A 227842-nucleotide genomic window follows, 5' to 3' on the forward strand; every position below is an offset into this window, starting at 1 on the left:
TCGGCGTCCACCTCTCCGAAGAATTCCAGCTCCACCCCGAACAATCCACAGACGCCATCGTCATCCACCACCCCGAAGCCAAATACTTCAACGCGCGCTGAACGTACAAGCGCGTTGATCGGATAAGTCGTACACTGGTCGGTCCACCGCAGGCCGGTCGCCTCTCTGCGAAAAAGAGGCGGCCGGCCTGATCGTCCCTCAAGGAGGTGCGCCAGGATGACCAGCACGGTTCCCGCGCTCGGAACCCGTACGGCCGAAGGCTCCGCGCTTCAGGCCGTTCTCCTCGACATGGACGGCACCCTGGTGGACACCGAGGGCTTCTGGTGGGACGTCGAGGTCGAGGTCTTCGGCGCCCTCGGACACACCCTCGACGACTCCTGGCGCCATGTCGTGGTCGGCGGCCCCATGACCCGCAGCGCCGGCTTCCTGATCGAGGCGACCGGCGCCGACATCACCCTCGCCGAGCTGTCCGTCCTGCTCAACGCCGGTTTCGAGGACCGCATCGGGCGGGCCCTGCCGCTGATGCCGGGCGCCGCCAGACTCCTGGCCGAGCTCTCCGAGTACGAGATCCCCACCGCCCTGGTCTCCGCCTCGCACCGGCGCATCATCGACCGCGTCCTGACCACGCTCGGCCCGCAGCACTTCGCGCTGACGGTCGCCGGCGACGAGGTGGCGCGCACCAAGCCGCACCCCGACCCGTATCTGTTCGCCGCCGCCCGCCTGGGCGTCGACCCGGCCCGCTGCGCGGTCGTGGAGGACACCGCGACCGGTGTCGCGGCGGCGGAGGCCGCGGGCTGTCTGGTGGTCGCCGTACCGTCCGTGCAGCCCATCGCACCGGCCGCCCGGCGCACTGTCGTGACCTCGCTGGAAGTCGTCGACCTGGCATTTCTGCGGGGACTGATGACCGACCGATGACGGAAATGCGTCAGCCGTTCACCGAGCGTGCAAACTCCAATGGGAAAGGAATTCACACCCGGTCGACCGGTCGAATTCCAGCGCTCTCCAACCGAGTTGAGGGTGTGAGGTTCCCCACGTGTACGGCGGTCGACATAGCGGCCGTCCTGTGCTGTTCACCCCATTTCTGAGGCCGATCACGCACCGTTGTGTCCCGATTGGTGAAACGCTGAACCAATCCTTCCGCCGGCGGGTTTTCGGTCTGTCCACAGCCGGTTCCGCAGCGTGATGGGAACTCAACTACGGTGGCCGCGAACCCCTGTGCGGGTCCGGACTAATCTCAAGGCGAGAACATCGCCCTATGCCCCCGTGATCGGCGTCACCACCCTATGCATGCCGGGTACACGGAATCGAACAGCTCTGGAGAACTTCGAGCATGAACCGCAAGACTTTGGTGCTGCCGGCCGTCGTCGGCCTGCTCGCGCCGGTGCTCGCCGCCTGTGGCGGCTCCGGCAGCGGAAGTTCCGGCGGCGGAGCGATAGTCGTCGGCACCACGGACCGGTTCGAGGCGACGAAGGACGCTCCGGCGCCGCTCGACCCCGCCTACGCCTACGACGTCGGCACCTGGAACATCCTGCGCCAGACCGTGCAGACCCTGATGATCCAGCCCAAGGGCGAGGGTGACCCGGTCCCCGAGGCCGCCGAGAAGTGCGGCTTCACCGACACCGGCAGCGAGCGCTACGCCTGCACCCTGCGCGAGGGTCTGAAGTTCGCCAACGGCGACAAGATCACCGCGGCCGATGTGAAGTACTCCATCGACCGCGCGATGCGCATCAAGGCCGACAGTGGTGTGTTCGCCCTGCTGTCGACCGTCGACACCATCGAGACCCAGGGCGACCGCGAGGTCATCTTCCACCTGAAGACGGCCGACGCCACCTTCCCGTACAAGCTGTCCACCCCGGTCGCCGGCATCGTGAACCCCGACGACTACGAGAAGGACAAGCTGCGCGACGGCTTCAGCGTGGACGGCTCCGGCCCGTACACGCTCTCGGTCGCCCAGAAGGACGACGCGATCACCACGGCCACGTTCACCAAGAACCCCAATTACAAGGGGACTCTGCAGGTGAACAACAGCAAGGTCGAGATGCGCTCCTTCGCGGACGCCACCTCCATGGGCACCGCGCTGAGCAAGGGCGACATCGACGTGATGACGCGCACCATGTCGCCGGAGCAGATCCAGAAGCTCGGCGACGACTCGAACGGCGACATCGACCTCGTCGAGATGCCCGGCCTCGAAATCCGCTACCTCGCCTTCAACACGGACGCCGCGAGCGTGAAGACGAAGGCCGTGCGCGAGGCGATGGCCCAGCTCATCGACCGCGGCGAACTCGTCTCCAAGGTCTACGGCACCGAGGCCGAGCCGCTCTACTCCATGGTCCCCGCGACCATCACCGGCCACTCGAACTCGTTCTTCAACAAGTACGGCGACCCGAGCGTCACCAAGGCCAAGTCCCTGCTGACCAAGGCCAGCATCACCACCCCGGTGAAGCTCACGCTGCACTACACGACCGACCACTACGGCCCGGCCACCAAGGAAGAGTTCGAGCAGTTGCGGTCGCAGCTCAACAACAGCGGCCTGTTCGACGTCACGATCAAGGGCGAGCCCTGGTCCACGTTCGTCCCGGCCGAGCGCAAGGGCTCGTACGACGTCTGGGGCATGGGCTGGTTCCCCGACTTCCCCGACGCCGACAACTACCTCGCGCCGTTCCTCGACACGGACAACTTCCTCAAGCTGCCGTACAACAACTCCGAGATCATCAAGACCCTGATCCCGGAGTCCCGTCAGGAAGCGGACCGGCTCGCCGCCGCCAAGAGCCTCACCACCATCCAGGACATCGTCGCCACCGACGTCCCGCTGATCCCGCTGTGGCAGGGCAAGCAGTACGTCGCCGCCCGCGACGACATCACGGGCACCGCGTACGCGCTCAACTCCTCCTCGACCCTGCAACTGTGGGAGCTCGGCCGCGGAGTCTGACCGCCTGACAGCGAGGTAAGCAAGTTCCACCAGTGGCCGGTCCCGCCCATCGCGGCGGGGTCGGCCACTGGCCTGTTGACTCGGCAAGAGCCGAACTCGCCCCGCAGACACGGAGAGGGCGCCCCTGTCAGGAAGGGGCGCCCTCTCCGCTCGTACCGCTCGTGCCCGGTCTACTACGTGCTACGGCGTCTACTGCGCGCCGGGGCGCACCAGCCCGCTCTCGTACGCGTACACCGCCGCCTGCACCCGGTCCCGCAGGCCCAACTTGGTGAGGACGTGCCCCACATGCGTCTTGACGGTGGTCTCGCTGACGAACAGATCGGCGGCGATCTCCGCGTTCGACAGCCCGCGCGCGACCAGCTTCAGTACCTCGACCTCACGCTCGGTCAGCGTGTGCAGGGCGTCCGGCACCGGCTCGTCACCGGACGGCAGATGACCGGCGTACTTGTCGAGCAGCCGCCGCGTGATGCTCGGCGCGAGCATGGCCTCGCCGGCGGCCACCACCCGGATCGCCTGCACCAGCTCGTTCGCCGGCGCGTCCTTCAACAGGAAGCCACTGGCACCGGCCCGCAACGCCTCCACCACGTACTCGTCGAGGTCGAAGGTGGTCAGCACCAGCACCTTCGCCGGGCCGTCCCGCCCGGGACCGGTGATCTGCCGCGTCGCCTCCACCCCGTCCATCCGCGGCATACGGATGTCCATCAGCACGACATCGGGCTGTAGAGCCCGCACCTGGTCGAGCGCCTGTAGACCGTCACCGGCCTCACCGACGACCGCGAGATCCTGCTCGGCCTCCAGAATCATCCGGAACCCGGTGCGCAGCAGCGGTTGGTCGTCGACAAGTAGGACGCGGATGGCCACGTGAGTCTCCTTCGCTAGCCCGGGCCCATTCTGCCCTGCGCGACAGGCGACTACCCGACCGGGCCGACGGGGCCCACGGGGAGGGCCCGGGTCGCTGACTTCGGGGGCGGCGTCGGAGTGGGCCGCTGACTTCGGGGGAGGTGCCGGAGCGGACCGCTGATTTCGCGGATGGTCCGGAACGGGCCGCTGTGCCGTCGCCTCGTGGGCCGAAGCGGCGTCGGCTGCCGCCTAGCCCCCTGTGGAGTCACCGTCCGCTGCCGGGCCTTCGGCCGAAACGCTTTCGGCCACCCGCACCGGCAGCGGATACGGCGGGGGAGTGCCGCCGAACTCCGGGCACACTGCCTTGTGGTCGCACCAGCCGCACAGCTTGGTCGGCCGGGGCCGCCACTCGCCCGTCTCCGTGGCCAGCCGGATCGCCTCCCACAGCGCGAGCAGCTTGCGCTCCACCCGCTCCAGATCCGCGAGGACGGGGTCGTAGGTCAGCACGTCCCCGCTGCCCAGATACACCAACTGGAGCCGCCGCGGAACGACCTGCTTCAGCCGCCAGACCACCAGCGCGTAGAACTTCATCTGGAACAGCGCGCCCTCGGCATACTCCGGCCGAGGCGCCTTGCCCGTCTTGTAGTCGACGATCCGCACATCACCCGTGGGCGCCACATCGACCCGGTCGATGATCCCGCGCAGCTTCAGCCCTGAGTCCAACTCGGCCTCGACGAACATCTCGCGCTCGGCCGGCTCCAGCCGCGTCGGATCCTCAAGGGAGAACCAGCGCTCCACCAGCCGCTCCGCCTCCCCGAGCCAGCGCGCCAACCGCTCGCCCTCCGGATCGTCGGCGAACAGCTCCACGACCTCCGGCCGGGTCTCCCGCAGCCGGTCCCACTGCGCCGGGATCAGCGACTTCGCACGCGGCGCCGTACGCTCGGCGGCCGGCGCGTCGAAGAGCCGCTCAAGGACCGAGTGCACCAGGGTCCCGCGAGTCGCCGCCTCGCTGGGCTTCTCCGGCAGCCGGTCGATCACCCGGAACCGGTACAGCAACGGGCACTGCATGAAGTCGCTGGCACGCGAGGGGGACAGGGAAGCGGGCGCTATGGCGACCCGCTCGACCACGCCCGCCGTCCCCGCCTCCACTGCCGCTACCACGCCCGGCCCCGCCGCCGCGCCCTCGTCGCCGACTGTTCCCGCGACGCCCTCCGCACTCGTCTCCATGCCCACAGACCTTACGGCCCGCCACTGACAGTGACCCGCCCCCGGCCGACGCGCCCGCGACAGCCGGGGAAACACGGGGGGTGCCGGGGCGGAACGCGTCGCGACCGCCGCATACCATCGACCCGAGACCCCTCCGCCCGGCTGGCGCGGAGGACGCTTCGAACGAGGGGACACCGTGGACGAGAGCGGCGGCAGCGCACAGCCGCGGTCCGGCAACGACGAGCCGACCGAACACGCCACGGGCGCCACGACCCCGGCCGCCGACCCCGGCACCCCGGAACCGAAACACGACGACACCCCCCACAACGGCACCGAGAGGCCCATCCGGCACGTCGAGGACCCCGACACGTCGTCCACGAACCACGCGAAGCCGACCACCACGCCCAACCACTCGGAGACGCCGACTCCGTCCGGGCCGACACCGACGCACCCCAACGAGCCGACACGCCCGCCCGGCCCCACCGCCACCGCCGACCCACCACCGGGACCGGCCACGCCACCGACCACCCCCGCCCCACAGGACGACCTCTCGGCACCGGAATCGCCCACGCCGACCATTGGCTCCGCCTCGCTTTCCACTGACTCCGCCCAACACGACGGCCCGTCGACCCCGGGTCCGAGCGCGCCGTCCGGCGACTCCACTCCGCCCGACCGCACGCCGACGGGGGTTTCCGGTAAGCCGTCCACCGGTCCTGCCCCGCACGACGGCCTGTCGACGCCGGGTTCGGGCACGCCCTCCGCAGGCTCCGCCCCGCCCGCCGGCCCGTCGACGCCAGGATCGGCCAGGCCGTCCACCGGCTCCGCCCCCCACGAGGCCGCACCCGCGTCCGAAACCGGCACGCAGTCCGTCGACTCCTCCGCCGACAACGCCCCGTCGGCGCCGGTATCCGGTACACCCTCCACCCCGTCCACCAGCCCCACCCCAAACACCGATACGGACACCGACACCGCGACCGGCACCCCCGACAAGGCCACCGCTCCCCACGACACCCCGCACGCCGACCGGGCCCCCGACCGCCCCCACGCCCACACGGAGGCGCACGCTCACACCGGCGCGCCCACGTCCCCCGACGCCCGCCCCGGCGGTACCGCCATGCCCAAGGGACGCCCCCCGCAGCGCCCCAAGGAGCCCGGTGGGGGGCTGCTGATGGGGCGGCCCTTCGGGGTGCCCGTGTACGTGGCGCCCAGTTGGTTCCTCGTCGCCGCGCTCATCACCTGGGTGTTCGGCGGCCAGTTGGACCGCGTGCTGCCCGAACTCGGCGCCGCCCGATACCTCGTGGCCCTCTTCTTCGCGGTCGCCTTCTACGGCTCCGTCCTGGTGCACGAACTCGCCCACACCGTCGCCGCACTCCGCTTCAAACTCCCGGTCCGCCGCATCCAGTTGCAGTTCTTCGGCGGTGTCTCCGAGATCGAGAAGGAGGCCGAGACCCCCGGCAGGGAGTTCGTGCTGGCCTTCGTCGGCCCGCTGCTCTCGCTCATCCTCTCGGGGATCTTCTACCTGGCCATGCTGCCCGTCGAACCCGGCACCGTCCCCGGCGTCCTGCTGGCCGGCCTGATGGTCTCCAACCTCATCGTGGCCGCCTTCAACCTCCTGCCCGGCCTGCCCCTCGACGGCGGCCGGATGCTCCGCGCCGTCGTCTGGAAGATCACCGGCAGGCCCATGAGCGGCACGATCGCCGCCGCCTGGGTCGGCCGCGCCCTCGCCGTCTCCGTCCTGATCGGCCTCCCGCTCCTCACCCAGACCGGCGCCCTCGGCACCAACACCGAGGACATCAGCGGCATGGACACCGTCACGGACGCCCTCCTGGCCGCGATCCTCGCCGCGATCATCTGGACCGGCGCCGGCAACAGCCTCCGCATGGCCCGCCTGCGCGAACACCTCCCCGACCTCCGCGCCCGCAACCTCACCCGCCGCGCGGTCCCCGTCGAGACGAACACGCCCCTCTCCGAGGCCCTGCGCCGCGCCAACGCCGCCGGCGCCCGCGCCCTGGTCGTCGTCGACGCCGACGGCCAACCGCTCTCCCTCGTCCGTGAGGCGGCCATCGTCGGCGTCCCCGAACACCGCCGCCCCTGGGTCTCCGTCAGCGGCCTCGCCCAGGACCTCACCGAAGGCATGCGCGTCTCCGCGGAACTCGCCGGCGAGGACCTCCTCGACACCCTGCGCGCCACCCCGGCCACCGAATACCTCGTGGTCGAGGAGACCGGCGAGATCTACGGCGTCCTGTCCGCGGCCGACGTCGAGCGCGCCTTCGTGAAGGCCATGGCCCGCCCCAACTGAGGCACGCGCGCGTGGTCGGCGGCCCCCGCAAACGCCGGTAGGCTGGTCACATGTCCGAACCGACCGGTGCCGCCCGCAGGCGCGGGCCCTTCAAGGTCGGGGACCAGGTTCAGCTGACCGACCCCAAGGGCCGCCACTACACGTTCACGCTCGAAGCGGGGAAGAACTTCCACACCCACAAGGGTTCCTTCCCGCACGACGAGCTGATCGGCGCACCCGAGGGCAGCGTTGTCCGCACCACCGGAAACGTCGCCTACCTCGCGCTGCGCCCCCTGCTCCCCGACTACGTCCTGTCCATGCCCCGCGGCGCCGCCGTGGTCTACCCCAAGGACGCGGGGCAGATCCTGTCCTTCGCGGACATCTTCCCCGGCGCCCGCGTCGTGGAAGCGGGCGTGGGCTCCGGCTCGCTCAGCAGCTTCCTGCTGCGCGCCGTCGGCGACCAGGGCATGCTGCACTCCTACGAGCGCCGCGAGGACTTCGCCGAGATCGCCCAGCAGAACGTGGAACGCTACTTCGGCGGCCCGCACCCCGCCTGGCAGCTCACCGTCGGCGACCTCCAGGACAACCTGTCCGACACGGACGTCGACCGCGTCATCCTGGACATGCTCGCCCCCTGGGAGTGCCTGGAGGCCGTCTCCAAGGCGCTCGTGCCCGGCGGCATCCTGTGCTGCTACGTCGCGACCACCACCCAGCTCGCGCGGACCGTCGAGTCCATCCGCGAGATCGGCTCCTTCAACGAGCCGACCGCCTGGGAGACGATGCTCCGCAACTGGCACGTCGAGGGCCTCGCCGTCCGCCCCGACCACCGCATGATCGGCCACACCGGCTTCCTCCTCACCGCCCGCCGCCTCGCGGACGGCGTCGAGCCCCCCATGCGCCGCCGCCGCCCCTCCAAGGGCGCCTACGGCGACGACTACACCGGCCCGAACGCCGACGGCGGCGGTGCCACCGGCCGCTGAGCCGAATCCCCGGCGGCCCTGTGCCGCACTCAACGCACGAACGCCGTGGCCGAGTTCCCGGAACACCTCCGGAACCCGGCCACGGCGTCTGTCTTCTGACGTACCGCCACAGCGGAAGAACCCTCCCGTGTGATCACGCGAACGAACTGTCGACCCCGCCGTTCCCCCGCATTGTGACGTGTGGCACCATGCAGGCCACCCCCACCGGCACAGCCCTCACAGGAGACACTCCTAGTGCAGCACTCCGCCGTCCCGGAACTGGAACTGGCACACACGAACACCCGGCCCATCCACTGGGTCGCCACCGCCACGGCACTCGCCGCCGTCGTGGCACTCTCCTCGGTCCTTCAGCCCGATTCGGCACGCGCCGCCCAGGCCTCCGGCCCGCAGGCGAAGCCCGCGCTCGCCACCGCCCCGGCCCCCGCGACCACAGGGGTCGACTTCCCCATCCAGTGCGGTCCCCAGAAGGCCGTCGTCCAGAAGCAGGCCTCCGGCGACCTCGACGGCGACGGCAGGCCCGAGACGGTCGCCGTCGTCCACTGCGACGCCGGCATGGGCACCCCGCCCGACGGCGTCTACGTCCTGACCCAGGCCGCCCACGCCACCAAGCCGCGCGTGGTGGCCACCCTGATCGCGCCGAAAGCCCGGGAGACGGTCACCGAGTTCGCCGTACGCGACGGCGCCGTACTCGCGACGATGCTCGGCTACTCGACCCAGGACGTGCCCAGTTGCTGCCCGGACGTCAAGGAGAGCGCGAAGTGGCAGTGGAAGAACGACACGTTCGTCCGCTCCACGCCCGGCAACACCCAGAGCGTCTGACGCCCCCGAGCCACCGGCCCGACGACCCTCAGGCCGCGTCGGGGCCGTACACCTCGACCCGGTCCGCGACCCGGCGCACATGGATGCAGTCGCCAGGACACTCCTTCGCGGAGTCCACCACGTCGACCAGCAGCGGCAGCGGCACGAGCGTGGTGGCGCCCTTGTCCTGCAACAGCTCGTCGTCCGGGCTCTTCACATAGGCCAGCCCGTCGATGTCCAGCTCGAAGACCTCGGGGGCGTACTGGGCGCAGATGCCGTCGCCGGTACAGAGGTCCTGGTCGATCCAGACCTCCAGCGCCTCGCCGTCGGCCGCGGCCTCGTCCTGCACGGTGATCTCTCCTGCTTCCGCCGGGTGTTGAACACTTCGACCCTACCTCCGCACCCCCGGGCGACACTTCCTGGAGAACCCTGGTTTCACGCCACGACATGACGGGCACCGTCCGCCCGGACACTCTCCGTCAGGGGGCGCCCCGGCGGGATTTCGCCGGGCCACGAACCCGCCGATACGGCAACTCACGTCCCCCATGAAGGATTTTGACCGACCCACCCTTGGAACAGTCGGCTTCTGAATCACGTTGAGTGGGTATTCAGACGGCACGAGGGAGAGCGCAGGGTGACCGACGACACACCTTGACAGTCTTTGTGATCTAGGGGTTTCAATCGACACCCACCCAGGTAGGGTCTGGAAGCGTCCAGCTCCCCTTGGAGGAGGTGAGGACCGTGGCAGCCCACGACGACGACATGAACCGCGGCATCCGCCCGGGACGAGGGTCCGACGACCCGTCCGGGCAGATTGCCTACCTTGAGCAGGAGATCGCCGTCCTGCGACGTAAGCTCGCCGACTCTCCGCGACACACGAGGATTCTCGAAGAGCGGATCGTCGAGCTGCAGACCAATCTGGCCGGAGTGTCCGCCCAGAACGAGCGACTCGCCAACACGCTCCGTGAGGCCCGCGACCAGATCGTGGCCCTCAAGGAAGAGGTCGACCGGCTCGCACAGCCACCGGCCGGCTTCGGAGTCTTCCTCGTGGCCAACGAGGACGGCACCGCGGACATCTTCACCGGCGGCCGCAAACTCCGGGTGAACGTCAGCCCAAGCGTGGATCTCGAAGAGCTCCGCCGCGGCCAGGAAGTAATGCTCAACGAAGCGCTCAACGTGGTCGAGGCCATGGAGTACGAGCGCGTCGGCGACATCGTCACCCTCAAGGAGATCCTTGAGGACGGCGAACGCGCCCTCGTACAGGGGCACACCGACGAGGAGCGGGTGGTACGGCTCGCCGAGCCACTGCTGGACATCACCATCCGCCCCGGCGACGCCCTGCTGCTCGAACCCCGTTCCGGCTACGTCTACGAGATCGTCCCGAAGAGCGAGGTCGAGGAACTCGTCCTCGAAGAGGTCCCCGACATCGGCTACGAGCAGATCGGCGGTCTGGGCGGCCAGATCGAGATGATCCGCGACGCGGTCGAACTGCCGTACCTCTACCCCGACCTCTTCAAGGAGCACGAACTGCGGCCGCCCAAGGGCGTCCTGCTGTACGGGCCCCCCGGATGCGGAAAGACGCTCATCGCCAAGGCCGTCGCCAACTCGCTGGCCAAAAAGGTCGCCGAGGTCACCGGACAGGCCACCGGCAAGAGCTTCTTCCTCAACATCAAGGGCCCCGAGCTCCTCAACAAGTACGTCGGCGAGACCGAGCGGCAGATCCGCCTCGTCTTCCAGCGTGCCCGAGAGAAGGCCAGCGAGGGCACACCCGTCATCGTCTTCTTCGACGAGATGGAATCCCTCTTCCGCACCCGTGGATCCGGTGTCAGCTCGGACGTGGAGAACACCATCGTCCCCCAGCTGCTCGCCGAGATCGACGGCGTGGAAGGCCTACAGAACGTGGTCGTCATCGGCGCCTCGAACCGCGAGGACATGATCGACCCCGCCATCCTGCGACCCGGCCGCCTGGACGTGAAGATCAAGATCGAACGTCCCGACGCCGAGGCCGCCAAGGACATCTTCGGCAAGTACCTCACCGAGCGCCTCCCGCTCCACCCCGACGACGTCGGCGAGCACGGCGGCGACAAGACCACCACCGTCACCAGCATGATCCAGACGGCCGTGGAACACATGTACACGGAATCCGAGGAGAACCGCTTCCTGGAGGTCACCTACGCCAACGGTGACAAGGAGGTCCTCTACTTCAAGGACTTCAACTCCGGCGCCATGATCGAGAACATCGTGGGCCGGGCCAAGAAGATGGCCATCAAGGACTTCCTCGACCACAAGCAGAAGGGCATCCGCGTCTCCCACCTCCTCCAGGCATGCGTGGACGAGTTCAAGGAGAACGAGGACCTGCCCAACACCACCAACCCGGACGACTGGGCCCGGATCTCCGGAAAGAAGGGCGAACGGATCGTCTACATCCGTACGCTCATCACCGGCAAGCAGGGCGCCGACACCGGACGCTCCATCGACACGGTGGCGAACACCGGTCAGTACCTGTAAAAAGCAGGGTGGCTGCGGGTGCCCTAGGCGGGTACCCGCAGCCAACTGTTTTTCAGGCCATGACCGCGACAAGGGGCGCGCAAGGCAATGACGCAAATGATCTCCCCACCAGCGCAAAGCCGTTCTAGGCTCTTCGGTACCGCCGAGTCGCGCAGTGCGGGGACGGGCACCGCACACGCACCGGAGCGCCAGCGGTACTTGAGCGGCGCCCCCGACCGAGGGCGCCGCCGGGCAAGGAGGGCCGCATGACCGTACGGCGAGTAATGGGCATCGAGACGGAGTACGGGATCTCCGTCCCCGGCCACCCCAACGCCAATGCCATGCTCACCTCGTCCCAGATCGTCAACGCCTACGCGGCGGCGATGCACCGGGCCCGGCGGGCCCGCTGGGACTTCGAGGAGGAGAATCCGCTGCGGGACGCGCGAGGCTTCGACCTCGCCCGGGAGGCCGCCGACTCCACCCAGCTCACCGACGAGGACATCGGCCTCGCCAATGTCATCCTCACCAACGGCGCGCGCCTCTACGTCGACCACGCACACCCGGAGTACAGCTCCCCCGAAGTCACCAACCCCATGGACGCCGTTCTGTGGGACAAGGCCGGCGAACGCATCATGGCGGAGGCCGCCGAGCGCGCGGCCCAACTCCCGGGCGCCCAGCCGATCCACCTCTACAAGAACAACACCGACAACAAGGGCGCCTCCTACGGCACGCACGAGAACTATCTGATGAAGCGGGAGACCCCCTTCTCGGACATCGTGCGCCACCTGACGCCCTTCTTCGTCTCCCGACAGGTCGTCACCGGAGCCGGCCGCGTGGGCATCGGCCAGGACGGACACGAGCACGGCTTCCAGCTCAGTCAGCGCGCCGACTACTTCGAGGTCGAGGTCGGTCTGGAGACCACCCTCAAACGCCCGATCATCAACACCCGCGACGAACCGCACGCGGACGCCGAGAAGTACCGCCGCCTGCACGTGATCATCGGCGACGCGAACCTCTCCGAGATCTCGACGTATCTGAAGCTCGGCACCACCGCCCTGGTCCTCTCCATGATCGAGGACGGCTTCATCGCGGTCGACCTGGCCGTGGACCAGCCGGTACGCACCCTCCACCAGGTCTCCCACGACCCCACCCTCAAGCGCCTGGTCACCCTCCGCAGCGGCCGGACACTCACCGCGGTCCAGCTCCAGATGGAGTACTTCGAGCTGTCCCGCAAGTACGTCGAGGAACGCTACGGCTCCGACGCGGACGACCAGACCAAGGACGTCCTCGCCCGCTGGGAGGACACGCTCAACCGCCTGGAGAACGACCCGATGAGCCTGGCCGGCGAGCTGGACTGGGTCGCCAAGCTGGAGCTCATGGAGGGCTACCGGCGCCGGGACGACCTTGACTGGGACGCGGCCCGGCTCCAGCTGGTCGACCTCCAGTACGCGGACGTACGGGCCGAGAAGGGCCTCTACAACCGCTTGGTGGCCCGTGGCCGCATCAAGCGGCTGCTGGACGAGGACGCGGTCGAACGGGCGCGTACGACGCCCCCGGAGGACACGCGTGCGTACTTCCGCGGACGCTGCCTGGAGCAGTACGCCGACGACGTCGCGGCGGCCTCCTGGGACTCCGTGATCTTCGACCTCCCGGGCCGGGACTCGCTCCAGCGCGTCCCAACCCTGGAACCGCTTCGCGGAACGCGTAATCACGTCAAGGAGCTCCTGGACCGCTGTCGTACGGCGGAAGACCTGGTCAGGGTCCTGTCGGGCGGCTGACAGGACCCTTCGGTCCGGGGCTCCGGACAGGGTGGAACGTCCGGTGGCCGGGAATCATCGAGGTGGCCGCCGTACGTTGTAGGAACTGCGGGGCCGATGTCAGTCCCTGCAAGTAGGGTCTGATCAAGAACGTCGAACCGAGCGGGGTGAGGGTTATGGCGACCAAGGACACCGGCGGCGGACAGCAGAAGGCGACGCGCTCCACGGAGGAGGTCGAAGAGCAGGTCGAGGAAGCACAGGCGACCGACGACCTCAAGGAGCGCCACGAGAAGCTGAGCGACGATGTCGACTCGGTTCTGGACGAGATCGACGATGTCTTGGAAGAAAACGCGGAGGACTTCGTTCGGTCATTTGTCCAGAAGGGTGGCGAATAGGGCGCAGTGTCCGAATTGGCGAACGGGAGAGGCTGCCCGCGGTGCGATCGGATCTTGCCGCGGGCGGCCTTCGCCAAGAACAAGGCCATGCGTCACGGTCTCCAGGCGTATTGCCGAGAGTGCTCTGCGGAGTACTACCGGCAGCGCCAGGAGGCAAAGGGTGAGACGGTCCGTGCCAAGGTGCCGGTGCCGCGCGGACACAAGCGCTGTCCTCAGTGCGGGGAGATCACGCCCCACTCGGAGTGGGAACTCAACGCGACGACGTCAGATGGCTATGTGAGCTACTGCGGGGCGTGCCGGGCTGACCGGAACCAGCGAAGTTCCTTCAAGCGCAAGTACGGCATCACCTTGGCCGAGCGGGACGAGATGATCGCCTCTCAAATGGGGCTCTGCGCGATCTGTTTGAAAGCTCCTGCGGTTCATGTGGATCACTGCCATAAGACGGGTAGGGTCCGAGGCGTACTGTGCTTCAACTGCAATTCCGGCATCGGCCTGTTGAGGGATGACCCCGCAGCTGCGTACCGAGCTGCCGACTACCTGGAAGGAAACGCGTGGAAGCCAACACTCGTAGCACCGGGCGTCTACCAGCTGCCTTCCTGACGCCTGGGTCGTCGTCCTTCATGGACTTCCTCTCCGACCACCAGCCGGGGATGCTGCCGGGCAACCGGCAACTGCCGCCCACCCAGGGCGTCGTCGAGGCCCCGCACGGCACGACCATCGTCGCCGTCACGTTCCCCGGTGGCGTGGTGCTCGCCGGTGACCGACGGGCCACCATGGGCAATGTCATCGCACAGCGGGACATCGAGAAGGTCTTCCCGGCGGACGAGTACTCGGCCGTCGGTATCGCCGGCACCGCCGGCCTCGCCGTCGAGATGGTCAGGCTCTTCCAGCTGGAGCTGGAGCACTTCGAGAAGGTCGAAGGCGCCCAACTCTCCCTGGAGGGCAAGGCGAACCGACTGTCCACCATGATCCGTTCCAACCTCGGCATGGCCATGCAGGGCCTCGCCGTGGTCCCGCTCTTCGCCGGTTTCGACGTGGACCGCGGCATCGGCCGCATCTTCTCCTACGACGTGACGGGCGGCCGTTCCCAGGAGCACGGCTACGCGGCCACCGGCTCCGGCTCGGTCTTCGCCCGCAGCGCCATGAAGAAGCTCTTCCACGACGGACTGACCGAGTCCGAGGCCACGACCCTCGTGGTGCAGGCCCTCTACGACGCCGCTGACGACGACTCGGCGACCGGTGGTCCCGATGTGGCCCGCCGGATCTACCCGATCGTCACCGTGATCACCGAGGACGGCTTCCGCCGGCTCACCGACGACGAGTCCTCCGAGATCGCCGCCTCGATCCTGGAGCGGCGACTGCAGCAGCCCGACGGCCCGCGCGCCGCGCTGCTCTGAACCGCGGGCCCGTTCTCATCAAGGTGATCCAGTGACTTCGACGGAACTTTAAAGAGAGGGACGGATACCGGTGTCGACGCCGTTCTATGTCTCACCCCAGCAGGCCATGGCCGACCGGGCGGAGTACGCCCGCAAGGGCATCGCCCGTGGCCGCAGCCTGGTCGTGCTGCAGTTCGCCGACGGCATTGTCTTCGTCGGCGAGAACCCGTCCCGCGCGCTGCACAAGTTCAGCGAGATCTATGACCGGATCGGGTTCGCGGCAGCCGGAAAGTACAACGAGTACGAGAACCTGCGGATCGGCGGCGTGCGCTACGCCGACATGCGCGGTTACACCTACGACCGCGCGGATGTGACCGCCCGCGGTCTCGCCAACGTCTACGCCCAGACGCTCGGCACGATCTTCTCCAGCGCGGCCGAGAAGCCGTACGAGGTGGAGTTGGTCGTCGCGGAGGTCGGGGACACGTCCGACGGCGATCAGATCTACCGGTTGCCGCACGACGGTTCGATCGTGGACGAGCACGGCTCGGTCGCGGTCGGTGGCAACGCGGAGACGATCAGCAGCTATCTGGACCAGCGGCACCGTGACGGCATGACGCTCGCGGAGGCGCTCAAGCTGGCCGTGCAGTCCCTGTCCCGTGACACGAACGGCAGCGAGCGGGAGATCCCCGCCGAGCGCCTGGAGGTCGCGGTGCTGGACCGTACCCGCCCGCAGGCCCGCAAGTTCAAGCGGATCGTCGGCGGCGAGCTGTCCCGGCTGCTCGGTGAGAGCGCCGGCGCCTCGTCGGAGTCCGATGACGACGGCGACGGCGAGGACGACGCCGAGAAGTGAGCCGACGAGTTCACTGAGTTCCCAGCCCTTCGTGCGCCCCGGTCGGTCATCAGCCGGGGCGCACGGCGTTGCGAGGGGCCTCAGGGGCTGCCAGGCGCTGCCGTGGAGCCTCGTACGACCAGTTCCACCGGGATGTCTCCCTCTTCCGGTACGCGGCCGTCCAGGACCGCCAGGAGGGCGCGCATGCCGTGTTCCCCGAAGAGTTCGGCGTCGAGGCGGACCGTGGTGAGTTCCGGGTCGATGGCGGTGGCCAGGGCGAGGTCGTCCAGGCCGGTGATCGACAGGTCCTCCGGGATGCGCAGGCCGAGGCGGCGGGCGGCCTTGTAGGCGCCGGCGGCGAGTTTGTCGTCGTCGCAGACCAGGGCGGTGGGCCGGGGGCCGGGTGCCGAGAGGGCGGCCTCGGCGGCGGTCAGGGCGCCCTCGATCGAGATGGGGGCGCGGGTCGTACGGATCGTGGTGCCCTCGAACTCGCCGACGCGTGCGGCCAGTTCACGCGTGCGTACCTCGAAGGTCCAGGACGGGATGTCCGCGGCGAGGTGGAGGAAGCGGCGGTGGCCCAGGGCCAGCAGGTGGTCGGCGACCTGGCGGACGCCGTCGGCGATGTCCAGGTTGACGGTCGCGGCGCCGAGGCTGCCCTCCGGGTCGCTGTCGAGCATCACCAGGGGCAGCTGGTCGCCGCGGATCGCGGTGAGGGCGTCGGCGGCCATGGAGGAGGCGATGACGCCGTCCAGGGCGGCCTGGGCGGAGGCGAAGGGGTCGCGGGCGGGGCCGATGCCCTCGGGGGAGGGGTAGAGGACCACGCCGAAGCCGTGTTCGGCGGCGACGCGGGCGGCGCCGGTGTAGACGCCGGCGAAGAACTCCGTGGTCAGCGCGGGGACGACCAGGAGGACGGTACGGGTGCGTCCCAGCCTGAGATTGCGGGCGGCGAGGTTGGGGCGGTAGCCCAGGTCGCGTGCGGCCTCCCGGACGCGTTCGGCGGTGGTCTCCGAGACGCGGCCCCGCCATTTGTCCCCGAGTACCAGCGAGACGGAGGCCTGCGACACCCCCGCGGCCTGGGCGACGTCGCGGCTCGTGGGGCGGGTGCTGCCTCGTGCCACCGTGGGGCTGCTCCTTCGGCCGTACTTCGTCTGGACTCGTGAACAGGGCACATGGTACGTATGACAGTGGAAGTTATACGTAAAACGTGAGGGTGGGGCACAGCCGTGGGATATCTGGAGATCCTCAGGGCGAGACACGCCACTCGCCTGCTCATAGGCACGCTGGTCGGCCGACTGCCGAACGCCACCGCCGCGATCGCCATCGTGCTGTTCATCCGCGCCGAGGGCGGCACATACAGCCTCGCCGGGGCACTCGCGGCCGTCTACGGCATCGCCAACGCGGTCGGGCAGCCCCTCCTCGGCCGCATGGTGGACGTCCACGGGCAGCCGCGCGTACAGCTGCCCGCCGCGGTCCTCTCCGCCCTGGGGATGACCGTCTTCGCCCACTGGGGCACCGATCCGCTCCCGCTCGCCTACGTCGCCGTGGCCGCCGCGGGACTGTTCGCGCCGCCCCTGGAGGGCGGTCTGCGTGCCCTGTGGCCGGCCGTGCTGCCCAAGGAGGAGCAGGTGCACACGGCGTACGCCATGGACGCCGTGGCGCAGGAAATCCTCTTCACCGTGGGGCCGTTGCTCGTGACGGTCCTCGTGTCGCTGTGGTCCGCCCCGGTCGCGCTGCTCGTGCTGAACGTCATCGGGGTGCTGGGCGCCCTCTCCGTGATCGTGTCGCCCCCCTCGCGCGCGTGGCGGTCGGCTCCGCGTGCCGCGCACTGGCTGGGCGCCCTGCGCTCGCCGGGGCTGCTCGCGCTCCTGGGCGCCTTCCTGTTCGTCGGGATGGCGCTCGGGTCCATCACGGTCGCCTCCGTGCCGTACGCGGACGGGCACGGCGGTGACGTGGTGTACGGGTGGCTCATGGCGGCCATCGGTCTGGGCGCGCTGCTGGGCGGCACGGTCTACGGGGCGCGGCGGTGGACCGGGACGCCCGAGCGCCGACTGCGGGTCCTGGTGGGGCTGCTGGCGGTGTGTTACCTGCCGCTGATGCTCATGCCGGGCGCGGTCCCCATGGTGCTGCTGACCGTGCTCGCCGGGGTGTTCCTGGCGCCCGCTCTCGCGTGTGCGTTCATCATCGTGGACCGACATGCCCCTGAAGGGACGGTCACCGAGGCTTTCTCCTGGCTTGTGACGACCTTCACCGTGGGCGCGTCGGTCGGAACGGGCGTCGCGGGGCCGGTCGTAGAGGCCGGTGGAGCCCTGTGGGGGTTCGCCGTGCCGGGGGCCGCCGGGGCGGTGTCGTTGCTGGTCCTGCTGGCCACCGGGCGGGTCCTCGCAGCTCCCGCCGGGGGTGCGGTCGTTGCGGCTTCACCGGAAAATGATCCAAACCGTGCGGTCGAACCCCGTTTCAGCACAGGGGATCGGGCGTAATGTTCACTCATGGACCGCCGCATTTTCGGGCTGGAGAACGAGTACGGCGTCACGTGTACGTTCAGGGGACAGCGTCGGCTGTCCCCCGACGAGGTGGCTCGGTACCTCTTCCGCCGTGTCGTGTCATGGGGCCGCAGCAGCAATGTCTTTCTGCGAAACGGCGCCCGGCTCTATCTCGACGTGGGCTCACATCCGGAATACGCGACCCCCGAATGTGACAACGTGACCGAACTGGTCACCCACGACAAAGCCGGCGAGCGCATTCTCGAAGGACTCCTGGTGGACGCCGAACGACGCCTGCACGAGGAAGGAATCGCGGGCGACGTCTACCTCTTCAAGAACAACACCGACTCGGCGGGCAACTCGTACGGCTGCCACGAGAACTATCTGGTGGCACGGCACGGCGAGTTCTCCCGGCTCGCGGACATCCTCATCCCGTTCCTGGTCACGCGTCAGCTGCTGTGCGGCGCGGGCAAGGTTCTCCAGACCCCGCGCGGCGCCGTGTACTGCGTCAGCCAGCGCGCCGAACACATCTGGGAGGGCGTCTCCTCGGCCACGACGCGTTCCCGGCCCATCATCAACACCCGCGACGAACCGCACGCGGACGCCGAGCGCTACCGCCGTCTCCACGTCATCGTGGGCGACTCGAACATGTCCGAGACGACCATGCTGCTCAAGGTCGGGGCCACCGACCTGGTGCTGCGCATGATCGAGGCGGGCACGGTGATGCGTGACCTGACCCTGGAGAACCCGATCCGGGCGATCCGTGAGGTGAGCCACGACATCACGGGCCGGCGCAAGGTGCGTCTGGCCAGCGGTCGCGAGGCCTCCGCGATCGAGGTGCAGCGCGAGTACTACGAGAAGGCCGTGGACTTCGTGGACCGCCGCGGCATCCGCACCGGCACCGTCGAGCAGGTCCTCGAACTGTGGGGCCGCACGCTCGACGCGATCGAGGCCGAGGACCTCGACCGGATCGGCACCGAGATCGACTGGGTCATGAAGTACCAGCTGATCGAGCGGTACCGGGCCAAGCACAACATGACCATGTCCCACCCGCGGGTCGCCCAGATCGACCTCGCGTACCACGACATCCACCGTCGCCGAGGGCTCTACTACCTCCTGGAGAGGAAGGGCCAAGCCGCCCGGATCTGCAACGACTTGAAGATCTTCGAGGGCAAGTCCGTTCCGCCGCAGACCACTCGGGCACGGCTGCGCGGCGACTTCATCCGCAGGGCCCAGGAACAGCGGCGGGACTTCACCGTCGACTGGGTCCATCTCAAGCTCAACGACCAGGCACAGCGCACCGTGTTGTGCAAGGACCCGTTCCGTTCCGTGGACGACCGGGTGGAGAAACTGATCGCCGGAATGTAGGCAAAAGCGTCCGGATACCGATGTCCGGATACATATTCGGTACGCCACACGGGCCCCGTACGTTTCACGTACGGGGCCCGTGCCACGCCGTAGAGTTGCGCGCACGCCATCAACAAGATCGACCGATACGAGGCCTTCACCGTGCGCCGACGCTCCCTTCTCATCGCTGTTCCCGCAGGACTTGTGACGATCGCGGGGTGCGGTGACAGCGACTCCTCCTCAAGCAAGGCCAGCGCGTCGCCGTCGCCGTCCGCCTCGGCTTCCACCGCTCCGCCGCCGAAGGTCGTGGACGGTCCGGTGCCGGCGATCACCGCGGGGACGAAGTTCGACGAGAAGCCGACCGTCGCCAAGGGCACCGGCGATCCGTCGAAGAACCTCGCGGTCAAGACGGTCATCGCGGGCAGCGGCAAGGCCGTCGCGGAGGGCGACTTCGTCCAGGTCAACTACCTGGGCCAGATCTGGTCGACGGCCAAGGTGTTCGACAACTCCTACGACCGCAAGACCCCGTTGGTGATCCAGCTCGCCCAGGGCAGCATCATCGACGGCTGGCGCTACGGCCTGGCGGGCCGGAAGGTCGGCAGCCGCGTCGAGATGGCCATCCCGCCGACCTGGGGGTACGGCACGTCGGGCAACAGCCAGGCGGGCATCAAGGGTACGGACACGCTCGTCTTCGTGATCGACGTGCAGGACGCCTTCAACATCAAGAGCTCCGCCAAGGGCAAGGCCGTCGCGCAGTCCGACAGCGCACTGCCCAAGGTCGGTACGAACACCGACGGCAAGGCCCCCTCGGTGACCGTCCCGAAGGTGGACCCGCCGAAGAAGCTGGTGTCGAACTACGTTCTGGAGGGCGACGGAGCCGTCGTCAAGGCGTCCCAGACGATCCTGTGCCAGTTCGAGGGCGTGGTCTGGTCCACCGGCAAGCAGTTCGAATCGACGTACTCCCAGGGCCGGTTGAGCCAGTTCGCGATCTCGCAGATGGAGTCGGTCGTCAAGGGCCTGGCGCAGGGCGTCACCGGCAAGAAGGTCGGCAGCCGCGTCCTGATCGTGGCGCCCGCCGACCTGGCCTACGGCGACACCCCGCCCAGTGGCGGCGCCATCAAGAAGGGCGACACCCTGGTGTTCTCGGTCGACATCCTGGCGGCGATGTAGCCCCGCGGGTGAAGAGCCTGGCCGACGCATCGGCGCGGCCGGGATGCGAGACTGTCCGAGTTGCCTTGTCGTACACAAGCAGGAGCTAGAGACGTGAGCATCGAGAAGCCCGAGATCGACTTCCCTGAGGGCGCACCCCCGGCCGACCTGGAGATCAAGGACCTCTGGGAGGGTGACGGCGAGATCGCGAAGTCGGGCCAGAACGTCACCGTCCACTACGTGGGCGTGGCCTTCAGCACCGGCGAGGAGTTCGACGCCAGCTGGAACCGCGGCGAGCCGTTCCGCTTCCCGCTCGGTGGCGGCCGTGTCATCAAGGGCTGGGACAAGGGCGTGCAGGGCATGAAGGTCGGCGGCCGTCGCCAGCTGACCATCCCGGCGCACCTCGCCTACGGCAACCAGAGCCCGACCCCGGCGATCAAGCCGGGCGAGACCCTGATTTTCGTGGTCGACCTCGTCGCCGTCTGATCACCGGTTCCGACCGGACCCGATCAGCTGGGGCCCATGCCTGCTCGGGCATGGGCCTTCGGCTTTTGTCAGGCCATCCCGGGGCGGTACGGTCATCGTTCGTAAGTACAGAGGAAGGCGAAGGGCGTCGATGGCCATTGCCAAGGCCGAGCGGCTGATGAACCTCGCGCTGTGTCTGCTCGGGACGCGGCGGCCGCTCAGCAAGCGTGAGCTGCGGGAATCCATCGAGGCCTACCTCGAAGCGGGCAGCGACGACTCCTTCAACCGGATGTTCGAGCGCGACAAGGACGATCTGCGCGAACTCGGCCTGGTCATCGAGACGGTGGAGAACCTGGACGGCGAGGTCGGTTATCTCGCCCGCCGTGACAGCAACCGCCTCCCGCCCATCACGCTCGACGCCGAGGAGGCCGCCGCGCTCGGTCTCGCCGCGAAGGTGTGGCAGCAGGCCCGGCTCGCCGGCGCGGCCAGCGGGGCGCTCCAGAAACTGCGCGCCGCCGGAATGCCCGAGGACCTCGACCCGTACGAGCCGCACGGCGCCCTGGAGCCCCGTATCCCGGTGCATGAGGCGTCGTTCGAGCCGCTGATGCTGGCCTGCCGGGACCGCCGGCCGGTCGTGTTCGAGTACCGCAAGGCCACCGCAGCCCGCCCCGAGACGCGCAGCGTCGAGCCGTGGGCCCTTGAGTGCTGGCGCGGCCACTGGTACCTCGCCGGCTGGGACCGGGACCGGGGCGCCGAGCGGGTCTTCCGGCTCTCCCGGATCACCGGCAAGGTGCGCTCGCGCAACGGGCGGTTCACCGCGGACATCCCCGATGTCGTGACCGTGCGCGAGACCGTCGCGAGCTGGGCGGGGGAGACCGCCGACCGCTCCGCCCTGATCCGGCTGCGCACGGGCTCCGGTTACCCCCTGCGGGCGAAAGCCGCGGCGGTTCGGGAACTCGGGGACGGCTGGGACGAGTTGGAGATTCCGTACGGCCACGGACTGGACGCCTGGCTGGTCGAGTTCGGGCCGGACGTGGTCGTCCTGGAGCCCGCCGAGCTGCGGGCCGACGTGGTCGACCGGCTGCGTGCCGTGGCCAAGGGCTGAGGGGGAGCGGAAGAGAACTGTGGCAGGCAAACCGGTCAGGCCAGTCAACGCCATCGACCAGACCCGGCGGATGCTCTCCCTGGTGACCTATCTCAAGGAGCGCCCCGGAGCACGCGTCGAGGACGTCGCGCGCGCCTTCGGGATCACCGAGGACGAGTTGGTCTCCGACCTCGACGTCCTGCCCATGTGCGGGACCAGTTTCCGGGGCGGTGACCTGCTCGACATCGACACCGACGGCGACCGCATCTGGTGGCACAACCCGGACGACGTCGCCGAACCGCTGCGGCTCGCCGCCGATGAGGCGACCGCGCTCCTGGTGGCCGCCCGCGCGGTGTCGACCCTGCCGGGCCTGCGTGAGAGCGACCGGCAGGCGCTGCTGCGGGCCAACGCCAAGGTGGAGGCGGCGGCCGGTGAGGCGGCCGGGGCCAGCGCCCGCCTTTCGGTGACCTTCGAGTCGGAGGGCGGTGTCTTCGCGGATGTCGACCGCGCGATTTCGGAGCGCCGTCGGCTGTGGATCCGCTACTACTCGCCCGCCCGCGACGAGTTGTCCGAGCGCGAGATCGACCCCATCCGGCTGGTCAGCGTCGGGCACACGTACGTGGAGGCCTGGTGCCGCCGCTCCGAGGCGCGCCGCACCTTCCGCCTCGACCGGGTCGCCGAGATCAAGATCCTCGACGAGCCGTCCGCGCCGCCCGAGATCGAACTGCGGGACCTGTCGGAGGCGTTGGTGCAGCCCGCCGCCGAGGACCCGGAGGTCGTCGTCGAGGTCGGCCCGGGTGGGCGCTGGGTCGCCGAGTACTACCCGCACGACAGTGCCGATGAGCTTCCCGACGGCGGGCTGCGTATTACCTTGCGCACCCCCGACCCGACGTCCCTGCGACGCCTGGCCCTGCGGCTGGGGCGCGACGGCCGGATCGTCTCCCCGAGCGATCTCGCCGACAGCGCCCGCCGCGCGGCCCGCGAGGCACTGGCGGCGTACGACGGACCGCAGAGCGTGGTTGACGGTGTGCAAGGTGTTGACGAGAGGCAGGAGCAGGGGCTGTGAGCGAGTCGACGATGACTGGTGTCCCAGGCGTCTCCGGTGACAAGGGCGTCTCCGGTGGTCCGGAGATGACGGTGGCCGCCGCGTTCGCCGGGATGAAGAACGTGATGCCGGTCGTGTTCAGAGCGGGCTGCCCGGACTGCCGGGGCAACTTCGAACTGGCGGCGAGCGCCCTGCGCCTGGCCATCGGCGCCACCAGCCGCACCACGTTCTACTCCTTCACCTGCCCCGACTGCGGTGCCGCGGTCCGCAAACCCGCGGGCGAGCGGATCGTCGAACTGCTCACCGGCGGCGGGGTGCGGACCCTGCGGCTGACCTCGGTCGGGTAGCAGGGTCTAGGCTCGCCCCATGTTCTGGGCGATGGTCGCGGTAGCTGTGGGTTTTCTGGGTCTCGCCGTGCTCGGCGTGCTCGCCGTCCGGGTCTTCCTGGAGGCGCGGCGGCTCGGACTGCAGGTCACGGCCGCCGCGCAGCGCATCAACAGGGCGGCCGAGGACCTGGAGCGAGCGGCCGTCTCCACGGCGCGTTCCGTCGACGCACTGTGAGTCACGTATGCGTGGGGTGTGAGTTGCGCGGCTGATGCGCTTCGCGTCACTTTGCCCTGTCACGTTGTCGCTCAGGGCGGGTACGCTGCTGATCGCGGTCCGGATAACGAGGCCCGGAGCGCGGACCGGGAGTACGCACGGGGATTGCCTGACGTTTACCCCTGAGCGTTACGATCGCTGGCAGCACGAAGGTCGGACAGATGTCCGACCCATCGGACAGCACCCCCACCCCAGCCGCCTCGGTGAGAAGGTAAAGACTTATGTTCGGAAGGCTCGGAGCTCCCGAGATCATTCTCATCCTCGTCGTCATCGTGCTGCTCTTCGGCGCGAAGAAGCTTCCGGACATGGCCCGCTCCCTCGGCAAGTCCGCCCGCATCCTCAAGAGCGAGGCCAAGGCGATGAAGGAAGAGGGCAACAGCACCCCCGCTCCCGCCGGCCCGCCGAACACCGACGAGCCCGTGCAGCGCACCATCCAGGCGGCCCCCGGCGACGTGACCAGCTCGCGCCCCGTCACCGAGCCGTCGGACACGACCAAGCGCTGACGCAGGGCCGGGACGCCCCCGGCCTGCCGCACGAGATGAGGACGTGGGTTGCCTAAGCCTGCCCGCAAGAAGGAGAAGGACCCCGAGGGGCGGATGCCCCTCGCGGACCATCTGCGTGAGCTGCGCAACCGGCTCGCGAAGGCGATGCTCGCCATCATCGTGGTGACCTGCGTGGCCGCCTTCTTCTACAACGACATCGTCAACATCATCACCAAGCCGGTGCTGGACTCGGTCGGTTGCGCCTCGACCTTCGAGGAACTGCGGAAGGCCGGCGACAAGACCCACCAGTGCGCGCAGATCACCATCAACGGTCTGCTGACGCCGTTCACACTGGCGTTGAAGGTGTCCCTGATGGCCGGCGTCGTCCTGGCGTCCCCGGTCTGGCTGTACCAGCTGTGGGGCTTCGTCGCCCCGGGCCTGCACAAGAACGAGAAGAAGTACGCGCTCGGCTTCGTCGGCACCGGTGTACCGCTCTTCCTCGCCGGCGCCTACTTCGCCTACCGGGTGCTGCCCACCACCGCGAAGGTCCTGCTCGGCTTCACGCCGAAGGACGTCAACAACCTGCTGCCGCTCGACGACCTGCTCGACCTGGTCACGCGCATGGTGCTGGTCTTCGGCCTCTCCTTCGAGCTGCCGCTGCTGCTGATCATGCTCAACCTCACGGGCGCGCTGACCGGCAAGCGGATGCTCGGCTGGTGGCGCGCCATGATCCTCGGCATCACGGTCTTCGCGGCCGTCGCCACCCCCAGCACCGACCCGCTCACGATGCTGGCCCTCGCCGGGCCCATCTGGGTGCTGTACTTCGGCGCGGTCCTCTTCTCCCTGGTCAACGACCGGCGCAAGCGCCGCCGCGACGAGTCGGGACCGGCCGACGACGAGGCCTCCGACCTGGACCTCACCCCCGATGACATCGGCGACGTCGAAGCCGTCTCGGCGGGCCGGGCAGCACTGCCCGAGCAGGCGAGCGGCACCGGTTCGGACCGGGTCAACGGGTATGACGACGTGACCTGATCACCTTCCCGACCTCCGCCGAGACCGGCCGTTCCCGCAGCGCGGGCGGCCGGTCTCCGGGTGTGGAGGACCTATGGGAACGGATAATGATCGTCCTGTTGTCAGTGGCGCCCGGTACGCTCGAAAGCACGATGACAGAGGACCTCTCCCCGGCCGAGCGGTACGCGGCAGCCCGCCTGCGGGCAGCCGAGCAGGCCACCGCGCTCGCGGACTTCCGCGAGATGTACGACTTCGGTCTCGACCCCTTCCAGATCGAGGCCTGTAAGGCGCTCGAAGCGGGGAAGGGCGTGCTGGTCGCGGCGCCCACCGGCTCCGGCAAGACGATCGTCGGCGAGTTCGCCGTCCACCTCGCCCTCCAGCAGGGCAAGAAGTGCTTCTACACGACCCCCATCAAGGCCCTGTCGAACCAGAAGTACGCCGACCTGTGCCGCCGTTACGGCGCGGACAAGGTCGGCCTGCTCACCGGCGACAACAGCGTCAACTCCGAGGCACCGGTGGTCGTCATGACCACCGAGGTCCTGCGGAACATGCTGTACGCCGGTTCGCAGACCCTCCTCGGCCTCGGCTATGTGGTCATGGACGAGGTGCACTACCTCTCCGACCGCTTCCGCGGCGCCGTCTGGGAAGAGGTGATCATCCACCTCCCGGAGTCGGTGACCCTGGTCTCCCTCTCGGCGACGGTGTCGAACGCGGAGGAGTTCGGCGACTGGCTCGACACCGTCCGCGGCGACACCGAGGTGATCGTCTCCGAGCACCGGCCGGTGCCGCTGTTCCAGCACGTGCTCGCCGGGCGGCGGATGTACGACCTCTTCGAGGAGGGCGAGGGCAACAAGAAGGCCGTCAACCCCGACCTCACCCGCCTGGCCCGTATGGAGGCGCAGCGCCCGTCCTACCAGGACCGCAGACGCGGCCGTGCCATGCGCGAGGCCGACCGGGAGCGCGAGCGCAGATCGCGTTCGCGGGTGTGGACACCGGGACGCCCCGAGGTCATTGAGCGGCTGGACAGCGAAGGCCTGCTGCCCGCCATCACGTTCATCTTCAGCCGCGCCGCCTGCGAGGCCGCCGTACAGCAGTGTCTGTACGCCGGGCTGCGGCTCAACGACGACGAGGCGCGGGAGAAGGTGCGCGCGCTCGTCGAGGAGCGTACGGCGTCCATTCCGTCCGAGGACCTGCATGTCCTCGGGTACTACGAGTGGTTGGAAGGCCTGGAGCGCGGCATCGCGGCCCACCACGCGGGCATGCTGCCGACGTTCAAGGAGGTCGTCGAGGAGCTGTTCCTGCGCGGCCTCGTGAAGGCCGTGTTCGCCACGGAGACCCTCGCGCTCGGCATCAACATGCCCGCGCGCTCGGTGGTGTTGGAGAAGCTCGTCAAGTGGAACGGCGAGCAGCACGCCGACATCACCCCCGGCGAGTACACCCAGTTGACCGGTCGGGCCGGTCGGCGCGGCATCGACGTCGAGGGTCACGCGGTCGTGCTGTGGCAGCGCGGGATCAGTCCCGAGCACCTCGCGGGACTGGCCGGAACCCGCACCTATCCGCTGCGCTCCAGCTTCAAGCCGTCGTACAACATGGCGGTCAACCTCGTCGAGCAGTTCGGGCGCCACCGCTCGCGCGAACTCCTTGAGACCTCCTTCGCGCAGTTCCAGGCGGACAAGTCGGTCGTCGGGATCTCGCGCCAGGTGCAGCGCAACGAAGAGGGCCTGGAGGGCTACAAGGACTCCATGACTTGCCACTTGGGCGACTTCGACGACTACATGCGGCTGCGTCGCGAGCTCAAGGACCGCGAGACCGAGTTGGCCCGGCAGGGCGTGGCACAGCGGCGCGCCGAGTCCGCCGTCGCCCTGGAGAAGCTCAAGCCGGGAGACGTCATCCACGTCCCGACCGGCAAGTACGCGGGCCTGGCACTGGTGCTGGACCCGGGCCTGCCCGCCGGACGGTCCAACGGCCACCGCGGCTTCGAGCAGCACGACGGCCCGCGCCCGCTCGTACTGACCGTCGAACGACAGGTCAAGCGGCTCGCGTCGATGGACTTCCCGGTGCCCGTCGAGGCGTTGGACCGGATGCGGATCCCGAAGTCCTTCAACCCCCGTTCCCCGCAGTCCCGTCGGGACCTGGCCTCCGCGCTGCGCACCAAGGCCGGGCACATCCCGCCGGAGCGCGCCCGCAAGCAGCGCTCGCAGGCCGCGGACGACCGGGAGATCGCCCAGTTGCGTACGGCGATCCGGGCGCATCCGTGCCATGGGTGCACCGACCGTGAGGACCACGCCCGTTGGGCCGAGCGGTACCACCGGCTCCAGCGGGACACCACGCAGCTGGAGCGGCGCATCGAGGGGCGGACCAACACCATCGCCCGCACCTTCGACCGCATCGTCGCGCTCCTCACCGAGCTGGACTATCTGCGCGGCGACGAGGTCACCGAGAACGGCAAGCGGCTGGCCCGGCTCTACGGCGAACTCGACCTGCTCGCCAGCGAATGTCTGCGCGAGGGGGTCTGGGAGGGGCTCGCCCCCGCCGAACTCGCCGCGTGTGTCTCGGCGTTGGTGTTCGAGGCGCGGGTCAGCGACGACGCTACGACGCCGAAGGTGCCGTCCGGTGCGGCCAAGGCCGCGCTCGGGGAGATGGTGCGGATCTGGGGGCGTCTCGACGCCCTGGAGGAAGACTTCCGGATCACTCAGACCGAGGGGGTCGGGCAGCGCGAGCCCGATCTCGGCTTCGCCTGGGCCGCGTTCATGTGGGCCAGTGGGAAGGGGCTGGACGAGGTGCTTCGGGAGGTGGAGATGCCGGCCGGGGACTTTGTCCGGTGGTGCAAGCAGGTGATCGATGTGCTTGGGCAGATCTCTGCGGCGGCGCCGGTTTCTGGTGGGGAGGCGTCTTCCACTGTGGCGAAGAATGCGCGTAAGGCGGTTGATCTGTTGCTGCGGGGGGTTGTGGCCTACTCGTCTGTGGGCTGACGGGTGCGGGTGCGTTGTGGCTGGGCGCGCAGTTCCCCGCGCCCCTAAATGACTAGCGGTTGACGTAGGTTCGCCAGGAGCCGTACTTGGTGATGTCCTCTGCGTCTGACAGTGCCGCCGGCTCGCAGAGGAAGCCCGGGACCTTCGTGCCGTCCGCCAGTTCCACGCTTCCCAGGGTCATGGGGCGGGGGAGGGTCGCCAGCAAGCGGCCCAAACCCTCCGCCGGTAGGCGCCATACCTCTGTCTCTATCGACGCGCCGCCCTTGCCGCCCACGTGCACCAGGCCCGGCTTGGGCGGGGTCGTAGCCAGGGCGTGCAGGCGGTACACCGACGCCGTTGTTGTCGTGCGGTCCAAACGGGCGCCCAGGGACAGGAGTTGGGGGTTCAGGGGCTGGCCCGTCAAGTGGGCTCCTACTACTGCCAGTTGGACCGACGGCTCCAGGGCGCGCGCGATCTGTGCCAGGCGGTCGTCCGTGAAGGCCGGGCCGATCAGCATCACGCCGAAGGGCAGTTCGTTCACCTTGCCGGCCGGGACCGCCACCGCCGCCAGGTCGAAGAGGTTTGTGGAGTTGGTGAAGCGGCCCAGGCGGGCGTTGGCTCCCAGGGGGTCGGCCGCGACCTCGGACAGGGTGGGGTGGCCCGGTGTGGTCGGGAGCAACAGGGCGTCCGCGTCGGCCAGTTCGGCTAGGGCTCGGGTGCGGAGGGCCGTCAGGCGGTCCTGGTCCGCATACAGCTGGTGGGCCGGGATGTACCGGGCGCGGGTGATGATGCCGGTGACGGTGGGGTCCAGGCCCTCGATGCCGTCCGCTGTTGCCTTGTCGACAAAGCTCCCCACCGCCGTGTAGCGCTCGGCCACGAACGCGCCCTGGTAGAGCATCGCCGCCGCCTCCGTGAAGGGGGTGAGGTCGAGCGTGCGGATCTCGGCGCCCGCGCCCCTGAGTTGCTCCACCGCCGCCTCGTAGGCCTCCGCCCAGCCCTCGTCCAGCTCGCCCAGTTGGTCCCTTGCCGCTACCGCGATGCGCCACGGGCCCGGCGCGCGCTGGGGGAGGGGCGGGAGGTCGCGGTCCGGTGGGGAGGCCATGAAGGACAGGGCCTGTTCGGCCTCGGGGAGGGTGCGGGCGAACACCGTCACGCAGTCGATCGAGGCGCAGGCCGGGACCACTCCCGCCGTCGGGACCAGGCCCCGGGTGGGCTTGAGGCCGACGATGCCGTTGAAGGCGGCGGGGACCCGGCCCGAGCCCGCGGTGTCGGTGCCGAGGGCGAAGTCGACGAGGCCCAGGGCCACGGCGACCGCCGAACCGGCGCTGGAGCCGCCGCTGATCCGCGCCGGGTCGTGGGCGTTGCGGACCGCGCCGTAGGGAGAGCGCGTTCCGACCAGGCCGGTGGCGAACTGGTCGAGGTTCGTGGTGCCGAGCACGATCGCGCCGGCCGCGCGGAGGCGGGCCACGACCGGGGCGTCCGACTCCGGCTCGTAGGCGTACGCCGGGCAGCCCGCCGTCGTCGGAAGGCCGTGCACGTCGATGTTGCCCTTGGCCGCGAACAGGCGGCCCGCGAGGGGGAGTTGCTCGCCCGCCGCCACTCGCTCGTCGAGCGCCCGCGCCTCCTGCTCGACCTCCGCCTGTGCGCGCAGGTCGATCCAGATCTCGGGGCGGTCCACGGCCTCGATGTGGGCGTAGGCGGCGCGGACTCGGGACACGGTGGTCGAGGTGGTCGACATCTCTTGGTGCTCCTTGCTGTTCAGCTTGCGGGGGCGAGGACGAGCAGCGCCGTGCCCGCTTCGACCTGGTCGCCTGGCCTGGCCAGGATCTCGGCCACCACACCGGTCATCGGGGCGTGGACCCTGGATTCCATCTTCATCGCCTCAAGGGCCAGGAGGGGTTGGCCCACGGTCACCTCGTCGCCGGGCTCGACGTTCAACTGCCAGACGGAGGCGGCGAATTCGGCCTCGATCAGGCGTCCGCCGACCGGGACGGTCACCTCGGTCCGCGCTGGTGCCGGGGCGGCCGCCGCCTCCGCCCGGGTGAACTCGCCCGCTGCCTCCCAGGCATCGCGTTCCGCGCCGAACGCGGTCTGCTGCCGAGACCTGAACTCCGCGATGGAATCGGCCTGTTCGGCGAGGAACGCCTCGTACTCGGCGAGCGAGAACGTGCCCTCCTCGATGCGCGGGACGAAACGGCCGGAGACGATGTCGGCCCGGAGTTCAAGGAGTTCGTCCGCCTCCACCGGGTACCACTTGATCCGGTCGAAGAAGCGCAGCAGCCAGGGCGAGCCCGGTTCGAACGCGCCGCGCTGCTGCCAGCCCGACCACACCTGGGTCGTACGGCCCACGAACTGGTAGCCGCCGGGGCCCTCCATGCCGTAGACGCAGAGATACGCGCCGCCGATGCCGACCGAGTTCTCCGCGGTCCAGGTGCGGGCCGGGTTGTACTTGGTGGTCACCAGGCGGTGGCGCGGGTCCAGCGGCGTGGCCACCGGGGCGCCCAAGTAGACGTCTCCCAGGCCGAGTACGAGGTATTCGGCGTCGAAGACCGTGCCGTAGACGTCCTCGACCGAGTCCAGGCCGTTGACGCGGCGGATGAACTCGATGTTCCAGGGGCACCAGGGGGCGTCGTCGCGGACGCCCGCCATGTAGCGGGCGATGGCCTCGCGGGTCGCCGGGTCGTCCCAGGAGAGGGGGAGGTGGACCGTGCGGGAAGGGACGATCAGCTGGTCGGTGGGCGGGAGCGCCGCCGCTATCTCCCTTACGGCGGTGAGGAGTTGGGATTGGGGCAGGCGGGTCGGGTCCGTCTGGATCTGGAGGGAGCGGATGCCCGGGGTGAGGTCCGTGACGCCCTCGAAGTCGGCCTCCGACACCGCCTCCATCAGGGCGTGGACGCGCATGCGCTGCGCCAAGTCCAGTTGCATGGGGCCGAATTCGACCAGGAGGTTGTCGTCGCCGCTGCGGCGGAAGGTGACGTCTCCGTCCCGGGCGAGGATTCCGCCGTCCACGATGGACGGGCGGGGTGAGCCGTCGACGTTCACCGGGAGGAAGCGGACCGTGTCGCCGGGCCTGAACTGGCCCAGTTTCCAGCGCTCTTGGCTGATCACCGTCGCCGGGCAGACGAAGCCGCCGAGGGACGGGCCGTCCGGGCCGAGCAGTACCGGCATGTCTCCCGTGTAGTCGACCGCGCCGACCGAGTACGGGGTGTCGTGGATGTTGGACGGGTGCAGGCCCGCCTCGCCGCCGTCGCTGCGGGCCCAGCGCGGCTTCGGGCCGACCAGCCGGACGCCCGTGCGGGCCGAGTTGAAGTGGACCTTCCAGTCGGCCGCGTAGAAGTCGTGGATGTCGTCCTCGGTGAAGAACTCCGGTGCCGCGTGCGGGCCTTCGACCGCCGCGACGTCCCATACGGCGCCGAAGGCCGGGCGGTCGGCGGGCGGCACCGGGGTGCCCTCGGCGACCGTGCCGCCGTGCAGGACGTCACCGGTGCGCAGCGCCCGGCCGCCGTGGCCGCCGAACCGGCCCAGGGTGAAGGTGCTCGCGCTGCCGAGGAAGGCGGGCAGGTCCAGGCCGCCCGCGAACAACACGTAGGTCCGCAGGCCGTGTTGGGCCGGGGCGCCGATCTCCAGTACGGCACCTGGAGGCACCGTCACCGGCTCCCACTGCGGGACCGGAACGCCGTCGACCGTCACCGGTGCCGGGGCGCCCGTCACGCACACGGTGGTGGCGTGGGTGAACCTCAACGTCGGTCCCTGGAGCGTGCATTCGAGTCCCGGGGTGCCCTCGTCGTTGCCGAGCGCGCGGTTGCCGAGGCGGAAGGAGAGGTCGTCCATCGGGCCGCACGGAGGGACGCCGACCTGCCAGTAGCCGGTACGGCCCGGCCAGTCCTGGACCGTGGTGAGGGTGCCGCCCGTGACGATCTCGATGCGGGGCGTGGGGTCGGTGACCGAGGCGAGGGTCGCCGTGGAGTGGGCGGCCGTACGGAAGTCCGGCTCGGCGAGGGCCGCCCGGACCAGGCCCAGGTTCGTCTCGATGCCGTCCACGCGGGTGCGGGCCAGCGCCTCGTCCAGCCGTCGTAGCGCGTGGGCGCGGTCGGAGCCGTAGGCGATGACCTTCGCGAGCATCGGGTCGTACGACGTCGTCACCTCGGTGCCGGTCTCCACCCAGCCGTCGACGCGCACGCCGTGCGGGAACTCGACGCGGGTCAACAGGCCCGCGCTGGGCCGGTGTTCGCGGGACGGGTCCTCGGCGTAGACGCGGGCCTCGACGGCGTGGCCGCGCGGGCTGCCCGGGTCGCGAACGACGTCCCGCTCGCCGCGCGCCAGGCGCAGCATCCAGGCGACCAGGTCGACGCCGTAGATCTCCTCGGTGACCGGATGTTCCACCTGGAGGCGGGTGTTGACCTCCAGGAAGTAGGCCTCCTCGCGCCCCGCGTCGTAGACGAACTCGACGGTTCCCGCGGAGCGGTAGCCGACCGAGGCGCACAAGTCGCGGGCGTTCGCCGCCAGTTGGTCGCGTACGTGGTCGGGGAGTCCCGGTGCGGGGGCCTCCTCGACCACCTTCTGGTTGCGGCGCTGGAGGGAGCAGTCGCGGTCGCCGAAGGTGACGACCCCGCCCTCGCCGTCGCCGAAGACCTGCACCTCGACATGGCGGGCGTGCTCGACCAGGCGTTCCAGGAAGACCCCGGCGGAGGAGAAGGAGGCGGCGGCGACGCGCTGCACCCGCTCCCAGGACTCGGTGAGTTCGTCGGCGGAGTGGCAGGCCGACATGCCGATGCCGCCGCCTCCGCCGGTCGCCTTGAGCATGACGGGGTAACCGATGGCAGCCGCTTCGGCGAGAGCCTCTGTGACGGAGTCCAAGAGCCCGGTACCCGGGGCCAGTTGAACCCCCGCCGCTTCGGCCGCCGCGCGTGCCGTGTGCTTCGCGCCGAACAACTCCAACTGCGCGGGCGTCGGGCCCACGAACACGATTCCGGCGTCCTCGCAGCGCCGGGCGAAGGCCGCGTCCTCGGAGAGGAAGCCGTAGCCGGGATGGATCGCGCCCGCGCCGGTGTCCTTGGCCGCCTTGAGCACCAAGTCGGCGTCCAGGTAGGACTCTTTGGCCGGTGCCGGGCCGAGCCGTACCGCCTCGTCGGCGAGCCGTACGTGGGGGGCCGAGCGGTCGGCGTCGGAGTACACCGCGACCGTGCGCAGGCCGAGTTCGCGGGCGGTGCGGATGACGCGGACCGCGATCTCGCCCCGGTTGGCGATCAGCAGCGTGTCGAAGCTCATCCGGAGACTCCGATGGTCATCTGCACGGCCGTCGGCTCGAAGCCGTTGCAAGGGTTGTTGATCTGGGGGCAGTTGGAGACCAGGACCAGGACGTCGCGTTCGGCGCGCAGGGTCAGTTTCAGGCCCGGGGCGGAGAGGCCGTCGACGATGCCGAGGGTGCCGTCCTTCTCGACCGGCACGTTCATGTACCAGTTGATGTTGGACACCAAGTCCCGTTTGCCCAGGCCGTACTTGGCGCCCTCGGCGAGGAAGTTGTCCACGCACGCGTGCTGCGACCAGGTGTGATGGCCGTAGCGCAGGGTGTTGGACTCCTTGGAGCAGGCGCCGCCGACCGTGTCGTGGCGGCCGACCTCGTCGGCGGTGACGGTCATCAGCGGGGTGTGCTCGTTCGACATCAGCACGCTGCCGGTGGTGAGGAAGATGCCGCCCTGGGCGTGGATGGTGTCGGGGGCGCTGTAGCGGACCGACGTGTCGTGGGCGTCGTAGACGAGGAAGTCGACGGCCTGGTTGCCGTGCAGGTCGGTGACGGTGAGGGTCTCGCCGGTGCGGACGACGGCGGACCAGGCGGCGCGGGCCGGAACTTCCGCGGTCCGTACGGGCGTTGCGTCCTCGGTCTTCATATGAGCCCCCTCGCGGCGAGGAATTCGGTGGTGTTGAGGAAGGCGCGGCGGCCCTCGGGCGTGGCCTCCCACAGCGGGTCGCCCGGTCCGGTGGCCTCGGCGCGCCAGGCGAGCACCTCCAGCGGGGTGCTGACGTAGTCGGTGCGTGGGTCGGCCGGGTGGGGCACGTTCGCGATCAGTACGGTCACGTCCTGTTCGGCGCGCAGGGTCACGCTGCCGCCGGGTCCGGCCGAGCCGGTGAAGTCGAGGGAGCCGTCGTCGCGGACCTCGACGCCCTGGAAGAAGGAGAGGGACGGGGGCAGGTCGCGGGACTCCAGGCCGTTCTTCGCGGCGGCGAGCTTGAACAGTTCGCGGCCGGCGGGGGAGTCGGACTGCGGGGTTCCGTCGCCGTAGCGCTCGGTGTTGCGGACAAGGGTGGAGGTGCCGCACAGGGCGTCGTGGCGGCCGGAGGTGTCGGCGATCAGGGAGGCGAGGACGCGGCCCTGGTCGGAGAGGAGGAGCTGGCCCTCGCCGAGGTAGGCGTTCCACTGGACCTTGACCGTGTCGGCGACGTTCAGGCGCTCCCAGGGGCGGTCGGCCGTGTGCAGGAGCAGGTGGGCGCAGGCGTCGCCGCGCAGGTCGGTGAGGCGGAGTTCGGTGCCGCGGGCCAGGACGCGGTGCGTGTAGTTGCCGCCCGCGACGGTCTCGGCCCACACCAGGTGGCCCGCCGCGCAGGGCGGGGCCGGCCAGTCGGCGGCCGGGACGACGGGCATCGCCTCGGCGCGTCTGCCCTCCTGGGCGCGGGCGTGGGCGCGGGCTCCGTAAGTGGTCGCTGTCGCCATCGCGGGGGACCTCCGGCTGCGGGGACGTCTGGGTCGTACGACATTGCTGTCGCTGTTTCCTTCGGCATTTCTGTCGCTCGACAGAAATTAGGAGGCGGCCGGGTCGCCGGGGTTGCCCGGGTGTTGCCGGTCGGTTACCGAGCCCTCACCAAGATCACCGGGCGTTCGCGGCGCGGTGCCGTGTGCGAGGATCGAACGCATGGGGACGACGGGTGCACAGGGGGGCCGCCGGGTCGGCAGGCCGCGGGCCGATCAGCGGCCGGACAGTGGACTGTCCCCGCGCGCCGAACTGCTCGCCGCCGCGGCCGAGTTGTTCACCACCCGCGGCTACGCGGCCACCACCACCCGGGCCGTCGCCGAACTCGCGGGGATGCGGCAGGCGTCCATGTACCATTACGTCTCCGGCAAGGAGGAACTCCTCGCGGACCTCCTGGAGTCCACGGTCACGCCCTCGCTGACCTGCGCCCGGGAACTCCTCGCGGACGACGTCACCCCGGCCGAGGACCGGCTGTGGGAGCTGTGCCGCACCGACGTCGAGCTGCTGTGCGGCGGCACGCACAACCTCGGCGGGCTCTATCTGCTGCCCGAGGTACGCGCCGAGCGCTTCGCCGGCTTCCATGCCGTACGCGCCGAACTCAAGGACGCCTACCGGCAGTTGCTCGCCGCGACCGCCGCGGGCGGGGCGCTCGCCAAGAGCGAGCTGGAGCTGCGCACGGATCTGCTCTTCGGGCTCATCGAGGGCGTCATCCTGGTGCACCGCTCCGACCCCGAGCGGCCGGTGTCCGCCTTCGCGGAGGCGACGGCCGACGCGGCGCTGCGCATCGCCGGAATCTGAGCCGGAATCTGAGCCGGAACCCCGGCCGGAAGCGGGACCGGAAGCGGGGCTTCACTCCTTACGGTGAGTGATTTTCGTATGCCCGTTCACCGTCACGTGCCGTGTTCGAACGGTGGCGCAGCGTGTAAATGGGTTGAGCGTACTCCTCTTCCGTGTCCCTTTTCAGGGGCTTGCTGAATATGACACAGCGATGATCCGGTCGGACTAAGCTCGCCCGCAGCGCACCGAGTTGGGATGTATTCGTGCGTTTGTTCCTAAACATAACGAAGATCCCCCGGGTCTCTCCCCCTACCCCAGCCGATTTCTCCTAGAGGGCATACATGGTGAGTGTTCAATCGCCCCCCGGCCGCCGTGAACTTCCTTACGCCCGTGTGCTGTTGCTGCCCGCCATAGTGATGGCCGCGGCGACCGGGGCCGCCGTCGCCGTGGTGACGGAGCCGGCCCGGGCCGCTGTCGGCTGGTGCGGTGGCATCGCCACGCTCCTGGTGATCGTGACGGCGGCCGAAGCGGTCCGCCGCGGCCGAACCGTGCGTGACCTGCGCGCGGACCACGCTCGTGACCGTGCGTACATGGAACGGCGGATCGCCGGCCACGACCAGGACATCGAACGGCTCGCGACGGAGATCATGCCCGCCGCGCTCTACGGAATGCGGACCGGAGAATCCCCCGGAGAGGTGATTCGCCAAGTCGTCGACGCCCACCCCCAGTGGCGCGAACTCCCCGAACCGCAGCGCGGATTGCTGCGCACGGTGCTCGACATCGTGGACCGCGAAGCGGCCATGCGCGACTCCGCGCAGCGCAACTTCGTCAGCATCGCCCGGCGCGTCCAGGCGATCGTCCACCAACAGGCCAACGAACTCCGCGAGATGGAGGAGGACCACGGCCGCAACCCCGAGGTCTTCGACGACCTGCTGCGCATCGACCACGGCACCGCGCTGATCGGCCGCCTCGCCGACTCCATCTCGGTGCTCGGCGGCGGCCGTCCCGGCCGTCAGTGGCCCCAACCCGTCACGCTCTACAGCACGTTGCGCGGCGCCATGTCCCGGATCCTGGAGTACCGGCGCATCTCGCTGGACTCCATCGCCAAGGTCAACGTCAGCGGCACCTCCGTCGAACCGCTGATCCACGCGGCCGCCGAACTCCTCGACAACGCCACCCGCTACTCGCCGCCGCAGACCAAGGTGCACGTCACCGCCGTCGAGGTGCAGACCGGTGTCGCCATCGAGATCGAGGACGCGGGCGTCAGCCTCAGCGAGGAGGCCCGCGCCCGGGTCGAGAACATGCTGGAGCAGGCCAAGGCCGGCATCGACCTCCAGGACCTCGGCGAGAGTCCCCGCCTGGGCCTGACCGTCGTCGGCCGCCTCTGCCAGACGTACAACATGCAGGTCTCGCTCAGGGCCTCCGCGTACGGCGGTGTCCGCGCCGTCCTGGTCGTGCCGCGGGACATGCTCACCAGCGATCCCGCGCCCGGCCTCGCGCACGGCATCGGCGCGACCGCCGCGCCCAAGATCGAACTCGGCGCACTCGAAGGCCCCAAGCGCGCACCCAAGAAGCGCCGGCCGACCAGCCCCCGAATCCCCGCGACGGTCTCCATGGTGGACGAGGTCCCCGAGGTCACGGAGTGGACGGTGGGCGGCCTGCCGCAGCGCCGCAGCCGGGTCAAGATGCCGCTCAGCCAGCGGCTCGCCGAGCAGGCGGCGGCCGAACGGGCCGAACAGGCCGAGCGGGAGGCCCTGTCCGCCTGGGCCGAACCGGCGCCCGAGAAGGAAGAACCCGAACCGGGGCTGTGGGTCGAGGCGTTCATGAACGGCCTCAAGGGCGACCCGGACCCCACCGCATTCACCCAGACGACCGAGCCGGCCCATGTCGAGGCCGACGACGAGGGGGACCTCAAGTGATCCAGCAGCGAGCCAACTTCGACTGGATGCTCAAGGAGCTCGCCGACGGCGTACCCGGCATCGAGATGATCGTGGTGCTCTCCGCCGACGGACTGCGGATCGCCCGCTACGGCGGCGACCCGGACGCCGCCGACCGGGTCGCCGCGGCCTGCGCCGGGTTGCAGAGCCTCGCGAGCGCCGTCGCCCACGAGATCCCGGACAGCGACGGCACGATGCGCATGGTCATCATCGAGATCAACGGCGGCTACTTCTACCTCATGGCGGCGGGCTCCAACGCCTACCTCGCCGTGCTCTCCGACGTCGTCGCCGAACCCGGCCTCATGAGCAACCGCATGCGTGACCTGGTCGTCCGGATCGGCGCCCACCTCACCAGCCCGCCCCGGCGCAACGGGCAGACCGTATGACTCCTCCGCAACGCCGGCGGCGCCACCCCAAGGAACAGCCTCCGCCCGAGCCCCTCAAACAGGGTCCGCGCAAGGAGCCCGAGCGGCTGTACGTCCTCACCGGATCGGAGGAGGGGCGCGAGCGCGCCGCCCTCGACCTGGTCACGTTAATCGTGGCGCGCGCCGACCCTCCACCCTCCTCCACACCGGAGCGGGCGGCGCTGATCCGGCTCTGTGCCGCCCCCCTGTCCGTGGCCGAGCTGTCGGCCTATCTGAATCTGCCGTTCAGCGTGGTGACCGTCCTGCTCACCGAGCTGCTGACGGCCGAACTGGTCCAGGCGCGCGCCCCGATCGTGCGGCAGGCGATCGCCGACCGTTCCCTCCTCGAAGCGGTGATGCATGGACTTCAAAAGCTCTGACACCCTCCCCGGACCACGGACCGAGGACCATCTGCCACAGACGGCACAGGCCGCGGTGAAGATCGTCATCGTGGGCGGTTTCGGGGTCGGCAAGACGACCATGGTCGGTTCGGTCAGCGAGATCAGACCGCTGACCACGGAGGAGACCATGACGCAGGCAGGCGTCGGGGTCGACGACAACTACGGCTCCGAGACCAAGACCGCGACCACCGTGGCGATGGACTTCGGCCGCATCAGCATCACCGACCAACTGGTGCTGTACCTCTTCGGCACCCCCGGCCAGGAACGCTTCTGGTTCCTGTGGAACGGACTGTTCGAGGGCGCCCTCGGCGCGGTGGTCCTGATCGACACCCGTCGCCTGGAGGTCAGCTTCGACGTCATAGGACGGCTGGAGGAGAGCGGCGTGCCGTTCGTGATCGCCGTCAACTCCTTCCCGGACGGCCCCCGTTACCCCATCGAGGACCTGCGCGAGGCACTCGACCTGGCACCGGAGATCCCCATCGTGGAGTGCGACGCGCGACGGCGGGCTTCCAGCCGGGACGTCCTGATGACCCTCATGACCTTCCTGCACTCGCTCGCGGTGACGGGCTCACTGACCTGATCCCGCACACGCGGCTTGAGCGCTGTCCCCCTGTCCCGAACTCCCCGGACATCGGATCCACTTCAGTTTTCGGAGCGACCACCGTGACGTCTGAACGACACTCCCCGACCGGTACGGACGACCCCACGCTCGGCCCGCCCCCCGGCTGTCCCGCGCATGGGACCGGCCCCGGGGGACTGCATAGGCTGTACGGCCCCGAGGCGCAGGACCTGGGAGCCCTGTACGAGAAACTCCGCGCCGAGCACGGCGTAGTGGCCCCCGCCCTGCTCCACGACGACGTGCCGATCTGGGTGGTGCTCGGCCACGGCGAGAACATGCACATGGTGCGCACCCCCTCGCAGTACACCCGTGACACCCGGTTGTGGAGCCCCTTGCAGGACGGCACGGTCAAGCCGGGACACCCGCTCATGCCGATCGTCGCCTGGCAGCCCATCTGCTGCCACGCCGAAGGCGACGAGCACCTGCGGCTGCGCGGCGCGGTCACCGGTGCCATGTCGACCATCGACCACCGGGGCATCCGCCGCTACATCAACCGCGCCACCCAGCACCTCGTCAACAAGTTCTGCGAGGAGGGCAGGGCCGATCTGGTCGGCCAGTTCGCCGAGCACCTGCCGATGGCGGTGCTGTGCGAGATGCTCGGTATGCCGGACGAGTACAACGACCGGATCGTGCAGGCCGCCCGCGACATGCTCAAAGGCACCGAGACCGCCATCGCCAGCAACGCGTACATCATGGACGTCCTGATGCGGCTCACCGTCCGCCGCCGGGCCGATCCCAAGGACGACTTCACCAGCCACCTGATCAACCACCCGGCGGGGCTGACCGACGAGGAGGTCGGTCAGCATCTGCGCGTCGTCATGATCGTCTCGTACGAGGCCACCACCAACCTGCTCGCCAACGTACTGCGCGTGGTCCTCACCGACCCGGGCTTCCGCGCCCGGCTCAACGGCGGCCAGATGACGGTGCCCCAGGCGGTCGAGCAGTCCCTGTGGGACGAGCCGCCGTTCAGCACCATCTTCCCCTACGTCGCCAAGCAGGAGACCGAGCTGGGCGGCCAGCGCATCCGCAGAGGCGACGGTCTCATCCTGGGTATCGCGCCGGGCAACGTCGACCCACGTGTGCGCCCCGACCTCAAGGCCAACATGCAGGGCAACCGCTCCCACCTCGCCTTCAGCGGCGGCCCCCACGAGTGCCCCGGCCAGGACATCGGCCGCGCCATCGCCGACGTAGGGGTCGACGCGCTGCTGACCCGCCTCCCGGACGTCCAACTCGCCTGTGAGGAGGGCGAGTTGCGCTGGCGGGAGTCGATCTCGAACCGGCACCTGGTGGAACTGCCGGTGAAGTTCGCGCCGAAGCCTCAGCAGGACGTCACGCAGCGGCCCTCCGTCAAACCGGTGCCGTCGCAGCGCCCGGACAACTGGCAGGTCGGCACATCACAGCCGCAGCCGCGGTCCACAGCGCCTGAGCCCACAGCTCCGACGCCGGCGGCGATGCCCGAACCGGGAGGCCGGGCAGGCGTGTTCCAGCGCCTGCTGCGCTGGTGGCGCGGCGAGTGAGCCGACCGGTGCAGCCGGGCTATCCGGCCCACTCCTCGTACGACGACCAGGCCCGCAGTTCACGCGGGCTGACGAACCGGTGCTCGTGCCCGGTGACCGGATCGGTGAACTCCAGGACCCGCGCCAGCAGTTGGAGCGGGCGCCTGAAGTCGCCGGCTGCCACGGGGCCGGTCACCACGGGATAGAGGGGGTCGCCGAGGATCGGTACCCCCAATGCCGTCATGTGCACCCGCAGTTGGTGCGTCTGCCCGGTGCGGGGACGCAGCCGGTAGCGGGCCAGGCCGTCGTCCCGCTGTTCCAGCAACTCCACCTGGCTGACGGCGTTGGGCTCGCCCTCGACCTCGCGCGCCGCCATGACGCCACGCTCCTTCACGATGCGGCTGCGCACGGTGCGCGGCAGGGCGAGCGCCGGGTCATATCCAGCGACGGCCTCGTACTCCTTGGCGATGAGCCGGTCGCGGAAGAGTGACTGGTAGCTGCCGCGCTCCGCGGGGCGCACGGTGAACAGGACCAGTCCGGCGGTGAGCCGGTCCAGGCGGTGGGCGGCGCCCAGCGCGGGGAGATCCAGTTCCCGACGCAGCCGCGCGAGCGCGGTCTCCGTGACATGACTGCCGCGCGGTGTCGTGGCCAGAAAGTGCGGCTTGTCGGCGACGACGATGTGCTCGTCGCGGTACACGACGTCCAGTGCGAACGGCACCGACACCTCAGGCGGCAACTCCCGGTGGAACCACACGAACATGCCCGGCACGTACGCCAGGTCACGCGGCACGGCACGCCCGTCGGCGTCCACGATCAGGCCTGCGTCCAGCATCCCGTCGATCACCCCCGCCCCGGCCGTGAGCCGCTCCACCAGATGATCACGCACGGTCGCCCACGCCGCCCCCTGCGGCAGTTTCACCCGCACCGCATCGACTCCGTCGCGCTGCGGGAGGGGCGAGGGCGGGATCGGGCTTCTGCGTTTCATCAGGATCAAGCGTACGAGGCGGCACCGACTGCGGAGGCACGAGCTGTCGGAGAGCGGGACGCGCGGTTTGGGTCGGCGGGTGGCCCAAGACCTGGCCGGGCGATAACAACGCTCATTGCCAATCGTCGGCTGCGCCAATACACCGTTCGCCGTGTGAATTCGTCCGGGGCATATGACCGATGCGGCAATTGCCTGAGGCATTCGCGAAGTTCCGAGGGGGCGTGCGCGCTCTGATCGCGCAACCGTCCAAATCTGCGCGCAACACGTTCACGCCTGAATCAAGGACGGCCACTTCCGGTCTGGACCGAACTGCGTTCTGATAGAAGTCGAACCGCTGAAGCCGGCGCGTCCCACTCGCGCGATCGCGGAAGGGGGATCCTGTGGCACCACTCGTTCTGCCCTCGCCCACCGCGGTCACCACCGCTTCGGCTCACTTGGGGCACGCCCGTGAAAGGGCACACCAACAGCGCAGACGGGGATGTCCACGTACGTCACCGTGAAGTACCGATCGTCCACCAGCTCCTCGGCTCCTCGGCTTCTCGCCACGGGAGCGGGCAACCCGCGCCATGCTCAACCGCCTCAGCCGACTCCGGCGCCATAGATATGGAGGACCAGTGCTCGCCATGATCCCGACGTATGCGGAGCCCACCCCCCCGACCGTCAGTCCTTACAGCCAGCGGATCGAGGAGTATGTCCGCTCGCTCGGAGAGAGCCTCGGGCTGGCAGAGACACAGGGCGGCCGGGAGCGGCTGGAAGCAGGCTACGGGAAATTCGTTGCCTGGACCTATCCGGAAGCATCATTCCGTGATCTCTGCCTTTGCGCGGAATGGCTTTTCTTCACCTTTATCCTGGACGACTTGCACACGTTAAAGGCCTATGACGATCCGGAAACCTGGGCTCCGGTGCACCGGCGCCTGATGGGCATCATCAACACGGGAAAGGACCCTGCCTCCGCACAGGAGCGGACTCCTTTCACCGAGGCCCTCACGGATCTGTCCATTCGTACCGGCGAGAGGCTCTCGCCGACGCTTCACCGGCGACTGAATCGGCACCTTGACCTGTTCTTCCAGGGATTCACTGAGGAATCCGAGAACCGGTTCCGCGGCACTCCTCCCGGGATCGACAGTTTCACTCGGACGAGGCGATTGTCGGTGGGGATGGAGTTCGGCTTCGATCTGGTCGAACTCAGTCAGCGCACGGAGGTGCCCGAAAAGATCTACGAGACGGGCCTGTTCAGGGAGATCGTCGAAGCAGCGAGCGATGTGGTCGCCTGGCAGAACGACCTGCATTCGATTCGCCTGGACGACATGCGCGGAGATTTCCACAACGTCGTCATCGTCATACAGCACGCTGGCGGAATCTCACTGCAGGAAGCCATCGAATCGGCCGTTGCCAAGGTCCAGGGGCGAGTCGCCGACTTCCTGGCCGCCGAAAAGCAGCTCCGGCCCTTCCTGAAAAGCCGTGGTGTGCCGCCCGGCATCCGTGAGGAGATCCTGAAGGTTACTGCCGGAATGCGGCAGTGGACGAATGGATGCCTGCACTGGTACGGGAACACCACGCGCTACAAGATACCTGTCGCCTCGGGCGATTCGGATCAACAGCATGCTCACCTGCAGGAGATGCTCCCGAGCCGGGATCATGCGTCTCTGCACAGTTGCGGGTGACCGGCAAGGCGCACGCCCTGGCTTCCTCGACGCCAGCCTTCACGTGGCTCCCACTCCAAGGAAGGCCGACAGATCATGGCAACGGATCTTGCAGGCATCACCCAGGCTCCCGGGGCACTGCCGCTCGTCGGGCACCTGTTTCCGCTGCTCCGTGACCCCCTGCGTTTCCTGAACACCCTCCCCGCCCATGGCGACCTGGTGCAGATACGGCTGGGGCGACAAAGGGCCGTCGTGGTCTGCAGCCCCGAACTCGTCCAGCAGGTTCTCCTGCACGACAGCACCTACGACAAGGGCGGACCCATCATCGAACGGGTCGGAAACGCGCTCGGGGACGGCATCGCCTCCTGCCCGCACAGCGCCCACCGGCGGCAGCGACGAAGTCTGCAACCGGCCTTCTCCCGCGCGTGCCTGCGGGACTACGCCGCCATCATGACCGAGCAGATCGAGACACTCACCACCAGCTGGAGCGACGGGCGGGCTGTCGACGTGGCCGCGCAGATGAACGCTCTCGCGGGTCGCACCATTGCTCGGACCTTGTTCACGGCTGAAGCCGCGAGGCCCGCCGTGGACGCGGTCACGGAATGTCTGCCGGACATCTTCCGAGGCATCTACCAGCAGGCCGTTCTCCCGCCTCTGCTGCGCCGCCTGCCGCTCCCCGCCAACCTGCGCTACGAGCGGGCGCGGAATCGGGCTTGGACCGCGGTCAGCAAGACCATCGCCCTGTATCGGCAGGACGGCAGGAACCACGGCGATGTGCTGTCGATGCTCCTCAACACACGTGACGACGCCGGAGAACCCCTCGGCGACGCCGAGATCCACGCTCAGATCATGACCCTGCTGGTCGCCGGCATAGACACCACAGCGGTGGCCCTCACGTGGGCTGTCCACCTCCTGTGCCAACACCCCGATGTCCAGGAGCGGTTGCGCACCGAGACGGCTCAGGTCCTCGGCACCCGGGCTGCCACCTGGGACGATCTCCCCCGGCTCGACCTGGCACGCCGGGTGGTCACCGAGACACTGCGCCTCTACCCTCCCGGATGGATCTTCACCCGGACCACCACCACCGGAGCCCGGCTGGCGGACGCCGTGATGCCCCCCGAAACCACCCTCGTCTACAGTCCGTATCTCATCCACCATGATGCGCGCTTCAATCCGCAGCCCACCCGCTTCGATCCGGACCGGTGGCTTCCGGAGCGGCAGCATGCGCGCGGCAGCCTTATTCCGTTCGGCGGAGGAGCGCGCAAGTGCATCGGCGACAACTACGCGATGACCCTGGCGACACTCGCGCTGTCCGCGATCGTGGCCCAATGGCGGCTCTCGCACGTGGATCATCAACTGCCGCATGTCGAACCCCGGATGACCTTGACCCCGCACGGGGTCCGGGCCCGAGTGGAGTGCCTGAGGGGTACCCGCACCAGCAGCACAGCCACCGTGTGAGGCGGTCCTCAAGCGGTCAGGTCCACCGACGGTTCTGCCGGTGGGCCTGACCGGTCCTGCGCGTTGAGGTCATGTCAGGTCGGTGGCTCGACGTGCCCCCAGCCACCGGTACAGGCACCCCAGCCCCACCGTCCCCACCAAGAACAACACCGTGAACCACTGGAAGTACCAGTGCCCGCCCGCCGGGTCGTACACCGCGGCCCGCGGCCATGCCAGGTTGACGGTCATGATCAGGCCGTAGAGAAGTGCCAGGGCGTTGACCGGTATGCCCCAGCGGCCGAGGGAGAACAGTCGGGCGCCCGTCTCGTCCGTGCCCTCTGTCGTGAACTCGCCGCGCAGGCGGCGGAGCAGGAGGGGGCCCGTGACCATCGCGTAGGCCAGGTACAGCATCACGATGCAGGTGGTGCCGATGGCCAGGAACGCGTCCGGGGAGGCGAAGTTGAGGAGGAGCAGGGCCGCCGCGAGGACACCTACGACCAGGGCGGGGGCGCTGGGCATTCCCGTGCGCGGGTTGACCTTGGACAGGCGGGCGGAGAACGGGAGTTGGCCGTCGCGGGCCATGGAGAACAGCATGCGGCAGGCCGCCGTCTGGATGGCGAGGGTCGCCACCGCGATCGCCACCACCACGTCGGCCAGCAGGGCCTTGCCGACGCCGTCGCCGAGGCTGCTCGTCAGGACGTAGCTGAGGCCGTCGACGCCCAGGTGGCCGTCGGTCATGCTGGGCGCGGCGAGCAGGCCGCCGAGGATGATGAGGCCGCCGAGCAGGCCCGCCGCGCTGAGCGCGGTGAGGATCGTGCGGGGCGCGGTGCGGCGGGGGTTGTGGGTCTCCTCGCTCATCTCGCCCGCGCTGTCGAAGCCGATCATCACGTACGCCGCCGTGAACGAGCCCACCAGCAGCGCGCCGAGCAGGCCGCCCTCCAGGCTGCCGGTCGTGTGGAAGGTGATGCTCGGGGTGCGCTTCGAGTGGGTCAGCAGGAGGACCACGATCAGGATCGCGCCGATGATCTCGGCGGTCACTCCGACCCGGTTGATCACCGACATCACGCGGTTGTCGAGGATGTTCACCAGCGTCGTCAGGACCAGCAGGATCACGCCGAGGACCGCCGCGTTGGCCGCGCCGTCCGGTGAGGTGGGCGCGGGGTCGGTGCCGACGAGTTGGAAGCCGGACCAGATCGCCGGCAGCACCATCTGGAGCGCGAGCGCCGCCGCCGCTACGACGACGATCTGGCCGATCACCATGATCCAGCCGGCGAACCAGCCGAAGGCCGCGGTGGAGAGGCGCGAGGACCACTGGTAGATCGCGCCCGAGATCGGGTAGCGCGCGGCCAGTTCCGCGAAGCAGGCCGCCACCAGCAGCTGGCCCGCCAGCACGATCGGCCAGGCCCAGAAGAAGACCGGGCCGCCGAACGCGTACCCGAAGGCGAAGAACTGGAAGACGGTCGTCAGTACGGAGATGAAGGAGAACCCGGCCGCGAACGACGCGTACCGGCCGAGGCTGCGATGCAGCTCCTGGCGGTAGCCGAACTCGGCGAGGGAGCCGTCGTCGGGGGAGTGGGGCGGATCGGGGCGTACGTCGGAGGGGGTGGTTGTGGCCACGGCGGCACCTGCCTTCGGCGCGAATTCCTGTCGGGTGACAGAAATTAGGGACGGCCTGTTTCGGACGCGTCACGCGACCGTGTCCAGGGCGGGCCCAAGTCCTCACGCTCTTGCCCTCGCCGCGAAATCGCGATACATCGTGTATTGACGTTCCGCGGCGACTCGCGATATGTTCGTTGACGAATATCCGGATGCGAGGTGTGCCCGAGAGAAGGCTGGGAGGTGGTGGTCCCCGTGGCCGCGAAGCGTCGCAAGCTCAGCAACCCGCTGGCACTCGCCGTGCTGGTGACCCTCTGTCAGGGCCCCATGCATCCGTACGAGATCGCCCAGACCCTGCGCCGCCAGGGCAAGGACACCAGCACGAAGATCAACTACGGCTCGCTCTACACGGTCGTGCAGAACCTGGAGAAGCACGGCTTCGTCGAGGTCGCCGACATAGAGCGCAAGGGCAACCGCCCCGAGCGCACGGTCTACGGCCTGACCGGCGCCGGGCGCGAGGAGATGACCGAGTGGCTGTCGGAGCTGCTGGCCCGCCCGGTCAAGGAGTTCCCCATCTTCGAGACGGCCCTCTCACTGCTGGGCGCCCTGCACCCCGACGAGGCGGCGACGCTGCTGGAGGAGCGGGTGAAGAACCTGGAGGTGCGGGCGGCCGGCGAGCGCGGAGCGCTGGAGAAGCTCTACGAATCCGTGCCCCGGCTCTTCCTCGTCGAGGTCGAGTACCAACTGCACATGACCGAGGCGCAGACCGAGTGGGTCCGAGGCCTGCTGGAAGAGCTGAGAAAAGGCTCGACGCTGGGCGTCGAAGGCTGGCGCCACTTCCACGAAACGGGGGAGCAGCCAACGGAGTTCAGCTAGCGAGAACTGACCCCGACCGGGCTGTTGCAGCAGCCCTGCCGGGGTCACGAACCCCGAGACCGACCCGCCGTGCGGCAAGCCAGGCGATCGAGGTGCGGCACACCCAGGATAGCCCGGCGCTCTGCACGCGGATCAGTCGTGACCTTTCACACTCACATCCGCTCATTCATGGAGAGCAGTCGACATGAGCAGTACTCGTACGAGCTCCGGTGCGCCCGCGGTCGAGGCACGCCGACTGATCAAGACCTATCCCGGCGACGTCACCGCCCTCAACGGCATGGACATCACCGTGGAACCCGGCACCGTCTTCGGCCTCCTGGGGCCGAACGGCGCCGGCAAGTCCACCACCGTCAAGATCCTCACCACCCTGGCCCGCCCCGACTCCGGCACGGCCACCGTCGCGGGCCACGACGTGCTGCGCCACCCGGACCGGGTGCGCCGCGCGATCGGCGTGGTCGCCCAGAACTCCGGCGCCGACCCGACGGCGACCGGCCGCGAGAACCTCCAACTCCAGGGCAGGCTCTACGGCTTGAAGGGCGCCGCCCTCGCGAAGCGGGTGGACGAACTCCTCGACCGCTTCACCCTCGCCGACGCCGCCAGGCGCCAGGTGAAGGGCTACTCCGGCGGAATGCGCCGCCGCCTGGACGTGGCGCTCGGCCTGGTGCACCGGCCCGAGGTGCTCTTCCTCGACGAACCCACCACCGGCCTCGACCCGGAGGCCCGCACCGCGATGTGGGACGAGATCGGCCGGCTCGCGGGGGAGGAGGGGCTGACCATCCTGCTCACCACCCACTACCTCGAAGAGGCCGACCGGCTCGCCGAGCGCATCGCGATCGTCGACCGCGGCCGGGTCGTCGTGGAGGGCACCCCCGACTCGCTCAAGGGCGAACTCCGGGGCGACGCCGTCCACTTGGAGCTGCGCGAGGCGGTCGGCGACGCCGGTCGTACGCTGCTCAGGAGCGCCCTCGTCGGACTGTCGGGCGTGCACGAGGTGCTGGTCGACGGACGCCGGGTCAGTGCCCGCGCCGACGACGGAGCGGCCGCGATGCCCGTCCTGCTGGCGGCGTTCGAGCGCGTCGGCGTCGGGGTCGCCGCCGCGACTGTCGCCCGCCCCTCGCTCGACGACGTCTATCTCCGCTACGCGGGCCGCCGTTACTCCGAGGCCGACGCGGACAGCTCCGAGCAGCTTGCCATCGCGGTCGCCGGAGGTGCGCGATGAGCACGGCTGTCTCCCAGACCTGGTACATGACGCAGCGTCAACTCATGGTGTTCGCACGGCAGCCCGCCTTCGCGGTCATCACCCTCATCCAGCCGGTGATCTGGCTGTTCCTCTTCGGCAACCTCTTCAAGAAGGTCGTCGAACTCGGCGGCTTCGGCACCACCTCGTATCTGGACTACCTGGTCCCCGGGGTGGTCGTGATGAGCGCGCTCAGCTCCAACATGTGGGCGGGCATGGGCACGTTGGAGGAGATCCAGCGCGGCACCCTCAACCGCTTCCTGACCACTCCGGTCAGCCGGGCCGCGCTGATGAACGGCAATGTCGTCAACAACGGCCTGGTGACCGCGTTCCAGTCGGTGGTCATCGTGCTGCTCGGACTGCTCGGCGGCGCCGACTATCCGGGCGGCGTCGGCGGCATCGCGATCCTGATAGTCGCCTCGGTACTGCTGGGCACCATCTTCGGGGCACTGTCCAACGCGCTCGGCATGCTGGTACGGGAGCGGGAGTCGATCATCGGCATCAACACCTTCCTGCTCCTGCCCCTGACCTTCCTGTCCAGCGCCTTCATGGCACCCTCGCAGATGCCCACGTGGATGCAGCACGTAGCCGACTTCAACCCACTCAACTGGGCGATGGTGGCAGGCCGTTCAGCGATGTCCGCCCACCCCGACTGGGCCGAGGTACTCACCCGCGGCGGCGCACTACTGGGCCTGGCGGTGGCGGCGGTATGGCTGTCGATACGTACGTTCAGGTCGTACCAACGATCGGTGTAGCGCCCCAAAGGGGCGCGGGGAACTGCGCGACCAGCCACGACGGCGCCGCACACGCCAACGGTCCGTCGTGGCACCCCAAGTGGCGCGCCTACGCGGCCGCGCTGGCCCCCGTAACACCTTCCTGCTCCGCCTCGATCTTCGCGTTCCACTCCCGCTTGGAGGCCTGCCAGCCGTCCTCGTTGTGGCCGAGCCGCCAGTAGCCGGAGATCGACAGATCCTCGCGCGGAATCGCCGACTCGACCCGCAGCAGGGCCCGCAGGTCCTTCACGAAGGCCGCCTCGCCGTGCACGAACGCGTGCACGCGGCCCTCGGGGAACTCCAGGGCCCGTACGGCCTCGACGAGTGTCTCGCCGACGGGACGGTCACCGCGGTGCAGCCAGACGACCTCGATGTCGGAGTCGATCTTCTGCTCCTCCTCGGGCCCGGAGATCTCCACGAAGGCGTGTGCCGTGGCGCCCTCGGGCAGCGACTCCAGGGCGCGGGCGATCGCGGGCAGCGCGCTCTCGTCCCCGGCGAGCAGATGCCAGTCGGCGTCGGTGTCGGGGGCGTAGGCGCCGCCGGGGCCCATGAAGAGGACGGACTCGCCCGGCTGGACGCGGGTGGCCCACGGGCCGGCGAGGCCCTCGTCGCCGTGGATGACGAAGTCCAGGGTGAGTTCGAGGTGTTCGGGGTCCCAGGCGCGCACGGTGTAGGTCCGGGTCACCGGCCACTGCTCGCGCGGGAACTCGGCGCGGATGCGCTCCATGTCGAAGGGCTCGGGGTAGGTGGCGCCCCCGGCCGGGAAGAGCAGCTTCACGTAATGGTCGGTGCAGGTGTCCGCCGCGAACTCGGCCAGACCCTCGCCACCGAGCACCACGCGCTGCATGTGTGGGGTCAGCCGTTCGGTGCGGAGGACCTGCGCGGAGTGGGGCTTACGCGGCTTCCGTGCCGGACGTTCTGCCATGACGGCCTCCCAGGTTCATAGCTAAGGCTTACCTAAGTTAGCATCTCTCCCCCACTTAACACCCCCTGTATGAGGGGTTCATGAACGTCTCGCACAGAGCATCACTCCCCACCAGCGAGAATGCCGTTCACGGAAAACGAGAATTAACCTTGCGCCCCGAGTGTGGCGAGCAGTCGCTGCAATGATCCGCCCAGCCCCCAGCGTTCCGCCAGTGCGCCCACCAACTCCGGATCACGCGGGGCGCGCGGCAGGGCGGGGTCGACATCGGGCAGCGGTACGTCGTCCGCGACCCGTACGACCTTGGGCGCGACCGCGACATAGGGCCGTGCCTCGTCGAGGCGCTTGCGCTGCGAAGGGGTCAGCTTGGACTTCGGGTCGTCGATCGCCGCCATGATCCCGGCCACGTCACCGAACTCCGCGAGGAGCTTGGTCGCCGTCTTCTCGCCGATCCCGGGCACGCCCGGCAGACCGTCGCTGGGGTCGCCGCGCAGCAGCGCCAGATCCACGTAACCGCGGCCGTCGACACCGTACTTCTCGCGCAGGAACGCCTCGTCGGTGAGCTGGAGCGAGCCGACGCCCTTGATCGGATACAGGACGCGGACACCGCGGGCGTCGTCGACGAGCTGGTACAGGTCGCGGTCGCCGGTGACGATGTCGACCGGGCCCTTGGCGTGCGCGGTGAACGTGCCGATCACGTCGTCGGCCTCGTACGGCTCGACGCCCACGCGCGCGATGCCGACCGCGTCGAGGACGGCCTCGATGATCGGGACCTGCGGGGAGAGGGTGTCGGGCACCTCCTCCTCGTCCGGGCCGCTCTCGCGGACCTCGGCGACGCGGTGCGCCTTGTAGGTGGGGATCAGGTCGACCCGCCACTGGGGCCGCCAGTCCGCGTCCATGCACGCGACCAACTGGTCGGGGCGGTGGTCCTTGACCAGCCGGTCGATGAATTCGAGCAGCCCGCGCACGGCGTTCACCGGCGTCCCGTCCGGTGCCTTCACGGACTCCGGGACGCCGAAGTAGGCGCGGAAGTAGAGCGAGGCGGTGTCGAGGAGCATCAGTCGTCCGGTCACGTCACGCATCATGCCGCACCGCGCGGACCGTGACCTGAACCACTCCCGCGTTTGCGCCCGGGAGGCCCGGGCAGGCGCCGCCTCGGAGCGATGGCGGTTGCCTGTTCAACCGTCGACGGCCCGAGGCCCGAAGTTGACGGCCCGGTCCCGTCGGCACCGGTACCGCCGTCGCCTCCCCGTCCTGCCCCCGATCGAGAGGTACGCGTGTCAGCCAGGCTAGAAGCCGAACACCTGCACAAGGTGTTCGGCAGACGACCCGACCAGGCAGTCGAACGGCTCCAGGCAGGAGCCGACCGGGAGGAGCTGCGCGCCGACGGCACCACCGCCGCCGTGATCGACGCCTCCTTCTCCGTCGCGCCAGGGCAGATCTTCGTCGTCATGGGCCTGTCCGGCTCCGGCAAGTCCACCCTCCTGCGGATGCTCAACGGACTCCTGGAACCCACCGCGGGCCGCGTCCTCTTCGACGGCCAGGACCTCACCGCGCTCGGCGACCGCGAACTGCGCGAGGTCCGCGCCCACAAGATCAGCATGGTCTTCCAGCACTTCGCGCTCTTCCCGCACCGCAGCGTCCGCGAGAACGCCGCCTACGGCCTCGAAGTGCAGGGCGTCCCCCGCGCCGAGCGCGAGGCCCGCGCCGGCGAGGCCCTCGCCCTGTGCGGTCTGTCCGGCTGGGAGGACTCCTGGCCCGACGAGCTGTCCGGCGGAATGCAGCAACGCGTGGGCCTGGCAAGGGCGTTGGCCACCGACGCCGACCTGCTCCTCATGGACGAGTCCTTCAGCGCGCTCGACCCGCTGATCCGCCGCGACATGCAGGACCAGCTCCTGGAACTCCAGCAGAGCCTGAAGAAGACCATCGTCTTCATCACCCACGACCTCAACGAGGCCATGCGCCTCGGCGACCGCATCGCCGTCATGCGCGACGGCCGCATCGTCCAGACCGGCACCGCCGAGGACATCCTGCTGCGCCCCGCGAACGACTACGTCGCCTCCTTCATCCAGGACGTGGACCGTTCCAGGGTGCTGACCGCGTCCGCCGTCATGGACACCGGCGTCGACGGCCACGAGGCCGACTGCGACTGCGAGACCGCCACGCCGGACACCCCCTTCACCGACCTGTGCGCCCTCAGCGCCCGCCTCACCCACCCGGTCGCGGTGCTCGACGCGGCCGACGACGTCGTAGGAGTCGTACCGCAGGAACGGCTGGTCGCGTTCCTCGGCGGGGAAGCCGCCACCGAGCCGGAGCAGGTGACTGCCCATGCCTAGGCTTCCGCTCGGTGACTGGGTCGACTCCGGTGTCGACTGGCTCGTCGCCCACATGTCCTGGCTCTTCGACGCGATCAAGACGGTCGTCGAGGGCATGTACGACGGCGTCAACGCGGTGCTCACCGCGCCCCAACCCCTGCTTCTCGCGGGCATGTTGGCAGTGCTCGCCTGGTGGCTGCGCGGACTGGTCGCGGGGGTGCTGGCCTTCGCCGGGTTCCTGCTGATCGACTCGCTCGACCTGTGGGACCGGTCCATGTCGACGCTGGCCCTGGTGCTGGTGGCGACCGTGATCGCCCTGGTGATCTCGATCCCGCTGGGCATCTGGGCGGCCCGTTCCAAGGCGGTCAGCGCGGTCGTACGGCCCGCCCTCGACCTGCTCCAGACGATGCCGTCGATGGTGCTGCTGATCCCGGCGATCCTCTTCTTCGGGCTCGGCACCTCCGCCGGCGTCATCGCCACCCTGATCTTCGCGCTCGCCCCCGGCGTCCGCATGACCGAGCTGGGGATACGGCAGGTCGACGCCGAACTCGTCGAAGCGGCCGAGGCGTTCGGCACCTCACCGCGCGACACCCTCCTGCGCGTCCAGCTGCCCCTCGCACTCCCGACGATCATGGCGGGCGTCAACCAGGTCATCATGCTCGGCCTGTCGATGGTCGTCATCGCCGGCATGGTCGGCACCGGCGGCCTCGGCGGCGCCGTCAACGAGGCCATCGGCCAGCTCGACATCGGCTTCGGTTTCGAGGCGGGCGTCGGCATCGTCGTCCTCGCCATCTACCTGGACCGGATGACCGGCGCGCTCGGCACCCAGATCTCCCCGCTCGGCCGCAGGGCCGCCGCCAAGGCCCGCGCGGCGGAGAGCACCAAGCCGTGGAACTACCGTCCCCGCCCGGCGTTCGCCGTGACCGGCGTGGTCGTCCTCGCCCTGGTGGCCGGCGGCCTGGGAGTCTTCGGCTCCTCCTCCGGCACGACGGCGACCGGCGCCGACGACGTCGGCAAGGGCAGGGAGATCACCATCGGCTACATCCCCTGGGACGAGGGCATCGCCTCCACCTTCCTCTGGAAGGAGATCCTGGAGGAGCGCGGCTACAAGGTGACGACCACCCAGTACGCGGCCGGTCCCCTCTACACCGGCCTCTCCACCGGCCAGGTCGACTTCCAGACCGACGCCTGGCTGCCCACCACGCACGCCGAGTACTGGCAGAAGTACGGCAAGCAGCTCGACGACCTCGGCAGCTGGTACGGCTCCACGTCCCTGGAGCTGACCGTCCCGTCGTACGTGAAGGACGTCAACACGCTCGCGGACCTCAAGACCCACGCCTCCGAGTTCGGCGGCAAGATCACCGGCATCGAACCGAGCGCCGGAATGATGGGCCTCCTCAAGTCCAAGGTCCTCAAGGAGTACGGCCTCCAGGGCTCCTACGACGTCGTCGACGGCTCCACCCCGGCGATGCTGGCCGAGCTGAAGCGCGCGTACGCCAAGAAGCAGCCGATCGTCGTCACGCTCTGGTCGCCGCACTGGGCGTACAGCGACTACAAGCTGAAGAAGCTCACCGACCCGAAGGGCGCCTGGGGCAAGGGCGACGGCGTGCACACCGTGTCCCGCGAGGGCTTCGCCGCCGACAACCCCGATGTCGGGAAGTGGCTGAAGGACTTCCGTATGACCGAGGCGCAGCTCACCGGTCTGGAGGCGGGGATCCAGAAGTCCGGCAAGGGCCAGGAGCAGTCCGCCGTCCGCAGCTGGCTGAAGCAGCACCCGGGCCTGGTCGACCAGTGGGCCCCGGTGAAGCAGAACCAGAAGAGCCAGGCGGCCGGATGACCTGACAGTCCCGGCCGCCGCCCCCGAGGTGGGCTTCGCCGCACGTTCCCCCCGTCGTGCGGCGAAGCCCACCTTTCGTGCTGTCCCGGTACGAAAAGGATCCGGCCAACCACACAGCGTCACGAAGTCCTTCGATCGGGCCCGAGAAGTGACCGGGAACACAGGCGACCGCGCACGCATTGAAGAGTAGGGACGAACTCTCGCGCTGATCGAGGGTCAGCGGGCCTTTTCGCACTGGCCAGAACCGTGAGGTCCGATCGCACGCTGTGTGACGTGGATGTGACAGGCGCATGAAACGGTTTGCCGAACATGCGTAGGGTGCAGAGAACTCATCAGAGGAAGTTTCAGAACCAGCCGCGGGCCGACGAGCGAAGGAGGGAGCCGGAGCTATGGGCGACCACAAAGAACAGCCCCTTCGGGTGGGTGCGGCCGTACGGCGGCGGCGCCGCGCGCTGGACCTGACGCTCGCCGTCGTGGCCGAGCGCAGCGGTCTGTCGGTGCCCTTCCTGAGCCAGGTCGAGAACGACCGGGCACGCCCCAGCCGGAGTTCCCTGGAGAAGGTGGCCGACGCCCTGCGCACCACGGCCGTCGAACTCCTCGCCGCCGCCGACCCCGCGTGCAGCGTCGACGTCGTACGCGCCGAGGAACCCGAGTCGGCCGCGCCCCGGATGCGTTCGCTGGTCCGGGGTCATCACCAGCTGCACGCCTCGGAGTTCACCGGCGACCATGACGCCGGACGCGAATTCCAGCACCGTAACGACGAGTTGATGTACGTCGCGGACGGCGCCGTCGAGATCGAGGCGGAGGGGCGCGCGTACCGGCTCGTGCGCGGCGACACGATGTACCTGACCGGCGGGGTACGGCACCGCTGGCGCGCGACCGTGCCGGACACCCGGGTCGTCGTGGTCGCGGTGGCCGAGCACATCGAGGCGGTCCAGGACCGCCCGCGCTGATGCGCGTCGTCTCGCTCGTACCGTCCCTGACGGAGGCGATAGCCGTGTCGCTGCCGGGAGTTCTGGTCGGCGCGACCGACTGGTGCAGCCATCCGTCCGGCCTGGACGTCACCCGCGTCGGCGGCACCAAGAACCCGAAGCTCGACCCGATCCTCGCCCTCGCGCCCGACCTGGTGGTCGCCAACGAGGAGGAGAACCGCGAGCCCGACCTGACGGCCTTGCGGGAGGCGGGTGTCGAGGTCCTGGTCACCGAAGTGCGGGACGTCCCGCAGGCGTTCCGCGAACTGGACCGGGTCCTCGACGCGTGCGGAGCGCCCGTACGACCGCGCTGGCTGGACGAGGCCGAGCGGGCCTGGGCCGAACTCCCTTCCCCCGAAGGCCGGTTGACGGCAGTCGTCCCCGTCTGGCGCCGCCCCTGGATGGTGCTGGGCCGGGACACCTTCGCGGGCGATGTGCTGACCCGCCTCGGGGTCGACCACGCCTACGCGACGCACGCCGAGCGCTACCCGCGCGCCACGATCGCCGAACTACGTTCGGCGGCAAGGGACTTGGTGGTCCTCCCCGACGAGCCGTACCGCTTCACGGCCGACGACGGCCCTGAGGCCTTCCCCGGCCTGCCCTGCGCGCTCGTCAGCGGTCGGCACCTGACGTGGTACGGGCCGTCACTGGCCGAAGCGCCACGGGTGCTGGCCGGGGCCCTGCGAGCAGCGCACCGCTGAGCAGCCCCCGGGCCGTGTGCACGGCGGCGGTGGCCCAGGCGGCGACGAGCACGCCGTACAGGACGAACGCGAGACTGTCGTAGACGGCCAGGCCGGTGTGCCGGGCCAGGGACTCCGCGCCGGTGACACAGGTGCCGACCGGGAACGTGAACGCCCACCAGGTCATCGTGAAAGTCATGCCCCGGCGGCGGGCGCGGACCACGTGGGCGGTGGCGAGGGCGAACCAGAGCAGCGCGAAACCCATGACCGGGACGCCGTAGAGAACGGCCAGGAGGGCGAAGGCCTGGGCGGAGGCGGCCGGTACGACACCGGGGGCGAAGTCCGCGAACTTGCCTACGGCGGTGGTCGATTGACCGAGCGGGCCCAGCACCAGGAACAGCGTCGGAGTGAGCGCGAGGGGCAACGGCCCGCCGGTGACCAGCCGGGCGAAGACCAGCGGCAGCATCAGGAGCGTCGCGAGCAGACTCAGCCCGAACATCGCGAAGCACGCGAGGAGGAGGGTCTCCCGGGGCTGTCCGGGCGGCAGATGAGGCACCAGGAGCGGCCCGAGGGCCGCGGACACCATGGGCGCGACGACGGGCAGCAGCCACACCGGGGTCGCGTCCGACGGGTGCACGTGATGCCGTACGGCCATCAGGTACGGGACGGCCACGGCGGCCACCAGCCCTACGACCGTACCGGCGCCGAACAGCACGGCGTCGAGGACGACCGCCGCCCGCAGCCCGATCCAGTCCTGCCCGACGATCAGGGCACCGCCGCCCACCGCCAGCAGGGCCATCGCGAGGCAGCCGTAGAAGGGGGCCATCGCCGGGTCGCGGAGGTGGGCGCGGGCCTGGTCGCGGTGGTGGGTCCAGTGCAGGGCGCGGGCGGTCAGCAGGGTCAGGAGGAGGGCGAGGGAGAGGGCCCAGACGGCGGTGCAGGCCGTGCGCAGTCCGGGGAGGTGGCCGGGGAGTCCGGCGCCGGCCGTGGCGACGATGGCGGTGCCCATGACGGACGCGTACCAGTTGGGTCCGAGGTGACGAACTGCGGTGACCATGTGTCCAGCGTCTCGCCGGCTGAGACGGGCGACCAGGGAGGATGTGTCTATGGGGACATAAACTGGATTTATGAGCGGTGACGCGACGGATGGCGGGCGGGAAGGTTCGATAGCGCACCGGGTGCCGGACCTGGGCGCGCTGGAACTGCTGCTGGCGGTGGCCCGGCTCGGCAGCCTCGGCGGTGCGGCGCGCGAGCTGGGCATCACCCAGCCGGCGGCCAGCAGCCGTATCCGCTCGATGGAACGGCAGCTGGGCGTGGCGTTGGTGGACCGCTCCCCGCGCGGCTCGCGACTCACGGACGCGGGCGCGCTCGTCACCGACTGGGCGCGGCGGGTCGTCGAGGCGGCCGCCGCGTTCGACGCGGGAGCCCAAGCGCTACGGCACCGGCGCGACTCGCGGCTCCGGGTCGCCGCGAGCATGACCATCGCGGAGTATCTGCTCCCCGGTTGGCTGCTGGCCCTGCGCTCCCAACGCCCCGACACCGCGGTCTCGTTGCTGGCAGGCAACTCCACGACGGTCGCGGAGCAACTCCTGGCCGACGAGGCGGACCTGGGCTTCGTGGAGGGCCTGTCGGTCCCGCCCGGCCTGGACTCCACGGTGATAGCCCACGACCACCTGATCGTGGTCACGGCCCCGACCCACCCCTGGGCCCGCCGCCGACGCCCGGTCCCCGCAACGGAGTTGGCGTCGACACCGCTGATCCTCCGCGAAAAGGGCTCGGGCACCCGCCAGGTCCTGGACGCGGCACTGGGCGGCCTGGCCCGCCCTCTCATCGAACTGTCCTCCACTACGGCGGTCAAGGCATCGGCGGTGAGCGGAGCGGGCCCGGCTGTCCTGAGCGAACTCGCGGTCGGCGAGGAACTGTCGACGCGCCGCCTGGTCCGCATCCCGGTGGAGGGACTCACCCTGGCCCGAGACCTGAGAGCGGTCTGGCCCACAGGCCACAGACCGACAGGCCCAGCACGCGACCTGTTGTCCCTGACCCGGGGTTGATGCCCCCGCCCTGGGGGCTCCGCCCCAAGCCCCCCGAACCTATGCCCACCCACCACCCGACTCGGTGGGAGACTGCGGTGTCGTAGTAGCGGCTGTGGCCGCTTCCACCAGCGACCGCATCACGCGCAGGTCCTCGCCCATCTCCGGGTGCCACTGCACCCCCAACACCCAGTCCGCGGAGGGGAGTTCGATGGCCTCCGCGGTGCCGTCCTCGGCCCAGGCCGAGATCACCAGGCCCGCGCCCAGGCGGTCCACGGCCTGGTGGTGGAAGGTCGGTACGGACGTCTCCTCCGGTACCGCCGACGCGTACAGCGTTCCCGGTACCGGCTTGACCGGGTGGCGGCCGAAGACCCCCGGGGTCTCCGCGTGCCCGTCCACGTGCTGGACGAGGGTGCCGCCCACGGCGACGTTCAGGAGCTGCATGCCCCGGCAGATGCCCAGCAGGGGCAGGCCCGCCGCCAACGCGGCCTCGATCAGGGCCAGTTCCCAGGCGTCCCGGGCGAGGGCGGGCGGGCCGGTGCGGGGGTCGCGCTCGGCGCCGTAGCGGACCGGCTCGACGTCCGGGCCGCCCGCTATCACCAGGCCGTCGAGGCGGGCCACGGTCGCCGCCGCGTGCTCGGGGGCGTCCGGCGGCAGCATCGCGGCGAGGCCGCCCGCCTGTTGGACGAGGCGCGGGTAACCAGCCGGGAGCAGCGCGGCCTCCAGCTCCCAGGCGCCCCACCGCGCCCCCGCCTCCAGATACGTACTGATGCCGATCAGCGGCCTGCCCGCCATGCTTTCCTCCGACCGCGAAGCGACGTGAATGGACTCGACGTGAATGGACTCGATGGGGACCATTAGACAGCCCCACCCGTCACGCGAGGAAGCCCCGCAGCAGAGCCGCCGTCCCGGCGCAGTGCTCCCGCATCATCTCCCGCGCCCCGTCCGCGTCCCCGTCCAGCACCGCCTCCACCAGCGCGATGTGCTGCCGCTGCGAGTGCTCCAGGTTGCGGACCAGGAGCGGGATGCAGTCGAGGAGATCGTTCACCGTGGCCCGTACCGCCGCGTACTGCGCGGTCAAGGTCGGGGAGCCGCACAGCTCGGCCAGGGTGAGGTGGAGCAGCGTGTCCAGGCGGCGGTAGTCGGCGAGCGGGGCGTCGTGCGTGCGGGCGAGGGCGTCGCGAAGGCGGCCCGACTGTTCGGCGTCCAGCCCGTGCGTCGCGCACAGACCCGTCGCGCCGACCTCCAGCACCTCCCGGAACCGCAGTACGTCCTCGATGTCGACCGCGCTGATCCGCCGCCGCAGCTCGTCCTCGCCGCCCGCGTCCGACTTCGGCAGCACGAACGTCCCGCCGTAGCGCCCGCGCCGCGACTCCACGAGTCCCTGGTCCTGAAGTACCTTCAGAACCTCGCGCAGTGTCACGCGGCTGATCCCCAGCCGTTCGGCCAGTTCCCGCTCGGCCGGCAACCGCTCGCCCCCCGGCACCAGCCCCAGCCGTACGACCTGCAGTATCTGTTCCAGCGCCTCTTCGAAGCCGTTGCCCGCCCGCACCGGCCGCAGTACCGGGGTCAACCGGTCCTCAAGGCCGTTCTCCGCATCCAGCGACATATGGCGGCACCCCCTTCCCAAGCAATGGTTCTCCGCAATACCTTATGGCTTCCGGCCCGGCCGGAAAAAGCGCGCAGAAGCCGAAGGAGCTTTCCCGTGGCAGACCGCACACCCCCGCTGAGCGTCGAGGAGCTGCACACCCTCGTCGCCAGTGGCGAGATCGACACTGTCGTCCTGGCCTTCCCCGATATGCAAGGCCGGCTCCAGGGCAAGCGGTTCGCCGCCCGCTTCTTCCTCGACGACGTGCTCCAACACGGCACCGAGGGCTGCAACTACCTCCTCGCCGTCGACACCGACATGAACACGGTCGACGGCTACGCGATGTCCTCCTGGGAGCGCGGTTACGGCGACTTCGCCATGCACCCGGACCTTTCCACCCTCCGCCGTGTGCCCTGGAACGCGGGCACCGCCCTGCTCATCGCCGACCTCGCCTGGAACGACGGATCGCCGGTGGTCGCCGCACCCCGCCAGATCCTGCGCCGCCAGCTGGAGCGCCTCGCCGAGCACGGTTTCACCGCGCAGGTCGGTACGGAGCTGGAGTTCATCGTGTTCAAGGACACGTACGAACAGGCCTGGGACGCCAACTACCGAGGCCTCACCCCGGCCAATCAGTACAACATCGACTACTCGGTCCTCGGCACCGGGCGGATCGAGCCGCTGCTGCGCCGGATCCGCAACGAAATGGCCGCCGCCGGTCTCACCGTCGAGTCCGCCAAGGGCGAGTGCAACCCCGGCCAGCACGAGATCGCCTTCCGCTACGACGACGCCCTCGTCACCTGCGACCAGCACGCCGTCTACAAGACCGGCGCGAAGGAGATCGCCGCCCAGGAAGGCGTCTCGCTCACCTTCATGGCGAAGTACAACGAGCGCGAGGGCAACTCCTGCCACATCCACCTCTCGCTCGGGGACGGGGAGGGCGGCAACGCCATGGCGGGAGACGGCGAGGGCGGTATGTCGGAGGTCATGCGGTACTTCCTCGCGGGCCAACTCGCCGCGCTCCGCGACTTCTCTCTCCTCTACGCCCCGAACATCAACTCCTACAAGCGGTTCCAGCCGGGCTCGTTCGCGCCGACCGCCGTCGCCTGGGGCTACGACAACCGCACCTGCGCGCTGCGGGTCGTCGGCCACGGCCGCTCCATGCGCTTCGAGAACCGGCTCCCCGGCGGAGACGTGAATCCTTTTCTCGCGGTGGCGGGGCTCGTCGCGGCCGGGCTCTACGGCATCGAGCAGAAGCTGGAGCTGCCCGAGGCCTGCGCGGGCAACGCCTACAGCGGCGACTACGCGCACGTCCCCACCAACCTCCGCGAGGCCGCCGAGCTGTGGGAGAACAGCCCGATCGCCAAGGCCGCCTTCGGGGACGAGGTCGTCGCCCACTACCGCAACATGGCGCGCGTCGAACTGGAGGCCTTCGACGCCGCCGTCACCGACTGGGAGCTGCGCCGCTCCTTCGAACGCCTGTGAGGACCCCCTTGCCTGCCGAGCACCCGCTGGAAGTACTGAACCCCGCCACCGAGGAGGTCATCGCCACCGTCCCGGCCGCCACCGCGGCCGACGTGGACGCCGCCGTCGTACGAGCCGCCCGGGCCCAGGCGAAGTGGGCCGCGCTGCCGCCCGCCGACCGTGCCCGGCTGCTGCGCCGCTTCGCGAGCGCGGTGGACGAACACCTCGAAGAACTGGCCCAGTTGGAGGTCCGAGAGGCCGGGCACACGGTCGGCAACGCGCGCTGGGAGGCGGGCAACGTCCGTGATCTGCTCGACTACGCGGCCGGGGGAGTGGAGCGGCTGACGGGTCGTCAAATCCCGGTCGCGGGCGGCCTCGACGTCACGATCCTCGAACCGCTGGGCGTGGTGGGCGTGATCGCGCCCTGGAACTTCCCGATGCCGATCGCCGCCTGGGGCACCGCCCCCGCGCTCGCGGCGGGCAACGCGGTCATCCTCAAACCGGCCGAGACGACCCCGCTCACCGCGCTCCGACTGGCCGAACTCGCCCTGGACGCAGGCTTTCCCGAGGGGCTGTTCCAGGTACTGCCCGGCCACGGCCCGGTCGCGGGCACCGCGCTCGTCGAGCATCCCGGCGTCGCGAAGATCGTGTTCACGGGGTCGACCGCCGTGGGCAAACAGGTGTTGGCGAAGGGCTCCGAACTCCTCAAGCGCGTCACCCTCGAACTCGGCGGCAAGAGCCCCAACATCGTCTTCGCCGACGCGGATGTCGAGGCGGCCGCGGCGGCCGCCCCCATGTCCTTCCTGGACAACTCCGGCCAGGACTGCTGCGCCCGCACCCGCATCCTCGTCCAACGCGCCGTCTACGACCGCTTCCTGGACCTCCTCGCCCCCGCGATCGCGGGGATCACGGTCGGCGACCCGGCCGACGAGAAGACGGACATGGGCCCGCTGATCTCCAAGGTCCAACTGGAGCGCGTCTGTTCGTACGTCACCGACGACCTGGCCGGTATCCGCGGCACGGCGCCCGAGGGCCCCGGCTTCTGGTTCCCGCCCACCGTCGTCACCGGCGTCGACCCGCACGCACGCGTGGCCGTCGAGGAGGTCTTCGGCCCCGTCGCCGTGATCCTCCCCTTCGAGGACGAGGCGGAGGCGATCGCCCTCGCCAACGCCACCGACTACGGCCTCTCCGGCTCCATCTGGACCCGGGACGTGGGCCGCGCGCTGCGCGTCTCGAAGGCCGTCCGCGCGGGCAACCTGTCCGTCAACTCCCATTCCAGCGTCCGCTATTGGACCCCCTTCGGCGGCTTCAAGCAGTCGGGGATCGGCCGCGAACTCGGCCCGGACGCGCTCACCGCCTTCACCGAGACCAAGAACGTCTTCATCAGCGACACCCCCATCAGTAACGTCTCCACCAGCACGGAGGGCTCCGCACAGTGACCTCAGAGATTGTCTGCCGACGACTCGTCGGCCGTACCGCCGTCATCACCGGAGCCGGTAGCGGCATCGGCCTCGCCACCGCGCGCCGGCTCGCCTCCGAGGGGGCCAACGTCGTCTGCGGCGACATCGACGAGACCCACGGCAAGGCGGCGGCCGACGAGGTCGGCGGGCTCTTCGTGAAGGTCGACGTCACCGACCCCGAACAGGTCGAGGCGCTCTTCAAGGCCGCCTTCGACACCTACGGCAGCGTCGACATCGCCTTCAACAACGCGGGCATCTCACCGCCCGACGACGACTCCATCCTCGACACCGGCCTGGAGGCCTGGAAGCGCGTCCAGGACGTCAACCTGACCTCCGTGTACCTGTGTTGCAAGGCCGCGATCCCCTACATGCGCCGCCAGGGCAAGGGGTCCATCATCAACACCGCGTCCTTCGTGGCCAGGATGGGCGCGGCGACCTCCCAGATCTCCTACACCGCGTCCAAGGGCGGTGTGCTGGCCATGTCCCGTGAACTGGGCGTGCAGTTCGCCCGCGAGGGCATCCGCGTCAACGCGCTCTGCCCGGGACCGGTCAACACCCCGCTCCTGCAAGAGCTGTTCGCCAAGGACCCCGAGCGGGCCGCGCGCCGCCTGGTCCACATCCCGGTCGGCCGCTTCGCGGAGGCGACCGAGATCGCCGCCGCCGTCGCGTTCCTGGCCAGCGACGACTCGTCGTTCGTCAACGCCGCCGACTTCCTGGTCGACGGCGGCATCTCGGGGGCGTACGTCACACCGATGTAGGCACTGCCCTCAACCCCCGCCGGGGCGAGGGCAGTCGACCCGGTGACACGTCACAGGAAGGTCATGCCCTCGCCCCGGTACGTGGGGACGGTGGCCGTCACCCGGTCGCCCTCGATCAGGTGCAACGAGTCGAACCGCTCGCACAGTTCACCGGCCTTCGCGTGCCGGAACCACACCTTGTCGCCGATGAGCAGATCGTCGGCGGGGGAGCCGAGCAGCGGCGTCTGCACCTCGCCGGGCCCCTCCTGGGGGTCGTAGCGCAGGCCCTCCGGCAGGTACGGCACCGGGAGCCGGTCGGGGCCCGGGGCGCCGGAGGCGGGGTAGCCGCCGCCGAGGACGGTGACCACGCCGACGCCCGGGCGCCGTACGACGGGCTGGGCGAAGAGCGCGGCCGGACGGGCCGTGAACGATGTGTAGTTGTCGAAGAGGCGCGGTACGTACAGCCCGGAACCGGCCGCGATCTCGGTCACGGAATCCTCGGCCGCGGTGTACTGGACACTGCCGGTGCCACCGCCGTTGACGAACTCCAGATCCGGTACGACGGCCCGCACGGCACGCACCACCTCCGCGCGCCGCTCGGCGAGTTCACGCTTGGCCGTGGCCTGCATCAGCCGGATCGCGCGGGAGCGGAAGGGCCGCCCCGCGACGGAGTCGCCCACACCGGCGATGTGCCCCTCGTAGGCCATGATCCCGACGACCTTGAAGCCGGGGCGACGCGACACAGTCCGTGCGATGTCGGCGAGTTGGGCGGGGGAGCGGAGGGGAGAGCGGAGCGCGCCGATGCGCACCCGGCCGCCGAGCATCCGCAGCGCGGTGTCCAACTCCAGGCAGACACGGACCACTTCGGTGCCACCGGCGCGTGAGTCGTCGATCAGCTTGAGCTGGGCCGGGTCGTCGATCATCACGGTGACGGCAGCGGCGAGCTTGGGGTCGCTGGTCAGTTCGGCGAAGGCGGCGTGGTCGGCGGAGGGGTAGGCGAGGAGCACGTCGTCGAAGCCGGAACGGGCCAGCCACAGCGACTCGGCCAGGGTGAACGACATCAGGCCCGCGAAGCCGTCCCTGGACAGGACGCGTTCGAGGAGGGTTCGACAGCGGACGGACTTGCTGGCGACGCGGACCGGCTTGCCACCGGCCCGGCGGACGAGGTCGTCCGCGTTGGCATCGAAGGCGTCCAGGTCGACGATCGCGAGAGGCGCGTCGAGGTGGGCGGTGGCCCGGTCGTAACGGGCCCGGTCGGCGGCGCGAGCAGTCATGAACGCAGCCTGCCAGACAGGATTACCGCAGGGTAGGGGGACGTTCCGGGCAGAAGCCCCGGGGGCGTGGACTGGTTCCCGTTCGAGCGGGGGCAACCCGTAGAGTGACGCGCACGCACGGAGGAAACGCCGCCGGTCGTTCGACCGCGCTCGGGATGGCGGTCCGCCGCGGCGGGTATGCGTGCTCGGGACGACTTTTGTTTTTTTGTGTACGTGCCGGGTGAGGCGGGGTGGACGTCGGCGCGTATACGAACAAGGGCAGGAGCACACCGGCCCGCAGACGAACAAACGGTGGCCCGGGGACGAGGAAACGGGGGGTGCATGAGCACGGAAGCGCGGCGCGCCCCCGTACCGCCACATCCCACCTCGCCGCAGGCCCCTTCGGGGAGTTCGACGCAGCCCGTGAACGACACAGCAGGCGAGGACTTGGACGGACCGCATTCCGGCACCGGGGGATCTTCCGGAGCCGCTTCGAGGGCAGGTTCGGGGCGTGGTCCGATTCCGTCGGCGTCGGACACGGAGGACGCGCGGGGCGGACCGGGGGCGTCGGGGTCGGACGCGGCGCCGGCCGGTAACGGGAACCAGGGCGACGGGAACGGCAGGGCCACCTGGGGTGGCGACCGGCCCGGTACGGGATGGTGGGAGGGCGGCAACGCCAGACGCGCGGCCAGGCGGAACGCCCAGGCCGACGCGGGTTCGGTTTCTCAGGGCGACCACTTCGCGAGCGGCGCCTTCGAGGACTTCGAGAGCGACGGCTCCGGGAGCGACGGCTCGGGAGCCCGCAACGGAGCCGGGTCCGGAGCTGGAGCCGGTTCCGTCGGCTCGTCGGCAGCAGGTTCCTCCGACACCCGGCCGCGTTTCCCCGGTCTTCGTCCCTTCTCGCCCGCTGCCGCCGACGCGGTGAGCCCGCCGCCTCCACCGGCCTCGGCACGCTTCCCTGACATTCCGCCGGTATCCCCGACCGACCCGCGCCGTAAGCAGCCCGAACGACCCGGCACGGTCCCGCCCCGGCCACCTCACCGGCCCACGACGGCGACGGGGGCCAACGAACCACCCCGGGAAACCAGGCCGGAGACGAGCACCCCCCTCCGCCCGACCCCGCCGACAGCCTCCGACACCCCGCCCGGCCCACCACGCCCCGCTGTTCCGCCCCGCCCGGTGACGTCTCCCGGTCCCGCAGAACCGTCACGGCCCCCGACCGTGACCGCACCCGAGGTGGCCGTGCCGCCGACGGTCGACCGGCAGCACGACACTCCCGCCCGGCCGGCAACACCCCCGTCGCGTCCGGCTGTTGCTCCCGAGGACCCGCCGGAGGCCACCTCTCGGCTGAGGCCGCCTCCCGCCGCCGCCCCTTGGCGGGGTGAGTCGTTCACGGATCCCACGGGCGGTGCGCCCACGCGCGGTGTGTGGTCGCCTTCCGGTGCCGGTGCGCCGTATCCCTCCTCAAGTACCAGTGCCGGTACCGGAACCGCCGGGTCCCGGCCTGCCGATGCCCCTCCCGCCGGCCCCACGGCGTCCGGCCCGGGCTCGGGTTCCTCCGCGCCCACCGCCGAAGGCACAGGCGTCGGCACCGGCGCCTGGTCGCCCGCCGCCCCCGGCACGCCCCTCCGCCCCGCGTCCGAAATGCCGCGGCCCGGGGTCGACTCCGGTCCCGATCCCGCCTTTTCCTGGAGTGCGCCGGTAACTTCCGCCGGTGGGCGGCCGGTTGTGACGTTCGGGGAGCCCGAGGGGTACGACGAGCGGGTGCGGCCACGGCCGTTGGGGTCGCGGATACGGTCCCGTACCGCCGCTGTCGCCGCCTGTGTCGTGCTCGGTCTCGGTCTCATCGGCGGTGCGGTGACCGGGAGTTGGCTCACCGGGGACGACGGGGACGACGACGGCGCGAGCACCTTCGCCACCGCCGGACAGCTGTGGCACAGCGTGCCCGTCGACCAGCTGTTCCCGCCCACCGTGCAGGGCCAGGGCGCGGGTCCCGGCGGCGCCGACCGCACCTGGACCCGGATCGCCGTGGCCCCGGACACCGGCTGCGCGGGCGCCTTCGACCCGCTGCTGAGCAAAGTGCTCGCCCCGGTCGGCTGCCAGCGGCTCCTGCGCGCCACCTACACCGACGCCACCCAGAGCTATGTCACGACGGTCGGCCTCCTCTTCACCAGGGCAGACATCGCCGCGATGACCTCGCTGTCCAACCGGTTCAAGAACGAGAAACTCGGCGACCGGACCGACCTCCTGCCCCGCCCGTACGCGGCCAAGGGCACCGTCGCCGCCGCCTTCGGCGACAAACAGCGGGGCTCCTGGACCGTCTCCGTCCTCACCGACGCGCCCGTCGTCGTCTACGCCGTCTCCGGCTGGGCGGACGGCCGTACCGTCGACGCACCCGAACCCGCCGACGAAGCCGTCACCTCCGGCTCCACCACTGCTCCCGCGCAGTCGGGTCTCGGCAACGAGGCGGAGGGGCTCGCCGACCGTGTCGAGCGGAGCCTGCGCAAGACCGTCGACTCACCCTCCGAGACCTCGGCTTCGGAGACGTCGAAAACGTCGAAGACCGCGCCGACCTCGCAGGCCTCGGAGGGGAACTCATGAGCGTCACGTCCCGCCGGGCCGGGCTGGTGAGCGCCCTCCTGGCCGCCTCCCTCGCCCTGGTCCCGTCCACCGTCGCGCACGCCGACGGCATACGTGCCCAGGAGTGGGCCCTGGACGCCATGAACACCCAGGAGATCTGGGGGACCACCAAGGGCAAGGGCATCACCGTCGCCGTCCTCGACACCGGCGTGGAGGCCGACCACCCCGACCTCGTCGGCAACGTCCTCACCGGCAAGGACATGGTCGGCTTCGGGGCGGAGCCGGGGGACCGGTCCTGGGCCCGGCACGGCACCGCCATGGCCGGCATCATCGCCGGGCACGGACACGGCCCCGGGGACGAGGACGGCGTCGTGGGCGTCGCCCCGGAGGCGAAGATCCTGCCCGTCCGCGTGATCCTCGAAGACGGCGACTCCGCGCGCAGCAAGGCCCGCACCACCCGGGGCAACGCCCTTGCGGACGGCATCCGTTGGGCCGCCGACCACGGCGCCGACGTCATCAACCTCTCCCTCGGCGACGACTCCGCCTCCGCGCACCCCGAGCCCGCCGAGGACGAGGCCGTGCAGTACGCCCTGAAGAAGGGCGTCGCCGTCGTCGCCTCCGCGGGCAACGGCGGCGAGAAGGGGGACCACGTCTCCTACCCGGCCGCCTACCCGGGGGTGATCGCCGCGACCGCCGTGGACCGCTACGGCACCCGCGCCTCCTTCTCCACCCGCCGCTGGTACGCCACGGTCAGCGCGCCCGGTGTGAACGTCGTCATCGCCGACCCCGACCACAAGTACTACGAGGGCTGGGGCACCAGCGCCGCGTCCGCCTTCGTCTCCGGCGCGGTGGCGCTCCTCAAGGCGGCCCACCCGGGGCTGACCCCGGCCCAGATCAAGAAGCTCCTCGAAGACACCGCCCGCAACCCCCCGGCCGGCGGCCGCGACGACTCCCGGGGCTTCGGCTTCATCGACCCCGCCGCCGCGATCAAGGCCGCCGCCGCCCTCAAACCGACGAGCCTGCACGCAGCCGCCTACGGCAAGAAGTACTTCGGCGCGGGCCCCGACCCCGTCAAGACCGACAGCCGTACGTCCGACTGGGCGGGCCCTCTGGCGGGCGGCGTCGGCGGAGTCCTGCTCGTCGCGGCGGTCGTCCTGTGGCGCGGCCGACGCAGACGGTCCGAGGGCTACTAAGGCCTGCGGGCGTCAGTCGGTGGCCGACGCGGAGGCCGACGTGGAAGCGTCGGAGCCCGCGAACGCCGCGACCCCCGCCTTCGCCGCCGCCTCGATCAGCGTGATGCCCTTGTTCTGCGTCGTGCTGCCCTTCGACAGCACCGCGATCAGGTACTCGTGCCCGTCCGGGGCCGTCACCCGCCCGATGCTGTTGACGTCCCACAGCCCGGTCGTGCTCCGCGCCAGCCAGCCGTTCTTCAGCCGCCACTGGGAGCCGTCGGCCGCCGCCGACACCCCCCACTGCTGATCGGCCTCTATCTTCCCCATCAGCCCTTGGAGGTACGACTTCGAGGCCGCGCTCAGCTTCGAGTCGTCCCCGAACACCTGCTGGAGCAGGGTGAGTTGATCCGCGGCCGTGGTCTGGGTGAGTCCCCAGAGCGGGCCGTCGCCACCCTTGGTGCCGGTCAGTCCGAAGGTCTTGTTGGCCGCGTCGAGCCCGTCCGCCGTGCCGATGATGTTCCACAGGGCCGTCGCGGAGTCGTTGTCGCTGTTCTCGATCATCGTGGTGGCGTACGACTTCTCCGTCGCGGTCAACTGCCGCCCCGCGTCCTGTGCTTGGAGCAGCAGCGCCGCCAGGATGTCGACCTTGACGATGCTCGCCGTGTCGTAGGCCGTACTGCCGTACGTGGCGCTCTCGCCGGAGTCCACGTCGAGTACGGCGACCGACACCTTCTGGTCGCCGGCCGGGGTCACCGTCTTCATGGCCTTGGCCAGCAGCGCGTCGTAGTCCACCGCCGGCTGTGTCACCGGTTCCACCGTCGCCTCCCCGCTGCCCGATGCCGACGCCGATGCCGAGGCGGACGGCGCCGTGGCCGACGATACGGGGCCGGAGTGCGCCTGCGCCTTCACGTACACGGTTCCGGCTGCCGTACCGCCCACGACCGCCACGGTGGCGAGGGCCGTGTAGAGGAGCGGACGGCGTCGGGAGGGACGCGCGCGGTGGTTTCGGCGGGCGGCTCTGGAAGACTCCATGCCCGCGATGGTGGAGGCGGCGACTGTGCGAACCGTGAGACGAAAGTTAGATGTCTGTCAACGGTTTCTGAGAAACGTGTGAAACCTGTGTCTCCTGCGTTTCGGGACCCGCACAAGCCCAGCAGGATCCCCCCGATAGGGTCGGTCACCGTGGCGAACAAGAACATTCCCGACTCCGGCTACTCCGACGACGACGGCTCGGCCGATCCCGCACTGAGCGCGGCGCTCGCCGCCTGGGCCGAGGACCGCACCGCCGTGGACCCCGTCCTGGCGGCCCTCAAGGGCGCCCGGCTGCTCGTGCCGGTGGTGGCCGTACTGGGCGAGGTCGAGGTGGACGAGAACGGGCTGCGCCGCGAGAAGACCAGCGACATGGCAGTCCCCACCCTGAAGGCCGGCGGTCGCACCGCGCTGCCCGCCTTCACGTCCAGCGACACGCTGGCCCGCTGGGACCCGGCGGCGCGACCCGTGGCCGTACCGCTGCACCAGGCCTTGCAGGCCGCCGCGCACGAGAAGGCGGACACGATCGTGCTGGACCTGGCCGGGCCGGTGTCCTTCGAGCTGTCGGGGCCCGCGCTGCTGGCCCTCGCCGAGGGGCGTACCAGCGTGGACCCGCTCACCGATCCGGCGGTCGCGGCGGCGGTCCGCTCCGCGCTCGGCCACATGCGCGGGGTGCTTCGTGCCTACCTCGGCCCCGGCCGGGGGGACGGCACCCTCGCCCTGGTCTTCGAGCCCGCCATACCGCACGCCGCCGGCATCCACGGGGTGGCACGTCGGCTCGCGGCCGAGGAGACGCTGCGGGCCCGCCTGGTGCACGGCCTCGACCTGGCGGTCCTGCCGGCCGGGGCGACGCCTCCGGGCGAGCCCTTCTACGTACGTACGGGGTGAGTTCCTAGCCGTAGACCGGGCCCGTGTACTTCTCGCCCGGGCCCTGCCCCGGCTCGTCACGGACGAGGGACGCCTCGCGGAACGCCAGCTGGAGCGACTTCAGACCGTCGCGCAACGGGGCCGCGTGGAAGGAGCTGATCTCGGTCGTGCTCGCGTCGAGGAGCCCGGCCAGGGCGGTGACCAGCTTGCGGGCCTCGTCCAGGTCCTTGTACTTGTCGCCCTCCTCGGTCAGACCGAGCTTCACGGCGGCGGCGCTCATCAGGTTGACGGCGACCGTCACGATCACCTCGACCGCCGGGACCTCCGCGATGTCGCGGGTCAGGGCGTCGAAGTCGGGGGAGTCGGTGGAGCCGAGATCTGCGGACTCGGGGGGCGTGTCACTCATGCCCCACACGATAGGGCCCGGTGTACGGCGGTTCGCACCACCCCCGGGTAGCTGCTAACCTTGTGTGATGACCGGCCAGGCACTGGTGTGCCCGGCCAACAAGTGGAGGCTCCGATCTCCCACCTGACTGTCCTCACGGACGGCGGGTCACCCCGGTCAGGCGGTCGCCATCGTTCCGTACGGACGATGGAGTCGCCCGAAAGCGCGCCCCGCGATCATCGCGGCGGTGCTCCGGCAGTGTTTTGGAGCCCCGTCTTGTGATCGTCCGGGGCATTTTTCATGTTCCGGCGCGGTTGGGTCTGTCTAACAGAGACAACGCGGCCGTCCGCCAGATGGCCGTGTGGTGCTAACCGAGGAGGATCCATCAGCACCGAGCCCCGTATCAACGACCGGATTCGCGTTCCCGAGGTTCGACTTGTCGGCCCGAGCGGCGAACAGGTCGGGATTGTTCCGCTTGCCAAGGCCCTGGAGCTGGCGCAGGAGTACGACCTCGACCTGGTCGAGGTGGCGGCGAACGCACGTCCGCCGGTCTGCAAGCTCATGGACTACGGGAAGTTCAAGTACGAGTCGGCCATGAAGGCCCGTGAGGCGCGCAAGAACCAGGCGCACACGGTCATCAAGGAGATGAAGCTCCGGCCGAAGATCGACCCGCACGACTACGACACCAAAAAGGGTCACGTCGTCCGGTTCCTCAAGCAGGGCGACAAGGTCAAGATCACGATCATGTTCCGTGGTCGCGAGCAGTCCCGGCCCGAGCTGGGCTACCGACTGCTTCAGCGGCTCGCCACGGACGTCGAGGACCTCGGGTTCATCGAGTCGAACCCGAAGCAGGACGGCCGAAACATGATCATGGTGCTCGGCCCGCACAAGAAGAAGACCGAGGCGATGGCCGAGGCCCGTGAGGCCCAGGCGGCCCGCAAGGCGGAGGCGAAGGCCAACCCGGGCAAGTCGCAGAACGCCGCGGAGTCCGACTTCGAGGGCGAGGACATCGAAGGCGAAGTCATCGGGGACGAGGACATCGCCGACGACGACATCGCCGCCGAGGTCGAGACCGTCGAGGCCCCGGCCGAGGCTCGCGCCGACGCCTGATCCCCGGACGCCAGTCCAGGGACGTAACCGAAACAAGAGCGACGCTCCACCCGTGCCCGGTTTCACGACCGGGCACCGGAGCGCCACCGACGAGGAGATAACGGCGCTATGCCGAAGAACAAGTCGCACAGCGGTGCCAGTAAGCGCTTCAAGATCACCGGCTCCGGCAAGGTGCTCCGCGAGCGCGCCGGCAAGCGCCACCTGCTTGAGCACAAGTCGTCCCGCGTGACGCGTCGCCTTACCGGCAACGCCGAGATGGCCCCGGGCGACGCCAAGAAGATCAAGAAGCTTCTCGGCAAGTGACGTGCGCGGCGCTCCCGTCGAGCGCCGTACGTCTGGACCGGGACCCCATCGATTCCGGGCCGTGTGAGTCCAACCACGGCCCCGCTACAAGGAGTTAAACAAGTGGCACGCGTCAAGCGGGCAGTCAACGCCCACAAGAAGCGCCGGGCGATTCTCGAAGCCGCCTCCGGCTACCGCGGTCAGCGTTCGCGCCTGTACCGCAAGGCCAAGGAGCAGGTCACCCACTCGCTGGTCTACAACTACAACGACCGCAAGAAGCGCAAGGGCGACTTCCGTCGGCTGTGGATCCAGCGCATCAACGCGGCTGCCCGCGCCAACGGCATCACCTACAACCGCTTCATCCAGGGTCTGAACGCGGCCAACATCGAGGTCGACCGCAAGATCCTCGCGGAGCTGGCTGTCAACGACGCCGGTGCGTTCGCTGCGCTGGTCGAGGTTGCGCAGAAGGCGCTGCCTAGCGATGTGAACGCGCCTAAGGCTGCGTGACGCTGCGCTGGCTTTGAGCCGACGTGACTTAAGGGCCCGCAGGTTGAATCCTGCGGGTCCTTTGTTGCTGGTCGCGCAGTTCCCCGCGCCCCTAAAGGACCCTGGGTGCCCCTAGATTTGAAGGTGAAGTAGAGAATGTCCCCTCACGGTCCCGAGCTCATCTCCTCCCGCTCCCCCCGTGTCGTCGCCGCTCGGCGGCTCGCTCGGCGGAACTTTCGGAGTAAGGAGCGGCTGTTCCTGGCCGAGGGGCCGCAAGCCGTGCGGGAAGCGGCGGGGTACAAGGACACGCTTGTCGAGCTGTTCGCCACCGTTGAGGCCGCGGAGCGTTACGCGGACATCGTCGGCGAGGCCCGTGACGCCGGGGCCCGTGTGCATCTCGCCGACGAGCAGGTCATCGCCGACATCTCCACGACCGTGACCCCGCAGGGGCTGGTCGGGGTCTGTCGATTCGTCGACACCCCCTTCGAGGAGATCCTGCGTGCGCGGCCCAAGCTCGTCGCCGTCCTCGCCAACGTGCGCGACCCCGGGAACGCCGGCACCGTCCTGCGCTGTGCCGATGCCGCCGGTGCCGAGGCCGTCGTACTGACCGACGCTTCTGTCGATCTCTACAACCCCAAGGCCGTACGGGCCTCCGTGGGGTCCTTGTTCCATCTGCCTGTCGCCGTCGGGGTGCCCGTCGAGCAGGCCGTGGCCGGGCTCAAGGAGATCGGGGTGCGGATTCTCGCCGCCGACGGGGCCGGGACCGACGACCTCGACGACGAGCTGGACCAGGGGACCATGGGCGGGCCCACCGCCTGGGTGTTCGGGAACGAGGCGTGGGGGCTTCCGGAGGAGACCCGCGCACTCGCGGACGCCGTCGTGCGGGTTCCGATCCACGGGAAGGCCGAGAGCCTGAACCTGGCCACCGCCGCCGCCGTATGTCTGTATGCGTCTGCCCGTGCACAGCGCGGCTCCGGAGGGTGCCGCTCCGTCACCGACAGCTAGTAGGGTGACCAGCTCGGGGGCCACCTGCGCCGTATGAGAAGAGGTGGGGTACGGGGATGACTGTCGGCACGAGCAGCGCGCCGGGAGCACGGGGCGTGCCCCGGCCGTCCGCGGCCCGGCACGACGACCTCACCGGCCTCGGTATCGACCCCGACGAACTGGCCGACGGCCTGGTCGTCGCCGACGAGCACGGCCGCGTCGTCTGCTTCAACGCCGCCGCCGAGCGCATCACCTCCGTCCGTGCCGCCGACGCCCTCGGACAGCGGCTGGAGAAGGCCCTCCCCTTAGAGGACCTGGAGGGCCGCCGCTGGTGGCAACTGACCGATCCCTACGGGGGGTTGGCCATCCGGGTACGGCAGCCGGAGCGGAATCTGCTGCTGCCGGGCGGGCACGAGGTTCTGGTCACGGCTCGCTATGTCCGTTCGGAACCTCTCGGTCCCGTGCGCCGGGTCGTCGTCTCCCTGCGGGACACCGAGGCCCGCCGCCGCACCGAGCGCAGCCACGCCGAGCTGATCGCCACCGTCGCCCACGAGCTGCGTTCCCCGCTCACCTCCGTCAAGGGCTTCACCGCCACGCTCCTCGCCAAGTGGGAACGCTTCACCGACGACCAGAAGCGGCTCATGCTGGAGACCGTCGACGCCGACGCCAACCGCGTCACCCGGCTCATCGCCGAGCTGCTCGACATCTCCCGCATCGACTCCGGGCGGCTCGAACTGCGCCGCCAGCCCGTCGACATAGGCGCGGCCGTCGGCCGTCACATCCAGGCGTACGTCGCCGCAGGGCAGCCCGCCGACCGGTTCATGCTCCGCGTCGAACAGCCGCTGCCCGACCTGTGGGCCGACCCCGACAAGGTCGACCAGGTGCTGAGCAACCTGCTGGAAAATGCGGTGCGCCACGGCGAGGGAACCGTCACCATCGACGTCACGGCCTCGGCCTCCCCGCGTGAAGGGGAGGAGACCGGCACCTCGGTGACGGTGAGCGACGAGGGCCCAGGCATCCCGGAGGAGTCCATGAACCGCGTCTTCACCCGCTTCTGGCGGGGCAGCAAGCGCGGCGGCACCGGACTCGGGCTGTACATCGTCAAGGGCATCGTCGAAGCCCACGGCGGCACCATCACAGTCGGCCGGGCCCCCGGCGGCGGCGCCGAGTTCCGATTTATGCTGCCCGTGGGCACCCCGGCGTATCTCCAGTAGCGCCGACCGAGGACCCACGGGCGCGTCCGCACACTTCACCCCCGTTAGACTCGGCCTTTGGCACCTTTGCGTCCCCGTTTCAGGGACGACGACGCGTCCCCCGAGTCGAGTCGGGACGGGGACCATCCGCCAGCCAACCGGAAGCACGGGAAGAGATGTCGGCACCGAATAAGTCGTACGACCCTGTAGAGGTCGAGGCCTTGAAACCGGAAGAGATCGAGCGCATGCGGGACGAGGCGCTCGCCGCCTTCGCCGCCGCCGGTGATCTCGACGCGCTCCAGGAGGCCAAGGTCGCCCACACCGGCGGCACCTCCCCGCTCGCCCTCGCCAACCGCGAGATCGGCGCGCTGCCCCCGCAGGCCAAGGCCGCGGCGGGCAAGCTCGTCGGGCAGGCCCGGGGCGCCGTCAACAAGGCCCTCGCCACCCGCCAGACCGAGCTGGAGGCCGACCGCGACGCCCGCGTCCTGGTCGAGGAGGCGGTGGACGTCACCCTGCCGTACGACCGCGTCCCGGCCGGCGCCCGGCACCCGCTGACCACGTTCATGGAGCGGGTCGCGGACGTCTTCGTGTCCATGGGGTACGAGATCGCCGAGGGCCCCGAGGTCGAGGCGGAGTGGTTCAACTTCGACGCCCTGAACTTCACCCCGGACCACCCGGCCCGGCAGATGCAGGACACCTTCTTCGTCCAGGGCCCCAAGGGGACCGAAGGCGACGAGTCCGGTGTCGTCCTGCGCACGCACACCTCGCCCGTGCAGGCCCGCGCCATGCTGGACCGGGAGCCGCCGGTCTACATCGTGTGCCCCGGCCGCGTGTACCGCACGGACGAACTGGACGCCACGCACACCCCGGTCTTCCACCAGATCGAGCTCCTCGCCATCGACGAGGGCCTCACCATGGCCGACCTCAAGGGCACCCTCGACCACATGGTCCAGGCGCTCTTCGGCGCGGAGATGAAGACCCGGCTGCGGCCGAACTACTTCCCCTTCACCGAGCCGTCCGCCGAGATGGACATGCTCTGCTACGTCTGCAAGGGCGAGTCCGTCGGCAACCCCGACCGCCCCTGCCGTACCTGCTCCTCCGAGGGCTGGATCGAGCTGGGCGGCTGCGGCATGGTCAACCCCCGTGTCCTCGTCGCCTGCGGCGTGGACCCGGAGAAGTACAGCGGATTCGCCTTCGGGTTCGGCATCGAGCGGATGCTGATGTTCCGCCACAACGTCGAAGACATGCGAGACATGGTCGAGGGCGACGTCCGGTTCACCCGGCCGTTCGGGATGGAGATCTGATGCGCGTCCCGCTTTCTTGGCTGCGGGAGTACGTCGACCTGCCGGCGACGGAGACCGGCCGCGACGTCCAGGCCAAGCTCATTTCCGTCGGCCTTGAGGTGGAGACCGTCGAGCAGTTGGGCGACGGCATCAAGGGCCCCCTCGTCGTCGGCAAGGTCCTCACCATCGAGGAGCTGGAGGGCTTCAAGAAGCCCATCCGCTTCTGCACGGTCGACGTCGGACAGGCCAACGGCACCGGCGAGCCCCAGGAGATCGTCTGCGGCGCCCGCAACTTCGCCGTCGGCGACAAGGTCGTCGTGGTCCTCCCGGGTGCCGTCCTGCCCGGCGACTTCGCGATCGCCGCGCGCAAGACGTACGGCAAGACCTCGCACGGCATGATCTGCTCCGGCGACGAGCTGGGCATGGGCGACGACGGCTCGCACGGGATCATCGTGCTGCCGCCCGAGCACGAGGTCGGCACCGACGCGATCGAGCTGCTCCAGCTCGTCGACGAGGTCCTCGACATCGCCGTCACGCCCGACCGCGGCTACGCCCTGTCGATCCGCGGCGTCGCCCGCGAGACCGCCATCGCCTACGGCCTCGCGCTGAGCGACCCGGCTCTCCTCGACGTACCCGGCCCGAACGCCTTCGGGTACCCGGTGCAGGTCGCCGACCCGATGGGCTGCGACCGCTTCACGGCCCGCACGGTGACCGGCCTCGACCCCGAGGCCCGCTCCCCGCTCTGGCTCACGCGCCGCCTCCAGAAGGCGGGCATGCGCCCGATCTCGCTCGCCGTAGACATCACCAACTACGTGATGCTGGAGCTGGGCCAGCCCCTGCACGCCTACGACCGTTCCCGCGTCCAGGGTCCGATCGGTGTGCGCCGGGCCGAGCAGGGCGAGAAGCTCGTCACCCTCGACGGTGTCACGCGCACGCTGGACGCCGAGGACCTGGTGATCACCGACGACCGTGGGCCCATCGGCCTCGCGGGCGTGATGGGTGGCGCCAACACCGAGATCGACGACACCGAGAACACCACCACCGAGGTCGTCGTCGAGGCCGCGCACTTCGACGCGCTCTCCATCTCGCGCACGGCCCGCCGCCACAAGCTGGCCTCCGAGGCGTCCAAGCGCTTCGAACGCGGCGTCGACCCGCAGGCCTCCTCCGCCGCCGCGCAGCGCACGGTCGACCTCCTGGTCCTCCTCGCGGGCGGCACGGCGGACGCGGGCGTCACCGAGGTCATCGCGCCCTCGGCCCCGCACACCATCACCATTCCGGCCGACCACCCGGACAAGGTGGCGGGCGTCGACTACGGCCGCGAGACCGTCGTACGCCGACTCCAGCAGGTCGGCTGCGACGTGTACGGGCAGGACGAACTGATCGTCACCGTCCCGTCCTGGCGCCCCGACCTCACCGACCCGAATGACTTGGCGGAGGAGGTCATCCGTCTTGAGGGCTACGAGAACCTGCCCTCCACGCTCCCCAAGCCCCCCGCGGGCCGGGGCCTCACCGACCGCCAGCGCCTGCACCGCCGGGTCGGCCGCGCACTCGCGGGCGCCGGTTACGTCGAGGCGCCGAACTACCCGTTCGTCGGCGAGCACGTCTTCGACCAGTTCGGCCTGGCCGCCGACGACCCGAACCGCAAGGTCGTCAAGCTGGTCAACCCGCTCTCGGACGAGGAGCCCGCACTCCGTACGACGCTGCTGCCGGGCCTGCTGGGTGCCTTGCGGCGGAATGACGGTCGTGGGTCCCACGACCTGGCGCTGTTCGAGACCGGGCTGGTCTTCCACCCGCGCGAAGAGCTCAAGATCGCCGTACGACTCCCCGTCGACCGGCGTCCCACCGACGAGGAGATCGCCTCCCTCACCGAGGCGCTCCCGCTCCAGCCCCGGCACGCGGCCGTCGTCCTCGCGGGCGCCCGCGAGCAGGCCGGCTGGTGGGGCAAGGGCCGTCCGTCCGACTGGGCCGACGCGGTCGAGTCGGCGCGGGTGCTCGCGCGTGAGGCCGGTACCGAACTCATCGTCCGTGGTGGGCAGTACGGCCCGTGGCACCCCGGCCGCTGCGCCGAACTCGCGGTCGTCGTCGAGGGTGTTGAGCAAGTCATCGGCTACGCGGGCGAGTTGCACCCCGGTGTCCTGAAGACGCTCGGTCTGCCCGCGCGCACCAGCGCGATGGAACTGGACCTGGACGTCCTGGAGTCGGCGACGTCGGGTGTCCCCAAGGGCCCGAAGATCTCCACGTTCCCGGTCGCCACGCAGGACGTCGCCCTGGTCGTCGACGCCTCGGTCCCGCACACGGACGTCGAGACGGCGCTGCGCGAGGGCGCGGGTGAACTGCTGGAGTCCATCCGGCTGTTCGACGTCTACGACAACGCCGCGCAGCTCGGCGAGGGCAAGAAGTCCCTCGCCTACGCGCTGCGTTTCCGTGCGGCGGACCGGACGCTGACCGTCGATGAGGCGTCGGCGGCCCGGGACGCGGCCGTGGCGCTCGCCGCGGAGCGCACGGGAGCCGTACTGAGGGGCTGATCGCCGGAGGGGCCGATTCCGTATCGGAACGGCCCCTACCTGCATAAATGCACCTGTCTCATGTCACCTCACTCGTTCGGGTGAGAAGTCCGGGCGATCCGGCCCGATCGGGGCATGCGGTCGACAGAATCGGACCGGCCTTTCGGGGTCGGTCCGATTGCGCTGTCGGGGCCTATTTGGGGGGCCACAGGCATGATCCGCATCAAGGCTGGGGTTCCCCGCAGGCCGCGCCCGAGGCCGCGCGCCCGCCGTCCACTGCGCCGGGCGCTCGCTCTGGGGCTGCCCAGCATGTGGGGCGCCATAGCGATCACCTACAAACTCACCTGCCCGCTCGCCCAGCAGAACGGCATGGGCGCCCGCATCGTCACCAGCGCGGTGTTCTTCGCGGTCGGCACCGGCCTCATCGTCCAGGTCCGCCGCTCCTTGCTGCGCGAACTCCGCCAGATCCGCCAGATCGCGGGCGCCGCCCAGAACGCGCTGCTCCGCCCACTGCCACCCCGCCTCGACGGCCTGAACATCGCCGCCGCCCAACTCTCCGCCGAACGCGGCGCGGTGGTGGGCGGCGACCTCTACGAGGTGATCGCCACCGAGCACGGCGTCCGGGTCGTGATGGGCGACGTACGCGGCCATGGCATCGCCGCGATCGGCACGGTCGCCGCGGTCCTCGGCAGCTTCCGCGAGGCCGCCCACGACGAGCCCGACCTGGAGGGCGTCCTACGCCGCCTCGACCGCGCCCTCGCCCGCCACCTGCGCGAACGCGCCCGCGAGGAACACCCCGCGTCCGGCGCGCTGGACCCCGACAGCCCGGTGGCCGAGGAGTTCGTCACGGTACTGCTCCTGGAGATCGGCGCGGACGGCGAACTCCGGGCTCTCAACTGCGGGCATCCGTGGCCGTATCTGCTGAGCGGGGGAAGCGTACGGCCCATGGCCCGCACGGACCCGCTGCCACCGCTGGGCCCATTCCCTCTCCCGACGGAACTGCCGTTCGTCTGCGGCGGTCAACTACGCCCGGGCGAGGCCCTGTTCCTCTACACGGACGGGGCGGAGGACGCGCGTGACGGCCAGGGACGCTTCTTCCCATTGAAGGAGGCGCTGGCAGAGGTGGTGGCTCAACACCCGCTCCCGGTACCGCAGTCGATCCTCGGTTCGGTCTTCACGGCGTTACTGCGTCATACGGGCGGCACCCCGACGGACGACGTGGCGTTACTTGTGCTTCGAAACGATCGTCAGCCGAGACGCGCCCCTTCAGGGGCGCGGGGAAACGCGCGACCAGCCACAACGCGCCCGCAGCCGACAAACCACCTTTAGTCACCCGGAGTTCAATGGCCACCGCAAAGCCAGGCCGCCGCACTTACGAGGGGGAGCCGGCGGCCCGGCCGGCCTCTTGCGAGGCAATCCAGTCAACCGGTTGGAAACTCTCCGCAACAGCGCGCACACACCCCGGATCCACGCACTCCGTTCACACCCCGTGTGAACCCACCCGCACTACTCTGTCCGCACCGAGTCACCGGGGGGCCATCCATGCAGCCCAACACACTCCTCGACGCGATCCTGGACGAGGCGGGCATCTCGCACGCGGGACTTGCCGCACATGTGAACCAGGCGGGCCGCGCCCGAGGCCTCGCACTCCGGTACGAACACACCGCCGTGGCACGGTGGTTGAAGGGCCAGCGGCCACGCGGCCAGGTCCCCGACCTGATCTGCGAGGTGCTCGCGACCCGCCTGCACAGGCCCGTCACGCTGGACGACATCGGCCTGGGCGTCCCCGGCGAACCCGCCACCCCGCACAGCACCTCCCTCTCCGGCTTCGTCGAGCGGGCCACCGCCCTGTGGCGCTCCGACGAACAGCAGCGCCCGCACATCCTCGGGGCGCCCGCGGTCACCGGCACGCCCGCCGTGATGCCCGTGTGGGAGTGGGAGAACCCACCCGACGACGTGGACGTCTCACGCGGTGGCCGGCACCGCGTGAGCATGGCCGACATCGAGATGCTCCGCGCGGCCCGCGCCCACTACGAGCAGATGTACCGCAAGGCCGGCGGCGTGGCGACCCGCACCCGTATCGTCGGCTTCCTCAACTCCGAGACCGCCCCGCTGCTGCGCGGCAGCTACACCGACGCCACCGGCCGCCAACTGCACCGCGCCACCGGCGGGTTGGTGGCCATCGCGGGCATCTGCGCCTACGACTCCGACGCGCACGGACTCGCCCAGCGCTACTTCCACCAGGCCCTGCGCCTCGCGAAGGCCAGCAACGACAGGGGACTTGGCGCTTACGTCATCGCACTGCTCGTCAACCAGTCGCTGTTCATGCGGGAGTTCCGTCAGGCCGTCGCCTTCGCGGAGGCCGCGCTGCGGGCGGCGGGGAGGCAGATCACCCCGGCGCTCGCCTCCGACCTGTACGCGATGCAGGCGAAGGCGTACGCGCACCTCGGCGACGGCACGAGCGCGCTCTCCTGCATCCGGCGGGCCGAGCAGGCCGCCGAACGCATCCGGCGCGGATACGAACCCGACGAGACCGGCTATGTCCAGCCGGGCCTGGTCAACGTCCAGGTGGCGGAGGCGCTGCTCAGCCTCGGCGATCTGACGGCGGCGGGGGAGCACGCCACCGCGGCCGTGGACAGTCCGGCGCACGACCGGGGCCGGGTGCACCGGCTCGCCATGCTCAGCCAGATCGAACTGCGCCGGGGAAACGCCGACAAAGCGGTGGCCACGGCGGTGCAGATGGCCGAGCAGGCCAGGGGGATGGAGTCCCAGCGGCTGCGCGACAGACTCCGCGCGGTGCGCGAGTACCTGGTGCGCAGCGACTGCGCGGGTACGGCCGAGGCGGCCGAACTCATCGACGGGGCACTGCGCGTACCGCTGTAAAGGCGCCGTAGACCACACCACAGTCCCTGCTGCGATATTGCCACTTACTCGACGGAAGGTGGCAGAACCGTGCAGTGGACGAAACAGAACGAACAAACTGTGTACTCAAACCGCTGGTTCAGCGTCAATCTCGCAGATGTCGAACTACCCGACGGCCAGCACCTCGACCACTTCCTCATACGGCTGAGGCCGGTGGCGGTGGCGACGGTCGTGAACGAGGCGAACGAAGTTCTCCTCCTGTGGCGCCACCGCTTCATCACCGACAGCTGGGGGTGGGAGCTCGCGGCGGGCGTCGTCGAGGACGGCGAGGACATCGCGCGGGCCGCCGCCAGGGAACTGGAGGAAGAGACCGGCTGGCGGCCGGGGCCCCTGCACCACCTGATGAGCGTGGAGCCGTCCAACGGGCTCACGGACGCCCGGCACCACATCTACTGGGCCGACGAGGGCGAGTACACCGGACACCCCGTGGACGACTTCGAGTCGGACCGCCGGGAATGGGTACCGCTCAAACTCGTACCCGACATGGTCGCCCGCGGGGAGGTCCCGGCCGCCAACATGGCGGCCGCACTACTGCTGTTGCACCATTTGAGGCTGGGCCAGGACGCCCCTCGAAGTCCTGCCCGGCGTCCAGGCGTCTAGCGCCCCAAGGCCTGCCAGATCGTCACGACGAGCGCGCCCACGGCAGTCAGTGCCGCGATCGCCGGCAGTGGCCAGCGGGTGTGCTCAAGGGCGACGATTCGTGCGCTCAAGTCGTCCACTTCCTTGTCGGTCTCCTCGGTGCGATGGCTGAGCAGGGCCAGCCCTCCCTCGACCCGCGCGTAGGCGACGTCGAGGCGGCGGCGTAACTCTGCGAGTTCTCCATGTACCACGGGATGCTCGGGGTCGGCGGTCACGTGTCCGCTCCTTTCCGTAGTCGGAACATCCCTTGCATGCGCATGAAGAGTCAACTCGCCTGGTGGGCAACGGGGGAGAGTGTGCGAGCGGCATATGCGGGCCCGGCGCGCACACGGTGTGTGAATGCCGCGGGCCCGGCACTCCGAAGAGCGCCGGGCCCGTAACGGCCGCGATATCACGGTGAGTTGCCGAGAACGGCGACCGCTCAGCCGTAGGTGTAGAACCCCGAGCCGGACTTCCGGCCGAGCCGTCCCGCGTCGACCATGCGCTGGAGCAGCGGGGGAGCGGCGTAGAGCGGCTCCTTGTACTCCTCGTACATCGAGTACGCGACCGAGGCGACCGTGTCCAGGCCGATCAGGTCGGACAGCTTCAGCGGGCCCATCGGGTGGGCGCAGCCCAGCTCCATGCCGTTGTCGATGTCCTCGCGGCTGGCGATGCCCGACTCGAACATCCGGATCGCGGACAGGAGATAGGGGATCAGCAGCGCGTTGACCACGAAGCCGGAGCGGTCCTGGGCGCGGATCGCGTGCTTGCCGAGCACCTTCTCGGTGAACAGCTGGGCGCGGCTGAGCGTGCCCTCGGAGGTGGTCAACGCCGGGATCAGCTCGACGAGTTGCTGCACCGGCGCCGGGTTGAAGAAGTGGATGCCGATGACCTGGTCGGGGCGCGAGGTGGTGACCGCGAGCCGTACCAGCGGAATCGAGGAGGTGTTGGAGGCGAGGATCGCGTCGGGGCGGGTCACGACCTGGTCGAGCACCTGGAAGATCTCGGTCTTCACCTGCTCGTTCTCGACGACGGCCTCGATGACGAGGTCGCGGTCGGCGAACTCGCCGAGGTCGGTGGTGAAGCTCAACCGGCCCTGCGTCTCGGCCAGTTCCTCGGCGGAGATCTTGCCGCGTCCGGCGGCCTTGGTCAGGGAGTTGAACAGCCGGGTCCGGCCGATCTCCAGGGCCTCGCCGGTGGTCTCGGCGACCTTCACGTCCAGGCCCGCGCGGGCGCACACCTCGGCGATACCGGCGCCCATCTGGCCGCAGCCGACCACTCCGACGCGCGCGATGTCTCCCGCTGGGATGTCCGTCACATCGTCCCCTTCGCTGCTTCTGCGGGCTCTGGTAGAACCCCGTTGTCCGGATGTCCGGAGTCTGCTCCGATCGTGCACGTTACCCGCAAGTATCGATGATCGATCGCCGGGGTCGGGCATCCTGGGGCGCGGAGACGATCCGTGACCGCACGGATCCGCAGCGTATGGGGGTGTACGGATGGGGCGATTGTCACGTCGGACGTTCGCGATGGCGGCGCTGTCCACGCTGGCCACGGCGGGCAGTGCGGCGGCGGACACCGGGCGCGCGCCGGTCCCGGCCGGGCGTCCGCGCGCGGTCACCGAGATGCGGGGCGTATGGCTGGCGACGGTGGCCAACCGCGACTGGCCCTCCCGCCCGGGCCTGACCGCCGCGCAGCAGCGCACCGAACTGATCGCCCACCTCGACACCGCGGTCCGCGACCGCCTCAACACGGTGATCTTCCAAGTCCGGCCCACCGCCGACGCGTTGTGGCCCTCGCCGTACGAACCCTGGTCCCAGTACCTGACCGGCACCCAGGGCCAGGCCCCCGGCTGGGACCCGCTGAAGACGGCCGTAGAAGAGGCGCATGCGCGGGGGCTGCAACTGCACGCCTGGTTCAACCCGTACCGCATCGCCAACAACACCGACCTGACGAAGCTCGTCGCCTCGCACCCCGCGCGCAAACACCCCGACTGGGTCGTGACGTACGGCGGGAAGCTCTACTACAACCCCGGGCTGCCCCAGGTGCGGCTCTTCGTCGAGAACGCGATCCTCGACGCGGTGCGCAAGTACCCCGTGGACGCGGTCCACTTCGACGACTACTTCTATCCGTACCCGGTCGCCGGCCAGACCTTCGACGACGACGCGGCCTACGACAAATACGGCGGCGGCTTCACCGACCGGGCCGCCTGGCGCCGCGACAACATCGACAAGCTGATCCGCGAGACCGCCGCCCGCATCAAGCGGATCCGCCCGGGCGCGCGCTTCGGCATCAGCCCGTTCGGCGTGTGGCGCAACGCCGCGACCGACCCGCGCGGCTCCGACACCAGGGCGGGCGTGCAGACGTACGACGATCTCTGCGCGGACACCCGGAAGTGGGTGCGCGAGGGCTGGATCGACTACATCGTCCCGCAGTTGTACTGGAACATCGGCTTCGCCCCCGCCGACTACGCGAAGCTGCTGCCCTGGTGGGCGGCGGTCGCGCGCGGTTCGAGGACACGGCTGTACGCGGGTGAGGCGTTGTACAAGGCGGGCGACCCGGCGCAGCCCGCGGCCTGGCAGGACCCGGCCGAACTCTCCCGCCACCTCACCCTCGCCGACCGCTACCCGGAGGTCGGCGGGCATGTCTTCTTCGCCGCCCGGGACGTCGCGGTCGACCCGATCGGCGCCATGGCACGGGTGGTCGCCGACCACTACCAGCGGCCGGCGAAACCCCCGCGCTGAGCTACCGTTCCGTGTCCTGGTGCCTGACCTCGCAGTCGGGGCCGGGTGACATCACGGCCTCGTGCCCGTCGGGGAAGCGGACGCGGTAGGGCGGGTTGCCCTCCGTGCCCATCACCTCGACGACCTCCGAGACCTGGTCGTGCAGGCCGACCACCCTGCCGTGCTGGACGAGCCTGTCGCCAACGGTCGCACGCATCTCCAGCGCCTCCTCACCGAGTCCGGGAGCAGCGGTCCACGCCTTTCGAGTCTACGGCGGCCCGCCCGGCCGGGACCGGGTCGCGCGCGCCCCTCAACTCCGGGCGCGCTGGGTGACGGCGATGCACACCAGCACGGCCGCCGCCGTCAGCGGAGCGGCCACCGGCAGGTGCTCACCGAGCAGGAACACCGACCACACCAGCGTGAGCAGCGGCTGCGCCAACTGCAACTGGCTGGCCTTCGGGACCCCGATCGCCGCCATGCCCCGATACCAGACGACGAGCCCGAGGAACTGCGAACCGGCGGCGACCCACAGCACCCCGGCCACACTGTGCGCGGTGAGCTGCGGGGTGTCGTACGACAGCGCGATCGCGGCGGCGGGCACGCTCAGCGGGAGGCAGAGGACCAGGGCCCAGGCGATGACCTGCCAGCCGGGCATCACCCGGGCCAGTCGGCCGCCCTCGGTGTAGCCGGCCGCGCAGACCAGCAGGGCGGCGAGGAGGTAGAGGTCGGCGGTGGTCAGCGCGCCGCCGCTCTGCTGGATCGTGAAGGCGAGCACCGCGCCGGCGCCCGCGAGGGCGGCCGTCCAGAAGGTGCGCGAGGGGCGGACGCCGGTGCGCAGCGCGGACAGGGCCGCGGTCGTCAGCGGCAGCAGGCCTACGACGACCGCCGCGTGCGCGGTGGTGGACGTCTCCAGCGCGAGCGTGGTCAGCATCGGGAAACCGACCACCACTCCGGCCGCCACGACGGCCAACCCGGCCCAGTGCCGGCGGGCGGGCACGGGCACACGCAGCGCCAGCAGACAGCCGCCCGCCATCAGCGCGGCGAGGACGCAGCGCACGGACACCAACGACCAGGGGCCGAAGCCTTCGAGCCCCCACGCGGTGGCGGGAAAGGTGAGGGAGAAGGCGATCACACCGAGCGCGGCGAGGACCGTACCGGCGGGCGCCTTCGCCGCCGTGGCCGTCCCGGTGGTGGCGGGGGCGGTGCTGACCGCTATCGGGCTCGGTGCGGTAGCGCTATCATGTGCTCTCATGCAAGAGCGTAGCAGTGTCGGCGAACTGGCGAATCACCTACGACGAGAACTCGACCGCTACTCTCCCGGTGGAAAGCTGCCGTCGAGCCGAGCACTCGTCGAGCGGTTCCGAGTGAGCCCGGTGACCGTCTCGCGCGCCCTCGCACAGCTGACCGCCGAGGGGCTGGTGGTCACCCGCCCCGGCGCGGGCGCGTTCCGGGCCGCGCCCCGCCCCACGACCGCCCCCGCCGGAGACACCTCCTGGCAGGAGGTCGCACTCAGCGCGGACGGTGCCGTCGACGTCGTACCGCGCACGGTCGACGCGTCCGCCGTCCTGGCCACGCTCGCCGCCCCGCCGTCCGGAGTGATCGAGTTCAACGGCGGCTATCTGCACCCCTCCCTCCAGCCCGAGCGGGCGATGGCAGCGGCCCTGTCCCGGGCCGGGCGGCGCCCCGGCGCCTGGGGCCGGCCGCCGATGGAGGGGCTGCCCGAACTGCGCGAGTGGTTCGCGCGCGGCATCGGCGGAGCCGTCACCGCCGCCGACGTCCTGATCAGCGCGGGCGGCCAGACCGCGCTGACCACCGCGCTGCGCGCCCTGGCACCCCCAGGCGCACCGGTCCTCGTCGAATCACCCACCTATCCAGGCATGTTGGCGATCGCGCGAGCGGCCGGTCTCCGCCCGGTCCCCGTCCCGGTCGACGCGGACGGCGTACGACCCGCCCTGCTCGCCGACGCCTTCCACGCGACCGGCGCCCGGGTCTTCGTCTGCCAGCCCCTCTTCCAGAACCCGACCGGCGCCGTCCTCGCCCCCGCCCGCCGCCCGGAGGTTCTGCGCATCGCCCGGGACGCGGGCGCGTTCGTCATCGAGGACGACTTCGTACGACGGCTCGTGCACGAGGACGCGGGCCCGCTGCCGCCCCCGCTGGCCGCCGACGACCCCGACGGAGTCGTCGTCCACGTCGGCTCCCTCACCAAGGCCACCTCGCCCAGCTTCCGCGTCAGCGCGCTCGCCGCGCACGGACCGGTACTGGAACGCCTGCGCGCCATCCAGGTCGTCGACACCTTCTTCGTCCCCCGCCCGCTCCAGGAAGCGGCCCTCGAACTCGTCGGCTCACCGGCCTGGCCCCGCCATCTCCGCGCGATCTCAGCCGAGTTGAAGACCCGCCGGGACACGATGACGGCGGCCCTGCGCCTGGAACTCCCCGACTTCTCCCTCCCGCACATCCCCTCCGGCGGCTACCACCTCTGGCTCCGCCTCCCCGCCGGCACGGAGGAACAGTCCCTCACGACCGCGGCCCTCCGCGCGGGCGTCGCCCTCACCCCCGGCCGCCCCTACTTCAGCGCCGAACCCCCGGCCGCCCACATCAGGCTGAGCTTCGCGGCGGTCGCGGGGACGGGGGAGATCGCGGAGGGGGTACGGCGACTACGGGCGGCCTACGCCGCGTAGGGGCGCGGGCGCGCCCAGCCCCCACCGGCCCGCAGGCGAAAATCACTCGACTCCCGCACTCCTGGCCTGCAAGTCTCCCGCCATGAACGACATCCCCAGCCTCCCCGACGGCTACGAATTCTCCACCGACTCACAACGAGTCGACCGCGACCGCACCTACAACTGGCTGTCCACCGACGCCTACTGGGCCAAGGGCCGCCCCCGCGAGCAGCACGACCGAGCCGTCGCATCCTCGATGAACTTCGGGGTCTACGAAACCGCTTCGGGCGAGCAGGTCGCGTACGCGCGCGTGGTGACCGACGGCGCGCTGTTCGCATGGTTGTGCGACGTGTACGTGGACACGTCGGCCCGCGGCAAGGGCATCGGTACGGCGTTCATCGCCGCCGTACGCGAGGAGTTGCGGCCGTTCGGACTGCGCCGGATCCTGCTCGCCACGCACGACGCCCACGGGGTGTACGAGAAGGTCGGATTCAAGCCACTGGAACGGCCCGACCAGTGGATGGCCCTGTATTTCGAGTGACTTGTCCGCCTGGTCCTGACTTCGAAGTAAGGTTTCGCCCACCCTGGGTAACTCTCACTCGGCCCCCCTTGACCTGCGTACTTCGGCGGATCACCATCGCCGCATGCAACTTCGGGTCACGTTCGTCGCCGCCGCGCGCAGCTCCCCGCTGCTCGCGGAGCGCTTCGAGGACGACCGGCCGCTTGACCAGGCGGGCTGGGACGAGGTGCAGCGCGCCGCCCCGATTCTGCTGCCACTGGCGGCGGCGGAGCTGCGCTACTGTTCGCCGACCCCGCGCAGCCGCACCACCGGCGACGGCCTCGGTTACACCCCGCTGGTGCAACTCGCCCTGCGGGACTGCGACATGGGCCGCTGGCGCGGGCTGACCCTCGGCGAGGCGATGGCCCGCGAACCGGCACTGGTGGACGCCTGGCTCGCCGACCCGCGCTCCACTCCGCACGGCGGTGAGTCGCTGCTCTCCTTCATCGCCCGGGTGGGCGGCTGGCTGGACACCCGGCCCATCGAGGACGGTGGCCGGATAGTGGCCGTAGCCGAACCCTCCGTCATCCGGGCCGCGTTGGTCTACGCCCTCAAGGCGCCGCCCTCGACCTACTGGAACTTCGACGTACGCCCCCTGTCGACCACCACGGTCATCGGCAGCGCGGGCCGCTGGAACCTGCGCTTCGACGGAGCGGCGGTTCAGTCGAGGCGGGTCTAGTCCGGGGAGCGGGGCCCGAGTTCAGCCCACGCGCAGGTAGTCAGTGCTGAGCACCAGGTCCTTCGCGGGCCCGCCGACCCGCCACACGGTCCGCCAGCGGTCCGCGTCCAGGACCGTGAACTCGCCCCGGTACAGGTCCGCCGAGCAGGGATGGTCGGCGACATACCGTCCCGACGTCAGATCCAGATCGTGGAAGGGCCGCCCGTCGCCGAAGCGCACATCGGCTGTTCCCGGCGCCGCGCCCGGCAGGAACCGTAGCGTCCGCTCGGCGGGACGGGTCACGCCCCGCCAGGTGAACGTGCCCGACTCGGCGTGCAGCAGGCCCCCTTCGGGCAATGCGCTGAACACGGTCGTACCCGAGAACTCGCCCTCGTCCCCGCTCGCCAGATCCCGCACCGACCGCCGCACCCGCCAACTCCCGGACAGATACGCCAGTACATCGGAAACCGGCCAGAACTCGCCCACTGTCACCCCCTCTTGAGCCACCCCTTCCCGCGTCGTCGCGGTCGGCTCACCAAGTGGCACGAGGTACGGCGACAACGCGGACTGCCCTCGACCCTACGTCCCCGCCCGCGCCGGTCCCATTGACGTGCTCACGACGCTTGCCTATCTTGCCGTTCGAAGTGCTGACCGACGTCCGATATTTCGAACTGGACATTCGGGCATCGCGCACGACCCGATACGAGCCGCGGAGTATCCATGTCACGCACCAGCCGCACCCGCCTGAGACTTGCCTTAGGGGCAAGCGCTTTCCTGCTGGCGACGGCCGTCGTCCCCGTCCCCGCCCACGCCGAGGACGTCACCGACTACGCGATCACCGTCGACCCGGGCACGCGGGGCGCCACGATCGACAAAACGATGTACGGCGTCTTCTTCGAGGACATCAACCGCGCGGCCGACGGCGGCCTGTACGCCGAACTCGTCCAGAACCGGTCCTTCGAGTACTCGACCGACGACAACAAGTCCTACACCCCGCTGACCGGTTGGACGGTCGCCGGTACGGCCCAGGTGGTGAACGACGCCGGCCGCCTCAACGAGACCAACCGCAACTACCTTTCCCTGGCGGCCGGTTCGGCCGTCACCGACGCCGGCTACAACACCGGCATCGCCGTGACGGACGGCGCGAAGTACGACTTCTCGGTGTGGGCCCGCGCCGACAGCGGCACCACGCTCACCGTGAGCCTCCAGGACACCGGCGGCACCCTGGCGACCGCCCACCAGGTCGCCGTGCGGAAGAACGGCTGGGCCAAGTACAGGGCCACGTTCACCGCGACCCGCACCAGCACCACGGGCCGCCTCACCGTCGCCTCCTCGGCCGCGACCGCCCTCGACATGGTCTCCCTCTTCCCCCGCGACACCTATAAGCACGAGCCGAACGGCCTGCGCAAGGACCTCGCCGAGAAGATCGCCACCCTGCACCCGGGCTTCGTGCGCTTCCCCGGCGGCTGCCTGGTCAACACCGGCTCCATGGACGACTACAGCGCGGCCTCCGGCTACCAGCGCAAGCGCTCGTACCAGTGGAAGGACACCGTCGGCCCGGTCGAGACCCGCGCCACGAACTCCAACTTCTGGGGCTACAACCAGAGTTACGGCCTCGGCTACTACGAGTACTTCCGCCTAGCCGAGGACATCGGCGCGATGCCGCTGCCCGTCGTACCGGCCCTGGTGACCGGCTGCGGCCAGAACAAGGCCGTGGACGACCCGGCGCTGCTCAAGCGGCACATCCAGGACACTCTGGATCTCATCGAGTTCGCCAACGGCCCGGTCACCTCGAAGTGGGGCAAGCTGCGCGCCGAGATGGGCCACCCGAAGCCCTTCCACCTCACCCACATCGAGGTCGGCAACGAGGAGAACCTCCCCACCGAGTTCTTCGCCCGCTTCACCCAGTTCCGCACCGCGATCCAGTCCGCGTACCCGTACATGACCGTGATCTCCAACGCGGGCCCCGACGACAGCGGTTCGACCTTCGACACGGCCTGGCAGCTCAACAAGGACGCCAAGGTCGACATGGTCGACGAGCACTACTACAACAGCCCGCAGTGGTTCCTCCAGAACAACGGCCGCTACGACTCCTACGACCGCACCGGCCCGAAGGTCTTCCTCGGCGAATACGCCTCCGGCGGCAACGCGTTCAAGAACGGCCTCGCCGAAGCGGCCTACATGACCGGCCTGGAACGCAACGCGGACGTGGTCGAACTCGCCTCGTACGCACCGCTGTTCGCCAACGAGGACTACGTCCAGTGGCGCCCGGACCTGGTGTGGTTCAACAACCACGCCTCCTGGGGCTCCGCCAACTACGAGGTCCAGAAGCTGTTCATGAACAACGTCGGCAGCCGGGTCGTGCCCTCAACCGCCACCGGCACACCGTCACTTGTCGCCCCGATCTCCGGCGCGGTCGGCCTGTCGACCTGGGCGACGAGCGCGGCCTACGACGACGTGAAGGTCACCGCGGCTGACGGCTCGGCGCTGCTCTCCGACGACTTCTCCGGTGACGCGACGCGGTGGACCCATACGGGAGGCGGGAGTTGGAGCCTCCAGGACGGACAGTACGTCCAGACCGACACCGCCGCCGAGAACACCATGGTGTCGGCGGGCGACCCGGCCTGGCACGACTACGACCTGCATGTGAAGGCCACCAAGAAGGCAGGAAAGGAAGGCTTCCTGGTCGCGTTCGGCGTCAAGGACACCGGCAACTACTACTGGTGGAACCTGGGCGGCTGGAACAACACCCAGACCGCCGTCGAACAGGCCGTGGACGGCGGCAAGTCGACGCTGATCGCCAAGCCGGGGACCATCGAGACGGGCCGCGCCTACGACGTCGACATCAAGGTGAGGGGCCGTCAAGTCACCCTGTACCTCGACGGGCAGGAGTGGGGCAGCTTCACCGACGACAAGCCGGCCGAGCCGTTCCGCCAGGTCGTCACCAAGGACACGAAGACCGGTGACCTGATCGTCAAGGTCGTCAACGCCCAGTCCTTGGCGGCCCGTACATCGATCGACCTGGGCGGCGCCAAGGTCGCGTCCAGGGCGAAGGTGACCATGCTCGCCGCCGCGCCCGACGCGGTGAACAGCGAGACGGCCACGGCGGTCGCGCCGGTCATGTCGACCTTCAACGGCGTTGCCGACAAGTTCAGTTACACCTTCCCGGCGAACTCGATCACCTTCCTGAGAATCAAGCAGAAGTAGCGTCCGAGTCCGCCGCCTCCGACGCGGGCTGCTGTCCCAGCGGCAGCAGCCCGCGCTCCGCGAAGACCTTCTTCGCGGCGAAGGTCGCGTTCAGGGCCCTCGGCATACCGCAGTACACCGCCGAGTGCGTCAGGGCCTCGACGATCTCCTCCGGCGTGAGGCCCACGTTCAGCGCCGCGTTCACATGCACGTCGAGCTGGGCCTCGCAGCCGCCGAGCGCGGTGAGCATCCCCAGCGTCACCAACTGGCGGTCGCGCGGGGCGAGTCCGGGACGGTCGTAGATCTCGCCGAAGGCCCAGGCGACGACCTGGTGGCCCAGTTCGGGGTTGATGTCGGCGAGCGAGTCGACGACCCGTTCCCCGGCCTCGCCGTCGACCCGCTTCAGGACCTCCAGGCCGTGGGTGAACCGCTCTTCACGGGTGGTGCTCGCGCTCATGTCAGCTCTTCCGATCCCTGCTGCTCGCGCTCGTGTTCGTCGAGGAGCAGCTGTTCGTAGTGGTCGATCTTGTGGTCCAGCACGGTCGCGTTGCGGCGCAACACCCTGATCCGGTCGGCGAGTTCGGCGCGGTGCTCGCGGAGCATCGCCAGCCGGTCGGCGACCGTGACGTTCCCCGCTGCCCGCAGCGCGGCGAACCGCTGCATGTCGGCGATCGACATACCCGTCTCGCGCAGCCGCAGCAGGAACTCCAGCCAGGCCAAGTCCGCCGCCTGGTAACGCCGTTGGTTGCCGGTGCTCCGGCCGACCCGCTCGATCAGGCCGGCCTTCTCGTAGTAGCGCAGGGTGTCGTGCGAGAGTCCGGTGCGCTCGGCGACCTGGGCGATGGTCAGGGTGGGTTCCCGGTCCCCGGCGAGGGGGTTCAGGGGCTGTCCGCTGCTCATGAACACAACCGTAGAACCTGGAGCGCACTCCAGGTCAAGCGCTAACTCCCTTGCGTCGCGGCGCCTGTGCTGTCACGCTCCCCGCATGATGAATCGAAAGGCGGACCTCGAAGTCCTCCGGTGACCCCCGTGTCAGCTCCCCTTGAGGGAGCCCACTGTGTCGCGTCGGCCCGACGGCTGAGCGACGAATGGCGAACGCACGGTCTCGCGGCGCGTCCCGCCGACCGGCCCGCGGCCGAAGCCGCCGTCGCCGCCCTGTACCGACTGATCGACGCCCCGGCCCCGGAGTTCGTCTGGGCGCCCTCGCCCGCCGCGGCCCTGTCGCTCGTCCACGACGACCCGCACACCTTCCCGCCTGTCCGCTTCCGGGGCCCCAACCTGCCCCGCTACCCGCAGAATTGGCCCCCGGCGGCACAACTGGCCAACCTCGTGCAGGAACTGCGCCGCAGCCTCGACCGGGCTGTCGGCCACACCCTGGCGGAGAACCGCGGGTGGCAGTCCCACCCCATCCCCGCCGAACGGGCCCTGGCCGCGGGAGTGGCCGCCTCCGCCCTCGTCGACATGATCGTCGGCGATGCGCTGCGCACCACCCTGCACACCTGCGTCCGCACCCTGATCCGCGCCGAGTCGATGCCCACGACCGGCGGCACGGACGGGCTGACCTGGTACGGGCAGCACGACGCCCACTGGATCGGCCACTACGACGTGTACGCCCGACTCGGCCTGGCCGCCTACCTCCGCCCCGACGCCGAACTGCTCGCCCTGCTGGCCGAGTTGGCGCGTTCCACCGGCTGGTGGTGGCCGGGCGAGGGCCGTTGCGTGATGGCGGAGCGCCCCACCGAGGTCCACACCGAACCCCTCCCCAACGCCCACCACGGCGAGGTACGGCTGCACCGGGACGACGGCCCCGCCGTCCGCTTCGCCGACGACACCCAGGTCCACGTCCTGCACGGCACCCACGTCCCGGCCTGGGTGATGACCAACCCGTCCGTCGAGCGCATCCACGCCGAACGCAACGTCGAGGTCCGCCGCAGCGCCATCGAACGCATCGGCTGGGACACCTACATCGCGCAGGCCGGCCTCCGCCGCATCGCCGCGGCCGACGATCCCGGCAACCCCGGCTCCGCGCTCCATCTCTACGACGTCCCGCGCGAGTTGTGGCGCCGCCCCGCCCGTCTTCTCCTCGTCGTCAACGGTTCCGTCGAGCCCGACGGCACCCACCGTCGCTACGGCCTCAGCGTCCCCGCGCACTTCGACGACCCGGTGGCGGCGGCCGGTTGGACGTACGGCCTGTCCGGCGAGCACTACGCGCGGCTCGTCCGCCGCACCTGAACTCCTGCCCCGCACCCCTTCACGCATCCCTTCACACACCCGAGGTGACGCCCATGACCATGCCCGTATCCACCGCCACGACTCTCGCCGACCTGACCCGCCGCTCCGGGCTCGACGTCCTCGACCACCTGGAACGCGAGGTCGCCATCCCCGTCGTCGACGGCCTCCAGGCCCAGGGCGACCTGATCGTCGTCCCGTACGCGTTCGTCGCCCGCGCCGTCACCCTCACTACCAGCCACTGGCGTGAAGTGCCCGCCGCGGGCGTCGAGTTGCTGCGCGGCGCGGCCGGCGGCAATCCGCACACCCTGGTCGCCGACCCCGGCACCTGCCGCTGGACCAGGGAGTTGCGCGACACCATGGGTCTGGCCATCGCCATGATCGAGACCTCGGCGGTCGCCTACCTCATCCACCCCGAACACGGCGGCACGGGCATCGCGCCCGGCCGGTACGTCGTACGACGACAGCGCGAACGCGACACCGAACGCGTCGGCCGCTTGGGGAACCCGGGGAACCTGGGCAACCGGATGATCGCCGACTGACGCCGCCGCCATGCGGGTGATCGACGTGAGGAGGTGGATGCCTCGCGCGGGAGGTGTCAGGGCCGGGCGAGCCGCCGACGGTAGTGGCCGATGAGGTAGTGCACGGGGACGAGCGTGGCCCAGAACCACATGGCTGCCGTCGTGTCGACGAAGGCCAGCGGGATGGACAGGGCGAAGATCAGTGCGCTGGTGCCGAGTTGGGTGGTGAAGCGGCGGCGGGCCAGCGCGGCCGGTGACTCGGGGGAGGGGTGCACCTGGCGTTGCGTGAGCAGCAGCAGGGCCACGTGCACCCCGTGGATCGCGGTCATGGCGCCCGCGTAGAAGGCGACGGCCTCGGGGTGGGAGGCGTACTCGGCCAGCAGCGACGTGGGGAAGGGCAGCAGTGCGACCAGGCCGAGGCCGAGGAGCACGAGGCGGGTGACCGTGGTCGTCTCGCCGGGCAGCGCGGTGAGGATGCGGCGGTGGTCGCGCCAGAACCCGGAGATCAGGGAGAAGCTCAGGGCGAAGGCACCGAGGCTGGGCAGGGCGTCGCCGAGGGCCTTGTGGAATCCGGCGTCGTCCAGATGCGCGGGGACGGCCACGTCGATGACGAGCAGGGTCATCGCGATGGCGTAGATGCCGTCGGACAGGGCGAGCAGGCGCGTCGCGCCGGGGTCGTTCTCGTGCGGGTGGGTCTGCGCCACTGGCTCCGTCATGGCGACGAGGGTAGGGCGTCGTGTGCCGCCTGTGACGCATGGGGCAGGGTGGACGTCCGCCGTACGACGCCATCCACCGGGCGTGCCCGAGCCGCGCGGGCGGCGGATGACGGCCGGGCCCCGGATGCCGACCGGGCTCGCGCGCCGGGCCGGTCGGCATCCGGGCCCCCGGTCAGGAGCGGGCGAGGACGCAGAACTCGTGGCCCTCCGGGTCGGACAGGCACCGCCACGGGACATCGCCCTGGCCGACGTCGAGGTCGGTGGCGCCGAGGGCCCGCAGCCGGGTCACCTCCGCCTCGTGGTCGTCGCTCGGGTACCGCAGCAGGTCGAGATGGACGCGGTCCGGCACGGTCTTCGCGCCGGGGGTGCGGAGGAACTCGAAGTACGGACCGTCGCCCTTGGCGGAGCGGAACGTCGCGTGGCTGTCGCTCACCTCGTGCAGGGCCCAGTCAGTGGCCCCTCCCCAGAACCGGGCCATGGCCCGCGGATCCACGGAGTCGATCACGACGGCGGCGATCGGCCCGGTGTCGCGGTAGACCTCCCTGGGCTCCAGCACACAGAACTCGTTGCCCTCCGGATCCGCGAGGACCGTCCACGGCACCTCGCCCTGGCCCACGTCGACGGGCCTCGCGCCGAGCGACCGGAGCCGTGCGACCAGCTCCGCCTGATGGGCGGCGGAGGTGGTGGCGAGATCGAGGTGCACCCGGTTCTTCGTCGCCGTCTTGGGTTCGGGTACGGCGATCACGTCGACGCAGACTCCGACCGGGTCCAACCAGTCGAAGCCGGCGGGTTTGACGGCCGTCGCGCCGGGTTCCGCACGGGAGGGACTCCACCCGAGTGCCTCCGCCCAGAACCGGCCGACCGCCGCGTCATCGACGGCCTTGATGTTCACCAGGACGGGTCGCAGCGTCATGTCGGCGATCCTATGCATCCGCTCCCCGTACCCACAGTGGTGGATTGCATAAACGTGCAGCGATACGTATAGTCATGCCATCGATGAGGAGGGTTCCATGGCGGTACGTGCGGCAGTGGCCGGAGCGAGTGGATACGCGGGTGGCGAACTCCTGCGTCTGCTCCTGGCCCACCCCGAGGTCGAGATCGGCGCGCTGACCGGCAACTCCAACGCCGGACAGAAACTCGGCGCGCTCCAACCGCATCTGCTGCCGCTGGCCGGTCGAGTCCTCCAGGAAACTACCCCGGAAGTCCTCGCCGGACACGACGTCGTTTTTCTCGCCCTCCCGCACGGCCAGTCCGCCGCCGTCGCCGAGCGACTCGGCCCGGACGTCCTCGTCGTCGACATGGGCGCCGATTTCCGGCTGAAGAACGCGGCCGACTGGGAGCGCTTCTACGGCTCCGCGCATGCCGGCACCTGGCCCTACGGCCTTCCGGAACTGCCGGGCGCCCGCGCCGCGTTGGAGGGGTCCAAGCGCATCGCGGTGCCCGGTTGCTATCCCACGGCCGCCTCCCTCGCGCTCTTCCCCGCCTACGGCGCCGGGCTCGCCGAGAACGAGGCCGTGATCGTCGCCGCCTCCGGGACCTCGGGTGCCGGCAAGGCGCCCAAGGCTCACCTCCTCGGCTCCGAGGTCATGGGCTCCATGTCGCCGTACGGCGTCGGCGGCGGGCACCGGCACACCCCCGAGATCATCCAGAACCTGGGCGAGGCGGCCGGTGAGACCGTCACCGTCTCCTTCACGCCCACCCTCGCGCCCATGCCCCGCGGCATCCTCGCCACGTGCAGCGCCAAGGCGAAGCCCGGGGTCACCGCCGAGTCGGTCCGCGCCGCCTACGAGAAGGCCTTCGCCGACGAGCCGTTCGTGTATCTCCTTCCCGAGGGGCAGTGGCCGGCGACGGCGTCCGTCTACGGTTCCAACGCCGTTCAGGTGCAGGTCGCGTACGACGAGGCCGCGGGCCGCATCATCGCGATCAGCGCCATCGACAACCTGACCAAGGGCACCGCGGGCGGTGCCGTCCAGAGCATGAACCTCGCCCTCGGACTCGATGAGACCACCGGGCTTTCTACGATCGGAGTCGCGCCGTGAGTGTGACGGCAGCACAGGGATTCACGGCCGCGGGCATCGCCGCCGGAATCAAGGAGAACGGCAACCCGGACCTGGCCCTCGTGGTCAACAACGGGCCCCGCCTCGCCGCCGCGGGCGTCTTCACCTCCAACCGCGTCAAAGCCGCGCCGGTGCTGTGGTCCGAGCAGGTGCTCAAGGGCGGCCAGGTCTCCGCCGTGATCCTCAACTCCGGTGGCGCCAACGCCTGTACGGGCCCGAAGGGCTTCCAGGACACGCACGCCACCGCCGAGAAGGTCGCCGACACGCTCGGACTGAACGCGGCCGAGGTCGCCGTCGCCTCCACCGGACTCATCGGGCTGCTGCTGCCGATGGACAAGCTGCTCCCGGGAGTTGAGGCCGCCGCCGGTCAACTCTCCCCGCACGGCGGCGAGAAGGCCGCCATCGCCATCAAGACCACGGACTCCGTCCACAAGACCGCCGTCGTGAGCACCAAGGACGGCTGGACCGTCGGCGGTATGGCCAAGGGCGCCGGCATGCTCGCCCCCGGCCTCGCCACGATGCTCGTCGTCCTCACCACCGACGCCGACGTCGAAACCGACGTACTGGACACGGCACTTCGGGCCGCCACCCGCACCACCTTCGACCGGGTCGACTCCGACGGCTGCATGTCCACCAACGACACCGTGCTGCTGCTCGCCTCCGGCGCCTCCCAAGTCACGCCGGAGTACGAGGAGTTCGCCGAGGCCGTGCGTGCCGTCTGCGACGACCTCGGTCAGCAGCTCATCCGGGACGCCGAGGGCGCCAGCAAGGACATCAAGATCGAGATCGTCAACGCCGCGAGCGAGGACGACGCCGTCGAGGTGGGGCGTTCCATCGCCCGCAACAACCTCCTCAAGTGCGCGATCCACGGCGAAGACCCCAACTGGGGACGGGTGTTGTCCGCGATCGGCACCACGAAGGCCGCCTTCGAGCCCGATCAGCTCAATGTCGCCATCAACGGCGTGTGGGTGTGCAAGAACGGCGGAGTCGGCGAAGACCGCGACAAGGTCGACATGCGCTACCGCGAGGTGCACATCGTCGCCGACCTGGCAGCCGGGTCCGAGACGGCGACGATCTGGACCAACGACCTCACCGCCGACTACGTCCACGAGAACAGCGCGTACTCGTCATGAGCACTACCCGCAAGCACACCGCGCTGCCCAAGGCGCAGATCCTCATCGAGGCGCTGCCCTGGCTGACCCGGCACAACGGCAGGACCGTCGTCATCAAGTTCGGCGGCAACGCCATGATCGACGAGGACCTGAAGGCCGCGTTCGCCCAGGACGTCGTGTTCCTGCACCACGCCGGCCTCAAGCCCGTCGTCGTGCACGGCGGCGGCCCGCAGATCAGCGCCGCCCTCGACAAGCACGGCATCGTCAGCGAGTTCAAAGCCGGCCTGCGCGTCACCACCGAGGACGCCATGGACGTCGTACGGATGGTGCTCGCCGGGCAGGTCCAGCGTGAGCTGGTCGGGCTGCTCAACCAACACGGGCCGCTCGCCGTCGGGTTGACCGGCGAGGACGCGCACACCATCACCGCCACCAAGCATCTGCCCGAGATCGACGGGGAGTTGGTCGACATCGGGCGGGTGGGCGAGATCACCGCCATCGACACCGGCGCGATCGAGGCACTGCTCGCCGACGGCCGGATCCCGGTCGTCTCGTCGATCGCGAGGAGCGAGGACGACGGACATGTCTACAACGTCAATGCTGATACGGCGGCTGCGGCACTCGCTGCTGCTCTTGGGGCCGAAACCCTCATGGTCCTCACGGACGTCGAGGGCCTCTACGAGGACTGGCCCAACAGCGACGAGGTGATCAGCCGCCTCACGGCCTCCCAACTGGAGAAGCTGCTCCCGGAGTTGAGTTCCGGGATGGTGCCGAAGATGGAGGGCTGTCTGCACGCCGTCCGCAACGGCGTGACCACCGCCCGGGTCATCGACGGCCGGGTCCAGCACTCGATCCTGCTGGAGATCTTCACCGACGAGGGCATCGGAACGATGGTCGTGCCCGACGAGCTGCCCGACCCGAAGCCCGCCAAGAAGAAGTCCGCCAAGAAGTCCGGCAAGAAGCAGGGGGATGCCGCATGAGCGCGAATGAGGACCTGACCCAGCGGTGGCAGGGGTCGCTCATGAACAACTACGGCACCCCGAAGCTCCCTCTCGTCCGCGGCGCGGGCGCCAAGCTGTGGGACGCCGACGGCAACGAGTACACCGACTTCGTCGGCGGTATCGCGGTCAACGCGCTCGGCCACGCCCACCCGGCGATCGTCGAAGCGGTCAGCAAGCAGATCGCCCAACTCGGCCATGTCTCCAACCTGTTCATCGCCGAACCGCCCGTCGCCCTCGCCGAACGGCTGCTTGAGCGCTTCGGCCGCGACGGCAAGGTGTTCTTCTGCAACTCCGGCGCCGAGGCCAACGAAGGCGCCTTCAAGATCGGCCGGTTGACGGGCCGTCAGCACATGGTCGCCACCCAAGGCGCCTTCCACGGGCGGACGATGGGCTCCCTCGCCCTCACCGGCCAGCCCGGCAAGCAGGAGCCGTTCCTACCGCTGCCCGGCGATGTCACGCACGTCCCGTACGGCGACGCGCAGGCCCTCGCCGCCGCCGTCACCGACGACACCGCGCTCGTCATCATCGAGCCCATCCAGGGCGAGAACGGCGTCGTCGTACCGCCCGCCGGATACCTGAAGGCGGCCCGCGCGATCACCGCCGCGCACGGCGCGCTGCTCGTCCTCGACGAGGTGCAGACCGGGGTCGGCCGTACCGGGCACTGGTTCGAGTACCAGGCCCACGAAGGCGTGCTCCCCGATGTCGTGACCCTCGCGAAGGGCCTCGGCGGCGGACTGCCGCTCGGTGCCACCGTCGCCTTCGGACGCGCCGCCGACCTGCTCCAGCCCGGCCACCACGGCACGACGTTCGGCGGCAACCCGGTCGCCTGCGCCGCCGGACTCGCCGTACTCGACACGATCGAGGCCGAGGGCCTGCTCGACAACGTGAAGCGGCAGAGCGAGAAGCTGCGCGACGGAATCGAGGGCGCCGACGGCGGCTCTCGTCACCCGTTGATCGATTATGTCCGGGGTGCGGGCCTCCTCCTCGGTATCGTGCTCACCGAGCCGCTCGCGCCCCAGGTGCAACAGGCGGCTCAGGACGCCGGTTTCCTGGTCAACGCGCCCGCTCCCGATGTCGTACGGCTGATGCCGCCGCTGAACCTCGGCGACGACGAAGTGGACGCGTTCCTCCGGGCGTTGCCCGGTGTCCTGGACGTGGCCAAGGGGGACGGATGATCCGGAGAATGAGTCGACGATGAGTCAGGCGCAGGAGCACGAACAGTCGACGGGGCCGGCCGTGCCGCAGACCCGCACCGCCCGCCACCGCCGGATCGTGGACATCCTCAACCGGCAACCGGTGCGCTCCCAGAGCCAGTTGGCGAAACTGCTGTCCGACGACGGGCTGAGCGTCACCCAGGCGACGCTCTCCCGGGACCTGGACGAGCTGAACGCGGTGAAGATCCGCAACAACGACGGCGACCTCATCTACGCGGTACCGAGCGAGGGCGGCTTCCGCACCCCGCGCGTACCGCTGGGGGAGTCGGCGAAGGAGGAGCGGATGCGGCGGCTCTCCGCCGAGCTGCTGATCTCCGCGGAGGCCTCCGCCAACCTCGTGGTCCTGCGCACCCCGCCGGGCGCCGCCCAGTTCCTCGCCTCGGCGATCGACCAGGCGGAGCTCCAGGACATCCTCGGCACCATCGCCGGCGACGACACGCTCCTGCTGATCAGCCGGGACCCGCTGGGCGGACAGGCCCTCGCGGACCATCTGCTGCGGCTGGCGCAGAACGACCACTGACATACCCGTACGACCCACGGGCTACGAGTCGGGGGCGCACCGGAGAGTTCCGGTGCGCCCCCGACTCGCATGGGGGATCCCTACCCGAGGCGGCCCGCCAGTCCGCCCGTGCAGCGGACTTCGTCGCCCGCCGTGATGAGCAGGGCCTCCACGTCCGGGAGTGATTCCAGCCAGGCCAGGCCCTCCCGTGAGCCCATCGCGAACGCGGCCGTGGCCCAGCAGTCGGCCCAGGTCAGCCGGGGTGCCACCACGGTGACGGCGACCAGGTCGGTCACCGCGGACTTGCCGGTGGACGGGTCCACGATGTGCGCCCCGCGCTCCGCCGTACCCGAGGTGGCGACCGCGAGTTCGTCGGTGCCCGCCGCGGAGATCACGGCCGCGAGACCGCCCGGACGCAACGGGTCGGAGACGCCGACGCGCCAGGGCCGGTGCGGTCCCGGGGCGCCGAACATCTGGACGTCGCCGCCGCCGTTCACACTGACCCCGCTCACCCCGGCCGCCGACGCGATCAGCTCGGCCGCGCGCTCGGCGGCCCAGCCCTTCACGATGCCGGTCGGGTCGAGACGGCCCTCGTAGTTCGTGCTGAACCAGCCGGAACTGACCCGCTCCGCCTCCGCGCCCAGCTCCAGCACCTCGGCGACCTCGGCGTCGCACTCCGCCACGGTCAGCTCACCACGAGCCAGCCGCGACACCTGGCTGTCGTCGCGGTAGGTGCTGAACACCTCGTTGACCCGGTGCAGTTGGGCGACCGCCTGCTCCAACACCGCCTGGACGGCCTCGGGCTCCCCGCCGCGGATGTCGAAGGAGAACACCGTCCCCATGACCTCCTCGGCGTGCCGCAGCGCGGCGGGAGCCTCCGCGGGATCGGTCACCGTGTCAGCCACCGGCCTTGTCCAGCGCCGACTGAAGGGACTGCTTGTAACCGCCGCTCGTGTACGTGGCGCTCGACACCGAGTCGATGCTCGCGTTCCCGGCCGCTACGGCCTCCTGGTTGAGCTTGGGGATCGCCAGCGCGGTCTTCTGGTCGCTGGTCCCGCCGCTCGGGGCCTGCACGGCCTCGGCCTTGGTGATCTTGCCGTTCGCGACGGTGATCCGGACCTGGACCGGCCCGTACATGGTCGTCGCGACATCACCGGTGACCGTCTTGGCCTGTGCGGCGGGCGCCGCGGCGGCCGAACTCTGCGACGGGGCCGCCGCGTTGGCGGTCTTCAACTTGTCGATGGCCGACTGGAGGGACTTGATGTAGCCGCCGCTGGTGTACGTCGCCCCGGTCACGGAGGTGATGTCCGCGCTCTGGGTGGCGACCACCTCCTGGTTCAGCTTGGGGACGGACAGCGCGGTCTTCTGGTCGCTGGTCCCGCCCTTGGGCGCCTGGATCGCCTCGGCCTTGGTGATCTTTCCGTTCGCGACCGTCAGGCGCACCTGGACGACCCCGTACTCGGTCTGGGTGGCGGTACCGGTGACCGTCGAGGTCCCGGCCGCCGAGGTACCGCCCTGGGGCGACTCCTGCGCGGCGGCGGCTCCCTGGGCCGCACCCTGCGCGGACGCCGAGGAGGAGTCGGTCGCCGGCTTCAGGGAGAGCAGCAGAACGATCCCGGACACGGTGGCGGCGCTCGCGAGCAGAACACGCCGGATGGGGTGGCTCTTCTTCATTGCTCCTGACTCCCGTCGCTCACATCTCGAACGACTCGTGATGGATACGGCGGGCGGGGACCCCCGCGCCGCGCAGTGCTTCGTAGACCGACTGCGCGAAGCCGGGAGGCCCGCACATGAAGACGTCGTGGTTGTCGATGTCGGGCAGCTTCCGGCGCAGCGAGTCCGCCGAGATGTCGGGGCGCTCACCGTCGGGGCTGTTGACCGCGTACATCAGACGGGCGCCGCGCTCGTCGGCGATCTTCGCCAACTCGTCCCACAGCGCCAGGTCCTGAGTGGTGTTGGCCCGGTAGAGCAGCGTGATGTCACCGGCCGCGCCGGGCAGCGTCTCGAACAGCGCCCGCATCGGCGTGATGCCGACGCCGCCCGCGACCAGCAGCACCTTGCCGCGGGTGCGGCGCTGCGAGGTCAGCGCCCCGTACGGGCCCTCGGCCCACACCTTCATGCCGGGCCGCAGTTCGCGCAGCCGGGCGCTGTGGTCGCCGATCGCCTTGACCGTGATCCGCAGCATGTTCGGGCGGGGCGCCGCCGACAGCGAGTACGGGTGCGAGCTGAACCGCATCCCCGGCGCGAGGAACCGCCAGCGGAAGAACTGCCCGGCCTCCGCGCCCATCCGGTGCAGCTTCCGCCCGCCGATCAGCACCGACACGATGCCGGGCGTCTCCTCGATGACCGCCTCGACGTACATCCGGTGGCGCAGGTTGAGGCGGATCGGGGTGAGGATCCGGTACCAGACCACCAGCGCGGTGACCGTGCCGTAGAGCCCGTACCAGACGGTCTTGGCGATCGGGGTCAGCGCGAAGTCGTTGCCGGTGGTGATCTGGTGCCAGAAGGTCAGGAACACCGCGCCGTACGTCAGCAGGTGCACGTGGTACCAGGTGTCGTACGGGATCCTGCGGCGGACGGCGCCGATCGACGACAGGCCGATGAGCAGGAACAGGCCCGTGCCGATGGCGGCCTTGCCCATGTCGGGCAGCTGGTTCACCGAGTCGATGGTCTGCTGGACGATGTCGCTCAGCGTCTTGCCCGCCTGGAGGGCGTAGCCCCACATGATGAGGAAGACGTGCGCGAAGACCAGACAGAGCGTGTAGCGACCGCTCATCGCGTGCCAGCGGGCGACCCGGTCCGAGCCGACCCGGCGTTCCAGGGCGGGCACCCGGGCCATCTGGAGCACGACCAGTGCCATCAGATAACCCGCCAACAGGCCAGTGATACGGCCCGCGTTGAGGATCTTGCCGTTCTGGTCGGCGATGGACGGCGTGTTGTGCCACCAGAGCCACAGCACCCCGACCGCTCCCGCCCAGACGGCGAGCAGCAGCAGGGTCGCTGGGGAGCGGCGCGGGCGGATGCGGCGCATCGTCTGTCGGCGGGCGGCACGTCCGCCTGCGAGCGTGGTGGTCACGGTTCCTCCGTGGACGGGGCACAAGGGGGGTGGCGTGGCCCCTTGGCCCTGAAGTACGTGCCGTTGCGCCCGTGCGTTCAGAGTCCGGCGGAGTCCAGTGCGGACTGGAGTGACTGGCGGTAACCGTCACTTGTGTACGTGGCCCCCGACACCGTGTCGATCTTCGCGCTCTGCGCGGCCAGCGCCTCGCTCTTCAACTGGGGCAGGGCATAGGAGTTGATCTCCTGGTCGCGCGGATTCTCCGACGGCGACTGGACGGCCGTGACATCGGTGATCTTCCCGTTCGTCACGGTGATCTTCACCTGTACGGGACCCCAACGCGTCTGCGCGGTCTCGCCGGTGACCGTCCTCGTCCCGGCAACGGCCTTGCCGGTCGCGGCACTTGACGGCGCCGACGCGGGAGCCGCGGCCACCTCGGGCGCCGTGTGCGGCTTCAGCGCGAGCAGCATGACCAGGCCGGACGCGGTCACGGCGCTCGCCAGCACGATCCGCCGCAGCGGCCGGTTCTGCCTCAACGGATGCACGACGACCTCACAGCTCGAACGACTCGTGGTGGATACGGCGGTCCGGCACCCCGGCGGCGGACAGCGCCCCGTACAGCTCCTGGGCGAAGGCGTGCGGCCCGCAGATGTACACGTCGTGCCCGGCGAGACCGGGCACGGCCTCACGCAGATACGCCGCCGTGAGCGAAGGCCGTTGCCCCCGCGGCCCGTTGAGCGCGTACAGCACCTTCGCCCCGCGCCACCGCGCGATCGCCTCCAACTCCCCGCCCAGCGCCAGGTCCTGGGCCGAACGCGCCCGGTACAAGAGCGTCACCTCGCCCGGCAGCGTCTCGAACAGCGCCCGCAGCGGGGTGATCCCGACCCCGGCCGCGATGAGCAACGACCGCTGTCCGGTGCGTCGTTCCACGGTCAGCGAGCCGTACGGCCCCTCCGCCCACACCCGCGCGCCAGGCCGCAGCAACGGCACGGCCGCGCTGTGATCGCCGAGTGCCTTGACGGTGATCCGCAGCAGGTCCCCGCGTGGCGGCGCCGACAGCGAGTACGGCGTCGACGTCCAGCCCATGCCCTCGCCGAAGAACCGCCAGCGGAAGAACTGCCCGGCTTCCGCGCCGAGTTGGTCGATCCGCCGCCCGCGCACGACCACCGAGTACACCCCCGGCGCCTCCCGGTGCACCGACTCCACCCGCAGCCGGTGCCGCAGATTCAGCCGCACCGGCGCGAGCACCCGGTACCACAACACCAGTGCGGCGACGCCGAGATACAGCGCGTACCAGGCGTCCGTGGCCCCGGCCCGCCCGTTGAACTGCTCGCCCAGGGACAGTTGATGGAAGAACGCGAGGAACACGGCCGCGTACGTGAGGAGATGGACGTAGTACCAGAACTCGTAACTCACCCGGCGCCGCGCGGCCCGCGCCGAGGTGATGCCGACCGCGAACAGGATGATCCCACCGAAGGTCGCCTTCAGCATGTCCGGGTAGTCGAAGACGACCGTGACCGTCTCGTGCACGACCGAGGCACGGTCCTGCGCTGCGTACCCGAGCAGGATCAGCACGACATGCACGACCAGCAGACAGACCGTGTACCGGCCCGCCATCGCGTGCCAGCGCGCCACCCGGTCCGAGCCGATCCGCCGCTCCAGCAACGGCACCCGCGCCATCAGACCCACCAGCACCGCGCAGGCGTACCCGCACAGCAGCCCGGCGATCCGCCCGGCCCCGGTCAGCCAGCCCGCGGCCCCGACCACCGACCCGGTGTCCGCCCACCACAGGGCGACGACGGCCGCCGCACCGGCCCACAGCAGCGCCAGCACCGGGCCCGCCGGCGAGCGCCGGGGCACCCGCGGCACGGGCGGCGCCTTCCGCTGCTCGTACACGGTGGTCATGTGTGCGTCCTTTCACCTGTCCCGCACACAACTGTGCGGGCCCAACCTCTGAGGGAACTCTGAGCGGACGCAGTTCTCAGACTTCTCAGAGGAAACTCAGAGGCCCTCGCGGCGGCCGGGGACACCGTGAGGGGTGATGCTGGTAAGTGCCATGAACACGACCCGCTCCGGCCGACCGGCCCTCACCCGCCCCGACGGCACCCCCGTCCGCGTCCTCGTCGTCGACGACGACCCCGACCTGGCCGAGGTGCTCTCCGGCGCCCTGCGCTACGAGGGCTGGGAGGTCCGCACGGCAGGCGACGGAGCCGCCGCGCTCACGGGGGCGCGCGAACTGCGGCCGGACGCCGTCGTCCTCGACGTGATGCTCCCGGACACCGACGGCTTCGCCGTACTGCGCTCCCTGCACGAGGTGAAGCCCGACGTCTGCGTGCTCTTCCTCACCGCCAGGGACACCGTCGAGGACCGCATCGCAGGCATCACCGCGGGCGGCGACGACTACGTCACGAAACCCTTCAGCCTGGAGGAGGTCGTCGCCCGGCTGCGCGGACTGCTGCGCCGCGCGGGCATGGCCCGCCAGGCGGAGGAGGGCCCCCGGATCACCGTCGGCGACCTGGTCATGGACGAGGAGGCCCGCGAGGTCAGCCGCGCCGGCCGGATCGTAGAACTCTCCCCGACCGAGTTCGAACTCCTCCGCTTCCTCATGCGCAACCCGCGCCGCGTCCTCAGCAAGGCCCAGATCCTCGACCGCGTCTGGTCCTACGACTTCGGCGGCCAGGCCCATGTCGTAGAGCTGTACATCTCGTACCTGCGCAAGAAGGTGGACGCCGGCCGGCAACCCATGATCCACACCGTGCGCGGCGCCGGATACGTGCTCAAGCCGGTCCTCTGATGGGCAGGGCACTGCGGGCCTTCGGGCGGTTGCTCCGGCGACTGCCTCGGCCGCACACCCTGCGGGCGCGGCTGACGGCGGGCCTGGTGGTACTGCTCGCGGTCAGCTGCGCGGCCGTGGGCGTGGCCGCCGTCGTCGAACTGGACGGCTTCCTCACCGGCCGCCTCGACCAGCAACTCACCGAGGTCGGGACGCAGTTCCCCGCCAGCCTGGAGCACCAGGGCCAGACACCGACCGACCACGACACCGACGACCGGGAACGCGGCGACACCCGCCGCCAGGCACCGCACACCTTCGGCGCCCGCCTGGTCAACGGCATCGTCACCAACTCTGGAGTCGTGCCCGCGGACAAGGACGACACCACGACCGACCTGAAGGTGGCGCTGACCGCGCGGGACCGCAGGGAACTCGCGGCGGTGCCGGCAGGCGGCACGGCCCGCACGATCTACCTCTCGTCCCTCGGCAAGTACCGCGTCCTCGCCGCCAAGGGCCGGGACGGCGACGTGATGATCACCGGGCTCCCGCTGGAGTCGGTGGAGGCCGCCGTCCATCGACTGGAGACGGTCGCCGCGATCGTCTTCGGCGCCGCCCTCCTGATCACCGGGTTCGCGGGCGCGCTCTGGGTGCGCTGGTCGCTACGACCACTCAGCCGGGTTGCCGCCACCGCCACCCGGGTCAGCGAACTCCCGCTGGCCAGCGGCGAGGTGGCACTGCCGCCCCGGGCGCCCGAGTCCGACCCGCGCAGCGAGGTGGGCCAGGTCGCCGGCGCCTTCAACCGCATGCTCGGCCATGTCGAGGACGCGCTCACCCACCGGCACGCCAGCGAGGAACGCCTCCGCAGCTTCGCGGCCGACGCCAGCCACGAACTGCGCACCCCGGTCGCCTCGATCCGGGGCCACGCCGAACTGGCCCTCCTCCACCCGGACCCCGTCCCGCCCAAGGTGACGCGGGCGCTGGAGCGCATCGAGGCCGAGTCCGCCCGCATGGGCGTGATGGTCGACGAGATGCTCCTCCTCGCCCGCCTCGACGCGGGCCGCCCCCTCGAACGCCGCCCCGTCGACCTGACCCGCCTGGTCCTCGACGCCATCGCCGACGCGCGCGCCGCGGGCCCCGACCACCGCTGGGCCCTCCAACTCCCCGAGGACCCGGTCACGGTCACGGGCGACGCCCACCGCCTCCAACAGGTGTTGGCCAACCTGTTGGCCAACGCACGTTTGCACACACCTGTTGGCACGAAGGTGACGGTGGCGGTGGAGACGAACGGCGAGTCCACCCACCTGACGGTCCACGACGACGGCCCGGGCGTCCCGGCGGAGGTCCAGCCGGGAGTCTTCGAACGCTTCACGAGGGCGGACAGGCGACGGACGGAAAGCCGGGGCGGGGGAGCGGGCCTGGGGCTGTCGATCGTGGCGGCGGTGACGGAGGCGCACGGGGGAAGCGTGGAGTTGGAGAGCCGCCCGGGCTCAACGACGTTCACGGTGAAACTCCCGCCCAGCGAGGCCACCTAGGGGCGCGGGGCCGTGTCGATGTGCGGCTCCGCCGCGTGGGCGCGACCAGCCACAACGCACCCGCACTCGCCACACAACCGAATCCTGAACGGCGCTACGGCGAATCAGTACCGGGTAACAGCCGTAACCCCACTCACCGTCCCGATAGCAATATGCGGCGCCCGCCCAGGATCAACCCACCCCAAAATCCTCCGCATCGCATCCACCGGCACAGACACACAACCGGCGGTAGCCCCACGCCCGTTGACATGCAGAAAGATCCCCGCCCCACGCCCCTTCACGGGCTTGGCGTAGTTGTACCCGATGACAACCGCGTACGCGTACTGCGTCGCATAAGAGATCAGCCGCTCCGACTCGGACGCCCGACAGTCACTCGCGAGCGGCTCACTCCACCGGTTGTAGACGTGAGACCGAGTGTCCTCACACCACCAAGAACTCCCGCTCACCCGCCGGTACTTGACCCGAGTCCCACTCGGCGCGCCCTTGATCCCGAAGGCGTACGGCAGCTCGTACAACCCGGTGGGAGTCGTGTACGACCCCTGCTGACGAGCCCGCCCCTCGACGAGCCCCTTCGCCCCGAACCGAGCGGCGGCGGAACCGACCTTCACCCACGCCCCACCCCGCCGCCGCTCCCACCAACTGAGCGTCCCGGACGTGGACTTGACTCCCGGCGCCTGGGCGATGATCAGCTGACGCCCACCCCCGGTGTCCGCGAGCGACAAGGGTGACGGCTCCGCCGCCCGCGCGGGCACCGCACCGAGCAGCAGAAGAAGGGACGCGGACGCGAGGGCGAGCACACCGGGACGCATGGTTCAGACGCTAGAGCGGGGACGCCCTGACGGCACCTCAGTTGGGCCGAACAGGCAACGCACCGCTCCGGACATCACCGTGGCCGCCCCGGCCGGCGTTCATCGGGGCGGCCACGGCTGCCTGTCACGTCACTTGGTGAGCGTGCAGGCGGCCAGGGAGTCCAGTCCGGTCGGCTTGGTGCCCTGACGCCCGATCGAGATGGCGATCCGGTCGATGGTCGAGACGCGCTTGTCCTTCAGGGGGCCGAGGATGGCGTTCTGGACGAAGTTGGCGCCGCCCTGTCCGACGGTGTCGACGAGTCGCTTGTTGGCCTCGGCGATCTGGGTGTCGAGGAGGGCGAGGTTGCGGTCGACCTCGGCCTGCGCGGAGGCCGGAATCGCCGGCAGCTGCGACTTCACGTCCGGGCAGGAGATGGTCCCGACCGCGCTCGACCCGGCGGCAGCGGTGTCGTCCGTCCCCCCGGCCGCCTGCGTGGCCGCAGCCGTCGCACTCGGGGCGGCGGTCGCACCGGTCGCACCCGTAGTACCCGTAGCACCGGCCGCGTTCAGGGTGCAGGCGGCCAGGGCGTCCAGTCCGGTCGGCTTGGTGCCCTTGCGCCCGATGGAGATGGCGATGCGGTCGATGGTGGAGACGCGCTTGTCCTTCAGGGGGCCGAGGATGGCGTTCTGGACGAAGTTGGCGCCGCCCTGTCCGACGGTGTCGACGAGTCGCTTGTTGGCCTCGGCGATCTGCGTGTCGAGCAGCGTGAGGTTGCGGTCGACCTCGGCCTGCGCCGACGCCGGAATCGCAGGCAGCTGCGACTTCACATCCGGGCAGGTGATCGTCCCGGGGTCGGACAACGTCCGGGCGCTCTGCGTGGTGCTGCTCTTGTCCGGCGTTCCGGCAAGGGCGGTACCGGCGATGACGGCACCGGTGAGCGCCACGGCGGCGGCACCGCCGATGAACACGACGCGACGCTTGTTGTACTTGGGGAGAGCCCTGGACATGCGAATGCCTCACTCGGGTCAGGGGTGAACTGGGGGTGACTCGTGGGGGGAAACGCGGCGCCTGCGTTCGGCGAGAGGTACGGGAAAGCGGTTGCCGGTGTTCAAGGTTGTTCAAGGGTCTTTCAAAATTGACGAATCATGCAGCGCTCTGCATAATCATGCATGCGAGACAATGCAGGGACACCACAGCAGGAACACCACCGAACGACGACCCTCGGTCCACGGCCTTTGAGGAGCAGCGCAAGTGAGCAGCAACAGCGGTGACGTACGGCTCTGGGGCGGTCGTTTCGCCGACGGTCCCGCCGAGGCCCTGGCGAAGCTGTCCGCGTCCGTCCACTTCGACTGGCGGCTCGCGCCCTACGACATCGCCGGTTCCCGCGCCCACGCACGCGTGCTGCACAAGGCGAACCTCCTCACGGACGACGAGCTGACCCGCATGCTCGCGGGCCTGGACCAGCTCGCGGCGAACGTCGCCGACGGCACCCTGGTCGGCACGATCGCCGACGAGGACGTCCATACGGCCCTGGAGCGCGGCCTGTTGGAGATCCTCGGCCCCGACCTCGGCGGCAAGCTCCGGGCCGGCCGCTCCCGCAACGACCAGGTGGCCACCCTCTTCCGCATGTGCCTGCGCGACCACGCCCGTTCGATCGGCGGCCTGATCGCCGACCTCCAGGACGCGCTGGTGGGCCTCGCGGAGGCCCACCCGGACGTGGCGATGCCCGGCCGCACCCACCTCCAGCACGCCCAGCCGGTCCTCTTCGCCCACCACGTCCTCGCGCACGTCCAGTCGCTGTCCCGGGACGCGGAACGCCTGCGCCAGTGGGACGAGCGGACGGCCGTCTCGCCGTACGGCTCCGGCGCGCTGGCGGGCTCTTCCCTGGGCCTGGACCCGGAGGCGGTGGCGAAGGACCTCGGCTTCGAGCACGGCTCGGTCGCGAACTCGATCGACGGCACGGCCTCGCGTGACTTCGTCGCGGAGTTCGCCTTCATCACCGCGATGATCGGCGTGAACCTCTCCCGGATCGCCGAGGAGATCATCATCTGGAACACGAAGGAGTTCTCCTTCGTCACCCTGCACGACGCGTTCTCCACGGGCTCGTCGATCATGCCGCAGAAGAAGAACCCGGACATCGCGGAACTGGCGCGCGGCAAGTCGGGCCGCCTGATCGGCAACCTGACGGGCCTGATGGCCACGCTCAAGGCGCTCCCGTTGGCGTACAACCGCGACCTCCAGGAGGACAAGGAGCCGGTCTTCGACTCCATCGACCAACTGGAGGTCCTGCTCCCGGCGTTCACCGGCATGATGGCCACCCTGACGATCCACCGCGACCGCATGGAGGAACTGGCCCCGGCCGGCTTCTCCCTCGCCACCGACATCGCGGAGTGGCTGGTCAAGCAGGGTGTTCCCTTCCGGGTGGCGCACGAGGTCGCCGGCGAGTGCGTGAAGGTCGCCGAGTCCGAGGGTGTCGAGCTGGACGGGCTGACGGACGACCAGTTCGCGAAGATCTCCGCCCACCTGACCCCGGAGGTCCGCACGGTCCTGAACGTGCCGGGCGCACTGGCGTCCCGCAACGGCCGGGGAGGCACGGCCCCGAGCGCGGTGGCCATCCAACTGGCAGAGGTGAAGCGGGACTTGGCGGTACAGCACGCTTGGTCAACGGCGAAGCGCTAAGGGTCTTTTCAGGGGCGCGGGGAACTGCGCGAGCAACCACGACGCACCCGCACCCGCAGAACAACCGCACAACCCGAATCCTGAGGCGAACGGGCATCCCGAGTTACGTTGTCGGCATGCCCTTCGCCCGCCTCACCACCGCCACCACCCCCACCGCCCACCTCGGACTGGGCCTAGCCGCAGTAGGCCGCCCCGGCTACATCAACCTCGGCCGCGAAGAAGACCTCGGAGAGACCCGCACCGTAGAAACCCTCCGAGCCCGCACCCACGAACTCCTCGACGCCGCCTACGCGCAGGGCGTCCGCTACTTCGACGCGGCCCGCTCCTACGGCCGCTCGGAGGAGTTCCTCGCGGCCTGGCTCACCGCGCGCCCCGACATCGACGACGTCGTCATCGGCAGCAAGTGGGGCTACACCTACACCGCCGGCTGGACCACGGACGCCGAGAAGCACGAGGTCAAGGACCACACCGTCCAGACCTACGACCGCCAGCGCGGCGAAACCGCCGAACTGCTCGGCGACCGCCTGGACCTCTACCAGATCCACTCGGTGACCCCCGACAGCCCGGCCCTCAGCGACAAGCAACTCCACGCGAGGCTCGCCGAGTTGGCGGCGACGGGCGTGACCATCGGCTTCTCGACGAGCGGCCCGGCCCAGGCGGACGCCATCCGCGCCGCGCTCACCGTGACGGTCGACGGCGAGCCCCTCTTCCGTACCGTCCAGTCGACGTACAACGCCCTGGAGACCTCGGCGGGCCCCGCCCTCGCCGAGGCCCACGACGCCGGACTCACGGTGATCGTCAAGGAGGGCATGGCCAACGGCAGGCTGGCGGAGCCGTACGCGCCGGACGCCCTGAAGGCCGTAGCGGAAGAGACGTCCTCGGGCACCGACGCGATCGCGCTCGCCCTGATCCTGCGCGAGCCGTGGGCGGGCGTGGCCCTCTCCGGTGCCGCGACGGTCGGCCAGCTGGTGTCCAACCTGCGCGCGGCGGCCGTGGACCTGAACGACGACCAGCTCGCCCGCCTCGCCGCACTCGCCGAGGACCCGCACACGTACTGGGAGAAGCGCGGGCAGCTGCCCTGGCACTGAACTGAGAGACACCGACGATCGCCTCCCCTGTGAGGCACGCATGCCCGCGATGAGACATGAGTGTCTCATGTGGGTTATGGTTGTCTCATGGCTCTCGACCGCGACCATGTACTCCGTGCTGCCGCCGCCCTGCTGACCCGCAAGTCCACCGCGACGATGGACGAGGTCGCCAAGGCGGCCGGGATCAGCCGGGCCACCCTGCACCGCCAGTTCGCGGGGCGCGACGCGCTCGTACGCGCGCTGGAGGCGCTCGGCATCGCCGAGTGCGAGACCGCCCTGGACGCGGCACGGCTGGACGACGGCCGTGCCGAGGACGCCGTACGGCGGCTGGTCCGCGAGGTCGAACCGGCCGCAGGTCTGCTCGCCTTCCTCTACACCGAGAACCAGCTGTTCGAGGGCGAGGAGCAGCACGCGGGCTGGGCCAGGGTCGACGACCGCATCACCGCCCTGTTCCGGCGCGGCCAGCAGAGCGGCGAGTTCCGCATCGACCTCACGCCCGCCTGGCTCACCGAGGCGCTGTTCGGCCTGCTGGCCTCCGCCGTGTGGCTGGTGCAGAGCGGCAAGGGCGCCCCCAAGGACTTCACGCACATGACCGTCGAGCTGCTGCTCGGCGGCGCACTGCGCAGAGACGAAACACGGAGAGAGGAATCATGACCAGCACCCTGCAGCCGGTGGCTATGACGGAGACGGAGAAGCGCCCGGGCCGTTGGCTCGCGCTCTCCGTCCTCGTGCTCGCCGTGCTGCTGGTGGCCGTGGACGCGACCGTCCTCGGCCTCGCGACCCCTTACATCAGCGAGGACTTGAAGCCGTCCGGCACCCAGCTCCTCTGGATCGGCGACGTCTACTCCTTCGTCATCGCGGGCCTGCTCGTGTCGATGGGCAGCCTCGGCGACCGAATAGGCCGTAAGCGCATCCTGCTCGTCGGGGCCACCGCCTTCGGCGCGATCTCGGTCCTCAACGCCTATGCCACGACACCGGAGTTGATGATCCTGGCCCGGGCGCTGCTCGGTGTCGCGGGCGCGACCCTGATGCCCGCCACCCTCGCCCTGATCCGCAACCTCTTCCACGACCCGCGCGAACGCAGCCTCGCCGTCGGCATCTGGGGCGCAACGGCCTCCGCCGGTACGGCGGTTGGTCCGGTCGCCGGTGGCTTCCTGCTCGAACACTTCTGGTGGGGCTCGGTGTTCCTCATCAACCTGCCCGTGATGGCGGTCCTCGTCCTGGTCGGCATCAAGATGCTCCCGGAGTCGAAGAACCCCAACCCCGGGCCGTGGGACATGATCAGCGTCTTGCTGTCCCTGGTGGGTGTGATCGGCGTCGTCTACGCGGTCAAGGAGGCCGCGACCCACGGCTTCGAGTGGCCCGCACTCGCGGTGGGCGCACTGGGCGCGGCGGCCCTGTACTGGTTCGTCCGCCGCCAACTCACGCTGCCCGCACCTCTGTTGGACATGCGTCTGTTCCGCAACCGGGGCTTCAGCGCGGCCGTCCTGGCCGACCTGCTGACCATCCTCGGCCTGTCCGGGCTGGTGTTCTTCCTCTCCCAGTACCTGCAACTGGTCCAGGGCAGGGGCCCGTTCGAGGCGGGCCTGGCCGAAATCCCCGCCGCCGTCGGTGCGGTGGCGGCCGGCCTGATCGCAGGCCGGACGGCCCGCCGCTTCTCGGTCCGCGCGGTGGTGGCGGGCGGCCTGGCCGCGGTAGGTCTTGCGTTGGCCGTGCTGACGACCCTCAACCAGTCCACCGGCTACCCGCTCCTCGGCGCCGCACTGCTGGTGGTCGGCGTCGGCGCGGGCTTCTCCTTCACGGTGACGGCCGACGTCATCCTCTCCTCCGTACCGAAGGAACAGGCAGGCGCGGCCTCGGCAGTCTCAGAAACGGCCTACGAACTCGGCGCGGCCCTCGGTATCGCGGTCCTCGGCTCCATCGTGACGGGCGTGTACCGAGGCTTCGCATCCCCGGCAGGCACACCGTCCGGCGCCCACGAGTCACTGGGCGGCGCGGTGGAAGCAGCGGGCAGCATGCCGACACAGGCGGCCCAGGAAATGCTCACGTCGGCAAGAGAGGCCTTCGTGAGCGGCCTCAGCGTGGCGTCTGGCGTAGGCGCGGCGGTCCTGCTCGCTACAGCGGCGGCGGCTTGGTTCCTACTGCGAGGGCAACGCCTTTAGGGGCGCGGGGAACTGCGCGACCAGCAACAGCCCACCCGCACCAGAAAACAGCGTTACGCAGCCTTCGCCTTGGTCGCGTACATATCCACGTACTCCTGCCCGGACAACCGCATGACCTCAGTCATCACAGAGTCCGTAACCGCCCGCAGCACATACCGATCCCGGTCCATCCCCTCGTACCGGGAGAACTCCATCGCCTCACCGAACCGAACAGTGACCCGCCCCGGGCGGGGAATCCCCGCACCCCCGGGCTGCAACTTGTCCGTACCGATCATCGCGAACGGAACAACCGGCGCGCCCGTCATCATCGTGAGCCGGGCGATGCCGGTACGGCCGCGGTACAGCCGCCCGTCGGGCGACCGCGTGCCCTCGGGGTAGATCCCGAAGACCTTGCCCTCCTCCAGGATGCGGCGGCCGGTCATCAGCGCCGCGACCCCGCCGTTCGCACCGTCCCGGTCGACCGGGATCATGCCGACGCCGGTGAAGAACCAGGCCATGAGGCGGCCCTTGAACCCCTTGCCGGTGACGTACTCGTCCTTGCCGATGAAGAGCACCTGCCGGTCGCAGACCAGCGGAAGGATCATCGAGTCGATGAACGTGAGGTGGTTGCCGGCGAGGATCACCGGGCCGTCGTCGGGGATGTGCTCCGCGCCCTCCACACGTGTGCGGAACATCAGGCGCATGATCGGTCCGAGCACTGCCTTGATGAGCACGAAGCGGGACAACGGGCCCTCCGGTGTCAAGGGGTCGATATAAAACTGTGCAGGTGAGGACGATACTCGCGGTGCCCCGCGTATTGCACATCGGGTTCACCGAGGTCTTACGCAGTGTTGACGCACGTTTACCTGCGGTGTCGCTCCGGAGCCGCCCCGTAACCGGGCCGCCATGTTGTGACACATCTCGCGTTCCTTGCTGATGGCGTGTCAAACCTGTCCGTCCGTGCGACATCCAGCGTCACCGCCGTGTTCCGGCCGAGGTCTCCCGCTCGTCATGTACGCGCACCTACGATCGGCGCGCACCGACGGGGCGACGCCAGGAGGTTTCATGGACACGCAGGGAACGCAGGGGCCGAACGAGCGAGCCAACGGAACGGGACGACGGGCGCTCCTCGGCGCGGCCGTGCTCGGTGCGGGAGTGGCGGCACTGGGACCGGCGGGCACGGCGAGAGCCGCCGAGGCCTCGACGGCCCGTCACGGTGGCGGCCTGAAGGACCTGCCCAAGCCGACGATCGTCGGGCACCGCGGCACCAGCGGCTACCGCCCCGAGCACACCTTCGGCTCGTACAACCTGGCCCTCGACCTGGGCGCCGACATCGTCGAGGCCGGTGACCTCGTCCCCACCAAGGACGGCCACCTGGTCTGCCGGCACGAGCCGGAGATCGGCGGCACGACGAACGTCGCCGACCACCCCGAGTTCGCGAGCCGCAAGACCACCAAGCTGCTCGACGGCGTCTCCACGACCGGCTGGTTCACCGAGGACTTCACGCTCGCCGAGCTGAAGACCCTGCGCGCCATCGAGCGCATCCCGGCCAACCGCCCGCACAACACGCTCTACAACGGCCGCTGGGAGATCCCGACCTTCGAAGAGGTCCTCAAGTGGCAGGACGAGCAGACCCGTAAGCGCGGCAAGCAGGTCTGGATCTACCCCGAGATGAAGCACCCCACCTACTTCCGCAAGCGCGGCTTCGACATGGAGAAGCTGCTCTCCTCGACCCTGCGCAAGCACGGCAAGGACAAGCGGAACTCGCCGGTCCTCATCCAGTCCTTCGAGCCGACCAGCATCCAGAAGATCAGCAAGCTGGTGCGCAACAACCTCGTCGTGCTGCTGTCCGGCACGGGCACCCGCCCCTTCGACTTCGTCGACCTGGGCGACCCGCGCACGGTCGACGACCTGGTCACCCCCAAGGGCCTCGCCGAGATCGCGACGTACGCGCAGGGCCTGGGCCCGACGCTCGACCTGATCATCACGAAGAACGCCGACGGCAGCCTGAACAAGGAGACGACCCTCGTCGCCGACGCGCACAAGGTGGGCCTGATCCTGCACCCCTACACCATGCGCAACGAGAACCCCTTCCTGCCGCTGGAGTACCGCAAGGGCACGGCCGTGGACGCCTACGGCGACGCGTTCGGCGCCTTCAAGCGCTACTTCGCCACCGGCATCGACGGTGTCTTCACGGACAACGCCGACACCGGTCTGCTGGCCCGCGCGGACTTCGTCAACGGCTGAGCCCCGCGCCCCGTTGGAGTGACAGACGGCCGCCCCGGCAACCTTCCGCCGGGGCGGCCACGTCGTGCCGCATATGACACACCAACTCGTCGCCACCCTGCGCCCACTGCTCGCCGCTGAGGCCTCCGCCGAGGCATATGCCTCCGGAACCGAACCGGCCGACCTCGAACAGGCCGTCTGGCTCCGCCTCCTGGAGCGCCTCGACGCCTCAGGACCACCGGTCGACCCCCAGCGCTGGCTCCGCCGCGCGGTCCGCTCGGAGGCCCGCCGCACCCGCCGTACGGCCCGTATCGAGCAGTCGTACGGTGATGATCCCGTCGAGGACGGCGACCGCGGCCCCGAGCAGGTCGCCCTCACGGCGGCGCGGCACCGCGCGCTGCACGACGCGGTGCGCCGGCTGCCGGGTCGCTGCCCGCGTCTGATGGAGGCGCTGCTGTCGCCCAAGGACCTCACCTACCGCGAGATCGCGGGGGAGTTGGGTATCTCACAGGGCAGTCTCGGCCCGGAACGTTCCAGATGTCTGGGATGTCTTCGCCGATTGCTGACGCCGGAGGTTGCGGCCCGCGAAGCACGGGGATAGGAGTGAGAACCACATGGCGATCAGGTGAGCGGGAGGCGTGCGCACATGGGCATGAGTGTGACCATCTCGGTGGCGACCGAGCAGGACGCGGAGCAGATCTTCAGGTTGCAGTACCTGTGCTTCCAGAGCGAGGCGGCGCTGTACGGCAACTACCGCATCGACCCGCTCGTCCAGAGCCTCGACTCGGTCCGGGCCGAACTCGGCTCCGACTGCGTCTTCGTGGCGCGACTGGGCGAGGAGGTGGTCGGCTCGGTCCGCGGCACGGTGACCGAGGACGGCGCCGCCGCCATCGGCAAACTCTGCGTCCACCCGCGCCTCCAGGGTCACGGCATCGGTGCCCGTCTCCTCCGCGCGGCGGAAGCGGACCTCGCCGAGGAACGCGGCGCCAAGAAGTTCCGCCTCCACACCGGCCACCGCAGCGAGGGCAACCTCCGCCTCTACCGCCGCGTCGGCTACGAGACCGTAGGCACCTCCCAGGGCGACGACGGCGTACCGATGATCGTCCTGGAGAAGCCGGTCGAGGCGTACGTCGCTACGGCGTAGCCGTGTCGGTGCGGTTCTTCCGGAGCCAGTACAGCGCGGACAGCGGCAGCAGCACGGGGATGAAGATGTACCCCGCGCCGTAATACGACCAGACCGTCGCGTCCGGGAACGCCGAGCTGTCGATCACGGTCAGCGTGCCGACGATCAGGACACCCGCGAGTTCGGCGGCGCAGCACGCCTGTGCCGCCCTGCGGGCCCGTTCGCCGCCGCGGATCAGGGAGTACGTGATGAAGCCGTACACCACACCCGCGACGGCCGAGAGGGAGTAGGCGAGCGGGGCCCGGTCGAACTCGGTGGCGATCTGGTAGACGGAGCGCGAGACCGCGCCGACGACCATCACGCCGTAGAACCAGACGAGCAGCATGCCGGGCCCGCTGATGAGCCGCTTGGGCTTCTCTTCCGCGGTGTTCTCTTCGGTGCTCTCTTCCACGGTGGTCATCTCAGCTTCCCCAGATGTCGTAGAGCCGGACTTCGAGCACGGCCAGGACCACGGCGCCGGCCGCGACCGTCGCGGTGCCCCAGCGGGTGCGCTCCGCCAGGGACATGAAACCCGCCGCCGGGACCGCCGCGAACGCGCCCAGCAGATACGCCACGAAGATCGCCGTGCCCTGCTCCGCCTTCTCGCCGCGCGCCAACTGCACGATGCCGACCACCAGTTGGACCGTGGCCAGCAGGGTGACCACGGCCATGCCGATGAAGTGCCAGTCCTTCGTCGACTGGTCGCGGTAGGCCGCCCACCCGGTCCAGGCGGCGAGCAGCAGCGCGGCGACACCGATCGCCAGCGTCAGGGCATCAAGCATGCCGCGACCCTATTACGGGCCAAAAGACCCGGTGACCGTAGGGTCGGGAACATGAAGATCCATGCTGAGGCCCTCCTGTTCGACAACGACGGCACGCTCGTCTCCTCCCTCGAATCCGTGCGCAGGTGCTGGACGCGCTGGGCGGAGGAGTTCGGGATCACCGCCGAGGACCTCGCCCGGGTCGAACTGCACGGGCGGACCGCCGTGGCGATAGCCGCCGATCTGCTGCCCGCCGACGTCGTCTCGGCGGCGGTCGCCCGGATCGAGGCGCTGGAGGTCGAGGACGTGGCCAACGGGGGTGCCGTTCTGCTGCCCGGCACCAAGGCATTTCTCGACTCGCTGCCCGCCGACCGGTGGGCCGTCGTCACCTCCGCCACCCGTCGGCTCGCCGAGGCCCGGCTCGCGCACGCCGGCATCCTCCCCAAGACCCTCGTGGTCGCCGAGGACGTCACGCGCGGCAAGCCCGACCCCGAGCCCTACCTCCTCGCCGCCCGCCGGCTGGGCGTCGACCCGGCCCGCTGTGTCGTCTTCGAGGACGCCCCGGCCGGACTCCGGGCGGGCCGCGCGGCCGGGATGATCACCGTGGCATTGGCCACAACGCATGAGGCCCACGAGCTCGACGCCGACCTTGTTGTGAGTGACCTGTCAGCCTTGTCCGCGCTGGTCAGCGACGGGGGAGTGGAGATCTCCGTGCGCGGTTGACCGGCGTCCGCCGCTGTCCGGCATGCGGACAGCGGCACTTTGTCAGGACCGTACGTCTGCTTTACTGATTCCATGACCACGACGAGCAGCCGCACCCTTGCGACCGAGGCGACCCTGACGCCCGGTGCTCGCTGTATGTGTCGAATGTGCGCCTTCTAGAGGGCCCCCGCACCACCCCCCGGGCTACCAGCCCCAGCCTCGCGCCCCGAAGCGAGCCGCCGTGGCACGTCCATGCGCCGAACGCCGTGTGACTCCGCCGCCCCACGCACATTTCCCCCCTCGTACCAGGGCACATCCACGCCCTCGTACTCGACAGTCATGGAACCCCAGTGATCACCACATCGGGCCTGACCAAGGTCTACCGTTCGCGAGGCCGTGAGGTCACCGCCCTCGACGGCGTCGATCTCCATGTCCGCGAAGGCGAGGTGTACGGCGTCATCGGCCAGTCCGGCGCCGGCAAGTCCTCGCTCATCCGCTGCGTCAACCTGCTGGAGAAGCCCACCGCCGGCACGGTCACCGTCGACGGGCAGGACCTCACCGCCCTCGCCGGGCGCGGACCGCGCGCCGGACGGGAACTCCGGCAGGCACGCAGCCGTATCGGCATGGTCTTCCAGCACTTCAACCTGCTGTCCTCGCGGACCGTGCAGGACAACGTCGAGCTGCCGCTCGAAATCCTCGGGAAGTCGGGGAAGGAACGATCCGCCAAGGCCCTCGAACTCCTTGACCTCGTCGGGCTCGCCGACAAGGCGAAGGCCTACCCGGCCCAGCTCTCCGGCGGCCAGAAGCAGCGCGTCGGCATCGCCCGCGCGCTGGCCGGCGACCCCAAGGTGCTGCTCTCCGACGAGGCCACCAGCGCCCTCGACCCGGAGACCACCCGCTCGATCCTCCAGCTGCTGCGCGACCTGAACCGGCAACTGGGCCTGACCGTCCTGCTCATCACCCACGAGATGGACGTCGTGAAGTCGGTCTGCGACTCCGCCGCGCTCATGCGGAATGGGCGCATCGTCGAGTCCGGGACCGTCAGCGAACTGCTCGGCACCCCGGGCTCCGAGCTGGCCTCCGCGCTCTTCCCGGTCAGCGGCGAGGCGGGCGGCGCGGACCGGACCGTCGTCGATGTCACCTTCCACGGCGAGGCGGCCACCCAGCCCGTCATCTCGCAGCTCTCGCGCACCTACAACATCGACATCTCGATCCTGGGCGCCGCCATCGACACCGTCGGCGGACTTCAGGTCGGCCGCATGCGCATCGAACTGCCCGGCCGCTACGAGGACAACGTCGTGCCGATCGGCTTCCTGCGTGAACAGGGCCTGAAGATCGACGTGTTGGGCCAGGAGCCCGTACTGCTGAAGGAAGGTGCCAAGTGAGCTGGTCCGAGATGCAGCCCCTGCTGTCCCAGGCGTGTTGGGACACGCTCTACATGGTCGGCTGGTCCACGGTCATCGCCGTCGTCGGCGGACTCCCGCTCGGCGTCCTGCTGGTCCTGACCGACCGCGGCGGACTGCTCCAGAACGTGGCCGCCAACAAGGTCATCGGGCAGATCGTGAACGTGGCCCGTTCGCTGCCGTTCATCATCCTCATGGTCGCGCTGATGAACTTCACGCGGACCGTCACGGGGACGACGATCGGCCGCGAGGCCGCCATCGTGCCGCTCGCGATCGGGGCAATTCCCTTCTTCGCGCGGCTTGTTGAGACGGCTGTCCGCGAAGTGGACGGCGGGCTCGTCGAGGCCGTGCAGTCGATGGGCGGCAACACCTGGACCATCGTGCGCAAGGTCCTCGTACCGGAGTCGCTGCCCTCGCTGATCTCCAGCACCACCACGACGATCGTCGCCCTCATCGGCTACTCCGCGATGGCCGGCACGGTCGGCGCGGGCGGCCTCGGCGACATCGCCATCCGCTACGGCTATCAGCGCTTCGAGACCCAGCTGATGTGGATCACCGTGGCGATCCTCGCGGTCGTCATCTCCCTCATCCAGTTCGCCGGCGACTACGCGGCCCGCTCCGTGCACCGGCGCGGCGGACGGTCGGGTCCCGCGCCGAGGCTCCGGCTGCTGAAAGCCGCATAGGTCCACCCCCCTTCACAGACTCCCCGCACCACCCACCGCGGGGTCGTAGTACGCGACACCCTTCAGGAAAGGCACTTTTCGTGCGTAACACCGCAAAGCTCACCACCGCCGTCCTCGCCGCCGGAGCGCTCACCTTCGCGCTCTCCGCCTGCGGCTCGGACAAGGGCTCCTCCTCGGCCGCCGCCGACTACAGCGGACCGCTGGTCGTCGCCGCGAGCCCCACCCCGCACGCCGAGATCCTCGACTACGTCAAGGACCACCTGGCGAAGAAGGCCGGACTCGACCTGGAGGTCAAGGAGTTCACCGACTACGTCACGCCGAACACGGCGACCGAGGACGGCTCGGTGGGTGCCAACTACTTCCAGAACCAGCCGTACCTCGACGACTTCAACAAGAAGAACGGTACGCACATCGTGCCCGTCGTCACGGTCCACCTGGAGCCGCTCGGCCTCTACTCCCACAAGGTCAAGAGCGCCGACGCCCTGAAGAGCGGCGCGACGATCGCCGTCCCGAACGACAGCGTCAACGAGGCCCGCGCCCTCAAGCTGCTCGCGGCGAACAAGCTGATCACCCTGAAGGCCGGCGTGGGCAACGAGGCGACCCCCGCGGACATCACCGACAACCCGAAGAAGCTCAAGTTCAAGGAGCTGGAGGCGGCCCAGACCCCGCGCTCCCTGGACGACGTCGACGCGGCCGTCATCAACGGCAACTACGCCATCTCCTCGGGCCTGAAGCCCGCCAAGGACGCCCTCGTCCTGGAGTCCGCGACGAACAACCCGTACGGCAACTTCCTCGCCGTGAAGAAGGGCAACGAGAAGGACCCGCGCGTCAAGAAGCTCGCGAAGCTGCTGACCTCGCCCGAGGTGAAGAAGTTCATCGAGGACAAGTACGCCGGGTCCGTCATCCCGTCCTTCTGAACCCGGCCCGGGACCGGTCACTTCAGGCTGACAGGGGCGTATACGGCGTAACACCACGCACGGGGTCCACTCGCTCACCGCGGGTGGACCCCGTGGTGCGGTTCACCGCTTTCATGCTGCATGCTGGGCAGTTCAGGTTGCCCTGAACATTTTCCAAAGGTTACGGAGTGGCGCATGACTAGCACCTTCCCCAACATCTCCATCAGCACGGAGCGGTTGGTGCTGCGGCCCCTCGACGAGGACGATGTGCAGGCCCTGGCCGAGATGATGAACGACGAACAGGTGGCGGCCTGGACCGACGTGCCCCAGCCGTTCACCGTCGCCGGCGCCCGCGAGTGGATCACCAACTACGCGCCCGCCGAACGGACTTCGGGCCGCGGCCTCGACCTCGCCGTGACCGAGTTCCTCACCCAACGGCTCGTCGGCATCGTCCAGTTGACCAAGACCGACTGGCACCTCCGGTCCACCGAACTGTCGTACATCATCGCGCCCTGGGCCCGAGGCGAGGGCTACGCCTCCGAAGCCGCGCTCGCCACCGCCCAATGGCTGTTCGGGGACCAGAAGTTGGAGCGCATCGAACTGCGCACCGCCGCCGACAACACCGCCTCCCAACAGGTCGCCCAGAAGATCGGCTGCATCAGCGAAGGTGTCCTGCGCAACGCCTGCATAGCGCACGTCCACGCCGACGACGGCACCTGGATCGACGTCCGCACCGACTTCATCGTGTGGAGCCTCCTCCCGGAGGACCTGGAGGGCACGGCGGAACAGCTCGCCGACATCGACGGTTTCACGTCACTCGCCGACTGGAACTGAATCCGGCGGGTACGACCACGGGAGCACCGCCCAGCCGCACCAGGTACCCTCACGGTGCCCGCGTACGGGCCGCTGCCCCTGACGACCTGCGATGTACCCCAGGAGACTGACGACGATGGCCGACCGCGTCACGGTGATCGGCTGGGACGGCTCTCCGCTGACCGCTGCGGCACGCTCCGCCCTGAGCGCCGCCACCCTGGTGGCCGGCGCGCCCCACCACCTGGAACTGCCCGAGGTACCGGCGGGCGCCGAACGCATCCGGCTCGGCAGCGTGGCCCTGGCCGCCCGCCGTATCGCCGGCCGCCGTGGCACCGCGGTGGTGTTCGCCGACGGGGATCCGGGGTTCTTCGGTGTCGTACGGACCCTGCGCGCACCGGAGTTCGGCCTGGAGGTGGAGGTCGTCCCCGCCGTCTCCTCGGTGGCCGCCGCCTTCGCCCGCGCCGGGATGCCCTGGGACGACGCACAAGTGGTCGTCGCACACAGACGCACCCTGCGACGCGCGGTGAATGTGTGTCGCGCCCATACGAAGGTCGCCGTTCTCACCTCACCGGGCGCCGGGCCCGCCGAACTCGGCCTGCTGCTGGAGGGCGTCCACCGCACCTTCGTCATCTGCGAGGAACTGGGCACCGAGCACGAACAGGTCACCGTCCTCACCTCCGACAAGGCCGCCGACCGCACCTGGCGCGACCCCAACGTCGTCATCGTCATGGGCGGCCCGGTCGGCCCCGCCGTCACGGCCGGACCCGGCGAGGGCTGGATCGCCGGCCGCGACCCGGCCGCCGTCGCCCGCGGCTGGACCCTCCCCGCCGAGGCCTACGTCGGTGAGCTGGGCGAGGGCGAGACGGAACTGCTCCGGGCCGCCCAACTCGCCCGCCTGGGCCCGCGCGTCGGGGACCTCGTGTGGGACATCGGCTGCGGCAGCGGAGCCTTCGCCATCGAGGCGGCCCGCGCCGGAGCCGCCGTCATCGCCGTCGACCGCGACCCGCAGGCCTGCGCCCGCACCGACTCGGCGGCCCGCAGCTTCGGCGTGCACCTCCAGATCGTCAAGGGCGACGCCCCGCATATCCTGGAGAACCTCCCCGAACCTGACGTAGTACGGGTCGGCGGCGGGGGAGTGGCCGTCGTCTCCGCGGTCGCCGACCGGCGTCCGCAGCGCATCGTGGCGCACGCCTCGACCCGCGACGAGGCCGAACTCGTCGGCCGCGACCTGACGGAGCACGGCTACCACGTCGAGTGCGCCCTCCTCCAGTCCGTCGAACTCGACACCAGGGCCTGGACGGAGACGGAACGGAGTGTCGCGTTCCTGCTCAGCGGCCTCCTTCCCGAGCGCGTTTCGTGACCCCTCGAACCGTCCCCGTGATCCTGTTGTCGTACTGCGCGCGGTAGGCTGGCGGACCGTTGTACCGCACAGGGTGGACCGGCGCTTCGTTCGCCAATGTCCGGAAAACCCGCCCGTTTTGGGGTGTGTGTGGTACAGCGGAACCGGAGGACGCGCAACGTGGCGCAGTCCACAGCGGGCCGTCGCGGATCAAGCAGCCGTGACGGCGCAACGGCCGCGACAATGCCAGTGAATGGCTTTGTCGTCTAAATGGCTTTGTCGCTTTTTGGCGTCGGGTCGTTCGTGCCGCTGGACAGGCACGCTCGTTCTCCACTGCGGGGCGGTCGGTGCGCCGTTCCCGGAGAGCGGGTCGTAGAAGCACTAACCGATGGGCGAGGGGTACGCATGACCGACACCGGCCAGGTCCCGGCCGAGGGGTTGCCGGAGAACGCAGGCATGGTGGAACAGCCGAGCGTTCCCGCACACGGCGCGTACACCTACCACTCCGAGACCACCGCCGAGGACGAGGACCTGCTGCTCCTGCCGGGCGCCCAGGGCGCCTGGGGCAACGAGGTCCCGCCTCCCGTCCCCGAGCCGGTCGTCGAGACCGTCCAGGAGCCCGCACCGCACGAGCCCACGGCGTACGAGCCGGGTCCGCACGACTCGGCTTCGTATGAGCCGGGTCCGCACGACTTGGCTCCGCACGGGCAGGGTTCGCACGACTCGGCTTCGTATGGGCAGGGTTCGCAGGACTCGGTTCCGCACGAGCCTGGTCCGCATGAGATGGCGGGCCGTGACAGCGGTGCCGTCGACCTCGGCGCCGTCCGGCTCGCCGAACCGCCGCCCGCGCCGGTCACCCCGCGCCGCCCGCTGCACCTCGGCCCGCCCCTCCCCGACACCTCCGCGAGCCCGGTCCGCTCCCTCGCCGACCGCGGCCCCGCGGGTGCGCCGGTACGGCAGACCGGCCGCCCGACGACCGGCCCCGAGTACCTCGACACACCCCAACTCCGCGATCTGCCCCCGCAGGGCGCGGCCCCCTGGGGTGCCCAGGCGCCGGCCGGCGCGGGGGTGCGAACGGCGGAAACGGTTGCTCCGGCACCGGTACCGGCACTGGCGCCCGAACCGGGCCTGGAGCCCGGCGGCGCGGCCCAGGCCGCGGTCGCGAGGCTCGCCACGGAAGCGGTGAACGGGGCGGTCGCCACGGCCCCCGACGCGGGGGAGGCCTGGCAGGGACACGGTCAGCTGTACGCGGCGGAGACGGCCGCGGTGTCCGTTTCGGTTCCCTCGGCATCCTCTGCCGCCTCGGTGCACGCGAGCACCGAGAGCTCTGGAACCGCCGGTGTCCCCGAGCCGGGTCAACTGCCTGAAGGCGCCGAGGAGTTGGGCGCCGGGCAGGTCCAGAGTGCTGACGCAGACGTGGCCTACGGCGACGGGCAGATCGCCCAGGTCGTCGGCGCTCACGATGCCGAAGCCTTTGGCGCAGAGACGGCCCCTGAGGCCGCGTTCGTCCACGAGGAGGCCCTGGCACAGGGCGCCCACGCGGGCTCCGAGGCGGAGTTCCCGCACGGTGACGGCACCGGTCCTGAGACCGCCGTCGTGCACGGTGACGGCGGCCCTGGCGCGGAGGCAGTGCTTCTCCATGGCCCCGGCATTGAGGCCGCAGTCGTCCATGGCGATGACTCCGGCCCCGACGACGCCGTCGTGCTCGTGCACAGTGACGGATCTGGCTCCGAGGCCGCACCGTCGAACGTGGTGGCAGGCTCCGCCCTCGATGCCGTGCTCGCGCAAGGCGTCACCCCCGTGCCCGAGGCCGCGCCCGCGCAATTCGACGACGCGCTTGTTTCCACCGACCAGGCCCCCGAGGGCGCGTTCTTCGCCTCGCCGGCCCCGGAAGACGTGGCCGCCGCGGAGCCGGTCCAGGCGCAGGGCGTCGCGTTCGCCCCCGCTGCCGACCAGGTTCCCGACGCCGCTCAGATCCAGGAGACCGCGGACGAGGCCCAGGACCTCGGGGCAACTCCCCCTGTGCCTACGGCAGTCGAGACCCCGCTCACCTCCGAGCCCGAGCCTCTCGCCACCGCCGTGGACACGACACAGCCCGCCCCCACGGCCGACGACTCGACTCCGCTCACCGAGGCTGACCCGGTCCCGATCCCGGTTCCTGTCCCGGTCCTGACCTCGGTCCCGGTCCCGGTTCCGGACGCTGTAAACCCCGACAGCGCGGTCCTAGCCCCGCAGCCCGCCGCCGCGCCCGAAGTCGTAGCGGAGCAGCAGTTCACGGTCGAGGTGGAGTCGGCACTCGCGCCGCAGCCGATCGTCGCCGAGGCGCACGGAGCGGATGGCACGCCTCTGGCCCAACCCGCCACCCCGGACGCCGAGTTCGTGGAGTTCGCCGAGGTACCGCAGACCGTCCCGGCGGGCGCCAACCCCGACGATTCCCTCGGCCGGTTCGTGCCGGTGGAGGGCTCGGTGCCCACCACCCCGCACCTCGCGCCGACCCCGCCGCATCCCCTCATCCTCCCCACGGAGGACCCGTCCGGTGGTCCGGAATCCTTCGCCACCGTCCCCGGCCCCCGTGAGGCCGATGCCGACGGTGAGCCCGAACTCGTACAGCACGCGGACGACCTGGACACCCGGGCCGCCGACCAGGAAGAAGAGAGCACGGCCGCAGTGGGAGACGTACGAGAGTCCACCGGCCCTGCGGCACCCGGCTACGACGACGCCGAGCGCGAGGCCGTGCTGAAGGTGATGCGTGAGCGCCGTGACATCCGCAACGGGTTCCGCAGCGACCCGATCCCGCACGACGTGCTGCTGCGTGTGCTGGAGGCGGCGCACACGGCGCCGTCCGTCGGGCACTCCCAGCCGTGGGACTTCGTGGTCATCCGTTCCGCCGAGACCCGCCGCAACATGCACGAACTGGCCGAGAGCCAGCGCGAGGCGTACGCCAAGTCGCTGCCCAAGGGCCGGGCGAAGCAGTTCAAGGAACTGAAGATCGAGGCGATCCTCGACACCCCGGTGAACATCGTCGTCACCGCCGACCCCACCCGCGGCGGCCGGCACACCCTGGGCCGTCACACGCAGCCGCAGATGGCGCCGTACTCCGCCGCCCTCGCGGTGGAGAACCTGTGGCTCGCGGCGCGCGCCGAGGGCCTCGGGGTCGGCTGGGTCAGCTTCTTCGACGAGCGTGAGATGGTCCGCGCGCTCGGTCTGCCGGAGCACCTGGAGGTCATCGCGTACCTCTGCGTCGGCTACGTCGACGAGTTCCCGGACGAGCCCGAGCTGATGCAGGCCGGCTGGTCCAAGCGCCGACCGCTGTCGTGGGTCGTGCACGAGGAGACGTACGGTCGCCGTGCGCTGCCCGGCGAGGACCCGCACGACCTGCTCGCGGAGACCGTCGCCGGGATCCGCCCGCTGGACGCGAAGGCGCTCGGCGAGGCGTGGGAGCGGCAGAAGCGGATGACGAAGCCGCCGGGTTCGCTCGGCATGCTGGAGATCATCTCCGCGCAGCTGTCCGGTCTTTCCCGGCAGTGCCCGCCGCCGATCCCGGAGCCCGCGGCCGTCGCGATCTTCGCCGGCGACCACGGTGTGCACGCGCAGGGCGTCACCCCCTGGCCGCAGGAGGTGACGGCCCAGATGGTCGCCAACTTCCTTGGCGGCGGCGCCGTTTGCAATGCCTTCGCGAGCCAGGTGGGCGCCGAGGTGTGTGTCGTGGACGTGGGTGTGGCGTCCGAACTCCCGGCCACGCCAGGCCTGTTGCCCCGGAAGATCCGGGCCGGTACGTCCGACATGACGACCGGTCCCGCGATGTCCCGCGAGGAGGCCAAGCAGGCCATCGAGGTGGGCATCGAGACGGCCCGCGATCTCGTGGCGGCGGGCAACAAGGCTTTGCTCACAGGGGAGATGGGCATCGCGAACACCACCGCGTCCGCCGCCCTGATCTCGGTGTTCACGGACACCGACCCCGCCGAGGTCACCGGCCGGGGCACCGGTATCAACGACGAGACCCTGGCCCGCAAGACGGAGGTCGTGCGCCGCGCGATCGAACTCCACCAGCCGGACCCCGCCGACCCCATCGGCGTCCTCGCCGCGATCGGTGGCTTCGAGCACGCGGCCATGGTCGGCCTGCTGCTCGGCGGCGCCTCCCTGCGTACGCCGGTGATCCTGGACGGTGTCAGCGCCGGTGCCGCCGCCCTGGTGGCCCGCGCGATCGCCCCCGAGGTCCTCGCGGCCTGCATCGCGGGTCACCGCAGCGCCGAACCGGGTCACGTCGCCGCCCTCAACAAGCTCGGCCTGCGCCCCCTGGTCGACCTCGACCTCCGCCTCGGCGAGGGCACGGGCGCGCTGCTGGCCCTGCCGCTGGTGCAGAGCACGGCGCGGGCGATGCACGAGGTGGCGACGTTCGACTCCGCCGGGGTGACCGAGAAGTAGACGCCCGCAGGGGGCTGTGGCGGCCCGGCCGGTGGACCGGCTGAGCCGCCACAGCCCCCTGCCCGTAAAATCTGCACGTCAGGGCCACCGCACGTCGTACAGCACTCGTACCGCGCGTCGGGCAAACCCGCCGTAAAAGAGGAGCCGCACCCTCATGGCCGAAAACCCCGCCTACCCCGTAGGCCTCCGCCTCACCGGCCGCCGGGTCGTGGTCCTGGGCGGCGGCCAGGTCGCCCAGCGCCGCCTCCCGGCGCTCATCGCGGCGGGCGCGGACATCACCCTCGTGTCCCCCGAGGCGACCCCCTCCGTGGAGGCGATGGCGGACGCGGGCGAGATCACCTGGGAGCAACGCCCGTACGCGGACGGCGATTTGGCGGACGCCTGGTACGCCCTGATCGCCACCACCGACCCCGAGGCCAACACCGCCGCCTCCGCCGAGGCGGAAGCGCACCGCGTCTGGTGCGTCCGCTCCGACGACGCCGACGAGGCCACCGCCTGGACCCCGGCGACCGGCCACAGCGAGGGCGTCACCGTCGCCGTACTCACCACGGACGCGCGCGGCCGGGACCCCCGCCACACCGCCGCGATCCGCGACGCGGTAGTGGCAGGCCTGCGCGACGGCACCCTCGTCGCCCCGCACCACCGCACCCGGACGCCAGGAGTCGCCCTCGTCGGCGGCGGCCCCGGCGACCCGGACCTGATCACGGTCCGCGGCCGCCGCCTCCTCGCCGAGGCCGACGTCGTCATCGCCGACCGCCTCGGCCCCCGCGACCTCCTCGCCGAACTCCCCCCGCACGTCGAGGTGATCGACGCGGCGAAGATCCCCTACGGCCGTTACATGGCCCAGGAGGCCATCAACAACGCGCTGATCGAACACGCCAAGCAGGGCAAGTCGGTCGTACGGCTGAAGGGCGGCGACCCGTACGTCTACGGCCGTGGCATGGAGGAGGTCCAGGCGCTCGCCGAGGCCGGCATCCCGTGCACGGTCGTACCCGGCATCTCCAGTTCGATCTCGGTACCGGGCGCGGCCGGGATCCCGGTCACCCACCGGGGCGTCGCCCACGAATTCACCGTCGTCAGCGGCCATGTCGCCCCCGATGACGAGCGTTCCCTGGTCGACTGGCCGTCCCTCGCGAAGCTCACCGGCACGCTGGTGGTCCTCATGGGCGTGGACAAGATAGGGAAGATCGCCGAGACCCTGATCGCACACGGGAAGCCGGCCGACACCCCGGTGGCCCTGGTCCAGGAGGGCACGACGGCCGCCCAGCGCCGGGTCGACGCGACCCTCGCGACGGTCGGCGAGACCGTACGCGCGGAGGACGTGAGGCCGCCGGCGGTGATCGTCATCGGCGCGGTCGTCACCGTAGGCCCGGAGGCTCTTGCGTAACCCCGGGTAACACAACCCGTTCCCAGCCGTTGGCACGACACCCAGGACAAGGCAGTATCACCCTGTGGCCGATCTCATCACCGTTGAGGATCCCGACGACCCGCGCCTGCGTGATTACACGGGCCTGACCGACGTAGAGCTGCGCCGCAAGCGCGAACCGGCCGAGGGCCTGTTCATCGCCGAGGGCGAGAAGGTCATCAGACGGGCCAAGGACGCGGGCTACGAGATGCGCTCCATGCTGCTGTCCGCGAAGTGGGTCGACGTCATGCGGGACGTCATCGACGAACTCCCGGCCCCCGTCTACGCGGTGAGCCCGGAGCTGGCCGAACGCGTCACGGGCTACCACGTCCACAGAGGCGCGTTGGCCTCCATGCAACGCAAACCGCTCCCCACGGCCCACGAACTCCTCCAGACCACCCGCAGGGTCGTCGTCATGGAGTCGGTGAACGACCACACCAACATCGGCGCGATCTTCCGCTCGGCGGCGGCACTGGGCATGGACGCGGTCCTGCTGTCTCCCGACTGCGCGGACCCCCTCTACCGCCGCAGCGTGAAGGTCTCGATGGGCGCGGTCTTCTCCGTCCCCTACGCCCGCCTCGACAGCTGGCCCAAGGGCCTGGAGTCGGTCCGCGAGGCGGGCTTCACGCTCCTCGCCCTCACCCCCGACGAGAAGGCGAAGAGCCTCGACGAGGCGGCCCCGCACCGCATGGACCGGGTGGCCCTGATGCTGGGAGCAGAGGGCGACGGCCTCTCCACCCAGGCCCTGGTGGCGGCCGACGAATGGGTCCGCATCCCCATGGCCCACGGCGTCGACTCCCTCAACGTGGGCGCCGCCGCTGCCGTAGCCTTCTACGCGGTGGCCACCGGCCGCCCCGAACTCTAGGAGCACGCTTGGCCCAGCGCGAGGCGATCGTGGCCGTACTCCGGCGGGCGGACCGCGTCCTGGTCATCCGCCGGGGCCCCGACTCGGCTCGCTCCGGCTACTGGGCCCCGCTCAGCGGCAAGCTCGAACCGGGGGAGACCCAGGAGGAAGCCCTCGTCAGAGAGGTCCACGAGGAGGTCGGCCTGGCGGTCTCCCCTCTCGCCAAGGTCTGGCAGTCCGAGACCGACGACGGCAGCTTCCGCCTCCACTGGTGGACCGCCACCGAAACAGGCAACGGCACGATCGTCCCCGACCCGGGCGAGGTCTCCGAGGTCCGCTGGGTCACCCCGGCGGAGTTCCTGACGATGAGCCCGCAGTTCGACGCGGACAGGGAGTTCTTCGAGCGGGTGCTACCGGGCTTGTAAGCGGGGCTGCACATGTGTCAGCCCGTCCGGCGTTTGAGGACGAGGCCCCTTAAGGGCCGAAGCGGGGGTCTGGGGGCGGCAGCCCCCGGGGACGGGACGGGTAGGGGCGGCGGGGGCGAAACAACCCCACGCTCACGACTCGGCGAAACCGCCCACAGCCCCGAACCGCCCATCCGCTCCTACGACGCGCTGCACACCGCCCCCCGTACGCCCCAGCCCATGCGCAGGCCCCGAACACCCCTGCGCCACCGCGATACCGAGCGCGACCAGCAGGGTCACTACGACGAACACGAACAGCCGCTGCCGCAGCAGGCGCGGATTGGCAGGCCGCCGCCCGGTCCCCGTGGTCCGCGGACCAGGCCGACCGGCGCCACTGCGCGGAGCGGGACGACTGCCACTGCCGTTGCCGGAGCGCGTGGTGTTGCGCCCAGCCGGAGTCGGCCGTGCCTGGCCCGGACGGGACGGTACGCCGCCGCCGCGCGAGGCACTGCCACCGTTGCTGCCGCCCCGCGAGGGCGGAGCGGCACCGCGAGGCGCGGGGGTGCCCTGAGGACTCTGCGGACGCCGACCCCCCTGCGTGCGCTGCTGCTCGGGATAGCTCTCGGTGAGCCGCCCGGTGGGCCGGTCCGCTTCACCACCACGCGGCGCGGGCGGTCGTACGTCCGACAGACCCTGGGCCTCGCGGGCGGCGATCTCCTTGAGCCGCAAGGACAGTTGGAGGGTGCTGGGCCGCTCCTCGGGGTCCTTCGCCAGACACGCGCGAACCAGCGGAGCGAGCGCGTCCGGTACCCCGTGCAGCTGCGCCTCCTCGTGCACCACGCGGTACAGCATCACCTCCGAACTACCGTGCCCGAAGGGCGAGTCGGAGGTGGAGGCATACGCGAGCGTGGCCCCGAGCGAGAACACGTCCGTGGCCGGCGTGACGGCGGCCCCCCGCACCTGCTCGGGCGCGAGGAAGCCGGGCGAACCGACCGCCGTACCGACGTGCGTGAGCGTCGAGGCTCCGGTCGCCCAGGCGATACCGAAGTCGATGATCCGCGGACCCTTGGGGGACAGCAGAATGTTGGACGGCTTGAGGTCCCGGTGGACGACACCGGCCTCGTGCACCGCGACCAGCCCCTCCGACAGCGCGGCCCCGATGGCAGCCACCTCGGCGGCCCCCAGCGCCCCCTCGTCGGCGACCTTGTCGTGCAGGGAGGGCCCGGGCACGTACTGCGTGGCGAACCACGGCCGGTCGGCCTCAAGATCCGCCGCGACCAGCCGGGCCGTACAGCCACCCCGAATCCGCCGCGCGGCCGACACCTCGCGCGCGAACCGCGAACGGAACTCCTGATCCTCCGCCAGATCCGGCCGGATCACCTTGAGCGCGACCCGCTGACCCTTGCGGTCGGAACCCAGGTAGACGACGCCCATTCCGCCCGCGCCGAGCCGTCTGTGAAGCCTGAACGAGCCGACGACGCGCGGGTCCTCGCGCCTCAGGCGCATCATCGCCATGTTCATCCCCGCTGCCCGGTCCGTATGACGAGCGACAGCTTACGTTTCCACCGCCGCCCGCGCGCAAAGGCCGCGCCCTCTCGGACCGACGGATTGTCAGTGCCGGGTGGGAAACTTTGAAGGGTGGTCAGAGGCCGTGCGAACAGCAGGACTTCGTACTGCCCCCAACCCCAACCAACCATCACAGAAGGGGGATTGAGCGCGTGAAGGGTGATCGCGTAGAGATAGTGGTGGACGCCGGCGACACAACGCGAACGTACGAGGTGGTGGCGAGCAGGGCGGGCCGCAGGGTGGAGACGGCGGTACGACGAGGTGTCGTGGAAGTGAGCGAAGTCACCCGCAGCGGCTCCGTCGTCCGCACCGCCCGCTTCATGGCGACCCGGGTCCTCGCCCTGGTCGAGCAGCCGGTCCCGCGCGAGGACAGCTCAGAGAAAGCGGGGCACACCGGACTCCCCCTCAGGGAAGACCCCGAGACCTAGGACCCCGTCTCCACCCAGGGGAGTAGTTGGCAGGTCATTGCTCATCCTCCGGGAGGCCCGCCAATCGGTACGAGGGCATGACGACCCGCACCCGCCGCACGCCTAGATTTGAGGTCAAGCGGCGGGTGCAGCACTCGTCCCCCGAGGTCAGACACCCGCCGCTGCCAACGACAACTGAGTTCGGTCAACGGAGCACGGTCAGGAGAGGGACCATGGCCCATACGGCACCGCGGGCATTGATCCGCGAAGAGGGACGCAAGGCGTACAACGCGGCGTTCCGCACCCGCCGCACAGGCCGTCGCCACCCGCTGGTGGCGACCTTGATGGCCCTTCCCCTGGCGGTCCTGCTCCTCGTCGTCTTCGACGGCTGGGAGACCGTGGCCACACAGGCGTCGTCCGTGGGAGTGATGCTGGGGCGCTGAGCGGCGACCCCAGGCCCGGAAGAGCGGTCCGGGCGGGGACATCAACCCATGAAACCCCGTGGGGACGGGGGTGCGGCGGACGGCAAAAAAAGCCGGCGCAGCTGGGGAGCTGCGCCGGCTTTGCTTTGCCCGGCGACTGTTTCAAGGGGGGGGCTGGAGCGCCCCAAAGGGGCGCGGGGAACTGCGCGCCCAGCCCGCACTGTCCCGCACGGAACCCACATCCCCAGCCGTACGCTCCCATCGAAAGCCGTACGACCCAGGGGGACCCGGTGACCACCCACCAGCTGCTACCTGAGCTGACCGCCCGAGCCATGACCGCAGCGCACACCCAAACCCCCGCCTGCCCCTGCGCTCCCGGCGGAGCCACCCTCACGGACCGCCCCGACGGCACAGTCGTCCGCCACGCGGCCACCGTCGCCAAGGCCCACGCCCCGCACACAAACCCCGCCGACCTCACCGCCCGCCTCAAAACGGCCGCACACCTCCCCGGCATCCTCCTGTCCCCGCTGGACCCCACCCCCGTCACCCTGCACGACCGCCAGGTCACGTTCTGGCCCTACGGCACCCCCGTAGACCCGGATGATCCGGACGCGGCCCCCTGGGAAGCCGCGGCCACCCTCCTCGCTCGCCTCCACCGCACCCCCGCCCCGACCCCGCTCCCACCGATGCGCGGCCCCCTGAAGGCGGTCCGCGCGATCACCCGCCTCCGCGAGGCCGTCGGCGGTCACCCCGCCGCCGCCCCCGTCCTGCACGCCTGGACCCTGCTCCCGGCGTGGGCCCGCGCGGAGGCACCCCAGCCGGACACGACCACCCTCTGCCACGGGGACCTCCACCTCGGCCAGCTCGTCCGCCACCCGGCCCCCGACGGCCCCTGGCTGCTGATCGACGTCGACGACCTGGGTGTGGGAGTCCCCGGATGGGACTTGGCCCGCCCGGCGGCCTGGTACGCCTGCGGCCTGCTCCCGCCCGACGAGTGGACCCGCTTCCTGGCCGCGTACCGCGCGGCCGGCGGCCCGGCGGTTCCCGCGGCCGGCGACCCCTGGGCCGCCCTGGACGTCCCGGCCCGCGCCCTCACCGTGCAGACGGCCGCCCTCGCCATCGTCAAGGCGGTCAGGGCGGGCCGCCCGCTCGACGAGGTGGAGGAGGCGGTCGTGGACGCCTGTGACCGAATGGGTTCCGTCCCGCCCGAGTTGACGCCCGGATTCGCGAAGTAGGGTGCAACCGACCAGGGTCGGACGGAGTCTGTCCTGGGGAAACACGAAGACGTACCAACGGCCGAGGAGTTGAGCCGAGCATGCAGTGTCCGAAGTGCCATGCGCCGATGCACACGTACAACCGCAACGGTGTCCAGATCGAACAGTGCAGCAACTGCCGGGGGATCTTCCTCGACTACGGCGAGCTGGAGGCGCTGACCCGCGTGGAGTCGCAGTGGCAGCAGCCCGCCCCGCCGCCCCCGGGCCCGCAGGCCTACCCCGCCCCACCCGCGCCCGCCTGGGGCGCCCCGCACGGCGGCGGTCACGGCGGTGGCCACTACGGCGGTCACGGCGGCCACCACCGCCACAAGAGCTTCGGCCACATGCTGTTCTCCAGCTGACCGGTACACGGAAGAACCCCCGGCCGTACGAGACGGCCGGGGGTTCCGGAATGTGGACGATACTGGGATTGAACCAGTGACCTCTTCCGTGTCAGGGAAGCGCTCTCCCGCTGAGCTAATCGTCCTCGGGACCACGATCCGGGGATCATGGGTGGTGCGTGCGCGATACTGGGATTGAACCAGTGACCTCTTCCGTGTCAGGGAAGCGCTCTCCCGCTGAGCTAATCGCGCGGGGATCCTCGCGGACCAGGTCCTTGCGGACCAGTGGACGATACTGGGATTGAACCAGTGACCTCTTCCGTGTCAGGGAAGCGCTCTCCCGCTGAGCTAATCGTCCTTGGAGGTGGAGACGGGATTTGAACCCGTGTAGACGGCTTTGCAGGCCGTTGCCTCGCCTCTCGGCCACTCCACCAGGAGTGCGGGGGGTCGGGAAGATCCCCCACTTTCCTGCGAGCGGACGACCAGGTTCGAACTGGCGACCTCAACCTTGGCAAGGTTGCGCTCTACCAACTGAGCTACGTCCGCTTGTCGTTTCCGCTCGGCTTGCGCGTCGCGGCGACGAGTTGAACTCTAGCGGATTCCCCGGCCAGCACAAAAACGCGTTTGTGCAGCGTGCTGGCCTGCGACTACGGGAACGCATGGTCAGGGCACCCGCGGTGACACGGCCGGGCAACCTGTGAGACACCCGCCATAGACTCGACGGCGTGCTCGACCTCGTTCCTCTCGCCCGTTTCGGCGGCCGTGTCGCCACCGGCCTCCTCGATGTCACCAGCGATCCCGCGGCCCTGGACTCCACCGGCTTCTGGGCGGTCGCGGCCGACTTCGAGGGCCGTCTGACCTGCGCGCGCTTCCGCGACGTACGACCCGAACCGGTTCCGGCACCCGCCCCCGGGGCCTGGCACGGCCCCGCGACCGACGCCTGGACGACTTCCCTCGACCGGGCCGCCTACACCGCCGGCGTCCGCCGTATCCGGGAGCACATCGCGGCCGGCGAGGTCTACCAGGCGAACCTGTGCCGCGTCCTGTCCGCGCCGATCGGCCCCGACGCCGACGTGGACGCCCTCACCGCGCTGCTCGCGCGCGGCAACCCGGCGCCGTACGCAGGAACGATCCGGCTGCCCGGTCACGGCGTGGAGATATCCACCGCGTCACCCGAACTCTTCCTGCGCCGTTCCGGGCGGGTCGTCGAGTCCGGACCGATCAAGGGCACCGGGCGGACGGAGGCGGACCTGCTGCGGAAGGACTACGCCGAGAACGTGATGATCGTGGACCTGGTCCGCAACGACCTCGGGCGCGTCTGTGCCACGGGGACCGTGACCGTGCCGGACCTGTGTGTCGTCGAGAAGCACCCCGGTCTCGTCCATCTCGTGTCGACGGTCCGGGGTGAGCTGCCCGCGGAGGTCGGTTGGCCGGAGCTGCTGGGCGCCGCCTTCCCGCCCGGGAGTGTCACCGGCGCCCCCAAGTCCAGTGCCCTGCGCATCATCGACGCCCTGGAGACCGCGCCCCGCGGCCCCTACTGCGGGGGCATCGGCTGGGTCGACGCGGACCGGGGCACCGGCGAACTGGCCGTCGGCATCCGCACGTTCTGGATCGACCGTGCCGAGCGCGTGCTCCGCTTCGGCACCGGCGCCGGCATCACCTGGGGGTCGGACCCCGAGGGGGAGTGGCGGGAGACCGAGCTGAAGGCGTCCCGGCTGCTCGCGGTAGCGTCGGGCGCGTACGAGGTGAGCGGAGGGGCTCTTTCATGAAGATCTGGCTCGACGGCGGGCTCCAGGACATCGAGTCCGCCCGCGTCTCCGTCTTCGACCACGGACTGACCGTGGGCGACGGCATCTTCGAGACGGTGAAGGCGACGGAGGGCAAGACCTTCGCGCTGACCCGCCATCTCGACCGGCTGACCCGCTCCGCGCGCGGCCTCGGCCTCCCCGACCCCGACCTCGACGAGGTCCGCCGCGGCTGCGCGGCCGTACTCGACGCCAACCCGATGCCGTTCGGCAGGCTCCGCGTCACCTTCACCGGTGGCCACGGCCCCCTCGGATCGGACCGCGGCGAGCACGGGCCGACGCTGGTGGTCGCCCTCGGCGAGGCGAAGCGCCGCCCCGACTCCACAGCCGTGATCACCGTCCCGTGGACCCGCAACGAACGCGGCGCCCTCGTCGGCCTCAAGACCACGTCCTACGCCGAGAACGTCGTCGCCCTCGCCCGCGCCCGCCAACACGGCGCCTCCGAGGCCCTGTTGGCCAACACGGTCGGCCAACTCTGCGAAGGCACAGGGTCGAACGTCTTCGTCGTCCTGGACGGCGAGATCCACACCCCGCCGGTCACCTCCGGCTGCCTCGCCGGTGTCACCCGCGCCCTGACCGTCGAATGGACCGGCGCCAAGGAGACCGACCTGCCGCTGGACGTCCTGGAGCGCGCGGACGAGGTCTTCCTGACGTCGTCACTGCGGGACGTACAGGCCGTCCACCTGCTCGACGACCGCCAACTCCCGGGCGTGGCAGGGCCGGTGACCTCCAAGGCGATGCGTGTCTTCGACGAGCGGTCGGCCGACGACCTTGATCCGTAGAAGCCTGATTTATTGGGCTGACCTGGTGCTCCGGGTCGGGTAGAACACAGGTGATGACCACGACCCTGCGGCCGACCGAGCCGCTTCAGCGCGAGGCCGACGGGACGCGTTCACGCCGGTACCAGGTGTGTGTGAACAGCCGTCCCGTCGGGACGATTCACCTCGCCACGAGTCCGTTCTTCGGCGACTCGGTGGCCCAGATCCTGGACCTGGCCATCGAGGAACCGGACCGCCGGCGTGGCCGGGGCACGGTGGCCGCGCTCGCCGCCGAGGAAGTGGTGCGGGGCTGGGGCTGCGACCGGATGGAGGTCTCCGTGCCAGCCGACGCGGAGGCGGCGCTGAAAGTGGCGACGGCCCTCGGTTACGTCGTGCGCAACCGCCGCATGGACAAGCCGCTCGGCGACACCGCGCCCGAACTGCCCGCCGGAAGCAGGGCCCGGCCCATGGCCGAGGAGGAATACGGCCCCTGGAAGCAGCAGCACACGGAGAACTTCGTCCGGAGCTGGGCCGACCGCGGGATACCGGAGGGGGAGGCCCGGACCCGGGCTCTACAGAGCAACACCGAACTGCTGCCCGACGGACTCGCCACCCCGGACATGGACTTCAGCGTCCTGGAGCACGAAGGGGTCGCGGTGGGCACCCTCTGGACAGGCCTCCGTGACGGCGTGGCCTTCGTCTACAAGGTCGAGTCCGACGCCCGCTACCGGGGCAAGGGCCACGGCCGCTCCCTGATGCTCCTGGCCGAGGCGCAGGGCATCGCGGCCGGACTGCCGACCATCCGGCTGAACGTCTTCCAGGGCAACACCCCGGCCGAGCGGCTCTACGAGTCACTCGGCTACGAGACGGTCACCTACCACCTGTACAAGAGCCTGCTCTGAGCCGTGCGTCGAGACTCGCTCCGGGGCTCACACGCCCTCGGCGAGCAGCCGGTCGGCGATCTCCTCGACGCGGGCGCGCAGCCCTTCCTGGCTCTTGCCGCCGTCGAGGCGTTCGCCGTCGATGACATACGTCGGGGTGCCGGTCACGCCGATGGCCTTGCCCTCGGCCTGGTCGGCGTCGACGATCAGGATGTGCCGGCCGTCGATCAGCGCGGTGTCGAACTCCTCCGAGTCCAGGCCGAGTTCGCCGGCCACCTCGACCAGGAAGGGTTCTCCCCCACGGTCCAGCTCCTCGACCCGGGCGAGCACGGCCTCGACGTAGTCCCAGCCCCGGCCCTGCTCCACGGCCTCCTCGGCGGCCTGCGCGGCGGCGAAGGAGTGCTTGTGCTTGTCCACGGGGAAGTGCCGCAGCCGCAGTTCCAGCCGGTCGCCGTAGCGGGCCCGCAGGGCGCGCAGATCGTCCAGCGCGGTACGGCAGTCCGGGCACTGGAGCTCGCACCAGACGTCGAGGACGGGGGTGCGCGCGGGGGAGAGGTCACTCATGGGACCAGTCTCCCAGCCCCGGATCCACCGTCCCAACCGGGATCACGGCGACCACGGGGCGCGGGCGTACGACGACGACCGGCACCTGGGGAGGATGCGACCCGGAGATGTCCCTGATGTCCTACCGGGGCATGGCATCCCGGGTACCGGACGGTGCAGGATGGAAGGGACGAAGTGCGACCTGCCGGACCGATGTGTCCGAGCGGACCGGCCGACCTCGTCCGACCGAGACTGTCCGACGGAACTGCCTGGAGGACCGGATGATTGCCGAGACCGTCTGTTCCGCCGTTTCCGCGGCAGGCCTGGGCATCGCGGCGGTCACCGCGTACCGCAAGCGTTTTCTCTCCGCCGCGCGCATCGCCGCCTATTCGCTGGTGCCCGTGGGCCTGGTGATGACCGGTGTCGTCGGCTGGGCCGCCGACACCGCGTTCAGTCCCGTCGCCTGGGCGGGTTTCGTCGTACTCGGCGGCGCCTGGCTGCTCTTCTCGGGCACCCGCGCCGTGGAGCGCCGCCGTGGTGGCGGCACCCGCAAGGAGCGCAGGGCGGCCCGCGCCTCGGACCGGTCGGACGCGGTGGCGCCCACGGCCTCCGCGCCCTCCCTCGGCCCGGCCGTACGCCCGGCGGCCCGGCCCGCCGCCGCGCCCCGCGCCAAGAGCGGGGACGACTTCAGCGACATCGAGGCCATCCTGAAGAAGCACGGCATATGAAGAAGCACGGCATATGACGGCCGCACAGCGACTGAAACGACACAGAGCGAGCCGGGTCCGCCGGTAAGTGCTCAGGACGCGACGCGACCCGAAACGGACATCACGGAATTCGGCGAACTCCCTCTCCTATCGGGCGTGTTGATCGCGTGAGGGGTCCTCGCTGCGTCATCATCGCGGCGAGATGCTGGACACGACACAGAGCGACGCCGCGCCGCCGAAGGACGAGCCGCGCGGCTGCCTTTTCGCCCTTTCCCAGCCACCGCTGATGATCTTCCTTGCGGTGATCGGGTGTCTGCTGCTCATGGCCTCGCTGCACGACCTGCTGATGCTGTGAGCCGTACTCGTGGTCCCCGACGTCACCCGCCGGGGGCCACGACCTCATCGAGAGACGCCGGCCCTCAGCCCGCGGCTTCCTTGCGCCGGGCCCGGTACGCGGCGACATGCAGCCGGTTTCCGCAGGTCCGGCTGTCGCAGTACCTGCGCGAGCGGTTCCGGGAGAGGTCGACGAAGGCGCGCCTACAGTCCGGGGCCTCGCAGCGGCGCAGCCGCTCCTGCTCGCCGGCCACCACGAAGAACGCGAGCGCCATCCCGCAGTCGGCGGCGAGATGGTCGGCGACCGAGGCACCGGGCGCGAAATAGTGCACGTGCCAGTCGTAACCGTCGTGGTCCGTGAGGCGGGGTGTGGTGCCCGCGGCGGCGATCAGGTCGTTGATCACTCCTGCCGCGGTCCGGGGGTCCGGCGCCCCGAAGACCGCGGTGAACCGGCCGCGGATCTTGCGCACGGCGGAGAGATCGAACTCCGAGAGCTCGCCGATATCGCTCATCTCGTGGTTTCGTACGAAATCCGTTAGCAGCGCGACGTCCGACAGTCCGTCCGGCGCCGCGGCGTCCTCCGGTGCGGTGTTCACCAGATCCACCACGGTGTCGAGGGCACACCGGGTGTCGTGGGTGATCAGCACGTTTAGCTCCCTGGCCTGGGGGTCGGGCGGGCGCCCGCCGATGCTGGCCGATGGTAGTGGCTTCCCGGAGGGTGGCCCCTGCCTCTATGAACGCCTTCGTGTCCCTCACGGTTCCCCGGACTACGGAGAGTCGCCGGGAACGGGCGCCGCACCGCACGCACCGGCGCCGCCCCCGCGACGAATCGCGGCGACGGCGCCGGTGTGTGCCATATGCGGTTGTCCAGGCCCGAGCCGTCTCCCCGAGTTCGGACGGCGCCGGGTGGTTCTGGGTCGGGGCCTTGCGCTAGCTCTCCGCCAGGATGTGCGACAGCTCCTGATCCAGGTCGAAGTGCCGGTGCTCCGTGCCGGGTGGCACGGCGGCGTCCGTCCGCTTCAGGAAGGACTCCAGGGCCCGTGCGGGAGCCTCCAGCAGGGCTTCGCCCTCGGGAGAGCTCAGTGCGATGCAGACGACGCCCTGACCGTGACTACGGGATGGCCAGACACGGACGTCGCCGGTACCGGTGGGCCGGTGGAGGCCCTCCGCGAGAAGGTCGCGGGCGAACACCCACTCGACGGTCTCCTCGGCTCCGGTGTGGAAGGTGGCGTGCACGGCGTAGGGGTCGGCCGTGTCGTACCTCAGGCCTGCGGGAACAGGCAGGGATGACTCGCTCGACACAACGAGGCGCAGGTGCAGCTCGCAGCTGACCGTGGTGTTCATAAGCGCCAGGGCCTTTCGCTCAGTGTGCGCTCGGGGATTCGCACGTCGGCGAAATCGACATGCCACCTACGGTGCCGTTGTAAACCCCTCTGAGTGTTTTGCGTGCCTTTACGTAACTCTTCCGGCCGAGGGCTCGATCGCTCGGTGCGGCCATTCCGGTGACCGGATTCCCTCGGGTAGGGTTTGTCCGTATGAATACGGGGAGTGACGGGCCGGGTGAGGTTGTCGTGGCGTCGGACGGAGTGGTCGACGAGGCGCCGGACGGGACAGGGGCGGACGAGGCGCGGGACGAGCGGGGGCTCGGTTCCAAGGCGCCGGAATTCGTCAAGGCGCGCCGCGCGCTGCATCTGAGCTGGCAGGTCGGTGTCTTCGTGATCGGCCTCGCGGTCGTGGCCGCGGGCATCGTCATGCTGCCGCTGCCGGGACCCGGCTGGGTGGTGATCTTCGGCGGTATGGCGATCTGGGCGACCGAGTTCGTCTGGGCGCAGCTGGTGCTCCGCTGGACGAAACGCAAGGTCACCGAGGCGGCACAGCGCGCGCTCGACCCTGCCGTACGTCGCCGTAACATCGTCCTGACCTCGATCGGCCTGGTGATCGTGATCGTCCTTGTGGGCGTCTACGTCTGGAAGTTCGGTGTCGTGATGCCCTGGAAGATCAAGGACCAGTGACCCGCGGGCGGCGCCCGGGCGCCTTCCCGTGCTGGTCGGAGGCACCCGCTGACATGGGGTAACGTTCTCCGTGCGTCCGGGCGATTAGCTCAGTGGGAGAGCGCTTCGTTCACACCGAAGAGGTCACTGGTTCGAACCCAGTATCGCCCACCCGGACCGACGGCCCGCCTGTGATCACACAGGTGGGCCGTCGTCGTTCGTCCGCCGATGGCGAGGGGTCAACTCCCCGCCGCCCAGGCCTTTTTCGGCCGGTCGCCGACGGAGTGCGGCAGGCCGCTTTCTGTTCGGCCGGCCGATCGAGGGCGCCTCACCTGCGGTGTCCGCCCCGCCGCTCCCGCCGCGCGCCCGGCGGCGCCGTCGTAGCGCTCAGCCGGTCCACAAGAAATTCCTGTCCGAATCATTGACGCACCCCGAGGGCCTCCGTAACTTGTGCCAGCAAGCGCTTACTTGAAACGATTCATGCAGGTGGCAACGACGCTACGGGGAGGGCCCGCCATGGGAACCGGCACGAATGTGGAGAGGCGTACGGTCTTGAAGGCCGCCGGAGTCTCGGCGGTCACGCTGGGGCTGGCCGCGACGGCCTGCGGTGGCGACGACGGCACGTCCGCGGACGGGACGGTGACGATCCGTTACTCGTGGTGGGGTGCCGAGGAGCGGGCGAAAAAGATCAATCAGTCCATCGCGCTCTTCGAGAAGAAGTATCCGAAGATCAAGGTGAAGACGGACTTTCAGACGTATCAATCGTTCTGGGAGAAGTTCCAGACGCAGGCCGCGGGCGGAAATCCGCCGGACGTATTCCAGAACGCCGTCGGATTTCTTCGGAAGTACGACAAGAGAGGCATTCTGCTCGACCTCAACTCACAGGTAAAAGCAGGCAATCTGAGCCTGGATCACTTCCGCGCCGGCGTCACCAAGGTCGGCGAGGTCGACGGAAAACAGCTCGGTGTTCCGGTCGGCTCCAACACCATGGCGCTGGTCATCGACAAAAAGGTGTTCGAGGAGGCGGGCGTCGACCCGGCCACGGGCTGGACCTGGGACGACTACTTCAAGGCCCTCAAGACGATCCACGACAAGACGAAAGTCCCGGGCGACACGGGGTACTTCGCCATCATGTACCTGTACGACCTCTACCTGCGCCAGAACGGCAAGGCGTTCTTCACCAAGGACGGACTCGGTTTCGACAAGTCCGATCTGACGGAGTGGTGGACGGACGGCTACGGCCGTGTGAAGGCCGGAATCGTCACCGATCCGAAGGTCGTCGCCCAGGACGCGCCCAAGTCCTCGCTCTCCGCCGGACACGGCGCCTCGGAGTTCACCTGGGACAACTTCACCGTCCGCTACTCGGCGGAGGGCAGCAGCACCTACGGCCTCGCCCCGATCCCCACCATGGACGGCAAGGACACCGGCCAGTACCTCGCCTCGCTGATGCTCAGCGCCTCCGCCCACACCTCGCACCCCAAGGAAGCCGCGCAGTTCATCGACTTCATGGTCCACGACCCGGCGGTCGGCACGATCATGGGCTACGACCGCGGCATCCTGGCGAGCACCGAGCAGTACGCGGCGTTCAAGCCCACCGACACGGTGAGCAAGGAGATCGCGCGGTACGAGGACACCACCGCCAAGTCCGGCGTCCTCGGCACGATCACCCCGCACCCCTCCGGCGCCGACACCGTCGAGGCCGCCTTCCTGCGCATCGGCGGTGACCTCGGCCAGGGCAAGACCAAGGTCACCGACGCGGTGAAGCAGTTCTTCACCGAGTCCGAGGCCGCCTTCCAAGCCTGATGGGAACCGCCGTGACGCTCGTCAAGGACTCCGTGCCCACCACCCGGAAGGCACGCTCCGCCGCCCCTGTCGGCAAGGGGCGGCGGAGCCGCCGGGAGAACCTCGCCGGCTATCTCTTCATGTCCCCCTGGATCGCGGGCTTCCTGCTGCTGACCGCGGGCCCGATGGCCGCCTCGCTCTACTTCGCGTTCACCGACTACAACCTCTTCAACAGCCCGAAGTGGGTCGGCTTCGACAACTTCACCGCGATGTTCGACGACCCGCGGTGGCAAAAATCGGTCGAGGTGACGGCGAAGTACGTCGTCATCGGCACCCCGCTGAAGCTGCTGCTCGCCCTCGGCGTCGCCCTGCTGCTGGCCCAGAGCCGCCGCGGCCAGGCCTTCTACCGGGCCGCGTTCTACGCTCCCTCGCTGATCGGCGCGAGTGTCTCGATCGGCTTCGTCTGGCGGTCGCTCTTCTCCGACGGCGCCGTCGTGGACCGTACGCAGTCCTTCCTCGGCTTCCACGTCGGCGGCTGGGTCGGCAACGCCGACTGGGTCCTCTACTGCCTGGTCGCCCTGACCGTCTGGCAGTTCGGGGCGCCCATGGTCATCTTCCTGGCCGGACTCAAACAGGTGCCCCGGGAGCTGTACGAGGCCGCCGAGATGGACGGCGCGGGACCCTTCCGCCGCTTCTGGAGCATCACGCTCCCGATGATTTCCCCGGTGCTGTTCTTCAACGTGCTGCTGGAGACCATCCACTCGTTCCAGATCTTCGGCTCGGCGTACGTCGTCTCCAACACGTACTGCGGTCCCGCCGACGCCACGCTCGTCTACACCTGTTACCTCTACCAAAAGGGCTTCAAGGACGCCCAGATGGGCTTCGCCGCCGCGATGGCCTGGATGCTGCTGCTCGCCGTGGCCCTGGTGACGGCCGTCCTCTTCTGGTCGCAGAAGAAGTGGGTGCACTACGAGGAGGACGCCCGATGAGCGCCACCACCACGAAGCCCCCCGTCCTCGGCCGCAGGCACACCGGTTCCCTGGTCTGGCACCTCGGCGCGCTGCTGATCCTCGCGGTGATCCTCTATCCGGTGATCTGGGTCGTCGGCGCCTCGTTCAAGCCCAGCAAGGACATCATCAACAGCCTCCAACTCTTCCCGGGCCACCCCATCCTGTCCAACTTCAAGGGCCTCGCCGACGGCATAGCCGACATCAGGATCTGGACCTTCTTCCAGAACTCCCTTTTCTACGCGCTCGGTTCGGTCATCGGCATTCTCGTCTCCTGCTCGCTGACGGCGTACGCCTTCGCCCGTATCCGCTTCGCCGGCCGCAACCTGCTCTTCTCCCTCATGATCGGCACGCTCCTGCTGCCGTACCACGTGCTGCTGATCCCGCAGTACGTCATGTTCCAGAAGCTCCAACTGGTCAATACCTACGTCCCGTTGCTCATCGGCAAATACCTGGCGACCGAGGCCTTCTTCGTCTTCCTGATGGTCCAGTTCATGCGGAACCTGCCGAAGGAACTGGACGAGGCCGCCCGCCTCGACGGCTGCGGACACCTCCGCATCTACTGGTCGATCGTGCTGCCGCTGTGCCGGCCCGCGCTCATCACCAGCGCGATCTTCACCTTCATCAACGCCTGGAACGACTTCATGGGCCCATTGATCTACCTCAATGAACCAAGTAAGTACACCGTCTCCCTGGGCCTGATGATGTTCCGCGACTCCGACGGTGTGGCTGCCAACTACGGCGGCATGATCGCCATGTCGCTGGTCGCGCTGCTGCCGGTGCTGCTGTTCTTCCTCGCCTTCCAGCGGTACTTGATCGACGGTATGGCGACCTCTGGACTGAAGGGCTGAGACGGTGGCCGGAGCACGTGTGAAAGCGCGCGGGGAGTCGGTCTTCGCCGAGCGGTTCGGGGTGTTCGCCGAATGTCTGCTCACCGGGGTGTGGATCGCCGTCGCGTCGGCGGGAGTTGTCACCTATCCCGCCGCGTTCGCCGCCGGGGCACGGCACTTGAGGCGCCGTACCGGTCATGTGGGCGGCGGCTGGCGGGAGTTCGTCGCGGACTTCCGGGCGGCCGTGCGCGGCGGGTGGGTCGTCGGCCTCGCCGGATGGGGCGCGGGGGCCGCTGTGTGGGTGGACGTCCAGGCCGTGCGCGCCGGGCTGCCCGGTGGGCCGCTCGTCGGTGCCGTCGGTGTGTTCGCGCTGCTCGGCCTCGTCGTCGCCGGCATGCGCGCGGCGGCGGTCTGGACGCCGGGGGACACCTGGCGGGCCCTGCTCGCCGAGGCCGGCCGCCGTACGGTCCTCGACCCCGCCGGTTCCTTCCTGCTCATCGGCGGACTGGTCCTCACCGGCTGCTCCGCCCTGCTCATCGCACCGCTGGCGGTCCCCGTACTGGGGGCGGTCGCAGCGGCGGCCGTCGCGGTGGAGGAGCGGTACCGCCACCGCTGACGGCGGCCGGTTCTACGGCAGTGGGCCGCTGCCGTATCTCTCATCTGTCATGCCCCTGACCAAACGGACGTGGAAAACGCTACCCGCACGGAAAGGAAAGGCCATGTCTCCCATCCCCCGCAGGTCCCTCCTCAAGGCAGCCGCTGCCGCCGGAGCCGCCGCGCAGTTCAGCTGGGCGCTAGGGGCGAAGGACGCCCAGGCCGCGCCCAGAGCCGCGGCGGCCGACGACGATCCGGTGACCCTCGACTGGCTGGAGGACGGCGGTCTCGGCGCCGCGCCCGGTTCCACGCTCGGCGTGCCGTGGCCGATGGGCACCTACCAGGAGGGCCAGACCTTCGCGCTGACGGATGCCCAGGGCGCGGCCGTTCCCGTGCAGTCCTGGCCGCTCGCCTACTGGCCCGACGGATCGCTCAAGTGGACCGCGCACGCGGTGAGTTCGGGCTCCGGCAAGCTCACGCTCACCGCCGGGGACACGGCCGCTCCCGACAAGAAGGTCACCGTCGACAAGAGCGGCGGCACCATCGACGTGTCGACCGGGGTCATCACCGCGAAGATCGGCAAGAACGGCTCCACCCTCATCAAGTCGGTCACCAGGGGCGGCACGGAGATCGCGAAGAACGGCCGCCTCGTCCTCATCCGCCAGCCGGAGATCGAGGACGAGGACCAGGGCGCGGTGAAGACCGAGCGCTTCGACGGAGTGATCGGCGAGGTCACCGTCGAACAGGACGGCCCGGTAAGGGCGGTGGTCCGCGTCGACGGCAAACACCGCAAGGGCGGCCGGAGTTGGCTGCCGTTCTCGATCCGCCTCTACTTCTACGCGGGCGCCGACTCCTTCCGCATGGTCCACACGATCACCTTCGACGGGACAGTGGAACCGGGCAAGGCCAGCGGTGACTTCATCCGCGGCCTCGGCGTCCGCTTCACCGTGCCGATGCGGGACGCGGCCTACGACCGTCACATCCGCATCGGCGGCGAGGGAACAGGCCTGCTGCGCGAGGCAGTTCAGGGCATCACGGGCCTGCGCCGCGACCCGGGCGCGAGCGTCCAGGCCGCCCAGTACGCGGGCCAGAAACTCGCCGATCCCGCCACCTGGGACCAACGGGTCACGACCCGCCTCCAGTACATCCCCAAGTGGGGCGACTACACCCTCTCCCAGCTCTCCGCCGACGGCTTCACCCTGCGCAAGCGCACCACGAAGGGCTACGGCTGGATCCCCGCCGGAGGTGGCGGGCACGCGTCCGGATTCGGGTACGTCGGCGGGGCGAGCGGCGGATTCTCCTTCGGGCTGCGGGACTTCTGGGAGAAGTTCCCCGCACAGCTCGACATCCGGGACGCGCACACCGACGAGGCCGAGGTCACCCTCTGGCTCTGGTCGCCCGAGGCCCAGCCGATGGACCTGCGCTTCTACCACGACGGCATGGGCCAGGACACCTACGCCAAGCAGCTCGAAGGCCTCGAAATCACCTACGAGGACTACGAGCCCGAGTTCGGCACCCCGTACGGCATCGCCCGCACCTCCGAACTCCTCTTCTGGGCCAACGAGTCGACGCCGACGCCGGATGCCCTCGCCCAACAGGTGGCGGCCGTACGGGTGTTGCCCCAACTGGCCGCTCCACCACAGCAGTTGATCAAGTCCAAGGTCTTCGGCCCCGGCCTCTACTCCGAGCCCGACCGCTCCACCGCCGCCAAGGCGAAGATCGAGGACCACCTCGACTTCCTCTTCACCTACTACAAGAACCAGGTGGCGCAACGCCGTTGGTACGGCTTCTGGGACTACGGCGACTTCATGCATTCCTACGACACCGTCCGCCACCAGTGGCGCTACGACATCGGCGGCTACGCCTGGGACAACTCCGAGCTGTCGCCGGACATCTGGCTCTGGTTCGCGTACATCCGATCGGGCCGCTCGGACGTCTTCCGCTTCGCCGAGGCGCTCACCCGGCACACCGGCGAGGTAGACGTCTACCACCTGGGCGAATGGGCCGGGTTGGGCACGCGGCACGGCATCCAGCACTACGCCGACAGCGCCAAGCAGCAGCGCATCGCCAACACCACCTACCGGCGCTACTACTACTTCCTCACCGCGGACGAACGCGTCGGCGACCTCATGGCCGCGAACGTCGACTCCGACGAGACCTTCCTCGTCCTCGACCCGATCCGCAAGATCCGCACCGCGCCGTACACGCCCGACCGGCACGCCCTGTCGATCGGATTCGGCACGGACTGGAGCGGGTTGGTGTCGGCGTGGCTGACCGAGTGGGAGCGCAGGGGCCCCAAGTGGGAGAAGGCGAAGGCGCGCGTCCTGTCCACGATGGAGACGATCGCCGCCCAGCCCAACGGATTTGTGCAGGGCAGCGGGCTCTACGACCTCGACACCGGCAAGTTCGCCGTCGCCTCCGCGCCCGTGGTCTCCGTCTCGCACCTCTCGGCGGTCTTCGGCCTCAACGAGCTGTGCGCGGAGCTGATTTACCTGGTCGACATGCCCAAGTTCAAGGAGGTGTACATGGATTACTGCCGCTACTTCAACGCCTCCAAGACCGAACAGGCGGCACGCTACGGCTCCAACTTCGGCACCCTGCTGCTCTTCCAGGGCCATTCACGCCTCGACGCCTACGCCGCCGTACAGCTCGACGACGCGACACTCGCCAAGCGGGCCTGGACGAAGTTCTACGGCTCCGACGGCTACATGGAGACCTCGCCGTGGAAGACGGAGGCGTTGAACGGTCCGGTCACCCTGGTCCCCGGCAGCGAGGCCGCGTGGGTGTCGTCGAACGACACCGCGCTGTACGGCCTCGCCGCCATCGAGAACCTGGCGCTGCTCGGCGACAAGATGCCCTAGCCCAGGGCTAGTTCATCCTCCCCAGGACCTCCCGCACCCGCCGGGCGTCCCGGATCCGCTGCTCGTAGGTCGCGCCGAGTGCGAGCAGCAGGAGTCCGGCGAGGGCGGGAGGTGCCCAGCGGGGGAGGGCATCGACCACCTGGGCTATGTACGGGGCGAGTTCGTGCAGCGCGTCCAGCGCGAGGGTGGTGCCGCCGAGCACGAGCGGTGCCTGGAGGCGGTGCCGGGCTCCGAGCAGCGTGACGGCCAGCGCGGCCGTGCCCAGCAGCAGGGGGCGCGTCCAGTGCGGGTCCGTCCAGGCCGCGAGGAGGCTCGGCGCGAGCGTGACGGCGAGCCCGGGGCCGTAGGCGGTCCAGGACGTGGCGCTCGGGTCGCGGCGCCTGCGCAGCGCGCCGACGAACAGCGCGGGGACGGTCACCGGCAGTGTGTACGCCTCGGGGTCGGTGACGTTCCAGGTGCCCAGCCGCACCCAACTGGCGAGGACGAAGAGGGCGGCGGCCACGTAGCCGAGACTCCTGCGCTCGGGTCGTACCGCCGTACCCGCCACTATCACCCCGCACAGGGCCAACACCAGGGCCAGCATGGGAAGTTCGGGCGTCGCGAGACCGATCGCCAACACACCCGCGACCGCGCCCGAGACCTCGACCACCACCGTCGTGACCGGATCGGTGAGACGTGCGGCGAGCAGCGCGGCCGTCATGGGTACGACGAGCACCAGCAACGCGGTGTGCTGGGGCTGCCAGTTGAGAGAGGCGCCCACCGCGCAGGCGAGAGCGGTGGCGTAGCCGAGGGAGAAGGCGGCTGAGACCGGTGTGATGCGCCCGCGCCAGGCCACGCCCGCCAACAGGGCGGTCAGCGAGGCGAGTACGGCGAGCGTGGCCGGTTCGGAGGCCAGCGAGAGGGTGGCCAGGCCGAGGGAGGTGAGCAGGGCGAGGATCGTGGCGGTGCGGTACGCGAGGCAGAGCAGCGCCACGGCGATGAGCCCCTGCGTCAACAGGCCGACGGCGTACGGCAGTTGCAGCGCGGCCGGGACGATCGTCGCCGTCAGCCATGCCAGGGTGAGGGCGGCGGGCAGGGCCCGTGGCCGCCACGTGGTGCCGCGGACCGTGAGGGCCAGTACCGCGGCGACCGCCACGAGCACCAGCGGAGCGGCGGTCTGGTATTCCGGCCACCCGATGTCCACCGTCGCCGCGGCACGCGCGTCGACCGGCGCGCCGGACCAGACGCGGGACACCCACGCGACCGGGCCGACCAGGGTGGTGACGACGACGGGCACCGTCCACAGCAGCGCGATCGCCTGTACGACGGCGGAGGCTCCGCCGAGACCGCGCCGCACCGGCTCGGGCAGCGGGCCCCGCACAAGCGCCAACAGGCCGATCCCGCACGCCAGATAGCCCAGAACCGTCCAGTCGAACGGCAGCGGTACACGTAGCAGGCCACCGAGCGCGGCGACCACGAGGAGCCCGCCCGTCATGGCCGTAGCCGTCCGCAGCCTCGGGCCGGGGACGAGCCACGCGGCGCCGAACGCGCCCGCCGCCGCGAGGACCAGGAGCGCCGCCGCACGGGCGGCGGCGCCCGGGCCGGCCGCCGACAAGGAGATCAGGCCGGCCGCCAGCACGCCCCAGCCGCCCATCGCGAACGCGCCGCCGATCGCGACGACACGCACCGCCTTCGGGGCCACCCGGAGCGCGATCATCATGTCGATCACGGCGGTCAGCAGCACCGCCGCCGTGATCGTGTGCATGCCTCCGTCGGCCGCGATCACCCAGAGAACCAAGGTGAGTTGGGCGACCACGAGCGCGGCGGGGAGCGGGAGGAGCAAGGTCGTGCCCGGTTCCGGACGAGTGGCGGGGCGGGCGACGGCCGGGCTCGGGAGCGCCGCCGTTCCGATGCCGTACGCCGCCCACAGCGCGGCCAGGACCGTCGTCGCCGCCGCGGTGAAGGTCGCGCCGTCCGCGTCCGCGAACGCGACCTCGTGCAGCGCGTAGGTGTCCAGCACCGTCAGGACGAGACCGATGCCCGCGAACGACTCGGCCGTGGAACGCAGGCCCCGCCGCAGCAGGAGCACGGGCGCGCCGAGCGCCGCCAGGGTCACCGCGCCGAGTACCAGCGCCCGGCCCGCGATCCCCATGCTGCCCCAGCTGACCAGCGTGAACGCCGTCGCGGCGAGGGTGAGCAGGAGGCCGCCGAGCAGGAGCAGCAGGTTCTGCACGCCGGGTGCGGTGGCCTCGCGGCGGGGCGTGGCGGCGGGCCGCGGCGGCGGCAGGGGCGCGGACCAGGCCGGCTGAAGCACGGTCAGCAGCCAGGCCCGGCGGTGCAGCAACTGCGCACGGCGGGCGTCCAGTTGGCGCAGCTCGGCATCGAGGAGCCGCAACTCCACGGCCGGGGACGGAATGGGCGTCATGACTCGGAGTGTGGTCCTCGTCACGCCGTACGACATGAGTACGCGTACTCAAACGCTCCCGGTTGGCGGGAGACGGGCCTTCGAACGGGCAGACTCCCGCCATGGACTGGACCCACTACCGCTTCCGCGCCCGGTGGGAGCTGCCCGCCCCGCCCGCCGTCGTCTACCCGGTCCTGGAACGGGCCGAGGAGTATCCGCGCTGGTGGCCGCAGGTGCGCGAGGTCGACCAGCTCGACGACACCACCGGCGTCATCCGCATCCGCGCGAGCCTGCCGTACACGCTGACCTTCACCGCGCGCGAAGTGCGGCGCGACCCCGCCGCCGGGGTGCTGGAGATCGCGATGACCGGCGACCTGGAGGGCTGGGCGCGCTGGACGCTCACGGCCGACGGCTCCGGCACGCTCGCCCGCTACGACCAGGAGGTCGACCTGAACCGGCCGCTGCTCAGGTGGTTCGCCGTACCCGGGCGGCCGGTGTTCCGGCTCAACCACGCGCTGATGATGCGGGCCGGACGGCGCGGACTGCTCGCGCACCTGGAAGCGGTTTGAAGGAAACCGGCGCGGGCCTGTATTGTTCAGTCCGTTCCCGGGCGATTAGCTCAGTGGGAGAGCGCTTCGTTCACACCGAAGAGGTCACTGGTTCGAACCCAGTATCGCCCACCGGGAAAAGCCGGTCCGCAACAGCGGGCCGGTTTTTTCGTATCCCGGGCATGTCTTTGTGTCCGTTGTGCGTTTTGAGGGGGGCCTCATGAGTGATGGAGAAGGCACGAGACGGAGAAGGGGACGGGGGAAGGTCACGTCCCTGCGGCGGCGCCGCATACGGTCGTTGGCCGTGATCGTCTTCGTGCTGGTGGTGTTCGGCGGGATCGGGGCCGGCTGCCAGGCGCTCTCGAACACGGAGCGGGTCACGTCGATGTGGGTCGGTGCCGAGATCCGCGCCGACGGGAGCGCGCGGATCACCGAGGTCATCGACTACGACTTCGGGCACTCGGGCGCCACGCACGGCATCTACCGTGACGTTCCGGGCTCGCCCTTCGGGGACGCGGACAACCTGCACGTCACCATGGACGGCCACAAGGTTCCCTACGAGGACACCTACGGCGACTACTACCAGGACGAGAAGGGCGAGCGGAACCTCGCCGACCGGCTCAAGGTGGGCGACCCCGGCCACACGGTCGGGGGAGTGCACCGCTACCGCATCCAGTACGTACTCCCCGACGTGGTGAAGGGCGGCAAACTCGCCTGGGACGCGGTCGGCACCGGTTGGAAGGTCGACCGGGCGAACGTGGAGATCCATGTGGTGGGCGGGTCCGGGTTCACCGGTCTCCGCTGTGAGCACGGGAGTTGGGACCACGGCAAGCCCTGTGCGGTCGAGCAGGGCGAGCCGGGACACCTCGTCGTCAAGCTCGACAAGCTCAGCGGACACGAAGGCCTCACGCTGTACGCCACCGCCGCCAAGGCCAAGGCCGCGACCCCGGCTGTCCTGCCAACGGCGCCCACCGGCAAGGCTGTTGGCACCTCCCTTCCGCAACCGCTGTACAACAGCGGGATGTTCCTCGCCGTCGCGCTGGCCTGCGTCGCGCTGACGCTCTGCACGCTGCGGTTCCTCGGGCGGGACCGGGTGCAGGAGGACGGCGGGCGGGTGCGGCGCGTCGAGGTCGAGCGGCTCGCCCGATCGGTCACCCCGTCCGCCACGCCGCCCGAGGACCTGACGCCGGCCCAGGCCGGCGTCCTGCGCCTGGAGAAAGTCACGGACCAACACAAGGTGGCCTGGCTGCTCGACGCCGCGGCCGACGGGCATCTCACCATCGAGGGAGACGGTCAGTATCCGGTCCTGAAGCGGCACGGGCGTCCGGTGAACCGGGAGATCAGGGACGTACTGGACCGGATGTTCACCGGCGGCCCCAGCCTGGCCCTCGGCTTCCGTAACCCGTCGTTCAAGGCAGGCTGGGAGGACCTCTCGGGGAAGCTGGACAACTGGCGCGAGGTGAGCGGCCTGTGGGACACGACCCTCACCCGGCGGCTCCGTGAGCGGGCGATGTTCCAACTGGGTGTGGTGTTCCTCGGGTTCGTCCTCGTGGTCACCGGCGGTGTGCTGAACGGCCTTCGCATCGCGGCCGGACTTCCCGTCCTGCTGGTGGGTGCCGTGATCTCCGGTCTCGGTCTCACCGTCCTCGCCCGGAGCTGGGAGTTGGACAGCCGTACCCCTCGCGGCAGCGCCCTCTGGCTCCAAGTCGAGGCGTTCCGACGCTACTTGGCCGACCCGGCGACCTGCCCCGACGCGCCTCCCGCCGAGGAGACCGCGGAGCGCTACACGGCATGGGCGGTCTCCCTGGGTGTCGAGGCCGCCTGGGAACAGGCCGTCGGCGCCTCGACCGCGGCAGCGAGAGCGGGGCGGGGTTTCTCGCTGGGTGTCAGTGACGTCCTGCTCGCCGCCGTCGTCTTCTCCGCGGCCAACTCGTCCTCCGGCTCGGGGAGTTCCGGCTCCGGCGGCGGCTCCTCCGGCGGCGGAGTCGGTGGCGGCGCCGGTGGTGGAGGCGGCGGCTCCTGGTGAGGTGTGGGGGCGCGCCCCCACACCGTCAGGCCGCTTCGGCCAGGCCCGGCCGGAGCGGCCAGTCCGTGCTCACCACCTCCGGTGTGCCGCTGCGGGTGAACCACGCCTGGAGTCCGCGTGCTTGGGCCGCGTGCCACGTCGACTGCAACGTGTGCAGTTCGGCGGGGGTCAGGCGCTCCAGCCGGGTCGCGAAGCGGCGGCCCAGGGCCCGTACGACTTCCAGGGAGGCCAGCGCGTCCGCGCCCGCGTCGTGCGCGCCGTCCAGCGTGACGCCGTAGTGCGCGCACAGGTCGGTGAGGGTGCGGCGGCCCTTGCGGTAGCGGTCCAGGTGTTTGTCGAGGACCCGGGGATCCAGCACCCGTAGCGTTGTCGTCTGGAACCAGTGGTCCAGTGAGGACGCGCGGTGGCGGCGCAGTTCGCGGTCCAGGAGCGTCAGATCGAAGGGCGCGTTCATCACCACCAACGGCCGTCCCATGGCCGCCTGTTCGGCCAGCTCGTCGGCTATCTCGTGCATCACCGGCGCGGGCCAGCGGCCGTTGCGCTGAAGATGCTCATCCGTCAGTCCATGGATCGCCGTCGCCCCGGCGGGCACCGGCACCCCCGGGTTCACCAGCCACCGGGAAACCCGGGGACGGGTACCGGGGGCGTCCTGGACGACGACGGCGGCCGACACTATGCGGTCGGTCTCCACATCCACGCCCGTTGTCTCCGTGTCGAACGCGGCCAACGGGCCCTCGTACCAGCACGTCATACGTACACAACTCCTCGTTCACCCACGGCAGGTGACGCACCGTCTTCTGCCTGTTTGGTGATACCCGTGCTGTTTGCGCCGTACGCCGGAAGGACACAACAGGAGTGCGGGTCTTTGCAGTTCAGCGGCCCGGTACGGGGAAACACTTGGCGTGGAAGGCGAATTGGTCATGGTGATAGCGCAGCCCGAGCGGGGCGGGCTGCTGCCCGAACGGACGGCACCCCATCGCGGATCGCTCGCCACCACCGCCTGCATGGAAACCTTGCAGGTGGGCTATCTGCACGCCGTCGCCGCGGCGGCCGGCTGCTCGCTGTCGCAGCCCTTTCCGGACAACGGCATCGACTGGCACGTCAGTCACGGCTCGCCCGGACACACGGTGGACGACGAGGTCACCATCAAGGTGCAGCTCAAGTGCACCTACCAGATCCCGCCGAACCCGCCAGGCCGCTCCTTCTCCTTCACGCTCGACAACGACCACCTGCGCAAGCTCGCCCGCACCCCGGTCTCGGTGCACAAGATCCTGGTCGTGATGCTCGTCCCGCGTTCCCAGGACGACTGGCTGCGCGCCAGCCACGACCGGCTCGACCTGCGCCACTGCTGCTACTGGGTCAATCTCGCCGGTCACGCGATCACCGGCCGGACCCGGACCACCGTGCGCATACCGACCGCGCGCATCTTCGACGACCGGGCGCTGTGCGAGATCATGACGCGGGTCGGGACGGGAGGCAGGCCATGAGGGACCGCTCGGTCGAGGAACACCTGAGGCAGGTACGGCCGCACCCCGATGACCATGCTGTCACCACCTCCTGGGAGCGCCCGCCCGAGCCCGACCAGGTCGACCCCGCCGTCCTCGGGGCCCTGCTGCGGAGGCATGGCTGGCAGCGGCGCGGCGGCGCCCCCGGACGCTACGGCCGCTGGACCCCACCGGGGCCCGGCGGCTCGGGCACCAGCCTGCTGGTCCCCGAGAGCCGGGCCTTCCCCGACAGCGACGACCTCCTCGGCGAGGCACTCATCGCGCTCGCCCGCAGCAACACCCCCTCCGCCCGCGAGGTCCTCGTCGGCCTCGCCGTACCGAGCGACGAAATCCGCTGGTGGCGGGACATCCCCACCGGCCCGGCCGGCGCCGCGCCCTGGACCGTCGAGGAGCAACTCCGCGCCGCGGCACGCCAGATGCTGCTCGCCGCCGCCCTCGCCACCCGCGCGCGAGCGGGCTACTACGGCGCCCGCCACCGCCGCCCCGCCGCCGCGTCCCTGGAACACGTCCTCGTCGGCTCCGCCCCCGGCGGCCGACAGCTCACCGCGTTCGTCCCCGTCGACACCGGCCGCACCCTCGCCGTACGCCTGCACCAGGCCCTGTACGCCACCCGCGAGGCCATCGACTACCAGCGCGCCACCGGCGGCATGGACGCCTTCGACGGGGCCGTCGAGGCGGGCGTCAGCCGCGAGTTGACCGAGGCCGTCGTCGTGCTCGTGCGCGGTACGGAGGGTGCCCGGATCGCCGTCGAGTGGGCGCCGGGCGCGGGGGTGCCCGAGGGGTGTGCCGCCCCCGCCGAGGCCGTCGAGTTCTCGCCCGGGGACCTGCCCGTGCTGCGCGCGGCCGGCGCCCGCTATCTGCGCGAGGAACCCTCCATGCCCGTGCGCATCACCGGCTCGGTGGTGCGGATGCGCAGGTCCGGGCCGCGCGGCGAGGGCACCGTACGGATGCAGGTGATCGCGGGTGCCGAGGTCGGGCACGTCCGGATGACGCTGGACGAGGAGTCGTACCGGATAGCCGGGCACGCCCACCTCGTCGGGCTCCCGGTGCGGGTGCACGGGCGGCTGGAGAGCCGGGGCGGCTTCCGCAGGCTGACCGGCGCCTCCGGGGTCGTACCCGTGCAGGTGGACGAGGCCGAGCGGGACCGGCTGATGAAGTCAATCCAGGGGGACGGGGAAAGCACTGCCTTCTTCGAGGAGGCGTGCAGCGGGGAGGACTGAGGGAGGGGAGCCCGGGGGCGACCGTTTCGCGGTGGGGCCCTTAGGGTCGGTACGATCCCCTATTGCGCGCGCTCACGGTATGGCGCCGCATCCACCCCGCAGTCAGGAGAGACCGGTGTCAGACGTCCGCGTGATCATCCAACGCGATTCCGAGCGGGAAGAGCGCACGGTGACGACGGGCACGACGGCCGCCGAGCTCTTCGCCGGCGAGCGCTCGATCATCGCCGCGCGCGTGGCCGGAGAACTCAAGGACCTGGCGTACGTCGTCTCCGAGGGTGACGAGGTCGAGGGCGTCGAGATCTCCTCCGCCGACGGCCTCAACATCCTGCGCCACTCCACCGCGCACGTCATGGCGCAGGCCGTGCAGGAGCTGTTCCCCGAGGCCAAGCTCGGCATCGGCCCGCCGGTCAAGGACGGCTTCTACTACGACTTCGACGTCGAGCGGCCGTTCACGCCCGAGGATCTCAAGGCCATCGAGAAGAAGATGCAGGAGATCCAGAAGCGGGGGCAGAGGTTCTCGCGCCGTGTCGTCACGGACGAGGACGCCCGCGCGGAGCTGGCGAACGAGCCGTACAAGCTCGAACTCATCGGCATCAAGGGCTCCGCGTCCACGGACGACGGCGCGGACGTCGAGGTCGGCGGCGGCGAGCTGACGATCTACGACAACCTCGACGCCAAGACCGGCGACCTGTGCTGGAAGGACCTCTGCCGGGGCCCGCACCTGCCGACCACCCGGAACATCCCGGCGTTCAAGCTGATGCGCAACGCCGCCGCGTACTGGCGCGGCAGCGAGAAGAACCCCATGCTCCAGCGCATCTACGGCACCGCGTGGCCCTCCAAGGAGGAGCTGAAGGCGCACCTCGACTTCCTGATCGAGGCCGAGAAGCGCGACCACCGCAAGCTGGGCAGCGAGCTGGACCTGTTCTCGATCCCCGAGCAGATCGGCTCCGGTCTCGCCGTCTTCCACCCCAAGGGCGGTGTCGTCCGCCGGGTCATGGAGGACTACTCGCGGCGCCGCCACGAGGAGGAGGGCTACGAGTTCGTCTACACCCCGCACGCGACGAAGGGGAAGCTCTTCGAGACGTCCGGGCACCTGGACTGGTATGCCGACGGCATGTACCCGCCCATGCAGCTCGACGAGGGCGTGGACTACTACCTCAAGCCCATGAACTGCCCGATGCACAACCTGATCTTCGACGCGCGCGGCCGTTCGTACCGTGAACTGCCGCTGCGGCTCTTCGAGTTCGGGACCGTGTACCGGTACGAGAAGTCGGGCGTCGTGCACGGGCTCACCCGCGCGCGGGGCTTCACGCAGGACGACGCGCACATCTACTGCACGCGTGAGCAGATGGCGGACGAGCTGGACAAGACGCTCACGTTCGTCCTCAACCTGCTGCGGGACTACGGTCTTACGGACTTCTACCTGGAGTTGTCGACGAAGGACCCGGAGAAGTTCGTCGGCTCTGACGAGGTCTGGGAAGAGGCGACCGAGACGCTGCGTCAGGTCGCCGAGAAGCAGGGGCTGCCGCTGGTGCCGGACCCGGGGGGCGCCGCCTTCTACGGCCCGAAGATCTCCGTCCAGACGAAGGACGCGATCGGCCGGACCTGGCAGATGTCCACCGTCCAGCTCGACTTCAACCTGCCGGAGCGGTTCGACCTGGAGTACACGGGTCCCGATGGATCCAAGCAGCGGCCGGTCATGATCCACCGCGCCCTGTTCGGGTCGATCGAGCGGTTCTTCGCGGTGCTGTTGGAGCACTACGCGGGGGCGTTCCCGGCGTGGCTCGCGCCGGTGCAGGCGGTCGGGATCCCGATCGGGGACGGGCACGTCGAGTACCTGGAGAAGTTCGCCGCTGAGGCGAAGAAGAAGGGGCTGCGCGTCGACGTCGACGCGTCCTCCGACCGGATGCAGAAAAAGATCAGGACGGCGCAGAAGCAGAAGGTGCCGTTCATGATCCTCGTAGGGGACGACGACATGAACGCGGGTACCGTGTCGTTCCGTTACCGCGACGGCTCGCAGGAAAACGGCATCCCGCGTGACGAGGCGCTGGCGAAGCTCGTTGACGTCGTGGAGCGCCGCGTGCAGGTGTGATTGCTCCCCGCTGACGCGGGGGTGTTCCGAAGATTCGCAAGGCGCACAAGCACAAGGTGCCGTGCTCCCCGCGCACGCGGGGCATCAGGCCCCCAGGAGTTCAGATCCCCGGGGGCCTCTCGTCGTCCTCCCTCGCGAAGACCTGGAGCAGCCAGGAGGCGAAGGTTCCGGTGACCGCGCCGAGGAGGGCCAGGCCGATGGCCATCATTCCTACGGCGATCAGGCGGCCCAGCGGGGTGATCGGCGCGACGTCGCCGTAGCCGACGGTCGCGAACGTGGCGCAGGTCCACCAGACGGCGTCGCCGAAGGTCCTTATCGTCGCGCCCGGAGCCGCGTGTTCCTCCTGGTAGACCGAGAGGGCGCCCGCGAAGCCCAGCAGGACGGTGGAGAGGCCGGCGTAGACGATCACGCGCGCGTGCAGCGCGAGCCGGGGCTCTCCGCGTCGTCGTAGTACGGCCTCGTAGACCTTGACGACCCGCAGCGGGCGGAGGAGGGGCAGGAGCAGCACCAGGGTGTCCAGCCAGTGGGTGCGGACGAAGCGCAGGTGCTGGCCGCTGAGGCGCCAGCGGACCGCGTAGTCGACGGCGAAGAGCGCCCAGGCCGCGAACAGCACGACGAGGCAGAGGTCCTGCCAGTCGCCCGGCAGGCCGTGGGCAAGGATGCGGACCGCGTACGCGGCGAGGTAGACCATCGACGCGATGGCGAGCGGAACCTCGGTGCGGCGCTCCCACCGGGCCTTGCGACTGTCGTCGTCCATCGGTCCAGCTTGGCGGCGGGTGCCCTTCGCGCAACCCCGGCGACACGCCGCGAACGAGCGAAGCCATATGCTGACTTGCATGACGAGTGAGCCGGAGCAGCAGATCGGAGTGGGGACGCCGGACGCGTTCCAGCGCCTGTGGACCCCGCACCGGATGGCCTACATCCAGGGTGAGAACAAGCCGACCGGCCCCGGGGCCGACGACGGTTGCCCCTTCTGCTCGATTCCGGCGAAATCGGACGAGGACGGGCTGATCGTCAGGCGCGGTGAGCTGGTGTACGGGGTGCTCAATCTGTACCCGTACAACGGCGGCCATCTGATGGTCGTGCCCTACCGGCACGTCGCCGACTACACCGACCTGACCGACGCGGAGACCGTGGAACTCGCGGCGCTCACCAAGCAGGCGATGACTGCCCTGCGTAGCGCGTCCGGCGCCCACGGCTTCAACATCGGCATGAACCAGGGGAGTGTGGCGGGCGCGGGCATCGCCGCCCATCTGCACCAGCACATCGTCCCGCGCTGGGGCGGCGACACCAACTTCATGCCGGTGGTCGGCCACACGAAGGTGCTGCCCCAACTCCTCGCGGACACACGGAAGATGCTGGCGGACGCGTGGCCCACGGCGTGAGCCACGCGGCGCCCCATGTGGTTGCCTACGCGTCGTAGGTGTCCGCCTTGCGCGGTGACGCGTCCTGCACGCCGCCGCTGAGGACCGACGAGCGGTTGCTGAACTTCTCCGTGTCGACGCCGTTCTCGTCGAGGACGCGGATGGCCGCGGCGTGCACCACGCGCAGTACGGGTGTCGCGGCGCGCAGCGCGTCGTCCGCCATGAAGCGGTGGCGCCAGGGCTGGTCGGCCCAGGCGTGCCGCAGGCCGAACGGCTCGGGCAGGGCTATCGAGCCGCCGAGCCAGTTCAGCAGCGGCGGGTACCAGGTGATCGGGGCGCGGACCGCGAGCCGTACGACCTCGTCGGCGGGGACGAGAGGGAGCTTGACGCTGCGGTTCTCCCAGGGCTTGAAGGTCTTCTGGACGCTCTTCGTCGGGGCCTCGGGCTTGCCGGTGAACAGTGAGTTCACGGGACCGAGCGCGTGCCCGGTGATCTCGATGCGCAGCGTCTTGTGCAGCACGGTCACCGTGATCATCATCGTGATGACCAACTGCCCTTCCCAGAGCGTCCATTGGACACCCAGGTAGTGGCGGTCGCCGGCGCCGAACTGCTGCTTGTTGCAGATGTCCTGTATCGCGTGCGACTTGACCTGGTACGCCTCCACGTCCGTGCCGTCGGGCCGGGACACCGCCTTGGCGCCCTCGCCGACCGGCGTGACGATCCAGTGCCGTACCGACGCCTTCGGGAAGCCGCCGGTGTTGATCGTGTTCCGCTCCAGCATGCGCAGGTCGTCATGGATGTTGCGGATGACGTCCCAGCTGCGGAAGGGGTGGATCTCGCGGTCGGCGTCGCGTGCGATCAGGTCCTCGGCGAGCTGCCAGCTGCCCCACCGGGTGCCCATGCCGAGGATGCCCTTGGGGCCTGCGTAGAAGACCGAGTTGGACTGCTGCTCGGCGCTGAGCTGGGCCAGGGACTGGCGCAGCTGCTCGGCCTGGGTCTCGCCGGGGCTGGTCGGCACCGCCTCGGGGACCTTGGCGCCGACGCTGCTGCCGGAGAGCAGGCTGTCCCAGCGCCCGCGCAGATCCTTCGCGGTGTTCTCGCAGACCTGCTTGGCCCACAGCCAGCCGACCACGGGGAGGACGACGCACGCGCGCGCGTACCAGGACCAGAAGCCCGCGAAGGGCATCTTGATCAGGAAGATCACGGCGACCGCGCCCACCGCGACGAGCAGGGTCGTGGCGATGGCGCCGGCCCGCTTGTTCGTCTGGGTGCGCTTGTCGATCAGGCTGCGCAGCTGGAAGACCAGCAGCCAGACGATCAGCCCGGGCAGGAACAGCAGACCGCACAGCACCATGATCATGGACAGCCTGTTGTCCCGCGTGCGGCGGATGTTGTTGGCCGCCAGGGCGTGTTCCACGACGGCCTGCGGCTCGGTGCCGAACGACTGGATGAGCGGTTTGCGGCCGGGGCCGAGCATGCGGGCCACGACGGCTCCGGCGAACGCCTCACCGAGGTTGGGGCGGAAGATCGTCGCCCACTTGCGGCCCTCGTTGACGGTCGTCTGGTGCCATTCGTTGTCGGCCTTCTTGATGTCCGCGACCGGGTTGTCCCGGTAGGCGGCCGAGGCCAGCGCGAAGGTCGCCGTCTGGCCCTCGTCGCCCGTACGCGGCACCTGTGGTCCGAAGATGTCCGCGTAACCGCTGTCAACGGTCATTCCCGCCCCCGATCGCCGCTGCTCCCGCTTCTGCGGCTTTCCCGACTTCCGTGCTCCGCACACCTGTTGATCAGGTCATCAGCGTATCGGCCATCACTGACATGTGTCGGCGGACGGCCCAAAGCCGCCCACCGACACGGAAGATCCCGCGCTGCGGGGCGTCAGATCCCGAACTACGGTGCGTCGCCCGCCTGTTCGCGGATCCGTTCGGCGATCTGTGGGGGCATCGGTTCGTGCCGGACGTAGGCGCGGTTGAAGCGGGCCGTGCCGTGCGAGAGGGAGCGGAGGTCGACGGCGTAGCGGCCGATCTCTATCTCGGGGACCTCGGCCCGGATCACGGTGCGTCCGCCGGTCGTCTGCTCGGTGCCGAGCACCCGGCCGCGGCGCCCGGACAGATCGCTCATGACGGCGCCCACGTAGTCGTCGCCGACCAGCACGGTCACCTCGGCCACCGGCTCCAGGAGATGGATCTTCGCGTCGGTCGCCGCCTCCCGCAGGGCCAGCGCGCCGGCCGTCTGGAACGCGGCGTCCGAGGAGTCCACCGAGTGCGCCTTGCCGTCCAGAAGCGTGATCCGTACGTCCAGAAGGGGATGGCCGGCCGCGACTCCCCGCGCCGCCTGGGCCCTTACGCCCTTCTCCACCGACGGGATGAACTGCCGCGGCACCGCGCCGCCGATGACCTTGTCCACGAACTCGATGCCCGTGCCGCCCGGCAGCGGTTCGACCTCGATCTCGCAGATCGCGAACTGCCCGTGCCCGCCCGACTGTTTGACGTGCCGGCCGCGCCCCTGTGCCTTGGCGGCGAACGTCTCCCGTAGGGAGACCTTGTGCGGTACGAGATCGACCTGGACGCCGTAACGGCTGCGCAGCCGTTCCAGGGCGACGTCCGCGTGGGCCTCGCCGAGGCACCACAGGACGACCTGGTGGGTGTCCTGGTTCTGTTCCAGGCGCATGGTGGGGTCCTCGGCGACGAGCCTGCTCAGGCCCTGCGAGAGCTTGTCCTCGTCCGCCTTGCTGTGTGCCTGGATGGCGAGCGGGAGCAGCGGGTCGGGCATCTCCCAGGGTTCCATGAGGAGCGGGTCGTCCTTGGCCGAGAGGGTGTCCCCGGTCTCCGCGCGGCCCAGCTTCGCCACGCACGCGAGGTCGCCCGCGATGCAGTGCGTGAGCGCCCGCTGCTGCTTGCCGAAGGGTGCCGAGAGGGCTCCGACGCGTTCGTCGACGTCGTGGTCCTCGTGCCCGCGGTCGGCGAGCCCGTGCCCGGAGACATGGATCGTCTCGTCGGGGCGCAGGGTGCCGGAGAAGACGCGGACCAGGGAGACCCGGCCGACGTACGGGTCGGAGGCGGTCTTCACGACCTCGGCGACCAGCGGCCCGTTCGGGTCGCAGGCCTTCAGCTCCCGCGCCCTGCCGTCGACCGTGGTGACGCCGGGCGCCTCGCGCTCCAACGGGGTCGGGAAGCCGCGCGTGATCAGCTCAAGCAGTTCGACCGTGCCGAGGCCCTGCCGGGCGCCCTCGGCGGCGGGGGCGGCGGCCAGGACGGGGAAGAACACCCCGCGCGCGACGGCCCGTTCCAGGTCCCCGATCAGCGTCTTGACGTCGATGTCCTCGCCGCCGAGATAGCGGTCCATGAGGGTCTCGTCCTCGCTCTCCGAGATGATCCCCTCGATGAGCCGGTTGCGGGCCTCCTCGATCCCGGGCACCTGGTCGGGCCCGGGCTCGGACTCCTTGCGCTCCCCGGACGCGTAGTCGAACAGTTTCTGCGACAGCAGCCCGACAAGACCGGTCACGGGCGCGTGCCCGTCGGGCCCCGCAGCGCCGTGCAGCGGCAGATACAGCGGGAGTACGGCGTCGGGGTCGTCCGCGCCGAACGCCTCCGCGCAGTAGCGGGTCATCGACTCGAAGTCCGCGCGCGCCGACTCCAGGTGTGTGATGACGATGGCGCGCGGCATGCCGACCGCCGCGCACTCCTCCCACACCATGCGGGTCGAGCCGTCCACTCCGTCGGAGGCCGAGACGACGAAGAGGGCCGCGTCCGCCGCACGCAGACCGGCCCTCAACTCGCCGACGAAATCGGCGTATCCGGGGGTGTCCAGAAGATTGACCTTGTACCCGTCCCAGTCGACGGGCACCAGGGAGAGCTGCACCGAGCGCTGCTGCCGGTGCTCGATCTCGTCGTAGTCGGAGACGGTGCCGCCGTCCTCCACGCGGCCCGCCCGGTTCACCGCCCCCGCGGTCAGCGCGAGGGCCTCCACCAGAGTCGTCTTGCCCGATCCGGAGTGGCCGACCAGCACCACATTCCGTACGGACGCGGGGTGGTCGGCCGCCGTAGCCCTGCCGGCGGCTCCGGGGTGTGCGTTCGCCTTGTCGCCCATGGCCTTGCCTCCCGTGCACGGTGAGGTCACTGTGGGCGCGGACACACGGTGCCGCGTGCGGTGGCGGCTCCGATGACGCCCGCGGTGGTTCGAGCTTTCCACTCCCGTCACGGTGCGTCCATACAGCGGACGCGATCCGGCCGCCGGCACCGATGGCATCGCGTGCAGCGACACCGGCGCGCGGGTGCCCGGCCGTCGCCCACGCGCGCGCGTGGCTACGATGGGCCAGCCGGTGGCCAACAGGGGCCGCGCGGCGACACCGACCCTCCGGGAAGGCCATGCTGAACAAGTACGCGCGTGCATTCTTCACGCGTGTCCTCACGCCGTTCGCCGCGTTTCTGATCCGCCGGGGCGTCAGCCCCGACACGGTCACCCTCCTCGGCACCGCCGGAGTGGTCGCGGGCGCGCTGGTCTTCTACCCCATGGGCGAGTTCTTCTGGGGCACGGTCGTGATCACGCTGTTCGTGTTCTCCGACCTCGTCGACGGCAACATGGCCCGCCAGCTGGGCCGTTCCAGCCGCTGGGGAGCTTTCCTCGACTCCACGCTCGACCGGGTCGCCGACAGCGCGGTCTTCGGCGGTCTGGCCCTCTGGTACGCGGGCGGCGGCGACAACATCGCCCTGTGCGCGGTCTCGATCTTCTGCCTGGCGAGTGGCCAGGTCGTGTCGTACACCAAGGCGCGCGGCGAGGCGATCGGCCTGCCGGTGGCCGTCAACGGCCTGGTCGAGCGGGCCGAGCGACTGGTGATCTCGCTGGTCGCCTGCGGTCTCTCCGGGCTGCACAAGTTCGGCGTCCCGGGCATCCAGTGGCTGCTGCCGATCGCGCTGTGGATCGTCGCCGTCGGCAGCCTGGTCACGCTCATCCAGCGGGTTGTCACGGTCCGCCGCGAAGCCGCCGAGGCCGACGCCGCCGCAGCCCAGGAAGCCACCCCGCACAACAGCGGGGCCACCCCGTGAGCAGTGCCCGGGAGCGGCTGACCGACGCGCTCTACGGCGTCGGCTGGAGCACCGTCAAGAAGCTCCCCGAGCCGGTCGCCGTCCGGCTCGGCCGCACCATCGCCGACCTCGCCTGGAAGCGGCGCGGCAAGGGCGTCCAGCGCCTGGAGAGCAACTACGCGCGCGTGGTGCCCGACGCGAGCCCCGAGCGGCTCGCCGAGCTCTCGCGCGCGGGCATGCGGTCGTACCTCCGCTACTGGATGGAGTCCTTCCGGCTCCCCGCCTGGAGCCCCGAGCGGATCCGCACGGGCTTCGACCCCAAGGACGTCCACCACCTCACCGACGGCATCGCCTCCGACCGCGGTGTCATCCTCGCGCTGCCGCACCTCGCCAACTGGGACCTCGCGGGCGCCTGGGTCACCACCAAGCTGGAGACCCCGTTCACCACGGTCGCCGAACGCCTCAAGCCCGAGACGCTCTACGACCGCTTCGTCGCCTACCGCGAGGGCCTCGGCATGGAGGTCCTGCCGCACAGCGGCGGCACCGCCTTCGGCACGCTGGCCCGGCGGCTGCGCGACGGCGGCCTGGTCTGCCTGGTCGCCGAGCGCGACCTGTCCGCCTCCGGGGTCGAGGTGAAGTTCTTCGGCGAGGCCACCCGCATGCCCGCGGGACCGGCCCTCCTCGCCCAGCAGACGGGCGCGCTGCTGCTCCCGGTGACGCTCTGGTACGACGACTCGCCGGTCATGCGGGGACGCGTCCACCCGCCCGTCGAGGTACCCGAGTCAGGTGACCGGGCCGAGAAGACGTCTGTCATGACACAGGCGCTGGCCGACGCCTTCGCCACCGGCATCGCCGACCACCCGGAGGACTGGCACATGCTCCAGCGCTTGTGGCTCGCGGATCTCGACCCCACGAAGGGACCCTCGTGAGGATCGGCATCGTCTGCCCCTACTCCTGGGACGTACCGGGCGGCGTCCAGTTCCACATCAGGGACCTCGCCGAGTACTTCATCCGGCTCGGCCACGAGGTGTCCGTCCTGGCTCCGGCCGACGACGACACCCCGCTCCCGCCGTACGTCGTCTCGGCAGGCCGCGCGGTCCCGGTGCCGTACAACGGCTCGGTGGCCCGCCTCAACTTCGGCTTCCTGTCCGCCGCGCGGGTCCGACGGTGGCTGCACGACGGCGAGTTCGACGTCATCCACATCCACGAGCCGACCTCGCCGTCGCTGGGCCTGCTGGCCTGCTGGGCGGCCTCGGGCCCGATCGTCGCCACCTTCCACACCTCCAACCCGCGCTCCCGGGCGATGCTCGCCGCGTACGCGATCCTCCAGGCCGCGCTGGAGAAGATCAGCGCGCGGATCGCCGTGAGCGAGTACGCCCGCCGCACGCTCGTCGAACACCTCGGCGGGGACGCGGTCGTCATCCCGAACGGCGTCGACGTCGACTTCTTCGCCCGCGCCGAACCCAAGCCCGAGTGGCAGGGCGAGACGATCGGCTTCATAGGGCGCATCGACGAACCCCGCAAGGGCCTCCCGGTCCTGATGAAGGCCCTCCCGAAGATCCTCGCCGAGCGGCCGAACGCCCGGCTCCTGGTCGCCGGACGCGGCGACGAGAAGGAGGCCGTCGAGACGCTCCCCGAGGAGTTGCGCGCACGCGTCGAGTTCCTCGGCATGATCAGCGACGACGACAAGGCCCGCTTCCTGCGCAGCATCGACCTCTACGTCGCTCCCAACACCGGCGGCGAGAGCTTCGGCATCATCCTCGTCGAGGCCATGTCGGCGGGCGCCCCGGTCGTCGCCTCCGACCTGCCCGCTTTCGCCCAGGTGTTGGACCAGGGCGCGGCGGGCGAGCTGTTCACCAACGAGGACGCCGACACCCTCGCCGAGGCGGCCGTACGGCTCCTGGGCGACCCCGAGCGGCTGGCGCAGCTGAGCCGCCAGGGGAGCGCTCACGTCCGGCGCTTCGACTGGTCCACCGTCGGCGCCGACATCCTGTCCGTGTACGAGACGGTGACGGCGGGCGCGGCGGCGGTGGCGACGGACGAACGGACGGGATTGCGGGCGAGGTTCGGCCTGGCGCGGGACTGAGGGCCGACAACTTGTCGGTGCGGGCCGTGCAGGCCGGTAGGTCCAGCCCGTCCGGCGCTTGAGGACGAGGCCGTCCAGGCCGAAGCGGGGGCGTGGGGGCGGCAGCCCCCACAACCACAACGCCCGCACCAACACCCCGCACGACACCCGGTCAACCCCAGTGGAACGGCCCGGTAGCCTTGCCGCCCGTGACCGCAACCCTGATCTGGATCCTCGTCGCCCTCGTGGCGATCGGCCTGTACCTGAGCTGGACCGCGGGCCGGCTCGACCGGCTGCACACCCGGATCGACGCGGCCCGCGCGGCGCTCGACGCCCAACTGCTGCGCCGCGCCTCGGTGACACAGGAGTTGGCCACCTCCGGAGTCCTCGACCCGGCCGCCTCGATCGTCCTCTACGAGGCCGCGCACGCCGCCCGGCAGGCCGAGGAGGAGCAACGGGAGGTCGCCGAGAGCGAGTTGAGCCAGGCCCTGCGCGCCGTCTTCGCCGAGCCCTCGCAGGTCGAGGGCGTCCGCGAGGCCCCCGGCGGAGAGGAGGCGGCCCGCGAACTCGCCGAGTCGGTACGACGCGTCCCGATGGCCCGGCGCTTCCACAACGACGCCGTGGGCGCCGCCCGCCGCCTGCGCGAGCACCGGAAGGTCCGCTGGTTCCACCTGGCCGGACACGCCCCCTTCCCGATGGCCTTCGAAATGGACGACGAGCCACCGGCGGCACTGGTGGACCGGGCGGCGTAGGGACGGCTGTCCGGTGGATCGGGGCGCGGGAGGCCCGCTGGTTCCTGCGGGTGCTGAGGGCGGCTGCGAGGTGGAGGGCGCCGTAGCGGCGAGCGCTGCCAGGGAGCCGAGTTCGGGAGCCAGTAGCCGGTCACCGCACCGCAGGTGAGCCTCCTTGGCTCGCGGCTGCGGCATGATCCGCTGCTGAGGTGCCGGGCCCGCACCGGCTCCAGTGGACGCCGCGCCTGCGGCTGTGAGGCGGCGACGCCGTGAGTCGCCCACAGCACCGTAGGCAAGCGCGACTGGGTCCCGCCCCGGCATCATCTCCCGCTGAGCCCCCGGAGGGCACCGCCGTTCGAAAACGATCCACCGGCTACCCATTGGCCCTTGCTGTGGCCTGCACCTCTCGCGTTTCCTCGGTATGCAGCAGCCCTCTTTCACCGAGTGAGGTCACCCCGTGTCCAGCACCCCCAGCTCCGCCCAGACTCCCGAGACCGGCACCGCGCGCGTGAAGCGCGGTATGGCCGAGCAGCTCAAGGGCGGTGTGATCATGGACGTGGTCAACGCCGAGCAGGCGAAGATAGCCGAGGACGCGGGCGCCGTCGCCGTCATGGCCCTGGAGCGGGTCCCCGCCGACATCCGCAAGGACGGTGGCGTGGCCCGGATGTCCGACCCGAACATGATCGAGGAGATCATCGAGGCGGTCTCCATCCCGGTCATGGCCAAGTCCCGCATCGGCCACTTCGTCGAGGCCCAGGTCCTCCAGTCCCTCGGCGTCGACTACATCGACGAGTCCGAGGTCCTCACTCCGGCCGACGAGGTCAACCACAGCGACAAGTTCGCCTTCACGACCCCCTTCGTGTGCGGTGCCACCAACCTGGGTGAGGCCCTGCGCCGCATCGCCGAGGGCGCCGCGATGATCCGCTCCAAGGGCGAGGCCGGCACCGGCAACGTCGTCGAGGCGGTCCGCCACCTGCGCCAGATCAAGAACGAGATCGCCCGCCTGCGCGGCTTCGACAACAACGAGCTGTACGCCGCCGCCAAGGACCTGCGCGCTCCGTACGAGCTGGTCCGCGAGGTCGCCGAGCTGGGCAAGCTCCCGGTCGTGCTGTTCTCCGCCGGTGGCGTCGCCACCCCCGCCGACGCCGCGCTCATGCGCCAGCTCGGCGCCGAGGGCGTCTTCGTCGGCTCCGGCATCTTCAAGTCCGGCGACCCGGCCAAGCGCGCCGCCGCCATCGTGAAGGCGACCACGTTCTACGACGACCCGAAGATCATCGCGGACGCGTCCCGCAACCTCGGCGAGGCCATGGTCGGCATCAACTGCGACACCCTCCCCGAGGCCGAGCGTTACGCGAACCGGGGCTGGTGATGACTACTCCCGTAGTCGGAGTGCTCGCGCTCCAGGGCGACGTACGGGAGCACCTGATCGCCCTGGCCGCGGCCGACGCCGTGGCCAGGCAGGTCAGACGCCCCGAGGAACTCGCCGAGGTGGACGCCCTCGTCATCCCCGGGGGTGAGTCCACCACCATCTCCAAGCTGGCCGTCCTCTTCGGTGTCATGGACCCCCTTCGCGCACGCGTGCGTGCCGGTATGCCCGTCTACGGCACCTGCGCCGGACTGATCATGCTCGCCGACAAGATCCTCGACCCGCGCTCGGGCCAGGAGACGGTCGGCGGCATCGACATGATCGTGCGCCGCAACGCCTTCGGACGTCAGAACGAGTCCTTTGAAGCGGCTGTCGACGTGAAGGGCGTAGAGGGCGATCCTGTAGAGGGCGTTTTCATCCGCGCCCCCTGGGTCGAGTCCGTCGGCGCCGAGACAGAGGTCCTCGCCGAACACGAGGGCCACATCGTCGCGGTCCGCCAGGGCAACGCGCTCGCCACGTCGTTCCACCCGGAACTGACCGGCGACCACCGCGTGCACTCCCTGTTCGTCGACATGGTGCGCGCGAACCTGGCTCCGGGGTCCTAGTAGGATCTCTGGGGTTCGTAAAGAGTTGGGTTACGCGAAGGAGACAGGCAGATGTCCGGCCACTCTAAATGGGCTACGACGAAGCACAAGAAGGCCGTGATCGACGCCAAGCGCGGCAAGCTCTTCGCGAAGATGATCAAGAACATCGAGGTCGCGGCCCGCACCGGTGGCGCCGATGTGTCCGGCAACCCGACGCTGTTCGACGCCATCCAGAAGGCCAAGAAGAGCTCGGTCCCGAACAAGAACATCGACTCCGCCGTCAAGCGCGGCGCCGGTCTCGAAGCCGGTGGCGCCGACTACGAGACGATCATGTACGAGGGTTACGGCCCCAACGGTGTCGCGGTGCTCATCGAGTGCCTCACCGACAACCGCAACCGCGCCGCCTCGGACGTCCGCGTCGCCATGACCCGCAACGGCGGGAACATGGCCGACCCCGGCTCCGTCTCGTACCTCTTCAACCGCAAGGGCGTCGTCGTCGTCCCCAAGGGCGAGCTGTCCGAGGACGACGTCCTGGGTGCCGTGCTCGACGCGGGCGCCGAGGAGGTCAACGACCTCGGTGAGTCCTACGAGGTCATCTCCGAGGCCACCGACCTGGTCGCGGTCCGCACCGCGCTCCAGGAAGCCGGGATCGACTACGACTCCGCCGACGCCAACTTCGTCCCGACCATGCAGGTCGAGCTCGACGAGGACGGCGCCCGCAAGATCTTCAAGCTGATCGACGCCCTGGAGGACAGCGACGACGTACAGAACGTCTTCGCCAACTTCGACGTCAGCGACGAGGTCATGGAGAAGGTCGACGCGTAGCGCTGCCGCGAGCTGAGCGGGATTTCGGCGGGCCGACGGGACACGTCCCGTCGGCCCGCCGCTTTGTCAGTGACACCCGATAGCCTGCACAAACAGGCGATCGAACGAGGGAGGGGGTTGGTGTGCGCGTACTCGGGGTCGACCCCGGACTCACCCGCTGCGGTGTCGGTGTCGTCGAAGGCGTCGCGGGCCAGCCGCTCACCATGGTCGGCGTCGGTGTCGTACGGACCCCGGCGGACGCCGAGTTGGGGCTGCGCCTGGTCGCCATCGAGCAGGGCATCGAGGCGTGGCTGGACGAGCACCGGCCCGAATGCGTCGCCGTGGAGCGGGTGTTCAGCCAGCACAACGTGCGGACGGTGATGGGCACCGCCCAGGCCAGCGCCGTAGCCATGCTGTGCGCCGCCCGCCGCGGAATCCCCGTCGCCCTGCACACCCCCAGCGAGGTCAAGGCCGCCGTCACCGGCAGCGGACGCGCCGACAAGGCCCAGGTCGGCGCCATGGTGACCCGGCTGCTACGGCTCGACGCACTCCCCAAGCCCGCCGACGCGGCCGACGCCCTCGCCCTCGCGATCTGCCACATCTGGCGGGCCCCCGCGCAGCACCGCCTCCAACAGGCGGTCGCCCAGAACCGACTTCAGCAGGCCGTCGCCCAGCACGCGGCCAGGACTCCGAACGCATCGAAAGGCCGTACCGCATGATCGCCTTCGTCAGTGGCACGGTCGCCGCACTCGCTCCCGACGCCGCGGTGGTCGAGGTCGGCGGTGTCGGCATGGCGATCCAGTGCACCCCGAACACGCTCTCCACGCTCCGCCTTGGCAAGCCCGCCAAGCTCGCCACCTCCCTCGTCGTCCGCGAGGACTCGCTCACCCTGTACGGCTTCGTGGACGACGACGAACGCCAGATCTTCGAGCTGCTCCAGACCGCGACCGGTGTCGGCCCCCGGCTCGCGCAGGCGATGCTGGCCGTGCACACCCCGGACGCCCTGCGCCGGGCCGTCGCCGCAGATGACGAGAAGGCGTTGATGGCCGTGCCCGGCATCGGCAAGAAGGGCGCGCAGAAGCTGCTCCTTGAGTTCAAGGACCGGCTCGGCGCACCGGTGGGCAACACCCCGGCGATCGGCGCCCCGGTCACCAGCGGCTGGCGCGACCAGCTGCACGCCGCGCTCATCGGCCTCGGGTACGCCACCCGCGAGGCCGACGAGGCCGTGGCCGCCGTAGCACCGCAGGCCGAGGCCGCCGAAGGGGCGCCGCAGGTGGGGCAGTTGCTCAAGGCCGCCCTTCAGACCCTGAACCGCGCCCGCTAGGAGACGTCAGTGAACTGGGACGACACCACCGACGAGACCGCCGCCGAGCGGCTGGTGGGCTCGGTCGCCGACCGCGAGGACCAGGCCGTCGAGGCCGCCCTGCGCCCCAAGGACCTGGGCGAGTTCATCGGCCAGGAGAAGGTCCGCGAACAGCTCGACCTGGTGCTGCGCGCCGCACGCGCGCGTGGCGCCACCGCCGACCACGTGCTGCTCTCCGGCGCCCCCGGCCTCGGCAAGACCACCCTCTCCATGATCATCGCGGCCGAGATGGGCGCCCCCATCCGCATCACCAGCGGCCCCGCCATCCAGCACGCCGGCGACCTCGCCGCGATCCTCTCCTCCCTCCAGGAGGGCGAGGTCCTCTTCCTCGACGAGATCCACCGCATGTCCCGGCCCGCCGAAGAGATGCTCTACATGGCGATGGAGGACTTCCGCGTCGACGTCATCGTCGGCAAGGGCCCCGGCGCCACCGCGATCCCGCTCGAACTCCCGCCGTTCACCCTGGTCGGCGCCACCACGCGCGCGGGACTGCTGCCCCCGCCGCTGCGCGACCGCTTCGGCTTCACCGCGCACATGGAGTTCTACGAACCCGCTGAGCTGGAGCGCGTCATCCACCGCTCGGCGAACCTCCTCGACGTGGAGATCGACCCGGCCGGCGCCGCCGAGATCGCCGGCCGCTCCCGCGGCACCCCCCGTATCGCCAACCGGCTGCTGCGCCGCGTCCGGGACTACGCGCAGGTCAAGGCCGACGGATTCATCACCCGGGACATCGCCGGGGCGGCCCTCAAGGTGTACGAGGTCGACGGGCGAGGCCTCGACCGGCTCGACCGCGGTGTGCTGGAGGCCCTGCTCAAGCTGTTCGGCGGCGGACCCGTCGGCCTCTCCACGCTCGCGGTCGCCGTGGGGGAGGAGCGCGAGACCGTGGAAGAGGTCGCCGAACCGTTCCTCGTCCGCGAGGGTCTGCTGGCCCGCACCCCCCGGGGACGCGTCGCCACCCCCGCCGCGTGGGCCCATCTCGGCCTCACCCCACCCCGCTCGTCAACGGGGGGAAACGGACAAGGGGACCTGTTCGGGGCGTGACGGCGGGGGCACTGGCCGGGTCAGGAACCCCGGTGCCATGCTGTGCGTTGTTCCATCAGCGTGGACTCGCTTAGACTCCGCCGATGCCGCCCTTGTGGGCGGCGCCGACCACCCCCATCCACCAGGCCGCTCACCGCCGCGGTCGTGCGAAGGAAATTCCGTCCCGTGAATATCGTGACCCTCCTCCCGTTCATCGTGCTCATCGGGGCCATGTTCCTGATGACCCGCTCTGCCAAGCGCAAGCAGCAGGCGGCCGCGTCGATGCGTAATGACATGCAGCCCGGCACCGGCGTCCGCACGATCGGGGGCGTGTACGCGACGGTCAAGGAGGTCAACGAGGAGACGGTCCTCCTCGACGCCGGCCCCGGTGTCGAGCTCCTCTTCGCGAAGAACGCGATCGGCGCCGTCCTCACCGACGACGAGTACAACCGCATTGTCCACGGCATCGAGCACGACCTGAAGGACGACGCCGACGTAGTCCCGGACGACGCTTCCTCCCTCACCGAGACCGACGAGCCCGCCGCCGACTCTTCCGACGACAAGCCCATCGACCTCGGCAAGAAGGACGCGGCCGACGAGCCGGCCGACGCCACCGAGGAGCCGGCCGAGGCCGCAGAGGCCAAGACGGACGAAGAGCCGAAGAAGACCGAGGGCGACTCCGACGCGAAGTAGTCACGTCCCGGGAGTGCGGCGCGATCCGCTCGCGCCCCGCGCACCCCGGGTACGTGCGTCGCTCGCACGGGATCCCGACACCATGTCATGGCCGCAGGCGCGCTGACCCGGCGCGGAGCGGCCCGAGAGGGAGTACGAGAAGGTGGCAGCACCTAAGAGGGGCCGTAACGCGAGCGCCCAGAGCAAGCCAGGGCGCTCGCTGGCCCTCATCCTGATCGCCATCGTGGCGCTCACCGGTGGCATGTTCGCATCCGGGCACACCACTCCGCGTCTCGGCATCGACCTGGCCGGCGGCACGAGCATCACCCTCCGGGCCGTCCCGGAGAAGGGCCAGGAGTCCGCGATCAACAAGGCCAACATGGACACCGCGGTCGACATCATGAACCGCCGTGTCAATGGTCTTGGTGTCTCGGAGGCCGAGGTCCAGACGCAGGGCACCAGGAACATCATCGTCAACATCCCCAAGGGCACGAACTCGGAGGAAGCCCGCAAGCAGGTCGGCACCACGGCCAAGCTGTACTTCCGCCCGGTCCTGGCCACGGAGGCGTCGGTCGGCGCCACGGCGACCCCGTCCCCGAGCGTCTCGGGCAGTGCTTCCAGCAGCCCGTCGAGCTCGGCCAGCCCCAAGACGACGGCCTCCTCGTCCAAGACCGGCTCCGCGACCCCGTCGGCCTCCGCCACCTCGCAGGGACGCGCCGCGAGCGACGCCCTGAAGGCCGACTCCACCCCGTCCGCGAGCGCCAGCGCCTCGGCCTCCGCTTCGGCCAGCGCCTCCCCGTCGGCGTCCAGCAGCGCCACCAGCGCGGCGGTCGCCAAGCTGGAGGCCCAGTACACCGCGCTGGACTGCTCGAAGAAGTCGACTCAGAACACCGCGGGCAAGGACTCCAAGGCCACCGACGCGACCGTGGCCTGCGGCAAGGTCTCCGGCATCTGGTACAAGTACCTGCTCGGTCCCGCCGCCGTCGACGGCACGGACGTCAAGAAGGCCTCGGCCGTCTACAACACGACGACCGCCGCCGGCTGGCAGGTCACCATGGACTTCACCGGCAAGGGCGGCGACAAGTTCGCCAGCGTCACCGGTGAGCTGGCGAAGAACACCGCCCCGCAGAACGAGTTCGGCATCGTCCTCGACGGCCAGGTCGTCTCCAGCCCGTCCGTCGCCTCGTCGATCACCGGCGGCAGCGCGGAGATTTCCGGCAGCTTCACCCAGGAAGAGGCCCAGAGCCTCGCCAACATGCTGTCGTACGGCGCCCTGCCGCTGACCTTCAAGACGGACAGCATCACCACGGTGACCGCGGCGCTCGGCGGTGAGCAGCTGCACGCCGGTCTGATCGCGGGCGCGATCGGCCTCGCGCTGGTCGTCATCTACCTGCTGATCTTCTACCGCGGCCTGTCGGTCATCGCGATCCCCTCGCTGCTGGTCTCGGCGATCCTCACCTACGTGATCATGGCGCTGCTCGGCCCGGGCATCGGCTTCGCGCTGAACCTGCCGGCCGTCTGCGGTGCGATCGTCGCGATCGGTATCACCGCGGACTCCTTCATCGTGTTCTTCGAACGCATCCGGGACGAGATCCGCGAGGGCCGCTCGCTGCGTCCGTCCGTCGAGCGGGCCTGGCCCCGCGCGCGGCGCACCATCCTGGTCTCCGACTTCGTGTCGTTCCTCGCCGCCGCGGTGCTGTTCATCGTCACCGTCGGCAAGGTCCAGGGCTTCGCGTTCACGCTCGGTCTGACCACCGTGCTCGACGTCGTCGTGGTCTTCCTCTTCACCAAGCCGCTGATGACGATCCTGGCCCGCCGGAAGTTCTTCGCGAACGGCCACAAGTTCTCCGGCCTGGACCCGAAGGCACTCGGCGCCAAGACGCCCCTGCGCCGCACCCGCCGTCCCGCAGGTTCTGCCGCGGGCCCTGTCGACCCGAAGGAGGCGTGAGATGTCGAAGCTCGGCAACCTCGGCGCCCGACTGCACCGTGGCGAGGTCGGGTACGACTTCGTCGGCAATCGCAAGATCTGGTACGGCATCTCGATCCTGATCACCATCACGGCCATCCTCGGCCTGACGGTGCGCGGCCTGAACATGGGCATCGAGTTCCAGGGCGGCGCCGCCTTCACCACGCCGAAGGGCATGAGCGCCTCGGTGAGCCAGGCGGAGAAGTACGCCGAGGACGCCTCCGGTCACGACGCGGTCGTCCAGAAGCTCGGTGACGGCAGCCTGCGCATCCAGATCGCCGGCATCGACACGGACAAGTCCGACAGCATCAAGAAGCAGCTGTCGAAGGACCTGAACGTCGACTCCGAGAACATCGCCGCGGACCTGGTCGGCCCCAGCTGGGGCGACCAGATCGCCAACAAGGCCTGGGAGGGCCTGGCGATCTTCATGGTGCTGGTCGTGATCTACCTGGCGATCGCCTTCGAGTGGCGGATGGCCCTGGCCGCGCTCGTCGCCCTGATCCACGACATCACCATCACCATCGGCATCTACGCCCTCGTCGGCTTCGAGGTCACGCCCGGCACGGTGATCGGTCTGCTGACCATCCTCGGTTACTCGCTCTACGACACGGTCGTCGTCTTCGACAGCCTCAAGGAGCAGACCAAGGACATCACCAAGCAGACCCGCTGGACGTACAGCGACATCGCCAACCGCTCGATCAACGGCACCCTGGTGCGGTCCATCAACACCACGGTCGTCGCGCTACTGCCGGTCGGGGCCCTGCTGTTCATCGGCGGCGGTTTCCTCGGCGCGGGTGTCCTCAACGACATCTCGCTGTCGCTGTTCGTCGGCCTCGCGGCCGGTGCGTACTCCTCGATCTTCATCGCCACGCCGCTCGTCGCCGACCTCAAGGAGGCCGAGCCGCAGATGAAGGCGCTCAAGAAGCGCGTCCTCGCCAAGCGCGCCCAGGCCGCCGCGCAGGGCGAGCCGGTCGAGCCCGAGGTCACCGACCACGCGGACGACGACTACGACGACGAGCCGGACGACGCGGCAGCGGTCGTAGGTCCGCGCACCCAGCCCGCGTCCCGCAACCGCGGCCGTGGCCGCCCCTCGGGGAAGCGCCGATGACCGACGTCCAGGAGCTGCTGCTCAGCCGTATCCGCGATGTGGCCGACTACCCGGAGCCGGGGGTGGTGTTCAAGGACATCACCCCGCTCCTGGCGGACCCGGCCGCGTTCACGGCCCTCACGGACGCGCTCGCCGAGGTCGTCGAGCGCACCGGCGCCACGAAGGTCGTGGGCCTGGAGGCCCGCGGCTTCATCCTCGGGGCTCCGGTGGCCGTCCGCGCGGGCGTCGGCTTCATCCCCGTGCGCAAGGCGGGCAAGCTCCCCGGAGCGACCCTCGGCCAGGCGTACGAGCTGGAGTACGGCTCCGCCGAGATCGAGGTGCACGCGGAGGACCTGTCGGCCGAGGACCGCATCCTCATCGTGGACGACGTCCTGGCCACGGGCGGCACGGCGGAGGCCGCGATCCAGCTGATCCGCCGGGCGGGCGCCGAGGTCGCCGGCCTGGCGGTCCTGATGGAACTGGGCTTCCTCACGGGCCGCGCCCGCCTGGAGCCGGCACTGGGCGGGGCGCCGCTGGAAGCGCTGCTGGTGGTCTGACACGAACGCGTGACGCCAACGGCCGTCCCTGGCCACAGGGACGGCCGTTGCGCATGTCACGGGCCTAAGTGCCACCACCTAGGGGCGCGGGGCTGTGTCGATGTGCGGCTCCGCCGCGTGGGCGCGACCAGCCACGACGAGGCCGCACTCGCCGACGGACCTCAGACCCCACGGCCCATCCGCGCCACCTCGCGCACACTCACAGAACAACCCCAGGACACCGCAGAGCAGCCTCCCGGAATGCCGGCGGCAGCCCCCCGCGTTTCACCGGTAGACGGCCCTCACATCGGCCTGAAGGCGATCCCCGAGCCCGGGATCGCTACCATGGGCACTCCGGAGCCTGACCGGGGGACCCGGATCGCGCACGAGGAGTCCTCTTGGCAGACGAGGCCCAGCCCCTGACCGCCGCCAAGCCCGAGCCCACCCCGGGCCCCGCGGCGGAGCCCGCGCCCAGCGCGACGCCCGCGCGGAGCGAACCGCGTGGGACGGCGGAGCACGCCCAGACGGCGCCCGCCGACAAGGCGGCCGAGCCCTCGCGCCCCAAGCCGGACCAGCCCGAGCGCCCGGCCCCGGCCGTCGCGCCCCGCCCCACCTCCGGTCAGCCCGCCGCGCGCTCCGGCGGCTCCTCCAACCGCGTCCGCGCCCGCCTGGCCCGCCTCGGCGTGCAGCGCTCCAACCCGTACAACCCGGTCCTGGAGCCCCTGCTGCGGATAGTGCGCAGCAACGACCCGAAGATCGAGACGGCCACCCTCCGCCAGGTCGAGAGCGCCTACCAGGTCGCCGAGCGCTGGCACCGCGGTCAGAAGCGCAAGAGCGGCGACCCGTACATCACGCACCCGCTCGCCGTCACCACGATCCTCGCCGAGCTGGGCATGGACCCGGCGACCCTCATGGCCGGCCTGCTGCACGACACCGTCGAGGACACCGAGTACGGCCTCGACCAGCTCCGCCGCGACTTCGGCGACTCCGTGGCCCTCCTCGTCGACGGCGTCACCAAGCTCGACAAGGTCAAGTTCGGCGAGGCCGCGCAGGCCGAGACCGTGCGCAAGATGGTCGTCGCGATGGCCAAGGACCCGCGCGTCCTGGTCATCAAGCTCGCCGACCGCCTGCACAACATGCGCACCATGCGCTACCTCAAGCGCGAGAAGCAGGAGAAGAAGGCGCGCGAGACCCTGGAGATCTACGCGCCCCTTGCCCACCGCCTGGGCATGAACACCATCAAGTGGGAACTGGAGGACCTCGCCTTCGCGATCCTCTACCCCAAGATGTACGACGAGATCGTCCGGCTGGTGGCCGAGCGGGCACCGAAGCGTGACGAGTACCTGGCCATAGTGACCGACGAGGTCCAGACCGACCTGCGCGCCGCCCGCATCAAGGCCACGGTCACCGGCCGCCCGAAGCACTACTACAGCGTCTACCAGAAGATGATCGTCCGCGGTCGCGACTTCGCGGAGATCTACGACCTGGTGGGCATCCGCGTCCTCGTGGACACCGTCCGCGACTGCTACGCGGCCCTCGGCACCGTGCACGCGCGATGGAACCCGGTCCCCGGCCGGTTCAAGGACTACATCGCGATGCCCAAGTTCAACATGTACCAGTCGCTGCACACGACCGTGATCGGCCCCAACGGCAAGCCCGTTGAGCTCCAGATCCGCACGTTCGACATGCACCGCCGGGCCGAGTACGGCATCGCCGCGCACTGGAAGTACAAGCAGGAGGCCGTCGCCGGCACCTCCAAGGTCCGCTCGGACCAGCCGAGGACCACCGGCAAGGACGACCACCTCAACGACATGGCGTGGCTGCGCCAGTTGCTCGACTGGCAGAAGGAGACCGAGGACCCGGGCGAGTTCCTGGAGTCCCTGCGCTTCGACCTGTCCCGCAACGAGGTCTTCGTCTTCACGCCCAAGGGCGACGTGATAGCGCTGCCCGCGGGCGCCACCCCGGTGGACTTCTCGTACGCGGTGCACACCGAGGTCGGCCACCGGACCATAGGAGCACGGGTCAACGGGCGACTCGTACCGCTCGAATCCACCCTGGACAACGGCGACTTGGTCGAGGTCTTCACCTCCAAGGCACCCGGCGCCGGGCCCTCCCGCGACTGGCTCGGCTTCGTCAAGTCGCCGCGCGCCCGCAACAAGATCAGAGCCTGGTTCTCCAAGGAGCGCCGGGACGAGGCGATCGAGCAGGGCAAGGACGCCATCGCCCGCGCGATGCGCAAACAGAACCTGCCGATCCAGCGCATCCTGACCGGCGACTCCCTGGTCACGCTCGCGCACGAGATGCGCTACCCGGACATCTCCTCGCTGTACGCGGCGATCGGCGAGGGCCATGTCGCCGCGCAGAACGTCGTACAGAAGCTGGTGCAGGCCCTCGGCGGCGAGGAGGCGGCCACCGAGGAGATCGATGAGAGCGTGCCGCCGACGACCGGCCGGGGCCGCAAGCGCCGGACGAACGCCGACCCCGGTGTCGTCGTCAAGGGCGTCGACGACGTGTGGGTCAAACTGGCCCGCTGCTGCACGCCCGTCCCCGGCGACCCCATCATCGGTTTCGTCACCCGGGGTAGCGGCGTATCGGTTCACCGCAGCGACTGCGTCAACGTGGAGTCACTGTCCCGCGAACCCGAGCGCATCCTGGAAGTCGAGTGGGCGCCCACCCAGTCCTCGGTCTTCCTGGTCGCCATCCAGGTGGAGGCCCTGGACCGCTCCCGGCTCCTCTCGGACGTCACCCGCGTCCTGTCCGACCAGCACGTCAACATCCTCTCCGCGGCCGTCCAGACCTCCCGCGACCGCGTCGCCACCTCCCGCTTCACCTTCGAGATGGGCGACCCCAAGCACCTGGGCCACGTCCTGAAGGCGGTCAGGGGAGTGGAGGGCGTCTACGACGTCTACCGCGTGACGTCGGCGCGCAACAAGTCGTAGGACAGGACGCGGAAGGGGCTCCCGTACGCGAGTACGGGAGCCCCTTCCTGATGCCTGAGACGCGTGCCTACGACTGCTGCTGTCAGCCGCCGAACTCCTGGAGGCCCTTCAGCGCCTGGTCCAGCAGGGCCTGGCGGCCCTCCAGCTCGCGTTCCAGCTTGTCGGCGCGGGAGTTGTTGCCCTGGGTCCGCGCCTGATCGATCTGGCCCCTGAGCTTGTCCACCGCGGCCTGGAGCTGGCCGGTCAGACCCTCGGCACGCGCGCGTGCCTCCGGGTTCGTCCGGCGCCACTCGGTCTCCTCGGACTCCTGGAGGGCCCGCTCGACCGTGTGCATCCGGCCCTCGACCTTCGGGCGGGAGTCACGCGGCACATGGCCGATGGCCTCCCAGCGCTCGTTGATCGAGCGGAAGGCCGCGCGAGCCGCCTTGAGGTCGCCGATCGGCAGCAGCTTCTCGGCCTCCTCGGCGAGCTCCTCCTTGAGCTTCAGGTTCTCCGTCTGCTCCGCGTCCCGCTCGGCGAAGACCGAGCTGCGGGCGGCGAAGAAGACGTCCTGGGCGCCGCGGAAGCGGTTCCACAGATCGTCCTCGTGCTCGCGCTGGGCGCGGCCCGCCGCCTTCCAGTCGGACATCAGCTCGCGGTACCGCGCGGCCGTGGGACCCCAGTCCGTCGAGGCCGACAGACCCTCGGCCTCGGCGACCAGCTTCTCCTTGGTCTTGCGGGCCTCCTCGCGCTGCGCGTCCAGCGACGCGAAGTGCGCCTTGCGGCGCTTGGAGAAGGCCGACCGGGCGTGCGAGAAGCGGTGCCACAGCTCGTCGTCCGACTTGCGGTCCAGGCGCGGCAGCCCCTTCCAGGTGTCCACCAGGGCGCGCAGCCGCTCACCGGCGGCCCGCCACTGGTCGGACTGCGCCAGCTCCTCCGCCTCGACGACCAGCGCCTCCTTGGAGTGCCGGGCCTCGTCGGACTGCTTGGCGCGCTGCTGCTTGCGCTCCTCGCGGCGCGCCTCGACGGTCTCCACGAGCTTGTCGAGCCGGACCCGCAGCGCGGCGAGATCGCCGACCGCGTGGTGGGCGTCGACCTGCTCGCGCAGATGGTCGACGGCGGCCTGCGCGTCCTTCGCCGACAGGTCGGTGGTCTTCACGCGCTTTTCGAGGAGGCCGATCTCGACAACCAGGCCCTCATACTTGCGTTCGAAGTAAGCCAGCGCCTCGTCAGGGGAGCCGGCCTGCCAGGAACCGACGACCTGCTCGCCGTCGGCCGTACGCACGTACACGGTCCCCGTCTCGTCGACGCGTCCCCACGGGTCGCTGCTCACAGCGCCTCCTCCACATGATGCCTGCACAGGGCCTCTGTGCCCCCGGGCATCGTCCACAGTTTCGTCACGGCCAACATAGGCGACCGGCGGGTTGCCTGTCCGCATCCCGCGCGACCGAAGTTTCGCTGTTGACGGTCAGGATTTGGTGACGGTCGCCTTGTTGATCACGACGGTCGCGTTCGGTGCGCCGTCGCCCTGCCCCGTGCTCTCACCGGCCGCCGCGATCTTGTTCAGAACCTTCATCCCGGAGGCCGAGATGGTACCGAACGGGGTGTAGCTCGCCGGGAGCGGACTGGCCTTGTACACGAGGAAGAACTGGCTGCCGCCGGTGTGCTTCTGACCGGTGTTGGCCATCGCCACCGTGCCCGCCGGGTACGACCCGCCCTTGAGGCTGGTGTCCTTCAGGTTCTCGTCCGGAATCGTGTAGCCGGGACCGCCGCTGCCGGCGCCCGTCGGGTCGCCGCACTGGAGCACGTAGATGCCGCTGGTGGTGAGCCGGTGGCACTTCGTGTGGTCGAAGAAGCCCTTGTTCGCCAGGAAGTCGAACGAGTTCACCGTGTGCGGCGCGGCCGACGTCTTCAGCGCGATGCCGATGTCGCCGCAGGTCGTCGCCAGCGTCATCGTGTACTTCGCCGACTTGTCGATCGTGATCGCCGGCTCCTTCTTCCACGTCTCCGTCTTGATCTTGCCCGCGGCCGGCTTCGCGCACGGGTCCGGCGCCTTGCTCGTCGCCGAGGCGCTGGGCGTCACGTCCGCGCTCGCGTTGGACTTCTTGTCGTCGTCCTTCATGACCCCGGTCGTGTACAGCAGCACACTGCCGATCACGATCACGCCGAGCACCGACGCGATCACCGAGTTGCGCGCCCGCGCCTTGCGCCGAGCGGCCGTGCGCCGCTGCTGCTGCCGCAAGAACTTCTCCCGCGCGAGCTGCCGCTTCCGCTGTTCCTGGGTGACCACCGGATTCTCTCCTCATGCGTCTCGTACGTCGACTGGGACGCGTGCGTCTTGTGAGCCGACCGCCTGCGTGTGCCCCGTACCGTATATGGGTTCGCTGAGGATTCGGCAGCGCCGGTAGGCTCTGACCACTGACGCAGGGATCCTTATCCCCACCCGTATCGACACAACGAAGGACGATCGTGCTCATTGCCGGGTTCCCCGCCGGGGCCTGGGGGACGAACTGTTATCTCGTCGCCCCCGCCGCCGGTGAGGAGTGCGTGATCATCGACCCGGGCCATCAGGCCGCCGAGGGAGTCGAGGAAGCGCTCAGGAAGCATCGGCTCAAGCCCGTCGCGGTCGTCCTCACCCATGGCCACATCGACCATGTGGCCTCGGTCGTCCCGGTGTGCGGCGCGCACGACGTGCCGGCCTGGATCCACCCCGAGGACCGCTTCATGATGAGCGACCCCGAGAAGGCGCTCGGCCGCTCGATCGGGATGCCGCTGATGGGTGAGCTGACCGTGGGGGAGCCCGACGAGGTCAAGGAGCTGACCGACGGTGCGCGACTGGAGCTGGCGGGACTGGAGTTCTCGGTCGCGCACGCGCCGGGCCATACGAAGGGGTCGGTGACGTTCCGGATGCCCGAGAACACGGAGATCCCGTCCGTGTTCTTCTCCGGGGATCTGCTCTTCGCCGGCTCCATCGGACGCACCGACCTGCCCGGCGGCTCCCACGCCGAGATCCTCGACTCGCTGGCCCGTGTGTGCCTGCCGCTCGACGACTCGACCGTGGTGCTGTCCGGCCACGGCCCCCAGACGACCATCGGCCAGGAGCGCGCCACCAACCCGTATCTGCGGGAGGTGGCCTCCGGCCTCGGGAGCTCGGACGCTCCCCGACGAGGAATGTGACGAGAGACTTTCGTGAGCACCTTTCAGGCCCCCAAGGGCACGTACGACCTGATTCCGCCGGAGTCGGCCAAGTACCTCGCCGTGCGCGAGGCGATCGCGGCCCCGCTGCGCAACTCCGGCTACGGCTACATCGAGACGCCCGGCTTCGAGAACGTCGAGCTCTTCGCACGCGGTGTCGGTGAGTCCACCGACATCGTGACCAAGGAGATGTACGCCTTCGAGACCAAGGGCGGCTCCAAGCTCGCCCTGCGCCCCGAGGGCACGGCCTCCGTACTGCGCGCGGCACTTGAGGCCAACCTGCACAAGCTGGGCAACCTCCCGGTGAAGCTCTGGTACTCGGGCTCCTACTACCGCTACGAGCGCCCCCAGAAGGGCCGTTACCGCCACTTCTCCCAGGTCGGTGCCGAGGCGATCGGTGCGGAAGACCCGGCGCTGGACGCCGAGTTGATCATCCTGGCGGACCAGGCGTACCGCTCCCTGGGCCTCCAGAACTTCCGCATCCTCCTCAACAGCCTCGGCGACAAGGAGTGCCGTCCGGTCTACCGGGAGGCTCTCCAGAACTTCCTCCGGGGCCTGGACCTCGACGAGGAGACCCTGCGCCGCGCGGACATCAACCCGCTCCGCGTCCTCGACGACAAACGCCCGGACGTCCAGAAGCAGTTGACGGACGCGCCGCTGCTCCGCGACTACCTGTGCGACGCGTGCAAGGCGTACCACGAGGAGGTCCGCGAGCTGATCACGGCGGCGGGCGTCGCCTTCGAGGACGACCCGAAGCTGGTCCGCGGCCTCGACTACTACACCCGCACCACCTTCGAGTTCGTCCACGACGGTCTGGGTTCCCAGTCCGCGGTGGGCGGCGGCGGTCGCTACGACGGCCTCTCCGAGATGATCGGCGGCCCCGCGCTGCCCTCCGTGGGCTGGGCGTTGGGCGTCGACCGTACGGTCCTCGCCCTGGAGGCGGAGGGCGTCGAACTCCAACTCCCCGCGCCCACGAGCGTGTTCGCCGTCCCGCTCGGCGAGGAGGCCCGCCGGGTCCTCTTCACCAAGGTCACCGAACTCCGCAAGCTGGGCATCGCGGCCGACTTCTCCTACGGCGCCAAGGGCCTCAAGGGCGCCATGAAGAACGCCAACCGCAGTGGCGCCCGCTACACGATCGTGGCCGGCGAGCGGGATCTCGCCGAAGGCGTCGTGCAGTTGAAGGACATGGAGTCCGGCGAGCAGTCGGCGGTCGGGGTGAACGAGATCGTGGCGGAGCTTGAGTCGAAGCTGGGCTGAGGAGAGGGTTTTCCGCCCCCGCCGCCCCTACCCGTCCCGTCCTTGGGGGCTGCCGCCCCCAGACCCCCGCTTCGGCCTGAACGGCCTCGTCCTCAAACGCCGGACGGGCTGGAAATCCAGCCCCTCCGGCGTTTGAGGAGCGGGGTCTGGGGCGGAGCCCCAGAAGGACGGGACGGGTAGGGGCGGCGGGGGCGAGGAACCGCTAGTCCAGCAACCCGTACCGCATCGCACTCGTCACCGCCGCCGTCCGGTCGTCCACCCCCAACTTCCCGAAGACCCGCAGCAGATGCGTCTTCACGGTCGACTCCCCGATGTACAAGCGCCGCCCGATCTCCGCGTTGGTGCACCCCTCCGCCACCAACCGCAACACCGCGGTCTCCCGCTCGGACAGCCGAGGCCGCTCCGGCTTCGTCCGCAGCTGGTCCACCAACCGCGCCGCCACCGAAGGCGCCAACACCGTCTCGCCGCGCGCCGCGGCCCGTACGGCGTCGGCGAGTTCACCCCGAGGCAGGTCCTTCAGCAGATAGCCCGCCGCCCCCGCCTCCACCGCGCGCAGGATGTCCCGGTCCGTCTCGTACGTCGTGAGGACGATCACCCGGCAGGGCAGCCCGGCCGCGCTCATCCGCACGATGGAGTCGACGCCTCCGCCGCCCGGCATCCGCAGGTCCATCAGCGCGATGTCGGGGCGGAGTTCGGCCGCCAGCGCCTCGGCCTGCGGCCCGCTGGACGCGTCGGCGACCACGTCGAGATCCGGTTCGGCGCTGAGCATGGCCCGCAGACCCTCCCGTACGACGGGATGGTCGTCGGCCAGCACGATCCGGATCATCGGAGACTCCCCAAAGGCGACACAGGCAGCTGTACGGTCACCGTCGTACCCCCACCCGGCGCGCTGCGCACCCGCGCCGTCCCGCCCGCCTCGGCCGCCCGGGTGCGGAGCCCCGCCAAGCCGTAGCCGCCGGACACCGCGTCCGGCTCGAAACCGCACCCGTCGTCCCGCACCGACACGGTCAGCGTCTCGTCGGCGTACGCCAGCGTGAGGCTCACCTTCGCCGAACTCCCCGCGTGCTTGCGGGCGTTGGCAAGGGCCTCCTGGCAGGAGCGCAGCGCGACCACTTCGGGCGCGGCGGGCAACGCCCTTACCGGGCCGGTGACTTGGAGCGCCGCGTCATGGCGCGCGGCGAGCCGGCGCAGGGCGTCCGGCAGTGAGGCGTCGGCGAGGTCGGCCGGTGTGCCGCCGGCGACCAGGGCGCGGGCCTCGGCGAGGTTCTGCCGGGCGGTCTCGTCCATCAGGGCGAGATGGCGGCGGGCCTGCGCCGGGTCGTCGTGCAACTCGGCCTCCACGGCCTGGATCAGCATCAGCAGGCTGGTGAAGCCCTGGGCGAGGGTGTCGTGGATCTCGCGGGCCATGCGCTCCCGCTCGGCGAGGGCGCCGTGCGCCGACGAGAGCCGGGACACCTCGTGGCGGCTCGCGTCCAGTTCGGCGATCAACTCGGCGCGCTCCTGGCTCTGTTCGATGACCCGGATGATCCACGTCCCGAGGGCCATCGAGAAGACCAGGGTGACGACCGCGAACACCGAGTTGAAGAACACGTCCTGGGCGCCGGGCCACCACAGCAGCGTCCAGCCGATCACCGGCGCGATGTTGATCACGGTCACCGCGATCAGCGCCCACCGCAGCCGCAGCACCATGAAGCAGGGCGGGACGAGCGCGAAGCACATCAGCCGGGTCTCGCCGACCAGCACCGCCGACGGCAGGAACAGCGCCATCTGTGCCACGAGGTATCCGACGGCCCGCCGCTCGTCGGGCGGATCGCCCTGGAGGACCGGGCGCCCGAGCAGGACGTAGAGCGGGACGAGCGGGAGGAGCAGAGCCGCCGCCGTGACACGCACCGGCCACCCCGGCCTGTCCGTGCCGAGCACGAACACCAGGGTGGCCAGCCAGATCAGGGCGAAGTACGTGTCCCAGAGCCGGAACGAGCGGTCCCAGGTGTACGAGCCCTTCACCGGGGCGGGAACGGTCATCCGTCGCGCCGGTTCTTCCACCGGAAGGTCAGCAGACACAGCAGCAATCCTCCGACGCACCACGCCCCGAGCACCAGCGCGACCTTCCCCAACTCCCAGCTCCCGGCCTGCTCCAGCACCTGCGCCGACGAGGGCAGGAACACCCCGCGCAGCCCCTGGCACATCCACTTCAGCGGGAACAGGGCGCCGATGTTGAGCATCCAGTCCGGGATGGTGTCGATGGAGATGTACACCCCGGAGATGAACTGGAGCACCAGGAAGGGCAGTACGACCACGGAGGTCGCGCTCTTGCCGGACTTGGGCACCGAGCTGACCGCGATGCCGAGCAGCGCGCACGCCGTCAGTCCGAGCACGAAGATCCACCCGAAGTCCAGCCACTTGGTGGCCGACGAGGGCAGGTCGACGCCGTAGAAACCGGTCCCGACGAGCAGCAGGATCGCCGTCTCCAGCAGGCCCGTGACCAGGACGAGCCAGATCTTGCCGAGGAAGTACGCGGCCGGTGGCATGGGGGTGCCGCGCAGGCGGCGCAGCACCTTCTCGTCGCGTTCGATCGCGATCGAGATGCCGAGGGACTGGAAACTCGTCGACATGATGCCGGCGGCCATCATGGCCGGGACGTAGAGCTGGGAGGCGGTGACGCCCGCGCCCCGGACGTCGTCCTTGAAGATCGACGCGAAGAGGAAGAGGAAGACGACCGGGAAGGCGAAGGTGAACACCACCTGGTCGCGCTGGCGGAAGAACTGTTTGAGTTCCAGCACGCCTCGCTTCAGTCCGAGCCCCCAGGCGCCGGGCAGCCGTTCCGCGGAGGTCTGAGGGCGGACCCGTACCACCGTCGCGGTCATCGCACGTCCTCCTGTCCGGTCAGGCGGAGGTAGACGTCCTCCAGGGTGGGGCGCGTCACCAGCAGCCCGGGGATCTCGCCGTCGAAGCGGTGCGTCAGCTCGGCTACGACCTTGGTAGGAGTGTCGGTGTGCTCCGCGCGCGGGGTGCCGTCGGGCTCGGTCCACTCGACGGTGGCTCCGGTGCCGTGACGCTCGCGCAGGGCGGCCGGTTCGCCCTCGGCGACCACCCGGCCCTTGGCGACGATGGCGAGGCGGTCGGCGAGGTTCTCCGCCTCCTCCAGGTAGTGGGTGGTCAGGAGGATGGTGGTGCCCTCGCCGGCCAGCTTGCGGATCAGGTCCCAGAACTGGCGCCGGGCCGCCGGGTCGAAACCGGTCGTCGGCTCGTCCAGGAGCAGGAGTTCGGGATCGCCGATCACTCCGAGGGCCACGTCGAGCCGCCGACGCTGTCCGCCCGACAGCGCCTTGATCCGGCTGTCCGCCTTGGCCTCCAGACCCACCAGGCCGATGACCTCCTCGGGGTCGCGCGGACGCGGGTAGTAGCGGGCGAAGTGCCGTACGGTCTCGCCGACCGTCAACTCCGCGGGTGCCGATTCGTCCTGCCAGACGATGCCGACCCGTGAACGCCACGCGCGCGTGCCCGTCGCCGGGTCCGACCCGAGGACGAGGACCTCGCCCGCGTCCCGGCCGCGATTGCCCTGGAGGATCTCCACCGTGGTGCTCTTGCCCGCGCCATTGGGCCCGAGCAGGCCGAACACCTCCCCGGTGCGTATCTCCAGGTCGATTCCGTCCACGGCGGTCACGTCCCCGTACCGCTTGCGCAGCCCTCGCACATCCACTGCGAGTTCGTTCGCCTGTGTTGTCATGCCATGAGCATCGTCCGGAATCGAGTGCTCAGGGACGACCGTGCGTACTTCCTTATGTCCACCGAACGGTGGACAGGCCCGTGCGTGCGGCACAATGGCCCTGCCCGAAGATGGTCCAACTCTCAAGTGACGGATCGGCGTGATGAGCAAGACGACAGTGAAGGACGTCTCCACCGACTCCGAGCCGGAGCACACGGCGGAGGAGCCGCGCACGGTCGGCAGCAGCCGGGCCTTCGCCGTGCTGCTGGTGATCACCGGCGCGGCCGGACTGCTCGCCGCGTGGGTCATCACGATCGACAAGTTCAAGATCCTTGAGGGCAAGCTCGCGGGCAAGACGTTCACCCCCAGTTGCAGCATCAACCCGATCGTGTCCTGCGGCAGCGTCATGGAGAGCAAGCAGGCCGCCGCCTTCGGCTTCCCGAACCCGATGATGGGCCTGGTCGCCTACGGCATCGTCATCTGCGTCGGGATGAGCCTGCTGACCCGGGTCAAGTTCCCGCGCTGGTACTGGCTGACCTTCAACTTCGGCACGCTCTTCGGAGTGGGCTTCTGCACCTGGCTCCAGTTCCAGTCGCTGTACCGGATCAACGCGCTGTGCCTGTGGTGCTCGCTGGCCTGGGTCGCCACGATCACGATGTTCTGGTACGTCACCTCGTTCAACATCCGCAACGACTTCCTGAAGGCCCCCCGCCCGGTCAAGAACTTCCTGGGCGAGTTCACCTGGGTCCTCCCGGTCACCCACGTCGGCATCATCGCCATGCTGATCCTGACCCGCTGGGGCACGCAGCTCTGGGCGTGACTCCGGCCCCGACCGGATTGTCAGTGGCGTGACATAGGGTTTTGGACGTGGAGCCCGACCTTTTCACCGCCGCAGCCGAAGAACGCCAGGAGAGGGACCCGTCCAGCAGTCCCCTGGCGGTACGGATGCGCCCGCGCACCCTCGACGAGGTGGTGGGCCAGCAGCACCTGCTGAAGCCCGGCTCGCCCCTGCGCCGACTGGTCGGCGAGGGCGCGGGCGGCCCGGCCGGAGCGTCCTCGGTGATCCTCTGGGGGCCGCCCGGCACCGGGAAGACGACCCTCGCCTATGTCGTCTCCAAGGCCACCGACAAGCGGTTCGTGGAGCTGTCCGCGATCACCGCGGGGGTCAAGGAGGTCCGCGCGGTCATCGACGGCGCGCGCCGCGCCACCGGGGGCTTCGGCAAGGAGACCGTCCTCTTCCTCGACGAGATCCACCGCTTCAGCAAGGCCCAGCAGGACTCCCTCCTCCCGGCCGTCGAGAACCGCTGGATCACCCTGATCGCGGCGACCACGGAGAACCCGTACTTCTCGGTGATCTCCCCGCTCCTGTCCCGCTCCCTGCTCCTCACCCTCGAACCCCTCACGGACGACGACCTGCGCGCCCTGCTGCGCCGGGCCCTGTCCGACGAGCGCGGGCTCAAGGACGCGATCACCCTCCCCGAGGACAGCGAGAACCACCTGCTGCGCATCGCCGGCGGTGACGCCCGCCGCGCGCTGACCGCGCTGGAGGCCGCCGCCGGGGCCGCCCTCGACAAGGGCGAGCCGGACATCACCCTTCAGACCCTGGAGGAGACGGTCGACCGCGCGGCCGTGACCTACGACCGGGACGGCGACCAGCACTACGACGTGGCCAGCGCCCTCATCAAGTCCATCCGCGGCTCCGACGTCGACGCGGCCCTGCACTACCTCGCCCGCATGATCGACGCCGGCGAGGACCCCCGCTTCATCGCCCGCCGCCTGATGATCTCCGCCAGCGAGGACATCGGCCTCGCCGACCCCAACGCCCTCCCGATCGCGGTCGCCGCCGCCCAGGCCGTAGCGATGATCGGCTTCCCGGAGGCCGCACTCACCCTCAGCCACGCCACCATCGCCCTCGCCCTGGCCCCCAAGTCGAACGCGGCGACCACGGCGATCGGCGCCGCCATGGAGGACGTGAGGAAGGGGCACGCGGGTCCGGTGCCCATGCATCTGCGGGACGGGCACTACAAGGGCGCGGCCAAGCTGGGGCACGCCCAGGGGTACGTCTACCCGCACGACCTCCCGGAGGGGATCGCCGAGCAGCGGTACGCCCCGGAGGAGCTGAAGGACCGCGAGTACTACGAACCGACCCGGCACGGAGCCGAGGCGCGGTACGCGGACGCCGTGGAGTGGACCAGGAAACACCTTGGTCGTAAGCGGTCCTGAGCAGCCTGTAGAATCCCTCGCAGTGCTGTGTCCCGTGCTGTCAGAACGGGACGGTCAGCCGGAGCCAGTCAAAGAACCCAGTTCTCGGACCGGCTCCAGGAGCGTCGCGCACCGTTCGAATGGTGTCGCGGGCAGCCCACCACCATCCGCCGCACGGCGGGACCGGTCGGTGGGCCACTCGCGTGCTGCACGTAGTGCCCAGACCAGGGGAGCGGCTGCCCATCAGGTCCCGCAAGGGATCCGACGGGTCTCCCCGGCTGCGGATGCGACCTCTCTCACCACCCTGACAAGCCGATAACCAGGAAAGAGACATCGTGGCGAATCAGTCCCGCCCCAAGGTCAAGAAGTCGCGTGCCCTCGGCATCGCGCTGACCCCGAAGGCCGTCAAGTACTTCGAGGCCCGTCCCTACCCGCCGGGTGAGCACGGTCGTGGCCGCAAGCAGAACTCGGACTACAAGGTCCGTCTGCTGGAGAAGCAGCGTCTGCGCGCGCAGTACGACGTGTCCGAGCGCCAGCTCGTCCGCGCCTACGAGCGTGCCTCCAAGGTCCAGGGCAAGACCGGTGAGGCCCTGATCATCGAGCTGGAGCGTCGTCTCGACGCGCTGGTCCTTCGTTCGGGCATCGCCCGCACGATCTACCAGGCCCGCCAGATGGTCGTCCACGGCCACATCGAGGTCAACGGCCAGAAGGTCGACAAGCCGTCCTTCCGCGTCAAGCCGGACGACGTCGTCATGGTCCGCGAGCGCAGCCGCAGCAAGACCCTGTTCGAGGTCTCCCGCGCCGGTGGCTTCGCCCCCGACGGCGAGACCCCGCGCTACCTCCAGGTGAACCTCGGCGCCCTGGCGTTCCGCCTGGACCGCGAGCCGAACCGCAAGGAGATCCCGGTGATCTGCGACGAGCAGCTCGTCGTCGAGTACTACGCCCGCTGATCACCTCACGGACGTAGCACCACCTGCACCACGTCAGCCCGCCGTCTCCCCGCCCTTCCGGGTGGGCGAGGCGGCGGGCTTTCGCATGTCCACGCCGACCGGCGCGGGCCGTACGGGCCCGCCGCGCGGCAGCGGTACGGCGCCGAGGGGCCGCCGTTGCCCCAACGCCCGTGCCACGGCGGCCTCCCGGCCCAGCCGCGCGCCCTCGCGTACGCGGTCCTCGTACGGCCCGTCGCCCAGCCGCTCGCGGGCCATCGCCTCGCACAGCTCGTGCGGGGCGTTGTAGTACGCCGAACCGAACAGCGGCAGCCCCACGGACGGCCACATCACACCCGCCGCGCCCTGCAACAGCGCGGCCTCGGCGGCATCGCCCTCCGCCGCCGTGACGAGGGCCAGCAGCTCGACCGCCAGCACCGACCCCAGCAGATCGCGGAAGCCGTGCGCACTGCCCAGGCAGTCCGCCAACAGGTCGCGCGCGTGCGGGAGCTGGCCCTCGCTCCAGGCGACGTAGGCCAGGACGTACAGCGCGTAAGAACGGGTCCACCGCTCGCCGTGGTCCTCGCACACCCGCCGCACGTCCTCGCACAGCTTCACCGCGTCCGCGAGATCGCCCTGGAAGGCCCGCGCCATCGCCAGCTCGACCTGGCCCATCAGGACGTTGCTGTTCAGCTCGCCGATCTGCTGATAGCGGTCGAGCGCCGAACGCAGCAGGGTCTCCGCGCGCGGCATGTCGTCCGTGACCAACGCCAGGCAGCCGGTGCGGTGTTCGGCGTACGCCACCGCCGTGGGGTTCGCCGCGTGGTCGGCCTCCTCGCGGCACTCCTGGAGCGCTGCGAGCGCGGGCACGGTGTCGCCCTGGAGGATCGCCACATAGCCGAGCACCCACAGGGCCTTCAGTCGCGACTGGTCGTTGTCGGAGTCGAGCTGCACGGCCTGCTCCAGCCAGTGCCTGCCCTCCGAGAGCCGCCCGCAGCCCGCCCAGTAGAACCACAGGGAGCCCGCCAGGTACTGGCCCAGATGCGTCTCGTCCGGCTCGGTCAGGCAGTACTCCAGGGCGCCGCGCAGATTCGGCAGCTCCGCCTCGACCCGCGCGGCGACCTCGCCCTGACGCGGCGAGAACCAGTCCAGCTCGCACCAAGTGGCAAGCCCCAGATACCAGTCGCGGTGTCTGCGCCGCAGCCGGGCCGCGTCCCCGGTCGCCTCCAGCCAGTCGGCGCCGTAGGCCCGGATCGTGTCGAGCATCCGGTAGCGCAGGCCCGTCGCCGTCTCCTCGCGGACGACCACGGACTGCGCGAGGAGTTCGGAGAGCACGTCGAGGACGCTGTCCGAGGGGAGTCCGTCGCCGCCGCAGACGTACTCGGCGGCCTCCAGGTCGAAGCGCCCGGCGAACACCGACAGCCGCGCCCACAGCAACCGCTCCTCGGGCGTGCACAGTTCATGGCTCCAGCCGATCGCCGTCCGCAGCGTCTGATGCCGGGGCAGCGCGTCCCTGCGCCCACCCGCCAGCAGCCGGAACCGGTCGTCGAACCGCGCCAGCAACTCCCCGGGCGACAGGGCCCGCAGCCGCCCCGCCGCCAGCTCCACGGCGAGCGGAATCCCGTCCAGCCGCCGACACAACTCCCGTACGTCCGCGTCCTGTTCCCCGAGGGCGACCCCCTGTTGCGCGGCCCGCTCGGCCAGCAGCTCCACCGCCTCGCCCTCGCCCAGCGGCGCCAGCGCCACCACCCGCTCGCCCGCCAGCTCCAACGGCCGCCGCCCCACCGCCAGCACCCGCAGCCCCGGCACCCGCCCCACCAACTCGGCCACCAGCGGGGCACACACCTCCACCAGATGCTCGAACCCGTCCAGCACCAACAGGAGTTGACGTCTCGTCAGATGTGCGAGCAGCGCCTCCCGCGGCAGCCGCGTCGTGTGGTCCGTAAGCCCCAGCGCTTCTACGATCGTGAAGTCCACGAGTTCCGGATCGCGCACCGGCGCCAACTCCACCCGCCACACGCCGTCCGGGGGAGCGGACCGGGCCGCCGCGTGGGCCGCGAGCCGGGACTTGCCGACCCCGCCGGGCCCGGTCACCGTAACCAGGCGCGAGGCGTCGAGCGCCCGTGCCAGCTCGGTGAGTTCGGCCGAGCGGCCCACGAACCGGTCGGGTTCGAGGGGCAGATTGCCGTCCGCGGTGGCGTCGCCGCCATGGGAAGCTCGCATGGAACACGGAGCGTACTGAACCGTATTCAGTCCGTACAATCGCTTCGCCCAACTCCACCGCGCGCGGGGCGGTAATGCGGTACGGAGCGCCATCCCCGGCGCGATAGGCTCGGGGCCAGTCATCAACATATGTTTACGGAGCGCTGTCTCCGAGGCCCGATAGGCTCGGGCCTCGGGCCAGTTTTATCTACAAGTGTTTATGAGAGCGGGTGTCAGGTGTCCGGTGGAGAGGTGGCCGGGATCCTGGTGGCCGTCTTCTGGGCGATCCTGGTCTCGTTCCTCGCCGTCGCACTGGTGAGGCTGGCCCAGACGCTCAAGGCGACCACCAAGCTGGTCGCGGACGTGACCGACCAGGCCGTGCCGCTGCTGGCGGACGCCTCCGCGGCGGTGCGCTCCGCGCAGACCCAGATCGACCGGGTCGACGCGATCGCGACCGACGTCCAGGAAGTCACGTCGAACGCCTCCGCCCTGTCCACCACCGTCGCCTCCACCTTCGGCGGCCCCCTCGTCAAGGTCGCGGCCTTCGGCTACGGCGTCCGCCGGGCCCTGGGCGGCCGCCGCGAGGACGTGCCCGCGCCGTCCGGGGCGTCCCGTCGTACGGTGATCGTGGGCCGTACCGTCCCGGCCGGACGGCGGGGCAAGCGCACCCGGAAGAAGGACTGACCGAGCGATGTTCCGCCGTACGTTCTGGTTCGGCACGGGCGTGGCCGCCGGTGTCTGGGCGACCACCAAGGTCAATCGCAAGCTGAAGCAGCTGACCCCCGAGCACCTCGCCGCGGTCGCGGCCAACAAGGCGCTCGAAGCGGGCCACCGGCTCAAGGACAGCGCGGTGGGCTTCGCGCTCGACGTCCGCGCGGGCATGGCCCAGCGCGAGGCCGAACTCGGTGACGCGCTGGGGATCAACGCCCCGGTCGACCCCGAACTCCCCGCCGCCAGGCAGCACATCGCCATCGAGAACCGCAGCAACCCAAGGTCCGTCGAAAGCAACGACAGGACGACGTACTCGTACAACCGGAATGAGGACCACTGATGGAGTCGGCTGAAATCCGCCGCCGCTGGCTGAGCTTCTACGAGGAGCGCGGCCACACCGTTGTCCCCTCGGCGTCGCTCATCGCGGACGACCCGACTCTGCTCCTGGTCCCCGCCGGCATGGTCCCGTTCAAGCCGTATTTCCTCGGCGAGGTCAAGCCGCCGTGGCCGCGCGCCACCAGCGTGCAGAAGTGCGTGCGCACGCCCGACATCGAAGAGGTCGGCAAGACCACCCGGCACGGCACGTTCTTCCAGATGTGCGGCAACTTCTCCTTCGGCGACTACTTCAAGGAAGGCGCCATCACCTACGCCTGGGAGCTGCTGACCTCGCCCCAGGACAAGGGCGGTTACGGTCTCGACCCCGAGCGGCTGTGGATCACGGTCTACCTCGACGACGACGAGGCCGAGACGATCTGGCGCGACAAGATCGGCGTCCCGTCCGAGCGCATCCAGCGCCTCGGCAAGAAGGACAACTACTGGTCGATGGGCGTCCCCGGACCCTGCGGCCCGTGCTCCGAGATCAACTACGACCGCGGTCCGGAGTTCGGCGTCGAGGGCGGCCCGGCCGTCAACGACGAGCGGTACGTGGAGATCTGGAACCTGGTCTTCATGCAGTACGAGCGCGGCGAGGGCATCGGCAAGGAGGACTTCGAGATCCTCGGCGAGCTGCCCAGCAAGAACATCGACACGGGCCTCGGCCTGGAGCGCCTGGCGATGATTCTCCAGGGCGTGCAGAACATGTACGAGATCGACACCTCCATGGCCGTCATCAAGAAGGCCACCGAGCTGACCGGTGTCGAGTACGGCGACTCGCACGAGTCCGACGTCTCCCTGCGCGTCGTCACCGACCACATGCGTACGTCCGTGATGCTCATCGGCGACGGCGTGACGCCCGGCAACGAGGGCCGCGGTTACGTCCTGCGCCGCATCATGCGCCGCGCCATCCGCAACATGCGGCTGCTCGGTGCCACCGGACTGGTCGTCAAGGACCTCATCGACGTCGTGATCGCGATGATGGGCCAGCAGTACCCCGAGCTGGTCACCGACCGGCAGCGGATCGAGACCGTGGCCCTCGCCGAGGAGGCCGCCTTCGTCAAGACGCTGAAGGCCGGCACCAACATCCTCGACACCGCCATCTCCGAGACGAAGGGGAGCGGCGGCAAGGTCCTCGCCGGCGACAAGGCGTTCCTGCTCCACGACACCTGGGGCTTCCCGATCGACCTCACCCTCGAAATGGCCGCCGAACAGGGCCTTTCCGTGGACGAGGACGGTTTCCGGCGCCTGATGAAGCAGCAGCGCGACCAGGCCAAGGCCGACGCGCAGGCGAAGAAGACCGGCCACGCCGGTGTCGGCGCCTACCGCGAGATCGCGGACAAGGCCGGCGAGACCGACTTCATCGGCTACTCGGACACCCAGGGCGAGTCCACGATCGTCGGCATCCTCGTCGACGGCGTCTCCTCCCCGGCCGCGACCGAGGGCGACGAGGTCGAGATCGTCCTCGACCGCACCCCCTTCTACGCCGAGGGCGGCGGCCAGATCGGCGACACCGGCCGCATCAAGGTCGAGTCCGGTGCCGTGATCGAGATCCGCGACTGCCAGAAGCCGGTCCCGGGCGTCTACGTCCACAAGGGCGTCGTCCAGTTCGGCGAGGTCACCGTCGGCGCCAAGGCCGAGGCCGCGATCGACATCCGCCGCCGTACCGCCATCGCCCGCGCCCACTCGGCCACCCACCTCACCCACCAGGCGCTGCGCGACGCCCTCGGCCCGACAGCCGCGCAGGCCGGTTCCGAGAACCAGCCGGGCCGCTTCCGCTTCGACTTCGGATCGCCGTCCGCGGTTCCCACCGCCGTGATGACCGACGTCGAGCAGAAGATCAACGAGGTGCTCGCCCGCGACCTGGACGTGCACGCCGAGATCCTCAGCCTCGACGAGGCCAAGAAGCAGGGCGCCATCGCCGAGTTCGGCGAGAAGTACGGCGAGCGGGTCCGGGTCGTGACCATCGGCGACTTCTCCAAGGAGCTGTGTGGCGGCACCCACGTCCACAACACCTCCCAGCTCGGCCTGGTGAAGCTGCTCGGCGAGTCGTCGATCGGCTCCGGAGTGCGCCGTATCGAAGCGCTCGTCGGGGTCGACGCCTACAACTTCCTCGCCCGTGAGCACACCGTCGTCGCCCAGCTCCAGGAGCTGATCAAGGGCCGCCCGGAGGAGTTGCCGGAGAAGGTCTCCGCGATGCTCGGCAAGCTGAAGGACGCCGAGAAGGAGATCGAGAAGTTCCGCGCGGAGAAGGTGCTCCAGGCCGCCGGCGGTCTCGTCGAGTCCGCCAAGGACGTGCAAGGCATCGCCGTCGTCACCGGCCAGGTCCCGGACGGCACCTCGCCGGACGATCTGCGCAAGCTGGTGCTCGACGTGCGCGGCCGGATCCAGGGCGGACGGGCCGCCGTCGTAGCCCTGTTCACGGTCAACAACGGCAAGCCGCTCACCGTCATCGCCACCAACGAAGCCGCCCGCGAGCGCGGCCTCAAGGCCGGTGACCTGGTGCGCGCCGCCGCCAAGACCCTCGGCGGCGGCGGTGGCGGCAAGCCGGACGTGGCCCAGGGCGGCGGCCAGAACCCGGCCGCCGTCGGCGAGGCCGTCGACGCCGTCGAACGCCTCGTCGCCGACACGGCGAAGTAAGAAGCGGTCGAAAATATGAGAAGAGGACGTCGGCTCGCGCTCGACGTCGGGGACGCCCGCATCGGGGTCGCCTCGTGCGACCCCGACGGGATCCTCGCCACTCCCGTCGAGACGGTCCCCGGCCGCGACATCCCGGCGGCCCACCGCCGACTGGGGCAGCTCGTCGAGGAGTACGAACCGGTCGAAGTCGTCGTCGGCCTCCCGCGCTCCCTCAAGGGCGGCGAGGGACCGGCCGCCGTGAAGGTCCGGGCCTTCGCCCAGGAACTGGCCAGGGGCATCGCCCCGGTACCGGTCAGACTGTTGGACGAACGGATGACCACAGTGACGGCCAGTCAGGGACTGCGCGCCTCGGGCGTCACCTCCAAGAAGGGCCGCTCGGTCATCGACCAGGCAGCGGCGGTCATCATCCTTCAGCAGGCGTTGGAATCCGAACGGGTGTCAGGTAAACCACCCGGCGAGGGCGTCGAAGTGGTCATCTGATCGCGATACGGTAACGTTCCGCGCGATGCGATGGTGTTCGAACAGCCATGGCACAGCAAGAGGCGGGACGGGAGCCGGAGCCCCAAGCGCCGCGACCGCCGCCTCGCGGCTCTAGGGGATCGATGACTGAGTATGGCCGGGGCCCAGGCTCCGAACCGTGGCATCCGGAGGACCCGTTGTTCGGGGACATCGGATGGGAAGGCCAGCAGGCCCACGTGGGCCAGCAGTCTTCGTACGACGGCCAGCAGCAGCACTATCCGGAACAGCCGCAGCAGCCGCAGCAGTACGGCGACTGGGGCAACGGCCAGCAGGCCGACTACGGTCAGGCGCAGCAGCAGTACCAGGTCTACGACGAGCAGGGCCACCAGCAGCAGTACCCCGATCAGCACCAGCAGTACGCGGACCAGCAGCAGTACGCCGATCAGAGCCAGCAGCAGTACGCCGGTCAGCAGCAGCAGTACCAGCAGGGCGGCTGGGACGGCATGGGCACGCACGCCCAGGTCCCCTACGCCGCCGACCCCGGCGACCCGTACGGACAACAGGCCGCCGCCTACGGCGAACAGCAGCCCGATCTCTACGGCACGCCCGACGCGTTCCCGCCGCCGGAGCCGCCCGGCAAGCGCCGCACTGAACCCGAACCGGAGCAGGTCGACTGGGACCCGGGACCCGATGAGGGTGAACACGCGTTCTTCGCGGGGGGCGGCGGCGACGATGACGAGGCCGACGACGAGCCGGAGGACGGTCGCCGACGCGGCAAAGGCGGTAAGGGCAAAGGCAAAGGCGGCAAGGAGAAGAAGCGCCGCAACGGCTGCGCCTGCCTGGTCGTCGTCCTGGTGTTCGGCGGCGGCCTCGGTGGCGTCGGCTATTTCGGCTGGCACTTCTACCAGAACCGTTTCGGCTCGGCGCCCGACTACGCGGGCGACGGCACCGGTTCGGTCAGCGTCACCATCCCCAAGGGCGCCTTCGGATCGGACATCGGGCAGAAGCTGAAAGAGGCGGGCGTCGTCAAGAGCGTCGACGCGTTCGTCGCCGCCCAGTCGCAGAACCCCGACGGGAAGAAGATCCAGGCGGGCGTCTTTCTGCTGAAGAAGGAAATGTCCGCCGCGGCCGCCGTCAAGCTGATGCTCGACCCCAAGAGCCAGGACAATCTCATCGTCGCCCCCGGCTGGCGAAACTCCCAGGTCTACGCGGCGATCGACAAGAAACTCCAGATTTCCGACGGCACCACCAAGGGTGTCGCCAAGAAGGAATTCAAGAGCCTCGGACTGCCCGACTGGGCGAACGACAACTCGAACATCAAGGACCCGCTGGAGGGCTTCCTCTACCCGGGAACCTATGGCGCCGCCAAGGGCATGAAACCCGAAGCGGTCCTCAAACAGATGATCGCCCAGGCCAACGACAATTACGACGCGATCGACCTCGCCGCGAAGGCCAAGGCGCTCAAGCTGGACAGTCCGTTGCAGGTCATCACGGTCGCGAGCCTCGTCCAGGCCGAGGGAAAGACGCACGAGGACTTCCGGAAGATGGCCGAAGTCGTCTACAACCGGCTCAAGACCACGAACACCGAGACCAACCGGTACCTGCAATTCGACTCGACCTTCAATTACCTGAAGGGCCAGAGCAACATCCGTATCAGCGAGTCCGAGATCAACAGCAACAAGGACCCGTACAACACCTACACCCAGAAGGGCCTGCCGCCCGGTCCGATCGACAACCCCGGTGCCGAGGCTCTGGCGGCGGCTTTGAATCCGACCCACGACGGCTGGATCTACTTCGTGGCGACCGACGGCGAGAACAAGACCGAATTCGCCAAGACGTACGCCGAATTCCAGTCACTCAAGGACAAGTTCAATGCCACAACGGGCAACTGACGCCCGCCGGGCCGCCGTGCTCGGTTCACCCATCGCCCACTCCCTCTCCCCGGTGCTCCATCGCGCGGCATACCGGGAACTGGGCCTCGACGGCTGGTCGTACGACCGTTTCGACGTCGACGGGGCCGGTCTGCCGGGGTTCTTCGGGAACCTCGGACCGGAGTGGGCGGGGCTGTCCCTGACGATGCCGCTGAAGCGGGCCGTCATACCGCTGCTCGACGAGATCAGCGAGACAGCGGCCTCGGTGGACGCGGTCAACACGGTCGTGTTCACCGAGGACGGCCGCAGTGTCGGCGACAACACCGACATCCCCGGCATGGTCGCCGCACTGCGCGAACACGGCATCGAACAGGTCGATTCGGCCACGATCCTCGGCGCCGGCGCCACGGCTTCCTCCGCGCTCGCCGCCCTCTCCCGGATCTGCACCGGCGAGGTCGTCGCCTACGTCCGCAGCGAGGCCCGCGCCGCCGAGATGCGCCAGTGGGGCGAGCGGCTCGACGTGGAGGTCCGTACCGCGGACTGGGCCGACGCGGCGGAAGGCCTGCGCGCCCCCCTGGTCTTCGCGACCACCCCCGCGGGCACCACGGACGCCCTCTCCGCGGCCGTACCGGAACGCCCCGCCACCCTCTTCGACGTCCTCTACGACCCCTGGCCCACCGATCTCGCGGCCCGCTGGTCCGGCTACGGCGGCGCGGTCGTCAGCGGCCTCGACCTCCTGGTCCACCAGGCCGTACTCCAGGTGGAACAGATGACCGGCCACCGGCCGGCCCCCGTCGGCGCGATGCGCAGAGCGGGCGAGAAGGCCCTGGCCGACCGCTGAAAGAGGAAGCGGGCCGCGCAGGTCGGTGAGAAGGTGCCGCCCGGCCGCCGACGCCGGCTCCACCGATGCCGCCCGGTGGCTGACCTTGGCCGTTCGGCGTCCGTTCTCTGGACCTTCGGCCCGGTCCGTGCCCCGAACGTGGGAGGATCGGGGACGGCGGGCCAGGGCCGCGCACCCGGTCACGCCGACGCCGTACGCGAGGATCACGCGTAGGCAGGGCAGTCGGGCGCGAGGATGAGGAGCACCGTTGAGCAGGTTGCGCTGGCTGACCGCGGGGGAGTCCCACGGCCCCGCACTCGTGGCGACGCTGGAGGGTCTTCCCGCCGGCGTCCCGATCACCACGGAGATGGTGGCGGACCACCTGGCACGGCGCCGACTCGGCTATGGACGCGGCGCCCGCATGAAGTTCGAGCGCGACGAGGTCACGTTCCTCGGCGGCGTCCGTCACGGCCTCACCCTCGGTTCGCCGGTCGCCATCATGGTCGGCAACACCGAGTGGCCCAAGTGGGAGCAGGTCATGGCGGCCGACCCCATCGACCCGGAGATCCTCGCCGGACTGGCCCGCAACGCCCCGCTGACCCGCCCGCGCCCCGGCCACGCCGACCTCGCGGGCATGCAGAAGTACGGCTTCGACGAGGCCCGCCCGATCCTGGAGCGCGCCTCCGCACGGGAGACCGCGGCGCGGGTCGCGCTGGGGGCGGTGGCCCGGTCGTACATCAAGGAGACGGCCGGCATCGAGATCGTCTCGCACGTGGTCGAACTGGCCTCCGCGAAGGCTCCGCGGGGCGTCCTGCCCACGCCGGCCGACGTCGAGAGGCTGGACGCCGACCCCGTGCGCTGCCTGGACGCGGACGCGTCGAAGGCGATGGTCGCCGAGATCGACCAGGCCCACAAGGACGGCGACACCCTGGGTGGTGTGGTCGAGATCCTGGCCTACGGCGTCCCCGTGGGCCTCGGCTCGCACGTCCACTGGGACCGCAAGCTGGACGCCCGCCTCGCCGGTGCCCTCATGGGCATCCAGGCCATCAAGGGCGTCGAGGTCGGCGACGGCTTCGAGCTGGCGCGGGTGCCCGGTTCGCAGGCGCACGACGAGATCGTGAAGACCGACGAGGGCATCCGGCGCGTTTCCGGCCGTTCCGGCGGCACCGAGGGCGGGCTCTCGACCGGTGAACTGCTGCGGGTACGCGCCGCGATGAAGCCCATCGCCACCGTGCCGCACGCCCTGCGGACCGTCGACGTGGTCACCGGTGAGGCCACGCAGGCCCACCACCAGCGCTCCGACGTCTCCGCGGTCCCGGCCGCCGGCATCGTCGCCGAGGCGATGGTCGCCCTCGTCCTCGCGGACGCGGTGGCGGAGAAGTTCGGTGGCGACTCGGTGCCCGAGACCCGCCGTAACGTCCGCTCGTACCTCGAAAACCTGGCCATCCGGTGAGCGCAGCACCCTTGGTCGTCCTGGTCGGCCCGATGGGTGTCGGCAAGTCGACGGTCGGACAGCAGCTGGCCGAGCGGCTCGGTGTCGGCTACCGCGACATCGACGACGACATCGTGGCCGCGGAGGGCCGCACCATCGCCGAGATCTTCGTCGACGAGGGCGAGCCCGTCTTCCGCGCCATCGAGAAGCGCGCCGTGCACCAGGCACTCGCCGGGCACGACGGTGTCCTCGCGCTGGGCGGCGGCTCGATCCTCGACGAGGACACGCGCGCGCTGCTCGCGACGCACCGGGTCGTCTACCTCTCCATGGACGTGGACGAGGCCGTCAAGCGCACCGGCCTCAACGTGGCCCGCCCGCTGCTCGCCATCAACCCGCGCAAGCAGTGGCGCGAACTGATGGAAGCCAGGCGCCACTTGTACGTCGAGGTCGCGCAGGCCGTCGTACCCACCGACGGCCGCGCCCCCGAAGAGGTCACCCAAGCCGTCCTGGACGCACTGGAGTTGAGGACCGTATCCCCCGGGGGACAACCCTCGGACCCCCGGCCGAAGGACGTCATGGCAAGCCAAGTTACGAGGATCCAGGTCGGCGGCACGGCGGGCAGCGACCCGTACGAGGTCCTGGTGGGCCGTCAACTCCTGGGCGAACTGGGCGGGTTGGTCGGCGAAAAGGCCAAGCGGGTCGCCGTCATCCATCCCGAGGCGCTCGCCGAGACCGGTGACGCGCTCCGCGCCGACCTGGCCGGGCAGGGCTTCGACGCCGTCGCCATCCAGGTGCCCAACGCGGAGGAGGCCAAGACCGCGGAGGTCGCCGCCTACTGCTGGAAGGCGCTGGGCCAGTCCGGGTTCACCCGCTCCGACGTCATCGTGGGCGTCGGCGGCGGCTCCACCACCGACCTGGCCGGATTCGTCGCCGCGACCTGGCTGCGCGGGGTCCGCTGGATCGCCGTCCCGACGACCGTGCTCGCCATGGTCGACGCGGCAGTCGGCGGCAAGACCGGTATCAACACCGCCGAGGGCAAGAACCTCGTCGGCTCCTTCCACCCGCCGGCCGGCGTGCTCTGCGACCTCGCCGCGCTGGACTCCCTCCCGGTCAACGACTACGTCTCAGGGCTCGCCGAGATCATCAAGGCCGGCTTCATCGCCGACCCGGTGATCCTCGAACTCATCGAGTCCGACCCGGAGTCCGCGCGCACCCCGGCGGGCCCGCACACCGCCGAGCTGATCGAACGCTCCATCAAGGTCAAGGCCGAGGTCGTCTCCGCCGACCTCAAGGAGTCGGGCCTGCGCGAGATCCTCAACTACGGCCACACCCTCGCCCACGCCATCGAGAAGAACGAGCGCTACAAGTGGCGGCACGGCGCCGCGGTGGCCGTAGGCATGCACTTCGCGGCCGAACTCGGCCGTCTCGCGGGCCGGTTGGACGACGCGACGGCCGACCGCCACCGCACGATCCTCGAATCCGTCGGCCTTCCGCTCAGCTACCGCTACGACCAGTGGCCCAAGCTCCTGGAGACCATGAAGGTCGACAAGAAGTCGCGCGGCGACCTGCTCCGCTTCATCGTCCTCGACGGCCTCGCCAAACCCACGGTCCTGGAGGGCCCCGACCCGGCCGTCCTCCTCGCCGCGTACGGCGAAGTGGGCGACTAAGTACCGCCAAGTCCCGTCCACCCGATTTGCCTTGCGGGGATGGGCACTTCGGCCCCTCCCCGGCCGTTCACCAAATGGCGGCCGGGGACGGTACCGTTCGGTAGGTAGCGGGGTTTCGGGCCCGCTGCCAGCGCCAATCGCCGTAAGAAATTGGAGTGGCACCGGATGCAGCACGCAGTGGGGTCTCCGCTGCCGCCGCCCCACCAGCCGGGGCAGGGACCGGCCGCCGGTTGGATGCCGACGGGACAGCACCCGGGCCCGCGTCCGGGCCCCGTGCCCCCACCACCACCGGCCCCGCCGATGCCGTACACGATCCCGCGCCACGCACCGGACACCACCGGCCATGTCCAGCTGCCGCCCGGCGGCCCCGTGGCCATGCCGAGCACACCCCCCGCGCAGGCCGCCCCCGACCCGGCCTCCACCACCCTCGCGGTGCTGCTCATCGGCCCCGCGGGCGCGGGCAAGACGAGCGTCGCCAAGTACTGGGCGGACCACCGCCGCGTCCCCACCGCACACATCAGCCTCGACGACGTCCGCGAATGGGTCCGCTCCGGCTTCGCCGACCCCCAGTCCGGCTGGAACGACCACTCCGAGGCCCAGTACCGCCTGGCCCGCCGCACCTGCGGCTTCGCCGCCCGCAACTTCCTCGCCAACGGCATCTCCTGCATCCTCGACGACGCGGTCTTCCCGGACCGCCCGGTCGTGGGCCTCGGCGGCTGGAAGCGCCACGTGGGCCCCGGCCTCCTCCCGGTGGTCCTGTTGCCCGGCCTGGAAATAGTCCTGGAGCGCAATGCCGAGCGCTCCGGCAACCGCCGCCTCACCGACGAGGAGGTCGCCCGCATCCACGGCCGCATGGCGGGCTGGTACGGCTCGGGCCTCCCGATCATCGACAACTCCCAGCTGGACGTGCAGCAGACGGCCCAGGTGCTCAATGACGTCCTGGCGAGGTCCATAGCAAGTCCGCCGAGCTGGTGACGAACGGCACGCGTGGCTTTTAGGGGCGCGGGGAACTGCGCGACCAGCCCCCACCGGCCCGCAGTCGAAACTCAGGGCCCGTCCCCCGAACGGCACCCTCCCAACCAGCACAATCCAGCCACCCCTCCTACGCTCATCTCATGTCAGAGGTCTACGCAGCCCGCAGAGCCAGGCTGAGGGAACGCGCCCAAGCCGGCGGCAGCCAGTCCACCCTGGTCACCCACCCGGCCAACGTGCGCTACTTGGCCGGTCCCGCCCCGCAGGACACCGTCCTGCTGCTGGGCAAGCGCGACGACATGCTGGTCTGCGCGAGCCCCCTGGACGAGCGTCCGGCAGAGGGGCGTCCCGACGAGACCCTGCGCGTCCACACCCTCCCCGGCCCCGGTGGCGACCCCGCCGTAGCGGCGGCCGACCTCGCGGCAGCGCACGGCGCCGAATCCATGGCCGTGGAAGAACACCACCTCACCGTGACCCGCCACCGAGCCCTCCGCTCGGTCGCCCCCGCGCTGCGTCTCACCGACATCGGCGGCGCGGCGGAGCAACTGCGGGTCATCAAGGACGAGGAGGAGATCTCCTGTCTGAGAATTGCCGCCGAGATCGCCGACCAGGCCCTCGGTGAGCTGCTGGAGTCGATCCTCGTCGGCCGCACCGAACGTCATCTCGCCCTCGAACTGGAGCGACGGCTCGTCGACCACGGCGCGGACGGTCCCGCCTTCGCCACATCCGTCGCGACCGGCCCGCACTCCGGCCGACGCGGTCACCGGCCGACCGACCGCCGGGTCGAGGAAGGAGATTTCCTTTCTGTCTGCCTCGGTGCCACCTATCGCGGATACCGCTGCGAGATCGGCCGTACGTTCGTCATCGGCACCTCTCCCGCCGACTGGCAGATCGAGCTGTACGACCTCGTCTTCGCCGCCCAGCGCGCCGCACGGGAGTCCCTGACCCCCGGCGCCGCCTACCGCGATGTGGACCGCGCGGCACGTCAGGTGCTGGACTCCGCGGGCTACTCGGAGGGCCTCGCACCCCTCACCGGCCACGGTGTCGGACTCGAAATCGACGAGGACCCGCAGCTGGCCCCCGCGGCCATGGGTAAACTGGACGCTTGCGTGCCGGTCACCGTCGAACCGGGGGTCCACCTCCCGGGCCGGGGCGGTGTCCGGATCGATGACACGCTCGTCGTACGCCCTGAGGCGGACGGCGGACCCGAGCTACTCACCATCACGACCAAGGAACTGCTCGCGCTCTAGCTTTTCGAGCCGTGCGCGGGCCCCGTGGTCGTCCACGTCAGTCCAGGAGATTCCGCAACCGTGGCTTCCACGAACGACCTCAAGAACGGCCTGGTGCTCAAGCTCGACGGGGGCCAGCTCTGGTCCGTCGTCGAGTTCCAGCACGTCAAGCCCGGCAAGGGCCCTGCCTTCGTGCGCACCAAGCTCAAGAACGTGCTCTCCGGCAAGGTCGTCGACAAGACGTTCAACGCCGGCGTCAAGGTCGAGACGGCCACTGTCGACAAGCGCGACATGCAGTTCTCGTACATGGACGGCGAGTACTTCGTCTTCATGGACATGGAGACCTACGACCAGCTCATGGTCGACCGCAAGGCCGTCGGCGACGCCGCCAACTTCCTGATCGAGGGCTTCACCGCCACGGTCGCGCAGCACGAGGGCGAGGTGCTCTTCGTCGAGCTGCCCGCGGCCGTCGAGCTGACGATCCAGGAGACCGAGCCCGGCGTCCAGGGCGACCGCTCCACCGGTGGCACCAAGCCCGCCACCCTGGAGACCGGCTACCAGATCCAGGTCCCGCTCTTCATCACCACCGGTGAGAAGATCAAGGTCGACACCCGCTCCAGCGACTACCTCGGCCGGGTGAACAGCTAACCGTGGCTGCTCGCAACACGGCCCGCAAGCGCGCCTTCCAGATCCTCTTCGAGGGCGACCAGCGCGGAGTCGGCGTCACCACGGTCCTCGCGGACTGGATCCGGCTCTCCCGGGACGACACCCGGCAGCCGCCGGTCAGCGAGTACACGATGGAGCTGGTCGAGGGGTACGCGCAGCACGCGCGCCGCATCGACGAGCTGATCGCGCAGTACTCGGTCGGCTGGACGCTGGACCGCATGCCCGTGGTGGACCGCAACATCCTGCGCCTCGGCGCCTACGAGCTGATCTGGGTCGACGAGACCCCGGACGCCGTCGTCCTCGACGAGATGGTGCAGCTGGCCAAGGAGTTCTCCACGGACGAGTCGCCCTCGTTCGTGAACGGCCTGCTGGGCCGCTTCAAGGAACTGAAGCCCTCGCTGCGCCGGGACGAGGCGTAAAGAGGTACGGCATCGCCAGGGGGCCCGCAGCGTGACTGCTGCGGGCCCCCTGGCGTACCGGTGCGTCCGCGACCCCTGAGGGCCGCAGAAAGCCGCCGGGGCGACCGGAACCGTGAAGTTCCGGCCACCCCGGCGGCACGTTTCTGCTGAGACGGGGAGCGGCTCAGTTCTCCTCGTGGGAGACCGCGCGACGCGCGTCCGCGTCCAGCACGCCCCAGCTGATCAGCTGCTCGGTGAGGACCGAGGGCGACTGGTCGTAGATGACGGCGAGTGTGCGCAGGTCGTCCTGGCGGATCGAGAGCACCTTGCCGTTGTAGTCGCCGCGCTGGGACTGGATCGTGGCGGCGTACCGCTGGAGCGGGCCGGCCTTCTCGGCGGGCACGTGGGCCAGCCGCTCCAGGTCCAGCACCAGCTTCGGCGGCGGCTCGGCGGCCCCGCCCGGCGTGGTGCCCGGCAGCAGCTCCTGCACCGGAACCCCGTAGAAGTCCGCCAGCTCGGCAAGGCGCTGCACGGTGACGGCACGGTCGCCGCGCTCGTACGACCCGACCACGACTGCCTTCCAGCGTCCCTGGGACTTCTCCTCGACACCGTGGAGGGAAAGGCCCTGCTGGGTGCGGATGGCCCGGAGCTTGGCCCCGAGCTGTTTGGCGTATTCGCTGGACATATAGCTCCCCGGACACTGTGTCTACGCGGCAACAGTGTTTCCGTGCCGCGCGGCTGGTAACTCACTGTGAGGTTACGCAGCGTTACACTTCCGCGTCAAGCCGAATGGTCCGCACCGGGTCTTCCGCGGTAGCGGTGGCTGATTACTCCATAGGGGTGATCAGGGGTGTCGTCCCGGCCTGCTAACGTGGATGGCGCAAATCCGACGTCCTTTAAGGTCCGTCCCGTGAGGCGGAGAAGGAGGTCCGTTTCTTATGGACACCCAGCAGGCTGATCAGTACGAGTCCGATGCCCGGCCGGTTCTCGAAGCCCCCGACATCGCGCGGGTCCTGACCCGCATCGCCCACGAGATCGTCGAGCGCGCCAAGGGCGCCGACGACGTGGTGCTCCTCGGCATTCCGACCCGGGGCGTCTTCCTCGCCCAGCGGCTCGCCGTCAAGCTGGAGGAGATCACCGACCGCAAGATCCCGGTCGGCTCCCTCGACATCACGATGTACCGCGACGACCTGCGCATGCACCCGCCGCGCGCGCTGGCCCGCACCGACATCCCCGGTGACGGCATCGACGGCCGTCTCGTCGTCCTCGTGGACGACGTGCTCTTCTCCGGCCGCACCATCCGCGCCGCCCTGGACGCCCTGAACGACATCGGGCGCCCCCGCGCGGTGCAGCTCGCGGTCCTGGTCGACAGAGGCCACCGCGAACTGCCCATCCGCGCCGACTACGTCGGCAAGAACCTCCCCACGTCGCTGCGGGAGACGGTCAAGGTCCAGCTCGCCGAGGAGGACGGTCGCGACACCGTGCTGCTCGGCGCCAAGCGGACCCCGTAGCGGGCAAAGGGGCGTACGCCGGTTCGGTGTGCCCCCGGCTGCCCGGAATCTCCCTCTTTCGCGAACTGCCTTACGGAGCCTGACAGATGCAGCGTCATCTCATCTCGGCCGCCGACCTCTCCCGCGACGACGCCGTCCTGATCCTCGACACCGCCGAGGAGATGGCCCGGGTCGCCGACCGGCCGATCAAGAAACTGCCGACCCTGCGCGGCCGTACCGTCGTCAACCTCTTCTTCGAGGACTCCACGCGCACGCGCATCTCCTTCGAAGCCGCCGAGAAGCGCCTCTCCGCCGACGTGATCAACTTCACCGCCAAGGGGTCGAGCGTCTCCAAGGGCGAGTCCCTGAAGGACACCGCGCAGACCCTGGAGGCCATGGGCGTCGACGCGGTCGTCATCCGGCACGGCGCCTCCGGAGCGCCCTACCGGCTCGCCACCTCCGGGTGGATCGACGCGGCCGTCATCAACGCCGGTGACGGCACCCACCAGCACCCGACGCAGGCCCTGCTCGACGCGTTCACCATGCGCCGCCGGCTCGTCGGCCGGGACGCCGGGATCGGGCAGGACCTGGCCGGCAAGCGGATCACGCTCGTCGGCGACATCCTGCACAGCCGCGTCGCCCGCTCGAACGTCGACCTGCTGCACACCCTCGGCGCCGAGGTCACCCTCGTCGCCCCGCCCACCCTGGTCCCGGTCGGCGTCGAGGCCTGGCCCTGCGAGGTGTCGTACGACCTCGACAGCACGCTCTCCAAGTCCGACGCGGTGATGCTCCTGCGCGTACAGCGCGAGCGCATGAACGCGGCCTTCTTCCCGACCGAGCGCGAGTACTCACGGCGTTACGGTCTCGACGGCGAGCGCATGGCGAAGATGCCCGAGCACGCGATCGTGATGCACCCGGGGCCGATGGTCCGGGGCATGGAGATCACCGCCGAGGTCGCCGACTCGGACCGCTGCACCGTCGTCGAGCAGGTCGCAAACGGAGTCTCCATCCGGATGGCCGTGCTCTATCTGCTTCTGGGCGGCAACGAACCCGCCGTCAGCCACGCCCGCATCGAGGAGAAGTAAGTCACATGAGCAAGATCCTGATCCGTGGTGCGAAGATCCTCGGCGGCGAGCCGCAGGACGTGCTGATCGACGGTTCCGAGATCGCGGCCGTCGGCAGTGGTCTGTCGGCCGAGGGCGCCGAGGTCGTCGAGGCCGACGGCAAGGTGTTGCTGCCCGGTCTCGTAGACCTGCACACCCACCTGCGCGAGCCCGGCCGCGAGGACTCCGAGACCGTCCTGACCGGCACGCGGGCCGCCGCCAGCGGCGGTTACACGGCCGTGTTCGCCATGGCCAACACCTTCCCCGTCGCCGACACCGCCGGAGTCGTCGAGCAGGTCTACCGGCTCGGCCAGGAGCACGGCTACTGCGATGTGCAGCCCATCGGCGCCGTCACCGTCGGCCTGGAGGGCAAGAAACTCGCCGAGCTGGGCGCCATGCACGAGTCGGCCGCAGGGGTCACCGTCTTCTCCGACGACGGCAAGTGCGTCGACGACGCGGTGATCATGCGCCGCGCGCTGGAGTACGTGAAGGCCTTCGGGGGAGTCGTCGCCCAGCACGCGCAGGAGCCGCGGCTGACCGAGGGCGCGCAGATGAACGAGGGCGTCGTCTCCGCCGAACTGGGGCTCGGGGGCTGGCCGGCGGTGGCCGAAGAATCGATCATCGCCCGGGATGTCCTGCTCGCCGAGCACGTCGGCTCCCGCGTCCACATCTGCCACCTCTCGACCGCCGGGTCCGTCGAGATCGTCCGCTGGGCCAAGTCCCGGGGCATCGACGTGACCGCCGAGGTCACCCCGCACCACCTCCTCCTCACGGATGAGCTGGTGCGCTCCTACAACCCGGTCTTCAAGGTCAACCCGCCCCTGCGCACCGAGCGCGATGTGCTGGCCCTGCGTGAGGCGCTCGCCGACGGCACGATCGACATCGTCGCCACCGACCACGCCCCGCACCCGCACGAGGACAAGGACTGCGAGTGGGCCGCCGCCGCCATGGGGATGGTCGGCCTGGAGACCGCGTTGTCAGTGGTGCAGGAGACCATGGTGGACACCGGGCTCCTCACTTGGGCCGGGGTCGCCGAGCGCATGTCCGTCAAGCCCGCCGAGATCGGGCGGGCGGTGGGGCACGGCCGTCCCGTCTCGGCTGGTGAGCCCGCCAACCTCACGCTCGTCGACACGGAATACCGTGGGTCGGTGGACCCCGCGGGCTTCGCTTCGCGCAGTCGCAACACCCCGTACGAGGGGCGTGAGCTGCCGGGTCGTGTGACGCACACCTGGCTCCGGGGCAAGGCCACGCTCGTCGACGGGAAGCTCACGTGACACCACTGCAACTGACCCACCTCGCGGCCGGGGAGAAGTCCGCCCCGGTGACCGACTGGGCCGCGCGTATCGGCTGGCTCGTCGGGCTCGCCCTGTTCATCGCGCTCGTCTACTGGCTGATGCGCGAGGGCTGGAAGTGGCGCGGCACGCTCCAGGGCGATGTCCCCGAGCTGCCCACGTCGCCGGAAGAGCCCGGCGAGGTGAAACTGACGATGAGCGGCCGCTACCACGGCTCCACCACCGCCGGGCAGTGGCTCGACCGCATCGTGGCGCACGGCCTGGGCACCCGCAGCCGGGTCGAGCTCACGCTGACGGACGCGGGACTGGACGTCGTACGGCCCGGAGCCAGCGACTTCTTCATCCCGGCCGGGGCGCTGCGCGAGGCCCTGCTCGGCAAGGGCATCGCCGGGAAGGTGCTCAGCGAGGGCGGTCTCCTGGTCGTGACGTGGGCGCACGGCGACCGGCTGATCGACTCCGGGTTCCGTTCGGACCACGCGGCCGAGCACACCGAGTGGGTCGACACCCTGAACAGCATGATCAACAAGAGTCTCGAAACGACCGACACGGAAGGCGCACGATGACCACCTCCACAAGGGGAGCCGCCAAGGTTCCCGCCGTACTCGTCCTGGAGGACGGCCGGATCTTCCGCGGCCGTGCCTACGGGTCCGTGGGGGTGACCTTCGGCGAGGCCGTGTTCTCCACCGGCATGACCGGCTACCAGGAGACCCTGACCGACCCGTCGTACCACCGCCAGGTCGTCGTGATGACCGCCCCGCACGTCGGCAACACCGGGGTCAACGACGAGGACCCCGAGTCGGCCCGCATCTGGGTCGCCGGTTACGTGGTGCGCGACCCCGCGCGCGTGCCGTCCAACTGGCGCTCCCGCCGCTCCCTCGACGAGGAGCTGCGCAACCAGGGTGTCGTCGGGATCTCCGGCATCGACACGCGCGCGTTGACCCGCCATCTGCGCGAGCGCGGCGCCATGCGCGTCGGCATCTTCTCCGGTACCACGCTGCCCGACGACGACGCCATGCTCGCCGAGGTGCGCGAGGCCCCCGAGATGACGGGCGCGAACCTGTCCGCGGAGGTCGCCACCAAGGAGACGTACGTCGTCCCCGCGATCGGTACGAAGAAGTTCACCGTCGCCGCCGTCGACCTCGGCATCAAGGGCATGACCCCGCACCGCATGGCCGAGCGCGGCATCGAGGTGCACGTCCTCCCGGCCACGGCGACCGCCGAGGACGTCTACGCGGTCCAGCCCGACGGTGTGTTCTTCTCCAACGGCCCGGGCGACCCCGCCACCGCCGACCACCCGGTCGCCGTCATGCGGGCCGTCCTGGAGCGCGGCACCCCGCTCTTCGGCATCTGCTTCGGCAACCAGATCCTCGGCCGCGCGCTCGGCTTCGGCACCTACAAGCTGAAGTACGGCCACCGGGGCATCAACCAGCCCGTCCAGGACCGTACGACGGGCAAGGTCGAGGTCACCGCGCACAACCACGGCTTCGCCGTCGACGCGCCCCTCGACAAGGTCTCCGAGACCCCCTACGGCCGCGCCGAGGTCTCCCACGTCTGCCTGAACGACCAGGTCGTCGAGGGGCTCCAGCTCCTGGACCGGCCGGCCTTCAGCGTCCAGTACCACCCCGAAGCGGCAGCGGGCCCGCACGACGCCGCCTACCTGTTCGACCGCTTCGTATCTCTCATGGAGGGCCAGCGTGCCTAAGCGCTCCGATATCCAGTCCGTCCTGGTCATCGGCTCCGGCCCGATCGTCATCGGCCAGGCCGCCGAGTTCGACTACTCCGGCACCCAGGCCTGCCGCATCCTGCGCGCCGAGGGCATCCGCGTCATCCTGGTCAACTCCAACCCGGCGACGATCATGACCGACCCGGAGATCGCCGACGCCACCTACGTGGAGCCGATCACCCCGGACTTCGTCGAGAAGATCATCGCCAAGGAGCGGCCGGACGCCCTGCTGCCCACCCTCGGTGGTCAGACGGCGCTCAACACCGCGATCTCGCTGCACGAGTCGGGCACCCTGGAGAAGTACGGCGTCGAGCTGATCGGCGCCAACGTCGAGGCCATCAACAAGGGCGAGGACCGCGACCTTTTCAAGGGCGTCGTCGAGGCCGTCCGCCGGAAGATCGGGCACGGCGAGTCCGCCCGCTCGGTGATCTGCCACTCCATGGACGACGTCATCGCGGGCGTCGAGACGCTCGGCGGCTACCCGGTCGTCGTCCGCCCCTCCTTCACCATGGGCGGCGCGGGCTCCGGCTTCGCGCACGACGAGGAGGAACTGCGCCGCATCGCCGGCCAGGGCCTCACCCTGTCTCCCACCACCGAGGTCCTCCTGGAGGAGTCCATCCTCGGCTGGAAGGAGTACGAGCTGGAGCTGATGCGCGACAAGAACGACAACGTCGTGGTCGTCTGCTCCATCGAGAACTTCGACCCCATGGGCGTGCACACCGGCGACTCGATCACCGTCGCCCCGGCGATGACGCTGACCGACCGCGAGTACCAGAACCTGCGGGACATCGGCATCGCGATCATCCGCGAGGTCGGCGTCGACACCGGCGGCTGCAACATCCAGTTCGCGATCGACCCGGTCGACGGCCGCGTCATCGTCATCGAGATGAACCCGCGCGTGTCCCGCTCCTCGGCGCTCGCCTCCAAGGCGACCGGCTTCCCCATCGCCAAGATCGCCGCCAAGCTGGCCGTCGGCTACACCCTCGACGAGATCCCGAACGACATCACGCGCGAGACCCCGGCCTCCTTCGAGCCGACCCTCGACTACGTGGTCGTGAAGGCGCCCCGTTTCGCCTTCGAGAAGTTCCCGTCGGCGGACTCGACATTGACGACCACCATGAAGTCGGTCGGCGAGGCCATGGCCATCGGCCGCAACTTCACCGAGGCCTTCCAGAAGGCGCTGCGCTCCCTGGAGAAGAAGGGCAGCCAGTTCACGTTCGTCGGCGAGCCCGGCGACAAGACCCAGCTCCTCGAAGAGGCCGTACGACCCACCGACGGCCGGATCAACACCGTCATGCAGGCCATCCGCGCGGGCGCCACCCAGGAGGAGGTCTTCGAGTACACGAAGATCGACCCCTGGTTCGTCGACCAGCTCTTCCTCATCAAGGAGATCGCCGACGAGCTGGCCGCCGCCGACAAGCTGGACCCGGAGCTGCTCGCCGAGGCCAAGCGGCACGGCTTCTCCGACCAGCAGATCGGCGAGATCCGCGGCCTGCGCGAGGACGTCGTCCGCGAGGTCCGGCACGCGCTCGGCATCCGCCCGGTCTACAAGACGGTCGACACCTGCGCCGCCGAGTTCGCCGCGAAGACGCCGTACTTCTACTCGTCCTACGACGAGGAGAACGAGGTCGCCCCGCGCGAGAAGCCCGCGGTCATCATCCTGGGGTCGGGCCCCAACCGCATCGGCCAGGGCATCGAGTTCGACTACTCCTGCGTCCACGCCTCCTTCGCGCTCAGCGACGCCGGCTACGAGACCGTGATGGTCAACTGCAACCCCGAGACCGTCTCCACGGACTACGACACCTCCGACCGCCTGTACTTCGAGCCGCTCACGCTCGAAGACGTGCTGGAGATCGTCCACGCGGAGCAGCAGGCGGGCCCGGTCGCGGGCGTGATCGTGCAGCTCGGCGGCCAGACCCCGCTCGGTCTCGCCCAGGCCCTCAAGGACAACGGCGTCCCGATCGTCGGCACGCCCCCGGAGGCGATCCACGCCGCCGAGGACCGCGGCGCCTTCGGCCAGGTCCTCGCCGAGGCGGGCCTCCCGGCCCCCAAGCACGGCACGGCGACCACCTTCGTGGGCGCCAAGGCCATCGCCGACGAGATCGGCTACCCGGTCCTCGTCCGCCCGTCCTACGTCCTCGGCGGACGCGGCATGGAGATCGTCTACGACGAGACCCGCCTGGAGTCGTACATCGCCGAGTCGACCGAGATCAGCCCGTCCCGGCCGGTCCTGGTCGACCGCTTCCTGGACGACGCGATCGAGATCGACGTGGACGCGCTCTACGACGGCCAGGAGCTGTACCTCGGCGGTGTCATGGAGCACATCGAGGAGGCCGGCATCCACTCCGGCGACTCGGCGTGCGCCCTGCCGCCGATCACCCTGGGCGGCTTCGACATCAAGCGCCTGCGGACGTCGACCGAGGCCATCGCCAAGGGAGTCGGGGTCCGCGGACTGATCAACATCCAGTTCGCGCTGGCCGGCGACATCCTCTACGTCCTGGAGGCCAACCCGCGCGCGTCCCGTACGGTCCCCTTCACCTCGAAGGCGACCGCGGTGCCGCTCGCGAAGGCCGCCGCGCGCATCTCCCTGGGCGCGACCGTCGCCGAACTCCGTGCCGAGGGGCTGCTCCCGGCCCACGGCGACGGCGGCGAACTCCCGCTGGACGCGCCGATCTCCGTCAAGGAGGCCGTCATGCCGTGGTCGCGCTTCCGCGACATCCACGGGCGTGGCGTCGACACCGTCCTCGGCCCGGAGATGCGCTCCACCGGCGAGGTCATGGGCATCGACTCCGTCTTCGGCACGGCGTACGCCAAGTCGCAGGCGGGCGCCTACGGCCCGCTGCCCACCAAGGGCCGCGCGTTCATCTCGGTCGCCAACCGCGACAAGCGCTCGATGATCTTCCCGGCCCGCGAACTGGTCGCCCACGGCTTCGAGTTGCTCGCCACCTCCGGCACCGCCGAGGTCCTCAAGCGCAACGGCCTGAACGCGACGGTCGTCCGCAAGCAGTCCGAGGGCGTCGGCCCGAACGGCGAGAAGACCATCGTCCAGCTCATCCACGACGGCGAGGTCGACCTCATCGTCAACACCCCGTACGGCACCGGAGGCCGCCTCGACGGCTACGAGATCCGTACGGCGGCCGTGGCCCGGTCCGTCCCGTGCCTCACGACGGTCCAGGCGCTCGCCGCCGCCGTCCAGGGCATCGACGCCCTCAACCGCGGTGACGTGGGCGTGCGTTCACTCCAGGAACACGCAGAACACCTGACCGCGGCCCGCGACTAGCGCCGAAGAGGGGGACACCGGAAACGGTGTCCCCCTCTTCATGAGGACACCATGTACAAGATCTTCTTCAACCTCGTCTTCAAACGGATGGACCCCGAGCAGGCCCACCACCTCGCCTTCCGCTGGATCCGGCTGGCCGTCCGCATCCCCGTACTGCGCACGTTCGTCGCCGCCGCCCTCGCGCCCCGGTTCGAGGAGCTGCGGACGGAGGCCTTCGGGCTGCGGATGCACGGCCCGTTCGGGCTCGCGGCCGGCTTCGACAAGAACGCGGTCGCGATCGACGGCATGTCGATGCTCGGCTTCGATCACATCGAGATCGGCACGGTCACCGGCGAGCCGCAGCCAGGCAACCCCAAGAAGCGGCTGTTCCGCCTTGTGCCGGACCGCGCGCTGATCAACCGCATGGGCTTCAACAACGAGGGCTCCGCGGCCGTGGCGGCCCGACTGGCGGCCCGTGAGGCGGTCTTCAGGACCGTCGTCGGCGTCAACATCGGCAAGACCAAGGTCGTGCCCGAGGAGGAGGCCGTCGGCGACTACGTGAAGTCGACCGAGCGACTCGCCCGGCACGCCGACTATCTCGTCGTCAACGTGTCGTCGCCCAACACGCCCGGGCTGCGCAACCTCCAGGCGACCGAGGCACTGCGCCCGCTGCTCACCGCCGTCCGCGAGGCCGCCGACCGCGCGGTGACCGACCGCCGCGTCCCGCTCCTGGTGAAGATCGCGCCGGACCTCGCGGACGAGGACGTGGACGCGGTCGCCGACCTCGCCGTGGAACTCGGCCTGGACGGCATCATCGCCACGAACACGACCATCGCGCGCGAGGGCCTCGGTTTGGAATCCGAACCCTCCCTCGTCAAGGAGACCGGCGGACTCTCCGGACCACCGCTGAAGGCTCGTTCCCTGGAGGTACTGCGCCGCCTGTACGCGCGCGTGGGCGACCGCATCACCCTGGTTGGCGTCGGCGGCATCGAGGACGCCGAGGACGTCTGGCAGCGCATCCTCGCCGGTGCCACGCTCGTGCAGGGCTACAGCGCCTTCATCTACGAAGGGCCCTTCTGGGGCCGTGCCATCCACAAGGGCCTCGCCGCACGCCTGCGCACGAGCCCGTACGCCACCCTCGCCGACGCGGTCGGCGCCGACGTAAGGAAGCAGCCGGTATGAGCCCCCTGGAACCCTTCGGCGCACGTCTCCGCTCGGCCATGGACGAGCGCGGCCCGCTCTGCGTCGGCATCGACCCGCACGCCTCGCTGCTCACCGAGTGGCGCCTCAACGACGACATCGCGGGCCTTGAGCGGTTCAGCCGCACGGTCGTCGAGGCGCTCGCCGACCGGGTCGCCGTCCTCAAGCCGCAGAGCGCCTTCTTCGAGCGCTTCGGCTCGCGCGGGATCGCCGTCCTGGAGAAGTCCGTCGAGGAGGCGCGGGCGGCCGGCGCGCTGGTCGTCATGGACGCCAAGCGCGGCGACATCGGCTCGACCATGGCCGCGTACGCCGAGTCCTTCCTCCGGAAGGACTCCCCGCTGTTCTCCGACGCGCTGACCGTCTCCCCGTATCTCGGCTACGGCTCGCTCGCCCCGGCGGTCGAACTGGCCCGTGAGAGCGGCGCGGGCCTCTTCGTGCTCGCGCTGACCTCCAACCCGGAGGGCGGCGAGGTGCAGCACGCGGTCCGCGCGGACGGACGGAACGTCGGAGCGACCATGCTGGCCCACCTGGCCGCCGAGAACGCGGGGGAGGCGCCCCTGGGTTCTTTCGGGGCCGTCGTCGGCGCCACCCTGGGCGACCTGTCGTCGTACGACCTCGCCGTCAACGGTCCGATTCTCGCGCCCGGTATCGGCGCCCAGGGGGCGACTCCGGCCGACCTTCCCGGGGTTTTCGGGTCGGTGCTGCGCAACGTGGTCCCGAACGTGAGCCGAGGTGTTCTACGTCACGGTCCCGATGTCGGAGCGCTCCGAACGGCCTCGGATCGCTTCGCGGAGGAGATCCGCGTCGCCTTTGCGACCGTCTGAGGTGTTCGAACGGGTCGATCGAGTCCTCCGATGAGTGGCTCGACGGCCGACTCCGGAGTGACTTGAGTCTGAATACATCCTCAAATCCGGGGCGTTATGTCGGAAATGTCCGGCCTGGCGCAGGCTGACCAGGACTTTTCCTCTGTTCTCGCTGACTCTGGCGCCCTTGGCCGCTAGTCTCCGAGCAGAGTCCACGGGCAAGCGTGTTGCTCGTAGCTCCCCAGGTGTGGGGCGACTAGGTTCCTCACCGGTCCGTATCCGACAGTTCGACATCCGAGGTGACGTAGGCGTGGCTCTTCCGCCCCTTACCCCTGAACAGCGCGCAGCCGCGCTCGAAAAGGCCGCCGCGGCTCGCCGGGAGCGGGCCGAGGTCAAGAATCGACTCAAGCACTCCGGCGCCTCCCTGCATGACGTCATCAAGCAGGGCCAGGAGAACGACGTCATCGGCAAGATGAAGGTCTCCGCGCTGCTTGAGTCCCTGCCTGGCGTGGGCAAGGTCCGCGCCAAGCAGATCATGGAGCGACTCGGCATCTCCGAGAGCCGCCGAGTGCGTGGCCTCGGCTCCAACCAGATCGCGTCCCTGGAGCGTGAGTTCGGCAGCACCGGCTCGTGAGTCCCGGGCACCCCGGGATTGCTGGAATAATCGCTGCATGAGTGAACGTCCGCGGCTGACCGTGCTCTCCGGCCCCTCAGGGGTCGGTAAGAGCACGGTCGTCGCCCATATGCGCAAGGAACACCCCGAGGTCTGGCTCTCGGTGTCGGCGACGACCCGCAAGCCCCGCCCCGGTGAGAAGCACGGGGTCCACTACTTCTTCGTCAGCGACGATGAGATGGACAAGCTGATCGCCAACGGCGAGCTGCTGGAGTGGGCGGAGTTCGCGGGCAACCGCTACGGCACACCGCGTACGGCCGTGCTGGAGCACCTGGAGTCCGGTGTGCCGGTGCTGCTGGAGATCGACCTCCAGGGCGCCCGGCAGGTCCGCGAGTCCATGTCCGAGGCCCACTCGGTGTTCCTGGCTCCCCCCTCCTGGGAGGAGCTGGTGCGCAGACTCACCGGACGGGGCACCGAGCCGCCCGAGGTGATCGAGCGCCGCCTGGACGCGGCGAAGGTCGAACTGGCGGCGGAACCCGAGTTCGACGCGACCCTGGTCAACACCTCCGTCGAGGACGTAGCGCGCGAGCTGCTAGCCTTGATGGAAGTTGTGTGATCGTTTTTCCGATCTCATCCCATCTTTCGGAAGGCAGAGCGTGTCCTCTTCCATCACCGCTCCCGAGGGCATCATCAACCCTCCGATCGACGAGCTTCTTGAGGCCACCGATTCGAAGTACAGCCTCGTGATCTACGCCGCCAAGCGTGCCCGTCAGATCAACGCGTACTACTCGCAGCTCGGCGAGGGCCTGCTGGAGTACGTCGGTCCGCTCGTCGACACCCACGTCCACGAGAAGCCGCTCTCCATCGCCCTGCGCGAGATCAACGCGGGTCTGCTCACCTCCGAGGCCGTCGAGGGCCCCGCGACCTGAGCCGCAGCAGCTTTATCCACAGGCCCGGCAGCGACTGTCGGGCCTGTGGTGTGTCATGGAGTCGTACGGTTCGCACGCGTCGGACGCAGGTTTCCGAACTCGGGGAGAGACGGTGGACAAGCCCAAGGTCGTTCTGGGAGTCAGTGGTGGTATCGCCGCGTACAAGGCGTGCGAACTGCTGCGCAGACTGACGGAGTCGGGGCACGACGTCCGGGTCGTCCCCACCGCGTCCGCCCTGCACTTCGTCGGCGCCGCCACCTGGTCCGCGCTCTCCGGGCACCCCGTCTCGACCGAGGTGTGGGACGACGTCCACGAGGTCCCGCACGTGCGCATCGGCCAGAGCGCCGACCTGGTGGTCGTGGCCCCCGCCACGACGGACATGCTGGCGAAGGCGGCCCACGGCCTGGCCGACGACCTCCTCACCAACACCCTCCTCACCGCCCGCTGTCCGGTCGTCTTCGCGCCCGCGATGCACACGGAGATGTGGGAACACCCGGCCACCCAGGAGAACGTGGCGACACTGCGCCGCCGCGGCGCCCTGGTGATCGAACCGGCCGTCGGCCGCCTCACCGGCGTCGACACCGGCAAGGGCCGGCTGCCCGACCCCGCCGAGATCTTCGAGGTCTGCCGCCGGGTGCTCGCGCGGGGCGTCACCGAACCCGACCTCAAGGGCCGGCACGTCGTCGTCAGCGCGGGCGGCACCCGCGAGCCCCTCGACCCCGTCCGCTTCCTCGGTAACCGCTCCTCCGGCAAGCAGGGCTACGCCCTCGCCCGCACCGCCGTCGCCCGGGGCGCCCGGGTCACCCTGCTCGCGGCGAACACGGGACTGCCGGACCCGGCAGGCGTCGACGTCGTCCAGGTCGGGACCGCCGTACAGCTGCGGGAGGCGGTGCTGAAGGCCGCCGCGGACGCGGACGCGGTCGTCATGGCCGCCGCGGTCGCCGACTTCCGCCCGGCCGAGTACGCCACCGGGAAGATCAAGAAGAAGGACGACAAGGAACCCGAGCCCGTCGTGCTGGTGCGAAATCCGGACATCCTCGCGGAGATCTCCGCCGACCGGGCCCGCCCCGGACAGGTGGTCGTCGGGTTCGCCGCCGAGACGGACGACGTCCTCGCCAACGGCCGTACCAAACTGGCGCGCAAGGGATGCGATTTGCTGGTGGTGAACGAGGTGGGGGAGCGCAAGACCTTCGGTTCCGAGGAGAACGAGGCGGTCGTGCTGGGTGCCGACGGCAGCGAGACCGCGGTGCCGTACGGTCCGAAGGAAGCCCTGGCCGAGACCGTGTGGGACCTGGTCGCACACCGTCTCTCCTGATTTGTTTCAGCCGTCTGACAGTTCGCTGAAACCTGACATTCGTGCGTGGCGGCTCTGGCCAACGGCCCTCGGCATTCGGCAAAATGCGCGTGCCGCAGGTCACAGCGCTTCCCGAGAGACGAGACGGGGGGACCGTCTGTCGACCGCGACCGATAAACTGTTCTCGGACGACGTCGGGCGCAGCTCCCGTCCCGTCCGCCAATGATCAGCCAGCAGCCGCTGCAACCTCAGGGAGCGTTGTGTCCCGTCGTCTTTTCACCTCGGAGTCCGTGACCGAAGGTCACCCCGACAAGATCGCTGACCAGATCAGCGACACCATTCTCGACGCGCTTCTGCGGGAGGACCCGACCTCCCGGGTCGCCGTCGAGACGCTGATCACGACCGGCCTGGTGCACGTGGCCGGTGAGGTCACCACCAAGACCTACGCGCCCATCGCGCAGCTCGTCCGCGACAAGATCCTGGAGATCGGCTACGACTCCTCCAAGAAGGGCTTCGACGGCGCCTCCTGCGGCGTCTCGGTGTCCATCGGCGCGCAGTCCCCGGACATCGCGCAGGGTGTCGACACGGCGTACGAGAACCGTGTCGAGGGCGACGACGACGAGCTGGACAAGCAGGGCGCTGGCGACCAGGGCCTGATGTTCGGCTACGCGACGGACGAGACGCCGACGCTGATGCCGCTCCCGATCTTCCTGGCGCACCGCCTCGCCAAGCGCCTCTCCGAGGTCCGCAAGAACGGGACCATCCCGTACCTGCGCCCCGACGGCAAGACCCAGGTCACCATCGAGTACGACGGCGACAAGGCCGTCCGCCTCGACACGGTCGTCGTCTCCTCGCAGCACGCCTCGGACATCGACCTGGAGTCGCTGCTCGCCCCCGACATCCGCGAGTTCGTCGTCGAGGCCGAGCTGAAGGCGCTCCTGGACGAGGGCATCAAGCTCGACACCGACGGCTACCGCCTGCTCGTGAACCCCACCGGCCGCTTCGAGATCGGCGGCCCGATGGGCGACGCCGGCCTGACCGGCCGCAAGATCATCATCGACACGTACGGCGGCATGGCCCGCCACGGCGGCGGCGCCTTCTCCGGCAAGGACCCGTCCAAGGTGGACCGCTCCGCCGCGTACGCGATGCGCTGGGTCGCGAAGAACGTCGTGGCCGCGGGCCTCGCCTCGCGCTGTGAGGTCCAGGTCGCGTACGCGATCGGCAAGGCCGAGCCGGTGGGCCTCTTCGTCGAGACGTTCGGCACCGCCAAGGTCGACACCGACCGGATCGAGAAGGCGATCGACGAGGTCTTCGACCTCCGCCCGGCCGCCATCATCCGCGACCTCGACCTGCTGCGCCCGATCTACGCCCAGACCGCCGCGTACGGCCACTTCGGCCGCGAGATCCCCGACTTCACGTGGGAGCGCACGGACCGCGTGGACGCGCTGCGGAAGGCTGCGGGGCTGTAACCCCGAGATTGCCGTCGCGAGGCCCGGTTTCCCTTTGGGGGAGCCGGGCCTCGGCGTTTCGTCAGTGTGGGGGTTCGTCACCCGGGGGCGGGGTGGAGTCGCCCACTCCGTCGTCGTCTCCGTCCTCCCGCGGGTCGTGGCCGAAGCGACGCCTGATCTCGTCGACGGCATCCGTCTTGCCGTGCACCGACGCGAGGTGGATCAGGCGTTCCGCGAACAGGTCGACATCCGGATCGGCGGCGGAGAAGCCGAACCACTCCAGTAGCGAGTCGACGGAGAGACCGTCGCCCGAGCCGTTGTCGGACGCCGTCGCGTCTCCGATGCCGTAGGGCTGCTGCCAGTCGGGCGACTGTGGGCTGTCCGCGAAGACGGTCCTCGGCGGGGAAACCAAGTGCTCGAACGGCGGCGCGACCGGTTCGTTCTTGGCCGCGGCGGAGAGCTGGGCGAGCAGACCGATTCGGTCCACCGCGCCCTCCACCTCCTTCTCGTTGCGGGAAAGCCACCACACCACGGCGCTGCCGGTGTCCTTGAGCACGTCCTCGCCGAGATAGACCCGCTTGCTGCGCTCGTAGTTCCGTTCGTGCTCCCAGACGTCCTCGTCCTTGCGTACGTCGGAGAGCTTGGCGAGTCGCTCGCGGTCGTGCTCCGGAAGGCTGAGCGCGACATCGAAGGCCATCGCCATGATCCGGCCGGTGGAGTCGACGCGCATGGTCGCCAGGACGCCGTCAAGCTGGTGCTGTGCGAACGCGCTGCGGTGGGGCGGATGTTGGGTCGTCACCGCGCGGGCGCGCTGGAGGACGCCGTCGATCGCCAGGCCCCCGGGGTTGATGTAGGGCGCGTTCGGCGGTGCGTCCAGCACCAGCCAGCGCACGGTCGCGGAGAAGGAGAAGTCGTAGTCGGTGACCGAGCTGGGCAGTGCCACATGGGCCACCCGCTGCTCCTGCCGCAGGGTTTCCGGGAGCGGGAGATCCGGTTCCGGAAGCAGTTCACGCGGGAACGGCTCGGGCTTCGGCGCGAGGAGCCGGTGCGTCACCACGCCGATGACCGCCAGCAGCGCGGCGGACGCGAACCAGGCCCAGCGCGGCCAGTCGGCGCACAGTCCGAGGATGACGAGGAGCAGGCCGACGATGACGGTCAGGAACAGCGTCATCGCCTTGTGTCCGGAACTCATGGAAGGCCCCCGATGGGTGCTCGCGGTCAGACGGCGAGTGGGTAGGACTCGATGCCCTGCACGGTGTTGATCTTCCGCAGCAGGAGGGAGACGGTCTTGGTACGGGACGCGCTGGGGTCGGCGTACTGCCATTGCCGGGCACCGTTGTAGAGGCGACCGGAGATCCGGACGTCCGTGTCGCAGGCGGCGGCCAGCACTCTGAGCACGAGCTCGCGACGGCGGGCGTCCTCGCTCGCGGTCAGCCAGCGTGCCAGGGCCGCGGCCCAGGACTCGACGGGATGGCGCAGGACGCCGTTCCAGCAGGTGACCAGTGACTCACGGACACTGTGCCGCTCCACGAGACGCACGGGGTCGGCGAGTTCGAGGAAGAGGGCGATGTCCTCGACCCACTGGCCCTGGGCGATCCCGGCACCGAGCCGGTCCAGCATCCGCCGGTACAGGCGGTGGTCCGACCGCGCCAGATCCAGCAGGGCACGGCGGGCATCCACGCCCACGACGCCGTTCGTGCGCCGCGCGAGATGGTGCAGCCGGACGAGGGCCTGGTCGGGATGCGAGAGGGCCATGGTCGTGGAGCACACAGGGACGAGCACTCGCCTGAGCCCGTAGCTTGTCTCCGTCGACGTGCTCCAGTCGTAGATCTGCTGTCGGAAGTAGCGGCCGTACCGCTCGTCGTCGAGACCGCATGCCAGGAGTTGGGCCGCGTCGAGGCCGAGGCGCGCCGGTGCCTTGTCCGACGTCCACCGATGCGCGAGCCAGGACAGATCCTCGGGACGCGAGGTGCGCAGGCTCTGGACGGCGAACCTGGCTACGGCCTCCTTGCGGCCGTACCGCAGGAGCGAGGGGTCGGTCAGGCACATGTCGAACCAGTCGCGCAGCTGTCTGCGGATGTCCGGCAGGAAGGTCCAGAAGTGGTCCCGCACCGCACGGTCGTATCCCGCGATGCGGAACCGCACCTGGCCGTCCGCGCGTGTCTCGGCGCCGATGTCGGAGAGTTCGGCGTACAGGTCCGCCCGGTCGAGCCGGGGGGTGGGATCCGGTGGATGACTGAGCACCCGTAGCAAGGCGTTCGCGCCTTGGAGCACGGACTCCGGAGCTGCCCCGTGGAACAGGGCAAGGGACAGCAGCAGCGCCCTGTGCCGCCCGTCCGGCCGGGCCGAGAGATCCGCCGCCACGCGGGAGCGCTGGTCCTGCTGGCCGACCAGCGACTCGGCGAGCCAGTGGGGGAATCCCCGGTCGGCCGGCGATACGTCCCGGCAGCGCCGGATCCGGTCCCCGAGTCCGGCCACTTCACGCATCGGGGCCTGCGTCAGATAGTTCAGGAGATCACTGCCGCCCAGTTCGGACTGCGTCGGCTCGATGCCTTCGTGCCGCAGATGCCGGACGAGCACGCGCTGTGCCGAGGGGCGGCCGATCTCCACGGTCAGGCGCTTCAGTTCGCCCTGGAGGAGGTAGCCCAGGTGGTGGGGGAGCACCACGACGAGATGGGCGCCGCGCCGGACAAGGCTGTCGCGGAAGTCGGAGAGCGCGTTCTGGATGGCGAGATACCGGGCCTCCTCCGTCTCCGAGAGATCCAGCAGCAGCCGGTCGCCCGTACCGATGTCCCGGACGTCGAGCGGTGACGCGGCCGTGTCGGCAGAAGTGTCGTCGGAGGTGTCAGGCAACTCGTGCAGACTGCCGCGGGTGTCGGAGAGTTCGTGCAGCAGCATGATCGCGGCGGTACGCCGACCGTTGCCCGGCAGCCCGTCGATCAGCACTGTGTTGCGCTCGGCCAGCCGGTCGCGCGCGAGCCGCATACCGCGCGGCGGCACGAACCGTGCGGCGAGCTGGTCGCGGTCCTCCTTTGCTACGGTCCGCGGACGCCTGCTCGCCTGCTCGCCCAGCCGGGCCTCGGCGGCGTAGTAGAAGTTGTACTGAGGTCCGTCGCCGCTGTGGACCGATCCGTGGGCTTCGTGTACGTACGAACCGAAGGTCTCGGTCACCGGTCCTCGCCCCCGCGGGGTGTCCGGGTGCCGAATCCCTGACGTATCCCGCCGTGGTTGTCGCCGGCGATGTGGTTCGTGCCGTCGCCGTTGATCTGCGTCCCGTTGATCTGATCGCCGTCGCCCGTGTGGAGCGGACCGCGGGCGTCGTGCACATACGTTCCTACGGTGCCGCTGACCTGGCCGATTCCGCCGCTCTGGTGGTCGTTGCGCACCGTGAAGTCGGGTTCGGCGGCTGTGGACTCATCTGCTCGCGCACCGCGGTCGAGTGCGGCGAGGGCCGGCACCAGGCGCACGAGACGGTCAGCGAGCCGGGCGAGATCGGCATCCAGGCTGTGCAGCTCCACCCGCGTGTACTGGCATTCCGCGATCTCCGCGATCGACCTGGGCAGACGCCGGGGTCGAGCTGCTCCACCCGGCGGCCGATGAACAGCGGCACGATCAGCACCCCGGAGAGCAGCGCCTCCTCTATCTCACGCCGTACCCAGTCCTGGGGGTTGTCGAGCGCCCGCCTGTCCGGCCTGTCCCGGTCGGGCGCGTCGAGCCACTCCTCGTCGACGAGGGCGAGCAGTACATGACTGCGCCGGGCGCCCCGGACGAGGGCGCCGGTGTTGTCGCCGGGCTCGATCGACTTCCGGGCGAGGAACACGCTGTCGGGGCCGAACCTTGCCGACAGCACTCGGTCGCACGAGTAGGCGACCTCCTTGCCGCCCTTGGTGCGGTAGTTGACGAAGATCTCGTGCATGGTCGTAACCCTTCTAGGAGGTCCTTGAGCGGGTGAGCGTGCCGGACAGGTCCGGGATCAGGGCCCGTACGGAGGCGTTGCGGGAGTGTCTGCCGAGCGTGTGGGCGAGGCGGCGCAAATCGGCGGAGACCGTCGCGGAGTGGGTGAGCCGCACCGACGGCAGGATGTCGGCGGTGATCCGGCAGGCGTGGTCGATCTCTCCCGCCGACGCGTGGGCCAGTGCGCGCCGGACGCCGTACCGGGCCCGGGTCCGGAAGGCTTGCTCCGGGATGCGGGCGGTCTCCTGGTCCAGCAGCTCGGCCGCCTGCTTCGGGCGGCCCAGGTCGTACAGGCACCAGCCGGTGAACATCGAGACCACGTCGGGTAC

At 70.0% G+C, this 227842-nt stretch carries 209 protein-coding genes, 7 tRNA genes and 2 pseudogenes (1 of these 218 cut by a window edge); 153 read left to right on the forward strand and 65 right to left on the reverse strand.

Features of this window, described 5'->3' with window-relative positions; translation table 11 throughout:
• Positions 1-216 precede the first annotated feature (216 nt).
• Together ACWIHT_RS26410 and ACWIHT_RS26415 are read left to right on the forward strand one after the other, a co-directional pair.
• On the forward strand, positions 217-915 hold the full coding sequence (locus ACWIHT_RS26410; RefSeq protein WP_200709378.1) for an HAD family hydrolase: 699 nt from the start codon (positions 217-219) through the stop codon (positions 913-915).
• 415 nt (positions 916-1330) lie between these two features.
• Positions 1331-2929: an ABC transporter substrate-binding protein gene (locus ACWIHT_RS26415; protein ID WP_456170742.1), complete on the forward strand. Its 1599-nt coding sequence runs from the start codon at positions 1331-1333 to the stop codon at positions 2927-2929.
• A gap of 189 nt (positions 2930-3118) precedes the next feature.
• On the opposite strand, the gene ACWIHT_RS26420 is transcribed toward ACWIHT_RS26415, so the two are convergent.
• Both ACWIHT_RS26420 and ACWIHT_RS26425 read right to left on the reverse strand, forming a co-directional pair.
• The gene (locus tag ACWIHT_RS26420; RefSeq protein ID WP_019066105.1) at positions 3119-3790 is read right to left on the reverse strand and encodes a response regulator; all 672 of its coding nucleotides are present in this window, start codon (positions 3788-3790) and stop codon (positions 3119-3121) included.
• Positions 3791-4018: 228 nt separating this feature from the next.
• Complete coding sequence (locus ACWIHT_RS26425) at positions 4019-4996, reverse strand: RecB family exonuclease (RefSeq protein ID WP_456170743.1); 978 nt, start codon at positions 4994-4996, stop codon at positions 4019-4021.
• A 175-nt stretch (positions 4997-5171) separates the two neighbouring features.
• Between ACWIHT_RS26425 and ACWIHT_RS26430 the strand changes: the two genes are divergently transcribed.
• From ACWIHT_RS26430 to ACWIHT_RS26440, 3 genes are all read left to right on the forward strand, one after another.
• Positions 5172-7274 carry a site-2 protease family protein gene (locus ACWIHT_RS26430; protein WP_456170744.1) on the forward strand — a complete coding sequence of 701 codons (2103 nt, stop codon included), beginning with the start codon at positions 5172-5174 and terminating at the stop codon, positions 7272-7274.
• A gap of 50 nt (positions 7275-7324) precedes the next feature.
• Entirely contained in the window at positions 7325-8233 is a 909-nt protein-coding gene (locus tag ACWIHT_RS26435) for a tRNA (adenine-N1)-methyltransferase (protein WP_456170745.1), read from the forward strand.
• 234 nt (positions 8234-8467) lie between these two features.
• Positions 8468-9052, forward strand: coding sequence for a hypothetical protein (locus ACWIHT_RS26440; protein ID WP_456170746.1), 585 nt, complete (start codon positions 8468-8470; stop codon positions 9050-9052).
• 28 nt (positions 9053-9080) lie between these two features.
• Here the strand turns inward: ACWIHT_RS26440 and ACWIHT_RS26445 are convergent, their stop codons facing one another.
• Positions 9081-9386: a ferredoxin gene (locus ACWIHT_RS26445; protein ID WP_328686559.1), complete on the reverse strand. Its 306-nt coding sequence runs from the start codon at positions 9384-9386 to the stop codon at positions 9081-9083.
• A 386-nt stretch (positions 9387-9772) separates the two neighbouring features.
• Here ACWIHT_RS26445 and arc point away from each other — a divergent pair, with 386 nt between their 5' ends.
• The 6 genes from arc (at position 9773) to prcA (ending at position 15896) form a co-directional block, all read left to right on the forward strand.
• Positions 9773-11539 (forward strand): proteasome ATPase, encoded by a 1767-nt coding sequence (gene arc, locus ACWIHT_RS26450; protein ID WP_456170747.1) that lies wholly within the window; start codon positions 9773-9775, stop codon positions 11537-11539.
• Between the two features lie 245 nt (positions 11540-11784).
• Positions 11785-13296 (forward strand): depupylase/deamidase Dop, encoded by a 1512-nt coding sequence (gene dop / locus ACWIHT_RS26455; RefSeq protein WP_456170748.1) that lies wholly within the window; start codon positions 11785-11787, stop codon positions 13294-13296.
• A 155-nt stretch (positions 13297-13451) separates the two neighbouring features.
• On the forward strand, positions 13452-13670 hold the full coding sequence (locus ACWIHT_RS26460; RefSeq protein WP_399001160.1) for a ubiquitin-like protein Pup: 219 nt from the start codon (positions 13452-13454) through the stop codon (positions 13668-13670).
• 381 nt (positions 13671-14051) lie between these two features.
• Positions 14052-14270, forward strand: coding sequence for an endonuclease VII domain-containing protein (locus tag ACWIHT_RS26465; protein WP_450617219.1), 219 nt, complete (start codon positions 14052-14054; stop codon positions 14268-14270).
• Complete coding sequence (prcB, locus tag ACWIHT_RS26470) at positions 14222-15067, forward strand: proteasome subunit beta (RefSeq protein WP_200716537.1); 846 nt, start codon at positions 14222-14224, stop codon at positions 15065-15067. Before ACWIHT_RS26465 ends, prcB begins: the two co-directional genes overlap by 49 nt.
• A gap of 70 nt (positions 15068-15137) precedes the next feature.
• Positions 15138-15896 carry a proteasome subunit alpha gene (gene prcA / locus ACWIHT_RS26475; RefSeq protein WP_456170749.1) on the forward strand — a complete coding sequence of 253 codons (759 nt, stop codon included), beginning with the start codon at positions 15138-15140 and terminating at the stop codon, positions 15894-15896.
• A gap of 80 nt (positions 15897-15976) precedes the next feature.
• On the opposite strand, the gene ACWIHT_RS26480 is transcribed toward prcA, so the two are convergent.
• Complete coding sequence (locus ACWIHT_RS26480) at positions 15977-16993, reverse strand: LacI family DNA-binding transcriptional regulator (RefSeq protein ID WP_456170750.1); 1017 nt, start codon at positions 16991-16993, stop codon at positions 15977-15979.
• Between the two features lie 105 nt (positions 16994-17098).
• Here ACWIHT_RS26480 and ACWIHT_RS26485 point away from each other — a divergent pair, with 105 nt between their 5' ends.
• The 11 genes from ACWIHT_RS26485 to ACWIHT_RS26535 all read left to right on the forward strand — a co-directional run bounded on the left by ACWIHT_RS26485 (position 17099) and on the right by ACWIHT_RS26535 (position 28510).
• Positions 17099-18352, forward strand: a complete 1254-nt coding sequence (locus ACWIHT_RS26485; protein WP_456170751.1) for an MFS transporter — start codon at positions 17099-17101, stop codon at positions 18350-18352.
• Positions 18353-18361: 9 nt separating this feature from the next.
• Positions 18362-19723 (forward strand): Pup--protein ligase, encoded by a 1362-nt coding sequence (gene pafA, locus ACWIHT_RS26490; protein ID WP_043681683.1) that lies wholly within the window; start codon positions 18362-18364, stop codon positions 19721-19723.
• Positions 19724-19864: 141 nt separating this feature from the next.
• A complete protein-coding gene (locus ACWIHT_RS26495; RefSeq protein ID WP_456170753.1) occupies positions 19865-20872 on the forward strand; it encodes an FKBP-type peptidyl-prolyl cis-trans isomerase in 1008 nt (335 codons plus the stop codon).
• Positions 20873-20965: 93 nt separating this feature from the next.
• Positions 20966-21337 carry an FKBP-type peptidyl-prolyl cis-trans isomerase gene (locus tag ACWIHT_RS26500; RefSeq protein ID WP_456170754.1) on the forward strand — a complete coding sequence of 124 codons (372 nt, stop codon included), beginning with the start codon at positions 20966-20968 and terminating at the stop codon, positions 21335-21337.
• 130 nt (positions 21338-21467) lie between these two features.
• On the forward strand, positions 21468-22421 hold the full coding sequence (locus tag ACWIHT_RS26505) for a helix-turn-helix transcriptional regulator (RefSeq protein WP_201049780.1): 954 nt from the start codon (positions 21468-21470) through the stop codon (positions 22419-22421).
• 19 nt (positions 22422-22440) lie between these two features.
• Positions 22441-23466, forward strand: coding sequence for a helix-turn-helix transcriptional regulator (locus tag ACWIHT_RS26510; RefSeq protein ID WP_456170756.1), 1026 nt, complete (start codon positions 22441-22443; stop codon positions 23464-23466).
• Positions 23467-23477: 11 nt separating this feature from the next.
• Positions 23478-23792, forward strand: a complete 315-nt coding sequence (locus ACWIHT_RS26515; RefSeq protein WP_456170758.1) for a hypothetical protein — start codon at positions 23478-23480, stop codon at positions 23790-23792.
• Between the two features lie 19 nt (positions 23793-23811).
• A complete protein-coding gene (locus tag ACWIHT_RS26520; protein ID WP_399120045.1) occupies positions 23812-24006 on the forward strand; it encodes a hypothetical protein in 195 nt (64 codons plus the stop codon).
• Positions 24007-24266: 260 nt separating this feature from the next.
• The gene (tatA, locus tag ACWIHT_RS26525) at positions 24267-24548 is read left to right on the forward strand and encodes a Sec-independent protein translocase subunit TatA (RefSeq protein ID WP_200715025.1); all 282 of its coding nucleotides are present in this window, start codon (positions 24267-24269) and stop codon (positions 24546-24548) included.
• Between the two features lie 48 nt (positions 24549-24596).
• Entirely contained in the window at positions 24597-25559 is a 963-nt protein-coding gene (tatC, locus tag ACWIHT_RS26530; protein WP_456170759.1) for a twin-arginine translocase subunit TatC, read from the forward strand.
• An 86-nt stretch (positions 25560-25645) separates the two neighbouring features.
• On the forward strand, positions 25646-28510 hold the full coding sequence (locus ACWIHT_RS26535) for a DEAD/DEAH box helicase (protein WP_456170761.1): 2865 nt from the start codon (positions 25646-25648) through the stop codon (positions 28508-28510).
• A gap of 52 nt (positions 28511-28562) precedes the next feature.
• On the opposite strand, the gene atzF is transcribed toward ACWIHT_RS26535, so the two are convergent.
• From atzF to ACWIHT_RS26555, 4 genes are read right to left on the reverse strand one after another with little or no spacing between them, the layout of a single operon-like run.
• Complete coding sequence (gene atzF, locus ACWIHT_RS26540; protein WP_456171038.1) at positions 28563-30251, reverse strand: allophanate hydrolase; 1689 nt, start codon at positions 30249-30251, stop codon at positions 28563-28565.
• The gene (locus ACWIHT_RS26545; RefSeq protein ID WP_456170762.1) at positions 30248-33757 is read right to left on the reverse strand and encodes a 5-oxoprolinase/urea amidolyase family protein; all 3510 of its coding nucleotides are present in this window, start codon (positions 33755-33757) and stop codon (positions 30248-30250) included. The genes atzF and ACWIHT_RS26545 overlap by 4 nt, the downstream gene beginning before the upstream one ends.
• A complete protein-coding gene (locus tag ACWIHT_RS26550) occupies positions 33754-34377 on the reverse strand; it encodes an urea amidolyase associated protein UAAP2 (protein WP_200715020.1) in 624 nt (207 codons plus the stop codon). Before ACWIHT_RS26550 ends, ACWIHT_RS26545 begins: the two co-directional genes overlap by 4 nt.
• The gene (locus ACWIHT_RS26555; protein WP_456170763.1) at positions 34374-35198 is read right to left on the reverse strand and encodes an urea amidolyase associated protein UAAP1; all 825 of its coding nucleotides are present in this window, start codon (positions 35196-35198) and stop codon (positions 34374-34376) included. The genes ACWIHT_RS26550 and ACWIHT_RS26555 overlap by 4 nt, the downstream gene beginning before the upstream one ends.
• 199 nt (positions 35199-35397) lie before the next feature.
• On the opposite strand from ACWIHT_RS26555, the gene ACWIHT_RS26560 reads away from it, so the two are divergent.
• The 6 genes from ACWIHT_RS26560 to ACWIHT_RS26585 all read left to right on the forward strand — a co-directional run bounded on the left by ACWIHT_RS26560 (position 35398) and on the right by ACWIHT_RS26585 (position 40890).
• Complete coding sequence (locus tag ACWIHT_RS26560) at positions 35398-36033, forward strand: TetR/AcrR family transcriptional regulator (protein WP_200715018.1); 636 nt, start codon at positions 35398-35400, stop codon at positions 36031-36033.
• Positions 36034-36353: 320 nt separating this feature from the next.
• Positions 36354-37931, forward strand: a complete 1578-nt coding sequence (locus ACWIHT_RS26565) for a sensor histidine kinase (RefSeq protein ID WP_456170764.1) — start codon at positions 36354-36356, stop codon at positions 37929-37931.
• Positions 37928-38335: a roadblock/LC7 domain-containing protein gene (locus tag ACWIHT_RS26570; protein ID WP_200715016.1), complete on the forward strand. Its 408-nt coding sequence runs from the start codon at positions 37928-37930 to the stop codon at positions 38333-38335. Before ACWIHT_RS26565 ends, ACWIHT_RS26570 begins: the two co-directional genes overlap by 4 nt.
• Positions 38332-38733, forward strand: coding sequence for a DUF742 domain-containing protein (locus tag ACWIHT_RS26575; RefSeq protein ID WP_201049772.1), 402 nt, complete (start codon positions 38332-38334; stop codon positions 38731-38733). The genes ACWIHT_RS26570 and ACWIHT_RS26575 overlap by 4 nt, the downstream gene beginning before the upstream one ends.
• Positions 38714-39334: a GTP-binding protein gene (locus tag ACWIHT_RS26580; protein WP_456170765.1), complete on the forward strand. Its 621-nt coding sequence runs from the start codon at positions 38714-38716 to the stop codon at positions 39332-39334. The genes ACWIHT_RS26575 and ACWIHT_RS26580 overlap by 20 nt, the downstream gene beginning before the upstream one ends.
• 83 nt (positions 39335-39417) lie before the next feature.
• A complete protein-coding gene (locus ACWIHT_RS26585; protein WP_456170766.1) occupies positions 39418-40890 on the forward strand; it encodes a cytochrome P450 in 1473 nt (490 codons plus the stop codon).
• 19 nt (positions 40891-40909) lie between these two features.
• On the opposite strand, the gene ACWIHT_RS26590 is transcribed toward ACWIHT_RS26585, so the two are convergent.
• On the reverse strand, positions 40910-41854 hold the full coding sequence (locus tag ACWIHT_RS26590) for an RluA family pseudouridine synthase (protein WP_456170767.1): 945 nt from the start codon (positions 41852-41854) through the stop codon (positions 40910-40912).
• Positions 41855-42477: 623 nt separating this feature from the next.
• On the opposite strand from ACWIHT_RS26590, the gene ACWIHT_RS26595 reads away from it, so the two are divergent.
• Entirely contained in the window at positions 42478-43518 is a 1041-nt protein-coding gene (locus tag ACWIHT_RS26595) for a terpene synthase family protein (protein WP_456171040.1), read from the forward strand.
• Between the two features lie 75 nt (positions 43519-43593).
• The gene (locus ACWIHT_RS26600; protein WP_456170768.1) at positions 43594-44955 is read left to right on the forward strand and encodes a cytochrome P450; all 1362 of its coding nucleotides are present in this window, start codon (positions 43594-43596) and stop codon (positions 44953-44955) included.
• A gap of 69 nt (positions 44956-45024) precedes the next feature.
• Here the strand turns inward: ACWIHT_RS26600 and ACWIHT_RS26605 are convergent, their stop codons facing one another.
• Positions 45025-46551, reverse strand: coding sequence for an amino acid permease (locus tag ACWIHT_RS26605; RefSeq protein WP_456170770.1), 1527 nt, complete (start codon positions 46549-46551; stop codon positions 45025-45027).
• 234 nt (positions 46552-46785) lie between these two features.
• On the opposite strand from ACWIHT_RS26605, the gene ACWIHT_RS26610 reads away from it, so the two are divergent.
• The 3 genes from ACWIHT_RS26610 (at position 46786) to ACWIHT_RS26620 (ending at position 49398) form a co-directional block, all read left to right on the forward strand.
• Positions 46786-47406, forward strand: a complete 621-nt coding sequence (locus ACWIHT_RS26610; RefSeq protein WP_456170771.1) for a PadR family transcriptional regulator — start codon at positions 46786-46788, stop codon at positions 47404-47406.
• A gap of 184 nt (positions 47407-47590) precedes the next feature.
• Positions 47591-48625 carry an ATP-binding cassette domain-containing protein gene (locus ACWIHT_RS26615; RefSeq protein ID WP_456170772.1) on the forward strand — a complete coding sequence of 345 codons (1035 nt, stop codon included), beginning with the start codon at positions 47591-47593 and terminating at the stop codon, positions 48623-48625.
• Positions 48622-49398 carry an ABC transporter permease gene (locus ACWIHT_RS26620; protein WP_456170773.1) on the forward strand — a complete coding sequence of 259 codons (777 nt, stop codon included), beginning with the start codon at positions 48622-48624 and terminating at the stop codon, positions 49396-49398. Before ACWIHT_RS26615 ends, ACWIHT_RS26620 begins: the two co-directional genes overlap by 4 nt.
• Positions 49399-49486: 88 nt before the next feature.
• Here the strand turns inward: ACWIHT_RS26620 and ACWIHT_RS26625 are convergent, their stop codons facing one another.
• Entirely contained in the window at positions 49487-50341 is an 855-nt protein-coding gene (locus ACWIHT_RS26625; RefSeq protein ID WP_456170774.1) for a siderophore-interacting protein, read from the reverse strand.
• A gap of 143 nt (positions 50342-50484) precedes the next feature.
• The gene (locus ACWIHT_RS26630) at positions 50485-51420 is read right to left on the reverse strand and encodes a 5'-3' exonuclease (RefSeq protein ID WP_456171042.1); all 936 of its coding nucleotides are present in this window, start codon (positions 51418-51420) and stop codon (positions 50485-50487) included.
• A gap of 195 nt (positions 51421-51615) precedes the next feature.
• On the opposite strand from ACWIHT_RS26630, the gene ACWIHT_RS26635 reads away from it, so the two are divergent.
• From ACWIHT_RS26635 to ACWIHT_RS26650, 4 genes are all read left to right on the forward strand, one after another.
• Positions 51616-52674 (forward strand): quaternary amine ABC transporter ATP-binding protein, encoded by a 1059-nt coding sequence (locus ACWIHT_RS26635; RefSeq protein WP_456170775.1) that lies wholly within the window; start codon positions 51616-51618, stop codon positions 52672-52674.
• Positions 52667-54490: an ABC transporter permease/substrate binding protein gene (locus ACWIHT_RS26640; protein WP_456170776.1), complete on the forward strand. Its 1824-nt coding sequence runs from the start codon at positions 52667-52669 to the stop codon at positions 54488-54490. Before ACWIHT_RS26635 ends, ACWIHT_RS26640 begins: the two co-directional genes overlap by 8 nt.
• 389 nt (positions 54491-54879) lie before the next feature.
• On the forward strand, positions 54880-55443 hold the full coding sequence (locus ACWIHT_RS26645) for a helix-turn-helix domain-containing protein (protein ID WP_019066149.1): 564 nt from the start codon (positions 54880-54882) through the stop codon (positions 55441-55443).
• The gene (locus ACWIHT_RS26650) at positions 55443-56162 is read left to right on the forward strand and encodes a helical backbone metal receptor (protein ID WP_456170777.1); all 720 of its coding nucleotides are present in this window, start codon (positions 55443-55445) and stop codon (positions 56160-56162) included. Before ACWIHT_RS26645 ends, ACWIHT_RS26650 begins: the two co-directional genes overlap by 1 nt.
• On the opposite strand, the gene ACWIHT_RS26655 is transcribed toward ACWIHT_RS26650, so the two are convergent.
• Complete coding sequence (locus tag ACWIHT_RS26655; RefSeq protein ID WP_456170778.1) at positions 56074-57198, reverse strand: TDT family transporter; 1125 nt, start codon at positions 57196-57198, stop codon at positions 56074-56076. The genes ACWIHT_RS26650 and ACWIHT_RS26655 overlap by 89 nt on opposite strands.
• Positions 57199-57268: 70 nt before the next feature.
• Between ACWIHT_RS26655 and ACWIHT_RS26660 the strand changes: the two genes are divergently transcribed.
• Positions 57269-58192, forward strand: coding sequence for a LysR family transcriptional regulator (locus ACWIHT_RS26660; RefSeq protein WP_456170779.1), 924 nt, complete (start codon positions 57269-57271; stop codon positions 58190-58192).
• Positions 58193-58231: 39 nt separating this feature from the next.
• On the opposite strand, the gene ACWIHT_RS26665 is transcribed toward ACWIHT_RS26660, so the two are convergent.
• Both ACWIHT_RS26665 and ACWIHT_RS26670 read right to left on the reverse strand, forming a co-directional pair.
• The gene (locus ACWIHT_RS26665; RefSeq protein WP_456170780.1) at positions 58232-58966 is read right to left on the reverse strand and encodes a gamma-glutamyl-gamma-aminobutyrate hydrolase family protein; all 735 of its coding nucleotides are present in this window, start codon (positions 58964-58966) and stop codon (positions 58232-58234) included.
• Positions 58967-59045: 79 nt separating this feature from the next.
• Entirely contained in the window at positions 59046-59780 is a 735-nt protein-coding gene (locus ACWIHT_RS26670) for a FadR/GntR family transcriptional regulator (protein ID WP_456170781.1), read from the reverse strand.
• Positions 59781-59876: 96 nt separating this feature from the next.
• Here ACWIHT_RS26670 and ACWIHT_RS26675 point away from each other — a divergent pair, with 96 nt between their 5' ends.
• From ACWIHT_RS26675 to ACWIHT_RS26685, 3 genes are read left to right on the forward strand one after another with little or no spacing between them, the layout of a single operon-like run.
• Positions 59877-61241 carry a glutamine synthetase family protein gene (locus ACWIHT_RS26675; RefSeq protein ID WP_456170782.1) on the forward strand — a complete coding sequence of 455 codons (1365 nt, stop codon included), beginning with the start codon at positions 59877-59879 and terminating at the stop codon, positions 61239-61241.
• A gap of 8 nt (positions 61242-61249) precedes the next feature.
• On the forward strand, positions 61250-62659 hold the full coding sequence (locus ACWIHT_RS26680; RefSeq protein ID WP_456170784.1) for an aldehyde dehydrogenase family protein: 1410 nt from the start codon (positions 61250-61252) through the stop codon (positions 62657-62659).
• A complete protein-coding gene (locus ACWIHT_RS26685) occupies positions 62656-63438 on the forward strand; it encodes a 3-oxoacyl-ACP reductase (RefSeq protein WP_019064934.1) in 783 nt (260 codons plus the stop codon). Before ACWIHT_RS26680 ends, ACWIHT_RS26685 begins: the two co-directional genes overlap by 4 nt.
• 50 nt (positions 63439-63488) lie before the next feature.
• On the opposite strand, the gene ACWIHT_RS26690 is transcribed toward ACWIHT_RS26685, so the two are convergent.
• The gene (locus ACWIHT_RS26690) at positions 63489-64691 is read right to left on the reverse strand and encodes an amino acid deaminase/aldolase (RefSeq protein ID WP_456170785.1); all 1203 of its coding nucleotides are present in this window, start codon (positions 64689-64691) and stop codon (positions 63489-63491) included.
• Between the two features lie 1707 nt (positions 64692-66398).
• On the opposite strand from ACWIHT_RS26690, the gene ACWIHT_RS26695 reads away from it, so the two are divergent.
• Positions 66399-67271, forward strand: coding sequence for a hypothetical protein (locus ACWIHT_RS26695; RefSeq protein ID WP_456170786.1), 873 nt, complete (start codon positions 66399-66401; stop codon positions 67269-67271).
• Complete coding sequence (gene mycP, locus ACWIHT_RS26700) at positions 67268-68443, forward strand: type VII secretion-associated serine protease mycosin (protein ID WP_456170787.1); 1176 nt, start codon at positions 67268-67270, stop codon at positions 68441-68443. The genes ACWIHT_RS26695 and mycP overlap by 4 nt, the downstream gene beginning before the upstream one ends.
• A gap of 12 nt (positions 68444-68455) precedes the next feature.
• Here mycP and ACWIHT_RS26705 read toward each other — a convergent pair whose 3' ends face one another.
• Entirely contained in the window at positions 68456-69454 is a 999-nt protein-coding gene (locus ACWIHT_RS26705) for a serine hydrolase (protein ID WP_456170788.1), read from the reverse strand.
• Positions 69455-69604: 150 nt separating this feature from the next.
• Here ACWIHT_RS26705 and ACWIHT_RS26710 point away from each other — a divergent pair, with 150 nt between their 5' ends.
• Entirely contained in the window at positions 69605-70339 is a 735-nt protein-coding gene (locus ACWIHT_RS26710) for an SseB family protein (protein WP_456170789.1), read from the forward strand.
• 4 nt (positions 70340-70343) lie between these two features.
• Here the strand turns inward: ACWIHT_RS26710 and ACWIHT_RS26715 are convergent, their stop codons facing one another.
• Complete coding sequence (locus ACWIHT_RS26715; protein ID WP_456170790.1) at positions 70344-70724, reverse strand: DUF1844 domain-containing protein; 381 nt, start codon at positions 70722-70724, stop codon at positions 70344-70346.
• 338 nt (positions 70725-71062) lie between these two features.
• On the opposite strand from ACWIHT_RS26715, the pseudogene infC reads away from it, so the two are divergent.
• The 10 genes and pseudogenes from infC to ACWIHT_RS26765 all read left to right on the forward strand — a co-directional run bounded on the left by infC (position 71063) and on the right by ACWIHT_RS26765 (position 82067).
• A pseudogene (gene infC / locus ACWIHT_RS26720) lies at positions 71063-71813 on the forward strand (translation initiation factor IF-3).
• 108 nt (positions 71814-71921) lie between these two features.
• Positions 71922-72116 (forward strand): 50S ribosomal protein L35, encoded by a 195-nt coding sequence (gene rpmI, locus ACWIHT_RS26725; RefSeq protein ID WP_019065473.1) that lies wholly within the window; start codon positions 71922-71924, stop codon positions 72114-72116.
• 102 nt (positions 72117-72218) lie between these two features.
• The gene (rplT, locus tag ACWIHT_RS26730) at positions 72219-72602 is read left to right on the forward strand and encodes a 50S ribosomal protein L20 (protein ID WP_019066261.1); all 384 of its coding nucleotides are present in this window, start codon (positions 72219-72221) and stop codon (positions 72600-72602) included.
• A gap of 135 nt (positions 72603-72737) precedes the next feature.
• A complete protein-coding gene (locus ACWIHT_RS26735) occupies positions 72738-73586 on the forward strand; it encodes a TrmH family RNA methyltransferase (protein ID WP_456170791.1) in 849 nt (282 codons plus the stop codon).
• 56 nt (positions 73587-73642) lie between these two features.
• On the forward strand, positions 73643-74779 hold the full coding sequence (locus ACWIHT_RS26740) for an ATP-binding protein (protein ID WP_456170792.1): 1137 nt from the start codon (positions 73643-73645) through the stop codon (positions 74777-74779).
• Positions 74780-74934: 155 nt separating this feature from the next.
• Positions 74935-76062: a phenylalanine--tRNA ligase subunit alpha gene (pheS, locus tag ACWIHT_RS26745; RefSeq protein WP_456170793.1), complete on the forward strand. Its 1128-nt coding sequence runs from the start codon at positions 74935-74937 to the stop codon at positions 76060-76062.
• A complete protein-coding gene (gene pheT / locus ACWIHT_RS26750) occupies positions 76062-78566 on the forward strand; it encodes a phenylalanine--tRNA ligase subunit beta (RefSeq protein ID WP_456170794.1) in 2505 nt (834 codons plus the stop codon). The genes pheS and pheT overlap by 1 nt, the downstream gene beginning before the upstream one ends.
• 192 nt (positions 78567-78758) lie before the next feature.
• Positions 78759-79874: a PP2C family protein-serine/threonine phosphatase gene (locus ACWIHT_RS26755; RefSeq protein ID WP_456170795.1), complete on the forward strand. Its 1116-nt coding sequence runs from the start codon at positions 78759-78761 to the stop codon at positions 79872-79874.
• Between the two features lie 213 nt (positions 79875-80087).
• Entirely contained in the window at positions 80088-81428 is a 1341-nt protein-coding gene (locus tag ACWIHT_RS26760) for a transcriptional regulator (protein WP_456170796.1), read from the forward strand.
• A 69-nt stretch (positions 81429-81497) separates the two neighbouring features.
• Positions 81498-82067: an NUDIX hydrolase gene (locus ACWIHT_RS26765; protein ID WP_026178159.1), complete on the forward strand. Its 570-nt coding sequence runs from the start codon at positions 81498-81500 to the stop codon at positions 82065-82067.
• Here ACWIHT_RS26765 and ACWIHT_RS26770 read toward each other — a convergent pair.
• Both ACWIHT_RS26770 and ACWIHT_RS26775 read right to left on the reverse strand, forming a co-directional pair.
• Positions 82064-82321: a hypothetical protein gene (locus tag ACWIHT_RS26770; RefSeq protein WP_043681816.1), complete on the reverse strand. Its 258-nt coding sequence runs from the start codon at positions 82319-82321 to the stop codon at positions 82064-82066. The genes ACWIHT_RS26765 and ACWIHT_RS26770 overlap by 4 nt on opposite strands.
• Positions 82322-82527: 206 nt before the next feature.
• Positions 82528-83403 carry a 3-hydroxybutyryl-CoA dehydrogenase gene (locus ACWIHT_RS26775; RefSeq protein WP_456170797.1) on the reverse strand — a complete coding sequence of 292 codons (876 nt, stop codon included), beginning with the start codon at positions 83401-83403 and terminating at the stop codon, positions 82528-82530.
• Positions 83404-83581: 178 nt separating this feature from the next.
• Between ACWIHT_RS26775 and ACWIHT_RS26780 the strand changes: the two genes are divergently transcribed.
• A complete protein-coding gene (locus ACWIHT_RS26780; protein ID WP_456170798.1) occupies positions 83582-84826 on the forward strand; it encodes a glycoside hydrolase family 10 protein in 1245 nt (414 codons plus the stop codon).
• Between the two features lies 1 nt (position 84827).
• Here ACWIHT_RS26780 and ACWIHT_RS26785 read toward each other — a convergent pair whose 3' ends face one another.
• Positions 84828-85022, reverse strand: a complete 195-nt coding sequence (locus ACWIHT_RS26785; RefSeq protein ID WP_026178161.1) for a DUF1918 domain-containing protein — start codon at positions 85020-85022, stop codon at positions 84828-84830.
• Between the two features lie 93 nt (positions 85023-85115).
• Positions 85116-86057, reverse strand: coding sequence for a DMT family transporter (locus ACWIHT_RS26790; protein WP_456170799.1), 942 nt, complete (start codon positions 86055-86057; stop codon positions 85116-85118).
• Here ACWIHT_RS26790 and ACWIHT_RS26795 point away from each other — a divergent pair.
• The 3 genes from ACWIHT_RS26795 (at position 86056) to ACWIHT_RS26805 (ending at position 88700) form a co-directional block, all read left to right on the forward strand.
• The gene (locus tag ACWIHT_RS26795; RefSeq protein WP_456170800.1) at positions 86056-87483 is read left to right on the forward strand and encodes an aminotransferase-like domain-containing protein; all 1428 of its coding nucleotides are present in this window, start codon (positions 86056-86058) and stop codon (positions 87481-87483) included. The two genes, ACWIHT_RS26790 and ACWIHT_RS26795, sit on opposite strands and share 2 nt — an antisense overlap.
• 82 nt (positions 87484-87565) lie before the next feature.
• A complete protein-coding gene (locus tag ACWIHT_RS26800) occupies positions 87566-88003 on the forward strand; it encodes a GNAT family N-acetyltransferase (protein ID WP_456170802.1) in 438 nt (145 codons plus the stop codon).
• A 103-nt stretch (positions 88004-88106) separates the two neighbouring features.
• Complete coding sequence (locus ACWIHT_RS26805; protein ID WP_456170803.1) at positions 88107-88700, forward strand: histidine phosphatase family protein; 594 nt, start codon at positions 88107-88109, stop codon at positions 88698-88700.
• A 21-nt stretch (positions 88701-88721) separates the two neighbouring features.
• Here the strand turns inward: ACWIHT_RS26805 and ACWIHT_RS26810 are convergent, their stop codons facing one another.
• Positions 88722-89165, reverse strand: a complete 444-nt coding sequence (locus ACWIHT_RS26810; RefSeq protein ID WP_456170804.1) for a DUF6314 family protein — start codon at positions 89163-89165, stop codon at positions 88722-88724.
• Between the two features lie 234 nt (positions 89166-89399).
• Between ACWIHT_RS26810 and ACWIHT_RS26815 the strand changes: the two genes are divergently transcribed.
• A complete protein-coding gene (locus ACWIHT_RS26815) occupies positions 89400-91886 on the forward strand; it encodes an alpha-L-arabinofuranosidase C-terminal domain-containing protein (RefSeq protein ID WP_456170805.1) in 2487 nt (828 codons plus the stop codon).
• Here ACWIHT_RS26815 and ACWIHT_RS26820 read toward each other — a convergent pair.
• Together ACWIHT_RS26820 and ACWIHT_RS26825 are read right to left on the reverse strand one after the other, a co-directional pair.
• Complete coding sequence (locus tag ACWIHT_RS26820) at positions 91873-92322, reverse strand: carboxymuconolactone decarboxylase family protein (protein WP_456170807.1); 450 nt, start codon at positions 92320-92322, stop codon at positions 91873-91875. The genes ACWIHT_RS26815 and ACWIHT_RS26820 overlap by 14 nt on opposite strands.
• Entirely contained in the window at positions 92319-92765 is a 447-nt protein-coding gene (locus ACWIHT_RS26825; RefSeq protein WP_456170808.1) for a MerR family transcriptional regulator, read from the reverse strand. The genes ACWIHT_RS26820 and ACWIHT_RS26825 overlap by 4 nt, the downstream gene beginning before the upstream one ends.
• A 129-nt stretch (positions 92766-92894) precedes the next feature.
• On the opposite strand from ACWIHT_RS26825, the gene ACWIHT_RS26830 reads away from it, so the two are divergent.
• Together ACWIHT_RS26830 and ACWIHT_RS26835 are read left to right on the forward strand one after the other, a co-directional pair.
• Complete coding sequence (locus ACWIHT_RS26830; protein ID WP_456170809.1) at positions 92895-94097, forward strand: DUF6745 domain-containing protein; 1203 nt, start codon at positions 92895-92897, stop codon at positions 94095-94097.
• Positions 94098-94150: 53 nt separating this feature from the next.
• Complete coding sequence (locus tag ACWIHT_RS26835) at positions 94151-94636, forward strand: hypothetical protein (RefSeq protein WP_456170811.1); 486 nt, start codon at positions 94151-94153, stop codon at positions 94634-94636.
• Positions 94637-94692: 56 nt separating this feature from the next.
• Here the strand turns inward: ACWIHT_RS26835 and ACWIHT_RS26840 are convergent, their stop codons facing one another.
• Positions 94693-95331 (reverse strand): TMEM175 family protein, encoded by a 639-nt coding sequence (locus ACWIHT_RS26840; RefSeq protein WP_456170812.1) that lies wholly within the window; start codon positions 95329-95331, stop codon positions 94693-94695.
• A gap of 172 nt (positions 95332-95503) precedes the next feature.
• Positions 95504-96244 carry a VOC family protein gene (locus tag ACWIHT_RS26845; RefSeq protein ID WP_456170813.1) on the reverse strand — a complete coding sequence of 247 codons (741 nt, stop codon included), beginning with the start codon at positions 96242-96244 and terminating at the stop codon, positions 95504-95506.
• A 97-nt stretch (positions 96245-96341) separates the two neighbouring features.
• On the opposite strand from ACWIHT_RS26845, the gene argC reads away from it, so the two are divergent.
• Genes argC through ACWIHT_RS26870 form a run of 5 tightly spaced genes read left to right on the forward strand, consistent with a single transcriptional unit; the run spans position 96342 to position 101232 of the window.
• Positions 96342-97370 carry an N-acetyl-gamma-glutamyl-phosphate reductase gene (gene argC, locus ACWIHT_RS26850; RefSeq protein ID WP_456170815.1) on the forward strand — a complete coding sequence of 343 codons (1029 nt, stop codon included), beginning with the start codon at positions 96342-96344 and terminating at the stop codon, positions 97368-97370.
• The gene (argJ, locus tag ACWIHT_RS26855) at positions 97367-98521 is read left to right on the forward strand and encodes a bifunctional glutamate N-acetyltransferase/amino-acid acetyltransferase ArgJ (RefSeq protein ID WP_456170816.1); all 1155 of its coding nucleotides are present in this window, start codon (positions 97367-97369) and stop codon (positions 98519-98521) included. The genes argC and argJ overlap by 4 nt, the downstream gene beginning before the upstream one ends.
• On the forward strand, positions 98518-99477 hold the full coding sequence (gene argB, locus ACWIHT_RS26860; protein WP_456170817.1) for an acetylglutamate kinase: 960 nt from the start codon (positions 98518-98520) through the stop codon (positions 99475-99477). Before argJ ends, argB begins: the two co-directional genes overlap by 4 nt.
• Positions 99474-100673, forward strand: coding sequence for an acetylornithine transaminase (locus ACWIHT_RS26865; RefSeq protein ID WP_456170818.1), 1200 nt, complete (start codon positions 99474-99476; stop codon positions 100671-100673). The genes argB and ACWIHT_RS26865 overlap by 4 nt, the downstream gene beginning before the upstream one ends.
• A gap of 19 nt (positions 100674-100692) precedes the next feature.
• A complete protein-coding gene (locus tag ACWIHT_RS26870) occupies positions 100693-101232 on the forward strand; it encodes an arginine repressor (protein ID WP_200713757.1) in 540 nt (179 codons plus the stop codon).
• Between the two features lie 80 nt (positions 101233-101312).
• On the opposite strand, the gene ACWIHT_RS26875 is transcribed toward ACWIHT_RS26870, so the two are convergent.
• The 5 genes from ACWIHT_RS26875 to ACWIHT_RS26895 form a co-directional block, all read right to left on the reverse strand.
• Complete coding sequence (locus ACWIHT_RS26875) at positions 101313-102116, reverse strand: FAD:protein FMN transferase (protein ID WP_456170819.1); 804 nt, start codon at positions 102114-102116, stop codon at positions 101313-101315.
• Complete coding sequence (locus tag ACWIHT_RS26880; RefSeq protein ID WP_456170820.1) at positions 102109-102885, reverse strand: FMN-binding protein; 777 nt, start codon at positions 102883-102885, stop codon at positions 102109-102111. The genes ACWIHT_RS26875 and ACWIHT_RS26880 overlap by 8 nt, the downstream gene beginning before the upstream one ends.
• A 19-nt stretch (positions 102886-102904) precedes the next feature.
• Positions 102905-104287 carry a ferredoxin reductase family protein gene (locus ACWIHT_RS26885; RefSeq protein ID WP_456170821.1) on the reverse strand — a complete coding sequence of 461 codons (1383 nt, stop codon included), beginning with the start codon at positions 104285-104287 and terminating at the stop codon, positions 102905-102907.
• 77 nt (positions 104288-104364) lie between these two features.
• Entirely contained in the window at positions 104365-104811 is a 447-nt protein-coding gene (locus ACWIHT_RS26890; RefSeq protein WP_456170822.1) for an FMN-binding protein, read from the reverse strand.
• A gap of 7 nt (positions 104812-104818) precedes the next feature.
• Complete coding sequence (locus ACWIHT_RS26895) at positions 104819-106171, reverse strand: ferredoxin reductase family protein (RefSeq protein ID WP_456170823.1); 1353 nt, start codon at positions 106169-106171, stop codon at positions 104819-104821.
• A 151-nt stretch (positions 106172-106322) separates the two neighbouring features.
• Here ACWIHT_RS26895 and ACWIHT_RS26900 point away from each other — a divergent pair, with 151 nt between their 5' ends.
• Complete coding sequence (locus ACWIHT_RS26900; RefSeq protein ID WP_019066300.1) at positions 106323-107060, forward strand: response regulator transcription factor; 738 nt, start codon at positions 106323-106325, stop codon at positions 107058-107060.
• Entirely contained in the window at positions 107060-108568 is a 1509-nt protein-coding gene (locus ACWIHT_RS26905) for a sensor histidine kinase (RefSeq protein ID WP_456170824.1), read from the forward strand. The genes ACWIHT_RS26900 and ACWIHT_RS26905 overlap by 1 nt, the downstream gene beginning before the upstream one ends.
• A gap of 104 nt (positions 108569-108672) precedes the next feature.
• On the opposite strand, the gene ACWIHT_RS26910 is transcribed toward ACWIHT_RS26905, so the two are convergent.
• Both ACWIHT_RS26910 and ACWIHT_RS26915 read right to left on the reverse strand, forming a co-directional pair.
• Entirely contained in the window at positions 108673-109377 is a 705-nt protein-coding gene (locus tag ACWIHT_RS26910; RefSeq protein WP_456170825.1) for a L,D-transpeptidase family protein, read from the reverse strand.
• A 129-nt stretch (positions 109378-109506) separates the two neighbouring features.
• The gene (locus tag ACWIHT_RS26915) at positions 109507-110364 is read right to left on the reverse strand and encodes a hypothetical protein (protein WP_456170826.1); all 858 of its coding nucleotides are present in this window, start codon (positions 110362-110364) and stop codon (positions 109507-109509) included.
• A 244-nt stretch (positions 110365-110608) separates the two neighbouring features.
• On the opposite strand from ACWIHT_RS26915, the gene argH reads away from it, so the two are divergent.
• From argH to ACWIHT_RS26935, 4 genes are all read left to right on the forward strand, one after another.
• Complete coding sequence (argH, locus tag ACWIHT_RS26920) at positions 110609-112036, forward strand: argininosuccinate lyase (protein ID WP_456170827.1); 1428 nt, start codon at positions 110609-110611, stop codon at positions 112034-112036.
• A 116-nt stretch (positions 112037-112152) separates the two neighbouring features.
• Entirely contained in the window at positions 112153-113124 is a 972-nt protein-coding gene (locus ACWIHT_RS26925; RefSeq protein ID WP_456170828.1) for an aldo/keto reductase, read from the forward strand.
• Between the two features lie 87 nt (positions 113125-113211).
• Complete coding sequence (locus ACWIHT_RS26930) at positions 113212-113778, forward strand: TetR/AcrR family transcriptional regulator (protein WP_456170829.1); 567 nt, start codon at positions 113212-113214, stop codon at positions 113776-113778.
• A complete protein-coding gene (locus ACWIHT_RS26935; protein ID WP_456170830.1) occupies positions 113775-115286 on the forward strand; it encodes an MFS transporter in 1512 nt (503 codons plus the stop codon). The genes ACWIHT_RS26930 and ACWIHT_RS26935 overlap by 4 nt, the downstream gene beginning before the upstream one ends.
• Positions 115287-115339: 53 nt before the next feature.
• Here the strand turns inward: ACWIHT_RS26935 and ACWIHT_RS26940 are convergent, their stop codons facing one another.
• Entirely contained in the window at positions 115340-116011 is a 672-nt protein-coding gene (locus ACWIHT_RS26940) for a lysophospholipid acyltransferase family protein (protein WP_406461740.1), read from the reverse strand.
• A 319-nt stretch (positions 116012-116330) separates the two neighbouring features.
• Between ACWIHT_RS26940 and ACWIHT_RS26945 the strand changes: the two genes are divergently transcribed.
• The 3 genes from ACWIHT_RS26945 (at position 116331) to ACWIHT_RS26955 (ending at position 118635) form a co-directional block, all read left to right on the forward strand.
• A complete protein-coding gene (locus tag ACWIHT_RS26945; protein WP_456170831.1) occupies positions 116331-117512 on the forward strand; it encodes a glycerophosphodiester phosphodiesterase in 1182 nt (393 codons plus the stop codon).
• A 73-nt stretch (positions 117513-117585) separates the two neighbouring features.
• Complete coding sequence (locus ACWIHT_RS26950) at positions 117586-118092, forward strand: sigma-70 family RNA polymerase sigma factor (RefSeq protein WP_456170833.1); 507 nt, start codon at positions 117586-117588, stop codon at positions 118090-118092.
• A gap of 45 nt (positions 118093-118137) precedes the next feature.
• Complete coding sequence (locus ACWIHT_RS26955; RefSeq protein ID WP_456170834.1) at positions 118138-118635, forward strand: GNAT family N-acetyltransferase; 498 nt, start codon at positions 118138-118140, stop codon at positions 118633-118635.
• Here ACWIHT_RS26955 and ACWIHT_RS26960 read toward each other — a convergent pair.
• Both ACWIHT_RS26960 and ACWIHT_RS26965 read right to left on the reverse strand, forming a co-directional pair.
• Positions 118625-119074, reverse strand: a complete 450-nt coding sequence (locus ACWIHT_RS26960) for a hypothetical protein (protein WP_456170835.1) — start codon at positions 119072-119074, stop codon at positions 118625-118627. The genes ACWIHT_RS26955 and ACWIHT_RS26960 overlap by 11 nt on opposite strands.
• Before the next feature lies 1 nt (position 119075).
• Positions 119076-119435: a hypothetical protein gene (locus tag ACWIHT_RS26965; RefSeq protein ID WP_019066313.1), complete on the reverse strand. Its 360-nt coding sequence runs from the start codon at positions 119433-119435 to the stop codon at positions 119076-119078.
• Between the two features lie 51 nt (positions 119436-119486).
• Here ACWIHT_RS26965 and ACWIHT_RS26970 point away from each other — a divergent pair, with 51 nt between their 5' ends.
• From ACWIHT_RS26970 to ACWIHT_RS27015, 10 genes are all read left to right on the forward strand, one after another.
• Positions 119487-120137, forward strand: a complete 651-nt coding sequence (locus ACWIHT_RS26970) for an HAD family hydrolase (protein ID WP_456170836.1) — start codon at positions 119487-119489, stop codon at positions 120135-120137.
• 329 nt (positions 120138-120466) lie between these two features.
• Positions 120467-121501: a methionine ABC transporter ATP-binding protein gene (locus ACWIHT_RS26975; RefSeq protein WP_456170837.1), complete on the forward strand. Its 1035-nt coding sequence runs from the start codon at positions 120467-120469 to the stop codon at positions 121499-121501.
• Positions 121498-122202 carry a methionine ABC transporter permease gene (locus ACWIHT_RS26980; RefSeq protein ID WP_456170838.1) on the forward strand — a complete coding sequence of 235 codons (705 nt, stop codon included), beginning with the start codon at positions 121498-121500 and terminating at the stop codon, positions 122200-122202. The genes ACWIHT_RS26975 and ACWIHT_RS26980 overlap by 4 nt, the downstream gene beginning before the upstream one ends.
• Before the next feature lie 80 nt (positions 122203-122282).
• Positions 122283-123119 carry a MetQ/NlpA family ABC transporter substrate-binding protein gene (locus tag ACWIHT_RS26985; RefSeq protein ID WP_456170839.1) on the forward strand — a complete coding sequence of 279 codons (837 nt, stop codon included), beginning with the start codon at positions 122283-122285 and terminating at the stop codon, positions 123117-123119.
• Positions 123120-123293: 174 nt separating this feature from the next.
• A complete protein-coding gene (locus ACWIHT_RS26990) occupies positions 123294-123932 on the forward strand; it encodes a GNAT family N-acetyltransferase (protein WP_456170840.1) in 639 nt (212 codons plus the stop codon).
• 115 nt (positions 123933-124047) lie between these two features.
• Positions 124048-125271, forward strand: a complete 1224-nt coding sequence (gene cbiE, locus ACWIHT_RS26995) for a precorrin-6y C5,15-methyltransferase (decarboxylating) subunit CbiE (RefSeq protein WP_456170841.1) — start codon at positions 124048-124050, stop codon at positions 125269-125271.
• Positions 125272-125655: 384 nt separating this feature from the next.
• On the forward strand, positions 125656-129675 hold the full coding sequence (gene cobT / locus ACWIHT_RS27000) for a nicotinate-nucleotide--dimethylbenzimidazole phosphoribosyltransferase (RefSeq protein ID WP_456170842.1): 4020 nt from the start codon (positions 125656-125658) through the stop codon (positions 129673-129675).
• 154 nt (positions 129676-129829) lie between these two features.
• Entirely contained in the window at positions 129830-131062 is a 1233-nt protein-coding gene (cobA, locus tag ACWIHT_RS27005) for a uroporphyrinogen-III C-methyltransferase (protein WP_456170843.1), read from the forward strand.
• Positions 131063-131126: 64 nt separating this feature from the next.
• Complete coding sequence (locus ACWIHT_RS27010) at positions 131127-131945, forward strand: TrmH family RNA methyltransferase (RefSeq protein ID WP_093624585.1); 819 nt, start codon at positions 131127-131129, stop codon at positions 131943-131945.
• An 8-nt stretch (positions 131946-131953) separates the two neighbouring features.
• Entirely contained in the window at positions 131954-132349 is a 396-nt protein-coding gene (locus ACWIHT_RS27015) for an NUDIX domain-containing protein (RefSeq protein ID WP_456170844.1), read from the forward strand.
• A gap of 132 nt (positions 132350-132481) precedes the next feature.
• Here the strand turns inward: ACWIHT_RS27015 and ACWIHT_RS27020 are convergent, their stop codons facing one another.
• Complete coding sequence (locus ACWIHT_RS27020) at positions 132482-133849, reverse strand: protein kinase domain-containing protein (RefSeq protein ID WP_456170845.1); 1368 nt, start codon at positions 133847-133849, stop codon at positions 132482-132484.
• A 197-nt stretch (positions 133850-134046) separates the two neighbouring features.
• Between ACWIHT_RS27020 and ACWIHT_RS27025 the strand changes: the two genes are divergently transcribed.
• The 4 genes from ACWIHT_RS27025 (at position 134047) to ACWIHT_RS27040 (ending at position 136338) form a co-directional block, all read left to right on the forward strand.
• Positions 134047-134322, forward strand: coding sequence for a hypothetical protein (locus tag ACWIHT_RS27025; RefSeq protein WP_033282228.1), 276 nt, complete (start codon positions 134047-134049; stop codon positions 134320-134322).
• Between the two features lie 212 nt (positions 134323-134534).
• The gene (locus tag ACWIHT_RS27030) at positions 134535-134744 is read left to right on the forward strand and encodes a hypothetical protein (RefSeq protein WP_026178166.1); all 210 of its coding nucleotides are present in this window, start codon (positions 134535-134537) and stop codon (positions 134742-134744) included.
• A 269-nt stretch (positions 134745-135013) separates the two neighbouring features.
• Positions 135014-135958, forward strand: coding sequence for a phosphotransferase family protein (locus ACWIHT_RS27035; protein ID WP_456170846.1), 945 nt, complete (start codon positions 135014-135016; stop codon positions 135956-135958).
• 80 nt (positions 135959-136038) lie between these two features.
• Positions 136039-136338 carry a TFIIB-type zinc ribbon-containing protein gene (locus ACWIHT_RS27040; RefSeq protein ID WP_318015217.1) on the forward strand — a complete coding sequence of 100 codons (300 nt, stop codon included), beginning with the start codon at positions 136039-136041 and terminating at the stop codon, positions 136336-136338.
• A 53-nt stretch (positions 136339-136391) separates the two neighbouring features.
• Here the strand turns inward: ACWIHT_RS27040 and ACWIHT_RS27045 are convergent.
• The 5 genes from ACWIHT_RS27045 to ACWIHT_RS27065 form a co-directional block, all read right to left on the reverse strand.
• Positions 136392-136463, reverse strand: a tRNA-Val gene (locus ACWIHT_RS27045).
• Between the two features lie 34 nt (positions 136464-136497).
• Positions 136498-136569 (reverse strand) — tRNA-Val (locus tag ACWIHT_RS27050).
• A gap of 34 nt (positions 136570-136603) precedes the next feature.
• A tRNA-Val gene (locus tag ACWIHT_RS27055) sits at positions 136604-136675 on the reverse strand.
• 1 nt (position 136676) lies between these two features.
• Positions 136677-136750 (reverse strand) — tRNA-Cys (locus ACWIHT_RS27060).
• A gap of 40 nt (positions 136751-136790) precedes the next feature.
• Positions 136791-136863: transfer RNA gene (locus tag ACWIHT_RS27065), tRNA-Gly, on the reverse strand.
• A gap of 179 nt (positions 136864-137042) precedes the next feature.
• On the opposite strand from ACWIHT_RS27065, the gene ACWIHT_RS27070 reads away from it, so the two are divergent.
• The 3 genes from ACWIHT_RS27070 to ACWIHT_RS27080 are packed head-to-tail and all read left to right on the forward strand — an operon-like array spanning position 137043 to position 139782.
• The gene (locus tag ACWIHT_RS27070; protein WP_456170847.1) at positions 137043-138086 is read left to right on the forward strand and encodes a chorismate-binding protein; all 1044 of its coding nucleotides are present in this window, start codon (positions 137043-137045) and stop codon (positions 138084-138086) included.
• On the forward strand, positions 138083-138904 hold the full coding sequence (locus ACWIHT_RS27075) for an aminotransferase class IV (RefSeq protein ID WP_456170848.1): 822 nt from the start codon (positions 138083-138085) through the stop codon (positions 138902-138904). Before ACWIHT_RS27070 ends, ACWIHT_RS27075 begins: the two co-directional genes overlap by 4 nt.
• 53 nt (positions 138905-138957) lie before the next feature.
• Positions 138958-139782 (forward strand): GNAT family N-acetyltransferase, encoded by an 825-nt coding sequence (locus ACWIHT_RS27080; RefSeq protein ID WP_456170849.1) that lies wholly within the window; start codon positions 138958-138960, stop codon positions 139780-139782.
• Between the two features lie 27 nt (positions 139783-139809).
• On the opposite strand, the gene ACWIHT_RS27085 is transcribed toward ACWIHT_RS27080, so the two are convergent.
• A complete protein-coding gene (locus ACWIHT_RS27085; RefSeq protein ID WP_456170850.1) occupies positions 139810-140325 on the reverse strand; it encodes a DsbA family protein in 516 nt (171 codons plus the stop codon).
• 260 nt (positions 140326-140585) lie between these two features.
• On the opposite strand from ACWIHT_RS27085, the gene ACWIHT_RS27090 reads away from it, so the two are divergent.
• Together ACWIHT_RS27090 and ACWIHT_RS27095 are read left to right on the forward strand one after the other, a co-directional pair.
• A complete protein-coding gene (locus tag ACWIHT_RS27090) occupies positions 140586-141032 on the forward strand; it encodes a hypothetical protein (RefSeq protein ID WP_456170851.1) in 447 nt (148 codons plus the stop codon).
• A 181-nt stretch (positions 141033-141213) separates the two neighbouring features.
• Positions 141214-141366, forward strand: coding sequence for a hypothetical protein (locus tag ACWIHT_RS27095; RefSeq protein ID WP_019059824.1), 153 nt, complete (start codon positions 141214-141216; stop codon positions 141364-141366).
• A 64-nt stretch (positions 141367-141430) separates the two neighbouring features.
• Here ACWIHT_RS27095 and ACWIHT_RS27100 read toward each other — a convergent pair whose 3' ends face one another.
• Together ACWIHT_RS27100 and ACWIHT_RS27105 are read right to left on the reverse strand one after the other, a co-directional pair.
• A complete protein-coding gene (locus tag ACWIHT_RS27100; protein ID WP_456170853.1) occupies positions 141431-141991 on the reverse strand; it encodes a CGNR zinc finger domain-containing protein in 561 nt (186 codons plus the stop codon).
• Positions 141992-142274: 283 nt separating this feature from the next.
• Positions 142275-142688, reverse strand: coding sequence for an SsgA family sporulation/cell division regulator (locus tag ACWIHT_RS27105; protein ID WP_004002642.1), 414 nt, complete (start codon positions 142686-142688; stop codon positions 142275-142277).
• Positions 142689-142879: 191 nt separating this feature from the next.
• Between ACWIHT_RS27105 and ACWIHT_RS27110 the strand changes: the two genes are divergently transcribed.
• The 7 genes from ACWIHT_RS27110 to ACWIHT_RS27140 all read left to right on the forward strand — a co-directional run bounded on the left by ACWIHT_RS27110 (position 142880) and on the right by ACWIHT_RS27140 (position 150409).
• Entirely contained in the window at positions 142880-143356 is a 477-nt protein-coding gene (locus tag ACWIHT_RS27110) for a TIGR02611 family protein (RefSeq protein ID WP_456170854.1), read from the forward strand.
• Positions 143357-143434: 78 nt separating this feature from the next.
• Positions 143435-143506: transfer RNA gene (locus ACWIHT_RS27115), tRNA-Val, on the forward strand.
• Positions 143507-143851: 345 nt separating this feature from the next.
• Positions 143852-145138 carry an ABC transporter substrate-binding protein gene (locus tag ACWIHT_RS27120; protein WP_456170856.1) on the forward strand — a complete coding sequence of 429 codons (1287 nt, stop codon included), beginning with the start codon at positions 143852-143854 and terminating at the stop codon, positions 145136-145138.
• Positions 145138-146106 (forward strand): carbohydrate ABC transporter permease, encoded by a 969-nt coding sequence (locus tag ACWIHT_RS27125; protein WP_456170857.1) that lies wholly within the window; start codon positions 145138-145140, stop codon positions 146104-146106. The genes ACWIHT_RS27120 and ACWIHT_RS27125 overlap by 1 nt, the downstream gene beginning before the upstream one ends.
• Positions 146103-146975, forward strand: coding sequence for a carbohydrate ABC transporter permease (locus ACWIHT_RS27130; RefSeq protein ID WP_456170858.1), 873 nt, complete (start codon positions 146103-146105; stop codon positions 146973-146975). The genes ACWIHT_RS27125 and ACWIHT_RS27130 overlap by 4 nt, the downstream gene beginning before the upstream one ends.
• 4 nt (positions 146976-146979) lie before the next feature.
• Entirely contained in the window at positions 146980-147570 is a 591-nt protein-coding gene (locus ACWIHT_RS27135; protein ID WP_456170859.1) for a hypothetical protein, read from the forward strand.
• Between the two features lie 103 nt (positions 147571-147673).
• On the forward strand, positions 147674-150409 hold the full coding sequence (locus ACWIHT_RS27140; protein WP_456170861.1) for an exo-rhamnogalacturonan lyase family protein: 2736 nt from the start codon (positions 147674-147676) through the stop codon (positions 150407-150409).
• Between the two features lie 7 nt (positions 150410-150416).
• Here the strand turns inward: ACWIHT_RS27140 and ACWIHT_RS27145 are convergent, their stop codons facing one another.
• Complete coding sequence (locus tag ACWIHT_RS27145; protein WP_456170863.1) at positions 150417-152849, reverse strand: SCO7613 C-terminal domain-containing membrane protein; 2433 nt, start codon at positions 152847-152849, stop codon at positions 150417-150419.
• Positions 152850-152914: 65 nt separating this feature from the next.
• Between ACWIHT_RS27145 and ACWIHT_RS27150 the strand changes: the two genes are divergently transcribed.
• The 3 genes from ACWIHT_RS27150 to ACWIHT_RS27160 all read left to right on the forward strand — a co-directional run bounded on the left by ACWIHT_RS27150 (position 152915) and on the right by ACWIHT_RS27160 (position 155366).
• Positions 152915-153361 (forward strand): SRPBCC family protein, encoded by a 447-nt coding sequence (locus ACWIHT_RS27150; RefSeq protein WP_456170864.1) that lies wholly within the window; start codon positions 152915-152917, stop codon positions 153359-153361.
• 39 nt (positions 153362-153400) lie between these two features.
• Positions 153401-153472, forward strand: a tRNA-Val gene (locus ACWIHT_RS27155).
• Between the two features lie 172 nt (positions 153473-153644).
• A complete protein-coding gene (locus ACWIHT_RS27160) occupies positions 153645-155366 on the forward strand; it encodes a DUF2207 domain-containing protein (RefSeq protein WP_456170865.1) in 1722 nt (573 codons plus the stop codon).
• Positions 155367-155391: 25 nt separating this feature from the next.
• Here ACWIHT_RS27160 and ACWIHT_RS27165 read toward each other — a convergent pair whose 3' ends face one another.
• A complete protein-coding gene (locus ACWIHT_RS27165) occupies positions 155392-156117 on the reverse strand; it encodes an exonuclease domain-containing protein (RefSeq protein WP_456170866.1) in 726 nt (241 codons plus the stop codon).
• Between the two features lie 169 nt (positions 156118-156286).
• On the opposite strand from ACWIHT_RS27165, the gene ACWIHT_RS27170 reads away from it, so the two are divergent.
• From ACWIHT_RS27170 to thrS, 3 genes are all read left to right on the forward strand, one after another.
• Positions 156287-156853 carry a DUF4365 domain-containing protein gene (locus ACWIHT_RS27170; protein WP_093624554.1) on the forward strand — a complete coding sequence of 189 codons (567 nt, stop codon included), beginning with the start codon at positions 156287-156289 and terminating at the stop codon, positions 156851-156853.
• Positions 156850-158091 (forward strand): hypothetical protein, encoded by a 1242-nt coding sequence (locus ACWIHT_RS27175; RefSeq protein WP_456170867.1) that lies wholly within the window; start codon positions 156850-156852, stop codon positions 158089-158091. The genes ACWIHT_RS27170 and ACWIHT_RS27175 overlap by 4 nt, the downstream gene beginning before the upstream one ends.
• A gap of 115 nt (positions 158092-158206) precedes the next feature.
• Positions 158207-160183 (forward strand): threonine--tRNA ligase, encoded by a 1977-nt coding sequence (gene thrS, locus ACWIHT_RS27180; protein ID WP_456170868.1) that lies wholly within the window; start codon positions 158207-158209, stop codon positions 160181-160183.
• Between the two features lie 100 nt (positions 160184-160283).
• Here thrS and ACWIHT_RS27185 read toward each other — a convergent pair whose 3' ends face one another.
• Positions 160284-160940 carry a potassium channel family protein gene (locus ACWIHT_RS27185; protein WP_456170869.1) on the reverse strand — a complete coding sequence of 219 codons (657 nt, stop codon included), beginning with the start codon at positions 160938-160940 and terminating at the stop codon, positions 160284-160286.
• A 67-nt stretch (positions 160941-161007) separates the two neighbouring features.
• Between ACWIHT_RS27185 and ACWIHT_RS27190 the strand changes: the two genes are divergently transcribed.
• Positions 161008-161568 (forward strand): HIT family protein, encoded by a 561-nt coding sequence (locus ACWIHT_RS27190; protein WP_456170870.1) that lies wholly within the window; start codon positions 161008-161010, stop codon positions 161566-161568.
• A 25-nt stretch (positions 161569-161593) separates the two neighbouring features.
• On the opposite strand, the gene ACWIHT_RS27195 is transcribed toward ACWIHT_RS27190, so the two are convergent.
• Both ACWIHT_RS27195 and ACWIHT_RS27200 read right to left on the reverse strand, forming a co-directional pair.
• Positions 161594-163261: a hypothetical protein gene (locus ACWIHT_RS27195; protein ID WP_456170871.1), complete on the reverse strand. Its 1668-nt coding sequence runs from the start codon at positions 163259-163261 to the stop codon at positions 161594-161596.
• A gap of 173 nt (positions 163262-163434) precedes the next feature.
• Positions 163435-165633 carry an elongation factor G-like protein EF-G2 gene (locus ACWIHT_RS27200; RefSeq protein WP_456170872.1) on the reverse strand — a complete coding sequence of 733 codons (2199 nt, stop codon included), beginning with the start codon at positions 165631-165633 and terminating at the stop codon, positions 163435-163437.
• Between the two features lie 278 nt (positions 165634-165911).
• Between ACWIHT_RS27200 and pgsA the strand changes: the two genes are divergently transcribed.
• The 15 genes from pgsA (at position 165912) to ACWIHT_RS27275 (ending at position 181701) form a co-directional block, all read left to right on the forward strand.
• Positions 165912-166589 carry a phosphatidylinositol phosphate synthase gene (gene pgsA, locus ACWIHT_RS27205; RefSeq protein WP_456170873.1) on the forward strand — a complete coding sequence of 226 codons (678 nt, stop codon included), beginning with the start codon at positions 165912-165914 and terminating at the stop codon, positions 166587-166589.
• Positions 166586-167497 carry a phosphatidylinositol mannoside acyltransferase gene (locus ACWIHT_RS27210; RefSeq protein ID WP_456170875.1) on the forward strand — a complete coding sequence of 304 codons (912 nt, stop codon included), beginning with the start codon at positions 166586-166588 and terminating at the stop codon, positions 167495-167497. The genes pgsA and ACWIHT_RS27210 overlap by 4 nt, the downstream gene beginning before the upstream one ends.
• Positions 167494-168654 carry a glycosyltransferase family 4 protein gene (locus tag ACWIHT_RS27215; RefSeq protein ID WP_456170876.1) on the forward strand — a complete coding sequence of 387 codons (1161 nt, stop codon included), beginning with the start codon at positions 167494-167496 and terminating at the stop codon, positions 168652-168654. Before ACWIHT_RS27210 ends, ACWIHT_RS27215 begins: the two co-directional genes overlap by 4 nt.
• 188 nt (positions 168655-168842) lie before the next feature.
• Positions 168843-169385 carry a hypothetical protein gene (locus tag ACWIHT_RS27220; protein ID WP_456170878.1) on the forward strand — a complete coding sequence of 181 codons (543 nt, stop codon included), beginning with the start codon at positions 168843-168845 and terminating at the stop codon, positions 169383-169385.
• Positions 169386-169884: 499 nt separating this feature from the next.
• Positions 169885-170733: a pyridoxal 5'-phosphate synthase lyase subunit PdxS gene (gene pdxS, locus ACWIHT_RS27225; protein ID WP_234468195.1), complete on the forward strand. Its 849-nt coding sequence runs from the start codon at positions 169885-169887 to the stop codon at positions 170731-170733.
• A complete protein-coding gene (pdxT, locus tag ACWIHT_RS27230; protein ID WP_456170879.1) occupies positions 170733-171335 on the forward strand; it encodes a pyridoxal 5'-phosphate synthase glutaminase subunit PdxT in 603 nt (200 codons plus the stop codon). Before pdxS ends, pdxT begins: the two co-directional genes overlap by 1 nt.
• 51 nt (positions 171336-171386) lie before the next feature.
• Positions 171387-172139, forward strand: coding sequence for a YebC/PmpR family DNA-binding transcriptional regulator (locus tag ACWIHT_RS27235; protein ID WP_456170880.1), 753 nt, complete (start codon positions 171387-171389; stop codon positions 172137-172139).
• Positions 172140-172261: 122 nt separating this feature from the next.
• Positions 172262-172837: a crossover junction endodeoxyribonuclease RuvC gene (gene ruvC / locus ACWIHT_RS27240; RefSeq protein WP_456170881.1), complete on the forward strand. Its 576-nt coding sequence runs from the start codon at positions 172262-172264 to the stop codon at positions 172835-172837.
• Positions 172834-173442: a Holliday junction branch migration protein RuvA gene (gene ruvA, locus ACWIHT_RS27245; RefSeq protein WP_456170882.1), complete on the forward strand. Its 609-nt coding sequence runs from the start codon at positions 172834-172836 to the stop codon at positions 173440-173442. The genes ruvC and ruvA overlap by 4 nt, the downstream gene beginning before the upstream one ends.
• A 9-nt stretch (positions 173443-173451) precedes the next feature.
• On the forward strand, positions 173452-174522 hold the full coding sequence (ruvB, locus tag ACWIHT_RS27250) for a Holliday junction branch migration DNA helicase RuvB (protein ID WP_093624529.1): 1071 nt from the start codon (positions 173452-173454) through the stop codon (positions 174520-174522).
• A 165-nt stretch (positions 174523-174687) separates the two neighbouring features.
• Positions 174688-175194, forward strand: coding sequence for a preprotein translocase subunit YajC (gene yajC, locus ACWIHT_RS27255; RefSeq protein ID WP_456170884.1), 507 nt, complete (start codon positions 174688-174690; stop codon positions 175192-175194).
• A gap of 142 nt (positions 175195-175336) precedes the next feature.
• Positions 175337-177121, forward strand: a complete 1785-nt coding sequence (gene secD, locus ACWIHT_RS27260) for a protein translocase subunit SecD (protein WP_456170885.1) — start codon at positions 175337-175339, stop codon at positions 177119-177121.
• Position 177122: 1 nt separating this feature from the next.
• Positions 177123-178247 (forward strand): protein translocase subunit SecF, encoded by a 1125-nt coding sequence (gene secF, locus ACWIHT_RS27265; protein ID WP_456170886.1) that lies wholly within the window; start codon positions 177123-177125, stop codon positions 178245-178247.
• Positions 178244-178783, forward strand: a complete 540-nt coding sequence (locus ACWIHT_RS27270) for an adenine phosphoribosyltransferase (protein ID WP_456170887.1) — start codon at positions 178244-178246, stop codon at positions 178781-178783. The genes secF and ACWIHT_RS27270 overlap by 4 nt, the downstream gene beginning before the upstream one ends.
• 377 nt (positions 178784-179160) lie before the next feature.
• Positions 179161-181701: a RelA/SpoT family protein gene (locus ACWIHT_RS27275; protein ID WP_456170888.1), complete on the forward strand. Its 2541-nt coding sequence runs from the start codon at positions 179161-179163 to the stop codon at positions 181699-181701.
• 82 nt (positions 181702-181783) lie between these two features.
• Here ACWIHT_RS27275 and ACWIHT_RS27280 read toward each other — a convergent pair whose 3' ends face one another.
• Both ACWIHT_RS27280 and ACWIHT_RS27285 read right to left on the reverse strand, forming a co-directional pair.
• Positions 181784-183013: a DUF349 domain-containing protein gene (locus ACWIHT_RS27280; protein ID WP_456170889.1), complete on the reverse strand. Its 1230-nt coding sequence runs from the start codon at positions 183011-183013 to the stop codon at positions 181784-181786.
• Positions 183014-183148: 135 nt separating this feature from the next.
• Positions 183149-183970, reverse strand: a complete 822-nt coding sequence (locus tag ACWIHT_RS27285; RefSeq protein ID WP_456170891.1) for a peptidylprolyl isomerase — start codon at positions 183968-183970, stop codon at positions 183149-183151.
• A 179-nt stretch (positions 183971-184149) separates the two neighbouring features.
• Here ACWIHT_RS27285 and ACWIHT_RS27290 point away from each other — a divergent pair, with 179 nt between their 5' ends.
• Positions 184150-184857 (forward strand): MBL fold metallo-hydrolase, encoded by a 708-nt coding sequence (locus ACWIHT_RS27290; protein WP_456170892.1) that lies wholly within the window; start codon positions 184150-184152, stop codon positions 184855-184857.
• A 12-nt stretch (positions 184858-184869) separates the two neighbouring features.
• Positions 184870-186132 carry a histidine--tRNA ligase gene (gene hisS / locus ACWIHT_RS27295; RefSeq protein ID WP_456170893.1) on the forward strand — a complete coding sequence of 421 codons (1263 nt, stop codon included), beginning with the start codon at positions 184870-184872 and terminating at the stop codon, positions 186130-186132.
• A 27-nt stretch (positions 186133-186159) separates the two neighbouring features.
• On the opposite strand, the pseudogene ACWIHT_RS27300 reads toward hisS, so the two are convergent.
• The 5 genes and pseudogenes from ACWIHT_RS27300 to ACWIHT_RS27320 all read right to left on the reverse strand — a co-directional run.
• A pseudogene (locus ACWIHT_RS27300) lies at positions 186160-186342 on the reverse strand (hypothetical protein); the annotation flags it as partial.
• Entirely contained in the window at positions 186335-186958 is a 624-nt protein-coding gene (locus ACWIHT_RS27305) for a response regulator (protein WP_456170894.1), read from the reverse strand. The gene ACWIHT_RS27305 and the pseudogene ACWIHT_RS27300, both read right to left, overlap by 8 nt.
• Complete coding sequence (locus ACWIHT_RS27310) at positions 186955-188154, reverse strand: sensor histidine kinase (RefSeq protein WP_456170896.1); 1200 nt, start codon at positions 188152-188154, stop codon at positions 186955-186957. The genes ACWIHT_RS27305 and ACWIHT_RS27310 overlap by 4 nt, the downstream gene beginning before the upstream one ends.
• Positions 188151-188996, reverse strand: coding sequence for an ABC transporter permease (locus tag ACWIHT_RS27315; RefSeq protein ID WP_456170897.1), 846 nt, complete (start codon positions 188994-188996; stop codon positions 188151-188153). The genes ACWIHT_RS27310 and ACWIHT_RS27315 overlap by 4 nt, the downstream gene beginning before the upstream one ends.
• Complete coding sequence (locus ACWIHT_RS27320; RefSeq protein WP_456170898.1) at positions 188993-189859, reverse strand: ABC transporter ATP-binding protein; 867 nt, start codon at positions 189857-189859, stop codon at positions 188993-188995. The genes ACWIHT_RS27315 and ACWIHT_RS27320 overlap by 4 nt, the downstream gene beginning before the upstream one ends.
• A 142-nt stretch (positions 189860-190001) precedes the next feature.
• On the opposite strand from ACWIHT_RS27320, the gene ACWIHT_RS27325 reads away from it, so the two are divergent.
• The 3 genes from ACWIHT_RS27325 to rpsD all read left to right on the forward strand — a co-directional run bounded on the left by ACWIHT_RS27325 (position 190002) and on the right by rpsD (position 192990).
• Entirely contained in the window at positions 190002-190658 is a 657-nt protein-coding gene (locus ACWIHT_RS27325) for a vitamin K epoxide reductase family protein (protein WP_456170899.1), read from the forward strand.
• A gap of 47 nt (positions 190659-190705) precedes the next feature.
• Positions 190706-192061 carry a replication-associated recombination protein A gene (locus tag ACWIHT_RS27330; RefSeq protein ID WP_456170900.1) on the forward strand — a complete coding sequence of 452 codons (1356 nt, stop codon included), beginning with the start codon at positions 190706-190708 and terminating at the stop codon, positions 192059-192061.
• Between the two features lie 314 nt (positions 192062-192375).
• Positions 192376-192990 carry a 30S ribosomal protein S4 gene (gene rpsD / locus ACWIHT_RS27335; protein WP_019066381.1) on the forward strand — a complete coding sequence of 205 codons (615 nt, stop codon included), beginning with the start codon at positions 192376-192378 and terminating at the stop codon, positions 192988-192990.
• A gap of 33 nt (positions 192991-193023) precedes the next feature.
• On the opposite strand, the gene ACWIHT_RS27340 is transcribed toward rpsD, so the two are convergent.
• Positions 193024-195189 (reverse strand): ATP-binding protein, encoded by a 2166-nt coding sequence (locus ACWIHT_RS27340; protein WP_456170901.1) that lies wholly within the window; start codon positions 195187-195189, stop codon positions 193024-193026.
• 216 nt (positions 195190-195405) lie between these two features.
• Here ACWIHT_RS27340 and ACWIHT_RS27345 point away from each other — a divergent pair, with 216 nt between their 5' ends.
• The 12 genes from ACWIHT_RS27345 to nusB all read left to right on the forward strand — a co-directional run bounded on the left by ACWIHT_RS27345 (position 195406) and on the right by nusB (position 208426).
• On the forward strand, positions 195406-195852 hold the full coding sequence (locus ACWIHT_RS27345) for a DUF948 domain-containing protein (protein WP_063744453.1): 447 nt from the start codon (positions 195406-195408) through the stop codon (positions 195850-195852).
• Positions 195853-195859: 7 nt separating this feature from the next.
• Positions 195860-196219 (forward strand): hypothetical protein, encoded by a 360-nt coding sequence (locus tag ACWIHT_RS27350; RefSeq protein ID WP_262062291.1) that lies wholly within the window; start codon positions 195860-195862, stop codon positions 196217-196219.
• On the forward strand, positions 196219-198891 hold the full coding sequence (gene alaS, locus ACWIHT_RS27355) for an alanine--tRNA ligase (protein WP_456170902.1): 2673 nt from the start codon (positions 196219-196221) through the stop codon (positions 198889-198891). The genes ACWIHT_RS27350 and alaS overlap by 1 nt, the downstream gene beginning before the upstream one ends.
• Positions 198892-198906: 15 nt before the next feature.
• Positions 198907-199371 (forward strand): Holliday junction resolvase RuvX, encoded by a 465-nt coding sequence (ruvX, locus tag ACWIHT_RS27360; protein ID WP_317882253.1) that lies wholly within the window; start codon positions 198907-198909, stop codon positions 199369-199371.
• A gap of 122 nt (positions 199372-199493) precedes the next feature.
• A complete protein-coding gene (gene mltG, locus ACWIHT_RS27365; protein WP_456170903.1) occupies positions 199494-201242 on the forward strand; it encodes an endolytic transglycosylase MltG in 1749 nt (582 codons plus the stop codon).
• Entirely contained in the window at positions 201223-202062 is an 840-nt protein-coding gene (locus ACWIHT_RS27370) for a shikimate dehydrogenase (RefSeq protein ID WP_456170904.1), read from the forward strand. Before mltG ends, ACWIHT_RS27370 begins: the two co-directional genes overlap by 20 nt.
• A gap of 247 nt (positions 202063-202309) precedes the next feature.
• A complete protein-coding gene (gene aroC, locus ACWIHT_RS27375) occupies positions 202310-203494 on the forward strand; it encodes a chorismate synthase (RefSeq protein WP_456170905.1) in 1185 nt (394 codons plus the stop codon).
• A gap of 32 nt (positions 203495-203526) precedes the next feature.
• Complete coding sequence (aroB, locus tag ACWIHT_RS27380) at positions 203527-205140, forward strand: 3-dehydroquinate synthase (RefSeq protein WP_456171044.1); 1614 nt, start codon at positions 203527-203529, stop codon at positions 205138-205140.
• Between the two features lie 165 nt (positions 205141-205305).
• Entirely contained in the window at positions 205306-206115 is an 810-nt protein-coding gene (locus tag ACWIHT_RS27385) for a Pro-rich N-terminal domain-containing protein (protein WP_456170907.1), read from the forward strand.
• A 140-nt stretch (positions 206116-206255) separates the two neighbouring features.
• Entirely contained in the window at positions 206256-207362 is a 1107-nt protein-coding gene (locus tag ACWIHT_RS27390) for a M24 family metallopeptidase (RefSeq protein ID WP_456170908.1), read from the forward strand.
• A gap of 60 nt (positions 207363-207422) precedes the next feature.
• Positions 207423-207989, forward strand: a complete 567-nt coding sequence (efp, locus tag ACWIHT_RS27395; protein WP_043683951.1) for an elongation factor P — start codon at positions 207423-207425, stop codon at positions 207987-207989.
• Positions 207990-207991: 2 nt separating this feature from the next.
• Positions 207992-208426 (forward strand): transcription antitermination factor NusB, encoded by a 435-nt coding sequence (nusB, locus tag ACWIHT_RS27400; RefSeq protein ID WP_456170909.1) that lies wholly within the window; start codon positions 207992-207994, stop codon positions 208424-208426.
• 163 nt (positions 208427-208589) lie between these two features.
• Here the strand turns inward: nusB and bldD are convergent, their stop codons facing one another.
• Positions 208590-209090, reverse strand: a complete 501-nt coding sequence (gene bldD, locus ACWIHT_RS27405; protein ID WP_019059743.1) for a transcriptional regulator BldD — start codon at positions 209088-209090, stop codon at positions 208590-208592.
• A gap of 253 nt (positions 209091-209343) precedes the next feature.
• Here bldD and pyrR point away from each other — a divergent pair, with 253 nt between their 5' ends.
• The 13 genes from pyrR to metK all read left to right on the forward strand — a co-directional run bounded on the left by pyrR (position 209344) and on the right by metK (position 223580).
• A complete protein-coding gene (gene pyrR, locus ACWIHT_RS27410; RefSeq protein WP_456170910.1) occupies positions 209344-209916 on the forward strand; it encodes a bifunctional pyr operon transcriptional regulator/uracil phosphoribosyltransferase PyrR in 573 nt (190 codons plus the stop codon).
• Positions 209917-210002: 86 nt separating this feature from the next.
• Positions 210003-210980 carry an aspartate carbamoyltransferase catalytic subunit gene (locus tag ACWIHT_RS27415; RefSeq protein ID WP_456170911.1) on the forward strand — a complete coding sequence of 326 codons (978 nt, stop codon included), beginning with the start codon at positions 210003-210005 and terminating at the stop codon, positions 210978-210980.
• Positions 210981-210985: 5 nt separating this feature from the next.
• Positions 210986-212272 (forward strand): dihydroorotase, encoded by a 1287-nt coding sequence (locus ACWIHT_RS27420; RefSeq protein WP_456170912.1) that lies wholly within the window; start codon positions 210986-210988, stop codon positions 212270-212272.
• Positions 212269-212853, forward strand: a complete 585-nt coding sequence (locus tag ACWIHT_RS27425) for a PH-like domain-containing protein (RefSeq protein ID WP_456170913.1) — start codon at positions 212269-212271, stop codon at positions 212851-212853. Before ACWIHT_RS27420 ends, ACWIHT_RS27425 begins: the two co-directional genes overlap by 4 nt.
• Positions 212850-213992 carry a glutamine-hydrolyzing carbamoyl-phosphate synthase small subunit gene (gene carA / locus ACWIHT_RS27430; protein ID WP_456170915.1) on the forward strand — a complete coding sequence of 381 codons (1143 nt, stop codon included), beginning with the start codon at positions 212850-212852 and terminating at the stop codon, positions 213990-213992. The genes ACWIHT_RS27425 and carA overlap by 4 nt, the downstream gene beginning before the upstream one ends.
• Positions 213985-217293, forward strand: coding sequence for a carbamoyl-phosphate synthase large subunit (gene carB / locus ACWIHT_RS27435; protein WP_456170916.1), 3309 nt, complete (start codon positions 213985-213987; stop codon positions 217291-217293). Before carA ends, carB begins: the two co-directional genes overlap by 8 nt.
• A gap of 51 nt (positions 217294-217344) precedes the next feature.
• Entirely contained in the window at positions 217345-218454 is a 1110-nt protein-coding gene (locus ACWIHT_RS27440; RefSeq protein WP_456170917.1) for a quinone-dependent dihydroorotate dehydrogenase, read from the forward strand.
• Positions 218451-219296, forward strand: a complete 846-nt coding sequence (gene pyrF / locus ACWIHT_RS27445; protein WP_456170919.1) for an orotidine-5'-phosphate decarboxylase — start codon at positions 218451-218453, stop codon at positions 219294-219296. The genes ACWIHT_RS27440 and pyrF overlap by 4 nt, the downstream gene beginning before the upstream one ends.
• A gap of 289 nt (positions 219297-219585) precedes the next feature.
• Positions 219586-219909: an integration host factor gene (locus ACWIHT_RS27450; protein ID WP_019059734.1), complete on the forward strand. Its 324-nt coding sequence runs from the start codon at positions 219586-219588 to the stop codon at positions 219907-219909.
• Between the two features lie 37 nt (positions 219910-219946).
• Complete coding sequence (gmk, locus tag ACWIHT_RS27455) at positions 219947-220504, forward strand: guanylate kinase (RefSeq protein WP_399122283.1); 558 nt, start codon at positions 219947-219949, stop codon at positions 220502-220504.
• A gap of 40 nt (positions 220505-220544) precedes the next feature.
• Positions 220545-220817, forward strand: a complete 273-nt coding sequence (gene rpoZ, locus ACWIHT_RS27460) for a DNA-directed RNA polymerase subunit omega (RefSeq protein WP_019059732.1) — start codon at positions 220545-220547, stop codon at positions 220815-220817.
• A gap of 112 nt (positions 220818-220929) precedes the next feature.
• Positions 220930-222132: a bifunctional phosphopantothenoylcysteine decarboxylase/phosphopantothenate--cysteine ligase CoaBC gene (gene coaBC, locus ACWIHT_RS27465; protein WP_456170920.1), complete on the forward strand. Its 1203-nt coding sequence runs from the start codon at positions 220930-220932 to the stop codon at positions 222130-222132.
• Positions 222133-222371: 239 nt separating this feature from the next.
• Complete coding sequence (gene metK / locus ACWIHT_RS27470; RefSeq protein ID WP_019066406.1) at positions 222372-223580, forward strand: methionine adenosyltransferase; 1209 nt, start codon at positions 222372-222374, stop codon at positions 223578-223580.
• A 61-nt stretch (positions 223581-223641) separates the two neighbouring features.
• Here the strand turns inward: metK and ACWIHT_RS27475 are convergent, their stop codons facing one another.
• The 5 genes in view from ACWIHT_RS27475 to ACWIHT_RS27495 are tightly spaced (at most 26 nt apart) and all read right to left on the reverse strand, a layout consistent with a single transcriptional unit that may run on beyond the window.
• Positions 223642-224751 carry a hypothetical protein gene (locus ACWIHT_RS27475; RefSeq protein ID WP_456170922.1) on the reverse strand — a complete coding sequence of 370 codons (1110 nt, stop codon included), beginning with the start codon at positions 224749-224751 and terminating at the stop codon, positions 223642-223644.
• Between the two features lie 26 nt (positions 224752-224777).
• Positions 224778-226730: an ABC transporter substrate-binding protein gene (locus ACWIHT_RS27480; protein ID WP_456170923.1), complete on the reverse strand. Its 1953-nt coding sequence runs from the start codon at positions 226728-226730 to the stop codon at positions 224778-224780.
• Positions 226727-226885: a hypothetical protein gene (locus ACWIHT_RS27485; protein WP_456170924.1), complete on the reverse strand. Its 159-nt coding sequence runs from the start codon at positions 226883-226885 to the stop codon at positions 226727-226729. The genes ACWIHT_RS27480 and ACWIHT_RS27485 overlap by 4 nt, the downstream gene beginning before the upstream one ends.
• 8 nt (positions 226886-226893) lie before the next feature.
• A complete protein-coding gene (locus tag ACWIHT_RS27490) occupies positions 226894-227475 on the reverse strand; it encodes a hypothetical protein (protein ID WP_456170925.1) in 582 nt (193 codons plus the stop codon).
• Between the two features lie 13 nt (positions 227476-227488).
• Positions 227489-227842, reverse strand: the final stretch of a protein-coding gene (locus ACWIHT_RS27495; protein ID WP_456170926.1) for a helix-turn-helix domain-containing protein. It continues 936 nt past the right edge of the window; 354 of the gene's 1290 nt are visible here — the last part of the coding sequence; its start codon lies off the right edge, out of view; its stop codon occupies positions 227489-227491.

This window comes from Streptomyces sp. NPDC002276, from assembly GCF_053891435.1.

What these genes read in the sequence shown, in the direction of transcription:
- ACWIHT_RS26410 (WP_200709378.1), top strand. Translation starts at nt 217, where the DNA reads ATGACCAGCACGGTTCCCGCGCTCGGAACCCGTACGGCCGAAGGCTCC.
- ACWIHT_RS26415 (WP_456170742.1), top strand. Translation starts at nt 1,331, where the DNA reads ATGAACCGCAAGACTTTGGTGCTGCCGGCCGTCGTCGGCCTGCTCGCG.
- ACWIHT_RS26425 (WP_456170743.1), bottom strand. Translation starts at nt 4,996, where the DNA reads ATGGAGACGAGTGCGGAGGGCGTCGCGGGAACAGTCGGCGACGAGGGC.
- ACWIHT_RS26435 (WP_456170745.1), top strand. Translation starts at nt 7,325, where the DNA reads ATGTCCGAACCGACCGGTGCCGCCCGCAGGCGCGGGCCCTTCAAGGTC.
- dop (WP_456170748.1), top strand. Translation starts at nt 11,785, where the DNA reads ATGACCGTACGGCGAGTAATGGGCATCGAGACGGAGTACGGGATCTCC.
- ACWIHT_RS26460 (WP_399001160.1), top strand. Translation starts at nt 13,452, where the DNA reads ATGGCGACCAAGGACACCGGCGGCGGACAGCAGAAGGCGACGCGCTCC.
- ACWIHT_RS26465 (WP_450617219.1), top strand. Translation starts at nt 14,052, where the DNA reads ATGGGGCTCTGCGCGATCTGTTTGAAAGCTCCTGCGGTTCATGTGGAT.
- pafA (WP_043681683.1), top strand. Translation starts at nt 18,362, where the DNA reads ATGGACCGCCGCATTTTCGGGCTGGAGAACGAGTACGGCGTCACGTGT.
- ACWIHT_RS26505 (WP_201049780.1), top strand. Translation starts at nt 21,468, where the DNA reads ATGGCCATTGCCAAGGCCGAGCGGCTGATGAACCTCGCGCTGTGTCTG.
- ACWIHT_RS26515 (WP_456170758.1), top strand. Translation starts at nt 23,478, where the DNA reads ATGACTGGTGTCCCAGGCGTCTCCGGTGACAAGGGCGTCTCCGGTGGT.
- ACWIHT_RS26520 (WP_399120045.1), top strand. Translation starts at nt 23,812, where the DNA reads ATGTTCTGGGCGATGGTCGCGGTAGCTGTGGGTTTTCTGGGTCTCGCC.
- tatA (WP_200715025.1), top strand. Translation starts at nt 24,267, where the DNA reads ATGTTCGGAAGGCTCGGAGCTCCCGAGATCATTCTCATCCTCGTCGTC.
- ACWIHT_RS26535 (WP_456170761.1), top strand. Translation starts at nt 25,646, where the DNA reads ATGATCGTCCTGTTGTCAGTGGCGCCCGGTACGCTCGAAAGCACGATG.
- ACWIHT_RS26545 (WP_456170762.1), bottom strand. Translation starts at nt 33,757, where the DNA reads ATGAGCTTCGACACGCTGCTGATCGCCAACCGGGGCGAGATCGCGGTC.
- ACWIHT_RS26550 (WP_200715020.1), bottom strand. Translation starts at nt 34,377, where the DNA reads ATGAAGACCGAGGACGCAACGCCCGTACGGACCGCGGAAGTTCCGGCC.
- ACWIHT_RS26555 (WP_456170763.1), bottom strand. Translation starts at nt 35,198, where the DNA reads ATGGCGACAGCGACCACTTACGGAGCCCGCGCCCACGCCCGCGCCCAG.
- ACWIHT_RS26560 (WP_200715018.1), top strand. Translation starts at nt 35,398, where the DNA reads ATGGGGACGACGGGTGCACAGGGGGGCCGCCGGGTCGGCAGGCCGCGG.
- ACWIHT_RS26565 (WP_456170764.1), top strand. Translation starts at nt 36,354, where the DNA reads ATGGTGAGTGTTCAATCGCCCCCCGGCCGCCGTGAACTTCCTTACGCC.
- ACWIHT_RS26575 (WP_201049772.1), top strand. Translation starts at nt 38,332, where the DNA reads ATGACTCCTCCGCAACGCCGGCGGCGCCACCCCAAGGAACAGCCTCCG.
- ACWIHT_RS26580 (WP_456170765.1), top strand. Translation starts at nt 38,714, where the DNA reads ATGGACTTCAAAAGCTCTGACACCCTCCCCGGACCACGGACCGAGGAC.
- ACWIHT_RS26590 (WP_456170767.1), bottom strand. Translation starts at nt 41,854, where the DNA reads ATGAAACGCAGAAGCCCGATCCCGCCCTCGCCCCTCCCGCAGCGCGAC.
- ACWIHT_RS26595 (WP_456171040.1), top strand. Translation starts at nt 42,478, where the DNA reads ATGATCCCGACGTATGCGGAGCCCACCCCCCCGACCGTCAGTCCTTAC.
- ACWIHT_RS26600 (WP_456170768.1), top strand. Translation starts at nt 43,594, where the DNA reads ATGGCAACGGATCTTGCAGGCATCACCCAGGCTCCCGGGGCACTGCCG.
- ACWIHT_RS26615 (WP_456170772.1), top strand. Translation starts at nt 47,591, where the DNA reads ATGAGCAGTACTCGTACGAGCTCCGGTGCGCCCGCGGTCGAGGCACGC.
- ACWIHT_RS26620 (WP_456170773.1), top strand. Translation starts at nt 48,622, where the DNA reads ATGAGCACGGCTGTCTCCCAGACCTGGTACATGACGCAGCGTCAACTC.
- ACWIHT_RS26625 (WP_456170774.1), bottom strand. Translation starts at nt 50,341, where the DNA reads ATGGCAGAACGTCCGGCACGGAAGCCGCGTAAGCCCCACTCCGCGCAG.
- ACWIHT_RS26630 (WP_456171042.1), bottom strand. Translation starts at nt 51,420, where the DNA reads ATGCGTGACGTGACCGGACGACTGATGCTCCTCGACACCGCCTCGCTC.
- ACWIHT_RS26640 (WP_456170776.1), top strand. Translation starts at nt 52,667, where the DNA reads ATGCCTAGGCTTCCGCTCGGTGACTGGGTCGACTCCGGTGTCGACTGG.
- ACWIHT_RS26645 (WP_019066149.1), top strand. Translation starts at nt 54,880, where the DNA reads ATGGGCGACCACAAAGAACAGCCCCTTCGGGTGGGTGCGGCCGTACGG.
- ACWIHT_RS26650 (WP_456170777.1), top strand. Translation starts at nt 55,443, where the DNA reads ATGCGCGTCGTCTCGCTCGTACCGTCCCTGACGGAGGCGATAGCCGTG.
- ACWIHT_RS26655 (WP_456170778.1), bottom strand. Translation starts at nt 57,198, where the DNA reads ATGGTCACCGCAGTTCGTCACCTCGGACCCAACTGGTACGCGTCCGTC.
- ACWIHT_RS26660 (WP_456170779.1), top strand. Translation starts at nt 57,269, where the DNA reads ATGAGCGGTGACGCGACGGATGGCGGGCGGGAAGGTTCGATAGCGCAC.
- ACWIHT_RS26665 (WP_456170780.1), bottom strand. Translation starts at nt 58,966, where the DNA reads ATGGCGGGCAGGCCGCTGATCGGCATCAGTACGTATCTGGAGGCGGGG.
- ACWIHT_RS26670 (WP_456170781.1), bottom strand. Translation starts at nt 59,780, where the DNA reads ATGTCGCTGGATGCGGAGAACGGCCTTGAGGACCGGTTGACCCCGGTA.
- ACWIHT_RS26690 (WP_456170785.1), bottom strand. Translation starts at nt 64,691, where the DNA reads ATGACTGCTCGCGCCGCCGACCGGGCCCGTTACGACCGGGCCACCGCC.
- mycP (WP_456170787.1), top strand. Translation starts at nt 67,268, where the DNA reads ATGAGCGTCACGTCCCGCCGGGCCGGGCTGGTGAGCGCCCTCCTGGCC.
- ACWIHT_RS26705 (WP_456170788.1), bottom strand. Translation starts at nt 69,454, where the DNA reads ATGGAGTCTTCCAGAGCCGCCCGCCGAAACCACCGCGCGCGTCCCTCC.
- ACWIHT_RS26715 (WP_456170790.1), bottom strand. Translation starts at nt 70,724, where the DNA reads ATGAGTGACACGCCCCCCGAGTCCGCAGATCTCGGCTCCACCGACTCC.
- rpmI (WP_019065473.1), top strand. Translation starts at nt 71,922, where the DNA reads ATGCCGAAGAACAAGTCGCACAGCGGTGCCAGTAAGCGCTTCAAGATC.
- ACWIHT_RS26735 (WP_456170791.1), top strand. Translation starts at nt 72,738, where the DNA reads ATGTCCCCTCACGGTCCCGAGCTCATCTCCTCCCGCTCCCCCCGTGTC.
- ACWIHT_RS26740 (WP_456170792.1), top strand. Translation starts at nt 73,643, where the DNA reads ATGACTGTCGGCACGAGCAGCGCGCCGGGAGCACGGGGCGTGCCCCGG.
- pheS (WP_456170793.1), top strand. Translation starts at nt 74,935, where the DNA reads ATGTCGGCACCGAATAAGTCGTACGACCCTGTAGAGGTCGAGGCCTTG.
- pheT (WP_456170794.1), top strand. Translation starts at nt 76,062, where the DNA reads ATGCGCGTCCCGCTTTCTTGGCTGCGGGAGTACGTCGACCTGCCGGCG.
- ACWIHT_RS26755 (WP_456170795.1), top strand. Translation starts at nt 78,759, where the DNA reads ATGATCCGCATCAAGGCTGGGGTTCCCCGCAGGCCGCGCCCGAGGCCG.
- ACWIHT_RS26760 (WP_456170796.1), top strand. Translation starts at nt 80,088, where the DNA reads ATGCAGCCCAACACACTCCTCGACGCGATCCTGGACGAGGCGGGCATC.
- ACWIHT_RS26780 (WP_456170798.1), top strand. Translation starts at nt 83,582, where the DNA reads ATGGGGCGATTGTCACGTCGGACGTTCGCGATGGCGGCGCTGTCCACG.
- ACWIHT_RS26785 (WP_026178161.1), bottom strand. Translation starts at nt 85,022, where the DNA reads ATGCGTGCGACCGTTGGCGACAGGCTCGTCCAGCACGGCAGGGTGGTC.
- ACWIHT_RS26795 (WP_456170800.1), top strand. Translation starts at nt 86,056, where the DNA reads ATGCAAGAGCGTAGCAGTGTCGGCGAACTGGCGAATCACCTACGACGA.
- ACWIHT_RS26790 (WP_456170799.1), bottom strand. Translation starts at nt 86,057, where the DNA reads ATGAGAGCACATGATAGCGCTACCGCACCGAGCCCGATAGCGGTCAGC.
- ACWIHT_RS26800 (WP_456170802.1), top strand. Translation starts at nt 87,566, where the DNA reads ATGAACGACATCCCCAGCCTCCCCGACGGCTACGAATTCTCCACCGAC.
- ACWIHT_RS26805 (WP_456170803.1), top strand. Translation starts at nt 88,107, where the DNA reads ATGCAACTTCGGGTCACGTTCGTCGCCGCCGCGCGCAGCTCCCCGCTG.
- ACWIHT_RS26815 (WP_456170805.1), top strand. Translation starts at nt 89,400, where the DNA reads ATGTCACGCACCAGCCGCACCCGCCTGAGACTTGCCTTAGGGGCAAGC.
- ACWIHT_RS26820 (WP_456170807.1), bottom strand. Translation starts at nt 92,322, where the DNA reads ATGAGCGCGAGCACCACCCGTGAAGAGCGGTTCACCCACGGCCTGGAG.
- ACWIHT_RS26825 (WP_456170808.1), bottom strand. Translation starts at nt 92,765, where the DNA reads ATGAGCAGCGGACAGCCCCTGAACCCCCTCGCCGGGGACCGGGAACCC.
- ACWIHT_RS26835 (WP_456170811.1), top strand. Translation starts at nt 94,151, where the DNA reads ATGACCATGCCCGTATCCACCGCCACGACTCTCGCCGACCTGACCCGC.
- ACWIHT_RS26840 (WP_456170812.1), bottom strand. Translation starts at nt 95,331, where the DNA reads ATGACGGAGCCAGTGGCGCAGACCCACCCGCACGAGAACGACCCCGGC.
- ACWIHT_RS26845 (WP_456170813.1), bottom strand. Translation starts at nt 96,244, where the DNA reads ATGACGCTGCGACCCGTCCTGGTGAACATCAAGGCCGTCGATGACGCG.
- argC (WP_456170815.1), top strand. Translation starts at nt 96,342, where the DNA reads ATGGCGGTACGTGCGGCAGTGGCCGGAGCGAGTGGATACGCGGGTGGC.
- argB (WP_456170817.1), top strand. Translation starts at nt 98,518, where the DNA reads ATGAGCACTACCCGCAAGCACACCGCGCTGCCCAAGGCGCAGATCCTC.
- ACWIHT_RS26865 (WP_456170818.1), top strand. Translation starts at nt 99,474, where the DNA reads ATGAGCGCGAATGAGGACCTGACCCAGCGGTGGCAGGGGTCGCTCATG.
- ACWIHT_RS26870 (WP_200713757.1), top strand. Translation starts at nt 100,693, where the DNA reads ATGAGTCAGGCGCAGGAGCACGAACAGTCGACGGGGCCGGCCGTGCCG.
- ACWIHT_RS26880 (WP_456170820.1), bottom strand. Translation starts at nt 102,885, where the DNA reads ATGAAGAAGAGCCACCCCATCCGGCGTGTTCTGCTCGCGAGCGCCGCC.
- ACWIHT_RS26895 (WP_456170823.1), bottom strand. Translation starts at nt 106,171, where the DNA reads ATGACCACCGTGTACGAGCAGCGGAAGGCGCCGCCCGTGCCGCGGGTG.
- ACWIHT_RS26900 (WP_019066300.1), top strand. Translation starts at nt 106,323, where the DNA reads ATGAACACGACCCGCTCCGGCCGACCGGCCCTCACCCGCCCCGACGGC.
- ACWIHT_RS26905 (WP_456170824.1), top strand. Translation starts at nt 107,060, where the DNA reads ATGGGCAGGGCACTGCGGGCCTTCGGGCGGTTGCTCCGGCGACTGCCT.
- ACWIHT_RS26910 (WP_456170825.1), bottom strand. Translation starts at nt 109,377, where the DNA reads ATGCGTCCCGGTGTGCTCGCCCTCGCGTCCGCGTCCCTTCTTCTGCTG.
- ACWIHT_RS26915 (WP_456170826.1), bottom strand. Translation starts at nt 110,364, where the DNA reads ATGTCCAGGGCTCTCCCCAAGTACAACAAGCGTCGCGTCGTGTTCATC.
- ACWIHT_RS26925 (WP_456170828.1), top strand. Translation starts at nt 112,153, where the DNA reads ATGCCCTTCGCCCGCCTCACCACCGCCACCACCCCCACCGCCCACCTC.
- ACWIHT_RS26930 (WP_456170829.1), top strand. Translation starts at nt 113,212, where the DNA reads ATGGCTCTCGACCGCGACCATGTACTCCGTGCTGCCGCCGCCCTGCTG.
- ACWIHT_RS26935 (WP_456170830.1), top strand. Translation starts at nt 113,775, where the DNA reads ATGACCAGCACCCTGCAGCCGGTGGCTATGACGGAGACGGAGAAGCGC.
- ACWIHT_RS26945 (WP_456170831.1), top strand. Translation starts at nt 116,331, where the DNA reads ATGGACACGCAGGGAACGCAGGGGCCGAACGAGCGAGCCAACGGAACG.
- ACWIHT_RS26950 (WP_456170833.1), top strand. Translation starts at nt 117,586, where the DNA reads ATGACACACCAACTCGTCGCCACCCTGCGCCCACTGCTCGCCGCTGAG.
- ACWIHT_RS26955 (WP_456170834.1), top strand. Translation starts at nt 118,138, where the DNA reads ATGGGCATGAGTGTGACCATCTCGGTGGCGACCGAGCAGGACGCGGAG.
- ACWIHT_RS26960 (WP_456170835.1), bottom strand. Translation starts at nt 119,074, where the DNA reads ATGACCACCGTGGAAGAGAGCACCGAAGAGAACACCGCGGAAGAGAAG.
- ACWIHT_RS26965 (WP_019066313.1), bottom strand. Translation starts at nt 119,435, where the DNA reads ATGCTTGATGCCCTGACGCTGGCGATCGGTGTCGCCGCGCTGCTGCTC.
- ACWIHT_RS26970 (WP_456170836.1), top strand. Translation starts at nt 119,487, where the DNA reads ATGAAGATCCATGCTGAGGCCCTCCTGTTCGACAACGACGGCACGCTC.
- ACWIHT_RS26990 (WP_456170840.1), top strand. Translation starts at nt 123,294, where the DNA reads ATGACTAGCACCTTCCCCAACATCTCCATCAGCACGGAGCGGTTGGTG.
- cbiE (WP_456170841.1), top strand. Translation starts at nt 124,048, where the DNA reads ATGGCCGACCGCGTCACGGTGATCGGCTGGGACGGCTCTCCGCTGACC.
- cobT (WP_456170842.1), top strand. Translation starts at nt 125,656, where the DNA reads ATGACCGACACCGGCCAGGTCCCGGCCGAGGGGTTGCCGGAGAACGCA.
- cobA (WP_456170843.1), top strand. Translation starts at nt 129,830, where the DNA reads ATGGCCGAAAACCCCGCCTACCCCGTAGGCCTCCGCCTCACCGGCCGC.
- ACWIHT_RS27020 (WP_456170845.1), bottom strand. Translation starts at nt 133,849, where the DNA reads ATGAACATGGCGATGATGCGCCTGAGGCGCGAGGACCCGCGCGTCGTC.
- ACWIHT_RS27030 (WP_026178166.1), top strand. Translation starts at nt 134,535, where the DNA reads ATGGCCCATACGGCACCGCGGGCATTGATCCGCGAAGAGGGACGCAAG.
- ACWIHT_RS27040 (WP_318015217.1), top strand. Translation starts at nt 136,039, where the DNA reads ATGCAGTGTCCGAAGTGCCATGCGCCGATGCACACGTACAACCGCAAC.
- ACWIHT_RS27075 (WP_456170848.1), top strand. Translation starts at nt 138,083, where the DNA reads ATGAAGATCTGGCTCGACGGCGGGCTCCAGGACATCGAGTCCGCCCGC.
- ACWIHT_RS27080 (WP_456170849.1), top strand. Translation starts at nt 138,958, where the DNA reads ATGACCACGACCCTGCGGCCGACCGAGCCGCTTCAGCGCGAGGCCGAC.
- ACWIHT_RS27085 (WP_456170850.1), bottom strand. Translation starts at nt 140,325, where the DNA reads ATGAGTGACCTCTCCCCCGCGCGCACCCCCGTCCTCGACGTCTGGTGC.
- ACWIHT_RS27090 (WP_456170851.1), top strand. Translation starts at nt 140,586, where the DNA reads ATGATTGCCGAGACCGTCTGTTCCGCCGTTTCCGCGGCAGGCCTGGGC.
- ACWIHT_RS27095 (WP_019059824.1), top strand. Translation starts at nt 141,214, where the DNA reads ATGCTGGACACGACACAGAGCGACGCCGCGCCGCCGAAGGACGAGCCG.
- ACWIHT_RS27105 (WP_004002642.1), bottom strand. Translation starts at nt 142,688, where the DNA reads ATGAACACCACGGTCAGCTGCGAGCTGCACCTGCGCCTCGTTGTGTCG.
- ACWIHT_RS27110 (WP_456170854.1), top strand. Translation starts at nt 142,880, where the DNA reads ATGAATACGGGGAGTGACGGGCCGGGTGAGGTTGTCGTGGCGTCGGAC.
- ACWIHT_RS27120 (WP_456170856.1), top strand. Translation starts at nt 143,852, where the DNA reads ATGGGAACCGGCACGAATGTGGAGAGGCGTACGGTCTTGAAGGCCGCC.
- ACWIHT_RS27125 (WP_456170857.1), top strand. Translation starts at nt 145,138, where the DNA reads ATGGGAACCGCCGTGACGCTCGTCAAGGACTCCGTGCCCACCACCCGG.
- ACWIHT_RS27130 (WP_456170858.1), top strand. Translation starts at nt 146,103, where the DNA reads ATGAGCGCCACCACCACGAAGCCCCCCGTCCTCGGCCGCAGGCACACC.
- ACWIHT_RS27140 (WP_456170861.1), top strand. Translation starts at nt 147,674, where the DNA reads ATGTCTCCCATCCCCCGCAGGTCCCTCCTCAAGGCAGCCGCTGCCGCC.
- ACWIHT_RS27145 (WP_456170863.1), bottom strand. Translation starts at nt 152,849, where the DNA reads ATGTCGTACGGCGTGACGAGGACCACACTCCGAGTCATGACGCCCATT.
- ACWIHT_RS27150 (WP_456170864.1), top strand. Translation starts at nt 152,915, where the DNA reads ATGGACTGGACCCACTACCGCTTCCGCGCCCGGTGGGAGCTGCCCGCC.
- ACWIHT_RS27165 (WP_456170866.1), bottom strand. Translation starts at nt 156,117, where the DNA reads ATGACGTGCTGGTACGAGGGCCCGTTGGCCGCGTTCGACACGGAGACA.
- ACWIHT_RS27170 (WP_093624554.1), top strand. Translation starts at nt 156,287, where the DNA reads ATGGTGATAGCGCAGCCCGAGCGGGGCGGGCTGCTGCCCGAACGGACG.
- ACWIHT_RS27175 (WP_456170867.1), top strand. Translation starts at nt 156,850, where the DNA reads ATGAGGGACCGCTCGGTCGAGGAACACCTGAGGCAGGTACGGCCGCAC.
- ACWIHT_RS27185 (WP_456170869.1), bottom strand. Translation starts at nt 160,940, where the DNA reads ATGGACGACGACAGTCGCAAGGCCCGGTGGGAGCGCCGCACCGAGGTT.
- ACWIHT_RS27190 (WP_456170870.1), top strand. Translation starts at nt 161,008, where the DNA reads ATGCTGACTTGCATGACGAGTGAGCCGGAGCAGCAGATCGGAGTGGGG.
- ACWIHT_RS27195 (WP_456170871.1), bottom strand. Translation starts at nt 163,261, where the DNA reads ATGACCGTTGACAGCGGTTACGCGGACATCTTCGGACCACAGGTGCCG.
- ACWIHT_RS27200 (WP_456170872.1), bottom strand. Translation starts at nt 165,633, where the DNA reads ATGGGCGACAAGGCGAACGCACACCCCGGAGCCGCCGGCAGGGCTACG.
- pgsA (WP_456170873.1), top strand. Translation starts at nt 165,912, where the DNA reads ATGCTGAACAAGTACGCGCGTGCATTCTTCACGCGTGTCCTCACGCCG.
- pdxS (WP_234468195.1), top strand. Translation starts at nt 169,885, where the DNA reads ATGGCCGAGCAGCTCAAGGGCGGTGTGATCATGGACGTGGTCAACGCC.
- pdxT (WP_456170879.1), top strand. Translation starts at nt 170,733, where the DNA reads ATGACTACTCCCGTAGTCGGAGTGCTCGCGCTCCAGGGCGACGTACGG.
- ACWIHT_RS27235 (WP_456170880.1), top strand. Translation starts at nt 171,387, where the DNA reads ATGTCCGGCCACTCTAAATGGGCTACGACGAAGCACAAGAAGGCCGTG.
- ruvA (WP_456170882.1), top strand. Translation starts at nt 172,834, where the DNA reads ATGATCGCCTTCGTCAGTGGCACGGTCGCCGCACTCGCTCCCGACGCC.
- secF (WP_456170886.1), top strand. Translation starts at nt 177,123, where the DNA reads ATGTCGAAGCTCGGCAACCTCGGCGCCCGACTGCACCGTGGCGAGGTC.
- ACWIHT_RS27270 (WP_456170887.1), top strand. Translation starts at nt 178,244, where the DNA reads ATGACCGACGTCCAGGAGCTGCTGCTCAGCCGTATCCGCGATGTGGCC.
- ACWIHT_RS27305 (WP_456170894.1), bottom strand. Translation starts at nt 186,958, where the DNA reads ATGATCCGGATCGTGCTGGCCGACGACCATCCCGTCGTACGGGAGGGT.
- ACWIHT_RS27310 (WP_456170896.1), bottom strand. Translation starts at nt 188,154, where the DNA reads ATGACCGTTCCCGCCCCGGTGAAGGGCTCGTACACCTGGGACCGCTCG.
- ACWIHT_RS27315 (WP_456170897.1), bottom strand. Translation starts at nt 188,996, where the DNA reads ATGACCGCGACGGTGGTACGGGTCCGCCCTCAGACCTCCGCGGAACGG.
- ACWIHT_RS27320 (WP_456170898.1), bottom strand. Translation starts at nt 189,859, where the DNA reads ATGACAACACAGGCGAACGAACTCGCAGTGGATGTGCGAGGGCTGCGC.
- ACWIHT_RS27325 (WP_456170899.1), top strand. Translation starts at nt 190,002, where the DNA reads ATGAGCAAGACGACAGTGAAGGACGTCTCCACCGACTCCGAGCCGGAG.
- ACWIHT_RS27340 (WP_456170901.1), bottom strand. Translation starts at nt 195,189, where the DNA reads ATGCGAGCTTCCCATGGCGGCGACGCCACCGCGGACGGCAATCTGCCC.
- ACWIHT_RS27350 (WP_262062291.1), top strand. Translation starts at nt 195,860, where the DNA reads ATGTTCCGCCGTACGTTCTGGTTCGGCACGGGCGTGGCCGCCGGTGTC.
- alaS (WP_456170902.1), top strand. Translation starts at nt 196,219, where the DNA reads ATGGAGTCGGCTGAAATCCGCCGCCGCTGGCTGAGCTTCTACGAGGAG.
- ruvX (WP_317882253.1), top strand. Translation starts at nt 198,907, where the DNA reads ATGAGAAGAGGACGTCGGCTCGCGCTCGACGTCGGGGACGCCCGCATC.
- mltG (WP_456170903.1), top strand. Translation starts at nt 199,494, where the DNA reads ATGACTGAGTATGGCCGGGGCCCAGGCTCCGAACCGTGGCATCCGGAG.
- ACWIHT_RS27370 (WP_456170904.1), top strand. Translation starts at nt 201,223, where the DNA reads ATGCCACAACGGGCAACTGACGCCCGCCGGGCCGCCGTGCTCGGTTCA.
- aroB (WP_456171044.1), top strand. Translation starts at nt 203,527, where the DNA reads ATGGGTGTCGGCAAGTCGACGGTCGGACAGCAGCTGGCCGAGCGGCTC.
- ACWIHT_RS27385 (WP_456170907.1), top strand. Translation starts at nt 205,306, where the DNA reads ATGCAGCACGCAGTGGGGTCTCCGCTGCCGCCGCCCCACCAGCCGGGG.
- ACWIHT_RS27390 (WP_456170908.1), top strand. Translation starts at nt 206,256, where the DNA reads ATGTCAGAGGTCTACGCAGCCCGCAGAGCCAGGCTGAGGGAACGCGCC.
- bldD (WP_019059743.1), bottom strand. Translation starts at nt 209,090, where the DNA reads ATGTCCAGCGAATACGCCAAACAGCTCGGGGCCAAGCTCCGGGCCATC.
- pyrR (WP_456170910.1), top strand. Translation starts at nt 209,344, where the DNA reads ATGGACACCCAGCAGGCTGATCAGTACGAGTCCGATGCCCGGCCGGTT.
- ACWIHT_RS27415 (WP_456170911.1), top strand. Translation starts at nt 210,003, where the DNA reads ATGCAGCGTCATCTCATCTCGGCCGCCGACCTCTCCCGCGACGACGCC.
- ACWIHT_RS27420 (WP_456170912.1), top strand. Translation starts at nt 210,986, where the DNA reads ATGAGCAAGATCCTGATCCGTGGTGCGAAGATCCTCGGCGGCGAGCCG.
- carA (WP_456170915.1), top strand. Translation starts at nt 212,850, where the DNA reads ATGACCACCTCCACAAGGGGAGCCGCCAAGGTTCCCGCCGTACTCGTC.
- ACWIHT_RS27440 (WP_456170917.1), top strand. Translation starts at nt 217,345, where the DNA reads ATGTACAAGATCTTCTTCAACCTCGTCTTCAAACGGATGGACCCCGAG.
- pyrF (WP_456170919.1), top strand. Translation starts at nt 218,451, where the DNA reads ATGAGCCCCCTGGAACCCTTCGGCGCACGTCTCCGCTCGGCCATGGAC.
- gmk (WP_399122283.1), top strand. Translation starts at nt 219,947, where the DNA reads ATGAGTGAACGTCCGCGGCTGACCGTGCTCTCCGGCCCCTCAGGGGTC.
- ACWIHT_RS27475 (WP_456170922.1), bottom strand. Translation starts at nt 224,751, where the DNA reads ATGAGTTCCGGACACAAGGCGATGACGCTGTTCCTGACCGTCATCGTC.
- ACWIHT_RS27490 (WP_456170925.1), bottom strand. Translation starts at nt 227,475, where the DNA reads ATGCACGAGATCTTCGTCAACTACCGCACCAAGGGCGGCAAGGAGGTC.